The organism is Paenibacillus sp. NN59, from assembly GCF_057597225.1.
The window spans coordinates 3171669-3402354 of record NZ_CP199678.1; the positions used below are offsets into that span (position 1 = coordinate 3171669).

Genomic DNA, 230686 nt, shown 5'->3' on the forward strand with positions numbered 1-230686 from the left:
TAACCGGTTACACATAAGGAGAACATTCCATGACAACAATTAAAGACGTAGCAAATCTGGCCGGTGTATCCGTAGCCACGGTATCCAGAGTGATTAATGACAGGGGCTATGTGCACGCAGATACTCGCAAGAAAGTTGAAGAGGCTGTCAAGGCACTTCACTTTTCACCGAATGAAGTGGCACGTTCACTATACACACGCAAGTCGAAACTGATTGGTCTACTGCTTCCAGACATTGCGAATCCTTATTTCCCTCAGCTTGCGCGGGGGGTGGAGGATCGGATGCAAGAGCAGGATTACCGCTTAATATTTGGAAACAGTGATGAGGATGAACGGAAGGAGCAGGATTACATCCAGACGTTTATCCAGAATAACGTAGTGGGTGTGATCTCATCCACCAATCACCCTCACTCTTCGATATATGAAAAGCTGAAGATTCCCGTTGTCTTTCTGGACAGAACTTCACTGGATCGACCTTCGGTCTATGCCGACGGCAGAGAAGGCGGAAGGCTTGCTGCCAAAGAGATCATCAAACGGGGCAGCAAAAGAATTACCGTTATGCAAGGACCATCCCATATTCGGCCGGCTCAAGATCGGTTTGAAGGAGCGATTGAAGTCATCCGGGAAGCAGGACTGGATCATGAGGTCATTCAAACCACCTCTTTTTCATTTAATGAGGCAGGTGTATGGGCGGAGGAACTGTTCAGAAAATTTCCGGACACGGACGGCGTTATTGCCAGTAATGACATCGCCGCAATGGCGGTTTTGCATGAAGCTTATCGGATTGGGAGGAACGTCCCGAATGATGTACAGGTTATTGGGTTTGACGATATTCCAATGAGTGGATTGTTGTCACCGGCATTGTCTACGATCAGGCAGCCAGCATATGAAATGGGCAGAGAAGCAGCAGGATTACTTATTCAGTTAGTAGAGCAAAATAAGATGGAGAATAAAAACATACAGTTGCCCGTGTCTTTCATTGAACGGGGAACAACGAGAAAGGTGAGAAACGATGGCTAACATTTGTGTTATTGGTAGCAGTTCAATGGACTTGGTTGTGACATCCTCCAGAAGACCGGGCGCGGGAGAAACCGTGCTTGGTGAAAGTTTTAAGACAGTACCCGGCGGGAAAGGCGCCAACCAAGCTGTGGCGGCAGCTCGTTTGGGAGCCGAGGTTGTCATGATCGGCCGTGTTGGAGATGATACATTCGGTACAGACATTTTAGAAAACTTTAAAGCAAATCGTGTAAATACAAGCAATATGAAACCGGTTACACATTCAGAGAGTGGTACAGCTCATATCATCTTGGCAGAGGGAGATAATAGCATTGTGGTGGTCGAAGCGGCTAATCGCGAAGTGACACCTGCTTATGTGGATGAAGCTGCTGAAGCGATTCGTAACGCGGATATTGTGCTGATCCAGCAAGAGATTCCAGAAGAAACGGTGATTCATGTCAGCCAATTATGTGCCAAATACAAGACACCCTTACTGCTCAATCCGGCTCCTGCCCGTGCGGTTCCACAAGAGGTGATCGACAATGCATCTTATATTACACCTAATGAGCATGAGGCCGAAATTTTGTTCAAAGGCATGAAGCCTGCGGAAGCGCTACGTCAACATCCAAACAAATTATTCATTACGGAAGGCAGTAAGGGTGTTCGATATTATGACGGTAATGAAGAGGTACTTGTGCCAACCTATAAAGTTGAAGCTGTAGATACAACCGGAGCTGGCGATACATTTAATGCAGCATTTGCAGTCGCTCTGGCTGAGGGTAAGTCGATTCAGGACAGTGTGCGTTTTGCCAATCGGGCGGCATCGTTATCCGTAACCAAGTTTGGTGCACAGGGCGGTATGCCAACCAGGGACGAAGTAGAGGAGAGCTTGTAATGAAAAGAAACGGCATCTTGAATAGTCACATCTCTAAAATCTTGTCTGATCTGGGTCACACGGATCAAATTGCCATTGCGGATGCGGGCTTGCCCGTTCCGGATGGTGTGCCGAAGATTGATCTGGCACTCAAACTTGGTACACCAAGCTTTCGTGAAGTGCTGGACATCATTGCGGAAGACATGGTCATTGAGAAAGTGATCATCGCTAGTGAAATCCATGAAGGGAATCCGCAGACACTTGCGTACCTGAATGAGAAATTTGATTCACAGATCATAGATGATAGCCTGAACCATGAGCAGTTTAAAGCGTTAACCCGGCAAGTGAAGGCCGTTATTCGTACAGGCGAGGCTACACCGTATGCCAATTGCATTTTACAATCGGGAGTTCATTTCGGTTAAAAGGAGGCAGCACCATGCACATTCAGATGCATAATATCCATAAAGCGTTTGGCACAAATCAAGTGTTAAGCGGTGTGGATTTCGAATTAAAAGAAGGCGAGGTTCATGCCCTGATGGGGGAGAATGGCGCCGGGAAATCAACGCTGATGAACATTTTGATCGGTCTGCACCAACGGGATCAAGGAACCATAGAGATTGATGGCAAAGAGACGTACTTCGGTAGTCCAAAAGAAGCAGAGCAGCTTGGGCTTACGTTTATTCACCAAGAATTGAATGTCTGGCCTGAGATGACGGTACTGGATAACCTGTTTATCGGTAAAGAGATATCGTCCTCCATGGGGTTGCTGAACACAAAACAAATGAAAGCGCTTGCTAGTGAACAATTCGCCAAACTTTCGGTGGACATTCCGCTAGAACGCCCTGCAGGAGAGTGCTCTGTCGGACAGCAGCAGATGATTGAGATAGCTAAAGCGCTTATGACCGAGGCCAAAGTCATTATCATGGACGAGCCTACAGCGGCTTTGACTGAACGTGAAATTCAGAAATTGTTTGAGGTCATTCGTTCTGTGCAAAAAAATGGCGTATCCGTTGTTTACATCTCTCACCGAATGGAGGAAATTTTCACGATCTGTGATCGCATCACCATTATGCGTGACGGGCGAACCGTGGATACCAAAGCCATTCCCGAGACAAACTTTGATGAAGTTGTACGCAAGATGGTAGGTCGTGAGCTGACTGAGCGTTATCCGTCCCGTCATCCGAAATATGGTGAAGTCGTGCTTGAGGTGAGGGAAGCAAATCGGAAGGGATTATTCGAAAATGTCAGCTTTGACGTGAAGGCCGGTGAAGTACTCGGTTTCTCTGGTCTGATGGGATCGGGGCGTACGGAGATCATGAGAGCGATCTTTGGTCTGGATCGATTGGATAGCGGAGAGATTAAGATACGTGGCAAAAAAGTAAATATTCGCAAACCGGCGGATGCGGTGAAGCACGGTATCGGTTTTATAACAGAAGACCGGAAGGATGAAGGGCTGGTGCTCGACTTTTCCATCCGTGAAAATATGGCACTGACGAACCTATTCAGTTTTTCCAGCAAAGGCTTCATCTCGAATGGGAAAGAGCAGGAGTTTGTAGACACACTCATCAAACGGTTGCAGATCAAAACCCAATCCTCGGAAACCGCAGCCCGGAATTTGTCCGGTGGGAACCAGCAGAAGGTTGTCATTGCCAAATGGGTAGGTATCGGTCCAAGCGTGCTCATTCTGGACGAGCCTACACGCGGGGTAGACGTTGGAGCGAAGCGTGAGATCTATCAGCTCATGAACGAACTGACGGATCGCGGGGTAGCTATTATCATGGTTTCATCCGAACTGCCTGAAGTGCTGGGTATGAGCGACCGCATTGCCGTTGTGCATGAAGGTCACATTACCGGCGTTCTACCGAAGGAACAAGCGACACAAGAACACATTATGACTCTAGCTACAGGGGGACAGTAACATGACAACGATGCAGGATACTAAAACAGCCAAAAGCGGGTTCCGCTTGTCTAGCGTAACACAAAAACTCGGCCCACTTCTCGGATTAATCATTCTAATTGTGATTGTTTCCGTGCTCAATCCAAGCTTTTTGGAACCACTTAATATTCTAAATTTGCTACGCCAGGTTTCCATTAATGCTTTAATTGCATTTGGCATGACGTTTGTTATTCTTACTGGCGGGATTGACTTGTCGGTTGGTTCTATACTTGCGCTATCTAGTGCCTTCGTAGCCAATATGATGTTATCCGGTCTTGATCCAATCCTGTCAATCATCATTGGGGTAGCCCTTGGTGGAGTAATGGGTATGGTGAATGGACTGATGATTACCAAGGGTAACATGGCTCCATTTATCGCAACCCTTGCAACGATGACCATTTTTAGAGGTTTGACACTGGTATATACCAATGGTAATCCGATTACAGGTCTGGGCGATAGCCTGCTGTTCCAATTGTTTGGACGCGGATATTTACTTGGTATTCCAGTACCAGCCATTACAATGCTGATTACGTTTGTGATTCTGTGGACGATTTTGCATAAAACGGCCTTCGGCCGCAAAACGTACGCCATCGGCGGTAATGAAAAAGCTTCCATCATCTCGGGGATCAAAGTATCCCGCGTCAAAATTATGATTTACTCCCTTGCGGGTATGCTCGCCGCGCTGGCCGGTGCGATTCTGACATCGCGTCTGAACTCCGCTCAACCTACGGCAGGTACATCTTATGAGCTGGATGCCATCGCTGCAGTTGTGCTGGGCGGAACAAGCCTTTCCGGCGGCCGCGGCCGCATTGTAGGTACATTGATTGGTGTGCTGATCATTGGTGTGCTGAATAACGGTCTGAACCTGCTCGGTGTGAACTCCTTCTACCAAATGGTTGTGAAGGGTGTCGTTATTGCTATCGCTGTCCTGCTGGACCGCAAGAAAACCGCTTAAGGGAGAGAAAACAACATGAAAAAATGGACACTAACGCTTGTTAGCATGATACTGATCGTTGTTCTAGCCGGATGTTCGCTGGAGCCGCCAGGCTGGGCGAAACCAAAGTCAGCCGGAGGTAAGGAACAGAAGAAAATCGGTTTGTCGATCTCGACACTGAACAACCCGTTCTTCGTTTCACTGAAAGATGGTGTCGTGGCCGAAGCACAGAAACAAGGTATTCAGGTTGTTGTCGTAGATGCACAGAACGATTCTGCGAAGCAAACGAATGATGTGGACGATTTGATTCAGCAAGGCGTTGATGCTTTGCTGATTAACCCGGCAGATTCCGCTGCAATCTCTACAGCGGTTCAATCCGCTAATAGTGTGGGCATTCCAGTAATTACGCTTGACCGCTCTGCGGATAAAGGTGAAGTTGCAGCGCTTGTTGCTTCCGATAATGCAAAGGGTGGACGCATGGCTGCTGAATATATCGTGAAACAGCTTGGCGAAGGTGCTAAAGTGATTGAACTTGAAGGTGTACCGGGTGCATCAGCTACCCGTGAGCGTGGCAAAGGTTTCCACGAGATTGCAGACCAGAAGCTGGACGTGGTTGCGAAACAATCCGCTGACTTTGACCGCTCCAAAGGGTTGAATGTCATGGAGAACTTATTGCAAGGTAACCCAGGAGTGCAAGCCGTGTTCGCCCATAATGACGAAATGGCTCTTGGTGCCATTGAAGCAATCCAGAGTTCGGGGAAAGATATCCCCGTGATCGGATTTGATGGTAATGATGATGCCATTAAATCGATTCAGGATGGTAAACTAACAGCAACTGTAGCTCAACAACCTGAGTTGATCGGACAGCTCGCATTGCAAGCCGCACTCGATGTGCTGAGTGGTAAACAAGTGGAGAAATCCATCCCGGCTGAGTTGAAGCTGGTAACGAAAGATAACGTGAATCAATAATCAAATATTTATAAGGTATTGCATGAATCCCGCTCTGGCTGAGAAAGCCGGAGGCGGGATTTTTTATTGTGAGAATTATAGTTGGTTTAACTGGAATCAAGCTCATACGTGACTCCAATTGCATATTACAGAGTTTTGGATTGCTCAAAAATTATATCTTTGGATATATGTATTCAATCCATAGATTGTTATACTGTCATTCAAATGGTGAGTAGAAAGGGGCATCCGGCTTGGATTATCCGGTTGAAGAAAATTTAAAAATGGTTAGAAAACAAATGGCACTGGCTTGCAAGGCTTCTGGACGAAATGTTAACGATGTGCAGCTGCTTTTAGCCACGAAAACGGTACCGCTGGAGAAGTTACAGATTGCCGTGCAGGCAGGTGAACATCTGTTTGGAGAAAACAAGGTGCAGGAACTGCGAGATAAATATCCTCTTATGGAGCAGTCCAAAGCGTTGGAATGGCATTTTATCGGCCATCTGCAGACGAATAAAGTAAAGGAGGTAGTCAAGTATGTGACAATGATCCATTCGGTGGATCGTCTGAAGCTCGGGCAGGTCTTGCATGACCAGCTTGTCAAAGAACAGCGGACAATGGACATTCTTGTACAAATTAATACGTCCTATGAAGAAAGTAAATTCGGTGCTTCTCCAGAGGATGCAGTGGAACTCGTTGAACAATTGTCTCAATTTGAAACGCTTCATGTAAAAGGATTAATGACGATAGGGAAGCTGCATGCATCAGCTGATGAGACACGCCAATGTTTTCGCTTGTTGAAACAGCTCAGCATGCAGATCAGAGAGAGAAACATCCCACGCGTCGAGATGGAAATGTTATCGATGGGCATGTCCGGTGATTTCAGTATGGCGATTGAAGAGGGAGCGACCATCGTTCGTGTGGGAACCAATGTGTTTGGCCCACGTTATCTGCCCGATGAATATTACTGGAACGAACATAAAAAGATAGAAGATTAGTTGAGGGGCAGGGGTTTACATTGAAAACAGCATCTAATAAGATTCGCGGGCGCGATCTAATATCACCAGTGACCGCTGCATTAATTTCTGTAATTGTCAATTACGGAGGGACGTTCATTCTTGTGTTTCAAGCGGCCAAAGCAGCTGGATTGAGCCCGGAAATGACCGCATCCTGGATATGGTCCATTTCGATTGGCGTCGGGATCACGGGGATATGGCTTAGTTACCGCTACAAAGAACCTATCATTACTGCGTGGTCTACTCCAGCTGCAGCTTTCCTTGTCTCCATGCTGGCTGTAACTCCTTATTCAGAAGCCGTAGGTGCTTATATGATATCAGCCGTGGGTTTTATCATTTTGGGCATGTCTGGTTTGTTCGAACGGTTCGTGCGATTGATCCCGCCAGGGATCGCTTCGGGTTTACTTGCAGGCATTTTACTCCAGTTTGGTATCTCCGCGTTTGAAGGAGCCAAGGTCGAACCTTTACTGGTTATTCTGTTGTTCACCGCCTATATCGTATTAAAACGGTTTACATCTCGCTATGCCATCGTTGGTATATTGGTTCTCGGTCTGATCTACCTGGTGATTATGGGAAAAACGGATTTCAGTTCCATTCAGCTCGCAGTCGCTTTACCTGTATTCACTGCGCCTGAATTCTCAATTCAAGCGTTGCTCGGTGTGGCCCTGCCGTTATTTATTATTACGCTGACGGGGCAGTACATGCCAGGTATGCTGGTCCTCCGCAATGACGGTTTTCGAACGAGTGCCAATCCTATATTAACTATAACCGGACTGGGTTCACTAATTGCTGCACCATTTGGCTCACATGCATTTAACGTGGCAGCCATTACCGCAGCCATATGCACAGGGAAAGATGCGCATGAAGATGCGTCCAAGCGTTATATTGCAGGCATTGCCTGCGGAGTCTTCTACATAACTGTCGGAATTTTTGGCGTAACCTTAGCCGCATTATTTTTAATTCTACCCGCAGCTTTTATCGCCACATTAGCAGGGCTAGCTTTACTTGGAACGATCGGCGGCAGCCTGGCTAACGCTCTGGCGGACCCGAACGGACGGGAGACGGCATTAATAACATTTTTAGCGACAGCGGCTAATGTAACTTTGTTTGGCATCGGCGGTGCATTTTGGGGACTTGTAGCAGGAGTTATGGCGCATCTACTAATCCATTATAAATTTGCCAAAAAACCACTTGGAACAAATGGCTAAGAAACCTGGAAGGGATGATGATCAGAATGTTAAAACATATAGAGAGCCAAGATGAAATTTTGGCAGCAGCAACCCGTCACGAGCTTGCAAGGCAGAGGGATACGATAGAACTGATTGCTTCAGAGAATTTTGTGAGCCAAGCCGTAATGGAGGCCACGGCCAGCGTATTAACCAATAAATATGCAGAGGGTTATTCGGGCAGAAGATATTATGGGGGATGCGAGCATGTTGATACCGTAGAGGATATTGCTAATCAGCGCCTGAAACAATTATTTGGTGCTGAACATGCGAATGTGCAGCCTCATTCCGGTTCACAGGCGAATATGGCTGTATATTTTGCCTCAGTCCAGATGGGAGATACGATTCTTGGAATGAATCTTGCTCATGGCGGTCATCTGACACATGGGAATCTTGTTAATTTTTCAGGAAGATTTTATCACTTTGTTCCCTATGGAGTTGATCCACAAACAGGTCTTATTGACTTCGATGAAGTTCGAAAACTGGCTCACAAACATCGTCCACGAATGATCGTTGCAGGCGGGAGTGCATACCCGAGGCGTATTGATTTTGAGATTTTTGCTCAAATTGCTTCCGAAGTGGGAGCATTACTGTTTGTAGATATGGCACACATTGCGGGCATTGTTGCAGCAGGATTACACCCTAACCCCGTACCGCATGCACATATTGTATCAACCACGACACATAAGACGCTGCGAGGTCCGCGTGGAGGTGCTATTTTGTGTAAAGAATCCTGGGCACAGGCCATCGATAAAGCTGTATTTCCAGGAACGCAGGGTGGGCCATTTATGCATATTATTGCTGGAAAAGCAGTCGCTTTTGGGGAAGCAATGCAATCTAATTTCACTGTTTATATGAGCAACGTTCTGAATAATGCTAAAGTAATGGCGGAAACACTAATCAATGAAGGGCTTACTCTAGTTTCTGGAGGGACAGATAATCATCTCATTCTCGTTGATCTGCGCAGCGTTGGCCTTACGGGTAAAGACGCTCAAATTATGCTGGATGAAGCAGGCATCACGGCAAACAAAAATTCGATTCCTCATGATACAGCGAGTCCGTTAGTTACAAGCGGTATTCGGTTTGGAACGCCTGCCATGACAACGAGAGGACTTGGTGCCGGGGAGATGAAAGAAATTGCCGAGCTTATCGCGCTTGCTTTTAAAAATCCAGCGAACACTAAAGTAAAACAGCACATATCAGGTTGTGTGCGCGAGATCACATCACGGTTTCCCCTGTACGAAGCAGGGACATCGTTCACCTCATAAATAGATAGAGCCCGCCTGCAATCTTCTCTAATTGTCCATTAGCATTGCCGGAGGGCTCTATTCAATCGTTATTATAAGGTACGGGCAAATCGGGAGATGCCTTCTTCAATTCGTTCCTCATCCACTTTTGCAAAACCTAATACCCACCCCTTACGATCACTCTCCAGACAGTATCTGCTCAACGGATAAACACAGACACCCTGCTTGCGGGCGGCAGAGGTTATTGCTGCTTCATCACATGACGCATCTGCTTCAAGAAGGATATGTAATCCCGTTTCTACTCCGCTTAATCTAAAACGCGAACTAAGACCGGAAGAATGGATCGCTTTGGTCATGACCTCGTGTCTGCGGCGATAAATGTTACGAACTCTTCTCATGTGGCGCATAAATTGCCCACGTTCAATAAAATGATTCAGCGTCAGCTGCTCCATTATGGGTAAATGGCGATAAGTCAGTTCATGAATCTGGGTAAGCCGCTCAATCGCTGCCTGAGGTCCTATAATTGCGGATAAACGTATACCGGGCGCAATCATTTTGGAGAAACTCATCATATAAAGCGTATTCTGAGGCAGCTGGCTGAACAGGGTAGGAATCGGGTCTCCACGATATCTGAATTCGCTATCGTAATCGTCCTCGATAATCCACATTCCACGTTTTCCGGCCAACTGCATGAATTGCTGTCTTCGTGGCTCAGACATGATGATTCCGGTCGCGCATTGGTGCGAAGGGGTGACAAATACGAGCCTCGATTCTGGGTGGATGCGATCTACACATAGTCCCTGCTCATCTACCGGTACGGCATCAATCTGCATACCGCGGTATTTCATGGTGGTCCAGGCAGCAGGAAAACCGGGGTCCTCCACGGACACTCTGTCTCCTTCAGTCAGAAGTGCCTGAGCAATCAAATCAATGCTGTGCTGAGCACCTGAAGTTAACAAAATCTGATCAGCTTCAATATGAATTCCTCGTTCTAATGACAAGTATCGCTGGATCTGTTCCCGTAGCGGCAGGAAACCTCTGGCATCGCCATACGACCAGATATCGAGGTTGGGTTCAGCAGATACCTGCAAAAATGATTTTCTCCAGGATTGGGTGAACGTCTCATCGATGTAAGGTTCGTGAGGGTTAAAATCAATGTCCACCTGCATGGTATCATGATCTCCAAACCAACTCTGCAGTTTGGCAATGGATTCGTGTACTAAAGGCAATACGGGAGGCACAGGCCCGGACTGCGGCTCCTCTTCTAAAGAGCGGAGTACTTGGATCGAGCTACTGACTCTTGTTCCACCCCGACGTGAAGTTACTGTATAACCCCGGCTGAATAATTCTTCGTAAACGATCTGAATTGTAGATCGTGAAACACCGATTCGCCCGGCTAACTCACGTGACGGAAGTAGCAGCTCACCTGGAGGCCAGTTCCCGGTTGTAATGTTGTGAATAGCCTGGTCAAGCAGCTGTTGCCAGATGGGACGGTCATCTTTTCGGTTTACTTTTAACATCATAACAACTCCGTTGTTGTTGAATTTATGGATTGTATATTAATAGCACATAATGAAAATTTGGGCCTTCCATTGTAGGAAATATTATCATGACAATGGTTCAAGCTGCAATGATGAATCACGATGAATATATTTTTTCCTGTTCATCTCCAGTTCATATTCAGGACGTGGGTAGTTCATTTTCTTTGTTTATACTGCGTTAGGTAACAGCTCATACACGACGACCACAGAGCAGAATAGGAGAAGATGAATTTGATACGAAAAAAAAGAATGTCCATCGTTGCCATGACCTTGGTATTTGCGATGTTAACGCCCACAGCTGCATATGCTACCGAGCTTCCAGGTAAACTAGACTACGGATTGACTCAAAAATCAGTTGCAGCGAAAACGAAAACACTGACCGAAACCTACGGTGTTGCGAGTGTACAGTACGCACTTATCGATGGAGGGGAGATCGTTCTCTCTGGACAGACAGGAATGAATGACCCGGAGAATCGTGTGCCACTCACGTCAAACACCATGTATGGCATAGGATCAACAAGTAAAATGTTTCTCACAACCGCTGTCATGAAGTTGGTGGATGAGGGCAAAGTGAAATTGGATGATCCTGTAGTGGGCTATATTCCTGAATTTAAAATGAAGGACAAGCGTTATGCTCAGATTACAGTACGTATGCTGTTAAATCATTCATCGGGATTGCTTGGCACATCCAGTAACAGCGCGATCCTGTTCGAAGATCCAGATACACACGCACATGATACATTACTGGAACAGCTAGCCTCACAACATTTGAAGGCAGATCCTGGAGCTTACTCGGTTTATAGTAATGACGGGTTTTCATTAGCTGAGATTCTGGTAGAACGAGTTAGCGGGTTGAGCTTTACGGAATTCATGCATCGTCATATCACAGCACCCCTTGGCATGAATCATACCAAGACGCCACAAGATCCGCTCGATGTGAAACACATGGCAACGACGTACTCCGCCAAGAAGGAACGGCAGCCTTTGGAGACAACCAATATGATTGCTTCAGGTGGCATCTATTCCACAGCCGAAGATTTAGTGAAGCTGTCACAAGTATTCACGAACGAGAAGAATGGTGTTCTTTCCGAAGAATCAGCGAAAGCTACCGGACAGGAAGAGTACAAGAGGGGAAAGTGGCCAGAGGACGGTGATTCATCCATTGCGTATGGACTTGGGTGGGATAGTGTAAACTTGTTTCCGTTCAATCAGTATGGGATCAAGGCATGGACTAAAGGCGGAAATACAATTGCTTATCATTCCTCTCTGATTGTATTGCCTGAGTATAATATGGCTGCAGCCGTTACATCTTCGGGAGGTTCAAGTTCAACGAATCAATTGATTGCAACAGAGCTGTTGCTAAGTAGCCTGGAAGAAAAGAAGCTGATTCCGGAGCGTAAACCGGAGAAGTCACATGGAGTACCTGTGAAAGCAGAGATGCCGAAGGAAGAGATGAAACATTCAGGAATCTATGGTGGCGGAGCCAACATGTTGATGAAGCTGGATGTTCAGGAGAATGGGCAACTCACGATGTCGATGTTAGCGACACCAAATAGCCCGAAACAGACGTACACCTATATTGCTGACGGTTCTTTTGTGAATGAGGCAGGTACGGAGAAAGTGAAATTTGTTAAGGAAGATAACGGAAATACGTATCTTTGGACACGTTCGTATCAATCGGCTCCTGGGCTCGGTCAGCTTGCTTCTTCGGAGTATAAGGCTGAAAAGCTTCAAGCCAATCTATTGTCAGACGAAGCCAAAGCTGCGTGGCAAGCGCGTGTGGGTAAAGCGTATGTACTCGTGAATGAGAAACATACCTCGACTCTATATAATACAGCAATGCCGCTGATACCTATTCAGTTGTTAAGTGAGTTACCAGGTTATATTTATACGAATGCTATTACAGATGGGGATCAGGCTGTGAATCAATTGCAGATTCCGGGTGTAGCAGGTCGTGATACGATGGAATTTACCTTTTACAAACAAGACGGTGTGGAGTATGTGTCACAAGGAGGCAATATATATGCCAACCAGGATATCGTGAAACCGATCTATGCAGGTCAGCAATCCAAAACGACGATCCAGTCGAATGGTTATGCCAAATGGTTTTCGATTCCAGCTGCGGCTCGCGGGAAAGAAATGAAAGTGAATTTGCCCTCCGATGGTTCATTTGTTGTGTATGATGCGTCTGGTGTCAGTCTGAATCACAGCGTAGTCAGTGGTCAAACGACCATGGTACTGCCCGAGAGAGGCTACCTTGTCTTTGCTGGTGAAGCTGGATCAGTCTTTGAGATTACGTTAAAATAAAGCATGAACCCATCTTAAGAATTATAGTTTATCGATTGAGAATTAATGCATATCTATAAGATAGCCAAAAAGTCGCATTTTGCGGCTTTTTGGCATTTTAATGTTTCAAATTTAAAATTAAAGTTTCGACAACCTGACCACCAGGGTAAGTATAAGAGGACTTTTACAAGTGGATTGAAGAAATGCCATGGAAACAAAAATGAAGGTGGGTAGAAAGAGCATTGATTGGTCAAGAGCTGAGAATAATAACCTTAGCATGATTCGGGACATACGTATGGCATGACGTCAAGACGAGGAGGACATATGAAGAATAACAGGATTACATTAATTATACTTACCATGGTGCTGCTTCTGGTGTCCGGCTTTACAGGTTGGACGGGAAGTGTGCAGGCACAATCGGATTCGGGCAAAACTTATGTGATCGGTACCGACATTACCTTCGCACCGTTTGAATTTGAGGATATAAACGGAGAACTTGTCGGCATTGACATGGATATCCTTGCAGCGATTGCGAAGGACCAGAATTTCAAATATGAGATCAAAGCCTTAGGTTTTAACGCAGCGGTGCAGGCACTGGAATCCAATCAAGTAGATGGTGTTATTGCAGGTATGAGTATTACGGATGAACGTAAAACCCAATTTGATTTTTCCGATATGTATTTTGAATCAGGCGTTGTTATGGGCATTAAAGCGAACAATGATACAATAAAAAGCTATGAGGATCTGCGTGGTAAAAAGGTTGCAGTAAAAACGGGGACGGAAGGGTATCGTTTTGCTGAAGCGAACGCATCTAAGTATGGGTTTACCATTGTACCTTTTGATGATTCGGCGCTAATGTATGAAGATGTGAAAACGGGAAATTCTGCAGCCTGTTTTGATGATTACCCTGTATTGAAATATGGGGAGAATCAAAAAAACGGACTGAAAGTTGTTACAGAACCAGAAAAAGGTGCCCCTTACGGCTTTGCTGTAAGTAAAGGTAAAAACCAGGAGTTGCTGCAGAAGTTTAATGCAGGCCTTGCAAACATCAAGGAAAGCGGTGAATACAAGCGTATTGTAGATAAGTATATAGGTGACAATGCGGAGACTGTTGCAAGCCTGGGACGGATGGAACTTGTAATCAAGTCTCTTCCATCCTTGCTGAAAGGTTTGGGAAACACACTTTTATATACGATCATGTCTCTATTTTTTGCCTTTATCATCGGCTTAATCTTTGCCTTTATGAAGGTAGGACGCAACAAAATTTTACGTGGGATTGCTACCGTATTCGTGGATGTCTTCCGGGGTATTCCGTTGCTTGTTCTCGCATTTTTCATTTACTTCGGTATCCCTCAGGCATTCGGATTTACGATGCCGCTATTCTTGGCAGCGATTCTGACGTTGAGCTTAAATGCCGGAGCATACGTAACTGAGATTATCCGTGGGGGTATTCAATCGATTGATCGCGGACAGATGGAGGCGGCTCGTTCACTCGGACTTCCGTATCGCAAAGCGATGATGAAAATTGTCATTCCTCAGGCGATCCGTGTGATGATTCCTTCATTTATCAACCAGATGGTTATTACGTTGAAAGATACGTCCATCTTGTCCGTTATCGGGCTGGTTGAGCTTACGCAGTCTGGTAAAATCATTATTGCCAGATCCTTGGCCTCGTTTGACATTTGGTTAACGGTTGCGATAATGTACTTGATCGTTATTATTATACTGACTAAAATTGCCGATTATCTGGAGGTGAGAATCCGTCGTGGGTAAAATTAGAATAGAAGGTCTGAAGAAAAGTTTTGGTTCCAATCAGGTGTTGAAAGGAATAGACGTGACTGTGAACGAAGGAGAGGTTGTATGTGTGATCGGCCCCTCCGGTTCGGGGAAAAGTACATTTCTGCGTTGTGTGAACTGTTTAGAGGATATCACCGCAGGCCGTGTTATTGTCGATGATCGTGACTTAAACAGCAAAGATATCGATATCAATAAAGCCCGTGAGAACATCGGCATGGTATTCCAGCATTTTAATCTGTTTCCACACTTTAGCGTGCTGAAAAATATTATGTTCGCGCCAATGGAACTTGGCAAATTAAATCAAGCACAAGCACGGGAAACAGCGCTTCGCTTGCTTGACCGTGTCGGTCTGGCAGATAAAGCGGATAGCTTTCCAAGCCAGCTCTCGGGTGGACAGAAGCAGCGTGTAGCTATTGCGCGTGCACTCGCGATGAACCCGGATGTGATGCTGTTCGATGAGCCTACGTCGGCGCTTGACCCCGAAATGGTCGGCGAGGTGCTTGGCGTTATGAAAGACCTCGCTAGAGAAGGTATGACGATGATCATTGTTACGCATGAGATGGGCTTTGCCCGCGAAGTTGCGGATCGGGTTATTTTTATGGATGGCGGATATATTGTGGAGGAAGGTAATCCTGAACAGATTTTCGGTAAACCGCAGCACGAACGTACAATCAGTTTTTTGGAAAAGGTGCTCTAATCCAGTTCTATCATGGTTCAACAAAAAGGTCGCGATATGCGGCTTTTTTTGTTTTGTACATTTATTCCATATGGGACTATAATAGGCCTGAAAACAGTGAACGTATTGTATCTACATCCATATAAGGCCATTTTAAATCCTTTGCAAAGGAGTATTATCCTATGAACGAACCCGTACCTGAGATTGTACAACGACAATCCATTGAAGCCTTTCAGTCTGCGATCCGCAAATCGGAGAACGCGCTGAAGAACATGAAGGGGAAGGAAGCTAATACATCTGTTATAGAGAAACGTCTTCATGCGCTAATCGTCAGTTTATATATATTGGAGCACACCTGGAATGGGAGAGATGACCAACATTATAGCGGCTTGGAAATATCCGAGGCACGTCAAGTGATGAACAATCTCCTTCCTTCTCTTGAACGAATGATGGAGAAGTCGGCAGCTGGAACACCTCAATATACCTTGCTTGAAAGAAGAATTCGAGCTTTTCAATTGGCTATTCAAGCGATGGATCTGGTTTAGCTCAAACCCTGAATGTGGTTATTAAAATTTGGTGATAAACGGGGAGTAGGTATAATGAAAGATATGGATGCTTATGATTATATCTCCAAACAGCATAGGATGAACGCGATCGTTTATGACACATACGGAACAACGGAAGTGCTCCGTATGGAGCAAATTGCCGTACCCGTTCCTCAGGATTATGAAGTGTTGATTGAGGTTTACGCTTCATCGGTTAATTCATGGGACTGGGATCTGCTTCGCGGTAAACCATTCATTAACCGTATAGGAGCTGTTCGTAAACCGCGCTATCGCACACTTGGAGCAGACGTAGCAGGGAGGGTAGCTTTAACGGGTTCTTTGGTAACACGATTTAAACCAGGAGACGAAGTTTTTGGCGATCTTTCTGGCTGTAGCTGGGGTGCATTCGCAGATTATGTATGCGCTTCTGAAAGGGCACTTACCTTAAAACCGGATGGAATTTCACATGTGCAGGCTGCTGCCATTCCTCAAGCTGCTGTTCTGGCGTTGCAAGGTCTGCGAAACCACGGTAAGTTGCACAGAGGACAGCATGTCCTGATCAATGGTGCGGGCGGAGGCGTAGGAACATTTGGTATCCAATACGCGAAGCTGTTGGGAGCTGAAGTAACTGCCGTGGATCGAGCTGACAAGTTACATATGCTGCAAACCGTGGGCGCAGATCACGTTTTGGACTACAGGGAGGTGGATTTTACTGCTTTCGGAACCACGTATGACGTAATCCTGGACGTTATTGGTAATCACTCCGTAACGGCACTGAAACATGCACTTGTAAAGGGGGGAAGGTATGTCATGATTGGAGGACCAATGCCTCGCATTCTTATGAACCTGTTATACTCGCCATTTATCTCCACATTAGAACAAAAGAAATTGTCTGTTTTGGTTCACAAGCCGAATCATGAAGATCAACTCTTTTGGATAGAGCAGGTCAAAGAGGGCAGAGTTGTACCTGTTATTCATCATGAATATGCTCTGCATGACATTGCTAAAGCTATTCAGGATCTAGCCGAAGGCAAAGTGAAAGGTAAAGCAGTGGTTTCTATCCGAAAACCTACTGCTGGTTCTGCTTATATTTGAAATTTCATTGAGATACTTGACAAAGAGATAAGCAAAAGGTAGTCTTCTCTTATGACAGTGGTCACTGACATTGCGATAATAAGGAGAGCTTAATGTCCAATTCAAGTAAACGGAACACAAGAGAGAAGTTAATGTTAACGGCGATTGAGCTGATCTCGGTTAAGGGATATAAAAGTGTTACAACGCAGGAGATTGCCTTAACCGCCGGCGTAAGTGAGAAGACGTTATTTCGCCACTTTGGTACGAAACTAAATCTGCTCGAGAGTGCATTTGACGAATATCATTATGTCGCAGAAATGACACGACTTTTTGAGGAAAAAGTCGTGTGGAATCTGCATTCTGACTTATTGTTAGTTAGTAAAACTTATCATGAAATCATGCATAAGAACCGTAAACTATTCATGATCAGTCTGAAGGAAATGAATCATTTGCCTGAGTTAAGAACACGAACGATAAGACATCCCCAGCAGTTACTTGAGCTTTTAACCCGATATCTGCAAACGATGTACCAGCAAGGAAAGGTGGTTCAGATCAACGCTGAATTACAGGCTTTCTCCTTCATGGCATTGAATTATGGCTTGTTTATTAACCATATGGAGGATCATGTACATTTTCCGTGGCTTTCATTAGAAGATGTGATTACCGAAAGTGTGTGGACGTTCACTAGGGCGCTAACGCCCTAGTATTTTAAGTCATAATATGACAGTAAGTACTGACAGTCAATTTTGCGTGTTTTTTAGTAACGTAATGAAAAGAGGGAAACGATGGAGACCACAGAGAGTTTAGAGATCCAGTATACATCTGCAACGGGCGAAGAAACTGCACTACTTCGCGTGCTTGTCTTCACTTTGATCATCTCCGTAATGAACGGAATGATGTTTAATGTTGTCCTACCCGTCATTGGAGATCAATTCGAACGGTCGGCTTCCGAGACAAGCTGGATCGTTACCGGATATTTAATTGTATACGCCGTTGGTACAGTCACTTACGGGAAGCTAACAGATCGATATAGCATTAAACATTTAATCACATTTGGACTCTTATTGTTGGCTGCTGGCTCCGTTATAGGAATTCTTTCTACTTCCTACTTTATGATTATTTTGGCTCGTCTGATTCAGGCCGCAGGGGCTGCCGTCATTCCAGCTCTGGCCATGATTATACCAGTTCGATATTTTCCGCCAAACAAGCGTGGTCAGGCACTCGGTACTTCTGCGATCGGAATCGCCCTGGGATCTGCGTTAGGTCCTATTGTTGCCGGATTCGTATCCAGTGCACTTAATTGGAAGTTTCTATTTGCGATTCCGCTACTTTCGCTGTTGACGCTCCCCTTCTATAGAAAGTATTTGAATGATGAGAGGGGAGGGTATGAAAAGATGGACTATCTAGGAGGCATACTGCTCGCCGTAAGCATTGGAGCCATTTTGCTCGCACTGACTCAATTAAATTTGTGGTATTTGCTAATGGGCATTGTAGTTTTAGCCTTGTTTATCCTTCGTATTCTCCACGCAGCATCACCGTTTGTGCAACCAGCTGTTTTTCGCAACCGCTCCTATACATGGGGAATGATTATTTCATTTGTGTTAGTTGCATGTGGATTTAGCATTCCATTTATTATCCCGCAACTGTTAACCCATGTGTATGATGCTTATCCGGCTCTGACAGGTCTAATTATGTTACCATCGGCTCTGACTGCAGCATTACTGGGAAGACGAGGAGGAAAGTTAGCGGATGAGAAAGGCAATGTCTTTTTGATTTATACAGCCTCGACGATGCTTGTTATCGGCTTCATAAGCCTATCGTTTGCTGCCGGCGTGTCATTGTTTTTCGTTTCATCTTTTCTAATCTTGGCGGTTCTTGGTCAATCATATATGCAAATTGCGCTGTCTAATACGATCGCACAGACCCTTTCCAAAGAACAGGTCGGCATTGGTATGGGACTACTGTCGATGTTTAATTTCATCGCGGCTTCTGTATCTACAACCGTTCTTGGCAAGGTCATCGACGAGGGAGCACAACAGATGCGTTTCAATCCTTTTATCAGCCGATCGTCTGCATTTGTATATAGTAATCTATTTATTGTGCTTGCCATGTTGGTTGTGGTAATGACTTTTGTGTATAGATGGCATTTTGATCGTAAGCCCGAAGGACAAATGAATGGATCATCTACATTGTTCTAATAAAGCCGAAAATGCTCTTCCAAGCCAATAGTTACAATCCGTTTTTTTTAAAAAAATAGAGAAGAAGAGGTCTGTCATAAACGACAGGCCCCTTCTTTATGGAACGGTTCAGGTCAAATGGCTCACGCAAAATGGTACAGGCGCACACCGTGCGAAGGCACATCCGTGCGTAAAATATCCTCGTTAACCTCTGTCACATCGCCACTCCATAACTCAGTTCCATGGCTTGTAGCAGAAAGGGATAAACCAACTGTATTGAGATTAAGTTCCACCGGGAGTGCTGACTGCTCGCCAACATTAAACACAGCTACATAAGTGGAACCATCGACATGAGATGCCGTCCATACGATCAGATCGCCCTGATGTAGCGCTTCTCTAGCACTATGGCTCTCACGATGCATACGCAGAACCTCACGGTTTGTCAGCAAGGACAGCGTCCAGTCATCGTTATCCCGCAACTCACCGCCAAAGATGAGAGGAGAACGGAAGATACTCCACAGAGACATCATCGTCAATTGCTCATCCTTAGTGAATCTTGTCCACCGATCGGCTCCACCTCCATCCACAGAGCGAATACCAATGTGCCCCAGAGGCAACATATCACAATCCGGCCAACATCCCTCCTTAGGAAGGCCCTGCCACTTACGGCAGCGGTCGAACATATCTAGCAAAAGTGGCCACTGATCCCAGAAATCATCCGTTACCCGCCACATGTTAGCCTGTTCCGCGAAAAATTCAGCGTATTCCACGGGGGCAGGACCGGGAGACAGACTTAATACCATGGGACGTCCGGCACGTCTGATCGCCTTCGAGATCATCTCAATCTCAGGCTGATGTGTGTCATATAATCTGGAGGCAGCGATATCATCCACTTTGACCAGATCGACACCCCATGAAGCATACAATTCAAACAATGAATCATAGTAGGCTTGCGCGCCTTCTTTGTGGTGATCCACCCCATACATATCGGTATTCCATGGGCAGATGGAGTTGGTATGAGCGATCTCACGGGCGGTGGAGTTTGTTCCTAATAGAGCTGTGTCGGAATGAACTGCTTGCCTTGGAATTCCGCGCATAATATGAATGCCGAATTTCAGTCCCAGACTGTGAACATAATCAGCAAGTGGTTTGAATCCCTGACCATCCGCAGCTGAAGGAAAGCGGTTTTCTGCAGGCATCAGACGTGAGTATTCATCCATAATCAGTGGAACGAAAGGGCGGTATTGCGATGAGTTAGCCAGAGGTTCATACCATTGAATATCAACGGTGATGTAACTCCAACCATATTCTTTCAAGTGTGTAGCCATATACTCCGCATTACCGCGAATTTCCTTTTCAGTGACGGCAGCCCCGTAGCAGTCCCAGCTGTTCCAGCCAAGAGGGGGTGTTGGTGCAACAAGAGTATGATCCATTTGAAGGCTCCTTTACCTGACGTAATTTAAATTATTGCTTCAGTAACATTCATCATAATGAAGTAAAATACAATAATCTACAGTAATGTTGAGTCTTCAATAGCAATATATTGCGGTCAGTCAAAAAATAATCTGCGGTATACGAGACTTTCGCCACCGCTTCGAAATTCCCCAGGTGTAAGTCCAGTTAATCCTCGAAAAGCTTTGATAAAATAACTTCCACTGGAGTATCCCACTTGTACCGCAATCTGTTCGATGCTTAATGTCGTGCCGCGAAGCAACTCCATCGCTTTCTCGATTCGAACGCGGGTAAGATAGGCACCTGGAGTGAGACCTGTGCTAGCCGAGAATCTGCGAATGAAGTGATATTTGGACAGAGAGACATGCTCTGCAAGCTGATCCACGCTGACCATACTGGCGTAATCGGTTTCAATGTACTTCGTAGCCTGCTGAATATGTTCCGGCCAGTTCTCCCGATTATGACGTGTTGTCGTCTGTAAACGAACAAGTTCTGTCATGAACTGATACACACTGGATGAGGCAATCAAAGGGTCCGTTATCCTTCCTGCCGCCGCATCCGTTACAATCATTCGCAGCAGACGGATGGGAGCAGAATCCATGGGGAGAAAAGCGACCTCACCTGCTTCTCGCACAAACTTCTGCCAATGAGCCTGAATGAGATCAGGACGGAATAGTAGGAAGATGAAATGCCATGGCTCATCAGACTCTGGATGATAATAATATCGATGAGCGCTAGGGATCTCAGTAAGAAAAGCCTGTCCGGAGGTCACACGGTATGTACGGTCCTTTGTTTCATAAATACCTTCTCCTGCAAGGGTGTACTGAAATAAAAGAAGAGGACCATCCGTTCGTTCCAGCCCATCCCAGTAATACGACGGATCAGTAATGATATCGCTCCCCGTTGCATACAGCTTACAAAGCTCAAGTTCACGATCTTCGGCAAATCGAAAACCATAGGTCCCTTTTGAAAGTTCCATGCATATCCTCCATCCTTTGATCATTGGGTCAATACCGTCATTCAACAATAATTATCATTCCTCACTCGAGTGTTTACGTACAAACTTACCTGGTGATGTTCCGACCATCTTGGTAAAACTGCGAATAAAGTTGGCATAATCGCCGAATCCGGAATGATAACAGGCCTCGGTAATACTCATACCTTCCGATAAACAGATTTGGGCGAGCTCGATGCGGCGGTTAAGTATATAGTTTCGAATCGTTAGTCCGGTATGTTTTTTGAATTGACGGCTTATATAACTGCTGTTGGCAAATAGTTTTTCTGATAAGTGCTGAAGTGTGAGAGACTCGGTCAGATTCGTTTCGATATAGTCCATCGTATTACGAACCAGTTCAGGCATAATGTCGGTGGGCACAAAATCCGTATGTTTAAAAGCCAGATTGGTCATGAGAAGCAGTCGGGCGATCAGCATATTTCTCATAATATCAGCACCGTAGTCTGAGGTTAGCAACATTTGCTCCACTTGGGTTGTAAGATTGAGAAATGACTCTAACTCTTCTTCATTCAAATGAATGATATTGCCCTTACCTTTAGGCCGATGATCAAAACAGGCAGAGAGGTTGGTAGATGATGTGGATAATCGATTAAGATATGATTTTTGCAGATTAATTGTGATTCGTTCATATTCATTCTTATCGAGTGCAAAGGACCGATGCATTTCCTCTGGACTTAAAACAATAAGATCACCTCGCTCCAGATGGTAACATCGATTCTCAATATAGAAATTCACATTGCCGCGAAGAAAAATGTACAGCTCATACCCATTATGCCGATGGTAGAATGTGCCCATATTGTAGGTCGTGACACGATGCAGATACAGCAGATCCATCTGAATGGGATCATACTGGTACTCCTGCGATTCATTCATATCATGAAAGCCTCCTAATCGTTTGGCGCAATAAATATCACGATCTAAGCAATGAAATTGCGAACCTGAACTTATAAAATGGTACCATCCTAGCACCTTGGTTTAAAATTTGCAAGCGTTTTCTGAAGGGACAGGGAAAACAGAATTGGAGGATTGTATGGAACTGATCTTTACCGCACGCAGTAAAAGGCAGGAAGGGACAGCCTATACCGGTATTAGCACGCATAATCTTCGGGCTGACGTAAATATGAGTGCCGGGACAGGCTGTGCAGATGATCCAAAGCAGGCACAGATTACCATTAAGAATGAAGACAGTCAACGGTGGAGTGGAGTGATTCATGTAGAACTTGCTTTTGACAAACAGCAGCCCAGATTTTTTCTGCCTGCCTTTATGTATGGTCGTAATCGGGGAGAAGCCCCCCAAAACGTACCTAACGAATTTCCAAGAATTCGTGACGGAAAACCATCCCGCCCTTCATCCCCTTGGTGGATGGTTCGAAGCGATCGTTTATCGCATCCGGCTGCACTTGTATATGATTCGGGCCGAATTGTCGGGCTAAGCGCAAGCCCATATTGGGTGGAAAGCAAGCATAGTGGACAGAAGCAGCCGTGGTATCCGGGTCAAACAGGAACTTTTCTACAATATGGAGGTTTCACATGTTCAATAGAGAAAGGCACCGTTGGTTATACCTTAGGGTATGAGAATGCTCCGTTGCTGTTTATCAAATCAAGACTTGTGCACGAGCGCTCAGCCTTGGCAGAGAGCGTCTTTGTGTTGGAAGCAGGAGAATCGGTGGCGTTCACCCTTGAATTATATGATTATGAATCCTCTTCGCCCTTGGGTATTAACCCTGCATTAGAGCATGTCTACCAAAAGTACCATGAACACCCTAGACAAGGAAGCGACATCCGCACAGCAGTATCCGACATGTCCGCTGCTGTTCGAGACTACGCGTGGCTTCCAGATGACCGTCACTATTCTACTTTTGTGTACGAAGACGCAGAGAGCGGGGGGTATCGGTATAACAAAATCATCTCGATCAGTTGGACCAATGGCATGACCATTGCAACCCCCATGCTGCTTGCAGCATTGCGTCAGAACGATGAACCCATGCGTCAGCAGGCTTTGTCCTGTATCACAAACATTATCGAAAATGCGATGAATTCCGAGTCAGGACTTCCGTATGATGCTTATCAGGATGGAAAATGGAGCATTAAAGGCTGGTGGTTTGACGGTATGCGTACACCAGGTCACTCATCCTATCTCGTTGCACAAGCCATGTTTTATATCCTCAAATGTTATGACTATGAATGTCGCATAAGGCAGATTAGACATGATGACTGGCTCGCCTATGTGAAGCAAGTACTTGAATGCCTGGAACGGAGCAAAAATGCGGATGGCGAATATCCGACGATATTATCCGAACGCACGGGTGCAGGCCTGGAGTATGACGCTTTTAGCGGGGCGTGGTGTCTTGCTGCGAAAGCTTATTACAGCTGGTTGATCAATGATTTATCCGATTTGGAGGAAATGAGACGCAGTGAAACACATTATTACAATGCCTATGTGAAACAGATGGAATGTTATGGTGCTCCGCTTGATGCGGACAAAGCAGTGGATTCGGAAGGCATTCTGGCATATATCAAAGCTCTCCGTTTCCTGCATGCACTCTCCGGTGAGGAAACGTTCCTTGATCATATGAGAGACGCCATCAGCTATGAGTTCAGTTTTAAATTTTGTTATAACTCGCCAGTGCAGATTCCGCCGCTGAGTACATTGAACTGGTCAAGTTCTGGAGGAAGCGTCACTTCGGTAGCTAACCCGCACATTCATCCCATGTCGAGCAATCTCGTTGATGAGCTTTTGTATTATCTTCAGCATCGTGAGGATGACTATATCCGTCAGCGTATGAATGATACGATCGCTTGGGGCTGTCAAACCTATAATCGTGTTGATGGTGAATATGGTTTTGGCAAAAAAGGATGGATGTCCGAGCGCTTTTGTCACTCGCAAGGACTCGTTACGGAGACTTATGCCGATGGTACGCCGGCAAGCACCTGGTTCTGTCTGATGCCGTGGGCCAGCGGCTCCATCATCGAAGGTCTCGTTGGTGACTACTGGGATCAAGTCACCTCCAGCGATTGAATAGATATGATTATGCCTCCAAACGGGTTAGCATTGTGAAGGTTTAGGTTAGTTTTCTTCATTCTACGAAGCCGGGTGAACAAAGTAAACTGATTATACGGCCTGTAAGATGGGTCATATTGAGTCCTGTTCGTCATGCTGCTAGTGCAGCAGTGAACCTTGGCATCTCTCGTTGGAGGTATAATGATGAATACGAATAAAATTTGGTTTGATCACGCCGCGGAGCAGTGGGAAGAAGCCTTTCCGATTGGAAACGGAACCCTCGGTGGTATGGTATTTGGAAAAACACATCTAGAGAGAGTACAGTTAAATGAAGATAGCCTTTGGTACGGCGGACCGATGGAGCGGAACAACCCGCATTCACTTCAATCACTGGATAACATAAGGGAACTTCTGTTTCAAGGCCAGATTCGGCAGGCAGAGGAACTAGCGTTAACCTCATTAGTGGGTGTGCCTGATGGGCAACGACATTACGAGCCGCTTGGTGACTTCTATGTAGCCATGCATCATGCAGACGAAGAGACAGCAGAGTATCAGAGATATCTTGATTTGGAACAAGGGATCGCTAGCGTTCAGTACACAGCAGGTAACACACAATACAAGCGAGAATATTTTTCAAGTTATCCTGATCAGGTCATAGCAGTCCGTCTCTCTAGTAGCGTGCCAGGTGAATTATCATTCACAGCGTTGTTCGGCAGAGGTTCCGTGTTACAATGGTCGCCGTTATCGGGAGCGCTAAGACATCCGGTCGGGTTCCAATCGTTGATCGATCGAATCGAACAGCGCAGCAATGGTGAACTGATCGTCCGGGGAAGAAGCGGGGGAGAAGGTGGGATTCGTTTTTGTTGTGCGATTAGGATCATGCACGAACAAGGAGAACTTCAGTATTCGAGTGGTCAAATGTCACTTTTAAATGCTGATTCCGCCACCGTGCTGATCGCAGCATGCACTGATTTTCGTTATGACAAGGAAGATTTGGAGGCAGAATGTTTACGAAGAATAGATGCGGCCTCCGCCAAAACGTATGATCAGTTACTTCAGGATCATATCACTGACTATCAGGCGCTGTTCAAACGAATGGATCTGCATCTGGAAGGTGGACACACAGATACCAGTTATATGACTCTGCCGATGAATCAACGACTCGAGCGTCTTAGAGCAGGCGGTGATGATCCTGAACTCGTAAGTTTGTACTTCCAGTTCGGGCGATACTTGCTAATCTCCAGCAGCCGGCCCGGTTCGTTACCTGCCAATCTGCAGGGCATATGGAACAAAGACATGCTTCCGGTATGGGATAGTAAATACACCATTAATATCAATACAGAAATGAACTATTGGCCAGCCGAGAGTTGTAATCTGCCGGAGTGTCACATCCCGTTATTTGATTTTATCGAGCGACTACAGGAACGTGGAAGGGAAACGGCCAGCAAGATGTATGGCTGTAGCGGATTTGTAGCACATCATAATTCTGACATATGGGCAGATCCTGCCCCGCAGGATGTCTGTCTAACGTCGACCTTCTGGACGATGGGCGGCGCGTGGTTGTCTCTTCACCTGTGGGATCATTATGAATACGGTAGGGACAAGATTTTTTTGAAAAAAGTATATGAAACGATGAAAGAGGCAGCTTTGTTTATTCTGGATTTCCTTGTACAAGACCCGGAGGGGAATCTCACGATATGTCCTTCATCCTCACCGGAAAATATCTATATCCTGGATAATGGTGAGTCGGGTGCGCTTTGTTATGGGGCATCGATGGATAACCAGATTATTCGGGAGTTGTTCACGCGGTGTATTTATAGTACACACATTTTGCAACAAGATCAGGAATTTGCATCACAGTTACAAGAAGCATTAACTCGCATTCCGGATATCGCTGTGGGAAAACACGGACAGATTCAAGAATGGAGCAAGGATTACGATGAACTTGAACCAGGTCATAGACACATATCACATTTGTTTGCGCTGCATCCGGGATCACAGATTACTCCGAAAGCGACGCCTGATCTGGCAAAGGCCGCTCGTGTTACGCTGGATCGCAGACTTCAGCATGGCGGCGGACATACAGGCTGGAGTCGGGCCTGGATTCTGAACATGTGGGCCAGACTGGAGCAGGCTGAACAGGCACATGATAACGTTATGGAGCTGCTTCGTTCCTCGACACTGCCTAATTTATTCTGTGATCATCCTCCGTTTCAGATTGATGGAAACTTTGGAGGTACGGCAGGCATAGCCGAAATGTTGCTCCAGAGTCACGGCGGTGAGATTCGTTTACTTCCTGCGTTGCCAAAAGCATGGCCTACAGGTTCCGTTCGAGGGCTGCGAGCGCGCGGCGGATTTGAAGTGGATATGGAATGGAGCGAAGGGAAGTTGCTTCATGCCAGCATACGTGCAAGCGAGGCAAGTAAAGTCAGCGTTTCTTATCTGGATCAACATATAGAACTGAATTTTCAGAGTGCACAAGATTCAATTATTTTAAAAGGGGAAAAGTGGAAAGTAACCTCTTGATTAGAAGGATAAGGATATAGCATAAAATTCACCTCTATTTCTTAAGCGAAACGTCCGGGTTAAACTCGGTTCTGTTTCGCTTTTTTTATATTATGAAGCTGATGTCTGTACTTTCGCGCAATAAAATCAACGATTCACGCAATGAATTTGCTCACGGCAAAGGATAGAATGAGAACCATCTTGTATAAATAGCTGCAGAATTGTAAGCGGTTTCTAATTATAATTGGAATATACCGTTTTTTGTTGATTTCATTCAACGATTTTCGCTTGAAGGGAAGGGGCAGATCATATGTTAAAAGTACTTCTGGTCGACGATGAGATGTATATCCGTAAAGGAATGCATGAACTGATTGATTGGCACAGTCTTGGCATGGAGATTGCGGGGGAAGCAGAGAATGGACTGGAGGCGCTGAATAAGGCGGAGTGTCTACATCCTGATGTCATTATTACCGATATCCGAATGCCTATTCTGGATGGACTCGAGCTCATCCGTGCCGTTGACAAGTCACCTACGCTAGAGCCTGTGTTTATTATCATTAGCGGTTACCATGATTTCAAGTATGCACAACAAGCAATAAGGTACGGTGTCCAGGATTACATCCTCAAGCCGATTGATGACGAAGAAATGACCGCAACGCTGCAAAAGGCGGCTAACCTGATCCAGAATAAGCGAAAACATGCATTTTTGGAGGAAGGACAAGCCAGTCGAATTATGTTAAAAGATATGATCAAGGGTCAGATTCGAAAAGAAGATGAGATCCGGTATGCAGAAATGTTAGGTATTGACCATCAGACGTCATTGATCATTGTGCTGTTTGAATTACAAACAGGCTCAGAGCACCGGAAAGTGACTCTTCACCAGGTTAATGAAATCCTTCATTCGTTGGCGGATCATCGGTTCAACCTATACGTTATTGAGGAACAGCTAGGTAGATTTGCCTTGATTGTTCTATTGAAGGAACCCTCACCAAAACAACGTGTAGTCGATAAAATTCAATGGATTCAAAACATGCTCAGCGACCACCTTGGCGCAGATGTAGGCTTGTACGCAGGTACATTAATAGATGACATGAGCGATGCACCTCGGTCTTATGCGGAAGCAGAGGAAGCATCCAAGCATAAATTTGCAGAGCCTGGAAGTGTTGTCCATTATGCAGAAGTGAAGGATAAAGCGTTATACGTATTTAACATAAATCAGGAAGAGGTTGATCCCCTAATTCTAAGTCTGGAAGAGCGAAATCGTGAGGCTCGTCATGAGATTGTGCACGATATGTTTAACAAGTTTCACTCTCGCCGGTTTTCTACTCAGGCAGTTACAGGTTCTCTGTTGCGTTGCATTACGGGCATACTCGCGGTTGTGCATGAAATGGGAGGTACGGACGCAGGGTTACAGAAACTCAAGTTATTAGCTGAGCAAGGTCAGGATGGATGGAATTTGCGACTATTGAAAATTGCATTTTTGACTGCATTGGAGGAAGCAGAGGAGTATATTGCGCAACTGCGGATGGAGCAGTCCAAAGGAGATATCAACAAGATCAAACGATATATCGATTCCCATTACATGGAGAATATCAGTCTCAAAAGTATAGCGGCCCAGTTCTATATGAATCCGGTCTATCTGGGTCGACTTTTCCGTAAAAGTTACAACCAGTATTTTAATGAGTATCTGCTGAATCTTCGGGTTCAGGAAGCCCAGAAGTTGCTTCGCCAGACGGATCTGCGAATGTATGAGGTGGCGGCTCGTATCGGATTTCAGAATGCGGATTATTTTGTGACCCAGTTTGAGAAAATCGTTAATATGACGCCAACAGCCTACCGTAATCTTCTCAAAGAGGATGGACAGCGGGGGGCCCAATGATCAGGTGGAAGTGGAACTACATGAAGCTTCGGGACAAATTGTTGCTGATGTACGTGTTATCGGTGTTCATTCCGATTGTTGTGACGAATGTCGTTTTCTATCAAGTAACCACAGCCAATATCCGTAACCAGAAATCTCGTGATGCCGGAATGGCGTTAAACAATCTGAAGAACGAATTACGTGTGACGATTGACCAGGGGGTAGGTCTGTCGTATTCGCTCTATGCTGATCCTGTATTCAATGACACGTTATCTCGTTCGTTTGAAAGTAACTCGGAGTATATTCGGGCATATAACTCCTATCTCAAAGGAGAGTTTTCCGGTCAACTGAGTCAAGGCATTCGTTGGTACCAAGTGTATACCGATAATCCAACGATTTTGTCCTCAGGCTACATTGAACACTTAAATGAAGCGGTTCGCAGCACGAGCTGGTATAAGCAATTACAGGATAATGTTGTACCTTATCCAACCTTGATTGCAACCGATCAGATGTTAAGCCTCATCCAGCGGTTAAACAATCAGGACACGGGCGGTATCGAACAATTACTCAAAATTGACTTTAATATGGATCTACTCCAAGAGCAATTTCGCAACAGCGGTTTTGATGGCAAAGTGTATTTGGTTGATCCAGGAGGCCATATTCGCTTTTCGAATGATATAAGCACAGAGAATGTTTCAATTGGACAGCTTTACGGAAAAATGGAATTCCCCAATAAAACCATTCGATTTGATCGTGTCTATTCTGGCATTAACTATTTGGAAGGGTGGTCCCTGCAAGGTGTGATGGATGAGGAAATCGTGTTACAGGAAGTTCGTAAATCACGATCCTTCGTCGTCTGGCTGGCATGTATCAATTTCGTGTTGCCTTCGATTATCATTGCGGCGATGTCCCGCTCCATTCACGTCAGACTGGTACGTATTCTCAAACATATGAAAAAAGTAAAAACACAAAATTTTCAGACCATTCCTCCTGAAGATGCAAGGGACGAGATTGGACAATTGACAACCGAATTCAACCGGATGACCGAGACGATTCGGAATCTTATTGATGAAGTATATCTAGCGGATATTCAAAAAAAAGACCTGGAGCTTAAACAGCAGCAGGCGCAGCTTCATGCATTACATAGTCAGATTAATCCGCATTTCCTGTTTAACACGCTTGAATCTGTGCGAATGCGGAGCCTGATCAAGGGCGAGAAAGAGACCGCTAAGATTGTGCATCATATGGCAAAAATGTTCCGTAAGTCCATTAGCTGGAATCAGCATGACGTGACCGTGAAGGAGGAACTGGAGCTAATCGACAGCTTTTTGCAAATCCAGAAGTATCGCTTTGGGGAAAAACTCCAGTATTATATTGAAGCTGATCCTGAAGCGTTAAAGTACCGGATACCAAAAATGGTCATCTTGCCATTCGTGGAAAACGCCAGCATACATGGCATTGAATCTACACCGGGTGAAGGGATTATTCGGCTTGTTGTTCAATTGGAGGGTCAGAATCTTCGTATCGGACTGGAGGATAACGGTATTGGCATGTCCGCAGCAAGATTGAAAGAATTGGTAGGATATCTGGAACAGAATATGGATATGGGTGAGCATGTAGGGATGAAAAATGCCTATAGCCGGTTGAAACTTTGTTATAGGGATCGATTCTCTTTTTCTATCCATTCAGAGGAAAGCAAGGGGACGTGTATACAAATCAGGCTCCCGCTTGATGGAGATGAGTCTGAAGTTAAATGATGGTTCGATATACTTTTTAAAGAACAATGTACAGTTTCATGGGTAACTATGAAAGCGTTATCTTGATATATTGAAAATGCTTACATACACCGTTTAACTAAAAAGGGGGAACAAAACACATGTTAAAACCGCTTTTGAAAACGACAGGATTAGCCGTATTATTGGCATCCCTGTTGGCTGGGTGCTCGTCAGGCAGCTCTTCTCCAGGGGCTTCGTCTACAGCAAAAGAAGATGATAATAGCCCGGTTACATTTTCGTATTACATGTTTTCTTCGGGCAAGAAAGATACTTTGGCAAGTGAAACAACGATTGGTAAAGAACTGCAGAAGCAGACAGGTGTAGATTTTAAATTGGAATATCTGGTTGGTGACAGTGCGACTAAAGCTGGCGTTATGATTGCGTCCGGAGACTATCCTGACGTCATCGCCTCCAGCGGAGAAATGTCCAAATTGCTGGATGCTGGAGCTTACATTCCGTTAGATGATCTGATCGAAAAATACGGTCCGAATATTAAGAAAGTGTATGGCCCGTACTTCGATAAAATGAGAAACCCGGAAGACGGTAAAATCTATGCGTTGCCATATACGGCTAACCAAGGTGAGTATTCAGGTAGCCCTAACATTGGCGGGGGGGCATTCTGGATTCAACGTTCTGTATTGAAGGAATTTAATTATCCTAAAATTACGACGCTGGATGAATATTTTGATCTGATCGAGGACTATAAGGAGAAACACCCGACAGTGGATGGAGCCGAAACGATCGGGTTTGTATCCCTTGCTGGCGTAGCCAATAACTTCTTCACGTTGCAAAATCCAGCCATGCACCTTGCAGGATATCCAAATGACGGCGGCGTTATGGTAGATATGCAAACCCATGTCGCAAGAACCGTTTCAGGTACAGAAGAACAGAAACGCTGGATCAAAAAGCTGAATGAAATTAACGCCAAAGGTTTGCTTGATCCAGAGTCATTCACCATGAACAAGGATCAGTATTTGGCAAAACTGACTTCAGGACGTGTTCTCGGTTACTTTAACTACGCATGGCAAGTAGGAGATGCAACGAAAAACTTGCTGGCAGCAGGTATCGATGAGAAACGTTATGCACCGCTCCCGATCGTCTTCGATAAGAGCATCAAGGACCAATACATTGATCCTCCTGGCTTCGTAAACAACTATGCTACGGGTATTACCGTAAATGCGAAAGACCCGGAACGTATCATCAAGTATTTTGATAATTTGCTCAAAGAAGAGAATCAGATTCTAATCCAGTGGGGGATCAAAGATCAGACTTATAGTGTAGATGAAAAAGGGCGCTACTATTATGCGAATGATGAACAGCGGAAAATTCACGACGATGTCGAGCTTGGCCGTAAATTCGGATTTACCTATTTCAGTAATGACTGGCCACGTTATGGTGGAGAATCGACACTGTCCGATGGGAATGCATTTAATCCAGGCAATCAGCCGGAAGTTGTCGCAGGAACATATACAGAAGGGGATAAAAAATTCCTGGATGCCTATGGTATCAAGACGTTCAGTGAGCTGTTCAACAAACCGGAGGAACGTCCTTGGTTCCCGGCATGGTCAATTGCGCTCGAACAAGGTTCTCCTGAACAAGTTTTCACAACCAAATCGGATGACATACAGCGCAAGTACTTGCCTGAGATGATTTTGAGTGCACCTTCGAACTTCGATAACCTGTGGAATGCTTACATGGCTGAATTTAGCAAGCTGGACAAAGCAGGATACGAGAAAAAGATGACTGAAGTCATTCAAAATCGTGTCGCAGGTAAATGGTGATTTAATCAAGACCATATAAAATAAACTGTTACGTGCGCTGGAGAGAGAGTGGGAATCGCTTCCTGATGTATATCTCCGTTTATACTCTCTCGCGCATGAATAACAGATAGGGAAAGGAGTAACTGCATCGTGGAGGAACCCAATGTAACTCTTCAACCGATTCCACCTACTTCGCATCGAAAAGGGAACCGCGAAACCAGCTTTTACAAACGACTGATACAGCAGCGCACCCTGGCTTTTATGTGTATTCCCTTTGTGATTTGGGCATTTGTATTCAAATATTTGCCGTTATGGGGCTGGACGATGGCTTTTCAGAACTTCAAACCGGCAAGAGCTTTCGCGGATCAGCAGTGGGTGGGGATGAAACATTTCCAAACACTGTTTGAAGATAATACGTTCTATCGAGTGCTTCGAAATACGCTTGTGATGAGTTCTATTAAATTGGTGCTTGGGTTTGTCACAGCGATTACCTTGGCACTTCTTTTGAATGAATTGAAAAATATTATTTTCAAACGTTTTGTACAAACCGTCAGTTATTTGCCTCACTTCATTTCTTGGGTTGTTGCTTCAAGTATCGTGCTCACCGTATTGTCACCCGATGGAATCATTAACCTTATTCTTATGAAGCTGCACTTGATCGACAGTCCAGTGCTGTGGATGGGGAAAGGCGAGTATTTCTGGGGTATACTGGGGGCCACTGAGGTATGGAAAGATGTTGGCTGGAACACGATCATCTATCTGGCGGCGATTACAGCCATCGACCCTGCTCAGTATGAAGCGGCAGAGATTGACGGAGCCAGTCGTTTTAAACGCATGTTATATATCACATTGCCAGGTTTAAAACCGGTTATCGTCATTTTGCTCATTATGAATATGGGAAGTATTCTGGAATCCGGATTTGAACCTCAATATTTGCTGGGCAACGGAATGAATATGGATTATTCTGAGAACCTGGATATCTTTGTCTTGAAGTATGGTTTGGGAATGGGGAACTTCTCTTTGGGTACAGCAGCAGGGATTTTCAAAACTGTGGTCAGCTTCATCTTCCTCTTTACCGCCAACTATATCGCCAAAAAAATGGGAGAAAGCAGACTATTCTAAGAGGAGGCCTAGGCCATGCCAAAAGCAAAATCATCCCGCTTGCGGAACAGTAGCACCGGGGACCGGGCGTTTGATGCGATTAATATCACGTTTATGATCTGTTTGATGATTGTTACAATCTATCCGTTTATCAATATGATTGCCGTATCTCTCAATGATGCGAATGACGCCATACGCGGAGGGATCTATTTGTGGCCACGGGAGTGGACACTGGATAACTACAAATATATCTTCGGAGAATCCGACATTTACCATGCTACGCTGATCTCGGCACTTCGTACGATTATCGGAACGATTGTCTCCGTTTTCTGTACCGCGATGCTTGCTTATACACTTAGCCGGCAGGAATTCGTACTGCGTAAGTTCGTGACGATGTTTTTTGTCTTCACGATGTATTTCAGCGGAGGACTCATTCCAGGGTACCTGTTGATTCGTGATCTCGGGCTGATTGGATCTTTCTGGGTCTACATCATTCCGGGTGTAATCGGTGTGTTTAATATGATCGTCATTCGTTCTTTCATTGAAGGATTGCCTGAGGGAATTCTGGAGTCGGCCCGTATTGACGGAGCGGGAGAATTTACAACGTTTATTCGAGTGGTACTGCCATTAACGATTCCAGCGATGGCAACCGTTTCTCTTTTCGTGGCGGTAGGTCAATGGAACTCCTGGTTTGACGTTTTTCTCTACAACTCGTCTAACAAGGAGTTAAGCACACTACAATATGAATTGATGAAGATTTTGCAGACGTCAACAACGGCGGCAACATCATCGGCAAGTGATGTGTATCAGTCTGCTGAGAACAGCGGAGTTGCCGTGACACCAACTTCTATTCGGGCAACGATGACTATTATTGCAAGTGTTCCAATTCTGATGGTATATCCTTTCCTGCAGAAATACTTCGTCCAAGGTATGACCATCGGAGGCGTAAAGGGATAAAAGTTAGGTTAAGGTTAAGATTGTTGTGTTCTAATCTGAATGGTCGGGAGATGAGAAATCGTGAATTCTATGTTCAAAAAATCACTCTGTACGATGCTTGCAGCGTTAACAGCACTACCCCTGTTTTATGTACCTGCTTCCTCCAAAGTAATGGCGGCGAACGATGCTGTAATTAACGTAACTGCACCTAAACAATTGATTCGGGGTTTTGGAGGTATGACGCATTCCGGCTGGATCGGTGATCTCACTGCCTCTGAGAGGGAAACCGCTTTTGGCAATGGGCCTAACCAGCTGGGCTTCTCTGTACTAAGAATTCCGATTGATGAGAACAAGAACAACTGGCAACGGGAAGTGGATACAGCCAAAAAGGCGATTGAACATGGTGCGATTGTATTTGCATCTCCTTGGAATCCACCAACAGATATGACGGAACTGGTCACCATCGGCACTACTTCGGGCGGTGGTTCAACGTATGAAGCTGAATCCTCGACAACGTTGACCGGGGCTGTAGCGGGGAGTTCTTTGACAGGATATACAGGATCAGGTTATGTTACTTTCCAAAATGCGAGCGGCTCGGCTGTTCAGTGGAATACGATTCTGATTGGCAGCACCGGCACCAAAAACATTAAAATTCGATATTCACTTCCTTCAGGAACGAGTAACCTGGATGTATACGTGAACGGCACATTAGCGCTTAGTAACGTACCATTTGAAGCTACAGGCAGTGGAAACACTTGGAAGGACAAATCGATTCAGGTACCAATGGTGAATGGTACAAGCACGTTGAAGCTGGTTACTACAGGAACGGGTGGACCGAACATTGATAACATCAACGTAACCGCATATACGCAGATTACACAGGCCAAACGACTCAAGTACGACAAATACGCGGCTTACGCTCAATATTTGAATGAATTCGATACATTTATGAAAAATAACGGCGTCAACTTGTATGCGATTTCCGTACAAAACGAGCCTGACTATGCCCATGACTGGACATGGTGGTCTCCGGAGGAAATGCTTCGTTTCATGAAAGAAAACGCGGGTTCCATCAACAATCGGGTCATTGCCCCGGAATCCTTCTCTTATGTGAAAAACATGTCGGACCCTATTTTGAATGATCCGCAAGCCCTTGCGAATATGGATATTTTGGGTGCACATACGTATGGTACGCAATATAGCGACTTTCCATATCCGTTATTTGAACAAAAGGGAGCAGGAAAAGAGCTTTGGATGACAGAGGTGTACTATCCGAACAGCGAGACCAATTCTGCAGATCGCTGGCCTGAAGCTTTAGGAGTAGCGGAGCATATGTACAATGCGATGGTTGAAGGTAATTTTCAGACGTATGTATGGTGGTATATCCGCAGACATTATGGACCGATCAAAGAGGATGGAACGATAAGTAAACGTGGCTATAGTATGGCTCATTACTCCAAATTCGTGCGTCCTGGTGATATCAGAGTAGATGCAACCAAAAATCCGGCAAATGGTGTATATGTCTCGGCATACAAGGGAGAGAACAACAAGATCGTTATCGTTGCTATTAACAAAAATACATCAGGCGTGAATCAGCGATTTACTGTGCAAAATGGAACAGCCTCCGCTGTATCCTCCTGGGTAACGGACAGCACACGTAATCTGGCGGCCGGCCCTGCGTTGCAGATATCCGGCAACGGATTCTCGGCAGACCTGCCAGCCCAAAGTGTAACAACATTTGTTGTGCAACCGTAAGGTAGATGTAAATAAAGTGAACAAGGCAAGAAGCAAAAGAGCAAGTATAGATATAAGGAAGAGAAGAACGAGGCAAAGAAGTAAATAGAAGTGAATTGAAGTCAAAAGAAGTTAAAATAAGATAGCAGAATTTAGTAGAAGTTAAAAGAACAGGTTGCCCTTAGGCAGCCTGTTTTACTATGACCATAACTCTAATGAGAATTCTTCAATCTCTTGCTCTGCTTCGCGCATTAAATCAAGCACCTGATCTGCATAATCACCGAGCTTTTCTCTGCTTATATCAAAGTGACTCCAGCGGATCGTCAGCGGCATCTTGACTTCACCTGTCAAGGCATCCCATAGAGCGTCCAGATTGTGTCCGTAATATTCATCCAATTGCAATTTATCTTGCAACAACTGATGGAGTGATTCCCGATTAAGAAGGTAACGACCGTCGATCTGAATGATATTCATGTGTTCCTCCGTTATTTGATCTGTTGAAAAGTCTTATAATGATCGGTGGTTTGATAGATTAGACCGTCATTCGAATATAGAATCCGGTCGCTTCCGCGTTTTCCACCAGTATAATGGATATCCGCCTCATACCAGATCCGACCTTTTTTATTGGGAAGCAGCCCTTCGCGATTTCTGAATACGTCACCGCCAATGCTCTTTCCTGGAGCGACTTGACCCAGATTGCCTTCACTAGGCTCCCAGCCCAGCTTACGAGCTTCTTTTTTCGTAATATAATTGGGCGGAAGTTCATGATGCTCTTTGATATAATCGGCGACCTCCTGAAATCCCATCTCTTTGGAGGGTTGACCAGCGTGAGAACTGGTATTGGTAATAATCTGTGAGGTACAACCTGCAAGCAATAATACGGAAAGCAAGACGAATAGAGGATACAACCATTTTCTTAAAAGCATGTTCTGATCTCCTTTTAATGATGACAATGCTCTTAATGGTAATCGGTTTCCGGCTACAAATCAATTCTAACCTCGGCTTGCCGATACCTCGTATATTTTCCCGGTGAGATTCCAACGATCTTGGTAAAGCTACGAATGAAATTGGCGTAGTCACTAAAACCTGACTGGAAGCAAACATCTGTGATGCTCAGTCCATCTGTAAGAAGTGTTTTGGCAAGTTCAATGCGTCTACCTAGAATGTAGGAGCGAAGCGTAAGCCCGGTATGCTTTTTAAATTGCCGGCTGATGGAGGTGCTGTTCATATAGAATTGTTCGGCCAATTGTCCGAGAGTAATATGTTGCGTGATGTGTGCTTCGATATATTCCATCGTTCTGCGTACCAGTTCAGGCATGATGTCTTGGGGTACAAATGAATTATGCTGAAACCACTGGTTGATCAGAACAAGTAGTTGTGCCATAGCAGCATTGGTCTGCACGTCTGCACCGTACCTGTTAGAATCAGCGAACTCTTCAATCTGACGGGTCCAATACAGAAGCTGATTTAACTGGTTCTCATTCAGATGAATGATGTTGCCACTTCCGTCAGGGCGATGATCGAAACAAGATAATAAATTCGTCAAAACTGTGGATAGCTGGCACACATAGGTTTTCTTGAGGTTAATCGTGATTCGCTCATATTCAGTCTCGTCCACAATAAGTGTCCGATGCATCTCCTCAGGAGATATGACAAGCAAGTCACCACGCTGCATGGGATAACAACGATGATCGACATAGAAGTGTACATTTCCTTGCAGGAATAAGTAGATTTCATACGCGTTGTGGCGGTGATAACTGGAATCATACCTGTAGGTTGTTAGCGGATGGCGGTACAAAAGCTCTGGCTGAATCGCATCATAAAAATAATCAGAAGACATATGGTAGAAGTACCTCCTGTCATTTCACGCAATAAAACATGCAAACTACGCAATGAAATTGGACTTAGTTTCACTTAAAATGTAATCATCCTATCATGAAAACGTTTGATTTGCAAACGCTTTCTATTTGTTGTGCCCTAATATATGGATACCTGATTAGATATGAAAATAATGCAAGATCCATTCTATTTGCGGGAGGAAATGAAATGAACAATGAAACGATGGCACAAGCTGGGGAGCAGAAGACTGAAGCTGGCTTAACGGGTCACTTGCAGCATACACCAAAGGAGATTGGAAAGCTTCGTCCCAACGCCAATCCTCTAATGGCACACAAATTCGGAGCTGATCCTTATGCACTCGTGTTTAATAACCGGGTCTACCTCTATATGACCAGTGATAAACTGGAGTATGATGCGAATGAGATTCCTCAGAAAAACAGTTATCAGTCGATCAATAAAATTACAGTCATCTCATCGGATGATTTGATCAACTGGACAGATCATGGGGAAATCAAAGTAGCAGGTCCAGAAGGGGCAGCTACCTGGGCTTCCCAATCTTGGGCTCCAGCAGCTGCACATCGCAATTTGAATGGTGAAGATCGTTTTTATTTATATTTTGCCAATAATGCCAGCGGTATTGGTGTTCTGAGCGCACCAACGCCTATAGGGCCTTGGACAGATCCGATCGGAAAAGCGTTGGTGACAAGAGAAACGCCGGGTGTTGAAGACGTAACGTGGTTATTTGATCCTGCTGTGCTTGTGGATGATGACCATCAAGCTTATCTTTATTTTGGTGGAGGCGTGCCTGAGGGGAAACCAGAGCGTCCGGATACGGCGCGAGTGATGAGACTTGGAAAGGATATGGTCAGTGTTGAGGGTAAGGCCAAGATCATTCCTGCTCCTTTTATGTTTGAAAATTCGGGGATACATAAATATGATAACATCTATTATTACACTTACTGCTCCAACTTTTTTCAAGTTGAACGTGACGAGGATAGCCCGCCGCCGGGAGAAATTGCATACATGACAAGTGCGCAGCCTATGGGTCCATGGACGTATCAGGGAACAATACTTAAAAACCCGGGCCACTTCTTCGGGATTGGCGGTAACAATCATCATGCTATTTTCCCACTGGGGAATGAGTGGTATATTGCTTATCATGCGCAGACTCTGTGCCAGGCGATGGATATCCCGGAAGGGTATCGTTCCACACATCTGAACAAGGTGCAGTACGAAGAGACAAGTGGAAGAATCAAAGCGATTCAAGCGGACTACGAAGGTGTAGATCAACTGAAATCTTTCAATCCATACCAACAGGTCAGCGGGTCAACGATTGGCTGGAATGCGGGAGTGATCACCCGTCAAATAAGTGGTTCGGGTTCGGAGCAAGCGGAACAAAGCAAGTCTCCAAAACCAGATGAAGTGGTCAGTGTGATGCATGAAGGAAGCTGGATTGCGATCTCGCGTGTGGATTTTGGTCAAAAAGGGGCGGCAAGCTTTACTGCAACCGTATGCAGTCAAGGTGGATCGTGTACTCTTGAACTTCGACTAGGGCGAGAAGACGGTAATTTAATTGGAAAAGTGCATATTCCTGCATCAGCGGAGGGTCAAGAATGGATGGAGGCATCGACTTCAATAACTGGCGCTCAGCATGAACACGACCTGTATCTTGTACTGAAACCATCAGAAGAAAACCCATGCATCCTTTTAAACCAATGGATGTTTGAAGAAGCCTAACATCAGGAAGGGATTTATCCTGTTGATTGGAGAGCTGGAGCCAGAGTGAACAGCTATGATGCTGAACTCCGAAAAGAGGTGTTTTACACGATGTATTCAAATCCGATTATATGGGCCGATTATCCGGATGTGGACGTCATTCGGGTAGAAGATACGTATTATATGGTAAGTACGACCATGCATATGATGCCTGGATGTGTTATTCTCCGGTCATATGACCTGATTCAATGGGAAACCGCTTCGTATGTATATGACAGACTGGATAATACACCAGCCCAGCGGCTGGAGAACGGGCAGCAGATCTACGGAAAAGGCATGTGGGCGGCTTCACTCCGTTATCATCAAGGCAAGTTCTACGTCATTTTTGTAGCCAATGATACTCGTAAAACGTATCTGTATACTTCTGAAACGATAACCGGACCTTGGAATAAACAGATTGTAGAAGGATTCTACCATGACTGCTCGTTATTTTTTGATGATGACGAACGGGTGTATCTGGTACATGGTAATCGAGAGATTCACTTAACCGAATTAAAAACCGATCTCTCCGGACCCAAGCCGGAAGGGAGGCATCGCATCCTAGTGAAAGACCTTCAGCCGCACTACTTGGGTTATGAAGGAGCACATTTTTACAAAATTGAAGGTATCTATTATGTCTTCCTGATTCATATGACGAAGGAAGCAGGGCGACGAACGCAAGCTTGTTACAGGGCGGATACGCTGGATGGTACATTTGTTGGCGGAGAAGTGTTCAATGATGATATGGGATACTTTAATTCAGGGGTTGCTCAAGGCGGAATCGTGGATACACCGGATGGTGACTGGTACGCTGTGCTTTTTCAAGACCATGGGGCCGTAGGGCGAATTCCGGTTCTGGTCCCGATGCGTTTCGAGGAAGGCGTACCTGTATTTGCAAAAGAGGCTCCGAAACAAATCGATCTGGCCAGCACAAGACCGGGCTACCGTTACCAACCGCTGGTTGCAAGCGATCGTTTCGAATATACGCTGGATGGTCAGGGTAATGTGCGACTTCGGGATGTTTGGCAGTGGAATCATACACCGCATGATGATCTGTGGTCTGTTACGGAAGTACCGGGAGTGTACCGAATTCGAACGGGTCAACTTAGCCCTAACCTGACGTTTGCAGTGAATACACTCACTCAGCGGGCCATGGGGCCGGCTTGTATAGCGTCAGTAACATTGGATGGCAGTGGCCTGAACGATGGTGATTATGCAGGTTTATGTTTTCTGATTGGCACGTATGGTTTGATTGCAATGACAAAACATGAAGGCAAGTACTATCTCGTTATGCAGGCCAGAGTAAGTCAGGATAACAGCATATTTGGCAGTATGATTGACCAGGAGCCTGCCACGGAGTACGCCCGCATACCTGTAACAGGACCTGTAGTGAAGCTGCAAGCCTCAGCCAATTTTGTAGATAATCAAGATGAATGCCGCTTCGCCTATCTGGATGGGGCAGATTGGAAGAGCCTCGGGATTCCGCACAAAATGGTCTACAAGCTGGATCACTTCATGGGCTGTAGAATTGGATTGTTTCTGTTCTCCACACATGAAATAGGGGGCATGGCCGACTTTTCGAATTTTGAATATCATATCTCTCCGTAAATCCATCCTTGCTCAGAGTTATAAATAAAAGTCGCCAAACGGCGGCTTTTTCGTACTCATGACAGATCAAATGTTGTACAATGATAACAATTATGGAAAAAAGAAATAGATACGTTCATTCAATCAAAATGGGGGCATGTCACCATGCATAAGCGATGGATGTACAAAACAAGATGGACGATCATTATCTTTCTAACCGTATGTATACCTACTGGACATACGCAGGGAGACTCCGGTCTTATCAATAACCTATCTAAGGATCAGCAGGCCTCATCTTTGGCGGCCTATTCTCCGCCCATTCAAGTTTCTTTTGTCAGAGAAACGGGAGAAGACTTACAGCGCATGATTGAGCAACTGCCCGGTGAGACACTGGTTGATAACCGCTGGACTCGTTTGTACGAACAGGAGCTTGGTATTCAGATTCGGTATGACTGGATTGCAACGGGCGATGTTTATAATCAAAAGTTAGGGGTTTCCCTTGCTGCCGGCCGTTTCCCGGATGTCGTCAGAGTTAACCCATATCAGCTAAGACAGCTGAGCAATGCCAATCTAATTGAAGATTTGACGGAAGTATATCGTGATTTCGCCACGCCACTAACCAAAAATATTTTGGAGGCCGAAGGGAAAGGGGCGTTTGATGCAGCGACCATTAACGGCAAGCTAATGGCTATTCCCGAATCATCTTCTTCCATTGAAACGGCACAGTATTTGTGGATCAGAACAGATTGGCTGGATAGATTGGGGCTGCAGGCACCTGAAACGATAGAAGACGTGTTGAAAGTTTCGGAAGCGTTTACATCACGTGATCCGGATGGTAATGGAGAACAGGACACCTACGGACTTGCGCTAACGAGTTATCTATGGGACCCGGTAATGGGCGTTTCTGGATTTATGGCGGGGTATGGTGCGTTTCCGAATATCTGGATTAAAGATCCTGAGGGCGGTCTGACCTATGGAGGCATACAGCCTGAGGTACGTAAGGCGTTGGAAGTATTACAGACCATGTACCTTGAGGGACAGCTTGATCCGGACTTTGCTTACAAAAATGGAAGCAAGGCATACCGTCTCATTGATCAGGGGAAAATTGGCATGCTCTATGGTGAACAGTGGACTCCTTTTGTTGTCCAGTCTACCCGTGATGAAGATCCGAAAGCAGAATGGCAGGCATATCCGATCGTAGCCGAGACAGGTCGAAACAGGGTTGTACCGCTTCGTTCCAATACAGGAAACTACTTTGCTGTGAGAAAAGGTTTTGCCCATCCTGAAGTCGTCGTTAAACTGATGAATCTGCACTTGGACAGAAACTGGGGACAGAATGCGGAATATGAAACGTACTATAATGACGACTCACGTGCGGTGTGGATGCTGTCTCCGGTCACTCCTTTTCCGGGAACCAAAAATTTAGATGCATATCGAGATATTCGGGATGCACGTACAACAGGTGACTTTTCTGTACTGGAGAACGAAGCGCTGGCGATTCACAAGCGAATTGCTGCTTATGAATCAGAAGGTTTGAAGAGCGGGTGGGGATGGAAGCAGACTTACGGGCCAACAGGTGCGTTTAGCATCGCGGATGATTACGATATGAATGGACAGCTTCTGTATGATCAATTCACAGGCGGAATTACGGAAACGATGGTAGATCGGCAGATTATCCTTCGGGATCTACAGCTTGAAGTATTTATGAATATTATTTATGGATCACCTATCGAAGAATTCGATCAATTTGTAGTAGATTGGCTTGAACTGGGCGGAAAAGAGATTACATCGGAGGTGAACGCATGGTATAGAACGCAAGCCGCCAGGGATCACCAGGCGTTCGCTTTATCCTATTAAGGCAGGTGTCTTTGATCTGAAATCAGGAGGGGAGTTCGTTGTTTAAGATACCGGCACAGTCGTGGTTTAACAGTATATTTGCGCGGCTGATTATGACCTACCTGGTTTTTGTCATACCTTTGATTCTTCTGGGCGTGTATCTGTACCACTGGAGCTATGATACGGCAAGTCAGGAAATTTCTTTATCGACAGAGAGGCGGTTAAGTCAATACGCGACAGAACTTAACCGGGAGATCGAGTGGATGGAGTTGCAGCAGTTTGACATTGCAGAGGACCGCAAGCTGAATCGGCTGGCGATCCTCTGGAACAATATGGACCAGATTGAAAAACGGGAAATACTAAACTATTTGTCCGAACGGCTGGCCTCTTTCAAAAACAGCAGCGTTTATATCAAGAACGTTTATGTACATATTCCTACAGTCAACAAGAGTATCTCCGCAGTGCAGGGAATTGATGAATTTAATAGTACCTCATACGATTATTTCAGTTCATTCACGCACGAAGAAAGCATTCGATTCACAGTTAAAGACGATACCCTGAATCTGAGTGCGGTCCGTTTAACAGGCAAAATGGGAGACGCACCGCTGTTTGTTGTTCAGGTGGAACTGGATAATGTTGCTTTTCAGAATGAATTATCTCAACTTAATCTATACCCTGAAAGTGCTTCCCTCCTTATTGAAGACAAAACAGGTTTTGCTATTTTAGACCGGGAAGAGCGCGAGATCATTCTTGCCAATTACCGTGAATATAGTCAAAAGAACTCCCTTGAGAGCTTTCGCGTAAATGTTGAGGATACAGCGTACCATGTGAACCAACATCATATGCAACCTCTTGGTTTATCCATTGCTACATATTTGCCAGAGAAAATGGTCACCAAACCCTTGAGCAAGTTTTATAAATGGGCATGGATATTTGCCATCACATCGTTTATTGCGATTTCAGCATATCTCTATTCAACGTACAAACTGATTCACATTCCTTTATTATTGCTGGTGAAAAGGTTCAAAAAGATGGAGGGCGGGGTGCTGGATATCCCGATTGTACATCATCGCAAAGACGAGTTCGGATTCTTGTATGGCCGCTTTAATCATATGATTGAGAATCTGCAATTGCTGATTGACCGTGATTTCAAAAAAACGATGATGATGCAGCGAGCTGAATTAAAGCAGCTTCAATCACAGATTAACCCACACTTTTTGTATAACAGTTTCTTCATTCTGAGCTCGCTTGCACGAACAGGAGAAACGGATCGTATTGAACAATTTACGAATATGCTCGGAGAATATTTTCGATTCATTACACGTAATGGGACAGATCATGTGCCACTGAAGGAAGAAGTACATCATTCCCGAATCTATACGGATATCCAGCAACTGCGATTCTCCAGACGAATCAAGGTTGAATTCGGTGAGGTTCCGCTGGAAATGCAACAGATTCAGGTTCCCAGACTTGTAATCCAGCCGATTATTGAAAATGCCTATGAGCATAGCCTTGAAAAAAATACGTCCGCAGGTCTGTTGCGAGTCCAATTCCATATGGAGTCATCATGGGCGGAAATTACGGTGGAAGATAACGGGCATGATCTCCAGACAGAAGATATAGAGAAGTTGCAACATAACTTGCATCGTGAGGCAACGACAGATGACATAACGGGATTAATGAACATCCATAGGCGATTGCTTCTGACCTTTGGCGAAGGAAGCGGGTTGTTTTTGTCACGAAGTGAGCTACAAGGTTTAAAGGTTGTCATCCGAATCCAGTGGAACGAGGGGGAAAACGAATGTATCGACTTCTGATTGTAGATGACGAGGAGATCATTACGGATAGTTTGTATGAAACATTTGCGAGACATATGCCGGATCGGCTGGATGTATGCAAAGCATACTCTGCTACAGAAGCACTCTCCTGGATGCGGCGCTCCAGAATTGATATTGTGTTGACGGACATTCGTATGCCGGGCATGAGCGGACTGGAGCTGACGGAAGAGATTCAAAGCCGCTGGCCGCAGTGCCGTGTTATTTTTCTGACGGGTCACAGTGATTTTGAATATGCATACAAAGCCTTTCAGATGAACAATGTACGGTACCTGCTTAAGACAGAAGGTTACGATAAAGTGATGCACATGGTGGAGCAGGTTATGGAAGAGATCAGGGAAAGTCATGATATGCATAATCTTCTGGAACAACAAAGCGAGATTACATCCCGGTTGACCGCATTTAGGCAGAATGAATACATCCGAAAGCTTCTTCAGGAAGGTTCAACTGCTGCTTCATTAATTGAACTTCAGGCTGAACTACTAGAGAGGCAGATTCATCTAAAAGCTGATTCTCCGGTGTTTCTGGTGCTTGCAAGATTGAATAAGCTACATGAACCAGCAGAAGTTGAACAAGGGTGTACTGAATCATCTATTCGGATCATTGGAACATCATTGATGAGTGAATATACGGAATGTGTCAGTGCTACGGATCACTATGGTGATACGGTGTGGCTACTTCAGCCTAAAGATAGCCAGCGAGATGCAGACCAGCATTTTGCGAGATATATGGAAGGTACCTTAGAGCTTGTCCAGGAGTCGTGTCTTGCTTCACTTGGCGTGTCGATTGCATGCACACTTAGTGGACGGGGGTGTGATTGGTTCCAACTCCCGCAGCAATACGAGCGTCTGCGCTTGTTACAGTGGATGAAAGTCGGGGATGGCATGTCGATGGTTCTGACAGACAATTACAAGGAGCCTCAAGCGGGTACGCCGAAGGAATCACCGCGGATATCAAGCCGGGTAGAAGCAATGAATGGTTTTCTGGAGACAGGACGGTTTCAATCCTTCTATGATATCTTCGAAGAGCTTGTGGGAGAACTCCTTCAACAGGATATGACGATGGAGCGAGCCATGGAGACATACTATCATCTGGCATTGACCTTTTACGCAGCATTTAATCGCTGGGGACTGAAGCAGAAAACTCCGGATCAGCGAAGTTTTCTGCATTTGGAGCATTTTCCAAGCATGAAAGATGCCGTTCAATATCTCTATCTGGCAGCCGATGAACTGGTCAACTTCAAACGATCAAACGAAGAGGAACGTGCGAATATCGTCGTACAGAGTTTATGTAATTATATCAAGAGTAATCTGGAAAAGGATCTTACGTTAGTGCGCTTGGCAGAACTGCATCACTTTAATCCTTCGTATCTATCCAGATTTTTCAAACAGGAGATGGGCATTAATCTATCCGAATATATTGATGATAGCCGAATTCGCAAGGCCAAGGAGTTGCTCATGAACCAAGAGCTTATGGTGCGGGAAGTTGCACTACAGGTCGGGTATGAATCTGCTCATTCGTTTACTAGGCTGTTTAAAAAACAGACGGGCATGACTCCTCAAGAGTATCGAGAAACCTTACTGATTCGTTCGGCGGATCGGTAAGTGATAAGAACGTAATAAAGCACGCAGGAGTAGCATCTCCTGCGTGCTTTTCATTAGATAGATTTATCAATATATATGTAGCCTGGGATACGCTCCGAATACAAACGGCTCCGTATATTACTTAATTAATTAAGCGGTGTGAGCCTTTTGTCTGCGATAGGCATTGGGACTTGACCCAGCGTAAGCTTTGAATTTTTTATAAAACCAATCGATATCCCGATATCCGACCTCCAGAGCAATTTCGTAAATCCGCAGGTCGGTGGACAGGAGAAGTTGTTTGGCTTTTTTCATTCGCTCCTTCAACATGTAGTCATTAAAGGAAACGTTCTCTTGCATTTTAAACTTCTGACCAAGATAGGCACAATTGAAATGCAACATGTCAGCGATCTTTTTCAACGTAATTTCTTCATTCAGATGATCTCTTACATAAGCTTTCACGATCCGAATCACATGCTTGGAATCCATCGCTTTGCCATTGAGCTGAATCGTAGGCTTGACGGCAGGGCTTTTTTTCACAGGAACAGGCCCAAGTTTGTTCAAAAGTTCATATAAACTGTGTACAAGCGCGGAAGCGCTAAAAGGTGAGGGTAAATAATCATTCACCTGATAAGTTAATGCTTTGCGGACTAGTCTGAATTGATCCCTTCCACCGAGCAGCAGAATAGGGATATCGTTTGTTTTTCGAATGTGGTGACACAACCATAATCCTGCCGTATCATACTGCTCTGTATGCACGACGACAACACTGAAATCCCGATCAGATAGTGCTGCAAGAGCAGCGTTTGAAGAGGAAACCGAATCCGTAATTGTAAATGGGAATTTGTGGTCTTCCAAAAGCTGTTCAAGCTCTCTACACAAGCGGCGGCTATAATCAACAAGTAAAACACTGTACATGAAGCATGACCTCACCTTCTCCTGATATTCCGATCCACTGTTTAACTGAAATAAGGCTTAGTTTCATTATGGGAAGAAAAGAAAGCGCATACAATGTGCATTATTTTGCAGATAGTGCATTTCTTTACCAATTGCAGGTGAAATACCCTAAATCACTCCTCAAATGAACCTGATCTATAATCTGACCGGGTAAATACCTGTATTTAAGCGGGTTGTTTGCGCTTACATTTGGACGATACACTTTGGTAGCACACGACAATCAGGGGGGAAGACAATGAAGAAAAACAAGTTTATGCTACTGAGTCTTTTGTTCGCGGTCATGTTGATGATCAACGCTTGTAGTTCTGCACCTGCTGCTGAGCCGGCACCCGAAAAACCGGCACCACAGGAAGAGCAAGCACCAGCCGAAACTGAGCCGAAAAATGAAAATTCTACACCAGAGATGGATTTTGACATGGGTGGCAGAACGATCAAGGTTGTGGCGTGGTGGGATATGCAAATTACAGATAACAATCCGGATAATATCAAACGAATCGAGAACCTCGAAGCTTTAAAGAAAAAACATAACTTCAATATCGAATACGTATCCATCGATTTTGGTGAATATCAGGAGAAAGTTGTAGCCTCATTAATGGCTGGCGAGCCGCTCGGCGACTTTGTTAGACTCGGTAAAAACTATGCTATTCCGGCACTGACCAAACAGGACCTGTTGTGGCCGGTGGATGATTATATCAAGAACGATCAGGTATTCAATCAAAAAACAACCAAGGAATATATGCAATACGAAGGGAAAGGTTACGGATTTACGGAAGATAAGTCTTCCTTCATCAACGGTATTTTCTACAATCGTACTCTGATGCAAGAGCTTGGCCTGAAGCCACTGCAGGAATATGTTGATGCGGACGAATGGAATTGGGATAACTTCCTGGCTGTAGCCAAACAAGCCAACAAAGACCGGAATAATGACGGCAAGCTGGATACGTGGGGCCTCGCTCAAACGGGTTTGCTTGAACCAATCCTGTATTCCAACGAAGCTTCACTAACCAAAGAGGATAAACAGAACCTCGAAGATCCAAAAACAAAAGAAGCACTCAATTTCTTAAACAAATTGGCTACAGAGAAAGTGGGCAGACCAACAGAAGGCGGCGACTGGACTGAACCAGCTACCTTCTTCCGTCAAGGCAATACACTCATGTATTCTGGCGCAATGTACGAGATTGAAGGCATCAAAACAGATATGCCTGACTATGATATCGGCTTCCTGCCTTATCCTAAAGGCCCAAGTGCTTCGGCCTACCATTCTGGTGAATCACGTTATCAAGCGATCACGATCCCTAAAGCTGTAGAGAATCCAGAGCAACTGATGTACATCTGGGAAAAAATCAATGAGATTGATTCCATCTATGACTATCCGGAACAATCCACGCTCGAAAGACATCTGACGGATGAAGCAGATATTAACAACGCCAGAGAAGTGGCAGCTGGCATGCTTGTTCTTGACCATAACACGTTCCCGTCCCTTCCTTATTGGGATTTTGATGGTGAACTGAAAGAAGGCGTATCCGTATCTACGTTGATTGAGAAATACAAGGCTCCTTTCCAAGCCGCTATTGATGAGGTATACAAATAAGCACTGCTAAATACGGGCAGAACGCGCGAGTACCAAGTGCGGTCTGCCCGGGTTAGTCAATCATTCTTTTGCTGATACGCTTACAGGAAAGGGGATACATGCAAACATGCGGTCACGTAAGAAAAAGGTACTGATTCTGGCACTTGTTCTGGCTTTGGTGTTCTCGATCATCGTGATCTATCCATCCAAGAATCAGAGCCCCGGGACAGTGCATGCACTTGAGGATTTTGAAGCTGTAGCGGGCACCAGGGATTCACGAAGTTATGAACATTATCAGGAAACGTATGCGAGCACTGCCAAACCGGACACTACCGTAAGGATTCAAGGTGAAGCTTATACAGAGGCGGATAACGGAGAGTTTAAGGTGGTGCAAGGATATGAAGGGTTGGATGGCAGTGCTGTTATTACACCCGAATCCGGAACCATTCGCTGGGATGTTCCCGTTCAAGTGAGTGGTTTATATCAGGTTCGCATTCATTATTATCCTGTCGAAGGCAAAAGCTCCGGAATTGAGCGCAAGCTGGAGTTAAACGGCCAAGTTCCTTTCCGGGAAGCGGATGTACTTCTGTTCGACAGGGTATGGGGCAATCGCGAAGATCACGTCCGTCAGGATGATCGAGGCAACGATCTCAGACCAAGGCAGGTGGAGAAGCCGGAATGGCAACTCGCTTCGTTTCGAGATAGTGCCGGATATTTTGAGGAACCGTTTCAGTTTTATTTTGAAAAAGGCAACCAGCAATTATCTTTGACTTCTCTCAGAGAGAGTATGGCGATTGATTACATCGAACTGTATCAGGAAGAGGCCGTTCCTACGTATGCCGAAATCCAGAAGACGTATGATTCGTTAGGTGTAAAGCCAGCCAGCCCCATCATGCTGAAAGTGCAAGGCGAAGAAGCGATCACCAAATCTTCACCTACACTTGCGCCCATCTCGGATCGATCCAGTCCATCACTTGAACCCTACGATGTATCCAAAATTCGGATCAATGCCATCGGAGGCGTGAACTGGAAACTTCCGGGGGAATGGGTTGAATGGGAGATTGATGTGCCTGAAGATGGACTGTACCAGATTGCGTTAAAAGTAAAACAGGATCAGCTTCGGGGTATCTATGCCACACGCAGTCTTACCATTAACGGCAAAGTTCCGTTTGAAGAGGTGAAACGAATTCGCTTCAACTATAGTCCGTCCTGGCAGACACAAGTGCTTGGAAACAGTGAAGAAGAACCCTATCAGTTCCATCTGGAGAAGGGGAAACACCGCTTACGGATGACAGTCACACTTGGCGATATTGCCCCGTTACTTCGAACGGTGGAATCAAGCGTACTTGAACTGAATGAAATGTACCGCAAAATTCTAATGATTACCTCCAACAAACCTGATCCACTTCGGGATTATCAGTTGGAGAAGCGTATTCCAGAGATGATAGAGGTTTTTGAAAAACAAGCTGTGGTACTCACATCTGTCGCGGAGTATCTCGAAAAAGCAACCGGAGAACAGAGTGACAAAGTAGCCATTCTGAATGCCATGGTTGTACAGCTCAAGGATATGGCGGCAAGGCCGGAAACCGTTCCGAAACGGTTGGATACATTCAAAATTAATGTCGGTGGCCTAGGTACATGGATTCTGACTGTACGTGAGCAACCGATTACGATGGATTACCTGGTTGTAGCTCCTTCAGGACAAGAAATGCCAAAGGCTGAAGCGTCTGCGTTCCAACAGGTGAAGCATGAACTGGGTGCTTATGTCGCTTCCTACACGGAAGACTATGACAGTATCGGTAACGTGGAGAAAAAGAAGGACTCAATCACCGTATGGATCACCACCGGACGGGATCAGGCTCAAGTGCTTAAGGGCATGATTGACGATACGTTTACACCGGATACCGATGTGTCTGTGCAACTGAGACTTGTGCCGCCAAATATTTTGTTGCCCGCAACGCTGGCCGGAGAAGGTCCCGATGTGGCGATGCAAATGGGTGAAGATATTCCTGTGAACTATGCGATGAGAAATGCGGCAGCAGATCTGAGCAAGTTTCCGGATTTCAAAGAGGTGGCTAGCAGATTCCGGGCAAGCGGAATAACACCTTATGAGTATGACGGTGGAGTGTACGCACTACCGGAGCAGCAACATTTCCCAATGCTATTTTACCGCAAGGATATATTGAATGAATTAGGTTTGGAGCCACCAAAAACTTGGCAGGACGTGTATAATGCGATCGCTGTATTGCAGAAACACAATATGGAGTTCTATCTGCCGATTGAAGATACGCTGAACAATGCCAACATGGTTCCTAACGCAACCTTTGCTATGCTTTTATATCAGAATGACGGGAAGTTCTACAACGAAGATGGGAAAAAGAGTGCGCTTGATTCAGAAATTTCGATGGAGGCATTCAAACGCTGGACGCAATTTTATACAAATTACAAGTTCCCGTTGAAAGCCGATTTTCCAAACCGTTTCCGTACAGGAGAAATGCCAATCGGCATAGCCGACTACACGACCTATAACATGCTGACTGTATTAGCACCGGAAATCCGCAACCTGTGGGACTTCACGATTGTGCCTGGCACACAGCTTCCGGATGGTTCTATACGGCATGAGGTAGCTAGCGCGAGCAGTGCAGTCATGATGCTCGAAAATGCCAGCAACAAAGAAGCGGCATGGAAATTCATGAAGTGGTGGACGGATGAGTCAACCCAGATCGAGTACGGACGAGAAATGGAAGGTCTGATGGGAGCGGCTGCCCGTTATCCTACAGCGAACATTGAAGCATTAGAACAGTTACCTTGGCCAGTGAAGGATTACCAGAACCTGGAGAAGCAATGGGAATGGGTGCAAGGGATTCCGCAGATGCCAGGGGGTTATTTTACAGGTCGACATTTGGATAATGCTTTCCGAAAAGTTGTTAACGCGAATGAAAATCCACGTGAGGCTTTATCAGACTATGTACTGTATATTGACGATGAGATTGAACTGAAACGCAAGGAATTTAATCTGAAATAAAGGAAAGGGAGGGTAACGGTTGCAAGCTAAAACATCCAAGACAGCCGCCGCTCCTGTTATGCATACACGCCAGGTCGGCTGGTGGTCCTTATTGAAAAGGAATCTGTATCTCAGCAGGCATTATTACGTCTTAATGGCACCATTTATGCTCATCTTTTTCATGTTTACAGTCATCCCGGTCGGCATATCGCTCGGTCTCAGCTTTTTTCACTTTAATATGCTGGAGTTGCCACGTTTTGTCGGTTGGCAAAACTATTCCCGGTTGTTCCTGAACGACGACGTATTCCTAATTGCACTCAAAAACACGTTGCTGTTTGCAGTGATCACGGGTCCAGTCAGTTATATTGCCTGTTTTTTATTTGCTTGGATTATCAATGAGCTGTCTCCTAAAGTCAGGGCAGTTATGACATTGGTTTTCTATGCGCCATCGATCTCAGGTAATGTTTTTTTCATCTGGCTGATCATTTTCTCTGGTGACAGCTACGGATATATGAACGGTTTCCTCATGCGCCTTGGCGTGATTCTGGAGCCGATTCAATGGCTTTCTAACGAGAAGTATGTACTGGGCATCGTTATATTGGTGCAGCTATGGCTAAGTCTCGGAACAAGCTTTTTGGCTTTTATTGCCGGTTTGCAGACGATTGACCGCTCGCTGGTGGAAGCCGGAACGGTGGACGGTATCAAAAACCGCTGGCAGGAGCTTTGGTATATTACGCTGCCATCCATGAGACCTCAGTTGATGTTTGGTGCAGTCATGCAGATTACAGCATCGTTCGCAGTAGCCGAAATTTCGATTGCACTGGCTGGTTTCCCAAGTGTTAACTATGCAGCACATACGGTAGTCACCCATTTGATGGACTTTGGTACGATTCGCTTTGAGATGGGGTATGCTTCAGCGATCGCAACCGTGCTGTTTGCATTGATGCTTGGAACGAATATTTTCACGCAAAAAATGCTGAGAAAGATAGGTGAATGACGATGACCAGCAAAGTACGTGCCGTCTTCGGCATGCCGAAGAGACTTAACCGGTCATTTACCGTCAGTTTCATGTTGTTTGCGTTGTTGGCCGTGTTCGGATCATTTATGGTGCTTCCGTTGATTTATGCGGTCAACAATGCCTTTAAGCCGCTGGATGAGCTGTTTATCTTCCCGCCGCGCTTCTGGGTGAACAATCCGACGACAGAAAATTTCGCAGATTTGATTAATCTGATGGGCAATTCCTGGGTCCCCTTATCTCGATATATTGCCAATACACTACTCATTACACTAGTGGGCACAGCTGGGCACATCCTGCTTGCTTCAGCAGCAGCTTATCCCTTGGCGAAATATCGTTTTCCGGGGTCGAAAATATTATTTACCATTGTTATTCTGTCATTGATGTTCTCGCCGCACGTTACGGCAATTCCGAACTACATGGTGATGTCCTGGCTTGGTTGGATCAACACACACGCTTCCATCATTGTTCCTTCGCTGGCGTTCTCACTAGGACTATTTCTAATGAAACAGTTCATGGAACAGATTCCTGATGCGTTGCTGGAAGCAGCGAAAATTGATGGCGCGAATGAATATCGGATTTTTTGGAGCATTGTGATGCCTAATGTGAAGCCAGCATGGCTCACACTTATGATTTTGCAATTCCCTGCCCTATGGGGAACAGACGGCGGTAGTTTTATTTACAGTGAAAATCTCAAAACGTTGCATTATGCACTCAGTCAGATCGTACAAGGCGGGATTGCCAGAGCAGGTGTTGGTGCTGCCGTAGCGCTACTGCTCATGATCGTACCGATTACGCTGTTTGTTATCTCTCAGAGCAGTGTGATGCAGACGATGGCTACTTCAGGCATGAAAGAATAGAAAGGAGGCAGCAAAGTGCAGCATAGCACGCGAAAAAGCACATGGAAAGAACGTAAATGGGTCATCATGGGCATGGTCTGCCTCCTGCTGTTCAGTTCAGCAGCACTGCCTGCAAGCGCAGACGGTGATCCAGATGCCTATCACTATTCCTATTACGGAGATACCGTTCCAGCTCCGGCTGCTTATGAAGCCACAACGATTATTACAGGCAAGAAGCTAAATATAACGCCTTTCAAGGAACCGAGTGATATGCATGTTACCGCAGATGAGCGTGTCTATGTGCTTGACTCGGGTAATGGACGAATTGTCGAGATGGATCGCAACTTCAAGCTAGTACGGACAATTGAGTCGTTCCAAAATGACGGCAAAACAGATCAATTTAAAAACCCGCAAGGATTGTTTGTAACGGAAAAAGGGGATTTACTGGTGGCTGATTCGGATAATCAGCGGGTTGTGCACTTGGATAACAAGGGACAGCTCGTGAAAATTGTATCTGAACCGAAGTCAGACTTGTTAAATGAGGACTTTCAATTCAAACCTATGCGGATTGTGATGGATCAGGGTGAGCGAATTTACGTAATGGCCGCAGGTGTATTTGACGGCTTCATGGAATTCAGCGCCGATGGCGAGTTCTCCTCCTTCATTGGTGCAAATCGGGTTCAGGTTGATCCGGTCGAATATCTCTGGAAACGATTCGCTACTCGGGAGCAGAGAAGTCAGATGGTCATGTTTACCCCGACCGAGTTCACCAATCTGGATATGGACGAAGAAGGATTCATCTATGCTACCAGCGGAGATCGCGGCAAAGATCCGATCAAGAAGTTGAATGCTCAAGGAACAGACATTTTGCGGAGAGAAGGATATTCAGCACCTCAAGGTGATCTAAGGTATACCACGGAAGCTGGACCATCACGTCTGATTGATGTCGATGTAGGGGACAGCGATATGTACTCTGTACTCGATTCAAACAGGGGCCGCATCTTTACCTATAATGGCGACGGTTATCTGCTCCATATTTTTGGCGGCATCGGGAACCGGATGGGTATGTTTAATACACCTGTCGCGCTGGAGCGAGCGGGAGACCGGATGCTTGTTCTGGACAAAGCGCTTGGTGAAATTACCGTATTCCAGACGACAGAGTATGGACGCACACTACATGATGCCGTGCGCAGTTATTACAATGGCGAAGAAGATCAGTCTTCGGAACTGTTTGCGAAGGCTGCCGAGATGAATGCCAATCTGGAATATGCCTATGCAGGTATTGGTAAAGCGTTGCTTCGCCAGAAAGAATATGCCGAGTCGGCGCAATACTTCAAGCAAAGCATGGAGCGTCAAGGGTACTCCAAAGCTTTTCTTCTCTATCGGAAGGAACTGATGCGTGAACACTTTTCATGGGTGATGTCCGGTATATTCCTGGCTGTAGCTGCGTTCGTCACTATCGCCATCGTTCGCAGGCAGAAAAGGAGGACAACGAATGCAGGCATCAAGTAAACAATTGTACCAATACCCGCTGCATCTTATTTTTCATCCCTTTGACGGGTATTGGGAATTGAAATATGAGCGGAATCAAAAAACGACACTGCTGATCTCTTTAATGATTATGGTGTTGCTCGTCTTCACTAAAATTTTGCAAGCCCAGTACAGTGGCTTTCTGATTAACTTTAACAATCCAAAGTACCTGAACAGCTTGCTTGAGATGGTGTACGTTGTCATTCCCGTGTTGTTCTGGTGTGTGGCCAACTGGTCTCTAACCACATTGATGGATGGCGAGGGCAAGTTCTCTGAAATTTTCATGTCAACGTGTTTTGCCCTGGTTCCGATGTTTCTGGTGCATTTCCCGTGGATCTGGCTGAGTCTCGCTATTTCTGCGCAGGAAACGGCATTTTATTACTTCTCTAATGCGATTGCGGTTTGCTGGACCGTGTACCTGTTATTTGTAGGCAACATGACTGTGCATCAGTACACCCCAGCCAAAACGATTCTAACGATGCTGCTCACGCTTGTAGCTATGGCATTTATGGCTTTCTTATGCTTGTTGTTCTTTAGCCTTGTGCAGCAGATTGTCTCTTTTGTCTACACGATCTATCAGGAATTAGTGCTTCGGGGCTAGGAAGGAGGAAATCAGAATGAAATATGCCGCAGCCAAAAAAATAACCGGAATACTGCTGGTGAGTAGCTTGCTTCTAAGCGGTTGTCAGTTCTCGCCATCTACGGCGGCTCGCGAGACGGCAGCAGATGTTAGTCAAGTGGAGACTCCTTCCCTGCCTCCCGGAGAAAAACTGAAATCTGCTTTTAGTGATACACGCATTCCCGGCATGATCGGCATCGCCCGAAACAACGCTTTGCAGTTGTTGATCAACGAGGAGACTGCTGAAATTGCCGTTATCCATAGTAAAAGCGGACAAATCTGGCGCAGTAACCCGGAAGAACGCGAGAAGGATGGCATTGCAGCCGGAATTAACAAGGACCTTCTGTCCTCCCAATCCAGACTGAGCTTTTTCAACAGTTCAGGCCAGAGCAGTATGGTGAATTCGTTCACGGACAGTGTTCGGCATAAACAAGTGAGTTACGAAACATTACCGAACGGGGTACGCGTTCACTATCAATTTGGCAACACGGAGCGATCTATTGAAGATCTGCCAGTGAAGATCAGCAAAGAGCGTTTCGAACAATATGTGCTGGCTAAGCTCGATAAATCCGGCGAACGGGCCTTGAAAGTCGGATATGCAGAAGATAAAGATGAAGGCGTATACAATCGGATTGACAAAGCTATGCAAGGTCTGCAACTTACCCGTGCACTGAAAGCTTTCGAAGACGCCGGATACACAGAAGAAGATCTTGTCAAAGATCACACCGAGCATGGCATTGAGCAGGAACGAAGCGGGCCACGTCTATTCATGCTCACGATGGAATATGAACTGGACGGAGAGCAGCTTAAAGTGCGAGTGCCAGCTTCAGGTATCCATTTTCCAGAAGAGTATCCCATCAACACTCTGTCTGTGCTGGAGTACTTCGGAGCTGGAGGCTCCAAAGAAGAAGGATCGATTCTCGTACCAGATGGTTCGGGAGCGCTCATCCACTTCAACAATGGTAAGTTACAGTACCCATCCTACCAGCAGGATATTTACGGTCCAGACTTAACGATGAAGCTGCGTGAAGCCAGTTCCAGTGAAAGCAAAGCAAGATTGCCTGTCTTTGGAGTGATTCGTCCGGAAGGTGCTTTCCTGGGCATTATCGAAGAAGGGGATGCGGTGGCTGTAGTGAATGCAGATATTAGTGGGAAGCTGAACAGCTACAATAACGTATATCCCAGTTTTTATGTCGTGAACAAAAGTGATATTACACTTCAGTCCAGTGACATGGTTCGTACATTACCGAAGTTCCAGAATAAACCGACGTCGTCTGATTTTGTGGTTCGTTACGCTTTTGTAGGCGAGGAGCAGGCTTCGTATTCTGGTCTGGCCTCACTGTACCGGGAGTACCTGGTGCAAACCGGGGGACTTCCTGAAATGAAATCGTCTGAGGAGCAGTCTACGATCCCGTTTTATCTCAAGCTTTTCGGAGGCATGACAACAAGACAGCATATGCTCGGCATACCTTATAATTCCACGGAGGCTCTGACGACGTTTGATGAGGGAAAAGAGATTCTTTCGAAGCTGATGGAAAAAAATGTGTCGAACATTCAAGTGCGTTATGCCGGATGGTTCAATGGCGGACTGCACCACCGATTGCCGGATTCCATTAAGGTGGACGGAGTAATTGGCGGAAAAAAAGGAATGAAAGATTTCAGCGCTTTTACGAGTGAAGCGGGAATCGGATTTTATCCGGATGTAGCTGTACTTAACGTGCAATCGAAAAAAGGATTCAGTCCATCGAATGAGGCTTCCCGGTCTTTAACACAGGAACCAGCGGTCCTCTATCCAATGGATCTGGCTTTGGAGCGACGGACGAAGGATGTATCTGCTTCCTATGTCCTCTCACCGAATGAGATTGACGATGTGACAACAGATATGCTGAAGGACATGGAACCACTCCAGGCGGGAGGCATCTCTCTGAAAGATATGGCAGAACAGTTAAACAGCGATATGAATCCGAAGAAATTGCTTGATCGTACACAGGCACTGGATACGGTTCGAAAATCTTTGGATCAAATTAAACAACAAGCAGGCTCCATTGTGGCTGAAGGCGGTAACGCTTACGCGCTTCCTTACATTACAGGCCTTACGGATGCTCCGATGAGCAGTAGTCGGTTCAAACTGGAGGATGAAGAAGTTCCGTTTTTTCAGCTGGTCGTTCACGGCCGTGTTCCTTATACCGGTTCTCCGTATAATCTGTCCACGTATACCGATGCAAGACAGTATGTGCTGAAGCTGATTGAATATGGAGCGAGCCCTTATTTTGCCTGGTTTAATGTCCCGGGCCATGTGGTGAAAGAAACGGATTACAACCATCTCTATGCCGCGAATTACGAGCAATGGATGGATCTGGCAGCGGAGGTTTATACCGAAGTTAGCCAAGTAAACAAGTCGTTCACCGGGCGTCCAATGATTACTCATGAATCTTTGAGTGAAGGTGTATTTCGAACAACCTATGAAGGCGGAGGATATGTAATTGTCAATTACAATGACTCTTCTGTTGAAGTAGAGAATCATACCGTTGAAGCCCTAAGTTATGTGACTGGTGGTGAGCAGCTCTGAAGACACTCCTGAAATCGAAATGGGGAAGTCGTACGTATGCTCAGCAAAAAGCAATGTGGGGTGTCATCTACGTACTTCCGTGGCTGATCGGATTTGTATTGTTTTTCTTCGTTCCGCTACTGGCGTCTCTGCGATACAGCATGAGCACCATTCAAGCCAACGCAGAAGGAATAGCGATTCAATTTACGGGGTTCGCCAATTATATTCAGGCACTTACCGTAAATACAAGCTTTAACCGGGCACTGATTGAGTCCATTACAGATGTACTTGTGAATGTACCGCTTATTGTCATTTTCAGTTTGTTTCTTGCAGTCATTCTGAATCAGAAATTCAGAGGCCGAGCTGTGGCAAGATCGATCTTTTTCTTGCCTGTTATTCTGGCATCCGGCGTCATTATGTCGCTCGAAAGCACAAGTTTAATTGAAGCTGTGAACCAGAACGGCACAGGCGGAAGTGCTTTTGGCACATTGGAACTGGAAGGTCTGATGCTTAATGCAGGTGTAAGCGAATGGATTGTTACGTATTTAAGTGGTGCAGTTGATCGAATCTACCAGATTGTCAGTCAATCGGGTGTACAAATTTTGATCTTCCTGGCCGGTATTCAAACGATCTCCCCGCAGCTCTATGAAGCGTCCAAGATGGAAGGGGCGACAGGATACGAGGCTTTCTGGAAAATCACATTTCCGATGGTCAGCCCGCTTATTTTTGTAAACGCGATCTATACAATTATTGATTCCTTTGCGAATAATGCGATGACCAAATTGATTCGGGACACGGGATTTGTGAAATTTGACTTTGGTCTTAGCTCCGCGATGGCATGGGTGTATTTCGTAGCCATTGCCATTATTCTAGTGATCGTATCGATCATTTTCTCAAAACGAGTCTTCTATCAAGATTAGAAAGGAGGGCATTCCGCGTGACGACATCACGATTATTATCGCATGAGCAATGGAAGAGTTGGCTGTGGTCTATCATCCGATTTGTTCTGATCACCGGACTTTCCTTTGTTATTTTATTTCCGATATTCCAAAAAATATCCACATCGATCAAGGCCAAGGGCGATCTCTATTCGGCAGTAGTTGTATGGATTCCGCAGAACTTCTCGATCGACAATTTTAAGCAGGCCATTCGTGTCATGGATTACTGGGTAACGCTGTTTAATACGTTTGCATTGTCCGCTACAACAACACTGTTGACTACAGCCTCATGCGCGCTTGCAGGTTATGGATTCGCCAGATTGAAGTTCAAAGGAAGCAACTGGCTGTTTGCAGGAGTCATTCTGACGATTCTTGTTCCGCCAACAACCATTCTTATTCCCGTATATCTCAATCTGAAAAGCTTTGATCTGATGGGCCTGATGACGCTGTTTTCCGGGAAGCCGGTGAACTTGCTCAATACGTACTGGCCGTTTATTCTGACAGCCGTTACCGCAAATTCACTAAAGGCAGGTTTGTATATCTTCATATTCCGCCAATTTTTTAGAGGCATCCCGAAAGAAGTAGAGGAGGCTGCATATGTTGACGGCGCTGGGATCAGTCGCACATTCACTCGGATCATGCTACCGAATGCCATTCCATCCATGGTCACCGTCATGCTATTTTCCTTCGTATGGCAATGGAACGACAGCTTCTACACAACAACATATCTGACTTCGAGTAAAGTCATGTCAACACAGTTATCGTCGTTGCCGTACAATCTCGCTCAACAGGTGACAGACGGTGCAGCCTCTCAGGCCGATCCGTTCTATCTGAGCATGATTCAGGATACAGGTATTCTGCTTGCAATTCTCCCGTTAATTATCATTTATTTGTTTGTGCAACGATATTTCGTGGAAAGTGTGGAGCGTACAGGTATCGTAGGATAGCCGTTTAGAGCGAAGAAGTGTACAGCTATTACATGTTCAAACATTCCCAACGAAAGGAGGCATATCTCATGAGTGATTCCAAGAATTATATTAAGGACTATTCCAAGGAAGCTTACCTCAATGAGGTGAGTTTCACCGAATGGCGTACAGCTAATCTTATGTGTTACAGCCCGCATTATCATTGGATATGGAATGGCTTAAGGGAGCGCGCGCCAACCGAGTCTAGATGAGGTTAAATCTTGATCTTGCTAAATATCAGGTTTGACGGTAGCTTCCTATCGCAGTAATGTAAGCCAATTTAATTAAACAGGAGGAATAGCAGTGAAAAAGTTCATGATGTCTTGCAAGCTTTTACTCGTTCTGGCATTACTGATTACGATTGCTCCCTGGGGCGGTAGCCAAGCTGATGCCTGGGTAGGTATGCCTATGGGGAAACTAAAAGTGAGTGGCAAAAACTTGGTCAACAGCAACAATCAACCTGTACTCCTTAATGGCTGGCATCAACCCTCCGGCGCATACTGGACGTATCAGGACAGCAATTATTACCTCAACCTTCATGGTAACAATCGTCATGCCGCAACATTGGCCTATCTGAAAGACATCACAGACACATTTGCAGATACCAGTCCGAAATATGGCAGCAATCATGGATGGAAAATGAATCAAGTACGCCTGTTCATTGATCGTCAGGATATGGGGGATGTGGCGGCAGGTACATATAACTTTGCCGGTGTGCAGACTGTGACGCAGAACGTCATCATTCCTTATATCCAGTATGCAAAAACCAAAGGGGTATATGTCGTTCTGGGCTTGGACTTCACCTTGAAGGATGATCAGGCTACGACAGCTGCCAACTTGCAGAAGTTCAATCAAATCTGGGGTTATCTTGCCTCCCGTCCAGAGATTAAAAGTGCAGACAATGTTCACTTCGAACTGATTAATGAGCCGGTGAAATCGTATGCCAACGGACACTGGGGTGGATACAACGGAGAAAATGATTTCGTGGATCATTGGAATGACCTGCGTAATTTCCAAAATTCCATGATCTCCACCATTCGTAATCAGGGTGCAGACAACGTCATCTGGGCTGCGGGTCTGGGTTACAATCAGTTCTACAGCCTGACAGCAAGTCATCCGTTGACGGACCCTCTGAATAACTACGGTTATGCGGTTCACTGGTATCCAGGGTACGGAGCCTATGACAACTTCAACATTCTGCAAGATCAATGGAACACCAATGTGAAGGCTGCTGCGGATAAATATCCAATTAACATCACGGAAGTGACATGGTTCAAAAATAAACCAGGTGATTCAGCTTACTGGAATCTGTTCAACGGTAGTAATGAAGGTTTTGGGACGAATACCAAAACCATCTTCAATGCAGCAGGCAATGTCAGTATCGCGGCTCATATGAATGGTTTTATCCTCGAACCGGGAGCACGCAGTTCATTCGCTGATCCAACCGCAGGACTGAAGTGGGATGGAGATGCATCTCGAAGTGCGATGGGACGTTTCTTGTTCAACTGGTACAATGAACGGTCCCAGAATTATGGTAGCGGTACTCCAACCAATCCAACAAATCCGTCTACAGGTCTGGTGTCTGGTGCAACGTACAAAATTGTAGCACGCCATTCCAATAAAGTGATTGATGTTCCCGGTGGGCAAAATCAGAATAATCTCCAATTACAACAATGGAGTGATCTGGGCGGTAATCCTCAGAAGTGGGTGCTAACCTCCATTGGTGGGGGCAACTACACGCTGACGAGTGTGAATTCACCTGATAAAGTGATTGACATTCGTAACGGTACACAGACCAATGGTGAAGCTGTGCAACTTATGGCTAATCTCAATACAACGGCACAGCATTTCAAAGTGAATGATCTGGGCAATGGGTACTACAGCATTATCAATGTGAACAGCAATAAAGCCATTGAAGTTGAGAACGCTTCCACATCGGATGGAGCCAAACTTCAACAGAACACCTACACGGGCGCAACGAACCAACAGTGGAAATTCGTAGCGGTTAGTAATTAACTAACCTCAACATTTCCATCACGAAATTAGTGGCAACAAATAACCTTTTCAGGTCATCTGATGACTTGAGAAGGTTATTTTTATTGTACCTATGTATGGATACAACGAAATGGGATGACTGAAAAGGTTGTTATTCATTGCCTTTGTCTCGTGAAGTTGCACATTACGCTGGAGAAATCAAGTATTGTATAGCTACAGGTGTAAATGTACCATAGGGAAGAAGTTGTACCTTCACTGTTCAGAAATGCCCGTTGTATCATGAAATGATGATCATACACCGTTAAATGTAAGCGCTTGATTAGAAAAAGGGGGGAGTACATTGAAGCTCCTATGGTCCAAATTTTCACCGATGTTCCGTCGTTATTTGATTTCGTATCTAATCATTCTAATGATTCCACAGATCGCCGGATACGCCTCTTATCGGGCATCCATTGAAGCGGCAAGGGCCAGCTCGATAGAGAACAGTCTGAAGTCTCTGAATCTGGGCAAAGAAATCATTGAACGGAATCTGCTACAGGTCGAAGCGTTTACGAGGCAATTAGCCATTAATCAGGAGCTGTACCGTTTGATTGCCGATCCCAAACCACTGGATTCCTACAATGTTTATGGCATAGGTAAAATGCAGCGAAGTTTATCCATGTACAGCAGTACAAACGAATACTTATCCCATTTTTTTATTTACATTCCAAACTATAACGTCATTATTACACCAAATACGGTCTATTACAGGCCAGAACATTATTATGCAGCCAATGCAATGGAGGGTATGACCTTCGAAGAGTGGAGCGAAAACATATTGAAAAAGCCACACTTTAATGAGATTATTCCACTTCAGAATTACAAACGTGAAATAAGCAGCAACTTGCGTACCACCGCACCGGCAATTACCTTTCTGCAATCCTTGCCGCTGAATAGTTTCAATAAACCACAGGCTACCATTGGTGTTTTAATTGATGAAGATGAGATGGCTAGCCTGACCCAGCATATCGTTGATCAGTATGGCGGCTGGACTTTGGTTCGAGATGCGAACGGCGAAATTATCTTCTCACGCGGTATTGAAGAAGCAGAAGCGCAGCGTTTGGCGCAAAATGTGGGTAACGATTCGAATGAGGTACAGCCTATTGAAGATGGCCGACTGCTTATATCCATTCATTCAGATCGAAACGGCTGGAGTTACATGGCAGGTATTCCCGAGAAAGCACTTATGACCAATGCGGATCAGATCAAGAAAGTGACATTGGCCTTTACGCTTGCAACATTGACGCTTGGTTTAGGTTTTGGACTGATCCTGGCCTATCGAAATAGTGCCCCCATCTACAAACTGTTGTCTGCCTTCCGAGAACAAGTCAGTGAACCTTCAGGTAAAAGGCGTAATGAGTATGATTTTCTAGCAAGCCATATTCATCATTTAATCGCCAATAATCAATCGCTGGAGAACGCGCTGAATGAACAAATTCCGCTCTTGCGCGATGGATTCATCAAACGTCTGCTTACGGGTGAGTTCTATACTACTCGTGAACTGGAAGCTATTTCTTCTCAGACACAACTATCCATTGAGAACAGCCAGGGGATCACTGGTTTGCTCAAGGTGAACGGTTATGCGAGTCTGGATAGCGAAGAAACGATTCAGGAGCTTGGTGTGGCGAAATTAATTATCAGACAGACGATGACAGAATGGAACGAAGGTCTGCTGATGACGGACTGGGGCACAGATCAGATTGCTTTTATATGTCCCGTAACCGAGATGCCGCTGGAAACAGCAATACGTCATTGTGAGTCTGAACTCAGCAGATTAACCGAACTCATTTATAAGGAATACCGGATATCAACAACAATCGGTACCGGAGCCGCATACGAAGTTTGGAATGATGCAGGCCGTTCATTTGATGAAGCCAAACAGGCCATGGAATATGCGATTCATATGGGAGCAGATGAGCTCGTCCGATTTGAAGATACATTGAAGGAAAATGAAATGTACTATTATCCCATTGAGTCAGAACAGCGCTTGCTGAATACGATCAAGGCAGGAGAACTGGAAGAGGCTCTTCGTATTTTGGATCAGCTGTTTGCACGCAATTTCGAAGAGCGCGAACTTTCCTATGAGATGGCACAACAATTTATTATGGAGTTAAAGGGAACATACCTGAAGCTGGATGAGCCCAAAATCAAACACGATGATTCCTTTGCAGAAGAATACAAAAATGGTGTCACCAGTATCCAGATTACCGATTCCATTGCCGCATTACGTGGTAAATTCAAGCGCTTAACCGAAGATATGTGCAAAGAAGTGCTGCGAAAAAGATCATCCACACATGCGGATACCGTACAAGAAATTACGTGTTATATTGAAAATCATTATGGCGACGCGAATTTGACGATCTACCGAATCTCCGAGCATATGGGGAAATCCGAAAAATTCATCTCCCAACTATTCAAAGAGCATACCGGAGAGAATCTTTCCGATTATGTGGAGCGGGTGAGGATCAATGCAGCGTCTGGACTGCTTCGGGAAAGTGACCAAACCATCGATGAAATCGCACTTTCTACGGGATATAACAGTGCGCATTCATTCCGCAGAGCATTCAAGCGTGTACGCGGCATTTCACCAAGTGTATTTCGGAAGATGGATAATTAGGTCGCTAAATGTACGCTGCTCATATAGTATCTATGCGTATAATGTACGCTGATTTCCGAGATGTACCTTTACGATTCCCTCAGGTCGAACTTATGATATGGGCACAAAGAAAGCGCTACCAAAACAAGGTGACGCTCACTTCAACCATAGGGTTCACTGACTGGGGGGATGATTCTGAGAACAACAATAACAAGTGAAAGCAAGTCCGGTGTGAAGGAGCGCAAGCGATCAACATTACAGCATGCGCTAGCCAGAAGTTTCAGGAGGCATTGGCAGTTATATCTGCTCATATTGCCTCCGGTGGTGTACTTTATCGTTTTCAAATATGTACCGATGGTGAATACGGTCCTTGCATTTAAGGATTATAACGTCATCAAAGGAATTTGGGGTAGCCCTTGGGCTGGCACCAAGTATTTCGACCTGCTTTTCCAGAATCCCGCTTTTATGACTTTAATCAAAAATACGCTTCTCATCTCGTTCTACAGCCTCATCGTCGGATTTCCGATCCCGATCTTGCTGGCACTGGCTTTAAATGAGATCAAAAACATGAAGTTTAAGAAAACCGTGCAGATGGTAACCTACGCACCGTATTTCATATCCACGGTCGTTATGGTATCGATCATTATGCTATTCCTCTCGCCGAGGCTCGGTATTGTCAATACCATTGCAGGTGCACTTGGCTTTGAATCGGTGAATTTCCTTGGTAATCCAGACATGTTCCGCTCAATTTATGTTTTTTCTGATGTATGGCAGAGTATGGGATATTCAGCAGTCATCTATCTGGCTGCGCTTGCGGGCATTGACCCTTCATTATATGAGGCGGCCAAAGTGGATGGAGCTAATCGACTGCAGAAGATTATTAACGTGGATTTGCCCGGCTTGTTGCCGGCAGCCGTCATTATTTTAATTTTGAGCGTCGGGAACATTATGGCGGTAGGATTCGAGAAAATATATTTGATGCAAAACCCGTTAAACCTGTCTGCTTCAGAAATCATCTCCACATATGTCTACAAAATGGGACTATTAAACGCCAATTACAGCTTTGCTACAGCGGTTGGTTTGTTCAACTCTCTCATTAATCTCATCTTGTTGTTAACCGTCAATGCAGCTGCAAAACGGCTGTCCAATACAAGCTTATGGTAACCACACGGAGGGGAGGAGACTTGAAGGATGTCTAATTTACAATCACAGGCAGGTCGTTCACGAGCCAACAAAAACCCTGTCATTAGAGAATCGCCTGGGGATCGCTTGTTTATTACGGCAATCTACATCATTCTGTCACTCGTGCTGGTTGCTGTGTTGTATCCTTTGATCTACATCGTAAGTTCGTCACTCAGCAGTCCGTCAGCCGTTTCTTCAGGCAAAGTCTGGCTATGGCCAGTTGATCTGTCATTCGAAGGATACAAGGCTGTATTGCGAAATGAACAGGTGCTGATGGGATACGCCAACTCATTGTTTTATACGGCATGTGGCACATTTATCAGCGTAGCATTAACAATTATGATCGCTTATCCACTGTCTAAAAAGACCTTTGTTGGTCGCAGTACGCTGATGATCTTCATCACGTTCACGATGCTCTTTGCCGGTGGTTTGATTCCAACATATCTGGTTGTTAAATCCCTGGGACTCATCGATACACGCTGGGCGCTTCTGATACCTAATGCGATCTGGGTGTGGCAAGTCATTATTGCACGAACATTCTTTCAAAATTCCATACCGGATGAGCTATCCGAAGCGGCTGATATCGATGGCTGTAGTGACATTCGGTTTATCTTCAGTGTCATCCTGCCGCTTGCCAAACCCATTATTGCGGTGCTGTCTCTGATGTATGCGGTTGGTCAATGGAACGCTTACTTCGACGCACTTATTTATCTGAAATCGCAGTCGCTCTACCCGCTACAGCTGATTTTACGAAGTATTCTTATTCTAGGTAGCTCAGGCAATATGGATGCTTCCGAAATGATCAAACAACAGCAAATGGCTGAACTGATGAAGTACTCCTTGATTGTCATGGCCAGCTTACCGGTTCTGATCATCTATCCTTTTGTACAACGTTATTTCGTACAAGGCATGTTGATCGGCTCAGTTAAAGGATAAGTTCAATTACAACTTTCATGAGGGAGAGGATTTTATTGAAGAAAATAAGTGCGCTTGGATTAATAGCTGTGCTGGTTCTTACGTTGGTACTAGCAGGCTGCTCGTCATCCGATAAGAGCAATGGGGAAGTGGATGCGGACGGGAAAGTCCCGATGAATGTATTTGTGCACCAAGGATCAGATATGAACCTCGCAACCAATAAATTCACGAAGAAAATGGAGGAAAAGTTCAATATCAAGTTCAACTGGACGACAGTTCCTTTTGACGGAGCAGCTGAAAAAAGACAGATATCCCTTGCTTCCGGGGATTATCCGGATCTGTACCTGCTCATCCCTTGGGTAGATCGTTTCTCACAGACTGACTTGTTGAAGTTCGGGCAACAGGGTGTGATCCTGCCGCTGAATGATCTGATTGATCAGCATGCGCCTAACATCAAGAAGGTGCTCGATAGCAATGATTACTACAAAGCAATGAATACCGCACCTGACGGTAAAATCTATGGACTGACCGGGCTGAATGAGTGTTTCCACTGTTCGTATCCAAACAAGATGTGGGTGAATACCAAATGGATGGAGCAGCTGAATATCAAAGAACCAACAACGACAGAAGAGTTCCGGGAAATGCTGAAAGCGTTTAAAACGAAAGATCCGAACGGAAACGGCAAGGCAGATGAAGTACCTCTGAGTGGTTCTACGGAGAACTTTGGTGTACACATTATTCCCTATCTGATGAATGGTTTCATCTATGACGATGACCGGAATTACCTCATTCTGAATCAAGGCAAAGTTGAAACGGTAGCGAATAAACCGGAGTGGAAAGAAGGTCTTACGTACATCAAATCCTTATATGATGAAGGGTTGATTGATCCGGGTGCTTTTACGCAAAATGTAGGTGCCTTCAAGAAAATTGGAGACAATGCTGACGCGCAGCTTCTGGGTGCAGGAGCGGCTATGCATCCATCCTTGTTCGTAACCACGGCTGAAGGGTCACCGTACGGCAATGATTACAATCCGATTCCACCATTAAAAGGGCCAAATGCTGAATATGCTTCGTACAACTATCCGGTCGATCCTGGTGCAACATTTGTACTGACCAACAAAGCCAGTGAGCAAACGCAGATTACAGCCATAAAAATGCTGGATTACTTCTATACCCAAGAAGGAGCTATGGCTTCATATCTGGGCGAAGAAGGCTTAAGCTGGCGCAAACCGGAAGAGGGAGAAGTGGCTCTGAATGATCAGGTACAGCCGCTCTATAAAGCGATTCCGCTTCCATCCGGAGAAGAACCTCGTAATGACAGCTGGGCTGCATTAAGCCAGTACAATCATCACCGGGCATATCGCGATGCAGAAGTACAGGGAACAGATATCTATGCCAACGATGGGTATGAACGTCGCCTGTACGAAGCAACATTGTTGATGGAAGGTAAAGAACCTAAAGAGGTTTTCCCGCATTGGGCATTGTGGGTTGATCCATCCCTTGCGGATGAAACCAGCATGATGCAAACCAATATCAAGGATTATATCGACCAGAATGCGTTACAATTTGTTACAGGAGCAAAGAGTTTGGATAAAGACTGGGATGAGTATGTGAAAGGACTGGAAGGGTTGAATATGAATCGTTATCTGGAAATTATGCAGTCTGCGTATGATGCTTCATCCGTGTCATCCAAATAAAAGAACAAATTAAAGGAAAGACGGACCTTACTCGCAGCATGCGGTGGGCCCGTCTTTTTTGTCGTATTTGCGTCTTAATATGCCCGATATCTTCCGCTTAAGGCGAGCATGGTGAAGAAATAAAGACAGTTATCGTAATAACGACGTTTTCCCTGGCGAAGCGGTGTGTTCCAGAATAACCGAACAAAATCATCTGCATGAGGGCCATCTGCTGCCAGTGAAGCCATCGCATTGGTTGCCAGCAAACCTACAGGATGTAGTGCAGGTTCGTCAAAAGCCTCACCCTCGATCGTATACCGGCGATAATCCGCTACGTCGATATCACTGAAAAAGGCCTGAATCCGATTGGATTGTTCCACTTGCCACGGATCTTTACGGAACCATTCCCAGTCTAGGGCAATGTTAGCTGCTACGCGATAGGCATCACTGTAAAAATGCCTGAAATCCCCGTGCGGCTGAATCGGAGCAGGAGTGCCGTCATAATTGGCGTATTCAGGCGAAAGCCCGGTTACCGGATGACAGGCTGTACGCAAATAAACCCGGCTTGCTTCGGCAGCTTCTTTCCAGAACGTCTGATCTGCTTCATTCGCGTATTCGGCAAACAGTTCATAGAAATGAGGAAGATGATAGGAAGGGTCGCTGAAAGGTAACTCTGGAATAAACTTGATTAGTCGGTTACTCGCTTCCCACATGGGATCGCCTTCACCTTGTTCTCCTTGATGCAGACAAGCATGTAGAATCTTCTGAGCTTGAGTTCTGTAATCATAAGGGGCCGGCCCATCACCCCAGCGATTCGAGGCAAAAAATAACGCCATGGCAAAGAACTCTTCACCATCAGGAGCAGGCCCCGGAGATAGACGGGTTCCATCCGGTTTGCAATGCCATGCAAAATAATCCTTGTATCGTCCTTCCGTATGTTGCATATAGGTATGAGCATAATTCCACAGACGATCAAATTCCTCTTTTTTATTCATCTGTACAGCCATCATCATGCCATAGGACATACCTTCGGAACGAACATCGTCGTTACCCGTGTCCAACATATAAGCTTTGTCTTCGCCAACAGGATAGTAGATTCGTGTATGTTCATCTCCATAAAAAAGATCATTCCAAGTCTGTTCCAGCCTTGCGTTGATTTCTTCTTCGTTATACCCCGATTTGTGAAAAAGATTGACATATGTACCTGTCTCATAAGCGCCTTTTCCTGTGATATTCATGAGATCCTCCTTCTAAAATGCTTATATATGAAAGTATATCATTCGTAATACTACTCAAATTAAAGCGTTTACATGGAAAATTATAGGTGTGTTATACCATCTATTTCCATTTCGTGATACGGATGATATATTTAGGCAAGTCCTATAGTTTATCAGGTTGTTGTTAAATTATGTAAGCGCTACACTCGGAGAGAAGGAACCGCCTGATATCGACATCAGTCAAGTCCAGGTTTCTTCACATGGCAATACTCAGAGTGTAAATTTTCGCTGGAAGGTTGGTGAGGATGTAACATGCTTGGCGATTCAGGAGATGTAGATGAGAATCAAGGAACCCATGCACCACGTGACCCCGTAGGAGTTACCGTTTCATCATTTGAGGCTGAATTTGATTATAACTCTCCGACTTATCTTGACATGATCGACAGATCACTCCTGAATTTGGGGAACAACGTCAGATTAAAGAGAGCGATCGAGAAAGCCAGACGTGGTGAACCTGTTGTCATTGCTTTTATTGGGGGATCGATTACTCATGGCGCTGGTGCAGCACCGATTCATCTCCAAAGTTATGCCTACCACTCTTATGAACACTTTAAAAAAATGTTCGCTTCGATGGACAGCAGTGCAGTAAAGCTGATCAAGGCGGGTGTAGGCGGGACGCCTTCGCAACTTGGCGTCATTCGTTATGAGCAGGATGTGCTCCGGGATGGCAGCGTGCAACCGGACATTGTCATTATCGAGTTTGCGGTAAACGATGCTGACGATGAGACGCGTGGAAACTGTTACGAAAGCTTAGTATTGAAAGCGCTTGCTTCTAGTAACGAACCAGCGGTCATCCTGCTTTTCAGTGTGTTTAAAAATGATTGGAATCTTCAGGATCGTCTCGCTCCTGTAGGCTTTCATTATGATCTGCCTATGGTTAGCATGAAGGATGCTCTTGTAGAGCAGTTTCAGAAGACGAAAGATGAAGGTGGCATAATAACCAAAGAGCAGTACTTCCATGATATTTATCATCCCACCAATGTGGGACATCGGATCATGGCGGATGCACTGGCGAATTTGTTTCGTGTGACAGATCGTACGAATCTCGATCAGAAAGAAGATGAATTAACGAAGTTACCGATTATTGGAAATGATTATGTGAATGTCAAACTATTGGATCGGAAAAACGGGGAGCAGATTGGCCAGATTGAATCAGGAAGCTTCAGTCTCATAGACACAGAGCTCCAGATGACCGAGATGGACGATCATGATTATGGTACACCGCTTTTTCCGAACAACTGGATGTATGTTCCTGGCGAAACAGCTGGTGACAAAGGTTTCGAGCTGCATTTGCGGTGCAGCCGGCTCATCCTGATCTTTAAAGACTCGGACAGTGATAGCTTCGGAACGGCCCATATTAAAGTAGATGGTGAACTTGTCAAAGAGGCGGATCCGCACCAAGTGAACTGGACTCATTGCCATGCCATGCTTCTATTTAGTAACAAGGAAGTGGGGAAACATGTTATTGAGATTGACATGGCACCTGGACAGAAGGACAAGCAGTTCACCATTCTGGGTTTTGGTTACGTTGATTAGCGGGAACTTGATTTGAGGTTTAGAGGATTTTGCTAACCGTGAAAGGAGTAAGACCAATGATAGCTTCAGCATCTGCTGGTTTTGACCAGTATCGTGATAACATAACACGCGGCGTAGTTGAAACGATAGAGTATGATTCCAAGACGGTTGGCAACGTGCGTAGAGCGATGGTATATACGCCGCCAGGCTTTTCTTCGGAGCTTACCTATCCTGTACTCTATCTGCTGCACGGAATTGGAGGGGATGAGAAGGAGTGGCATACCTATGGTTCTCCTGCCATCATCCTGGACAACCTCTACACCGATCATCTCATCCAGCCGATGATTGTTGTTTGTCCTAATGGGCGTGCAATGGCTAACGACCTTGCGGAAGGTGACCTCTTTGATCCTGAGAAAATTCGGGCATTTGAACAATTTGAATCGGATCTTATTCAGGATCTTATCCCGTATATGGAGTCCCGTTACCCGGTAGCTCAAACAAGGGACAAAAGAGCCATTGCTGGCTTGTCTATGGGTGGAGGACAGTCTTTAAACATCGGACTACGTAATCTGGATCATTTTGCATGGGTTGGTGCTTTTTCAGCAGCGCCGAACACTAAAGCGCCGGAAGTACTTGTTCCAGATCCCGCTACAGCGACATCGCTTCTGTCATTGCTCTGGGTGTCTTGTGGTGATCAGGACAATCTGATTCAGATTAGTGTTGATGTTCATGAGTATATGAAGCAGCATGGCGTACCTCATATTTGGTATGAAGAAAGCGGAGGGCACGACTGGCCCGTATGGAAAAATGATCTGTATCTTTTTTCCCAGCGTCTCTTCAGGTAAGTGAATTACAAAAATAAAATATCAGGAGGTTTTTCCCTATGTTCAAATTCGGCAAAAAATTGTTGACCGTTGTTCTTGCAGCTTCCATGAGTTTTGGTGTATTCGCCGCTACGACGGGTGCTACAGATTACTGGCAGAACTGGACGGATGGCGGGGGTTACGTTAATGCTGTGAACGGTTCGGGTGGTAATTACAGTGTCAATTGGCAAAATACAGGGAATTTTGTTGTTGGTAAAGGTTGGACTTACGGCACACCTAATCGTGTGGTTAACTATAACGCTGGTGTATTTTCACCTTCCGGCAATGGTTATCTGACGTTCTATGGCTGGACCCGTAACGCACTTATTGAATACTATGTGGTAGATAACTGGGGCACATACCGCCCGACAGGAACTTACAAAGGCACGATGACTAGTGACGGTGGTACGTATGACATCTATACAACCATGAGATACAATCAGCCATCTATTGACGGGTATTCAACATTCCCGCAATACTGGAGTGTTAGACAATCTAAACGTCCAATCGGTGTGAACTCCCAAATTACGTTCCAGAATCACGTAAATGCGTGGGCGAGCAAAGGAATGTACTTAGGGAACAGCTGGTCCTATCAAGTGATGGCAACTGAAGGATATCAAAGTAGCGGTAGCTCGAATGTGACTGTCTGGTAGTCGTCATTATCGTTTTTTTCCAGCCTAGATTCAAGCAAGACAGATCTACGGATCTGTCTTGCTCTCAATTCCCGTTTTAAAGGAGACTTCCAGATGAGAAAGTGGATGGTATTTCTGCTCATCGCAACTGTTGTTGGATTAAGTGCTTGTTCGACAGGTGGCAGTACAACCGTGAGCGATGATCTTGTATTGGTAGAGGGTGGAGCATTTAAGAGCAGTAAAACCAGTTATAGCGGCAAAGATATCACACTGTCTGACTTTTATATCGGCAAATATGAAGTAACCCAGAAACAATGGGCTGACGTTATGGGAGACAATCCCTCTGGTTTTAAAGGTGAAGACCGGCCCGTTGAAAGAGTGAGCTGGTACGATGCAATCGAATACTGTAATGCACGTAGCATGAAGGAAAATCTCAAACCGTATTACATCATTGATAAAGAAACGATGGATACGAATAATAAGAATGAAAACGATAATGTCAAATGGACTGTAACCATCAATGAAGATGCGAATGGATATCGGCTGCCAACGGCAGAAGAATGGGAATATGCCGCAAGTGGCGGACAAAAGAGTGAGAATTTTACTTATAGCGGAAGCAACAATCCAGACGAAGTGGCGTGGTACTGGATGAATGCCGGTGAAAAACCGTTAACAGGAGATTGGAACTGGCCAGCCATTGAAAACAATCGGAATCAAACCAAGCCAGTCGGTCAGCAGAAGGCCAATGAACTAGGCATTTATGATATGTCTGGTAATGTTAGAGAATGGTGCTGGGACTGGCACAGCCACCCGGAAACCCCGGATAACACTTGGAGAGTCAGCAAGGGAGGCGGCTGGGTCAGCAGTGTAAATACAGAAGAGATTTCATATCCAGGAAAATTCGATGCGAATGGCCTTGGTCCCGATCAGGGATTGCGAGTCGTACGTAGTAAATAACGAGGCCTGTTCATTTAAAATGGGCCTTCAGGCATTTCGCCTGGTAAAGGGAAGCAATCTTAAAAAATGAATATGAGTTCTTTAAACTTTGCTATAGTTCGTCCATTATGTAGCATATAAAATGGAAATACCAACCAATGTAAGCGCTTTACAAAAATAATTAAATCGATTAACTTGCTGTTGAATATAAGAACGAAAAGGAGTTGTGTTCATTTGTTTACATGGTTGGAATCAAAGGTGGAGGTGTATTGATGAAGAGGAAGACATGGTTGACATTAATGGTATCGGGAGTGGTTTCATTATTTATTTCGGTAAGCGCTTTCGCGGGATGGGTGTTTTGGGAACCGTTGACGTATCACAATGCAAGTACCTGGCAGAAGGCGGATGGGTATTCCAACGGTTCCATGTTCAATTGTACGTGGCGGGCAAATAATGCTAATTTTACGAATGATGGCAAGCTGCGGTTGAGTCTGACAAGTCCTTCAAACAACAAGTTTGATTGTGGTGAATATCGGTCAACGAATACTTACGGGTATGGTCTGTATGAAGTAAGCATGAAGCCTGCTAAAAATACAGGAATTGTATCTTCTTTTTTCACCTATACCGGTCCTGCTCATGGCACACAATGGGATGAGATTGATATCGAGTTCCTGGGCAAAGACACAACGAAAGTCCAATTCAATTATTATACGAACGGCGTTGGAAATCATGAGAAAATCGTAAATCTGGGTTTTGATGCGTCCCAGGGATTCCACACGTATGCGTTTGATTGGCAGCCAGGTCACATTAAGTGGTACGTCGACGGTGTGCTTAAACATACGGCTACAACCAATATTCCGAAAACACCGGGTAAAATTATGATGAATATCTGGAATGGAACTGGCGTGGACGGATGGCTGGGGTCATATAACGGTGCTAATCCATTGCATGCCGAATATGATTGGGTGAAATATACAAGTAATTAACAGAAGCTCATGACTACTCAGGAGTAGCCATATAGCCACATGAAACAGAGGAGGGGATCTCATCCCATGCTCCTCTGTTTTTTATGTTCATTTTCAATCTTTACAGAACGAATAAAACGTAAGATGATGAAAGAAAAGGGCAAAATCGATCGATCTCACTCGAGAGGATGGAGAACCATGAGCATGAATAAGCAAAATGATACGAATAACAACCAAGCTTCCGAGCAGTTTATAGAGCTGTTAGGTCAACCATATGATGCTAAGCAGGTACAAACGTTTCTTGAACCCTTCGGTGTAAAAAGAATAGCGAAGCCAGACGGTCCTTTTCAGGATGACATCATCTGGTCTGTTAAAGCATCTGTGCGTATTGATGTGTATCGCTCCCCCAAAATCAATACGTTAACCGGACGTGATGATCTCCCTGCGGATGAGTGGATCATTGGAGCGATTTATTTTCTTGCACCGGGTTCGGACGATCGAATTAAAAAACCGTTTGCAGGACAATTGCCCAAAGGCATAACGATGAATGCAACACCTGACGAATGGATTGAAGCATATGGTCAACCGGATATCTATGAGCAAGGTGAATGGCTTGGCGGCAGTGGCCCTTATCTGGCTTGGCGTAAATCCGACATCAATATTTCTGTTGAATATGAAACGGATGAGGACAGCAGTGTGATCACATGTGTTAAGTATTGCTTAATTGGCTGTATGGGGGCTTGGAAGAGTGATTACCCGGAAGTGTTCTCCCCCTAATTAACAAGAGAGACAGAAGTAAGACATTGTACTAATGCAACATATGTATTCACTTTTTAATATCCTAAATAAATACAATAAATGTTGCAATATTAGTATGGGCATCCATATGGTTCATTCATTATGATGGACTCTGTAGACAACATCACTACATACAGGGGGACACACAAGTTGAGAACAATCAGGAAAAGAAAGATTGGCGGTTTGGCTTTGGCCGGAATGTTGGCGCTTACAGCAGTTCTGAGCGGGTGTAACAGTGGAGCAAGTAAAGAGGCTGCACCGAGCACACCGAGTACTGCACTGGAATTGAAGGACGGGAAGTATGATCCACCCGTAAAACTTACTTATTTACGTCCTTGGGGACCCGAAATCAAATTCAAATCTGGTGAAGATCAGGACAATAACGTACACACGAAATGGGCAAAAGACAAGCTCGGCATTGAATTGAAAAATCAATGGGTGTCACCATCCACCAACAACGCGTTTGAAACGAAGCTTCGTCTGTCACTGGCTTCCAATGCAGAAATGCCGGACATCATCTCGTATCGCGGTGACTTCAATCTGGCACGTGAGCTGATTGAAACGGGCAAATTCGTCGATGCTGGAGAATTGTTTGACAAATACGCAAGTGATACCTGGAAAGCTGCCGTGAATGAAGATCCTTCCGTATGGTATCCGTATATGCAGGATGGTAAACGGATTGGTATTCCGATTCTGGATTACTCCTACAACAGTGATCCAGTGATGTGGATCCGTGAGGATTGGATGAAGAAGTTTAATCTGAAAGCGCCCGAAACGCTGGCTGATCTTGAAGTGATCATGGATACGTTTACGAATAAAGACCCAGATGGCAATGGTAAAAAAGACACTTACGGTCTGACCATCGGATTCAAAAACTGGCTCAGCACATGGATGTCTGATGCTGGTTGGGTCTTCGGAGCCTATGGCACGATGCCAAATCAGTGGAATCTGAACGCAGAAGGCAAACTGGAGTATGGCTCTGTAAATCCAGGAGCAAAACAAGCTTTGGCAACACTGGCTGACTGGATGAAAAAAGGATACATTCCAGAAGAAGCCGGGGTCTATGATGAAACCAAAGCAGCAGAAGAGTTTACAGCAGGTAAAGCAGGAATTGTTGTCGGACCTCACTGGATGCCGTCATGGCCGCTCGAAGATGTGAAGAAAAACAATCCGGAAGCGGAGTACAAAGCTTACCCGATTCCATCTGGACCTGATGGCAAAGCAGGCAGACGCGGTACCGCGAACGACAACGGTGTAATTCTGATTAACAAAGATATGAAGAACCCGGAAGTCTTTTTCACATATCAAAACTATCTCTTTGATCACTATGCAAATCCAAAAGCAGGTGATGAATTCGAACACGGCTTCGCTGAAGGCTACGACTGGGCAATGAAAGACGGCAAAGTAACAACGGATGCTAGTGTGACAGGCGGTTATGCACCTGAGAAATACACATTAACGTTTGACGGTGCACGTATCCCGAGTCTGAACATGACTACGCTTGCGAAGTTTGCTAACGGTGAAGAAGCTACAACACCTTTCGAGAAAAAACTCAAGTCTGGTGTACCTGCACCAATGGTGGAAGCGGCGAAGATTGTTCAGGATCAAAAAGATATCGCATTAAAACAGATGTTCACAGGTGCACCAACGATGTCCATGCAAATGAACAACGACATCTTAACCAAAATGGAGAAGGACCTGTTCTCACAAATCATCTATGGTAAAGCTCCGGTTGATGCTTTTGATACGTTTGTAGAGAAGTGGAATTCTTCCGGTGGAGATCAAAATACGAAGGAAGTTAATGAGTGGTATCAATCCGTAACTAGCGGCAAGTAAGTACGAGCGAAGTAACTTGATTTTGTCCGTTATTTCATTCTAACCAAGCTGCTAAGGCAGGTAGAAAACTACAAAGAAAAGGCCTTGCTGGAAACATTCCAGCGAGGCCTTTTTGCTTCACACCGGCAGATTCTCTCTATATTCCTGCGGTGTCAGATCGTAAAACTTTTTGAATACCCGAATAAAATACGCCGTGTTGTTGTAGCCCACAAGCTCCGCAATTTCGAATACCTTGGCGCTGGATGAACGCAAATAGTATGCTGCTTTTTCCATCCGTAACCGATAGACATAGGCTGTCAGCGCTTCTCCAGTCTCTGCCTTATACACTTTGGAAAGATACACCGGGTGCAGATGGACATGATCGGCAATAGCCGGTAGGGAAACATCGGAAGCCAGATGCAAATCCACAAAGCTTTTGACACTGCGAACGATGGTGCTGTGATTATCCTTAAGCTCCTGTTCTGCGTCTTCACTGATGGAATGAAGTGTGCGGATCGACCAGTCTTTCAACTGCTGGGCGGTAGCATAGCTTGGAGCCTGAAAGTATTTATACGTTTCGGCAGGAAGGACAGAAGAGATCTGTTTTCCGTTCTTGTGGATGATATAAGCAAAGGCTCCAGCCAAAGCATGATAAACCTCAATCGTTGTTTCCGCGATATCATGATGTTGGGCCGATTCGAGCAATTCTTCGAAAATGATCTCAATCTTCTGTTCCACATCGTCAAAGCGACCAGCTTCGAGAAGACTAATTAGGGTTGGCGGTTTGTACAGAGAGCGGATGGCAGGAAGGGGATGTACATCCTTATCATCTGATGCCGTAATGAACAAGCCCTGAGCATGTCCCATACGCTTCCGCATGGATCTGACAGCACTCTCATAAATCTCTCCAATCTCATTAGGGAACTTGCCCCAGTGAGAGACTGCGATTGAAATAGCCCCTTTTAAATATAACTGAACGTTTGTCTGGATTTGGGCAGCGTAATGTTCCAGCAACGTTTGAGGGTTCTCCTCTTTGCTCACATTATGCATACCGCCTTTTTTGACACTAACCAGTACAACCAGATAATCATGGACATCCCGCGTATGCCACATATGAAAATGGTGCTGCGTCACCTCGCTGATAATGTTGCTAATGGCATACTGCATCAGCGAAAGATCATGGTCAGCCATCTCGGATAGATGTTCTTCCATTCGAATGACAAGCATGCCCAGCTCCTCACCGACCGAATAGGGCAGATTTAATAATTCCAGCTTGTCCGCGAGTGCGGAGGAGGCATAGGTTTTTCCTGTCAGCAATTCATGAAGCATCGTAGATTGCAATAACGGCAAGTTATCCTGGAATGCATGTAAGGCACGTTGATAGGAGGCCGCCGCTTCCCATTTTTGCTTGATTCGGTCAACGAGTCGCTGTACGGTTTCGATCAGATCTTCATCACTTACAGGCTTCAGCAAATAATCAAAGCTTTCCTGAGCCATCGCTTGTTTGGCGTATTCGAAGTCGGCAAAGCCCGAGAGTAAAATCGTCTGCACATGCGACCATTTTTCGTGGATGGCCGTAATCAACTCAATACCGGACATTTCCGGCATGCGAATATCCGTGATGACGATATCAATATCATGATTCTCCATAATTTCCAGTGCTACGGCACCTGACAAGGCTTCATGTACAGTACCGATTCCACAGGTTTCCCACGGAATGGTTTCCGCCAGCGTTTCTACAACCGAACGTTCATCATCAACTAACAAAATTTGTAACATGTACTTCACCTACTCATTGATATTGTTGTACCATGTAATGCTTACCTTAACGCCTCCTCCAGGCGTATGTTCATAACTTAGACCCGCATTTTCACCATACAAAAAAGACAAACGCTGATGAACATTCCAAGTTCCGCATCCCATGTTGCCATCAAGCGGTTTGTTCAGATTATCGACCAACTCTTGCATCTGATTCTCGGTCATACCTAGCCCGCTGTCCTCGACGGTGATCGTACACATTTCATCCGTATGATAGCCTGTTATGTTGATATGACCGTCTTCAGTACGAGGTTCAATGCCATGGATGATAGCGTTCTCAACGATAGGTTGTAAGCTTAAACGGGGTAACGTTTTATGTAGCATATCGTCCGGTACATCGATGGTAAAATGCATGCGTTCCAGCCGGAGCGCCTGGATTTCCAGGTAATTTTTCACCATGGTCAGCTCTTCTTTAATGGTGGCCTGATCATTCTCGGATCTGGTGATGTATCGATAATACTCACCTAAATTCAGCGCCATCGCCACAACGGCTTTCTCATTTTTCATCCTTGCCATATTTTTGATGTAGAAGAGGCAATTGTATAGAAAATGCGGGTTAATCTGTGATTGCAACTGCTTCAAAGTGGCTTCACGTCTTCGGAGCTGTTCTTCGTACACGTTCTCAATCAGCTCCTGAATTCGCTGCGCCATGATGTTAAATCGTGCAAACAATAAACTGAATTCATTACGTGACGAATGATGCAGACGAACGGAGAAATCTCCAGTCGACAAACGGTTCGTTCCCTTTACGAGTTGAAGCAATGGAAGCTGCACACTTCGATACAGTACATACAACACAACAACACTCATGGCAATTAGAACGGCTATGGAAGCGTAGAAGAGATTGCGACTATTTGTGATCGGCCCTAGAATTTGCTGCATAGGCACGTAGTCTACATAGTACCATCCCAGACTGCCTGACTCTATGTACGAAACATAGTATTCTGTGCGGTCGAGCGTCGTGGTGAATCCGCCTTTTCCCTGCAACGACATCTCTTTCAGCTTGGACTGAATCGCAGTCAATGTGCCATTTCCACTACTGTTGCTAATTAAGCCAAACTCGGGATGGAACATAAAGGGGTCACCTTTGTTATTCAATTTGTTCTGATCCAGCATATTGATCAAATGATGTACTGGAAAGCTGATCTTGGTAATCAGTCTCGACTTCCCAGGGGTGTCAATCGCTGTCGTTGGATCGGTCGTGTACCACTCGAATTGATTATGCTTATATGCCCATGATTTCGAAAGTGGCTTGGAAAATTCATCCTCCGCATACGGGATATAAGCATAATAATCCGTAGAAATGACTTTTTGCAACCTTGGAAAATAAAGGGTGATGGTGGAATGCCATTTGCTGGCTGCATTATACAGATTCATCTTTTCAAGAATAGAGCTTCCAACTTTGACACGTTCATAAGGCACATCTGTGTAATCCGGCCGCTGATATTCCTGTATGCTCGAATCTTGCCCAATGGACATTCCATAGAGAGATAATTGGTAAATATTGGATTCTACAGAATCGGCAAAAGTGGACAAATGATTCATAGTATTGTTCTGAATTTCGTGTTCGATCACCCGAACACTTTCCCGGTTCGAATAGGTGTACAGAAACAAAACCAGGACAAGCAATGCTACAAATAACAGTGTAATTTTGGTAAAGACATTCAGACGAGCGAACAATGCGTGGCCTCCTCAACTCATTAAAATATTGTTATCGTTGTTGCAATATTAGGATATAGATTGCTAATAACCGTTGCTATAATTTTAATATACAAGTTCATATCCACTTGTAAAATACAAATTTTAGAACATGGGGGATGTAGGGGTGAAGGAACATACGTTAGAAACGCCTCGCAAAGGGCGTGCCATCAAGGCAAGACAGCGCTGGAACATGCAACGGAATTGGTCCTTGCATTTGATGCTCGTACCAGCGGTTTTGCTGGCAATTGTATTTCAGTACATACCAATGGGCGGGATTGTGATTGCTTTCCAGGATTTTAAACCATACCTCGGATTTACCGAATCCAAATGGGTAGGTTGGGATAATTTCAAGTATTTATTTTTATACCCGGACGTAGGCCAGGTCATCTGGAATACATTGGTCATTGCATTTTTCAAAATCATCGCAGGTTTAATTGCTCCATTCCTGTTCGCGATTTTGTTGAACGAAGTTCGTTTAAATGCCTTTAAAAGGGTCAGTCAAACACTGGTGTACCTGCCGCACTTTCTATCATGGGTTATCCTGGGCGGAATATTGCTTGATATCCTTTCGCCGCAGGGCGGTATGGTCAACAAACTGGTGGTTGCACTGGGAGGAGATCCGATCTTTTTCCTGGGGGATGGAACATGGTTTCGGATAACACTGATTGTTAGTGATGTTTGGAAAGAGTTTGGCTTTGGCACGATTGTATTTTTGGCTTCTCTGTCCGGCATTAACCCGGCACTGTACGAAGCTGCGGAAGTGGACGGTGCAAACCGGTTCAAACAAACACTGCACATTACCATTCCGGCCCTGATGCCAATTACAATCGTACTCATGACACTCTCCATCGGAAACATTTTGAATGCAGGATTCGATCAGGTATTTAACCTCTACAATCCGCTCGTTTATGACAAAGGTGATATCATCGATACCTTCGTATACCGTCTTGGTATCTTAAACGGCAAAATGAGCTTCGCAACGGCTGTAGGGCTGTTCAAATCGGTCGTGGCAACCATTCTGATCGTCATCTCATATCGCATGGCTTACAAATTGGCGAATTACCGCGTGTTCTAGTAGAGAGGAGAAAAGGGCTTGTATTACAAAACAAAAGGCTACCGAATATTCAGCGTTGCGAACTATATTTTTCTCGGCGTATTATCACTGCTTTGCATTCTGCCTATCATTCATATTTTGGCCGTTTCGTTCAGTAGCATGGCACCCGCCTCAGCCAATCTGGTCGGCTTCTGGCCGATTGGTTTTACGACAGATGCATATGTCAAAACGTTCGGTAATTCCAATTTCATTAATTCCTTGCTAGTTTCGGTTAAACGAACAGTCATTGCTACCCTGATCGGTATGGTGATTATGTTACTTACCGCATTCCCGCTGTCGAAGGAAGATCTCAATTTCAAAGGCCGCTCGATCTACACCTGGTTCTTTGTATTTACGATTTTGTTCAGTGGAGGTTTGATCCCGAGTTATATTCTGATCCAAAAGCTCGGTCTGATGGATACGATCTGGGCGCTTGTACTTCCAGGTGCACTGTCCGTGTGGAATGTTATTCTGATGATGAACTTCTTCCGCGGTCTGCCTAAAGAGCTGGAGGAAGCGGCTTATCTGGATGGAGCAGGTCACATTAAAACGCTGGCGCTCGTATATATACCGCTGTCCATGCCAGCGATTGCAACCTTGTCCTTGTTTACCATGGTAGGTCAGTGGAACTCTTGGTTCGACGGCATGATCTATATGTCTGATGTCAAAAATTACCCACTGGCTTCCTTGCTACAAACCATTATCGTGCAGCAAGACCTCAGTAAAATCAACGTGGACCCATCCATGCTGGAGAATGTTTCCCAGCGTACGGTTCGCGCAGCACAGATTTTCATCGGGGCGTTGCCGATTTTGGTCATATATCCATTCTTACAACGCTTTTTTGTTAAAGGTATCGTCATTGGGGCAGTAAAAGAGTAGTACTGCCCTGCAAGTGACCACACATTCTAGGGAGGAATATGAGTGAAAAAAAAGTTGGCTTGTCTCGTAGCAGGAAGCATGATCGTTTCACTGGCAGCTCCAGCCGTAATCGGGGCAGAACAGATGAAGCAACAAACGGTAACGGAGCAGGAGCAGGCGTCAAGCCTGCTTCGGGCACCGTACAAAGATTTGCAGGGACATTGGGCTGAAAATGCAGTGATGCGTATGCAGGATATGGCACTCACTAAAGGTTATGCAGATGGCACATTCAGACCGAGTGAACGTATCAGCCGTGCCGAATTTGTTGTGATGCTCGATCGGGTGTTCGGATTCGCAGGAGGCCCCGGAGCGGCATCATACACAGATATTAGTGAAAAAGACTGGTATTATGAAGCGATCACACGAGCAAGTGGATCTGGCATTATTCAGGGAACTGATGCAACACATCTGTCGCCCCAGCTTCCGATTACCCGGCAGGATGCTGTCGTGATGGCAGATCGTGCGTTTCAGTTGTCCACAGGAAGTGAGTCGCTCGGTACTGCGTTTAAAGACGACAAAGATATAGCCGACTATGCAAGAAATGCGATGAGCTACTTCGTAAACAATAAAATTGTAAACGGATACAATGGGAATTTAGCCCCTGAATCCAATATTACGAGAGCAGAAGCTGCTACGATCATGTCTACTTTGATAGCAGATATTCTTAGCAAACCCGGCACCTATGAATCCAATGTAAATGGCAATCTGATCGTTCGCTCAACCGATGTGACGCTGAAAAATACAACAGTTAACGGCAACTTGTTACTTACAGAAGCCATTGGAGAAGGTACAGTGATGCTCGACGGAGTAACGGTCACTGGAAGTGTAATAGTGAAAGGCGGTGGAAACCACTCGATCGATATTCATAACTCTAAATTGAATCGAGTTGTGGTCGACAAAAACGTGAGTCCGGTACATGTGAAAATCACAGGGACAACTCAAATCGAAGAGCTATTTGTCGAACGCAAGGCTACAGTTGAATTGTCTGCCGAGAGTACAATTGATACTTTAAAAGTAAATAGTAAAGCCCGTAATACGATGATTGACAGCAAAGGTAAAATCAAACTGTTGGACGTAGATGCCACCAACGTATTGCTAAATGGGAAAGCGGTTGCACCAGGGCAATATAAGGATAACATTACGTCTGGGACAGGACAGTCCGAGCAACCAAACACTGCTACACCAGGTACTTCTAACGGTGGCAGTAGTTCTAGCTCAGGCGGGGGCGGATCTTCCAATTCAGGAGGAACGACACCATCCGTTCCGGGCACTCCTTCAGGTGAAAAACCAATTCCGGCAACAACGATTCCGGATGAGCAGTGGGAAATGGTCTGGAATGATGAATTCAATGCGCCTTCCGTAGATGCATCCAAATGGACCGTTCAAGATACGGAGCTTGTGTACAACAATGAGTTGCAATATTACAGCCCGAATAACACACGTATTGTGAAGGATGGCAACCGCAATGTGTTGCAGATAGAAGCAAAGCGGGAGCAGAAGGGCAGTAAAAATTATACATCCGGCAAACTGATTACGAAAGAGAAGGGCGACTGGACGTACGGAAAAGTGGTTGTGAGAGCGAAGCTTCCCATCCAGCAAGGCATGTGGCCAGCAATCTGGATGATGCCTACGGATGAAGCGCATTATGGTGGATGGCCTGCTTCCGGTGAGATTGACATTATGGAGCTGATTGGCGGCCAAAACAAAGATCATGAAATCTACAGCACGATCCATTACGATTCAAAGAAACCAGACGGCTCTCACGGACATGATCAGGGCAAATTTACATTGCCACAAGGTGAATCATTTGCTGATGAATATCATGATTTCCAGGTAGAATGGTTGCCAGGCATGATCCGGTTCTATGTGGATGGCAAACTGCATCATCAGATTAACAACTGGCAGACAACGGCGGCTGGACAGCCGGAAAGCTACACGTTCCCTGCACCGTTTGATCGCCCGTTCTATCTCATTCTCAACCTTGCGGTTGGCGGAGACTGGCCGGGATCACCGGAGAATGATTTTGTTTCCGAGAAGATGAATGTGGATTTTGTGCGAGTGTATTCATATAAAAATATGGATCAATGGCCTGACGTGACTTCCAGTCCGATTGAGCCTGAGCAACAGCGCGCACCGCAAGCGGATGATAACCAGATTTATAATGAACGCTTCACCAAAGGTGCAGATGCAAATGGTGTTCCTGCCGACTGGAAGTTCATTACGAATGCAGGCGGAGAGGGCAAGGTTGAAGTCGTAGAGGATGAAGCGAAAGGAAAAGCAGCCAAAGTAACGATCTCCAAAGCTGGAACGGAAACGTATTCGGTTCAATTAACTCAAATGCCGATGTATATCAAGAAAGACAAAAAATATAAAGTTCAGTTTGAAGCAAAAGCTTCTGCAAACCGGATTATCCGCTCCAAAGTAACTCAGTTTGAGAAAAGCTGGACGAATTACTCTGAAGAAAAAGCATTTTCAGTCACAACGGATTGGCAGCCGTATGAATACGAATTCAACATGCGTAATGGTTCCGACAACAATGCACGCTTCGAATTTAATCTGGGATTAAACGAAGGCGAAGTATCGGTAACCAATGTGAGACTGACAGAGATTGGGGAGGCTGACCCGCTTCCAGTGGAACGAAAAGCACTCCCGGATGGCAATTACGTATTCAATGGTACATTTGATCAAGGGAAACAACGGCTCGGCTTCTGGAACACTGAAATTCAGTCCGATGCTGAAGCACAGGTATCCGTCAATAACTTCTTGAAATTCCCGATCATGGAGAGACAACTCGTTGTCGATGTGAAGAAAACAAATGGTCAACCTGAGCAGGTAGCTGTTGTTCAGCCCGGTATGAAGTTAGAAGGTAACACGACCTACGGGTTCTCGTTTGATGCCAAGGCAGATACGACAGGCGTTATGGATATCGGTTTATCTACCGAGGAGGGCCATGACGTGCAAGTTAATCAAGGCCAGCAGATTCAGATTGGGTCTGATATGAAAACATACACTGGTGAAATTGTGATCGGAGAAGGTGATGCTACAGCAACATCTACATTAAAGCTTTTATTTGGCGGGGCTACTGGCAAGCTTTATGTAGATAATGTGCGGCTGACGAAACGTGGAAAACCGGTAGCGATTCAGAATTATACTCATATTCCTGCCGCAGATGCTTACGTGATGCAGGGATTACAGCTTGAGAATTCCGATGAAGGCGGCGAGCATGTTAGCTATATGGATGAAGGGGATCTACTTCAATTCAAAATTACTGCAGCGAATGAAGGTGCATATGCCTTCTCCACACGGATGGCAAGTGCAAAAGCTGATGCAAAGGTACGTTTTACAGTCAAAGATGAAGAAGGCGATACCGTTGCAAGTTCTAATCTTACGTTAGGAGATACCGGCGGCTGGCAAACATATAAAACGGTATATTTGCCGTCGGTATCTTTGAAAGCAGGAACAACGTATTACGTGAATTTTGAAGGAAACGAGTACAACACACGCTGGCTGGACATCTCTCGTAGTATAGTAAAGAATGGCGAGTTGAGTACAGCAACATCGGATTGGATGGTACCTGCTAGTGTCACTACGGCGACATATAGTAACGACCAAGGCATTAGCTTAACTGTACCTGGTACAACCCAGAATTGGTGGGATGCTATATTACAGCAAGGACAGCTAGCGCTTGAAGCAGGGAAAACGTATCGTCTAAGCTTTGATGCTTCGGCTACAGTACCGAAACCAATGCAAGTGGTTGTGTCACAAACGGGAAGTGATGATGTGAAGTATTTGGAGCAGGCAGCTGAACTGGCCACAACGAAACAGCCATATGCCTATACCTTTACGATGGGAGATACTGCGGATGAGGCGGGTTTATTAAACTTCGGCCTGGGTAATTCACTGGAGCCGGCAGCCGAACATGTGGTATCCATTCAAAATGTAATGCTGTTCGAGGTCAACCCCGGCGCAGACGAGGGTGGGCAACCTGTACATGTCAATCTCATCAAAAATGGTGACTTTACGCAAGGAACGAACGGCTGGTTCCCGTATGCGGCCAGCAATAAGCCGGAAGACTTGATGCTTAGCGAAGACAATCAGAAGTTGCAAGCACGGGTTGGTCAAGTCGGAGAGAATGCGTGGGATCGGCAATTGATCCAGGAAGGCTTTGCCATGCAGCAGGGATACACATATAAACTGACGTTCAAAGCAAAAGCGGATAAAGCACGCAAGCTGGGTGTTGGGATTGGATGGGTAGACATTCCTGCAAATTATAAGTGGACTGGATTCTATGGCAATCAAATGAATCTGACGACGGAAGAACAACAATTTACGTTTACGTTCCAGGCGACCGAGGCGAGTTATGCGAACAGCCGAATTGTGTTTGACATGGGTAAGATCGATGGTACTGAGCAAGCCGATACCACGATTACACTGTCTGATGTAAATCTGGTTAATATGGGGAAAACGCAATAAAACAGTTGCTGGACAAAGGGACGGGGCAGATTCATTCTGCCTCGTCCTTTTTTTGTACGTCCGGTTAGGGCGTCAGTGATAGGGGGCTGTTATTGCTTCACTAATATGTCTGCAGCCGATCAAGGCGATGTAATGCGTACATCATCAATAAAGGCTGTATTGTCACCTTGTGTGGTTGTTGCTACAAACTTAATCGTATGCTTTCCACCGTTCGTCTCAAAAGCAGCAGTTGTGAATGTTTCGAAGCTGCCCGATTCGGGCTGATAGGAGCCGATAACTTGATCATCAAAATAAACATCAAAGGACTGAGTACCCCCGAAACTGGTTCTCTTCGCTGCTTTGAACGACATATGATATGTGCCAGGCTTGAAATGAATAGACTGGCTCAATGTACCGGACACACCGCCATCCGTTTTCAGATAACCGGTCTGTACTCCTTGAGGAGCTGTAGGTGCTTGAAACGGGCCATTATTATGCTGTACACCGGAACGGCTATCAAATACCCAACCGTTAGTCATCGGTCCCGGTTTGGCTGACGTAGTAGCGGGTTTCTCAAAACCAGCGTTGAACAATGTGACCACCGGGAGCTCAGCCGGAATAACTGGATTTACGAAGCAGCGTTTGTTTACACCTGGGATCGGATCACCCAAGAGGGCACTTGTACAAGCTATACCGTTCTCCTGAACCGAATAATTAAACAATCCGTCTGCACCATAAGCAACGACCGCTTTCCCTTGGAAATAACAATCTCCACCATTTTCAATCATACATAACTTATATCCGTCGGGTGCGCTGCTGATCTGACCAATCTGATAGAGTGAAGACACCGTACCTGAAGGCTGCATGCCTGACTTGAAGGCTTTCGCTTTATAGAGAGCAAGAGAACCTTCGTTCAAAATGATTGGCCGGACATACAGTTTAGATTGGGCTGTTGGTTCGCTGCCGTCTGTTGTATAGCGTATCTGAGCTCCGCTTGTAGTGCTCTCCAGATAAAGCACCTCAGAGCTTGGGAACACATGCTGATCAAGACTGAATGTTGGGACATCAACCTTGCCCGGTTGCAAAGCGGGGAGCACCCGCACAAGAGCAACGCCGAATGCAGATGGATCGGCAGTACTTGTGGCACGAACCGCGATTAACTTTTCGTTGGTTACCTGAGGTGGCTGATATACGCCGCTACTGTTAATGGAACCATTGTTTTGTCCAACAACGCTCCAAGTCACACCTTCGGTATGATCAATGACATTAGCAGCAAGAGTAATGGACTCGCCTGAGCGAGCGGTTGGATTCACTTGGTCCAGTTTTACTTGGGTTTGCGCAGGCTGGGTGGTGTATATGATGACATTGTAGTTCCCGTCAACTTCATGATCAGTAAGTGAAGTGCCACCAGGGAACGTTGAGGTAACTGGAGGAAGCACCGCATTGCTTTCTGGCGTTACGTCATTTTGGTAAACCAGTTTGCGAAACGTTTTATTCACTGGGGTATTCCCAAAATCCAGTGTAATTTCTTTGCTAGAGCCTGCTTTGGATTCGACGAGCACCGTATAATTACCGTCCGCACCTCTGAAGGCCGCAGCACGAACATCGGCGGAAGCGCCTGTATTAACCGCAAGCACTTCACTATGTTCCGGAATATAACGGTTTAGCATGCCTGCAATATAAAAGGTTTTGCGGGGGGTGAGCCCGAGTACGACCGCATCCCACATTGTATAGGTTCCATTGGTTCCTCCTGTAGGGTCGTTCGTCCAGACTCCGTTTAACTGCCACATCAAAGCTGATTTCACACCCATATTGGCCGTTTGAATCACCGAGTTGGCATAACCGGCATCCCAGTTGCTTGCCTGATCGTCCGCCCAGCCGAATTCCGTCAGATGAAGCGGTTTATTACCGACATAACCTTTGCGCAGGGTAAAAGCATTACCAAGACCTTCGTATGATTCACCATACACATGGAAACTGTATCCATCGATAGCATCATCGGCATGTTGCTTCATATATTCAATCCAGGCTGGAGCGCCTGTTTCCTCAGGACCCCAAATTTCAACCCGATTGCGGAGGCCATCCGCGGTCAATCGGGCGCTAACTTTATTGACCATTTCTGCGTAGTATGCCTTCTGATCTCCCGGAGCTTCAAAGTCCCAACTGCCGTTCGGTTCATTATAGAAGGTAAGGTACTTGACGTTGTCATAATTCCTGTTCAGAATAAGTTCCTCTAGCAAGGCAGAAGCAGAGACTGCATAAGCATCCAGATCCGCAGGTGCACTTGTCCAAGGATCGATGCCAGGAAGGGAGAACCAATCATGTACAGAGGACCCAACCTTCCAGCCGAAGTTCAGCTCGATTTCGGTTCCCGCTGCCTTAAACGCGTCAAGGTATTTGTAGAAAGCTTTCATTTTTGCACTGTCCCATGTATAAGTTCCTTTGGAGGGCTCCATCCAGTCGATCTGAAACCAGACTCTGGCTACCTTGGGCTGAATGGTTTGAATACGTTGTTTATCAATTTCCCAATGGGCTTCGGTATACCCGTACTGCATCTGTCCGGGCATGAGTGCTGTTGGAATGGTGTTCACACCCACGCCGAGAAAATCATCCTGAATGACGTTGTTCGTATCAATTGAAATCGTGTGACTTGTGCTAGTACTGGATTTATTCTGACTTTGTTCTGCGTGAACCTGGGCAGGGGTGGGGATAAGCGATGCCAGCATGGCGGTGATGAGTACAGGAATCCCCCAGCGTGAAGCAAAACGTTCGGATTTACTTTTCATCTCAGCTCTCCTTTAGAGTAGTTTACCGCCCAAAGTATTAGCGGCACCTCAAATGATAGCGTTTACAATAAAATACAGAATTGAAATATCCTTCGAATCGGTTGAAAAAAATGAAGATGAGGTTGAACAAAACCAAGCACGGTTGAACAATTATACGGTAAAACAGTCTTTACGAAAGCAAAAGGGCATTTTATGCTTTTCATAAGGGAACAGATCGTAAACAAACATAAGGAAAATTTCATTGTAGATTCACTTCGAGCAAAATCTTCACGACTAAGGGGTGTTCAAAATGATGTGTGCGAGTTCGCCAAATACTAATCCTGGAACAGAAATAGGAACAGAAACAAGTCATCAACCAAACCTTCATGTAAACGTCAAAAAAAATCATAATCTTACAGCTCTTCGTGTGTCTGCGAATGGACGATATCTGGAAACATCGCAGGGTGTTGCTTTTTTCTGGCTTGGGGATACAGCATGGGAGCTTTTGCATCGTTTGAACCGGGAAGAAAGCGAACATTATTTGCGTACAAGAGCTGAACAGCGTTTCACGGTCATCCAGACGGTTCTACTGGCTGAATTCAGCGGAATTACAACCGAAAATGCTTATGGCAGGCTGCCTTTTTATATGGATGAACAGGGTCTACCTGATTCAACCCGGCCGGATAGCGATGGGGTCTATTCTTACTGGCATCATGTGGATGCCATACTCGAGCTTGCTGCCAGTCAAGGGCTATATGTTGCGTTACTGCCGACTTGGGGTGACAAGTTCAATCAAAAGTGGGGGAAAGGGCCTGAAATTTTCACGCCAGAAAATGCATTTTCGTATGGAAAATGGCTAGGTGAACGATATGGCTCACACCCACAAGTCATTTGGGTGCTTGGAGGAGATCGCCCGCTGGAGACTAAGAGTCACTTTGACGTTGTTACTTCAATGGCGAGAGGATTAAAAGAAGGTGGTGCGATGCAACTGATGACCTTTCATCCACCTGGATGTGATTCATCCTCGAGTCAGCTCCATGATGAGCCATGGCTAGACTTCAATATGATCCAATCGGGTCACGGCGAACGAGAGATCACCAACGATTGGCGTGTACGGCAGGACTATGAACGAAAGCCTGTGAAGCCAACACTTGATGCCGAGCCATGTTATGAAGACATTCCTATCGGATTTCGTGGAGAGCAGGGTTATTTTGATGCCACAGATGTGAGAAAGGCCGCATACTATGCGCTATTTTCAGGGGCATTCGGTCACACCTACGGTCATCATTCCATATGGTCAATGTATCAGGGCACGAATGATCTTGTAGACTCCAATCGTCAAGGAGATTATTTCATAATGACTTGGCGAGAGGCGTTACATCGTCCCGGAGCAGCTCAGATGAAGCATGTACGTACGCTGCTTGAGCAGGAACTTAGCTCGGATCTGCGCCCTAACCTGGATCTGATTCATCAGAATCGGGCAGGGGAGAATCGAGCAGTGAGTCTACAGAACAAATATAGCGCTTACATTTATCTGCCCAATGGCTTGTATGTGGACGTGGTCATGGGGTATATTGAGGGCAAGCATGTTAAAGCAACATGGTTCTGTCCGAGAACAGGAGAAACCATAGAGGTTTCTTCCGATTTAGCAATACTGAATCAAGGCATTGAACGTTTTACAGCCCCAACAAGCGGAAGAGGGAATGACTGGATTTTGATATTGAAGGGGGTTTAATGCATGTATAAGGTGATGATCGTCGAAGATGAAATGCTGGTTCGGATCGGACTGAAAAATTCCGTTGAATGGAGCAAATTCGGGTTAGAGGTTACCGCCGATTTCCCCGATGGTCTTGCCGCATGGGATTATTATGAACGTGAGAAACCCGACGTGGTCATTACCGATATCAGTATGCCCAGAATGGATGGCATGGAGCTGATTACCAACATTCGTAACTTAGATAAACATACACGTATCGTTGTGCTCTCTTGTCTGGAAGAGTTTGAACTGGCCCGCAAGGCGCTCACACTGGATGTATCCAGCTATATATTAAAGTTAACGATGACGGAAGAAGAGATTGAGCAAGTACTGACGAGTGTCAGGGAAGAACTGGATCAGAAGCAGAGCCAGGTGCAGGGAAGAGTAAGTTCAACTTCACCGGATATAGAACTTATAAAAGAAAAGATGTTCAAGGACTTTATGTTTTATCGTATCTTCTCCACAGAAGAGTTCTCCCGGTTTGTGACGGAGAGTGGCCTACGTCTTTCTCCTGTTCGGCTCGTGGTCTGCGTTATGGAAGTGGATCGTTATTTTTCGCTGAAGGAACGTTTTCATGATGAGCACGGTCATCTGGTCAAGATGTCGTTGCTGAACATTTTGGGAGAGATCATGACGAGTTACAAACGGGGGGAAGCCGTTCAGATTAACGACCAGCACTACGCCCTCGTGCTGCATTTTGGCGATATATTGTCTGAGCAGGCGATCGTTCAGGAGATTCACCAATTGCTTGAACATGTGCAGGACACGATCCGTCATTATTTTAACTGTACGGTATCCTTTGGAATCAGTAGTGTGAACGGAGGATATGATTCACTTCCCAGACAATATGCTGAAGCAAAGCGTGCATTGCAACGCAAATTCATTACCGGCCCGGGACAGCAACATCAGGGAACCGGACGTGCGGATCGTTCGAGCGTACTTGTACGAATTGAACAAATAAGAAACCATAAGGCGATAAGGGAGTTGCTCCCACCACTGAAACAAAAAGAATATGACCAGTTTTTAGAAGAGATCGAAGGCGGTTTATGTGAAGAGCGTAAAACGCTGGAGCTGACAATCTATCAATTTATCCAATGGATTAACACACATGTATATGATCATAACAATGAGAAGACATTGCTGGTCAGCATGACGGGAGAGCTGGAAACCTGTGATACCCTGCCTGATATGCTTGATCGAATCCTAGTCTATATGAGCACACTTGTCGAGTTAATTCGCAAGCGCTTACAAATGAGTGATGAAATCACCCGTGCCATCGGGTACATTAAGCGCCATTACACAGAAAATATCAGCCTTCAGATGGTCGCGGACCATGTGGGGCTAAGTCCAGGTTATCTCAGTAACCTGTTTCGTAAAGAACTGCAGATTACCTATATTGATTACGTAAACCGATATCGTATTGAGCGTGCAAAAGAACTGCTTGCGCAGAGTCAGATGCGTTCTTTTGATGTACCAGCTCTGGTCGGTTTTTCGCCCGAGTATACCTATTTCAGCAAAGTGTTCAAAAAAATTACCGGCCTGAATCCAAACGAATATCGCAGACAAACCACGCTCCGTGACAAAAGGGTGCAATAAGATGAAGAAAGTCTTGCAAGCGCTGTTTGTATCCCGACAACTCAGAACCCAGCTCATTCTGTATATTATGATCATCAGCCTCGCCGTCATGGCGGGGGCTTCTTATTTTATTTATTCTTTTATGCAAAATATGGTCAAGATTCAGAATGAACGGCTACTCTACCAACAATTCCAGCAGCTGGATCACAACATTGGCGGATTGGTTAAGGAGATAGATCGGTTATCGATGCTGTTTCTGCGTGATGATCATATTCAGCAGTTTTTGTACAAAATTTCGGAGAAAACGGAAGAAGAATTTCTGGAATCCAAAAATGATGTACAGCGAGTCATTGCCGATTTCATTGATAACTACAATTACATTGATTCGATCTATATCACGGCGGACAATCTGGGCGCTGTAGGAGGAAGTCAGAAGCGGACACTTGTCTATGACCGGGAGGCATGGCAGCAGAGCTTTTTCACCTCTGAGCCTTTTCATCAGACGATTGAACAGTATCCACACCTGATCATTCATTCTGGAATCAAAAAATCATTCTACAATCCGTATCTCACAGGCAAAGATGACGGTTATTTAATCAGCCTGATGCGGGGCACACGAGCGATTTATGATCCGAACACAAGTGCCACTTTAATTTTTAATATCGATGAACGTTATCTATCCTCCATTTATGCGACTGCACTGAACCGCGAAGAAGGTGACATGTACATCGCGAGCGCTGACGGAATGGTTGTATCAGCGAGTGAAGCGGATCGGGTAGGAACTCGCAGTCACTTCAAGCCAGGGGAGGACCTTGAGAACGGTGCTTACGGAAGTCTGGATGATGAAAAGGCAGGACGCAGCATGCAGGTGGTCTATTACAAGCTCCATGACGGGGGCTGGTATCTGCTCAAAGAGATCCCGCTCAGTCAGTATGCGGACCAGATTCTTGGCGTTCAACGAATGCTTATGCTGGTGTTTACCATAAGTGTACTGGCGATCTTTATCGCTTCCTACTTCTGGCTGCGCAAAATCATTAAACCACTGAACCAATTATCTGGCAAAATGAAGGACATGAGTCGCGGTGAACTTGGCGTTACCGTTGATCATGTTCCCAATAACGAACTTGGCACGGTGATCCGCCGTTTTAATGAGATGTCGCTTAGTATGGTGGAGCTTGTAGAGAAAAATAACGAGATACAAGAGAAGAAAAGAGAGCTGGAGCTAGAGGCTTTGCAGTACCAGATCAATCCTCATTTCCTCTACAATACATTGAACATGATTCGCTGGATGGCGGTCATTGTCAAGGCAGACAACATCGTGAATACGATTGTTGCTTTGGGCAATATTTTGCGTCCCGTATTCTCCAGTAAAGATTCGATGTGCACGCTGCGTGATGAACTGTCGTATGTGGACAACTATTTAAAGATCATTAACATGCGATTTAACAATAACATTACCTTCACTATGGATGTACACGAACAATGGATGGATTGTCAGGTTCCGCGCTTTATTCTTCAGCCGCTACTGGAAAATTCGATTGCTTCTGGCAGACAGAGCGAGGAGTTTGCTATACAAATTCGCATTGAGGCTACTGGAGATGAGAATCATCTAATATTGAGCGTTACCGATTCCGGGGGAGGCATGGACATGCATGCGCTTGAAGCGTTAAATGAAAAGTTAGCCAGGGGAGAATCACCCAAGTCCACGGCTGGAGGCAGCGGTATCGGTCTGAACAATGTCAATAAACGGATTCGTTTATATTTTGGGACTGAATATGGCATTCAATTTGTTCCAGCTGATCAGGGCGCAAAAGTTATGATTACTTTGCCAGCACGTCGATAAAAAGTGTTACTTATTCACTGGCTTTAGGATAATGGAACTGAAATAAGGTAGCTTCTTGGCTTCTTCGTAAAAGCTCTCATGTTCTCGCCCGAAAGGCGATCCATGAGAGCTTTTTTTCGGTTATCGTTTTCTTATTCGTTCAAGAAACATCTTAAGATCGTTCAAGTTGAATCAAGAGAAGGTGTTATTTTTTCAAGCAGATCGAGGGAAGTTTCATTCAAGCGCCTTTAAGAAAGCGCTATCATATGAATAAGCCAAAACGAAAGCACACGCACAAAGGAGAAATTCATATGCAACGAACCGAAACGCTGAAAAGCTCTGTCACCAAAAAAGCCGGCAAGCTGAATCGCAAAGACAGCATTCATCTGTTGTTGCTAGCCGCACCCTTTGTCCTATTTACACTGGCATTCAGTTACGTACCTTTATTCGGATGGATTTATGCGTTTTTTGACTACAAACCAGGCATTCCGTTGCAACAAACCCCGTTTCTGGGGCTCGAAAACTTCCGGAACATGTTTGATGATCCACGAATGGGTCCTGTACTGGCAAACACACTAGCGCTCAGCTTATTGTCCATCGCAACAGCACCGGTGCCGATGCTGCTCGCCATTTTAATCTCGGAGGTACGTGCTGGCTGGTTCAAACGGCTAGTACAGACGGTGTCCACATTACCGAACTACATCAGCTGGATCATCGTGTTTTCATTAGCCTTCAGTATGTTCAGCACGGAGGGCGCAGTCAATTCCATCATGATGAAAACAGGCATCGGCAATCCGCCCGTGGATATTCTCGGGAATTATGACCGGGTATGGACGGTGCAGACTTTGCTGTTGCTGTGGAAATCCGCAGGATGGAGTGCCATTATCTATCTGGCTGCCATCGTGGGTATAGACAGCGAGCAATACGATGCAGCAAAGGTGGATGGTGCGGGACGAATGCGTACCATCTGGCATATTACACTGCCCAGCATCATGCCTACGTTTATCGTGCTTTTACTCCTCTCCGTTAGTAACCTGCTCTCGGCAGGATTTGAACAATATCTGGTGTTCAGCAACGTCATGATCGCGGATCGAATTGAAGTATTAGATCTGTATGTATACCGGCTTGGTCTCGTGACCGGAGACTACTCATACTCCACAGCTGTGGGGATTTTCAAAACGGTGATCAGTGTTCTGCTACTGTTCAGTGTTAACATTTTATCCAAGAAAGTTCGCGGTCAAGGCATCGTCTGACTCGCAGGGAAAGGAGCAAAACCGATATGCGAACACAACCCGCAGGACAGACGATTCGTCCCGTCCACCATACCGATTGGAAAGACCTTACCTTCACGCTGTTTAACTACATCGTGCTATCACTGCTCGTGATCATCACGATCTATCCGTTCTATTACATCTTCATCTATTCCATCAGTGACCCGATTGAGGTTCAGAAAGGTGTGTATTTCTGGCCAGCAGGATTCTCTCTCGAAGCCTATAAAGCGACGATACAATTGCCGGGTATTATGGATGCTGCATTGGTAAGTATCTCCCGAACGGTGCTGGGTACATTGATTACCGTATTTAGCTGTTCCTTTTTTGCCTATCTGATTACCAAAGAAGAGATGCCGTATCGTAAAATCATTTACCGTTTTGTCCTTATTACCATGTATTTTAACGCTGGTTTCATCCCGTGGTATCTAACGATGAAAGCATACGGCTTACAAAATAATTTTCTGCTATACATCATCCCTGGTGCGATGTCGGGCTTTAACATTATTTTGATCAAAACGTTCATTGAACAGCTTCCGGCTTCACTGGAGGAATCGGCGAAGATTGACGGAGCAGGATATTTCCGGATCTATCGCAGTATTATTTTCCCGCTCTCGATGCCGATCATTGCCACCATTGCTGTGTTCTCTGCCGTTGGTCAATGGAATACCTGGTTCGATAACTTTTTTCTCGTCGAAAACCCGAAGCTGCAAACGTTACAATTGGTGCTCTATAACTTCTTGAATCAATCTAGCAACCTGTCCAATATGACCACAGAGGAATTAACCCGGGGAGATGTCGTTCGAACACTCACACCTCAGTCCATCCGCATGACAATCACGATGCTGGTTACGTTGCCGATTGTTCTGGTGTATCCGATGTTGCAACGGTACTTCGTGAAAGGAATCATGATGGGGGCAGTTAAGGGATAAGGCTTGTTGGCTAAAAGGTGTTGCTACGAGGTTGGATTATCCGGCATAATGCCGATAATTATAGAAGAATAAACAGGAGGGTTATGACATGAGAACTAAAAAAACGTTCCGCCGAGTAATGGCCATGCTCATGATGACGTCTTTACTGCTTGCAGCCTGTACGAGTGGAGGAGCAGGGCAGACGGGTACTGGCGAATCGGGTTCCCCAGACAATGGCTCGAACAAAGATCTTGTTACGCTGCGTGTACTGATTATGGAGACCGGCTCCAAATGGAATACACAGCAAAATAACGAGGTTGCTAAGGCGATTGCCGAAAAAATCGGAGTTAAGATTGAATACGTTGAAGCAGACGAGAATAAATTCAATGTATTGCTTGCCGGCGGTGATCTGCCCGACCTGGTACGTACAAATGTGAATAAATATCAGAAGCAATTGATTGAAGGGGATCTGATTGTTCCGCTTGACGATATGCTCGCTAAATCCGGCCAGGATATAACAGCCAACATTCCTACCGTTGTAGACTACAGCAAAAAGAACTGGAGCAACGGAACTGGTAAACTGTATTTCCTTCCACCACAAGTACAATCCAAACCGGGGACATCCATTGCACCAATTACCATTGGCCCAACGATTCGTTGGGACTGGTACAAAGAGATTGGTACCCCTGAAATTGCAACGATGGATGATCTGCTCGACGTTGTAGGTCAAATCGTAGAAAAACATCCACAGACGGAAGACGGAAAGAAAGTATACGGCGTGTCCATGTGGCAGGATTGGGGACTGTGGCCTTATACGATTCCGCCAATTATCTTCAATGAAAGTGTCAGTGCTACAAGTGACCTGACGGCATCCAAAGTTGGCGGCAGCGAGTTCATCAGCAATCTGACCGATGAATCCTCTAACTTCTGGACAGCCCTTGACTTCTACAATAAAGCGCAGCGCAGAGGATTGCTTGATCCGGACTCCTTGACGATGAAAAACAATGATTACATGGCTAAAGCAACAGCAGGACAGATCGTTGTTGGTCCAGCGACCTGGGCAATGGGGGATTTCAATGCACAGCATGCAAGCGAAGGTAAAGGATATCTGGTTGTACCCGCAGGCAAACTGGCTTGGACAGGTGCAGTGAACCCGCTTGGCTGGCAGGATAAAGCCTACAGTATCTCCAAAACATCCAAAAATCCTGAAAAAGCGATGGAATTCCTGAATTATATTTACTCTTATGAAGGTGCACGCACCATGTACAACGGTGTAGAAGGTAAACACTGGAAAGTGGTTGACGGTAAACCGGCACTGACGGACGAAACCTTGGCTTTGAAAGCTGCAGGCGGTGCACCATACGTAGCAACAGGACTTTCACTCGATCGGAATATCATCGGTCTCGGCGGAGATATGGTTAATCCAAATGACAAAATGCCCGTTGACCTTTTTACCTCCGAGGAGTCCTTGTCAAAAGCAGCCACAACGCTTGAAAAAGACTTCGCTCAGCATTACGGCGCTTCATACTCAGGGGAGGTATTCAAAAAGCTGATTGATGAAGGCAAACTGAATACGTTCACTAGCTGGATGAATGGCATGACAGACGAGGAAATCATTAAGCGTAACACCATCCCAGGTGTAACACTGGATGACAAACTGAAAAAACAGGAGGCTGAGCTGAAAGAGCTGGCAGCGCGCGAGGCAGCCAAGATTATTCTTTCCAAGGATGAGCAAGCCTTTGAAGCAAACAAACAGGCTGCACTGGCCGCATTCAAAAAAGCCGGAGCAGACGAATTTACAGCTTGGTACAACAGTGAATACCAACGGCTTCGTCAAGCTCACGGTCTGTAAACCGACTTGACCGAAAAAGAAAGGGCAAGAAGGAGGAGCTAAAGCTATGAAGTTTTAGCTCCTTTTGTTTTGCAACCTGGAGTGTTGGGAATGGAGACGTACGTATAGCTTCAACTCAATAGTGATGGAACGGGAGTTGATTTAGATATGGATCAGACGTTACCAGCTGGCGGCTCCATCTGGAAAGCTTCCTGGATCTGGGGAGGCGATGAGGATTGGCCGCGTAATGAATGGCGAACTTTTCGAAAACAATTTATGATGCAGCATTGGAATTACGCGAGCGCAGAGGTCACAATTACGGCAGATGCCCGGTACGTGTTGTATGTAAACGGCGTCTTGTGTGGAAGAGGACCTAATCGCTCTTGGCCGTTCGAACTGAACTACCATGTACACGAAGTTGGACATTTGCTTCGCTCAGGCCATAACACGATTGCCGTTCTGGTCATCAGTTATGGGGTGGCTACGTTCAACTATTTGCCAGGTCAAGGGGGACTGCTGGCTCAACTGGAGCTGGTCTCTCCGCATACGGAAGCGCTTACCCGGCAGAGGCAGTTGATTGTTGCTACGGATGATACATGGCATACCGCTCCATATGCCGGATACGAGCGAAGGGCTTCACGTATGTCCTGTCAGCTTGGTTTTAGCGAACAGGTGGATGCAAGCCGCTCACAAGTCGATTGGTTTGGAACAGAAGCAGACATAGATATTGCTGAGGAATACAGCTGGATGGCAGCCCGAATCATCGGCAGGCCAGGTGATTCACCTTGGAAGCAACTGATCCCGAGTGATATTCCTGAATTGACAGAACAAGAGGTTTGGCCGGTCCGGGTCGAGTCTTTGAAAAAGGTATCTCTTGTCTCGTGGACACATGTGCTGGATGTACGTGAAGCGATGGAGCCAGGCAGCAAAATGCATGCCAACCCGGTATCCTTTGCCGGTTATGCGGTAGCAGTCATTCGTGCAAGCAGCGAAGCAGAGGCCGTGATCGGATTTTTCAGTGCCTTCCATGCACTGCGCGGAATTACTCTCAACGGAACCTATTACACTTTAGAAGAAATGGAGGGAGAACATCCGCGCCGTCTACAACGAGTCAGGCTTCAAGCCGGAGACAATCTGCTGTTGATTGAACTCGCTGGACCTGATCATGGCGGTGGCTTGCATCTTGGCATCGACTGTGACGTTTCATTTACGGTTGTTTCGCCGCTTCTCCATGAAGATCTGGTAAACGAATCACCTTTTATGTTGATAGGCCCGTTCGCTACGCTGGTGCATATCGATCATCAGCCGAGTTCAGACCCACTGCTTGCGTATCGTGGCTTTGGCGGTAATCAACCCTTGGATAGGAAGGCGTTTCAGGACGCCGATGTGTATGAGCAATGTCGCAGACTCGCTTCGGTTTCAGAATTGATTGCTTATCAAAAGTGGATGCGTGCTTTTCCTGCGAAGTTAAGCTCGGATGCTTCCGTCTTTACCTTCAGTATATGGAAGCGAACAGAGCGGAACTTGGCTGTACCCGCAACATTGCAGCAAGTATGTTTTGCCAATCGCAGGCCGGCCATAATACCGGCAACGGTTGAAGGTCAAGGGCTTGAGCTGATTCTGGACTTCGGACGTGAATGGTCTGGTTATTTGCGATTTGAAGTTGAGGCACCGGAAGGGACAGTCATCGACGCCTATGGATTCGAATACATGGATGGAGGATGGAGACAGGATACCTTTGGCGTAGATAACACGCTACGTTATGTATGCCTTGAAGGCAGACAAAGCTATGAATCTCCTGTGCGGCGTGGACTACGCTATCTGATGCTCACAATTCACGGGAATAGAGTGCCTGTTCGACTGTTCGGTGTGACGCTTGTGCAGAGCAATTATCCAGTGGCAGAGATCGGCCGCTTCCATAGCTCGGATTCACTCTTGAATGATATCTGGGAGATTAGCAAACATACAACCCGGTTGTGCATGGAGGATACATTTGTGGATTGTCCGACCTATGAACAGGTGTTCTGGGTAGGTGACAGCCGTAATGAAGCGCTTGTGAACTACTACGTCTTTGGTGCAACGGATATTGTAAGGCATAGCCTAGAACTGGTGCCTGGCTCAATTCAGCAGACACCACTTTATGTAAATCAAGTGCCGAGCGGCTGGAGCAGTGTTATTCCAAACTGGACTTTTTTTTGGGTCACGGCCTGTCTTGAATATGCCCGGCATACCGGAAACAGGGAGTTTGCATCAACGATCTGGCCGAAGGTCAGGTTCACGCTGGATCATTATCTCAAAAATATAGATGATCAAGGGCTATTAACCGTTCATGCCTGGAACCTGCTCGACTGGGCACCGATTGAGCAACCGAGCGACGGAACAGTTACACATCAAAACGCCATTTTTGCACGCACGCTGGCAGATGCGGCACGTTTGTCTGAACTGGCAGGGTGTGCAGAGGAAGGCGTTTACTACGACTCTAAGTCACATCTTTTAATTCAGTCTATCAACAAGCATTTATGGAGTAGTGAGCGGCAGGCCTTCGTTGACTGTATTCATGCCAATGGTTCTTTGTCCAGCACATTTAGCATGCAGACTCAAGTGATAGCATTGATTACCGGAGTTGCAGCAGATGAGCGTGAGGAGAAGCTAACTGCCTATTTAACATCTCCGCCAGAGGACTTTGTTGCGATCGGCAGTCCGTTCATGACGTTTTTTTATTATGAAGCGCTGATGATGCACGGAGAGATTGATACGATGCTACAGGATATGCGAACGAAGTTCGGAGAGATGGTGAGACATGATGCCACAACATGCTGGGAGATGTACCCGGGATTTACCGAGAACAGACCTAATCCGAAGGATCTGACACGCAGTCATTGCCATGCCTGGTCGGCTGCACCGGGATACTTTTTAGGAGCTGTGGTACTCGGAGTACGCCCCACGGCAGACGGCTGGACGAAGGTTCGGGTTGCGCCCCAACCTGGGGATCTGCAATGGGCCAAAGGAGCGGTGCCTCTTCCGGGGGATGGAAGAATCGATGTGCGCTGGGAGATTAGGAAGGAAGGAGACGAATCAGTATTTCAATTGGAAGTGGTCGCTCCAAAAGCAGTCTCGGTTTCAATGGAGGTACCGGAAGGTTATCGGCCCGTGCTCATTCACAGAACCTGTTGAATAGACCCAAACAGAGCAAACAAAGTAAACAGAGTAACAGAAATTCATAGAGCCTGAATGGAGTGTTAGCGTGATGACAAACATCTCATATTACCGTTCCGAGAAAGGAAAGCGTTATCTGGACGAAGTTCAGGATGAAGCTTATTCACGTTCTTCGCTTCACGGAGACGCTTGGGTGGACGCGGACAGTCGTATTCCAATTGTCCCTTTAACGCACGAAATGAAACCGGTGATGGATCAACAGGAGTCCGAACTATTTTACTCAGCAGCAGCTCCCACATCCGATTCGCTGTTACTATCTGGCGTATGGCGTATGAAGGGCGGAGAAGCAGCTGATCCCGGTTCCCCGGCCCCTGCCACAGGATGGTTTGGACGAAAAGCTCTCCCTAGCGAAGGTATGCGAGAGTGTTGGTACGACCCTGAGCATCCTCGCAAGGACTGGCTTGAAATGCGTGTTCCTGCAACAGTACAGCAAGCTTTATTGGATCTGGGGTTAATGGATGACCCGCATTGGAACACCAATTCAATTGATGAACTTGAACAGTATGGTTCACCTCAAGACATACCTGTCTGGTTCCGACGAACACGTGTGGAGTGTACGGAGTGGTGGTTTGCTACCACATTTGAAGTGCCACAGGAGTGGGATGGAAGGCGGCTTTCTCTGGAGTTTGACGGCATTGATTACTCCGGTACCGTATTTCTCAACGGTGTTTCGCTTGGTCATCATCAAGGTATGTTTGGCGGTCCGCTTCATGACGTTACACATCTGGTTCGCTGGAATGAAGCCAATGTACTCGTTGTTCGAATTGATCCGGCACCTCAGAGCTGGAATGGTCTGATGAAACCAAGTCCAGGCTTTGGCTGGCATTATGGACACCTCATCTCCCTTGGCATCTGGAAAGATGTGCGCTTAACGAGCGAACCAGACCTTGCTTTACTTGATCCTTATGTCATAACAAAGTCTGTCACTCCAGGGGAGGCGCTGCTCCAGATTGAATTTACTGTAGATAGCACCCTAGTTGAGCAAGTTTCTATAACCATTGAAGGTCTGATCCGGCTGAAAACCGAGAAGGCGTGCAGGGAGTCATCAAGTAAAAACGACCCAGTCGATAGTACGAAACAAGACTCTGTTCGCTGCGAACAGAGCCGCTTTACAGCTGTTATTACAGTACCCTATGGAAAAAGCAAATTCTGCACCGATGTCAGACTGAACAATCCACAAATCTGGTGGCCTTCAGGCTATGGGGATCAGCCTCTCTACGAGCTTGTGCTGCGAGCAGTCTCTACTGAACATACTGATCCAGAAGCGAATGATATGGCACATGAATTAATCAGCACATTGAACTCAGCTTGGACAGCGGAATCAAAATCAGTTCATACAGGTGCAGTCTTTACTTCTTTTGCTATCCGTACGATTGAGATGAGACCCTTGATAGATACCAGACCTGAAACAGACTATCGCTGGCAGTTCGTCATCAATGGAGAACCGAGCTTCATCAAAGGGGCAAATTGGTGCTGGCCGGATGTCATGCTCACAACCAAGGAAGGGCAATACGAACGTTTACTGGAGCTAGCACGCAGAGGCCACGTTCAGATGCTCCGGGCTTGGGGCGGTGGCATTGTGGAAAGTGATGAGTTCTATACCTTGTGTGATGAAAAAGGCATCATGGTGTATCAAGAGCTCCCCCTCTGTTGGGGGCCGCCTGATGCACCACTGACCGATCTAGGTGTGATTGATCGTCAAACGGTACTCTCCATTAAACGGCTACGGAATCATCCTTCATTGATTATGTGGGGCGGTGGCAACGAAAATGGGCCGCATGGCGGGGCAGACGAGGGTCTTTTTCTAGTGGGGAAGCGATGCCGCGAGTATGATCCATCACGTCCTTTTCATCGAACCGATCCTTGGGGAGGCAGTACTCATAACTGGAATGTCTATCATGGAGGCGAACCGCTCGATCAAGCCACGTTAGCGATGCCTTCGGTGTTTTACGGCGAGTTCGGCATCCCAAGCCAGACGAATGTTTCCAGCTGTTTGCGATATATGCCGGAAGAAGCGTTGTCTTCTTTTCCACCGACCGAGGAAAGCAGAGGGTGGAAGGCTCATTTTCATCAGTTTAGCTTGAAAGATATCGTCAAAGTGATGCGGTACGCGGCGTATGGACCTATTCGCAATTGGCATGACTATATCATCTATTCGCAGACTGCACAGGGCGATGCCATTCGCTTTACCGCTGATATCCAACGAGCAGGTACGGGGAAGAACAAGAGTGGATACTGGTATTACAAATTCACCGATTGCTTCCCGGGACACTCATGGGCAGTTGTCGATTACTATGGGACAGCTAAGCTTTCATATTATCGTGCCAAGCAAGCTTGCCGTCCGCAAAATGCGTTTATCACAACCCATAAAATGGACGGATGGCAGCAGGGTGAAATGTTTCACGCTGATCTACATCTTGTCAATGATTCGCGTGAAATACTTACAGATGTCATGGTACAAGTCAGATTGTATGGCAGCCAATTAACCGAAATGACGACATGGGAGTACCCAGCTCTAACAGTGAATCCAGGCCTGGCGTATTGCATAGATACGTTGGAAATCAAGCTACCCCAAGCCTCATGCATTGCTCCTTTTCTTATGGCGGTTACACTTCATGCCCGCAATGGTAGTCTGATCTCTGATCAATGGTATTGGTTCAATGCTCAGCCGAAGACCGCTGAACTTCTCGCTTTTGAGAGAGAACACCGGCACGATGCCAACGAATACCAAGGTAAAGACGCTGAGCATGCATTCATGCTGTATGGGAGCCTTCCCAATGCACCGCTACGTGAACTTCCTTGTACTTCAATGGAAGCGTCTGCTGTCTATACAGATGACAATAGCGGCGTGATTATTATCCGTAACATCGGGAGCATGCCTGCGATTCGGATAATGATTCACGATTTTCCCGAGGATTGGAGTTGCTTTCTGGATGACAATGATTTTGGCCTTTTGCCGGGAGAAGAGAGACGCATTTCGTTTGAAATAGGATCTGAAATCCGGTTGAACGAGATAACTGTGAGTGCATGGAATGCCTCTAAAGTAACGATCAGACATCAGAATTTTCTACAGGGAAAGCAGACGAATGGGTGAGGAGGCAGAAAAAAATGTCGGACGCATGGCTAGCCGAATGGATTACTCGCCAGACAAGTGCTATTGATGAGTGGACTTCTTATCAAGCAGAAGTGGTAATCGAGGTTGCAACAGGTGGTGCATCATTTTTGTTTGGTTATCAGAATGAGAACGATCACTGCGGGATTGAAATTCGGGAGAGCGAACAACAAAAGACCAGGCACCCTGAACATACACAAGCTTCTTCAGATGAGAATCTATTTGTTGCTTACATTTTCCGCACGGAAGAAGGTGCGAAGCATGTGATAGGAAGCATCAAACTACCTTCATTCCTGTCGAAAGAGTTTACGAAAATATCGCTTAAAGTATGCACAGAAAACGGAGAATGGAAAGTCACGATAAATGAACAATTTTTTTGTAGTTGCCAAGCAACAGAATATCACGGAACAGTCGGATTTCGGACAGAAGAAGGGCAAAAAGCGGTCTTTCGCGACTTGAAAATCACCGGAAACGATGGCCGTGTGTTGTACTCCAACCGTTTTTATGATCCGCTAACCACGCATTGTACAGCAGGTACGATTCATGCTTCCGGCAATGGATTGATGCTGGAGGGAGATATGTTATCCGTTTGCGAAGAAGCGTTTCCAGTAGACAGCCCGCTATTTCGCAAAACATTTCATATGCCCACACCTCCGATTGAAGCCAGACTGCGCATCTATTCGATTGGCTGGTATGAGCTTCTTATTAATGGAAAGCGGGCAGATCGGCGTGTACTTGCTCCAGCCAATACTCCTTATCATCGTAGAATGTTATATGACACATATGACGTGACTCCTCTGTTGCAAGAAGGCGAAAACGTACTGGGCGTCTGGTTGGGGAATGGATACCATTTCAACTATTCGCGTTGGGGATGGAAATGGAATCGGGATAAGGCCCTCCTTCTGCAACTGGATTTACGCTTTGAGGATGGAAGTACACATACCATTATTACGGACGAATCCTGGTCATCGGCGGCAAGCCCGATTCTTGTCAATGATATCTATGATGGGGAGTCCTATGATGCACGCCTGCAACACAATGGGTGGGATTGTCCAGGGTTTATTGAAGACAAGAACTGGACAGGGGCTGTAGCTGCCAAGGCGCCAAAAGGTGAACTCAAGGAGAATAAACAGCCTCCTATTCTGCCATTCGAATCGTTGCAGCCTATTGCTGTGTTTCATCCACGTCCTGGAGTGAATGTATACGACTTTGGACAAAACATCGCAGGTTGGGTTCGTATTCGGGTGAAAGGACGGGCAGGCCATGAGATACGGCTGCGATACAGCGAGCTTCTGGATGGACAAGGCAATATTGACTCTTGGACGAATCGGAATGCGAAGGCTACAGATACTTACATCCTCCGCGGTGATGCTGAGGAATGTTACGAGCCACGTTTCACGTATCATGGATTTCGGTATGTAGAGGTCTGTGCCGGATCAAGCTGGATTTACATTCAGGCAGTTCCGATCCATGCCGCTGTTGAACTGGCAGGCACATTTGAATGTTCGGATGAACTGCTTAATCAGCTTTACAGCAATATTCGCTGGTCTTACCTTAACAATCTAGTGAGCATTCCAACGGACTGTTGCCAGCGTGACGAGCGAACACCTTGTCTGATGGATTCCGCTGTCGTTGAGGAATCAGGAATGCACCATTTCGATATGCAGAGCTATTATCATAAATGGCTTGAAGATATTGAAGACAGCCAGACGAATCCCGACTGGAGTGGAGACAAGGTTTCTCTCCCGTGGCATCTGTATCAACATTACAACGATCTGGACGTATTGGGCCGAAGTTATCCTTCCATGAAGGCATACATCGATCATCTACATGAGAAATGGCCTGAACATGAAGTGAAAGAAGGGTTTGGGGATTGGTGCCCTCCGAATGAAGATGGTTGGGAAAACTACTTTCATGAAGTTGAACTGGTTAATACCAGTGTCTACTACAAGATTACTTCCATCGTTGCCGAATCGGCAGCTATTTTGGGAAAACCCGCAGACCATGAATATTACAGCCAACTCGCCGATGACATTAACCGTACCTTTCAACGTCGCTTTTATGCAGGAGATGGGATCTATGCCGGTGGTTCACAGACTGCTCAGCTTTTACCGCTAGCCTACGGAATGGTGCCTGTCAAACAACGTGCTTCCGCCGCAGAACGTCTTGTGCAGACTATTGCCGAAAAAGGCGGACATCTTCACACTGGCATTTACGGGACGAGATACCTGTTAGATGTGCTTGCTGATTACGGATATATCGATATCGCTTATGAACTTCTAACAACAAAGGAATATCCGGGCTTCGGCTATCAGATTGAACGAGGGGCAACTACGCTTTGGGAGCAATGGAGCGAGAAGGGGGGGATGCATTCTCATGATCACGCCATGTTTGGAGGCATCAGCGTCTCTTTTTACACACGACTTGCAGGAATTAGAGCGGATTCACCAGGTTACGAAAAGATATGGATCGAACCCTGCATTCCTTCCAGGCTGGATGAGGTCAGCGCATCCATCCGAACGGCACACGGAACAATCGCTGCAGCCTGGAAAAAAGGCCAAACGGGACTGCACATCGAGGTGGAAATTCCCGAGAACACCTCAGCTACACTAGTAATGCCTTCTGCTATTGTTATAGCAGCGAAACTCCCCCGTGTTCAAGAGCTGAAGCCAGGTCGACACAGCTTTACTTTTCCTGTAGGGACTATGCGATAAACATGAGTGAAGGAGCGTTTGTGATGAACGAAGATTATTCACATCGTTATGAAGGCGGCTTTCCCAAAATCGGTATACGCCCGATCGTGGACCGCCGCAAGCTTGTAAAGGAAGCCTTGGCAGAAAGCACGATGGAACTTGCGCGTGAAGCCGCCGCTGAAATCACGGCCGTTCTTCGTTATCCGGATGGATCTCCGGTACAGGTCGTTATCTTCGAGCCTTGCATCTCTGGTACAACAGAAGCTGCACGATGTGCCGAGCAATTCCGCAAGGAAGGTGTCGGTGTGTTACTCACCGTTGCAAGTGGCTGGTGTTATCCGCTAGAAACGATCGAGACAGACCCGACGCTGCCACACGCCGTCTGGGGATTTAACGGCACGGAGCGCCCCGGTGCAGTCTACCTGGCTGCGCTTCATGCGGCGCATAACCAGAAAGGACTACCGCTTTTTAAAATCTATGGCAGACACATTCAGGATCAGAACGAACGCAAGCTGCCTGTGGATGTTCGGGATCAGTTGATTCGTTTTACCCGTGCAGCTATGGCGGTGGCGTTACTTCGAGGCAAATCATATCTATCTATCGGCTCTGTCTCGATGGGGATTGCAGGCTGCATTGTTGACGAAAATTTCTACCAGCGTTATCTGGGCATGAGAAATGCGTACGTGGATATGACGGAGGTTAACCGCAGACTCGAAAAGCATATCTATGATAAGCAGGAATTTCAGACTGCTCTGGACTGGGTTACACGTTATTGTCAGGAAGGGCCTGACCCTAATCCTGAATCTGTTCGAATTAGCCTGCAGGGAAAATCAAAAGCGTGGGAGACCTCGATTCGTATGGCGATGATCGTACGAGATTTAATGATAGGGAATCCTAAACTTGCTGCAATGGGATATGAGGAAGAAGCTTACGGTTATAACGCCATTGCATCGGGCTTTCAGGGACAGCGGGAGTGGACAGATTATCAGCCAAGTGCAGATGTGCTTGAAGCGGTTCTATGCAGTTCCTTTGACTGGAATGGCATACGGGAGCCTTACATGGTCGCCACGGAGAACGACAATTTAAACGCAGTCACGATGCTGCTCAATCATTATGTATCACACACCGCTCAAATATTTGCGGATGTTCGCGCCTATTGGAGTCCCGAAGCTGTAGAACGAGTTACCGGATGGAAGCCTGACGGCTTTGCAGCATCAGGTTTTATACATCTAATTAATTCTGGACCTGCTGCACTGGATGGAACAGGTGAGCAGCAACGTGATGGCAAACCAGTAATGAAACCGCATTGGGAGATTGAAGAGCACGAGGTTCAAGGCTGTCTGGATGCTGTTCGCTGGAGACCTACTTATATGGATCAGTTTGCCGGGGGCGGATATTCGACAGATTATACGACGAGAGGAGGCATGCCTGTAACGATGAGTCGCATCAACCTCGTGGAAGGACTCGGCCCTGTGCTTCAACTGGCCGAAGGTTACACGGTGGAATTACCGGATGGAGTACATGAGCAGTTGGATTCGCGTACAACACCAACATGGCCTACAACATGGTTTGTACCGAATTTAGTAGAGAATGATCCGGTTTTCGGTGATGTGTACAGCGTTATGGAAGCCTGGGGCTCCAACCACTGTGCGGTTAGTTATGGTCATATCGGAGCTGATTTAATTACCTTGGCGAGCATATTGCGCATTCCAGTTAACATGCACAACATTGATGACAAGCTTATTTTCCGCCCCAGTGCCTGGTCTGCGTTTGGAACCAAAGACTTGGAGAATGCGGATTACCGAGCCTGCGCTGCATATGGTCCGCTATATCGCTGACTTGCTATATGATTTGGTTAATATGAAAAGGACGAAGCAGGATATCATTGAAATGTGAGTTGGCATTTCATGATTTGCTTCGTCCTTTTACATGTTTACAGGAATTTTAGCGTCCGCCGGTATCGGAATCCCAAACAGGATTATATTTCCATGGAACTTATCGCTTTGCGTATCCTTGGGATTTCCCTTCCATTGACAAATGAATACGTTTTAATTTATTTTTAAATATTGTTGACAATCTATTTTTCTAGTAACTATAATTTATATTGTTTTGCCTAATTTATTCGTCAGTCACTTTTAAGGGGTTCCACCTGTGCGCGAAGCTCCTTCTCAAGAAACTGTCTACAGCGCCTGATATCTTTGCGCCCTTAAAACTTTATCAAGGAGACTGAGTAGAATCATGAAAGTATTAATTGTGGAAGACTCGATTTTTGTGCAGAAATTGATGAGCAAGTTGATTAGCGATCATATTCCCGATTGCGAAATTCGAACGGCCACCAACGGAGAAGACGGTTACCAACTTTATCAAGATTACAAACCTGATTTGATAACAACAGATCTTTTGATGCCAGGACTGAATGGTCAGGATATGTTGCGTTTGATTCGAGAGAATGATCAGAATGTCAAAATTATTATTTTGTCTGCCGATATTCAGAAGGCTACCCGTGAGGAAGTGGAGGAGCTGGGCATTTCAGGATTCCTGAATAAACCTTTAACTGCAGAAAGAGCAGGTACATTGCTCCAAATGATTCAGGTGGCACGTTATGCTGAATGAGCTACAAAAAGATCTGCTTACTGAACTTGTCAATGTTTACGTCGGACAAGCTGCTAATATGTTATCGGAAATTGTAGACAAACATATTGTACTCAATATCCCCGAGGTTGAGCTGATCTCCATTAAAGAAGTAGACCCCGAGGATCGTAGGTACAACATTTTATTTGCGGAAGGCCATCTCTTTCGGTCATCGTTGCAGTTCGGGTATCAGTTCCAAGGCAAAGCTTTCCTGATGTTTCCTGCCGAGCAGGCAAAAGTGTTAGCGAATATGTGTCTCGGAGAATTGACAGAGAACGTGGATGCAAACGATTGTCTATTAATGGATACGGATCTCGATGTGTTGCAGGAAATCAGCAATGTGCTGCTCAATGCCATTATTGGCGAATTCGGAAATTTTCTCGAAATAAAGCTGGAGTATGTACTGCCTGATATTGAGCTGCTTCATGTTACACGAACTGACCCGCAAATTTTGCTTCAGAATGAAGTGTACATATTGGTGTTGCATACCTCCTTTTTGCTTGCGGATACAGATATAAAAGGAATTATCGTTATTGCATTGAGCATGGATTCCATCTCCAGTCTGCTGGATAAGATAAATGCTCTACTGGGAGGATAACCATGGATAATCTCATTGTACAGGCGCTGAACAAAACCAAAATGGGCATTATGATTGTCGACAAACAATTGAAAATTCTCGTGTGGAATGGCTGGTTGGAACGTTTAACAGGTATGCTCGCTGGAGACGTGCTGGGTAAAAACCTGCTCGAGATTTGCCCCAGATTCAAGGCTAATATGTATATGAACATCATACAAAATGCGCTGTATCACGGGCAGAGCAGGTTCTGCTCCAGCGCTTTACATAAATCTTTTGTCCTTCCGAAGGATGGAGGAGATGAGAGTTTTTACAGACAGAATCTGCATGTTGAACCCCTTTATGAAAATGATCACAGTTATGCACTGCTGCAGATTAGCGACACAACCAATATGAGCACTCGCGTGTACAAACTCAAAAACCTGATTAAGGAACTGGATACGGAGTATACCAAGATCAAAGTTTCCGAGAAAATCAGCAAACATCTTTCATTGCACGATTCCTTGACAGGTCTTCCTAATCGTTTAGCCTTTAAAGATCGTCTTGCATGGGCTGTCAGCAATGCGCTAAGAAGTGAGTCGCGGTTTGCAGTAATGTATGTCGATACGGACGGGTTCAAACAGATTAATGATACCTATGGTCACGATATAGGTGATCAGGTGTTAATGGAAGTTTCCCGTCGATTGAAGGGCAATATTCGTAGTACGGATTGCGTAGCAAGACTGGGAGGTGACGAATTCAGCATTATCTTGAACCAGCTTAAGGAAGATGATGATGCAGAGATCGTTGCCAGGAACTTGACTGCTGCGTTTGAAGCTCCGATTCATGTTAATGCCATTGAGATCCATCTGTCTGCCAGTATTGGCATCAGTCTGTTTCCAAAGCATGGACAAGATGCAACGGAACTTCTCAAACTTGCGGATATGGCCATGTACAGAATCAAGAAAAATGGAAAGTGTGGTTATGCCTTCTTTCATCCTGAGCTGGATCAAGTCTGGTAATATATTGTTCGTTTATAAGCATCTACTTCCCATCCTTATAAAATCTATGCTCGACTTCTCAAAGTTGCTATTCTGGCAACTTTTTTTGTTAGGCTTCATAGAGAAGCTGTTCATTAGCTCGCTTGTTAGCAGGAGTCCTTAAATAACTGACGAAGTGAAGAAAGGTAGGGTCGATACATGGGTAGAATCACGAAATAACAGACAGAGAGGATGACAATGATTGATGACGAAGCTAGAGATGGAAGAGTTGTTTACTGTGCACGTTAAGATTGAAAATTCAATTGAGCTAAAAAGCGCAGAGGGAGACTCAGTAGTGATGATTACGTTTACTGGACATGTCACCGGAACCTGTTTCGAAGGCTTCGTTCGTGAGGGAGGCGTGGATACACAAATTATTGGAGAAGCGGGAGGACGTCACAGCTTGTCAGCCAGATATATGTTACAGGGACAAGATTATACGGGGCAAGCTTGTGAGATGTACATCGAAAATAATGGGTATATCGGAGAAGTAAAGGGTGACATGCTGTTTCGCACCTCACCTCGAATTATAACCAACAGTCAGGCGTTATCATATTTGAACGTGGATGCGCTTATTGGTGAGGGTTATCCGGCGGACGGCGGTGTAAATATTAAGATTTTCAAGGTGAAGTCATAAGTTAAGTTACCGAAGGGAACGGCGGTGTGTTAGCACTTCTTGCAATACTTGATGAGACACTTTATATCTCGAAAGCGTTGTTATGGCAAACAACGCTTTCTCATGTTTAACAGCATGTATTCACGGAAGTAAGCCATGTTAATAAAGTTTGTTTTTCTCATCGTTTCAATAATCTTCGAATCAGCATAATCACTAGAATCAGAAAGACTATTGCAAATAACATACCTGGAAATCCCACACTGCTCATCATTTTTAAAACCTCCTAAAATAAACCATTAATATAACGTGTATAGTATAACATATTCATTTGGAAGCAACATACAATTTGAAATGTCAAAAAACATGTTGACTGTTCGACCAAACAGTTTTAAGATAAGGACATAAATTGACTGTTCAACCAAACAGTATCGGAGTTGAAATTAAATGTCTAAGCAACAATCCGAAAATCAAGATGAGCGCAGAAACGCCATTTTACAAGCGGCCTTTACATTGTTCGGTCAGGTAGGCTATTCCAAAGCTACCATGAAAGAAATTGCGGCTAAAGCCGGGGTGGCACAGGGACTGATCGGCTACCATTTTTATACGAAGGAAACACTTCTGGTGGAAGTTGTGCGGGAATGGATGATTAACCGCGGGATGAAGGAAGCACTGCAACAATTGGATATGTCAGCACAACCTGCAGCATTGCTCCAGCAAGCGTTGCAACACGTCGTTGAATTTCGTAAAACAAACCCGGAGTGGTTTACACTGTTAATCAGTCTCTGGACGGAAAGTGTCAGTAATGAGAAACTCGCGCACGAGTTAGTAAAGCTCTATCAAGAGATGAAATCGGGTATTCGATTAATCATTGATCGGTTGGATCTGCCTCTGGACGAAGGTGAAAAAGAAACCTTCGCAGTCTTAATTCAAGCTGTGTTCGACGGATTAACGTTACAATCGCCTGTATTGCTGTCCGCCCAGCCGCTCTCACACGAACAGGTATCTCAGGGCGTCGGGTGGATGCTAAGTGGAATAAAATCTCCCAATGGAGAACATGAAAATCAAAATAAATTACATTTAAACAAAGGAGATCAAACCAAATGACTAGATTATGGATTCGATTAGAGGGTTTGCTGGTGCTCGCAGCAGCGACAACGATTTACTTTTACAATGATTACTCCTGGTGGCTCTTCCTGCTGTTGCTTCTCGTCCCGGATGTGTTCATGATTGGCTACGTAGCTAACAATAAACTGGGCGCACTAATCTACAATGTGGGACATACGTACATTATTCCTATGGTATTTTTGGCAGCGGGGTACGTGTTGAAAATGGACGTTCTGACGTTGATCAGCTTCATCTGGATCGCTCACATTGGTATGGATCGCATGTTTGGTTTTGGTTTGAAATATGAAACGGAGTTTAAGGATACCCATCTCCAGCGTGTATAATCTAATAGGGTATCAATGATAGATTAGTATTTTTAAATAGAAACCCGAAAAAGGATGTCTCTCACATCATCGAGATGTTAGGGGACATCCTTTTTTAATTGAACAATGAACTTCTTCGTTACATCTAGCACGCCTTACACAGAACGCTTCAAGAAAGTCACAGCCATAATATAGTTGCTCCAATCATCGGAGTCACGACCATACTCACTTTCAGCCATAGTGCAGGCACACGTTTCGTAAATTTCGCTCCAACGTATGAACCGGACATCGTGCCGATTACAACCAGCAATAACAACTGCAAGTCCAGATAACCGATCCTCATATATCCGGCTCCGCCTGCTAAAGCTATGGGAATGATGACCAACATCGTTGTTCCAGCGGCATATCTCATAGGCATATTCAACAACAGCATAAGTCCTAATTGGATAAAGGGCGTGGAGCCAATACCGAACAGTCCGGATAACATACCTGTAACTACCCCAATCAATAACGCATATACCCAGTAACGCAGACCTTTTCCGAGTATGACAGTCGGTATTTCAGAACCAGCAGGGCGCCGCGAAACAAGAATCAAGCGAAGCCACAGCGCGAGTCCTGATGCAAAAAGCATAAAAGAAGTCAGCATACCAAGCCGATCCTCAGGAATATAGGATGACCATCCTGAGCTGACCCAGGCTCCTGTTGCACCGGCCAGACCAACGATCACACCGGTTTTGAGCATTGCATTACCTTCCCGGTAATGACTGATTGAACCCGAGAGCGAGGAAAAAAACATCGCAGCAAGCGCCGTCCCGAGAGCAACATGAATAGGATATCCGAATGCAACCGTCAGGATCGAGATAATGAAACCGGAACCGCCTGCGCCAACAAAACCAAGAAGAAGACCTAGCAAAAACATAACAAGCACTATATTTACCATTAACATAAGATGTCTCCAAACTCTTATTCCCCCGAAAACCATGTCAGACGTTTTCTTGACGAATAGTAATATGAATTCGATTATATCATGCATGAGCAACAAAAGCGGGGGAGTTCGCGTCTAACCCTTCATGAACTATTGAATTAAACAGGGAGTGAAATGAATTGCGTTTAATGTATAAAACCATTGCGGCGGCAGCGTTCGGTTCTATGTTGATCTGGGCGGGGAGTGCCAACGCGGAAACCACCTTTGTCGACCTCCAGCATACGCAATGGGCCAAGGATGGTATTCAGTATATGGCCAAAAGGGGCACAGTCGCAGGTTATGGCAATGGCAAGTTCCAGCCGCAGACATCTGTAACCCGAGGACAGGCCATTACCTTCTTGGTGCGTGAACTTTATCCGGATCAGCTTGAACAGCCAGTGGAAAAGCTGAAATATACCGATGTATCGATAAATCATCCTTTTTACCGTGAGATTGCCATCGCTGAGCAGCATGGGCTGGCTGGTGGATTTCCAGATGGCTCCTTTCGGCCTAATATACCGATTAGTCGGGCCGAAACGGCAGCTTTTTTGACGCGCGCATATCCGCTTCAACAAGGGACTTTGATCGCTAAGTGGACCGATACGGAGAAACATTGGGGGGCGGCGCCGATCCAGATTATGAGTTCAAACGGACTCGTTGGAGGTTATCCAGATGGGACGTATCAACCGGATCGGACGGTGACACGAGCGGAATATGCCGTATTCATGGCACGTGTCATTCAATTTGAACGTGAAGCGGCGATTCAGGCGAAGGATTGGGACAAGCTCATTTCGTATATGACCGTTAGCGAGCAGGTAGGTCAGATGCTTATGCCCGATATCAGACAATGGAACGGCAAAGCGACAACGACTGTAAACGAGGGATTGAAACGTAACCTTCAAGATCAGCATGTGGGCGGACTTATCCTTTTTGAAAAAAATATCGTGGATGCACAGCAAGTTACAACGTTTACGCATCAAATCCAAAACCAGACTGGCGATATCCCGCTATTTATTGGCATCGATCAGGAAGGAGGGGTGATTCGTCGTATTCCTGGCGGCACCAATCTCCCTGGACAGATGGCGCTAGGCGCAACGGGTGATCCTACACTGGCAGAAGCAGCCGGACGACTGACTGGAGAAGAGTTAAAAGCGCTTGGTATTCAGGTTAATTTTGCGCCTGTGCTTGATGTGAATAGCAATCCGGACAATCCCATTATCGGTATGCGATCCTTTAGCTCGAATGCGGAGCTGGTAACCCGGCTCGGCCTAGCCATGATCAAGGGACTTCATCAGTCGGATGTTGTTGGAGGCGTGAAGCATTTTCCAGGGCATGGGGATACATCCGTTGACTCTCACCTGGGATTACCTGTGCTTACACATGGACGTGAGCGACTGGACGCGGTGGAGTTAAAACCGTTCAAGGAGGTAATTAAGGAAGGTGTCGATATGATAATGACGGCACATATTGCCTTTCCGGCGATAGATAACGAGCAAGTAACCTCACGCAAGGACGGTACACCGGTTCCGCTTCCAGCTACACTATCTCGTAAGGTGTTAACCGGCTTGCTTCGTGAAGAGTTGCAGTATAAAGGTCTGATTATTTCCGATGCTTTCACGATGAAGGGGATTAGTGAGCATTTTGGTGAAACGGAAGCCGTTAGGCGTGCCGCTGACGCGGGTGTAGACATCATGCTCATGCCACAAGATGTGTCCAATGCTCATCAGGCACTCATTCAAGCTGTGAATAACGGGACACTTTCTAGCGAACGGGTGCATGAGGCGGTAAAACGTATTTTGACGGTAAAATCTAAATATCATCTGTTTGAGTCTGGTCCGTCTCTGACACAAAAGTTAAATAAGTTGAAAAGCATCATCGGATCTGATGCTCACCTTCAGGTGGAGCGTAGCATTGCGGAGCGGGCGGTTACTGTTTTGGCTGGAGCGGATGGCAAGAGCGTAGAGACAATTCGAGCCAGTGATCGAGTCGTCATCGTGGCTTCTGATGCGGATCAGGCTGAGCAGTTGCAAAAGCAACTCAAGCAAACCGCTGGTAATGCTTCCATTGAAACGGTGATGGTTGTTTTGAACTCGAATAATATGAAAACGGTGCTCCAGACCGTAAACAAGGCCGACTATGTTCTTATGGCTTCGTATCAATTCCGCAACGTAGCAAGTCAGTTTCGTTGGGAAGAGATGCAGTTATTCATCAACGAACTGAACCAACGCCAAGTCCGTTATACGTTGCTGTCTCTTGGCAATCCCTATGAGATGCTTCATTTGCACAATGTACGTTCAGCCCTTGCTGTGTATGGTAAACAGGAGCCCAACACGCTTGCTGCTATCAAGGTACTGCTAGGAAAACTTGAGGCAAAAGGCAAACTTCCAATCGATTCCGGACAGTCCGGCGAATAAACCGAATCGGATCACATTAGAAAAGATCAAGTTTCATCGTCGAAAAACCTTGCCCCTGAATAGAATCAGGTAGCAAGGTTTTTTACGCTTTACAGTGTGGCAATCGCTGAAGTTATCCACGCGTTGCCTTATTCATATCTTTGCTCTCGTAGACGCCATTTACCAGGCCTGATCCAATTATTCCGTACCACGAACGATGGGATTCTCCAATTCCACATGCCCCATCAGGCTCTCGCTTTCTTTCCCATCTACCAGAAGCTGTATGCTTTCGATTTCTTTAAACTGAAACATAGTTTGTTTCAACGTATCCAGGAAAAGAAGTTCGCCGCCAGAACCGAGCCTGGCTTCGTCGGGAATATGAATGTTTAACGTAAGTACGCCGTCGGCTTCGTGAAACTCAAGTGATTCCAGCCCGATGTCACTCCACAACGAGATATACTCCGGGTCATCCGAGCGCTGCATCTCATCAAACGCTTGTGTATATTTCTCGTTATTGTTTGAAAATTCAATTTGAGCTTTTTTGGTTTTGACTTGCGTGAGTTCCGAGTCCACATAACCCACCTCAATTTCCTGTGATTCTTTTTTCTCGGCATCTGGTGCAGAGGGGGAAGAGCCGTTAGATGGAGTCGTATTAGGTGCAGGCTCCGCATTCCCAGGGTCTGTAGCCGGTTTATTGCCGCAACCGGCAAGGATGAGCAATACAGCCGTAAGATAGAGCAGGAGCATAATATTTGTCTTTTTTTTCATCAAAGCACATCCTTATCTTCACATTCAGTTCTCAATTACATTCACTGTTCATTGCGATTGGTGTAAAAACTCCTTGATTCCATCCACGATAGCCTGAGCTGCTTTATTCTGAACGCTGTCGGAAAGCATTGTTTGTTCTTCAACGAGATTGCTTAGAAATCCAATTTCAAGCAGTACAGCGGGCATCGTTGTATTGCGAAGCACTTCCAAATTGCCGTTCTTAACCTTGCGATCCTTAAAGCCTAACGCTTCTATGAGATGTCTGTGTACGATATCTGCCAGTTCTTTACTGCTGCTTCGTTTGTAATAGTACGTCTCGGTGCCTGTGGTCTGTGGTGAGGCTTTCACGCTGTTTCCATGGATGGATACAAACACATCCGCGTTTAACGTGTTAGCCAGCTGCACCCGCTCTGGGCGGGTAGGGTAAACGTCTGTGTCACGTGTCATTACAACTTCAATATCCGGCTCCTGAATTAGAAGAGCTTGAACTTTGAGAGCTAGCGGCAACGTGAAATCTTTTTCTTGTGTGTTGGAGATACCGATGGTGCCTGGGTCTTTGCCACCATGCCCGGGATCAATGACAACGATTTTTTTGCCACCTTCATTTCCAACGGGGCTGATTGGAACGCCGATCGTAGGTGTAAGCGCTAAGTCAAGAATTAGTTTGCCACTGACATATTGAGAGTTGACCTGCACATCGCTCAAATTATTCAACTCAATGACAACTCTAACTTGAGCCGGATCATTTTTGAAAAGGGCATATCGAATTTCTGTTACATTTGAAATACCGCTAACATCAAGCTTACCCATCGTGCCCTGCTGTAATGTTGACCCGATATCTCCAAAGGTGGTATTCGGCAGATCAACCACGATACGATCAGGATTGGATAGTCTGGTGATCTGTGGCGTAACCTCTTTGTCAACAGATACAACAAGCTGCTGATTAGCAAAGCTGAGATCATTAACTTTGCCCCATACGATGTTATTTCCTACGCCTGGAACAGTGGGTGCAGGGGATGGCTCAGCAACAGGAGGAACTTCAGTGCTTGTCAGGCCAACAATTTTTTCTTTGTTATTCCAGCTTACGGACAGTCCCATCTCTTCACTAACAAAACGAAGGGGAACAACGACCGTATTTTTGATTAATTTCGGTGCCGTGTTCAGAGTTACTTTTTCATTCTGAACCCTAGCTTCTTTCTTGCCTACGTTGAGAGACAGGATCTTGGCATTTTGTTCAATGCTCACATTCTGACTCTTCTGATCCCATTTCACGTTGAATTTCAAATTCTCAGCAACAACACGAATGGGAATCATGACATTGTTGTTTACATTGACAACTTCGACATCTGACGGCAACACAAGCTCCTGACCGTCCAATATAATTTTAGTTTGCGGGGCAGCTTGTCCCACATTGGGCAGGACAATCAGAAAAAATAAACTGAACAAGAGTACACTTACGAATTTTCTCATTTCACACCTCAATTTAATTATGCTTGTGACAATATTCTACATTTATGCGAATTGTTCCTGCTACGTGCTTCATTCTTTTTTAATAAATTACATCCTATTTTGACGTAGCAAGGGAAGACGTGGAGACCAAGCTACGACAGGAATTATGAGTTAAATACCGGCTTCTCGCGATGCGAATATTAATGAATTTGGATGAAAATGACATTGACAGTCAACCATTTTTACAAAATAATAGAATGTAATTGAATACTGGTACCTTTAATTCAGTCCAGAGAGGCTGGCAAGGGCAGCGGATTTTGTAATCACGCGAGAATCAGAGCATTTCCTGCACAGGAATGTTCTGTGTCTTCGCGCGGATTATGATGCATAAAGAGGCTACTTGTCAGCGTATAAGCGTGACAAGTAGCCTCTTTTTCTGCTTTTTTTATGGTATCAGAACACTTTTAACTGGAGGGTTTCTGATGAGCAAACAAGATCAAGAGTTTTCATGGCAAGAGGTGCCGAAGGCACAGCGCAATCATTTCTGGAAGACGTTATCCGTCATGCTTGGATTCACGTTTTTCTCGGCTAGTATGCTGGCTGGTGGGACACTTGGTGTCAGCCTCACCTTTATGGAATTTATGGCGATCGTGCTGGCAGGTAATCTGGTGCTTGGCATCTACACCGGGGCGCTGGCGCATATCGCTGCCAAGACAGGATTGTCCACCCATTTGCTGGCGAAATATTCGTTTGGTGAAAAAGGATCTTATCTACCTTCCTTCTTGCTCGGTTTTACACAGGTCGGATGGTTCGGGGTTGGGGTAGCGATGTTTGCCATTCCGGTTGCCAAAGCGATGGACTGGAACGTATACCTGCTTATCGTTGTATTCGGTCTGGCCATGACCGCATCCGCGATCTTCGGTATGAAGTCTCTTGTTATTCTTGGTTATATTGCAGTACCTGCCATAGCGATTCTCGGAGGGTACTCCATGTTTGAGGGAGCTGGCTCGCTGGGCGGGCTACAAGGGTTGCTGGATTACACGCCAACACAGACGCTTACCGCGGCCGCAGCGCTCACCATCTGTATCGGTTCTTTCATAAGCGGCGGGACGCTCACGCCAGACTTTGCACGTTTCTCCCGGACGTCGCGGCAGGCGGTTACGGCGACGGTGATTGCATTTTTCCTCGGTAACTCACTCATGTTCTTGTTTGGAGCTGTCGGCGCAATGGCGTACAATCTGGCTGACATATCAGAAGTGATGTTCCTGCAAGGGTTACTTATTCCAGCAATTATCGTACTGGGCCTCAATATCTGGACAACCAACGACAATGCTTTATATGCTTCGGGTCTTGGTTTTGCCAACATTACGAAAATATCGAAAAAATTCTTTGTTATCGTTAACGGGATCATCGGGACCGTATTTGCGATGTGGATGTACAACAACTTCGTGGGTTTCCTGAATGTGCTCGGCGCAGCAATTCCCTCGATTGGAGCAATCATCATTGCGGACTACTTCATTGTAAAACGCAGATCGTATGCACCATTTGCCGACATGAATTTCAAAAAAGTAAACTGGGTCGCTATGGTTGCATGGGCTATAGGTGTAGCATTTGCGCAACTGGCTCCCGGTGTAACACCGCTTAATGCGCTGATCGGTACAGCCGTAGCGTATGTAATCCTCATGGCTATCGTGTCCATGACATCATCCAAAGAAAAGGGGAAAACACATGATTATACAGAACGCAAAATTGCGGGGTAAAGAAGGCCTCTGGAATATCGTCTTTAGAGACGGGAAGTTTGAGCAGATTACACAAGATCCACAGCCAGCTTCGGGTACAAATGAAGAGACACTAGATGCAGGCGGAGCACTGGTGTTGCCACCATTCATTGAACCACATATTCACCTGGATACAACGCTGACAGCAGGGGAGCCGGAGTGGAATCTGAGTGGTACGTTGTTCGAAGGTATCCAGCGCTGGTCGGAGCGAAAAGCATTTCTGACCCATGAGGACGTGAAAACACGTTCCAAAACAGCTTTGAAATGGCAGATGGCGCAAGGCATTCAGCATGTGAGAACACATGTGGATGTGACAGATCCAAGCCTGATCGCCGTTAAAGCGATGCTTGAAGTGAAGGAAGAATTGGCACCGTACATCGATATTCAATTGGTTGCTTTCCCGCAGGAAGGCATTCACTCTTATCCAAACGGTGTGGAGCTGCTGGAAGAATCACTTAAAATGGGCGTGGACGTTGTCGGCGGCATTCCGCACTTTGAGTTTACACGTGAGTATGGCGTTGATTCCATGAGAGTTGCTTTTGACCTGGCTGAAAAATACGACCGTCTCATTGATATTCACTGTGATGAAATTGATGATGAGCAATCCCGTTTCATTGAAGTTGTTGCCAAGGAAGCGTATGAACGAGGGCTAGGCTCACGTACTACAGCAAGTCACACCACTGCAATGGGGTCATACAACGATGCATACACATACAAGCTGTTCCGGCTGCTCAAGATGGCCAATCTGAACTTTGTATCCAATCCGCTGGTAAACATTCACCTGCAAGGACGCTTTGACACGTATCCGAAGAGAAGAGGGCTGACACGAGTGAAGGAGCTGCAGGAAGCGGGCTTGAACGTTTGCTTCGGCCATGATGATATCTTCGATCCATGGTATCCGCTCGGTACGGGCAATATGATGCAAGTGCTTCACATGGGTATTCACGCTTCACAGTTGCTGGGTTACGACCAGATTGTGAATTCCATCGATCTGATTACAAAAAATAGTGCCAAAACACTGCACATTGAAGATCGTTACGGTATTGAAGAAGGCAAGCCAGCAAACTTCATTATTATGGAAGCAGAGAATGAATACGAAGCGGTGCGCAAACAGGCAGCGGTTCTGTACTCCTTCAGAGAAGGACGTAAAATTGCGGAAACAAAACCGCGTGATACATCCATTACTCTGGATGGTAGCGTAGAAAAGGTTACCTTTAATAAATAAATAGTGTGAAAGTTATCTCCTTGATACAGGTTTAAACCCTCTATGTTCTAGGTGGTGTTGACTCTGTATCAAGGTTTTTCTTTTTGGGATCGAAAAATAAATAGGATATATTGTAATAATTTGAATTTACTTCAATATAATCATCGTTTATACTAGATTCAACCCGGGCGAAGTGCTAGAAACATCATAATGATAGAGTTTAATCTATTCATCTATGTAAGCGCTTTTATCGGAAGGTGATTTTGGTTAAGAGAGGAGGCGGAGCGAAGTACGGCAGTAAGCCATTTCGATTGAACCATAAAGAATATGATGTTAACCAATTAACTGGAGGTGTATTCATGTTTAAATCCAAGCTCATTAAAGCTGCCATGTCTGTTGCCCTTTTAGGTTCGTTATTCGCTATTCCTCCACTGCCTTCTGCGACTGCAGCCGATGCCCGTTGTCCTAACGGTTATGTAGGTCTGACTTTTGATGACGGCCCTTCCAACAATACCAACAATATACTTAATGCACTGAAACAGTCGGGTCTGCGCGCTACCATGTTTAATACCGGACAAAACTCGCAAAACAATCAAGCTTTGGTTCGTGCGCAGGTATCCGCCGGCATGTGGATTGCCAACCATTCCTATACGCATGCGGATATGACGAAGCTGAATACTTCTCAGATGGCATCTGAGATTACACGTACACAGCAGACCATTCGTTCCATTACCGGTTCATCACCTTCACTCTTCAGACCCCCCTATGGTGCTACCAACGCAACGGTGAAATCGGTCATTAGCCAGAACGGTTTGAGAGAAGTGTTGTGGAATGTCGATTCACAGGATTGGAATGGAGCGAGTGCCTCCCAGATAGTAGCTGCGGTGAATCGTATGGCAAGTGGAGATGTTATTCTAATGCATGATCAGTACCAGACAACACTTCAGGCTATTCCTCAGATTGCTCAAAATTTGAAAAACCGAGGCCTGTGTGCCGGTATGATCTCTCCATCCACCGGAAGAGCCGTTGCACCGGATGGGGCAACGAACAATCCACCTGCAACGACGGTGAGAATCGAAACAGAAAATATGACCAAGAGCGGACAGTATACTGGCAATATCAGCTCTCCGTTCAACGGTGTTGTCTTGTATGCGAATAATGACGCCGTGCGGACGACACATAACTTCTCAAGCGGGACGCATTCATTCGCATTGCGAGGTGCGTCGAATAATGCCAATATGGCCAGAGTGGATCTAAAGATTGGCGGGCAGACGAAAGGTACGTTTTATTTTGGAGGCAGCAGTCCCGCAGTGTATACGCTGAATAATATCAGTCATGGCACCGGAAATCAGGTGATTGAGCTGATCGTAACAGCAGATGACGGTACATGGGACGCATATCTCGATTATTTGGAAATAAGTTAGTTTGTGAATCAACCCGTTTAAAGCGGGGCACTTTACCGTTAATGTTAATATGAATGGGCTATTTCAATGACACGCACTTGGTAGTGTGTTGTCAGCGAAATAGCCTTTTTTGCGTGTTTTGCAAGCGGAGATAAAAAAAGTGAAAACAAAATGTGACCAAATGTCGTCCGTAAGAGTGTTTAGGGTATAAAGGAGGGCACAACAACCATGCAGCAAACCATATCCCAACCAAGTGATGAAGTCACGAACATCTATGATACATACGCGGATACGCTGTTCCGGATTGCAATGGTTCACCTCGGCAGGCGGGAAGACGCGGAAGAAGCCACTCAGGATACGTTCATTAAATGGATGGAAAAAGCGCCTTCGTTCAACGATGCGGAACATCAAAAAGCATGGTTGATCCGGGTGATTACCAATCATTGCAAATCCCTGCTCCGTAAAGGCTGGCGTAAACGGGAAGTCAAGCTGGGAACCGTGGAACCCGTCATGATGGATAATCCTGAAGATCAGGCTTTGATTGAACTGGTGTTGTCTCTGCCCGTGAAATATAGATCGGTAGTTCATCTCTATTATTACGAAGACTATGGCATCCGGGACATTAGCCAAATTTTAGAGATTAGTGAATCAGCTGTGAAGATGAGATTACAACGGGGGAGACAACTATTAAAAGTGGAGCTTGAGGGGGAGGAACAACCATGAACGAACAACAATTCAAACAACGATATAAGAAAGCGGTGGATCAGATGAAACCAGATGACCAGATGAAAAAAAGAATCGAACAGAACGTGAATGTCCAGCGTCAACCCACGAAACGTCCTCGTAAATCGTTGTACATCGTCGCAGCAAGCATTGTTGTCGCCGCCAGTATCGGACTTGCAGCACCAACCGTCTGGCAGCAATGGGGTGGAACGACTGCACCTGCAAAAGAGACTGCGTTAAATAATGGAGAGGTTAACCAAGGAAAGGTTACCAAAGGAGAGACTGCGATCAAAACTGAAAACTCAAATATTGTTCCCGTCGAGATTCCGAAGATTGAGTTACCCAGTGATGATAAGAATGTTAAAGCAAGTATGATCGGATTAGTTGTTTATCAAGGTAACGCCTACACCGAATCTGCGACAACGGTGGATGCTGCAGATGCCTTGGCGCTACGAGGTGAGAAACTGGGCAAAACGACTGGTGGCATCCATGAGCTAAGTGGTAAGGATGACTACAAAGAGCTGGCCTCGACGATTGGTACAGCAGATATTTACACCGTGAACGGATACGATTCTGATTTTCGGATTATGTCTTATACGGAAATAGACGGACAAGTTTACGCCCAATTGTTCGATAAAACCAATGGTATGTCGATTAGCAGCGGCACAGATCTAATTGGCAAGCTTAACATCGAGGGTCATGTGACTGCAGCGCAGTGGGAGAGCTTCGATAGCTGGAATAATGGGCTGGGGCAGCTACAGCAGCTTCCGGCAGACGAGTCACTGAACCGTTTTATTGAAGCATTGTACAAAGCAACACCGGTTGCAACAAGTTCTGAACTGGAAGAACGTCTCTATGGCAAAGAAGATCGCAAAATGATTTATTTGACCCTGAAAGATAAAACAAAGGTTCAGCTTGTGTTGTTCGGTGAGGAAGGCATGGTGCGTTACGGTCATGTACCTGTATTTTTTGAAGTAGAGCAGGGGGCGTTTCAGCAATTATGGAACAGTCTTAAGTAATAAAAGAGCTGCTTGGGTGAGCAGAATGAGCTATTCAGTATGTAGAACGAGTTACAGTATAAAAAGAGAGCAGCCATCTGGCTGCTCTTTTTTATGCATATATGGTCGAATAGTCAGCAAAATGGTTCTCAATGAAGACCTAGAAGGTTATACACTTCTCATGTAACAGTCTCATGAACTGCTTAAGGGCACTGCTGACATATCGATTTTCACCACGAACAAATGTGGTAGTGGTTGGTGTAAATACATCAGATAGATTGTGTAACGTGTATGCCTCAGGTTTATTGTGAACAACGCTACAGGGCATAATTGTCACAGCGATCCCGGATTCTACACAGTTAAGTAAATTTTCCATTGTACTGACTTCAATCAATTTTTTGGCCGAAAGTTCTTCTTCCGCTAAAAACTTTTCTGTAAGCTCACGATACGGGCACCCTTGGGGAAAGACAACCCACGAAAGCTGACAAAACGATTCCAGAAGCGTATCCGTTCGTTTCGAGATGATGTGAACCGTATCCTGCATCTCATATTCCACCTTTAATCCTTCCTTCACGCAGGCCCCGCTAATGAAAGCACCATCCAGTTCAGAAGACTGAATTTTATGCCTTAGCACTTTGGGGGAGGTGGCGTTCACCAGCGAAATGGACACGTCCGGATAAGTCATCTGATACTCATTCAAAATCTCCATGAAACGACGTGAAGCGGCGGTTTCGACGATTCCGATTTTCAACGTACCCGATGGTTCCTCCGGATCGATCATCTCTTGTTGCAAATCATGTAGCAGACCTCGAATCCGTGCCGCATAAGCAAGAAACTGCGTTCCTTTTTCCGTGGGTATCACCCCTTTGGAAGAACGGTTAAACAATTGAACCTGGTATTCTTCCTCCAGTTTTTTGATCCGTGTTGTGACATTAGACTGGGCATAGTTTAGTTCTTTGGCTGCTTGTGAGATTTTGCCCGAGCGTCCAACGGCCAGCATAATATCAATATCAGATAGTTCCATGACAGCCTCCCGAACAGCAATTTTTAAGCGGAAAAAGAACGATAGTTCTTCGTAATTTCTTTAAGTAAAGGTATCACTCTGAGTGATATCCTTATATATTCTAATCATTTTACGATATGTCTTATCCGTTCTACAATAACTTTAATTCAAACAGAGAAGAGGAAATGACATGTCTAAAATCAATTTAAATTTGTTTCAACCTGCAACGATCAACCAATGGAAGCTTCGCAACCGTATCGTCATGGCTCCGCTCACTAGAGGTTTTGCATCAGATGCGGACGGAACGGTAACCGATGAAATCGCTGCTTATTACGAACAACGAGCTAGAGATGGCGTGGGTTTGATCATTACGGAAGGGATTAATCCGATGCTTTCAGGCAAAGGAACCTACGGGGTACCTGGATTATATACGGACGCACAGACCTCTTCTTGGAAAAAGGTAACGGAAGCTGTTCATCGACACGGCGGTACGATCATCGCACAATTATGGTATGTGGGTCGCCTTTCGCATTCCGACTTAATTGGAAGGAAACCCCAGGCCCCTTCAGCCATACAAGCGGAGGGGAAGGTGCATAAACTTCACAAGCCCTATGAATGCCCTCAAGCCATGACTCAAGGGGAGATCGAGAATGTTGTCTATCATTTTCAGATGGCTGCGCGCACTGCCGTTTTAGCGGGGTTTGACGGGATCGAGCTCCATGCAGCACATGGGTATCTGATTGACCAATTCATCAATGAGCGTACGAACAAACGAACAGATCAGTATGGTGGCGGTCTTCAGGAGAGACTTCGCTTTTTGAGAGAGATTATTGAGGCGGTGAAAAAAGAAATCAGCGTAGAACGCATAAGCATCCGGTTTTCCGAAAAAAAGGATGACGATCCTTCTTATTCATGGGCCTCTAGAGTCGAGACTCTCCACGCCTATCTGGCGCTGTTTCGTGAAACGGGCATCACCATTCTGCACCCTTCAACCGAAAGTTATGCAAGTGTCTGGTTAGATGGACTTAACTTCCATCAGGCCATTCGGACACAATGGGAGCACATGATTATCGGAGTAGGGAATCTCAGTCTGGAGAGGGCGGAAGAGGCAATCAATGACGGTGTAATTGATCTGGCTGCTTTTGGTCGACCCTTCATTGCCAATCCGGATTTGGTACAAAGATGGACAACAGGACTTCCGCTAACTACGTATGATGCCACAAGACATTTATCCGTTTTGAAGTGAATTTGATCCTTGCTGCATATTTTTCTTACCCCATAACACCATCGATTCAATTAAAGGAACCAGTTCTTTACCGGATGGTGTGAGTGAATATTCGACTCTTGGCGGAATTTCGTTATATTGCTCCCGATGCACGATTCCGTATTGAATCAAATCTTTCAAACAATTGGTTAACATTGTTGGTGTGATGCCCGGCAGTCTTCTTTTTAATTCGTTATATCGAATAGCGTCATCTTCACTTAGAATCGCCAGAATTGGCAGATTCCACTTGCCACCAATCACTTGAAATGCATAAGTAGCCGGACAGAGTTGTTCAAAATTAAAATCATATTTCACACAAAAACCTCCAAGCCAAAGTTGTTGTTCCGGTCCATTAGTATACTTTTTGATACTTAGTCAGAAAAAGAATCGTACTTGTTCTGTAGATTGTAGATATTATAATCATACTAACACAAAGTCAATTCAATAGATAAGATCAAAAAGGATGGGATAATGATGAGTAATGAATCCATGATGTGTGATTTGGAAACGGGTGTATGTGGTGTAAGTGATGAAGAAGAAATGCAAGTGATTAATCTAAAGCAGGAAGAGAAAAAAATAACACTTTATTATGCTACAGACCCCATTTGCTCACACTGCTGGGCACTGGAACCTGTGTTGAATCGTTTTATAGAAGAGTACGGTCATTATTTTAATGTGGAGACCAAAATGGGTGGTTTGCTAGCGAGCTGGGAAGGGTTCTCTGATGGGGCAAATGGCATTTCGAAACCTGCAGATGTGGCAGGGCATTGGAGAGAAGTAGGTGAGCACTCACGGATGCCGATTGACGGTTCCGTTTGGCTTGAGAACCCAATCCAGTCATCCTATCCGCCTTCTCGTGTGTTTAAAGTCATAGAGCGCATGTATCCTGGGAAAGAACAAGCCTTTCTAAGAGTTGCACGTGAAGCCGTATTTGCGATGAATCGAAATATTGGAGAAGATGATGTGCTGATTGAGCTTGTGAATGGGCTAGGGCTGAATGGAAAAGAAATCGTGGCCAGTGCTGCTCAGCAATCTGCACAAGACTTGTTGGAAGAAGACTTTGAGATGACTGCCCGGCTAGGCGTAAGAGGTTTCCCATCCATTATTATTGTCAACAAGGAGCAGCAAGGCATTAAAGTGGTTGGGGCTCGCCCTCTGGAAACCTACGTTCAAGCGCTACAGCAGATTCTGGATGAAGCGCCGAAGCCGAAGAAGATTGCTACATTGTCTAACAAAATCAAAGAAGGACATCTTCTGTTCTCTAGAGAAATTGAAGTACTGTATGACGTAGAGAAGGATCGTGTGGAGTCATTTGTACAATCTGAATTAGAAGAGGGCACCTACCAAGTAAGGCATATCTTAAATGAAATGGCTGTTCAGCGGGTGTAACTGACTCAGGAAAAAGATAGAAATAGAATTAGTACATTTATCCATGTGTTATTGCAAATTCCTCGAGGTCTGTATTCAAAAAAAGTCACATTAATACATGTGGATATGAGTTGGTTTATATATGAAGTGTATCTCTGATCTGAATCCACACCGTAAAATAAATGTATTTTATTAGTTCACTTGGTCTGGTCTGATATTGAAGTAAAAGCAGCTAACTTGGATGGTAGCTGCTTTTTTCAGGTTATCTGTTTTTAAATAAATAGACTGCTTTAAAACAGGTTCTTGAAATATACCAGATGATCCGTCCATTCCTCATGTTCATAGATAAAACCTTTGCGAATACATTCAAACTCCAAACCGACACTTTCAGCCAGCTTGATGGAGGGCAGGTTATCCAGGTTGATATGTGCTTCCAAACGGTGGAATTTTAAAGACTCGGCTGCAATACGGAGGACCTGACGTACCGCTTCTTTGCCGTATCCTTTTTTCCAGTGCTGATTGTGAATCGTGTACCCAAAGCTCGCCCACTGAAAAGGTTCTCTCGCCAAGGTGGCAATATCGATCATGCCCAAGTGAGTGCCATCTTCTTTGCGGAAAACTCCAAAGACATATACTTTATCGTTAAACGCCAGTTCCTGATGTCTTGCTACCAGACGCTCGAACCATTCTAATGTACATTCGCTCATATCCATTTTTCCAGGATCGTGTCGATGCTGGGAGGGAGAACGGCTCTCGAATTCGTGAAGCCAGTTCTCGTAATCTTTATCTTGTAGTGGGCGGATCACGAGTCTTTCGGTTTCTGACATATAATCGAATTTATTTTTAATATTACTCAATAGAACATCTCCTTACACTATGCATCGTTATTAATCGTTATTAATCGTTATGAATTGCATGTCTCTCTGTCGGAGGACAGAAGTAACTCTAGTGTAACACAGATCATTTCTAATATTGGTTGGATAATCTCTCAAGGATTCAAACTCAATCAATGAGCAATCAGCTAATATCATTAACACGGCATATCACGGCTAAGCTAGATAATGCAATAGCCCTAAAGGGTGATTGTGCCTATTTTCACGAAGTTGTCAGAAAGAGTTGAGCCTTTCTTGAACGTTTAACAACGAAGACGTATCAGCGATTGAATTGCTTAAAATTAAGGATATAATAATTTTGATTAATAGGTTTAAGCCAATGATTAAGACGCTGTGTGATCAGAGGAAAATGGACATCCAACCTAGGATAACGTTTAATGTCGTTTGCAGGATTAAATGCACTGGACATGTGGCAACCTATCCTTGTATTTTGGTTTGTGATTTTTTTCTCATAAGTTATTGGAATCGTTTGCCTATAACCAACTTGCGATTCGCTTGAAAGCTAACAACTAACTAATTTACACAAAAACGGAGAGGACAGAAAAAACCTGAAAAAGCGGAGCTAAAAGCTTTCTGAAAGAAAGCTAGCATCGGAAGCATACGCTTCGCCTTTATCACCGGATTTTCCCTTTAAAAAGGGAATCAAAAAAATCTGGGGATAACAGCGATTGTAAGGTTATTCTGTCATCGGAGTGGATGTGTAAAACAGAAGAAGCAATGAATGGAATTTGAGAGGAGGCAATACAAAATGGCAGTCGATACGGTGTTATGGAGCAGACTCGTAACGGGTCTGACACTTGGATTTCACGTTATTTTTGCAACACTTGGTGTGGGTATACCTTTGATGATTGCGATTGCTGAATTTATCGGTATTCGGAAGAAAGACCCCCACTACATACTTATGGCGAAAAGATGGTCACGAGGTTTTGTCATTTCGGTGGCTGTGGGGGTGGTGACAGGTACAGCGATATCGCTACAGCTGGCCCTGGTGTGGCCGAATTTTATGAAGCTGGCTGGTAATGTCATTGCATTGCCGCTATTTATGGAAGTGTTCGCCTTCTTTTTCGAAGCGATCTTCCTGGGCATTTACCTCTATACATGGGATCGATTCAAAAACCCGTATATCCACTGGCTACTTACAATTCCCGTTGTTGCCGGAGCAGGGATGTCCGCAGTTTTCATCACAACCGTGAACGGATTCATGAACCAACCGGAAGGATTTGTGATGCAGGCTGGTCAATTTACAGCGGTTAATCCCGTGCAAGCCATGCTGAATACAGCAACGTTCTCTAAAGTGTTCCATGTCTTAAGCTCGGCTTATCTGACAGGAGCGGCTTTGCTCGCCGGGATCGCGGCTCTTGCGATGTTGAAGAGAGGGGTATCTGCTTACCACAAGAAAGGCCTAAACCTGATGATGGCCGTAGTTCTGGTATTCAGTTTGCTGAACACACTTGCTGGAGATGTATCTGCAAAGTTTTTGGCTGAACACCAACCGGAGAAATTGGCAGCAGCAGAATGGCATTTTGAGACAGAGAGCGGCGCGGATTTGATCCTACTCGGCTGGCTGAATGCAGAACATGAGATTATAGGTGCTTTACATTTGCCCAAACTACTTAGTTTTCTGGCCTTTGGAGACTTCAATGCAGAAGTCACAGGGCTGAACGAATTTCCACCCGATGAACAACCGCCACTACTGGTGCATTATCTATTCGATTTAATGGCTGGCATCGGATTTGCTCTACTGGCCATCTCCAGCCTATATTTCCTGTTTGTGTTATGGAAGAAGCGTAATCCGCTGAACAAATGGCTGCTTGGCCTAGTTGCACTCAGCGCACCGCTTGCTTTCCTCGCTGTAGAGATGGGCTGGTTCTATGCCGAAATCGGGCGGCAGCCATGGATTATTCGTGGGTACATGCGTGTCGAAGAAGCCGCCACATCTTCTCCGAGTGTGCGAATTTTATTTTTTGTTTTCTTGCTTTTGTATATCGTGCTTGGTGTAATCTGCGTTCTCGTGTTGAAACGTTTGTTCAATAACAATCCTGCTGAGCTAGAAATGGAGAAATGGTTGCAGGCCAAGCCAAATAAAACGGCAACAGTTGCAGAGAAAGGAGAGCCATCCCCATGAGTTATGAGTTAATTGGTATTTCAGTGCTCTGGCTGTTCCTGTACGGATATCTGATCGTTGCTTCCATTGATTTCGGGGCTGGATTCTTTGCCTTTTATGCACGTCTAACGAAACAGGATCATCTGATTAACCGTTTGATCTCTCGTTATCTATCGCCCGTATGGGAGATTACGAATGTATTTTTTGTCTTTTTCTATATTGGTATCGTTGGATTTTTCCCAGATACGGCCTCTTATTATGGCGCAGCCTTGATCGTTCCCGGAAGTATCGCCGTTATACTTTTAGCAATCCGTGGCTCGTTCTATGCTTTTGAGAATTACGGTTCCAAAAACAACATCGTGTACCTGTTTCTATATGGGGCAACGGGTTTGTTGATTCCGGCATCTCTGTCCGTAGCCCTGACCTTGTCGGAAGGTGGTTTCATTCTGAAGCAGGGAGAGACGGTTTCACTGGATTACTGGGCGTTATTCACCAACCCGTTATCCTGGAGCATCGTTGGACTAGCGATTGTCTCTGTATTGTTTATCAGTGGAACTTTTCTAACCTTCTACGCCTCACGGGCTGAAGATCAAGGTGCCTTGAAGCTCATGCGGAATTATTCCTTATTTTGGAGCACACCTACGATTATTTTAGCGCTGACTGCATTTATATATTTGGGTCAGCACAATGAACGTCATTTTCAAAATATGATGGATCTCTGGTGGCTGCTCGCCTTATCCGTCGCTTTCTTCATGGTTGCCATGTGGCTGCTGTATAACGAACGCCGCTACGGACTTGCTTTTATTTGCATCATGCTACAGTTTTTCTGTGCGTTCTTTGCCTATGGCATCGGTCAGTATCCATACATCCTTGATCCGTACATCACGATTCAGAGCAGTGCTACCTCGCCAGCTATGGGTTTCGCATTGGTTGTCGTCTTTATCGGAGGATTATGTCTGCTCATTCCATCTCTGATTCTGGTGTTCAAACTGTTCCTGTTTGATGCGGATTATGTCAAAGGAAACAAATAAAAAGGAGGGTCGCCCTGTGAAAAGGCAAAGGAAAGAGCGAACCAAACAGCAAGGAAAACAGTCGGGTCGGCAAAAATCGATTCTGATTCAACAGCAGATGTCTTTACTTCGAAAAAACAGACTTCTCCTTATGGCCTTTTCACTGGCACTTAGTGCAGCGATTATAAGCCAGGCTGTATTCATGGCAGAAGCTGTACAGCTTATTTTTGTAGAAAAGGCGTCCTTATCATTGATCATGCCGCTTCTCGGGTTATTACTCACCGTTATGGCTCTACGTACGCTGTTAACATACGGCAACGGGAAAGTTGGTTTGCATATGGCTGCACGTGCCAAAACCAATATGCGTGCCAAGGTGTTACAAAATCTGACTCACGCTTCCATGTTCTCTGCATTGCAGGGACAGACAGGAGGCAAGGTCAGCGTTGCCCTGGACGCCGTCGATGAGGCGGACAGCTATTTCAGTCAGTACATGCCACGTATGATGGAAGCTTCGATGATTCCGATTGTGATTCTGGTTGTTGCCTTCACACTACATGCCAACACAGGCTGGATTCTGTTGTGTACAGCACCGTTTATTCCATTGTTCATGATTCTCGTTGGTTTGCAGACCAAGAATAAATCTGAAGAAAAGTATGCACAGCTGGCGGAGTTTTCCGGCACGTTCCTCGATTCGCTTCAAGGTCTGGTGACATTGAAAATATTCGGACGGGTGAATCGTCAGCAACAAGAGATCGAACGCAGCAGTCTGGGTTATCGGGATAGCACGATGAGCATTTTGAAGATTGCTTTTACGAATACGTTTATGCTTGAAGCGATTGTCATGTTAAGTATTGGTATCGTTGCGTTAGAGCTTGCCATTCAGCTACTCGTGTATAAATCAATGACCTTTCATACCGCTTTTCTGTTGTTGTTGCTCGTTCCCGAGTTCTACAGTTTGTTAAAAAATACAGGTACCGCCTTTCACAGCGGTCGAACAAGCATGGGCGCTATTCGTAAGGTGGAGCAACTAATTGCGGAAAGCGAACAACGAAAAGAGAATTCACAGCCTAAGGAAGATGAGGAAAAGTCGTCACATCAGCAATTATTGACCGGACCTGCGTCAACGAAGTCAGATATGCCTTCATTCATTGAATTAAAAAATGTCCGGTTTCACTATGTCCCAGGTTCGTTTGCACTTGAAACGGGACATGTATCGATAAAACCAGGAGAAAAGCTCGCCATTGTTGGTCCAAGCGGCTCAGGTAAAACAACCTTATTAAGCCTGATCTCCGGTTTGGTACATCCAACCTCGGGAGAAGTTTGCATTAACGGTAGACCGCTTGTACAAATCAACGAGGCCGACTGGTTTGAACAGATCAGTTATATTACACAGCATCCCTATATTTTTGCAGGCACATTAGCCGAAAATATAGCTATAGGTTCAGGAAGTAATGAACCCCCAGCGGAGATAGAAAAAGCGGCTGAACAAGCTGGACTCACTTCACTTATTGCTCAACTGGAAAAAGGATTGGATACCCCTGTTGGGGAAGGAGGACGTGGACTTTCGGGTGGAGAAAAACAAAGATTAGCTCTCGCTCGCGCTTTTCTGAAAAAGCCTGCCCTCATCCTGTTTGATGAACCAACAGTTGGACTCGACCTGCGTACCGAACAGATTCTGCAACGTTCTATCGCAGCATTGTCACAACAGGCCACCATCATTACGGTTGCACACCGATTGTATACGATTCAGCAAGCGGACCAGATTTGGTTCATGTCGGATGGTGAACTTGCAGATTCGGGAACACATCAGGAGCTACTAGAACGAGTACCTGGATATGCCGAAATGGTGCAAATTCAGAGAACAGGAGGGATCGCATGAAAGAGTTAGCTGTTCTGTCCAAGGCGATGCTGCAGGAACGTAAAGACATTTTGCTTTCTATCTTATGCGGATTCATTGCAGGCACAGCAGGTGTAGCCCTTTTCTCCGCAAGTGGGTACCTCATCTCGCAAACGGTATTTGCACCGCCACTGTACACCTTGATTGTTCTAACGTCGATGGTCAAGCTGCTTGGATTCGTGCGAGCGGCTAGCCGTTATGGGGAGAGACTTGCTTCTCACCGGGCAACCTTTTCTATCCTCAGCCGTTTACGAACCTCATTTTTTGCCAAGCTTATACCGGTTACGCCTGGAATTATGAACAAAAACCGAAGCGGGGATCTGCTGGCACGAATCGTAGGTGATGTAGAGAGTTTACAACATTATTTTCTGCGTGTGGCTTATCCGCCTATTATGGTGGTGATGGTATTCTTGAGCACGGTCCTGTTTACAAGCGTTTTTTCATTCTGGATTGCGTGTTTACTCATCATTGGCATGTTGATTACAGCTTTTGTTGTTCCAAACCTCGTGCTGATCGGTCAGCGTAAAATCAACAAACGTGTGCGCGAGCACCGGGCAACGCTATCTACGGAGGTCACCGAAGTATTGTATGGTTTTCGTGATTTGAAAGTATATGGGCAATTGGCAGAGCGTGAGCGGCAGCTTCAGCAGGCTTCGGCCGAACTCGCAACGCAGCAACAAAGAGCCGCTACACAATTGGTGCTGGGACAATCCATGCATATTTTTGTCACTTATCTGGTCACATGGGGTGTGCTAGTAATCAGTGCTTTTCTCATTGCAGACGGAGTCTTTGCCGGTGTGTATCTTGCGATGTTGATTCTGGCAACCCAAACGATGTTTGAAGAATCCGCAGCAATGGCCGTGTTACCAGCGTATAAGTTGGACAGTGAGCATGCTGCGAAACGTTTGGCTGAGACTGTGCCTGAACCGCAGACCAATGGCCATGTTAATCAGGCTCATTTGTCTAAAACCCATTTATCTCTGGAAGTCGATTCAGAAGCGGAAGCGGCAACCATCGAACTGTCTCATGTTTCTTTTCAATATGAAGGGGAATGGAGATCTGCGCTAGATGACGTATCGCTCTACCTTGCACCTGGATCCAAAACGGCGATTGTCGGGCCAAGCGGCTCTGGAAAATCTACGATTTTGGATTTACTTCTCAAGCTACGGACACCTGGTGCTGGCAAAATAAAATTCAATGACATCTCGGTGAATGAGTTGAATGAAAAATGCATATGGCAAAATACCCATGTTGTGTTGCAACAGAGCCACTTTTTCCGGGGAACGATTCGGGATAATTTACTACTCAGTGGCGAGTCTTACTCGGATGAATATGTGGAAGATATACTCCATCAAGTTCAACTTTCTAATACATCCTTGGACGACAACGTATACGAAAAAGGAGAAAACCTGTCCGATGGTGAGAAACAGCGGCTGGCTCTGGCCCGTGCCATGTTGCGCAAGGGCAGGTTATGGTTGCTGGATGAACCAACCTCTTCGCTGGACTACGTTACGGAAGCACGTGTGTTACAGACCTTGCTGACACAGGTGGCAGAGGACACGCTGCTACTCGTCTGTCACCGTTTGACGGGACTTGAACGGATGGATCAGATTGTGGTCATGGATCAAGGCCGGATTGTCGAAACAGGCTCCTTCGAGGAGTTGATGGAGCGTAAGGGTTATTTTTACGAAATGAAGAAGATTGAACTGCAGATGATTGGAGAGCAAGGAACTTAAGTCTATAAAGAAAAGCCGCACTTAAGCGGCTTTTTTGCGTTAGATTCGAAACTACCAAACGGCTAAATGGTTACTTTGCTCCAAACTATTGTAAATACAACGATCCATTACGAAGGATTGCTTGAAAGCAATATTCACGTCATACATATATACTAAAGGTAACTAGTCCAATCATGTGAGGAGGTTCGGTTGAAGTGAGGAAAATAATGCAGTTCCCGCTCGTATGGATGTTTACAGGTGTTATTCTCCTGGGCCTGTCCGGCTTCATGACCCAAAAGTTGTTCGTTGATTCGCAAGGCATACTGTCGATTATGCTGGCACTTGCAGGGGGGATCGTCTCCATTGCGGTCTACTGGTTTGTTATGAAATTCATGGCAGGGCGCAACGTACAGGAATTACAACTTCGTAGGGCAGGAACTGAGTTGGTATTAGGCTCGGGAGTTGGTCTTATCTTGATTGGGGTTTCTGTCGGGATCATCACGTTGCTTGGTGGATACAGCTTTACATGGTCAGCGACGAACGCGATTGGTTCTATTTTGGCTTTGGCGATTGGTGCGGCCATTGTGGAGGAATTGATCTTTCGCGGCCTATTCCTGCAAGCAATTGAAAAACGACTTGGAAGCTGGTTTGCTTTGGCAATAACTTCACTATTTTTCGGTTTGGCTCATCTGCCAAATCCCGGAGCAACACTTTGGAGTTCAGTTGCCATTGTCATCGAAGCAGGTATTTTGCTCGGAGCCGGGTTTCTGTGGCGACGTAATCTGTGGTTTGTCATGGGACTTCATTTTGCATGGAATGCACTGGAGGGAATGCTGGGAATACCGGTGTCGGGCATAGCGACACAAGGTTTTTTTGATGTACAGCTATCCGGGTCGCCTTGGTTGACAGGTGGAAGCTTTGGACTGGAGGCATCCATTGTACCGATCATCGTCAGTTTGCTGATCGCCATCCCCATGCTGATTAGCGCGTATCACAAAGGAAATATGAGATTCAAAAAATAGGCAAGCACACCGTACTTTTTTTCGGGATTTTTGCAAAATACGTACGCGAAGGGTGAACCGCTATATGGTTTTCCCTTCTTTGTGATGTTTCCGTACATTCATAATTTCAGACATACATAAAGGATTATAAGAAATTGAAAATTAATCTTGACCTTAGGTCAGACCTAAGGTTTATGCTAACTATAGATAAGAGAACAAAGGTGGAGTTTACATGAATGAAATAAAAGATGGAATTACGATTAGCGAGCTGGCTAAGCTCTTGCAAGTATCCGTGCACCAGATTCGTTATTTTGAAAAAAAAGGAGTGCTAACCCCGGCATATACCGGTGAAAATCAATACCGAATGTATGGAATGGATGAGGTGTACCGTTTAGCTCATATTTTATTGCTGCGTAAGATGGGCTTTCGTTCAATTACCTAAAATTATACAAAAAGATCTGGTACTTCTGGTATAATAGTAATTTCTATTATCCGTTCTACAAGTAATCCATCATGAAAGGAATGAAGGCTGGGAGTGAGTAAGTGGGAAATTGTTTCTTATGTTGCTATATTTGTTTACACGCTTGTGATGTTGTTGAATGACCAATCGATTTTACTAGTGTTAGGTACAGTGCTGGTTGCTGGACTCATTATGTTTAGCATTTTTGTTTTATATCCTATGGTCTGGGAAACACGTATGGATCGGTTAGAGGCTTTTTTAAGAAGAAAACAAAATGCGCCCTATATTTATATTATTTATGCGACAGCCAACAGGTTGGATGAAGAAGTTGAGCTCACGATGGAAAAGCTGATGAGCAATACATCAGCCAGCAAGTCGACGAAGGCCAACTATCAGGCAGCATACGGTGCTTACCGGAAGGATCTGTTTACCGTGAGAAAAGCGGTACGCGAGATGCGTAAATCGGTTTATCGTACATACTATGAAACGTTTGTCCTGATCGAAGAAGGAGAGACTGAACGAGCCAGAGAGCATTTAGGTTCCATTAAAAGAGAGTGGATGCGATTTGCCCTTCTAGCCGAAATTGAGCGTAAGCTGGATCATTACAAGGAAGCAGAAGAGTTGGCTGCGCAAGCCGTACAAGCTAGTAAAGGAGTTCATCGATACGCGATGACGAAAGAATACGAAAGATATTACACCAAAGAACAGCATGTACAATAATAGAAATTGTTTTCAAGGAGAGAGGAAGTTCATATCACAGCGAGGACGATGTAAGCATCGTCTTTTTTTCGTTTTATTGAGCAATAGTCTTCTATCGAAATTATGGGGCTTTACCCTAACGCATGCGTTATGGTTTATAATGTTCTCAGGAAGGGGAGGTACGCATGATCCTGATTGGAGAATTAGCGAAAAAAACAAATATCAGCAAAAGAACACTTCATTATTATGAACAGATCGAATTGTTACAACCGACACTTATTACGGAAAACGGGTATCGATACTATGATGAGAGTGCTATTCTTCGCCTGCAAAAAATTCTTCTGTTGAAGTCCATCGGCTATACATTAGAACAGATTAAAGAATTGTTTCAGAACCAAGAAAATAAGGGAGACCATGAAAATTGGGTGGCCTCTTTAAACGAACAAATAGAGCTAATTGAACAGAAAAAAGAAGAATTAAGCCGAAAGCAATATTATCTCAGATCAACCCTTCATACGTTAAAATTTGGAGGAATGAGCAATCTCGAAAGTTTATTGCAAATTATTTCCCAAATGGAAGATCGGCCGCTCTCTGAAGGGATAATTCGTCCCGAATACAGCGATGATTTACAGTTAACATCAAGAGAAACGGATATACTGAATCATCTGCCTATACTCGGGAGTAACGATCCGCGAATGGAGGGACTTTTAACTATTTTCCAACGTGTACGATCCTTGATGCCCTCATCTCCCCATTCTGAAAAGGTCCAAGTCGTTGCGAGGCAATTGTATGAAACAGCATTAGAGCTGTTTGATCATGATGAAAAACTACTCGACAAGTATTGGGAACTTATCAATCCAAGAGATGCGTCTGAGCCTGTAGTCATGGGCATGGATCATGAATTCATGTCCTATGTTGATGAGATGATCCGCTTTTTTCTAAAACAAAGAGAGGACATTGCTAATGAAGGAGATTAAACAAAACAAGACAAAAATTAAAAACATCTGGATTCTGTTATTGCTCTCCGGTCTGCTTATAATATTCTCAGCTTGTGGAATGACAGAAGATGTAGTGAATGATGAACTGGATCGTGAAAAGTCAAAACAAAATACAGCACATGAGTCGGATGGCATCGTCGTTGAGGTGCTTGTTGAAAGTGATGTTAATTCGGCATCTGATCTGGAAGTAGAGATCAATGCTCGAAAAAATCCGGAGAGTGTATATTGGGATACGATTGAAGTTCCGTACAAAGATAGATTTGTTATTCCAAAAGATACGTTTATTCCGCTGCTTTCAACTCACGTTAGGGCAAAAGCAGATGACAGTGCAAGCTGGATAAGCTGTTCCATTTGGTATGACGGGGAGTTAGTTGCATCTCATAAGTCGCGAGGGAGCGATGCGAAGGCTGTCTGTGAGAAGAAGTTCCAGCTGGGGCCAGGATAACTTCGTTCGTAGATGGAGGTCCTGTTCTATGTTCTACATTTTGTTCCAGCAAGTGGTTAAAATTATAACAGAGAGTGAGGAACATCATGACGTTAACAGCAATGTTATTTACCCTTGTACTGCTAGCACTAATAGATTCAACGAGTTTGGGCACTCTCTTAATTCCTGTCTGGTTACTGATGACACCTGGGCGTGTTCGAGTAGATCGGTTTTTGATCTATATATTCACAGTGTCCGGTTGTTACTTTGCAATTGGCCTCATCATCATGTTTGGAACAGATTCATTTCTGAAACAATATGCACCCCTAATGGAATCTCAGCCCTTCCTTTTAGGACAACTGGTGATAGGTATATTGTTAATGATTGTAAGCCAACTCATGGATACCAAAAAATCTCGGGCTCGTGCTGCGGAACGTGCAGGAAGTGGGGAAGGTACTATTTTAAAATGGAGGGCTCGTGTTACGGGAGAGACCGTTTCCAGCAGAAGTTCTATTAGTATACTTATTGGGCTTGCCCTGACCGCGGTCGTACTGGAACTTGGAACGATGTTGCCCTATCTAGCAGCCATAGGCGTATTAGTTAGTGAAGGACCTGCCTGGCCTATGTCGGGAATTCTGTTACTGGGATATTGCTTCGTTATGATATTACCTTCGCTCATTTTGCTGGCAGGGAGATTGCTCGCCTACCCTGTTTTGAAACAACCTCTAGCTAAAATGGATAGGTGGCTGGTGAACAATGCACAGAATGCTACTGCCTGGATTGTAGGTATCGTTGGTTTTTTGCTGACGGTTAATGCAGTTTATGATTTAGGCTGGTTTCAGTGAGACGATGTGGTATAAGCCGTGTTGACAGAACCCGTATCTTTTCTCTTTTCGGCACAAGCATGTGTTATTCGCACAGGCAAGTCGTCCACCCATCGCGTAGACTAGAGTAGATCAAGTCGAGTGAGGTGAATTCCATGGCTAAGACCAATGAAATACACGTGAAGGCAAAACGATTCAAGGATCGTCCGGTCTGCGTGACTCTTCATAATGGTGAGACGTACATCGGGTACATCTCTGGCGTGAGCAACGAGGGTGTAGAGCTTACCGGGGGCGGGAAATTTACACAAACTTCAACAACCACGGCAAAAAAAGCGCGGGCGGTACGGAGTCGTGATCGTCAAATGAAAAACAAACCAATCAAGTCAAACAAGTCCGTATCTTCTTCAAGCCGGAAAAAGGTTAATCGTTCCCGCAAATCCTCCGTGCAACCCCGGGTAACTTCACATAGATCCTCTCGTCAACGTCAGGCACAGGTATCATCCTTTATGCCGATGATGGGATCTTTATTAGGTGGACTGGGCGGGGCAGGATCATTTGGAGGCATGCTCGGAGGCGGCATGCGTTTGTTCGGCATGATTCAGCGTTTTGTGCCTGTTGTGAAAATGGGCTACGGCATGATTAAACAAATCCAGCCGTTTATGGGAGCTGTGCAAGGGTTGATGTCACCAGCAAGTCAGGCATCGCAGACCGAGGATGAAGCTGAAGCCGAAGCGGAAACCCAACGGGGGTAACTTGAGTACACAAGTGTAGTGTCGAGAACATGTTGATGTGCTAAGAAATAGTGGAGAAAAGATTAGTAAACACTCCTAAGTCGCTATTATAGCGGCTTTTTTTTATCATTTAAGTTGTTTCGGAATAGGATAAAGATTCAATGCGAGCTCCAATACTTACTCAATTTCTATAATTAAGAGGCGGAAACAACAGAGCATTAGAGATCTTATCGAGCAAAGCGCTAACGATCACCAGGAACCTTATTGGGCCGAATATCGAGCGTTCCAAATTCTAACGATCATGAGAGACCTTATTTTGTTGAAACACGAGATTGTACATTGAAAACAGCCGAATTGTCCAAAATAGCGTCTCCTGTGATCGTTAGAATTTAAGCTACATACTGGGGCCATTTAAGCACCTCAATATCCCATTACCACACGTCCGTCAGCAAAGGCAAAAGCTAATACTAATGCTAAAGCCCAGAGCGGGTATGCTCTGGGCTTTTTGATCTTATGCGATTTGTCGATTACGCTTGTTTTGTTTTCAAACGGATTACGTTCCAGGACGCTTTGTTCAGCACAGCTTGTACTTTACCTTGATCCACGGTTGTATGTCCGCCGTTGTGAGGCAACACGTTACGTGGATTTTCTTTGGTATTGCTTGCTTTCAGGTCATTGTTTTCCAGAACAATGTGTTCTACAAATGTTGTTTCCCCGAACGAACGAAGATCAACATTCAGTTCCATGGCCTCATCGAGATGTCTGTTCACCGCAAAGATGGTGATGGTGCCATTTTCTTCATCATGTACACTGATGGATTCGAGATAAGGTACATCCGTGAAGTCTTTTGAATCATATTTAGGTGAAGATGTGATGGACCGCAGCACCGTACCACGTCCGAAGTTGGAAGCGTGCAGGAACGGGAAGTACGTCGTTTGTAACCAGATTGCTCCGTTATTTTCAGTCATGATTGGTGCGATCGTGTTAATCAACTGCGCAAGGCAAGCCATTTTTACACGGTCAGCATGTTTAAGAATGGTGATCAGGTAACAGCCTACTGCCAGTGCATCTTCATGCGTGTACACATCTTCGAACTCAGGAGGTGCAATCTGCCAACGTTCTTCCATACGGCTTGTACCAATGGATTTCCACACATTCCATTCATCCAGAGAGAGCATCAATTTCTTTTTGCTACGTTTTTTCGCTTGTACAAAATCACAGATCGAAGCCACACTATCAATAAATTGATCCAGATCCAGTGAGGTTGCTAGGAAATCATACGTGTTGTCTTTGTTGTTATTGTAATACTGATGCAGAGACAAGTAGTCTACATTTTCATAGGTAAGATCAAGCACAGTTGCTTCCCAATCTGCAAATGTCTTCATGTCACGGCTGGAGCTACCACATGCAACGAGCTCGATCTCCGGATCAACCCATTTCATCGCTTTGGCTGTTTCATTGGCAATACGGCCATATTCATATGCGGTCATCGCACCAATCTGCCAAGGACCGTCCATTTCATTGCCGAGGCACCATGTTTTGAATTTATGTGGATCTTTATATCCGTGAGAGATACGCAGATCACTCCAGTATGTGCCCGAAGGGTGGTTGCAATATTCAACCAGATTTCTGGCTGCATCGATACCGCGAGTTCCCAAGTTAACAGCCATCATCACTTCCGTACCTGCCAGCTTAGCCCAATCTGCAAATTCGTTCGTACCTACCGCATTCGTTTCAATCGTCCACCAAGCCAGCTCTAGTCTACGTTTACGTTCAGCTACTGGACCCACGCCATCTTCCCAGTTGTAACCGGATACGAAGTTGCCGCCAGGATAACGAACGATGGGTACGTTAAGCGCTTTAATCGCTTCAATAGCATCCTGACGGAAGCCTTGTGCATCTGCGGTTGGATGACCTGGATCATATATGCCGCCATACACGGCACGTCCCAAATGTTCTATAAATGAACCGTAGACACGCGGGTCTACTTCAGCAATTTGAAAATCTTTATCGATCAGCATTTTGGATTTAAGCATAGTGAAAACCTCCATAAGATTGAATTTTATAGTGCATGTGAATGATTGTGTAATACATATCATCGTTTGTAATGTCATATGATGTCGCTAATCTATATTGAATTCGCCTGAAAGCAAAATCAATACATTGATTTGTTATCTAATATGTATCATAATGCGGATATACAGAGCAAGTTCATTTTACACAGTTCGCTAAATAGCGAATTCTATAATTTCAATACAAGATCAAATTAACCCATAGAACAGAAGCTTGAACACAAATGGGATACCAAATATATAAGCAAAAAATACAAAAGGAAGTGTATTCTATGATGCTTGGAACAGATGCATCCTCATTGCTTGTCTACGAGGCGCTGGCAAGTGAAGCCCGTTTAAATATTGTGAGGCTGTTGCTGCAAAATAGGGAGATGCATATCAATGCGCTCGCCCAAGAACTATATCTGAGCAAAGCCATCGTCAGTACACATGTTAGCAAACTGCAGAAAGCAGGCATCGTAGGCAGCCGAATGAAACGTGAAAATGGCGGAACCTATAAATATTGTTTTATCGTGCAGGAGTTCATGACCATTCAACTGTCGCCCCCCGAACCCGCTGAGGCTTCTTATCATGAAGTATCCATCCCCGTTGGACATTATACAGATTATGAAGCATGGCCGACATGCGGGCTCGCAACGACCACTCAGATGATCGGACAATACGATACACCCGCCTGTTTCATGGACCCCGATCGGGTTAACGCGGCAATTCTTTGGATGGCACGAGGTTTTCTGGAATATAAGATTCCCAATTATCTGAATAATGATCAGCATCTTCGGGAGATAGAGATTTCACTTGAACTCAGTTCGGAAGCACCCAAAGTCAATGAAAACTGGCCATCCGATATCCGTTTTACGCTTAACGGCAATGATCTCGGTACATGGACAAGCCCTGGAGACTTCGGAGATCGGAAGGGCAAGCATACCCCACTATGGTGGAAACTGGATGTAAACCAGTATGGTGTGTTAAAAGTACTGCGCATTAACGAGGAAGGCACGTTTATGGATGGTCAACAAATTTCGGATGTCACGATCTCGGATCTGGATCTACGAGCAGCTACCTATTGGACATTTGGGTTAAAACCCGAAGAGAGCGCAGCAGGTCGAGGTGGGCTGACCCTATTTGGGAAAGGGTTTGGCAACTATGATCAGGACATTCTGATTCGGTATTATTATGAAAATGCTCTAGAAAACAACACTTCAGAAGAATAAAATGTGCAATTTGGTATCAACCTATATAAGAGCAGCGCATAATCCGACTTAAACGAAGCATATACCCATTCCAGCGTTATGGTATTGACAACGATTACATGGCTGGTATAGAATACAGCTAAATAAGGAGTGTCACTGATTCGATCAGGCACCACCACAGTCTGGATCTCACAAGTTTATTTTCTTGTGTACCTGGCCATGGTGGTGCTTTTTGCATATATGGGGGTGAAAACATCATGAGGTTCAAGAAATCGTTAAACAACAATATCGCCCTGGCGGAGGACGCCGAAGGCTGTGAAGTCATTGTCATTGGAACAGGTGTAGGCTTCAAAAAAGTAAAGGGACAGCCGATCGAGCACAGCCAGATTCAGAAAACGTTCCGGATCGGCTCGAATGATAAATATCAGCGAGTCGAGCAATTTCTTAGCGATATCCCTCTGCAAGTTATCGATATCACGGATCAGATTATAGAAGAAGGCAGGGAGATCATCGGGAAAAAGCTGAATGATTCTATCCTATTAACGCTTGCGGATCATATTCATTTTGCTCTGGATCGTTTCAGGAAAGGGGTGGACATGCAAAATCCGCTACACTGGGATATTCGCCATCTGTATCCTGCAGAATACCGCGCTGGTGAGTTGGCGGTACGCAAGATCAATGAAGCTTTTCTGGTCGCATTGCCTGTGGGTGAGGCCGGCTCCATTGCTCTTCATTTTGTGAATTCACAATTTGATTCGGGTAGCATGAATCAGACGATCAAGATTACACAGATGATCAATGACATTCTTGGGATCATGACCGATCATTTTGGAAGGGCACTGAATCAGGAGTCTGCTGACTTTTCCAGGTTTATTACCCATCTGAGATACTTCATCGTTCGGCAAATGAACCGGGAAGTGCTCTCATTCAAGGATCAGCAGTTTTTATATGACGTATTGTCGGAACGTTATCCAGACAGCTTCCAATGCGCACTCAAGATCAAGGAGACGATGGAAGAGCAACGCGGATTTGTAATTACTCCCGATGAGATGGTATACCTTATGATCCACATCGAAAGAGTAACATCCCGTACCGACACGGGTTGACCTCAAAACAGCTCTTAGAAGATATTCCATTACCATGTTAATTGAATATGGAGTGTTACTGATTCGATCAGGCACCACCAAATGTTTCCGATTCCGCTTCAGTAGCGGGGCGGGTTTACATTTGGTTTTTTTTTCGCCAAAAAAGGAGGAAGCAGCATGAATCACCGGGAGTTGTCCAAAGAGATCATCCGATTAACAGGAGGGCAGGAAAATATTACGCAAGCCTGGCATTGTATCACTCGATTGCGCTTTAATGTACGTGATGAAAAGAAAGTGCAGCTTGAACAGATTCGCGCACTGGATGGTGTTCTTGGGGCACAGTTCCAAAACGATCAGTTCCAGGTTGTAATTGGCAACAAAGTTGCAGCCGTCTATGAAGAGCTGGAGGATCAGTTGAAACAAGCTGGTGCAACGGAGAGAGAAGCAGAACCGCCGCGTTCAAGAGGTCTTAATGCCGTACTGGACACGATCTCGGGTATTTTCACCCCCATTCTTCCAGCCATAGTAGGTACCGGGATGCTGAAGGGCATTCTCGCATTATTTGTTACACTTGGGGCCATTCAAGAGACTAGCGGTGAGTATCAGATTTTGGCGTCCATAGCCAATGCGGCCTTTTATTTCTTGCCATTACTACTCGCTGTATCGTCTGCGCGGAAGTTTAAAGTGAATGAATATATCGCCTTGACCCTTGCAGGTACACTATTATATCCAACCATTTTGAATGCTTATCTTGAAAATCATCTGGAGCCGATTCGTTTTCTATCTCTGCCGGTATCGATCGTGAATTACACCCAGTCTGTCATTCCGATTATTCTCGGAGTGTGGCTTCTCAGTTATGTACATCGCTGGGTAGATCGTTTCATTCCTGGTCCGGTTAAAGTCATTTTCACCTCAATGATCGTGCTGGTGATTACCGTCCCGATTCTGTTAATAGCCATCGGGCCGCTTGGTAATTTCATCGGCATCTATCTGGAGATCGGTACATCCTGGCTCTTTGCTCACTCGGGCCCATTAACAGGAATCGTGCTGGGCGGACTTATGCCAGTGATCGTTATGACGGGTATGCATTATGCATTTTTCCCGGGAACATTACAGAATTTGAGCAAACTCGGTTACGACGTGCTGTTACTGCCGCTTAACCTTGTAGCCAATATGAGTCAAGCTGGTGCCGTAATGGCGGTATTCCTCAAAACTAAAAACAAATCGATGAAATCGATTGCTTTATCCAGCGGTATATCTGCTTTTCTGGGCATCACAGAGCCTGCAATCTATGGAGTAACGTTGAAGTTGAAAAAACCGTTCTATGCTTCGATCATCGGTGGAGCAGCCGGCGGTGGATTTATTACAGCGGTAGGGTTAAAATGTTTCGGTTTTGCCGTTCCGGGTCTGCTGTCGTTGCCTTTATACATTGGTCCAAATGGGGGGATGGCGAATTTCTGGTACGCGCTCATCGGTGTAGGTATCAGCTTCGTAGTTTCGTTTACAGTGACCTTATTGCTTAAGTGGGATGAACCGATTACGCAGCAACCTGCTGGGGCAAGTTCGTCAGCAATAGCTCCAACAACAGCATCGGAATCAGCAAAACGATCAGGAACAACAAATCAGTCTAATCAAATACCTGCAACACCGCCTGTGACCGTTCATTCGATCGAGGAAAAGAAAGGTGAAATATTCAGCCCGCTTACCGGTGAACTGGTCTCACTCAAAGAACTGCCTGATCCTACGTTTGCAGAGGAAATGACGGGAAAAGGAATTGCTATCTTTCCAAAAGAAGGCCGTGTAACCGCACCATTTGACGGAACGGTCACAATGATCGCGAAAAGCAAACATGCCATCATGCTGACTTCCTCCAGCGGAATCGACATTCTCATTCATGTTGGACTTAACACGGTGTCCCTGAAAGGCAAGTTTTTTGAAGAGAAGGTTGTTATCGGACAACGAGTGAACAAGGGTGATTTATTGCTGGAATTTGATATCAAGAGCATTCAAGCCGCTGGTATTGATCTGACCACCCCGGTCATTGTAGCCAACACGCCAGATTATCTTGACGTAGTACCCGTTCAGGTGAAGGGGGTGGTTCCAATGAATGAATTACTGCTACTCACCGTTCGTTAAGCTTATTACTAAACGAATGAAGGATTTCTATTTTACCGAGTTATAGAATTTAACGATATATTTACACAAAAACGGAGAGGACAGAAATAACCAGAAAAAGCAACGCGATCGCCTAAAAGCTTTCTGTAAGAAAGCTGCTTCGGAAGCATATGCTTATCACCATATTTCTCAACTAAAAAATAATTCAAAAAAATCTGGGGATAACAGCGATGGGAAGGTTAATCTGTCATTGAAGTGGCACGTGTAAATAAAAAAAAGGAGAGAAACCATCATGACACAAACGACAAAACACACTTTTCCTAAAGGCTTCCTATGGGGCGGTGCTACCGCTGCCAATCAGCTGGAAGGCGCATTTGATGCTGACGGCAAAGGACTTTCTACCTCTGACATGGCACCTTATGTTCCCCATGAGGAGCGAAATGGCAAAGATTTTACGTTCGACGTCAATTCCGTGGAATTGGAGCAATATTTGAGCGGCAACAGTGACGTGTATTTCCCGAAACGGAATGGAGTAGATTTCTACCACCGCTACAAAGAAGATATCGCTTTGTTTGCGGAGATGGGCTTCAAAGTATTCCGCCTTTCCATTGCTTGGCCGCGAATTTTTCCGACAGGAGAAGAAGCCGTTCCGAACGAAGCAGGGCTTGCTTTCTATGATAAAGTGTTCGACGAACTGTTGAAATACGGCATTGAGCCGTTGGTTACGATCTCTCACTATGAGATGCCGATTGAGTTAACCCGCAAATATAATGGCTGGGAAAGCCGCGAGATGATTGATTTGTATTTAAAATTTGCGAACACACTGTTTGACCGTTACAAAGATAAAGTGAAATACTGGATTACCTTCAATGAGATGAATATGATGCTAACCAGTCTGTATACAGGTGGCGGCATTTTGGAAGATAAAATCAAGGGCACACCGGAACAGGTAGCCTATCAAGCAACACATCATCAGTTTGTGGCAAGTGCGCTGGCTGTAAAAAGCGGCAAAGAGAAAATGCCTAATGCCCAAATCGGCTGTATGATCTGCCGTCTGGAGACATACGCTGCATCCAGCAAACCGGAAGATGCGCTGCAAACCATGAAGGAAGATCAGATGAACCTGTTCTATCCGGAAGTACAGGCGCGTGGAGAGTACCCGTCCTATATGCAAAGATATTTTAAAGAGCAAGGCATTGAACTGGTGAAAGAGCCTGAAGATGATGCGATTATTCGCGACAATACAGTGGACTTCATTGCATTCAGTTATTACATGACGTATATCGGAAAATACGACCCGAATGACAACAGCAACTCCGGTATGCTGGTAAGTCAGATCAAAAACCCGCATCTGAAAGCCACCGAATGGGGATGGCCAATCGATCCAATCGGTCTTCGCATCGCACTGAACCGGTTGTATGACCGCTACCGGATGCCGCTCTTTATCGTAGAGAACGGGCTCGGCGCTACGGACACGCTCGAAGAGGATGGATCTGTACATGATCCTTATCGTATTGATTACCTGCGTAGCCACATCGAGCAGATGAAAGAAGCGGTAGCTGACGGTGTGGAACTGATGGGATTCACCAGCTGGGGACCGATTGATATTATCAGCTGCTCCACATCCGAGATGGGTAAACGTTATGGCTTTATCTATGTTGATCAAGACAACGCGGGTAATGGTTCGCTGGATAGAACACGCAAAGACTCATTCTATTGGTACAAACAAGTGATTGAGTCCAATGGAGAGATTCTTTAATAAAATGTAATTAGGACTCGTCATTCTTATCTCTAATTTTTTCACATATATAAGAAGGTTGCCTCATCAGGCAATCTTCTTATATTTCATTTCACGCCCCTGAAGCCTAACACAAAAGATCATTAATCATTTTAAATTGACATATCGCAAAAGATCGATATAATGATGATTATGAATCCAATTGAAATTTTGAAAGCTGTCTCGAATGAATCCAGATTTCAGATCTTACAATGGCTCAAAGAACCAAACGAGCATTTCAAACCCCATGAAGGAGTGGATATGAACGAAATAGGGGTATGTGTAAGTCAAATCACCGACAAACTCAACATGACACAGTCGACCGCCTCCCAGTATCTTACGATATTGCAGCGAGCAGGGCTGATCACGACCAAACGGATAGGCAAATTTACGTATTATCAGAGAGACGAGGAAGCGATAGCTGAATTTACTCGTTATATGATGAGTGATATGTAAGTTGCAACTGAGTTCTTACCAAGAATTCAGTTTTTCTTTAACTTTTCATATCGACAATTCACAATATGTCATTTTGTTGTTCACTATATCTACAAATTTAGATATAACAATTTATAAATTTATTGAGGAGTGGATTCAATTGATGTCATCCCATTCGAAAGTTTACATTTTAGCCATAGTCAGTTTTTTAGTCGGCACTTCCGAGTATGCTTTATCAGGTATTTTAGATAAGGTGGCCGCCTCTTTTGATGTCTCACTGGCTGCAGCAGGTCAGTTAATTACCATTTTTTCTTTGATCTACGCTCTTTGTACACCTATTCTAATGGCGCTCACCGCGAGTATGGACAGAAGAAAGTAGTATGGGCATATTTGTTGTTTCTAATATCCTTGCCTTTGTACTTCCAGGATATGGACTCTTTGCAGCTGCTCGAGTCATGATGGCGATTGGAGCAGGAATTGTCGTGGTCACTGCTTTGAACATTGCCGCTAAAATTGCACCGTCAGGTAAACAAGCAAGTGCGATTGCTACAGTGGTTATGGGCTTCACAGCGTCATTAATCATTGGTGTTCCCCTTGGGCGAATTGCAGCTGACACTCTAGGTTGGAAATCCATGTTTGGAGGAATTGCCATTTTAGGCATTTTGGCTATAATCATTCTTTCTTTCGTCATTCCGCGTATTGAGGGGGACGCGCCTGTGCCGCTCAAGCAGCAGCTAAGTCTATTGAAAAAACCTAAAGTCGCATTAGGATTAGCGATCACTTTCTTCTGGCTGGGAGGATACTCAATCGCTTATACGTATCTCTCACCCTATTTGCTTCAAGTATCAGCATTAAATAACCAATATCTCAGTGGAGCTTTGCTTGTATTTGGTATAGCAAGCATGATTGGTTCCAAGCTTGGTGGCTTCAGTGCGGATCGGTGGGGAGTTCATCGCACATTATTCAGTGGATTTGCACTGCATATTCTCATGCTGATCCTGCTGTCCATTGTGACCCATACATTAGTGGGCGTAATGATCGTACTTTTGTTCTGGTCCTTTTCCGCCTGGTCCTCCGGTCCAACGCAGCAATATCATTTGACGACCATTGAACCGGAAGCTTCAGGAGTGATGCTAAGTCTTAATCAGTCCATGATGCAGCTTGCTATGGCAGCCGGTGCAGGTATGGGAGGAATCGCGATTGAAACGTTCTCTCTCTCATCGATAACCTGGATTGGTGCTGGTGGAATTGCTATCGCAATAATAGCATTAATCATCCTTAATAAAGTAAATGTAGCTACAAAAGTGAATGTTAATCATTGACTTCGATAAATTAATCGTAGATTACATTTTTACCTTCATCACTTAACTTTTTCAGAGATGAAGTCATATGATCAATTTCTGCATCCGTGTGTCGTTCCCATGAACCTAATTCAGCGACGATCTTTAGTGCGGATTTGGATCGATAGGATCGAGTCGGGTTTCCAGGGAACCGTTTATCCGTTACGTTGGGATCATTTTCGAAATCTCCTAAGGGTTCTACGATGTAAATTCGTTCTTTTGAATCAGATCGTGCTAATTCGGCACCCCATTTAGCAGCATTTAAGGTTCCGGTGAAGTAGATGTGATTCGACTTCTTGTCTTGATAATTGGATAAAAATTGCGGCTCTAATAAATCGCCAATGTTTAGTTCTGCTTTGGTACCGTGAAAAAAGGGACCCGGATCTAAGACTATTTTTTTGTCATCCATTACGGACACACCTCAACTTTTAGATTTGTATTTAGCAGTATAGTGCAGGCATCGGTGAAAAAACAGTCTGTTATTCTATTTTCATAAACGTTATAATTAGAGTAGAGGAAAGATACTGTCCCGTGGAACGGACCATAATTGTTTCAATTCAGCCGCTAATTTAGCGGCTTTTTTTGTTTTTAACACGAACAGCAGTCAGCCGAAGAGGCAAGGCTGCGTCAATCACCTGCCATCGAATCCTCATTCATATTACACCTTAAACATCGAGGCATTGGATGCGTAATACGAAATAATAAATTGTTGGAATTGTTCCAATGATGAAGAGAGGTTTCGATGTTTCATCCATGATAAGCTGATCGGATATACGGCGGCATCGTCAGCAATCGGCACATAGTGCAGTCCAAGATTACGACAGACAGAGACAGGCAGCAGTGCAACCCCACGATCCAGTCTGATGATCTCGACCAATGTATGAGAATCGACCTCGAATGCCAAATGGGGAACAAAACCTGCCCTTTCACACAGCATCATGGTGAAACGTCGGTATTCATCGTTATTGGCGAGAGAAAGAAAAGGTTCACTCGCAGCGGCGTGTAATGAGATTTGCTTTTCACTGCCATAAGCATGATCAGCAGGCAGGACAAGCACAATGTCCTCCTCGACAAGCACACGGCTGTCAATCTCCTCATCCTGAACCGGGTAGCCGGTGATCCCCAGATCCACATCTCCTTTTTTTAGCTGTGTAATAATGTCATTTCGGCTTGCAATACCTTGATGAAGCTGGGAATCGGGGAAAACTTCGATATACTCACGTATCAGACCTGATAGAAATCTTGAATTGGAGATGGAGATCCGGATCAACCTCGACAGTTCATCCTCTTTTTCCGTAATGGCCAGCTTGGCATTCTCCAGCTCAACAAAAATGCGGTTCACATGTTTCAGCAGAATTTCTCCAGCGGCATTCAGCTCAATGTTTCTGCCTTTCCGATGAAAAAGGGGAGTACCCATTTCGTCTTCCAGCCGCTTAATCGTGAGACTTAACGAAGGTTGAGCGATGTTTAATTGGGCAGCAGCTTTTGAGATATGTTCTGTGTAAGCCACCGTTTGAAAATATTTTAGCTGGAGAAGCTCCATTGGTATGCACTCCTTATTTATTTCAATAAATATATATAGTACTTATTATGTATTATATTAAATTTAAAGAATGATGTAGACTTTTTTTATAAGCAAATCAACAATGCAAATTACATTTAAACCAATACCCCAATAACCCGATGCAAAGGCAGGTGTCTTTTTCATGAAAATCGATGTAAACAATATTGCTAAAAACCTGAATACCCCTTTAACCGCTCCGGCATATCCGATGCCGCCTTATAAATTCGTCAACCGCGAATATCTGAACATCATCTATCGAACGGATGAACAGGCTCTGCGGGCAGCTGTTCCTGAGCCCTTGCAAATCACCGAACCCTTGGTGAAATTCGAAGTGATGTGGATGCCGGACGTCTCCGGACTTGGTGCATACACGGAAGCTGGACAGGTCATCCCGGTTCAGTTCAATGGAGAAGAAGGGGATTATGTGCATTCGATGTACGTGGATAACTTCCCTGCGATCGCCAGCGGCCGAGAGTTGACCGCATATCCGAAAAAGCTTGGTGCTCCCAAGCTGTACACAGACTCTGACACACTCGTGGGCACACTCGACTATGGATCACTGCGAGCAGCCACCGCAACGATGGGTTTCAAACATGTGGAGATGGATAAAGAGCTTGCAAAAAAAGAAATCAGCCGTCCCAACTTTATGATCAAAATCGCCACGGATTATACAGGTAATCTTCGCATCTGCGACTTGATTCGTACCCAAATTACCGATATCGAGGTGAAGGAAGCGTGGACAGGCCCGGCTCGGCTACAGCTGTTTGAGCATGCACTTGCGCCTTTAGCTGATCTGCCGGTGCTTGAAGTCGTGTCCGCTTCCCACATCCTGACGAACTTAACTTTGAATGCAGCACAACCTGTATATAACTATCTGGAAGAAAAATAAGGAGGCAGCATATATGAGAATTGCAATTGTAGGTGCAGGTTCACTTGGAACCATCGTTGGAGCTTATCTGGCAGAAGGCGGAATGGACGTGGAGTTAATTGATGCCTATCAGGAACATGTCGATGCACTTAATCAGACAGGAGCAAAAGTAATCGGAACGACTGAGTTCCAGGCGAAAGTAAAAGCCATCGCTCCTGATCAAAAGTCAGGGCAGTATGATCTAGTATTATTATTAACGAAACAGCTCTACAATGAGTCTGTGTTAAAAGAACTGCTGCCATATCTGCATGAGGACAGTGTCGTATGTTCTCTGCAAAACGGGATTCCGGAAGATAACGTGGCATCTATCGTTGGTACGCAGCGAGTTATCGCGGGTTCGGTGGAGTTTGGCGCTACATTCATGGAACCTGGCGTATCCAGTCTGACCACGGCGTATCCTCAATTCAAGCAGTACGCATTCCAGATCGGGGAATTGAACGGGGAGACGACCGAGCGAATTCAGCGTGTAAAGGAAGTGCTGGATCTCGTTGGTGGTACACATATTTCGGATAACCTGGTAGGGACGAAATGGTCAAAACTGCTGATCAACAATGCTTTTAGCGGCTTGTCCGCTGCACTGAATGGCACGTATGGAGATATTCTGGATCATGAAGCGGGCATTCGAAGTGCTGTTCATATCATTGACGAAACGATCAAGGTCGGACATGCAAACGGTGTTTCTTTTGTCACCATGAACGGATTCGATATGGCTTCACTGGAGCTGCAGAGCGGAAATGATATCCCCGCACGTATTGAAACGTTACGTCAGGTAATGGAACCTTCCAGGCTGCTTAAAGCGAGCATGCTGCAGGATCTGGAGAAACAACGTAACACGGAGATTCACTATATCAACGGTGTAGTTTCGAGCAAGGCTAAAGGTACCGGGATTGCAGCGCCGTATAATGATATGGTCGTTCAACTGGTCGAAGCTGCAGAAGAAGCACGCAACGTACCTGAGTTTAAAACCAACATCCAAGCTTTTGAACAGCTTTTGAATATGTCACGGGTCTAAAGCTTGAAGCTTGATGTAATTACGAACTCATAACGCAAATAAGACAAATAACAGATAGAAGACATATAAAAAAGCCTTTCCTTCCACATGAGCACAAGATGTAAACATGTGGGGGAGGGCTTCTTTATTTTGCCAAGTCTATCTCAGGCATCGTTGTTCAAACGGTCTAATCCTGCTCCACAAATTAACTACCCTTTGTCCTCATTGCCAGCATAATGCAGCAGCATATCAACTAACTGTCTCGTCATCTGATCATCCAGCTGATGAAGTTCATGAGATCGGTGTGTAAACATCTTCTGCAGCATACCCATCATCACCGTAAATATGAACTGTGCCAGCTTAAGCGGAGGGGTCGCGTTACGGATACTGCCGTCGGCAGCTCCTGAAATCAATGCTTGAAGCAGGAAGTGGTTCTCTTTACCGTTTTGGATAAACCGTTCATAGGTATCTTTAAGTTCTTGCTGAAAATGAACCAGCTCATAATTGATATCGAATAGTTGAATAAAACGAATATGGTCGGGGTTCATCCTGGCAAAAGTAACCCATGCGTTCAGCATCGCTGCAAGCTGTTCACGGCCACTACCATTTGGGGCTGCAGCCTGTCCGACATGCTGTGTCATGGATTCAACCAACTGCATCTGAATGGTAAGCAGCAGCTCATCGATCGATTGGAAATGTTTATAGAAGGTCACTCGGCTTAGATTCGCTTCGGCACAAATGTCTTTAATCTTCACTTGAAGCAGACCGTGCTTTAGAAAAAGCTGCTTACCTGCTTCGATCAGTTCATCCCGATTCTGATTTTTTAACTGCTGATGCCAATTTTCATTCGCCTGCATATCGTTTTCCTTTCTTCGAACGTTGTGTGCTCATCGTAAGTGATAATGCCGCCAGTAACATAAAGGCACCAAAAATATACGGAAAGTTCACGTTTTTGTCAAACAGTAGACCGGCAGCCAGGGGTCCAAACACGGTACCTAAGCTCGAATACGTCGTATTCAGGCCGGATGCATAACCTTGACGATCCCCCGCTCTTTTGGATATCAGGGAGCTCACAGTTGGTCGAAGGAATGCATTAAATGCAAAATAAAGCGCCGATGCAAATAACAGAAATACCAGATTTACCTTGATTAACATGAGCAGAAGAGCAATAGGGGTCATGATTAAGGACAGACGGATGAGTTTGATTTCGCCCAAGCGTTTCACAAAAAAGTCCAGCAGCCAGATTTGGACCACGATGCCGATAATCGCTCCCATCGTAATGATGATTGAGATGGTTGAAGCCGTGAAGCCATATTTGGTTTCGGCAAACAGGGAGAAGACCGTCTCATAACTCATCAGACCAAAGGTCATAACAAGAATAATCAACAAGTATCCAAAGTAAGGAACCTTGAATGAACTCCAGATTTGCCTGCCCATGGCAAACCCTTTTTTGTTCGACGTTGGGCGCGTTCTTTTTTCAGGTGGAAGAGTCTCTGGCAGGAGAAGGGTAAGCAGTGCCGCAACCAAACCCAAACCGGAAGCGACAAAATACGGCATACGCACACCCATCTCAGCGATAAAACCGCCCAGACCTGGCCCAAGCACCATACCCAGATTCATCGATGCACCGAAATAACCCATCCCCTTGGCACGGGTCTCCGGCGTTGTAATATCCGCGACATAGGCCAGATTCGCCGGAACCATCAGACCTAGACTGATTCCCCCGATGAAACGAGCGATATAGAGAAGAGGTAGAGATGTGGATACCGCAAAAATAAGATCTGATACGACAACCAGAAACATTCCTGCCATAATCAGCTTTTTACGCCCAAAGCGGTCAGCCCATTGTCCTCCGAGCGGAGAAAACAGAAACTGGGCTGCGCCAAAGGCCGCAACCAAAAATCCGGCAACAGTGCCTCCTGCATGGAACAGCTTGAGATACTCCGGTAATATCGGAATCAGCATCCCTTGTCCGAGCAAAGCAATAAACAGATTTAACATCAGAATGAACATCGGAAAGCGGGTGGATTGTATCATTGTACGCATACGTTTAAATGTCTCCTTCTCCGTCATTTACACATTTGTAAAGGTTAACACATCGTTAACCTTTACTCAATGTAAACCATTATAGTGTGTTATAATTCCTGTTGTAAATACATTTTTGATGGAAAAGGGTGAGACCTATTGATTGATCACAACAATCAGGAAGAGTACCGGGATCCAATGAACTATGATCTGGAATTCGGCGGCGAGACGGATAAATACGAGTTTTTCCTTCAACTTGCCAAGAAAAATCCGGGACATGTGTTGGAGCTTGCTTGTGGAACAGGATTAGCCACACTTTATTTAGCCGAAAGAGGAGTTCCGATTAGCGGTGTAGATATCGTAGAGCCTATGCTCGCGTATGCAAGGGTCAAGGCGAAGGATCTGCCGGCTGTTTTTATCGAAGCAGATGCACGTACGTTTGAGTCCGATCAGCGCTTTTCCATGATTTTTCTGACGGGAAATGCATTTCAGGCTTTTCTGAGCGATGAGGATCAGCAGGCACTGCTGCAAACGGTATATAATCATTTGGAGCCTGGGGGCATATTCGCATTTGAAATGCGGAATCCGGAAGGTAATGATCTATCGGATGAGGAAGAAGAACACTGGGGCACATTTGTCGATATGGACGGCGTGACCGTCAACGTATCCGGCAGCCAGACGTATGATGCCGAGAACCAGATTATGCATTGGACAACTATTCGGGACTGGGGGCATCGTCAAACGACGTCACGCATTGCTTGTCGATTTACAGATGTTCATACACTGCAGCAGCTGCTGGAAAAGCAAGGTTTTATCCTGGAGAATCAATATGCGAACTGGGATCAAACGCCGTTTCAACCCTCAAGTCCAATGGTAATTAGTGTATGTAAGAAAGGGTAAGTATGCATCGTAATGATTGAAATGATGGGTTGAAATTACATAAGTAGAAAGGGGAATATTGGATATGACAACAACATCCAGAACTTGTAACGATTGCGGAGGTACATCCTTTGTGGAGGCAACCGACTTTATTAATTTGCGGCCTTTGGATAAAAAGATGTCGCTTGGTTCTGAACGTGTGTATACGATTTGCCTGAACTGCGGTGAGGTCGTTTCCATTAAAGTGAAAAACCCGGAGAAGTTGGTGAAATAAAATAATTCTCGGGAGAGAAATACAAAAGTCGTGCACGTTTAGTACGACATAACCGTTTTACCATTTTTCGTTACAGGCAGCCGATACATATATCGGTTGTCTTTTTTGGCTTTTTCCTTAAGCACAGAATATCTTCATACAAACGGCAAACGAGACCCCGCTTGTATTTCAAATGTTACATTTAGTAGAATGATGAAGCACATACACTTTGGTTTAAAAGGTAACGCTAGAATAGGGGTGCAGCAATGAACCGCATTTTGCTTGTTGAAGATGATGAGGATTTTGTGTTTGGAATAGAATATACGTTAACCAATGAAGGGTATAAGGTCACTCATGCGGGAACCTTGGAGGAAGCTCGCGATGCTCTTACGCAGACCGAAATAGAACTTATTTTGCTCGATATTAATTTGCCTGACGGAACGGGATATGAATTATGCAAAGAAATTCGTGCGGACTCACAGGTACCGATCATTTTTCTCACCGCGCTGGATGAAGAGATGAATGTGGTCGCGGGATTAGATCTGGGTGCTGACGATTATATGACGAAGCCGATTCGTACCAAGGAACTTCTTTCCAGAATCAAGGCTGTTTTACGGCGTCATTCCCGACCTGAACAGCATTCGAACATATGGAAATCCGAAGAGTTTGAGGTTCGCGTGCTGGAAGGTGTTGTTTTCAAAAACAAAAAGGAAGTTGCACTAACAACGCTGGAGTTCAGGCTGCTTCTCATGTTAATGTCCCATCCTAAACAAATATGCAGCAGGACATCGATCCTTGAGAAGTTATGGGATGTCTCCGGTGAATTCATTGATGATAATACATTGTCCGTACATATACGCCGATTAAGGGAAAAAGTGGAGGAAACGCCAGCCGCGCCAAAGTATATTGTTACGATTCGCGGGGTTGGATACAAATGGAACGCCGAAACGACAGGAGCATACCGCTGATGGTTGAAGTCATCCGTAATCCGGAGTGGAAATCTGTGTACACCAAATTTATCCTTGTTCAATTAGGTTTGACTGCAATCATTTACGTTGTGATGAATCTGCAGATCCAAAGCATCAATGAAACGGTTGTGAACCAGCAAGCGGCCTTTGTCGGACAAGTGTTAAGCAAGCAGCCGCAGCTCGAAGATCAGCTCATTCATACAATTACTCAAGAGACAGACCCGCAGGATCTTAAGCTAGGTAAACAGATATTGTCTCAATACGGGTACACAGAGCATATGAACATTCAGGATCAGCCTGCCCTATCGGGAACAGCATTACCTGTAAATACAGCGTTGATCTTTTTCCTGTGCGGTATCCCGGTGCTGATGCTTTTATTTTGGGAGTATCGCAAGCTATTTTCCAGGATTCGCCGGGTTACACATGCAGCGGAGCAGGTGGTGGAAGGTCAATTCGATACCTCATTGCCTGAGAATGCAGAGGGAGACTTCAGTGCCCTTGGTCATAGCTTTAACATGATGGCAGGCAGACTAAGTCATAGTGTAGATCAGTTGAAGCAGGAGAAAACATTTCTAAGCCATCTGCTGACCGATATATCACATCAACTCAAAACACCGCTCGCATCCCTACTGGTGTTCAACGAAAACATGCTGCATGATCCGCATATGAAAGAAGAGGTCCGTACCACTTTTCTGGAACGAAGCAGGCAGCAGATTGAACGCATGGAATGGCTGATTATCAGCTTATTGAAGCTGGCAAGAGTGGAAGCGGGAGCTATCGTTTTTCAACTGCAAAACATTAAACCCAAAGACATTATTGAATCAACGGTGCAGACCTTGCAACCCTTTGCAGAGAAGAAGAAACAGACGATCATCGTTCAAGGCGGCGAAGGCATGTTACTGCATGCAGATGAAGAATGGTTAACCGAGGCGATTATTAATCTGACTAAAAATGCACTGGAGCACTCTCCGGTATCAGGAAAAGTGTACATTACGATGGAAGACGAGGGATTATTTCACTCGATTATCATCCGGGATGAAGGAGAAGGTATTCAGCCAGAGCAGATCCCCCATGTATTCACCCGATTTTACCTGGGTAGAAGTAATGCCAAACCTCACAGTACCGGGGTAGGTCTGTCCTTGACGAAGTCCATTATTGAAGGTTTGGGTGGAATGATCTCGGTATCAAGCGAGCCTGGAAAGGGAGCTGAATTCCGAATTACTTTCATGAAAACAGTGTATTGAGAGGAAGCTTACGATAACGTAAGCTTCCTCTTCACTTTAACGTAAGCTTCCAAGCTTATAATAACCCATATAAATACATCAATTGTTCAAGCTCTTGAAGGAGGCACATGCTTTGGAAATTTTAAAAACGAATGACTTGTGTAAAACATATGGAAGCAATGACGCCAAAGTCGATGCCCTGAAAGATATTAACTTAACGGTTCAACAGGGTGAATTTGTTGCTATTGTTGGTGCCAGCGGTTCGGGAAAGAGTTCGTTACTGCATCTGCTTGGAGGGGTGGATCGCCCAACCAGTGGACAAGTACATATTGATGGGACAGATCTGTATTCTCTAAACGAGACGGATTTAGCAATCTTCAGAAGACGAAAGGTCGGTTTCATTTTCCAGGCCTATAATCTGATTCCGGTTCTAAGCGCAGAGGAAAATATTAAACTGCCTATGCTGCTCGATCATCGTCAAGCCGATGAAGACTATGCAGACGAATTAATGAATGTACTCGGCCTAAAAGACAGAAAGCATCATCTCCCTAACCAGCTATCGGGTGGGCAGCAGCAGCGCACAGCTATCGGACGGGCGTTGATTAACAAACCTTCGATCATACTAGCTGACGAACCCACAGGGAATCTCGATAGCAAAAACAGTAAAGAAATTGTAGATTTGCTCACCTATTCGGTTCGTAAATACAACCAAACCTTGATTATGATTACACATGATTCCAATATAGCGCGGAGAGCCGATCGGATTGTGAACATTAAAGACGGCGTTGTTTTTGATCAGCAAAGCGGGGATCAGGACGATGCATAAGTACACGGGACTCACAGAGAAATATTTGCTTGGCCAGAAAAAGAGATCCATTCTCACCATTGTTGGCATCATTCTATCTGTAACGCTTCTTACGGCAGTCGGTACACTTGCCATGAGTTATCAGGACAAACTGGTGCGTCAGACGATTCGAGATTATGGAGATTATGAGGTATCGTTTAATGGCGTTTCAGGCAAAGACGTACCTCGTATTGTGAATCAGGCCGCCATAGGCAGTGCGGGAGTCATTCATCGTATTGGTTATGCCATCATAAGTTCAACGAGTGAAAAGGAGAAAAATGAAAACCCGTTTGCTGCGCCGTATCGTTATTTGAATGTGAAAGGATACGACTCACAAGCCATGTCCAAGCTTCAAGTTCAGTTAGAGAGTGGACGTTTGCCGCAAAAGCCTAGCGAAATCATCTTGTCATCCTGGAGTCTAAATAATTTCACTTCAAAACCAGCGATTGGTGACAAGATCACGCTGAACCTCGGAGATCGGATCGAAGCTTCCACAGGAAAGGTGAAAAGTGCGAAAACCATCGGTGATTACGGCTGGAACCTGGATGAAAAATTCAAACCGCGCGTGAAACAGAAATATACCGTTGTCGGGGTGATGAAAACAGCCAAAAATGTAACGTGGTCATCCACCTTCATCTATTCAGCGATTACGTATGATGATCATCAAAAAATCGATCCGTCTCAGACTTTTTTTATCTATGCGACCATGAAATCGATGGACGATATACGGGAGAAGAGCGAAGCCATTCTGACTTCATTGGATTTAGGGAAGGTGGATCAAGGTTCTGCTCAGGAGCTGAACCGGGAAAATGTGTTAAAGGATATACGCATTGAATATAACAATGAATTGCTCAAACTGTTTGGCAAGAGCACCTATGCCAACGTTAACCAAAGCTCAATGTATGCATTTGCAGCTATTGTTCTAATCATCATGGGATGCACAAGCGCGGTAATTTACAATACGTTTCATATATCAGTGCTTGAACGCATCTCTCAGTTTGGCATGCTGCGCTGTATCGGTGCAACACCAGCCCAGATTCGCAGGATCGTATTCAAGGAAGCGACTGCGCTTAGTCTAATTGCCATTCCAATCGGTTTATTTACAGGAACCATTCTAATGAAAGTTTTATTCTATAACATCAGTATGCTGACATTAGGCTTCTTGAACGACATGCACATGATTATTTCAGTGCCTATTTTACTTGCGGCAGCTGGTTTAGGACTGATTGTTGTCTATGTGTCAGCGCTGGGTCCAGCCAAGCTGGCCTCCAGCGTTTCACCGCTTGAAGCCCTGAAAACCTCAGGCAGCACGGTGGTAGAGCATGGAGATTTCAAGCGCTTGTCTTTTGCAGGTAGCAAATGGCTAGGGTTTGAAGGCCGGTTTGCCAGCCGAAATATTCGGCGGAACCGAAAGAGATTTCGCATTACGGCTTTTTCGATGATTATAAGCATTGTCATGTATATTGTGTTTAGTGGCTTGGTGAACATTCTGAGTACGACTTCTACATCGGGTATCAATTATTCTTACTCCTTGGACTATCAGGGGATGAATAAACGTATCCCTAATTCAGTGTATAACAAGCTGGCTACACTTGATGGAGTTAAAGAGGCGTATCCGTTCTACAACCACCAGCTTCAAGCGATCATTCCGAAAGAGAAAATAAATCCGGATTACTACCAGCAGCAGAAAGAAATGTACACGGTTGAACAGGAAAACGGGTATCGGATGGGTAACAACTTTCTGACATCTTACGGTATAAACGGACTTCAGGAACTTCGTCCCAAACTCACCTCCGGAAGCATTGATGCAAGCCAAATGAATGATGAAAATGGTGTCATTGTTATCCAGAAAATCAGAATGATCACCGACAAAGGAACCAATGTGATCATTGATCAAACCCGTTTCAAGGTTGGGGATAAAATTAAGGTCCGATCAATGGGTGACAAGCAGTCATACAAAACCGTTACTGTTGTCGGAACCGCAGATCAAGCCCCTCTCTCTGGTAAATACACCGAAAGTGCTGTTATTCAAATGATTACGACACCGAAGGTGATTGAAAACATTACGGGTGATAACGCGTATGACAGAATATTCATTCAAGCGAGTCCTGAGACAGATAACGGGGCAATTGTGGGTTATTTCAAAAGCCTTGTTCAGCAGGATGCAGGGTATAACTATCGCGATCGGGTAGAGGAGATGAAACAAGCCCGTAACGATGCGCTGACGCTAAATATATTCCTGTACGGTTTTATAGGAGTCATTGCAGCCATTGCGTTTCTGAATATTTTGAATACGGTAAGTACGAATCTTATTCTGCGGACGAAGGAGTTCGCCGTATTAAAAGCGATTGGTATGACGCAAAAGGAAATTCGTAAGATGGTTTTGCTTGAGGGTGTGTTCTATGGCGTATTTGCAGCTGTGTACGGAAGTCTTCTCGGTACAGGTTTGAGCTATGGTGTGTCCTATCTGATGAGGAATGCGGTGCAGATCGAATGGGTTATGCCTTGGAGTAGCATTCTGATTGGCAGTTTGGGTGCTATCATAGCCACACTCATAGCCTCATACTGGCCGCTTAGACGTCTTGAACGAATCCAGATTACAGATGGTTTGCGCGGGGAAAATTAATGCGTCAAAAAGCTCGGTTGTTCGCTTTAGAACGAACAACCGAGCTTTTTGACGTTTTAAGTGGTCGTTACTCCTTTAAGAAAAACACGTACAATTTTCTCCGCCATGACATGATGAGACTCATATTTTTGCTGATCATGCGCCCGGTTCCCCATCAACATTAGAGTCGAAAAAGCCTCAGCCAAGAAAAGCGGATCTTCTTCACGAAAGATTTTCTCATCCATGGCTTTTTTAAAATGCGAGGCTAGTACGTCATGAATCTGATGTTCTGCTTCACGAATAGCATGAATCTGTTCTTCCTCCAGAAAAGGCTCCGCTTCACGCATCATCATTTCAATCTCACCATGCGGATTAGCAAGACGAGCTTCCGCTAATCGGATTAATCCGTCTCGTAAATGTTCCGCCTCATCCAGCATATGCGCCGTAATTTTTCTAACGTTCTGCAACATCGTTGTCATGGCTGCAACGAATAGATCCGCTTTGCCCGCGAAATGATAATATATGGTTGGTTTGGATACGCCGCATTTCTTCCCAATCTGCTGAAGGGTAACCATCTCGTAGCCAAATTCTTTAAATAGGGTAGATGCCGTATAGATAATGGTTTGTTGCATGGAAATGTCATTGTCCGTCTGCTTGGGTCTTCCGCGCAAACGTTTAGGTACTTGCTCTGGCATAGATTCGTACACACTCCTTCCACAATATTTTATGTCAAATCATAAATATAAGCAAAGAAGCTTGTAATTTTACTTACCAGTAAATATAATTAGTTCTGTAATTAAAAATGATACGTTTAAAGGTGGGCAACGAAGTTATGGCAAAGACAACAGTGCGTAAGAGCAGATGGAAGAAAATAACGATATGGATTAGTGTAATTATTATTGCCCTGGTAGCAGGGGTGTTTGCGTACCTGGCATCTGTCACATACAGCCCTTCGGAACAAGCGGAAGTGGCAATGAAAAGTCATGATCGGGTCGTTGTTAGTGAAGTGAAGAACGGTTATCAATTTGAACCTAAAGGGCAGGACATCACACAGCCTAATGTTGTGTTTTATCCCGGAGGTTTAGTGGAGCCGGCAAGTTATGCGCCTATGGCACGAGCACTAGCGGAGCAAGGACATCGTGTGTATATTACGAAGATGCCGCTGAACTTGGCGATGTTCGGGGAAAACCGGGCGGATTCGTTTCTCGCGGAACATGAGGGTGAAAGCTTTGTTATTGGTGGACACTCCCTAGGAGGTGTATTCGCTTCAAGATATGCTGCGGCGCACACAGCTCAGATCAAAGGTGTCTTTTACCTAGCTTCTTATGCAGATGATGGCGGGAGACTGGACGGAACCAACTTGTCCGCACTGCAAATTACGGGAAGCAATGATGGTGTTCTGAACTGGGAATCGTGGGAAAAAGCGAAGTCCAATCTTCCGAATGACACGACATATGTAAGCATAGAAGGCGGCAACCATGGTCAATTTGGCTCCTACGGAATGCAGAAGGGAGACAACGCACCTAAGATCACAGAACAGGAGCAGCTTAAGCAGGTTGTTCAGGCATTGGAAGCATGGATGAAATCAATAAAACCATAGATAAAATAAAAAAGACCGAAGTTTTCATCTGCAAACGATGAATTTTGTCGGTCTTTTTATGATTTTCTATTGAACAACGGGAGTGATTTCCACTTCTTGGTTAACGTCTACGGAAGGCTCCGCCGCGTGCCAGAGCAAAAAAGAGGAGCAGGGCAATGATTGAGCCAACGATCGCCGGAATGATATGAAACCCGCCAATCACCGGTCCCCTTGGTCCAAGCAATTCGGTTCCTAACCAGGAACCGATAAAACCCGCAACAATGTTCCCAATTACACCGCCCGGTACGTCCCGCCCAATCAAGTTGCCACTTAACCAGCCAATAAGTCCACCAACAATAAGTACCCAGAGCAGATCCATGGTTTGTTCTCCTTTCTTCGGGTTTATTACAAGTTATGTTGGGTTCAGTGGAATATACCTCATCTTATATTGGTGGAGTACTGCAAATGCTCTGTGCTAAGATGAGGGTACTTATGATTCAAGCTGGGGAACAAGGATAGAAGGGGTGTACAGTCCATTGAATAAAATACTTGTCATTGACGATGAAGTCGCCATTCGAGATTTAATTGAGCTGGTGCTCAGAAGAGAGAACTATGATGTAAAAACCGCAGAAGATGGCAAAACCGGGCTGCAATTGCTGGACTCTTTTCAACCAGACCTGGTAGTGCTTGATTTGATGCTGCCCGATTGCTCGGGATATGACTTGTGCAAGGAGATTACCGGGAAACGTGCTGTTCCTGTTATTATGCTCTCTGCCAAAAATGAGATTATAGATAAGGTGCTTGGATTAGAACTTGGCGCGGAAGATTACATGACCAAACCGTTTGACAACCGCGAATTACTTGCTCGCATCAAGGTAGTTTTGAGAAGAAACGAGAGCAAGGTGGAGACAAGTGAAGGGGCGGAAGTGCCGTCGACACGTATCATCCATGAAGAGCTGACTTTTGATATGGAAAGCCGAAGAGTGCTGAAAAACGATGTTCCCGTCTCTTTGACGGCCAAAGAGTTTAAAATTCTGGAAACTTTACTTAAAAGGCCTGACAAAATCTATACTCGGGATGAGCTCTTACAGATCGGATGGGGATATGATTTTATGGGAGATAGTCGTAGTGTGGATATGACCATCATGCGACTAAGGAAGAAACTGGAGGATAACGCGGACGAACCGAAATATGTCCGAACGATCTATGGATTCGGTTATCAACTTGGAGGTGGCGAGGCCTGAAGTACGCAACCCGGTTACTGCTGAACTATTTATTTTTCTCTGTATTGTCCTTTGGCATCATCATCTTTGCCGTTAATAAAGCCATTGATTACTACAGCTTCATTACTATTGAAAAACAGATGATGGAGAAGGCAGATCTCTCCGAGCTGTCCTTCCGTGAAGTGCTGGCACAGCATCGATCATCATCAGGGGAGCCGCAGACGAAGGAAATCGTCAGACTTGCACTGGAGAAGCTGAAGGCTTCAGGCAAAGAAGTGCGTATCTATGACAGCTCCAAGCAGCTACTGGGCTTGGCTGTAGATGGCATCATCATTAATGATGGCAAACCACATATTTTCGAGAAAAATATTGAAAAAGCTCTGAGCGGTAGCTATGCCTATACTGTAACTGATGATCATCTGCTTTATTTTGCGACTCCCATTCAGAATCAATTTTACGAAAATGCTTATGTGTACGAGTTCGTAGAGGACATTTCGTACTTTTATGCAATCATGGATCAAATCCGTTATGTGCTGTTTGCAGGCGCGGGCGGATTCATTGTGCTGATTACGTTAGCCAGTCTGTGGATTGCACGAAATACAACCAAACCGATTAAGGTGCTTCTTGGTGCCGCGCAAAGTTTCTCCAGACAGGAATTTAAGCGAGTTCATCTGAACCGCAAGGATGAGCTGGGGATGCTCGCGGATGGACTAGACTCCATGGGACAGCAGCTTCATAATTACATTCAATACCAGAAACAATTTGTCTCGAACGTATCTCACGAATTAAAAACACCTCTGGCAGCCATACGTGGTTTCTCTCAATACTTGTACGAAGGAGAGAATGAGAACGAAGAGTTACAAAAAATCTATGCTCATCTGTTGCAGGAATCGGATCGGCTCACCCGTTTGATTAATGAACTGTTGTTGTTATCCCGATTTGACAAGGCAGGTTCAAGCGAGCTGGAGGTCGAAAAGACGGAAATGAACGCACTGATCCAGCAAGTCGCCAGAAATATGGAAGCCAAAGCTAAGGATAAAGAGATCAGGATCACAGTTAAACAAGTAGAGGAAGACCCGATGGATGAAGGTCTGACAAAAGTCTATGCGAGCGTCAATCCAATGCTCATGTCCCATGCAATCGCCAACCTGTTGGATAACGCTATCAAATATTCAGGCAGTCATTCGCAAATTAATGTGGAGATGGAACATACGTCAAGCGAGGTCGTTGTAAAGATAAGTGACCAAGGCATAGGCATCGCGGGTGATGAACTAGAGCGAGTACAGGAGCGCTTTTACCGGGCGAAAAATGCAAGCACAGCGAATGGTTCAGGTCTCGGTTTGTCCATTTGCAAAGAGATCGTCGAGCGTTTTAATGGATATATCGACATCGAAAGTGAGTTAGGACAAGGTACGATAATTACGATTGTGTTACCTCGTGCCTAAACACATTTCTAAAACGAAGCCCAAATAAATACCGTTACAAGACTGATACATTTCTGTTATAAGACTAACAAATGCTTTTTTTATAATGACTTCATAAGAACAAATCACACATTTATGGAGGGATTATGATGAAATTAACAAAGAAATCTGCCAGCTTTATCCTGCTAAGTGCTTTACTAACGGTAGCTCTGACGGGCTGTCAGTCCACTGATGCGAAGTCACCAACAACCGGACAGAATTCTGCTGAGCAAAATACGTCGAATGGACAAAGTAAAGGTGAAGGAACATCCGATTCAAAAAAACCGGATTCCGAAGGTACTGAAGGACAGGGCTCTGAGGCAGTGAAGGAAGGCTCAGTGAAGAAAGAAGGCAATGTGGTGCTGAAGGAGCTTGCTTTTGTTCATAATGAGCACACCATTGCGATTTCGGATACAGCGAATGAAGAGCAGATGGAACAGATGCTGGGCAAACCAGACAATTTCAAATCCCATACGTACACTGCTGGGGATGGAACCAATATGGATAATTTAATCGGATTTACGGAAAAAGTATACACGTATCCTGGTATGGAGATTAAAACGATCAGTGTACCTGAAGGAAAACAAGACTCGATCTTTGATATCAAAATTACCGATCCCAAGTATACAACAGTTCGAAACATTAAAGCAGGGGATAGCCTAGACACACTTAAAAAAGCTTATCCTGAAGGAAAGCTGGTAGGAGATGGGGCACCTGACGAGGAAGACGACTTCCGTTACGAGCCATCGAACTATGTAGATGTCATGTCATTCCATATTAAGGATGCCAAGGTCGAGAGCATTCATATCTTCAGCCTGCTGGACTAAAAGTGTAATTGATTTACTTCTTTGATTTATAGAGCCGTATCATAAGATTTACTTTTCGAACCTGCCCAAGAGTTGGGCAGGTTTTTATGTCGTTATGAGTTGATAAGAGATTATAGCGTATTTAATGTATGTAATGTTTTTGACGTTACATATCTCCAGATTTATACATAAAGATTCAGGTTGAGTACAAGTTTTCCTTACGCAACTTTTTTGGATTCCCATTAAACTCTTGCGGCACTCAGACTATGTTTGCTTACACTTAAAACGTTTCTCTAGACCCACACAAATGTTCAATGATACCATCATACAAGTGTTACGACAGTTGAATATTGCAGGAGGAACGAAATGTGGATCAAGTAAGATACGATAACTTAAAACTCGGGGAACGTGGGGCGATCATCAGTATCATCGCTTATATATGTTTGACCGCAATAAAGCTGGTGATTGGCACAATTGCTGGCTCTGAAGCACTCAAAGCAGACGGCTTGAATAACGCAACGGATATTGTCGCGTCCATCGCCGTACTGATTGGTTTAAGGTTCGCCCAGCGTCCGGCCGATAAAGATCATACATATGGGCACTGGCGGGCAGAAACAGTGGCGTCTCTTGTGGCCTCATTCATCATGATGGCTGTGGGATTGCAAGTATTATTCGAAGCCTTTGGTTCCGTATTCGAGGGCAAGCACGAATCTCCTGATCTAATTGCTGCGTATACAGGCATTTTCTGTGCAATTATTATGGTTTTGGTCTATCGATACAATAAAAGACTGGCCACACGTATCAAAAGTCAGGCTGTTATGGCTGCCGCACGGGATAACATCTCCGATGCTTGGGTGAGTATCGGTGCCGTCGTCGGGATCGTAGGTTCTCAGTTCGGCCTTCCTTGGCTTGACCCTGTAACGGCGATTATCGTCGGTTTGCTGATCTGCAAAACGGCCTGGGATATTTTCAGAGAAGCTACGCACCATCTTACCGATGGATTTGATGTAGAGTTGATTCAAGAATACCGGGAGACCATTGCCGGAATTGATGGTGTAGAGACGGTTAAAGATGTACGAGCACGTAATTACGGCAGCAACGCCGTAGTTGACGTGGTCATCACGGTTCGAGGAGATTTGGATCTGCAACAAGCACATGATATTTGTACCGATGTGGAGAATGAGCTGCTGGAAGAGCATGATGTGTATACGGTACACGTTCACGTCGAGCCGGAGCCAGAGCAGGAAGCGGTCAAAGAATACATGTAATATTTATAAAAAAAATAAAAAATGAAAAAGGGCCTTGAAAAAGCAAAAACCAGTAAACGATGATGTTTACTGGTTTTTTGATGTTGTTAAGTATTTAAGGTTCGTTCACTTTTTTAACATGCCCGCGTCAATCCGAATGATCTTATCTAGCAATCATTTAGGCATATTGTACATAATCAGATTGTTATACTTATCCGCATGTTTTTGTTCGTCGAGGATAATGCCCCATACCGTGTCTTTGTAAATACCGTAGGGGAGACCAAACCATATTCTTCTGTACTTCTCCACCGCGGCAAGCTCGCCCTGAAATGCCTTTTGTAAACCACCCAGATACGATGTAACGTTTTCCGGAGATTCACTGCTTACACCTGTGATCTCATGACCTGTGAGGTCTTTGTACATCTCTCTGAACATCTGATTGTGACCGCGCTCATCATCGCGAATGCTTGTAATAATCGCGGCTTGGTACGTATCAGGAGCCATACGAATGAGAGCGTCATAGAACATTTCATCATTTCGTTCGCCTTGAACCGCCGATTGAATGAGCCCGAGTGCTTCAGCTGTTGATGTTGCCCATACGGGAGTAAATGGTTTTCGATAAAAATAAGGATACGTTGTGTACATGCCAATCCCTCCATACCAATGATGAGTTAAGATATGCACATATGCCCAGAAACGTAACCCGCTCTCTTTTGCTGTGCTTCATGCTATGCCTGTACCAGAGGCCTTTAACGTTCGATCCGCTTAACGATATCGTCTCTAATCATGATTTTTATCAACTTACTGTAACCATAGGCAAGCACAAAAGGCAGGAAATAGGACCAGTATGTCCAGAAAATATTCCATCCGTTAAAATACTCAACATGACCCATCAACTTTGCAGTCCACTCGATCAATGTTAACAAGAGAGCAGTTACAAAGATACTCGGCCAAGGTCTGGTGTGTTTGACCAAAATCATATACATCATGATGCAGCCTGTGATTGGATATATACCAAGATCCATCGGAAGGGCGGCATATGCCTCATTGCGAGTGTGGGGTAATATATTCCAGAAATAATTAAACCCAACACTATTGATACAAGTAGATACGGCCACACCAAGCGGAAAATAAATCAATACGAGTCTATAGTTCCGCCGTAAAATCCAAGCACCTATCAGAAGGGGGATGACCATACCAACGATCCAATTGCCCAGCATATCTTTTCCCTCCAAATTAAACTGTGATATCTAAACGAACTCTCGCCAATTAATCCGATTTTTTCTGTTCAAGGAGAAGATTCACTTTATCCGTAAGTGCTTTTAATTTTTGATCATAGTGCCTGTACGTATACCAGCCAATCACAGCTTTGATCGCAAAAAAGAGCACAGCTGCGATAACAACCAAGAAGTAATTGTGTGCGATCTGTTTCAACCAATCATTGATGTGTTGCATTGTTTACAACCCCCGTCGCGTACATCTATCATCTGGTTAAGATGCCCATTACATCTTAAGGTAATTCATAAATGTAATAAGATTCTTTGTGTATAAAGTGTTGCTTTTTGTCGAAATCCATGCTACATTATCGATGTAAACGTTTATATTTGCTTTAAACAACATCATATATGATTCAATTTGGCGTGTTACTGTTCGGCAGGCAAGGCCTAAATTGGGTGGTTTGTATATTTATTATACCCGCCCAATTTAGGCCTTTTTTTATGCACAATTTCAGGGTGAGGTGTTTACATGAATTATAAAGAAACCGCTAAGGCTATCCTTGACAAAGTAGGCGGACAAGAAAATATCAATGATTTTCTCCATTGCTCTACCCGATTAAGAATGAATCTGAAAGATCCAAATCAAGCAAAGACCGAAGAAATTAAATCCATGGACGGAGTTATGGGCGCAGTATATAGCGGAGGGCAATATCAAGTTATTATCGGTAATGATGTAAGCTATGTATATAATGAACTTAAACAAATGATCACGATAAACACAGATGAAAAACCGGAGCCAAACAAGAAAAGAGATATGAGTTTTAAAGGTTTGTTTGAAAGTTTTGCCGGATTGATTACGGGTATTTTCCAGCCGATCATTCCAGCAATCGCAGCGGCGGGTATGTTTAAAGCTTTGCTTTTATTGTGCACATCGCTCGGTATTCTATCTAAAGAAAGTCAGATTTACGCCTTATTGCTTAATATCGCTGATGCAGCTTTTTACTTCCTGCCTGTATTGCTCGCATACTCAAGTGCACAGAAATTCAAAACCAATCCATATATTGCAGCTACACTGGCGGGGGTTTTACTGCATCCTAAAATGATCACATTACTTGGCGGAGAAGTACCCGTGGAAATCGCTGGTGTTCCTGTACCTAATATCAGTTATGCGTCCAGCGTTTTACCCATCATTCTGACCGTATGGCTCATGTCGTATGTTGAGAAATTTGCGGATAAGGTATCCCCTGGTCCAGTGAAAATCTTCCTGAAACCTTTAATTGTCATACTTGTCATGGCACCACTGGCTCTCACTGTTTTGGGACCCATCGGTAACTATTTGGGTGTAGGTTTGTCTGACGGTTTATTCTGGATTCAAGGTAAAATCGGTTGGTTAACGGTTGTGATTTTGGCCGTATTCCTTCCGTTTATCGTGATGTTCGGCATGCACAAAGTGTTTTATCCCGTTATTTTCGCAGCCATGGTTTCACCAGGCTATGAAACATTGATCCATAGTGCGATGCTATCTTCTAACATGGCACAAGGCGCTGGAGCACTGGCGGTCTGGTTCTTGGCAAAAGACAAGAAATTGAAGCAGGTTGCATTGCCAGCAGGTATATCCGGATTGTTCGGTATTACCGAACCAGCTTTGTACGGGGTACATTTACGTCTGAAACGAACATTGGTAGCTTGTATGATTGGAGCGGGCTCAGCGGGACTGTTCGCTGGTATTGTTAACTTGAAGGCTTATGCAGCAGTAGGGCCGGGTCTTGCATCGTTACCTATGTTTATCGGGGCTGAAAATAACTTCACCTACGCGCTGATTACAGCGGCTATTTCTATCGTTGTTACTCCAATTGCCGTTTATTTCATCGGTTTTAATGATCCAGGAGCAGAAGATCATGCACAAGCTTCATCAAGAGAAGTCGCTCAAGTAGAAACAACTTCACCAGCTCCGAAGAAAGAGAAATTGCAATCGCGTTTGGTTGTTTTCTCCCCGCTTGAGGGCGAGGCAATTCCGTTAAAAGCAGTGAACGATGAAGCGTTCTCCCAAGAAGCGATGGGGAAAGGTATGGCGATTAAACCTTCCAAAGGTCAAGTCGTAGCTCCATTTGATGGCACTGTGCAAACCGTGTTTCGCACCAAACACTCGATCGGTTTGAAATCAGTAGAAGGCATTGAACTTCTGATTCACGTCGGCATTGATACCGTTAAATTAAAAGGACAGCATTTCAATGTTGTTGTTCAGGAGGGAGATATCGTGAAACACGGTCAACTTCTGATTGATTTCGATATGGAAGCCATTATAAAAGCAGGCTTTGATACAACAACACCGATCATTGTAACAAACAGTGGTGACTATCTTGAAATCCTTGGACATGAGCAATCTGAAAAAATAGGACCTGAGACACCACTTATAACCATTTTGTAATATTATGGGGTGAAATTCACCCTGAACATAGAGGAGCATGGATATGAGAGTAGTTAAGGTTCTCAATACAAGTATTGTTTTGGCCAAGCGTAATGACAATAAAGAGGTTATTGCCATGGGCAAAGGAATCGGGTTCAGAAGCAGGCCCGGGGACATGATTAACGAAAATGAAATTGAAAAAGTATATATCGTTGAGAATGAAGGAATGTCCTCGGATATGACTGCACTGATGAGAGAGACGCCGGAAGAGTATTTAATTTTGGCAGACGAAATCATATCCTATGCGAAACAAGTATTATCGCGTGATCTGAGTGAAAATCTCTATTTTTCGTTAACAGACCACCTCCATATGGCTGCCAAGCGATTCAAATCGAATATTACGATACAAAATCGAATGTTATGGGAAGTGCAGAAGTTTTACCCGCAAGAATTCCTAATTGGGAAGCAGGCTTTAAAGTTTATTAAAGATAAGCTTGGATTGGATCTGCCGGAAGAGGAAGCAGCTAACATCGCCTTCCATCTGGTCAACGCTCAGCAAACGGAACAGAACATGAGTCAGGTCATGATGATGACTACTACCGTTAAAGATATTCTTAACATTATTCGCATTCATTATGGAATCGAGCTGGATACATCAAGCATTAATTATTCACGCTTTTTGACTCATCTGCAGTTTTTTGTTCAGCGATTATTGGAGAATACCATGCTCGAATCCAAGGATGATGAATTGCTAGAACGAATTTCGAGTAAATATCCAGAGGAAAGCAATTGTGTTTCCAAGATCAATAATTATATTGGCGCGAAATTTGAACGATTTATGTCCAACGAAGAGAGATTGTATCTCATCATTCACATTAGCCGTGTGATGGACAGAGCGCATTAACAGGAGGATTATGATATGACGACCATCAGAACATTTCCCGAAGGATTTTTATGGGGCGGAGCAATTGCAGCGAATCAGGCTGAGGGAGCCTGGAATGCAGCAGGGAAAGGCATCTCTACCGCTGATACGGCTATGAATAAGAAAAACATAAGTAAAGGTGACTATAAAAAACAAAATGCTGTGAGCTCGGAGCAACTCGCGAGAGCGCTTCAGGATCAATCTACCGTGAATTATCCAAAACGCAGAGGAATCGATTTCTATCATCGTTATCCAGAGGATCTTGCTTTAATGGGTGAGATGGGCATCAAAACATTACGTACGTCCATTGCGTGGACTCGAATTTTCCCAAATGGAAATGAAACAAATGCAAACGAGGAAGGTTTGCTGTTCTACGATCGCCTTTTTGATGAGATGATTAAAAATGGCATCGAACCTCTGGTTACCTTGTCTCACTATGAGATGCCGATGTATCTGGTCGATCATTACGGTGGATGGACATCCAGAGAGGTTGTTGATTTCTTTGTAAGCTTCAGCACAACAGTATTCAACCGTTATAAAGATAAAGTAAAATATTGGATCACTTTTAATGAAATTGATGGTATAGTTCGTCATCCGTTTACCAACGGTGGCATTGTTCCGGATCGTTTCGAGAATGTTGAGCAGGCGGTCTACCAATCGTTGCATCATCAATTTATTGCAAGTGCGTATGCGGTTAAGCTATGTCATGAGATTATTCCTGATGCTCAAATTGGATGCATGCTGACAAGCCTGTTGCACTATCCTCACACATGTAATCCGCTGGATGTACTGGCAGCACACAAGAACAATCAATTTAATCTGTTTTTTACCGATGTGCAGGTGCGTGGCGCTTACCCAGGTTACATCGAGAGATATTTTAGAGAGCAGGGAATCATTATTGAAAAAACTGAAGGCGACAGTGAGTTGCTAAAAAAGTTTACGGCTGACTTCATATCATTCAGTTACTATAACTCCTTTGTTGCAAGTGCAGATAGCGAAGGCCTGGAAACGGTTAGTGGCAATACGATGGGCGGCGTGAAGAACCCTTACCTTCCTGTCAGTGATTGGGGATGGCAGATCGATCCGATTGGGTTGAGACTCGCGCTTAACAATCTGTACAGCCGTTATCAGGTACCTCTGTTTATCGTAGAGAATGGCATTGGTGCTTACGATACGATTGAAGAAAACGGTACAATCAGCGATCCTTATCGCATTGAATACCTGCGTTCCCATATCGAACAAATGCATGAGGCTCTGCTGGATGGTGTTGAAATCATGGGGTATACCGTCTGGGGAATCATCGATCTGATCAGCTATTCCTCTTCCGAAATGGAAAAACGCTACGGTTTAATCCATGTCGACCAAGATAATGACGGAAACGGCACCCTGGAGCGAAGACGGAAGGAAAGTTTCTTCTGGTACCAAAATTTGATTGCGAACAATGGACTATAACTTGAATAGAGCAGGGGCTGTCCCAGCCATAATTATGACTTATGGGACAGCCCCTTTTCTTGTACTATTTTGTTCGGGTTAAGATCCTATTCAAGTATTCGTTAATCAAATCGTTTATAAACAAAGCAGCTTATCGACATCGACCAGGTTCTCCATATATTGAATCATCTCAAATCGTTCTTTGTGGGTGTGATCAAAAGGTGTGCCCGCAAGCAAGCGATTAAATTTCTGTTCAAGCATGTTCCAGCCAAATGGTGTTTCAATATCTCCTAAAGGTACGGGCATCCAACGTTCATGCACATGAGAATCATAAGTTGTTATAACAACATGAGCAGCGCAAAAGTGGGTCGGATGTTCAGCCAGATATTGCTGTACGTCATCATCCAGGGTTACCGTAATTTTTTCAACCAGTTCATGTACTTCCGGATCAGTGAAGCTATCGAATATTAATTCCTCCGAATCCATACGGCCATATTTAAGAGCCACGGCTGAAGTGAATTGCGTGCTGGCCTGTGCTCCGATGGCTGTCTTGGGTTTTGGATTCGTTAGTCGGTATACAAAGGAAGATGTTTTCACCTCAACAGACTTAATCTCCGAAGGCGTTAAATGATAATCTTCACGAAGTTCCAGCATGGCGTCAAGTGTAGCGTGTAAACCGCGCTGACAGGCATGGCGTTTAAAATAAATACTCGTTACTTTAAAATCGATTCCCAGCCCATTTAATACATCACTTGTATCACAATGCCCGCTTGTACCTTTGAAGGCCTGAAAAAATCCATATCTTCCTTCTAATGCTGCATCAGGCCCCGTAAATCCACAGGATGCCAGTCTCACGGCTCTTAATCCGGTCAATGCGGCCCAGCCACTGCACAAAATTTTCCCCGATGTTCCATCATTCTGGTATTCAATCAAACCTCCTGTGAAAAGAGATGCAATCCCCATGGCATCTTTGGTCTGCTTGGTATCCGCATTGGTTAATTTGCATACCAAAGCCGCAGCTGCAACAGCTCCGCACACCCCGGTAGCATCAAAACCTCTTTCCCGATACATAAATGGATTAATAGCTTCACCTAACCTCGCATATACGTCATATGCTGAAACAATAGCTGTAATCATCTGTTTCCCATCGTTTCGGTGTAATTGGGCCATACTTAGTAGAAGTGGAACCAGCACAGAACCGGGATGACCCATCGCATGACGATACCCATCATCAAGATCTGCACAGCGCGCCATCATCGTATGGATAAAGACTGCATGGTCTGTACTCGTGCGAACATTCCGTTCACCAAGTAGTGAAACCAATTCTTCATTTTTAATAACCGAGTCTGCAAGAGTCGCATATTTCAGGATGCGTTCACTTGCTTCCGAGTATCGACCAAATATCATATTACCGTAAGAGTCCAGTATCACTTGTTTACCGACCTCAATCGCCCTCTCGGAGAGATCCTCATATTGAAGGCGAGTTACATAATCGGCCAGTTCAACAATCATCGTTTTCACAACAATTCACCTCGTTATTTTGACTTCCATCCACGAATGTATGAGAAGTTTACATAACAAAAATATATAGTTGGCACGCTGATGAACTCCAGCACAAGTTAACTGCAATCACTCAACTTTTGTATGCACAAGATGGCTTGAAGGGCAATATCGCTTCATCCGCTACTCGATTTGATGCACTGAAGGGTTGCAATAATGCTTGATTATTCTTTTCAGATCCTCAACGTATGAAGGAAAGATTTTGTTTCTGTGATAAATCAATGCGAGTGGGTGGAGATGGGCAAAATCAGCGATCGGAAATACATGAAGCGGAGAGTTGGTATGCCCGGACTCATTCAACGCCTGTATTCCTGAAAGGTACATCGTTAACGAAAAACTGGCAGCATAATCCTCCGCACATAGAAGGTGATGAATGTCTGGTTGAGTTAATTCGTTAATGCAATATAAGGAAATATTACGTTCAGCTAGATGTTTATCGAGTAAAATACGAGAATTGAAGTTTTTCTTGTTAAGCACAAATGGAACATGTTGAAACAGACTCAGATCCGCACCTTGATTAAAGGTTTCGATACACTCGGGATACTGATCCGGGAAATAAAGCTTAAGCAGATTGTCTGAAATCACCATGTACATTTGTTCATGCAGAATCGTTTCATACTTTACATTTTGTGTCACGATATTATCTACACCCGAGAGAAAGAGATCCAGTGAATTGTTTAACACCATCTCCTGCATTTGCGGGGAAGTTGTACGATGAATTTCAAGCTGAACCTTAGGGTGTAAAGTGCGAAATTCTTTTAATAGCTTCGGTACGATAATCGGATAACGCCCTTCGGTAATGCCAAAATGAATAGTGCCTGACTTATCCTCTTTCAGATCGGTGAGTTGGTTCTCCATATTTTGATCCAGCAATTCAATTTGGCGAAGCGTGTTTTGCATAATTCTCCCTGCAGGTGTCAGAGCAATTTTGGGTTTTCGTTCAAAAAACGCAACCCCGTGTTTTTCTTCCAGGCTTTTCAGATATTTGCTTAGGGACTGATGGGAAATGTATAGCCGTTTAGCTGCATTGGAAATGTTTAACTCCTCGGATAGAACCAAAAAGTATTTATAGTTATTCAGCATACTGACCTCCTGTGTTTCCTCTCTGTGACTTTGATTAACGGATGACATATACCAACAAGGTTAGGATCATCATACTGCAACTAATAGTTACATACAAGCAGTCTAAATGTGCTTTAGGGTTGCGGATATGTATGTTAAATTATGAATGTATCGCGGCACCTATAGCGTTGTAAGCGTGAGCAATAAGCAATTGCTTGCACTGAATAAAATAAATAGGAGGTTATGTGCGTGAGTAAAGTTGCAGTTCTTTTAGCAGAAGGATTTGAAGAAAGTGAAACGCTGACGATTGTTGATATTTTAAGAAGAGCCCATATCGATTGTCACATGATTAGTACAGCAGGAGAAATGGTGCGCGGCAGTCACGATATCGAAGTGAAAGCAGATGCTCTCATCAGTAACGATGTTGCAAATTACGATATGATCGTACTTCCTGGGGGCATGCCAGGAGCTGCCAATCTTCGTGATGATGAACGTGTGATCCAGCTAATTCAGGAAATGAACCAATCTGGCAAATATGTAGCGGCTATGTGTGCGGCTCCACTTGCACTGGCTAAAGCGGGTGTTTTGGAAAACAAAAAATTTACTGCCTATGTAGGTTATGATCAGAAGATTCAAACGAGCGGTACGTTTAAAGAAGACATTGTGGTTCAAGATGGAAACCTGATAACAAGTCGTGGCCCTGCAACGTCTTACGCTTTTGCTTATGCGTTGGTGGATGCTTTAGGTGGAGATAGTATGGCTGTAAAGAATCGTATGGTATATTTCAATGCATTTGATGCTGAATAGGAGGAACTACAATGACAAAAAAGGTAGCCGTATTGATGGCGGAAGGTTATGAAGAGGGTGAAACACTGACGATTGTTGATATTTTGAGAAGAGCAGGTTTGACTTGTGACACTTTTTATTTTGGAGACCCGCTGGTGAAGGGAATGCACGGAATCTTTGTTAAAGCAGATAAAGCATTTGGCGAAGAGGTAAAGCAATATGACATGATCGTTCTGCCGGGAGGCCGTCCAGGTGGGCAAAATCTGAAGGAGAATCCCGATGTCATTCATATGGTGCAATACTTCAATGATAACGACAAGTACATTGGCGCGATGTGTTCCGGCACGGTAGTTCTGTCCGATGCCAAGGTCATTCAGGGGAAGCAGGTAACAGGTTATGTGGGGTATGCAGAAAAATTGATTGGTGGCATCTTCAAGGATGAAGTTGTCGTAGTAGACCAAAACCTGGTTACAAGCCAAGGGCCTGCAACGCCTTATCCGTTTGCATACAAAATTGCAGAGATTTTCGGCAAAGATACATCTGACTTGCGTGAAAAGATGTTATACAACTTTGCCGGAGGCAAGTAAAGACAGCTAAGAGGGCGGGGGAATTATATGAAAACAGAGGAATTGGCTAAGGAAATTATCGCCAACATTGGACAGGATAATATTACGTATGCCACGCATTGTGCAACCAGACTGAGATTCAACGTCAAAGACGAGACTCAAGTTAACTTGAAAGCGCTTGATCGACTGGAAGGTGTCCTGCGAGCTCAGTTTAACAGCGGTCAGCTGCAGATCATTATTGGAGCAAAAGTAAAAAGCGTTTTTGACGCAGTCAGTGAAAAGCTTGACTTGGATAATCAGGACATCGAAGTAAAAGCAGTGCAACAAAAAAAGAATGTATTATCCCGAGTCGTAGAAACGGTTGCAGGTATATTCGGGCCCGTCATTCCTGTGTTAATTGGATGCGGTATGGTCAAGTCTGTGCTTGCGATCCTGACGACAATGAATCTTCTCGAAACAACAAGCGGCGCATATCAAACCTTTAACCTGATCAGCGATCTAATTTTCTATTTTTTCCCCTTCTTTCTAGCAGTCAGTGCAGCTAAGAAGTTTAAAACAAACGAGTATTTAGCTGTCGCTCTTGCCGGCGCTTACATGTATCCGACGATCATGGAAGGAGCTGCAAAAGTAGCAGAAACCGGCGTCACCAGCTTAAGCTTTTTCGGACTTCCGTTGTTGCTCGTGAACTATAAGTCAACGATTATTCCGATTATTATTTCCGTATGGGTTATGAGCTACGTACATCGCTTTGTAAATAAGCGTATACCCGATATGTTTAAAATCCTGTTTGTACCGATGATTGTGTTATTTATCATGGTTCCACTTGGATTGATTGTATTCGGGCCGATCGGAACCTATTTCGGTAGCGGGGTTGCTCAAATTGTAACGTATCTCTATACCGTTAATGGTGTGATTGGTGCCTTTTTGTTCGGAACATTCAGGCCGCTTTTGATCATATTTGGCATGCATTACGCGATTACACCGATTAACAGCCAGCTTATTGCAGAATATGGTTACTCGGTCATTTCACCTGCCAACCTGACAGGCAATCTGGCTCAGGCTGGAGCATGTCTTGGTGTATTCCTCCTGCTAAAACATAAAGCGAGTAAATCGAGTGCTTTGTCCAGTGGTGTAACAGCCATGTTTGGAATTACGGAACCGGCTATTTTCGGGTTCAATCTGAAATACAAGCGACCATTTATATGTGCAATGCTTGCCGGAGGGATTGGAGCAGCTTATATCAATTTCTGGGGCGGCGGAGCGACAGCCTTGATTCTACCCGGAATTCTTGCGTTGCCAACGTATATTGCCGATAGCTACATTCACATTATTATTGGTGTTGTCATAAGTATTACGCTTGCCCTGGTTTCCGTTTTAATCTGGGGGATTGAAGAGGACATTCCAGCTTCAACAACAGTCAATGTTAGCCATGGAGCAGTCAATGCTACAACAGTTAATGCCTCAGCGGCAACTTCTGAATCGTCAGCATCCACATCTGCAAATAAAAGAATTGATCGTGTAATTCGGCCTTCAGGAACGTTAATCATCGGATCTCCTATTAACGGCACAGTTAAGAACATAAAAGAGATTGACGATCCTATCTTTGCTTTAGGTAGCGGCGCGGCAGTCGAATCCATCGATGGCAAAGTATACGCACCATTTGACGGAAAGGTCGTCTCGTTGTTCCCGACCAAACATGCCATTGGACTTATGTCGAACGAAGGCGTTGAAATGCTTGTTCATGTAGGTATTAATACGGTCAAGTTGAAAGGTAAACATTTTACTGCTCATGTGCAGCAGGATCAGATTATTAAACAAGGTGATTTGTTAATTGAATATGACCATAATGCTATCCGTGCAGAAGGATTTGATACAGTAGTACCCATTATTATTTCAAATACGTTTGAATATCAGAGTGTAGAGCAGGTCGCTAAAGAAGATCGAATTGCCCAAAATGAGGCATTGCTGCGCATTCATGCTTAGAGGTGATGAGATCATGGATAAATTATCTGAACACTTCCTATGGGGAGGCGCTGTCGCTGCCAATCAAGTTGAAGGCAGCTGGAACAAAGGCGGCAAAGGCATAAGTGTCGCTGACGTAATGTCAGCAGCAGCGCATGGAGTTGAGCGGAGGATTACAGAAGGTATAGAGGAAAATGTATATTACCCTAGTCACGAGGCTAGTGATTTTTATACGAGATACAAGGAAGACATTCAATTGTTTCATGAGATGGGTTTTAAATGCTTTCGAACCAGTATTGCTTGGACAAGAATATTTCCAAACGGGGATGAGACGCAGCCGAATGAAGAAGGCCTGCAGTTCTATGATGACTTGTTTGATACCTGTTTGGCATATGGAATTGAGCCGGTAGTCACCATATCCCATTTTGAAATGCCCTATCATCTGGTGACGGAATATGGAGGATGGCGTGATCGAAAGCTGATTGACTTTTATTTAAACTACTGCGAAGCAATCTATATGAGATTTCAAACAAAGGTCAAGTACTGGATGACGTTTAATGAAATCAATATGATTGTACGCAAGCCCTGGAAGCCAGGAGGAATTCAATGGTTTGAAGGAGAAAACAAACTGCAGACCATGTATCAGGCTGCACATCACATGCTGGTCGCTAGTGCCAAGGCAGTCAAACTCGGTAAAAAGATCAACCCGGACTTTATCATTGGCGGCATGTTTCTTCATCCAACGTCTTATGCAGCAACTTGCGACCCTAATGATGTACTCGCCCATGTCAAGAAACTTCAGCAAGCTTATTATTTTCTTGATGTACATGTCAGAGGAACATATCCGCGGTCATATTTTCGATTCTTGGAGCAACATCAATTGGAAATCGAATCTGCTCCGGGGGATGAATTGATCCTGAAAGAAGGAACGGTAGATTTTATCGGTTTCAGTTATTACTCTAGTTCAGTCGTGATGGCTGATCCAACGGATCAGGACAAGAGCGAGGGCAATGAAATCAGCGGTTATAAAAATCCTCTCTTGCCAGCCAGCGAATGGGGATGGCAAATTGATCCGGTAGGTCTTCGGATTACATTAAACTGGCTGTACGATAAGTATCAGATCCCCTTGTTTATAGTGGAGAATGGGCTGGGTGCCATCGATGTGTTGGAAGCGGATGGAGCTGTACATGATCCATATCGAATTGATTACCTGAGACAACATGTAAGAGAGATGAAAAAGGCCATTTTGGAAGACGGAGTCGAAGTGATCGGGTATACGCCATGGGGATGCATTGACCTTGTAAGTGCCGGTACGGGAGAGATGAAAAAGAGATATGGTTTGATCTACGTCGACAAAGACGATGAGGGAAACGGTTCTCTGAAAAGGGTACGGAAAGACTCTTTTTACTGGTACAAGGAATGTATTGCAAGTCACGGGGAAAACATATAAATCCCATACAACATATGTTAATGAGAAGCACTGTTTCGTCTTTTAGACAACAGTGCTTTTTTCATTAATCAAAAGATTTGTCTTATAGATTAAGGCTTCTGGTTGCTTTTTCAACGCAAAATGTCGCAAAGTGTAGCAATTTATGTTGCAATGAGATGAACCTTTCTGTTTACAAAGAAAAAGGAATCATCTCTTTTCATTTATACAATGAATTGACAGGCTAAAACAAATATAAATATATCTTTCAGCACATTCTTCTTTTCGGTAGAATAGAGTTATCTGATCTGTAATCTTTTTCCTTATTGATAACGGATTGGAAAAATGATTTGAAGGAGGAGAATGAATGAAATCGGCTGCTTGCAGGGAGAGGCAATTGGTGTACAGAAGGATGGGTGTGATGCTCGTATTCATCATGCTGGCCAGTGTTTTACTTGGGCCCGGCTCAACGGCTCGGGCTGCCGGGAAGACGATTACGTCCATGGAGTACTTTTCATCTGCTGACGGACCTGTCATATCCAAATCCGGGGTTGGCAAGGCCAGTTTCGGGTTCGTGATGCCTAAGTTTAATGGGGGTTCTGCTGCATGGAGCGAAGTGAACGGGGATTTAGGTGTTAATGTCAAGGTAGGAAGCGAGTGGGTGGATATTGATCAGGCGGAAGGCTTTACGTACAACCAAAACTGGGGACACTGGACTGACGCCGGCTTTCATGGATATTGGTTCTCTCTCTCCTCAACCACCGATGTTCAATTGTATTCCAGAGCGAACGGAATAAAGCTTGATTATCGACTGGTCTTTCAAAACATTAACGAAACAACGATCTCAGCAATGAGCCCTACACAGGGGCCTGACATCATTGCCAGCAGCACCGGAGGCGCCGGCTTTACGTATCCCACCTTTAACAATAATCCATCAGTCACCTATGAAGCCGTCGCTCAGGATCTCAAGGTGTATGTGAAACCGGTGCAGAGCAACACGTGGATTGATATTGACAATAACGCAGCCAGCGGCTGGATTTACGATCAGAACTTCGGCCAATTCACTGAGGGTGGAGGAGGATATTGGTTTAACGTAACCGAGTCTATTCACGTCAAGCTGCAGTCCAAAACATCGGCTGTGAATATTATTTACACCATTACATTCAATGAACCTGTGCGTAATTTATTCGTAGTTACTGCCTATGAAGGGACAACTTTCACAGCAGATGAAAGCGGTTCCATAGGTATTCCGCTGCCCAAGATTGGCGGGAGCGCACCTATTGCGAAGGAATTACAAAATTTTGTATACCAAATCAATATCAATGGTCAATGGGTAGACTTAAGTAATAGTGGTCAAAGTAAATTTACGTATTCCGGCAATGGCTACAATCCGATTTCCGATGCCAATCAGTGGGGATACTGGGCCGATCATATCTATGGTCTATGGTTCCGACCTATTCAGGAAAATATGCAAATTCGAATCGGCTATCCGCTTAACGGACAACCCGGTGGAAACGTGGGTAGCAACTATGTGAACTATACACTCATTGGCAACCCGGATGCTCCACGTCCCGATGGTTCGGACCAAGAAGACATCTCCATCGGTACACCGAACAATCCGGCGATTGAAGGCATGAATCTGATTTGGCAGGATGAGTTCAGTGGTTCTGCGCTGGATACAAGCAAATGGAATATAGAAACAGGGTATTATCTCAATGATGATCCGGGAACCTGGGGGTGGGGCAATGCGGAGCTCCAGCACTACACTACCAGTCCGCAAAATATTTTTGTTCAGGATGGAAAATTAAATATCCGTGCAACACATAGTAACCAATCATTCCCTCAAGACCCGAATCGTTTTGCTAAATATGCTTCCGGTAAGGTGAATACCAAAGACAAGTTATCCTTGAAGTACGGGCGTGTCGATTTCCGTGCCAAGCTGCCTACAGGAGATGGCGTATGGCCTGCACTCTGGATGCTACCGCAAGATTCGGTATATGGCACATGGGCTGCATCAGGTGAAATTGACGTGATGGAGGCAAGAGGCCGTCTGCCTGGAACAACCAGTGGGACGATTCACTTTGGCGGGCAATGGCCTGCCAATCAGTATGCAGGTGGAGAGTATCACTTCCCCGCAGGACAAACTATTGCTAACGATTATCACGTATATTCTGTAGTTTGGGAACCGGACAACATCAAATGGTACGTGGACGGCAAATTCTTCTATAAAGTTACCAACCAGCAATGGTCGTCTGCAGCTGCACCGAACAACCCTAATGCTCCATTTGATGAACCTTTCTATTTAATCATGAACTTGGCGATCGGCGGTAATTTCGATGGTGGCCGCATTCCGGATGCTTCAGATATTCCTGCAACCATGCAGGTGGATTATGTTCGGGTGTATAAACAGCAATAATGGTTTTAGCTTAGTCCGTTAAATTAAATTAGCGAGAGCGAAATCCTTCGTGTAACGTAACATGATTATTAACGCTATATACCTGGGGTGAACTTCGGTTCACCTCTTTTTTGTACACGTAAGAGAGGTAAAGGCCAGCACGTAATCAAAGACATAGATGTCAAATAGTTGAGTTTTTTCTTTGTGCGAGTACATCGAATCCTAAAAATGTTGCAAACTGTAGCAATTTATGTTGCAATGAGATGAAACTTTCTGTTTACAAAGAAGAAGGAACGTGAGGTACGCGCATATGATTGCAAAAACGGAAGAGGATTTTAATGGTTTAAAAGAAATTGGAAGGATCGTTGCTTCCATCCGCGATACGTTGGTTGAGCGGACGGTTCCGGGTGTAACGACCAAAGAACTGGATGATTTAGCTGGAGAGCTGTTTGAGAAAGAGGGCGCCATTTCCGCACCCAAAAGTGAATATGACTTTCCTGGTTTTACGTGTATTAGTGTCAATGAAGAAGTCGCTCACGGGATTCCAGGGGATCGGGTAATCCAAGAAGGCGATATCGTCAACATCGATGTTTCCGGCTCCAAAAACGAATATTTCGCAGATACAGGTATCTCCTTTGTTGTCGGCCAGGGAGAAGAAGTGTTAACGAAAATCTGTGAGGTAGCCAAACTCGCTTTTGAAGCAGGTCTGAAAAAAGCGAATCCTGGCTCTAAAAAGAGCGGTATTGGCAAAGCTGTTTTTCTAACTGCCCGGCAGAATGGGTTAACTGTTATTCGTAACCTGACAGGACATGGGGTTGGCCGTGCCATTCACGAAGCGCCGGATCATATCTATAATTATAATGACACGTCAGATGATGAGTTGCTGAAAGAAGGCATGGTCATCGCGTTTGAACCCTTTATTTCTACATCTGAAGAAGAAGTTTATCAAAAAGGGGATGGATGGACGTTTGCTACCAAAAACAGTCATGTAGCTCAGATTGAACATACGATCATTCTGTCCAAAAAAGGGCCAATCATTATTACCCTGTAACTATAGAGGTCGATTAAGGTTTTGTAAGGTATACTTAAAAGCCGATTCCAGATGTAGATGTGGAATCGGCTTTTAGCGTTAGAGAGTCATTTTTTCAACAAGGGGTCTGTTCTGCAAATAAAGATCCATATCCGGGCTAGAGCCATGCACGATATTGTCCGTTACAATTTTCGCCAACACACCGTTATACACGGTTCCATTGTCGCCATAAGCCATAATGACGTAACAATGCGGATATGAGTCATATTGTCCGATTACCGGCAAGCCGTCATGTGTTCCCCCGTAAAAAGCACCTAAATAATAATCTGATTCAACCTGAATATTTGGAAAAAGCTTATTAAATTCTTGGATCAGTTTATCCTTACTTGCCAAAATTTTAGAATCCCTGGTTTCCACGTAGGCCGTATCCTTATCCATGCCGCCGATAATAATACGGTTATCCGTCGTTGTGCGCATATAAACATACGGACGTGCCGTTTCCCAAATTAACGTGCGTTTGTACCAGTTTTCTAAATCAGAAACCGGCTTGGTAATAACAGCGTAAGAGCTGGAGAGCGTGGCATTTTTTTCTGCTTTAAAGTCTTTATCTTCATATCCAGCCGCAATAATCACATGTTTCGCACGAATCTCGTGGCGTTCTTTGGTATAGAAAACAGCCGAATCGTTCTCAAAACGTTTACCTGAAATCTCGGTTTCCTCGTAGATCCGTACACCTTCTGATTTTGCTTTCTCAAGCAGTCCATAAACGAATTTTAACGGGTTCATCTCGGCATCATCATGATAATAAATCGCAGCTGATTTAGAGAAAGGATATACGCTTGATATACGCTGCTCATCCCAAAAATCCACGTTGAAACCGTGCTTTTTGAGAAGTTCATATTCTTCTTGCAATGCCGGGATATCTTCCAGGTAACTCGCGTAATACAAGCTATCACGTCTTATAAAATCAGGCTTAATCGGGAGCTCGCTACTGATATGCTCAATATGATTGATCGATTGTTCACACAATTTCAGATGACGGGCGGCTGCTTCTTCACCGAATGTATTCTTCAAAGATACAAAACTCTTTTCCCCCGCATATTGAATCAACGCAGTGTTGGTGCTTGTGCTGCCTTCTCCAACCTTTCGCTTGTCCACGACAACGACTGATAATCCTTGATTACAAAGAAAATGAGCACACTGTGCACCCGAACTGCCCGCACCGATGATGAGAACATCACAAGTAATATTTTCCTCAAGCTTCGGGTAAGAAGGAGGATTTGTTACCGTGGTTGGCCAATACAATTTGCCGCTCTGCAGATCCATCTCGAATCTCTCCTTAAATATATTCGATACGTAGTATGAGCACTTTGTTGGAAGTCAATGCAGAGCATACGTTTCTTATGAAGGAGCAAATGGCGAGAGCGCTGAACAGAGAGGGCGCCTGTGGACTGGCCTTCGGATTAGCATGATCAACGAAGAAGACCACTTAATAAACATTTTTGTTTACAAAGTGGTTTGCTTATCCTATATTAAAGATACATCTGCAGGTGTATTTTACTAATATTTCAATATTTATGGAGGTGTCCGTGACACACGAGAAACCAATCGGCATCTTTCATCGACGTTACAGCGCAATGACCATTGGTATTATGTTGGTATTAACTACTTCGGCATTCGAAGGGCTAGCGATCACAACTATTGCTGCCAAAATAGCTCAAGACATGCAGGGAATTCATCTATATGGGTGGATTTTTAGCGCGTTTTTGTTATCTCAGCTTGTAGGAACACTGGTGATGGGCCAGCAAGTGGACAGGCGAGGTGTATTCACTTCCATTCTTATATCTTTTGTTATTTTTGTAATGGGGACAATGATTGCTGCGACATCCATGAACATGTACATGCTCATTGGAGGAAGAGTTTTTCAAGGATTTGGAGCTGGCGCTTTAATTACATGTGTCTATGTGTGTGTAACATTATACTACCCGGAAAATCTCCGAACTCAGATTTTGGCAGCTTTTTCGATGGCATTTGTTCTTCCTTCATTAATAGGCCCTTATTTTGCTGGACTTCTTGCTTCTTATCTGTCTTGGCGGTTTGTTTTCTGGATCGTTATCCCTTTGATTGTACTTGCTCTTCTGCTTACATATCGCTCGTTTCGTGATCTGCAGCGCAATCAGCACATTATAGAAGAAGCACGAGCGGTTGACTCAAGAACAGGCCAGGCCATTTTATTAGCTATTGGAACGGGATTGTTACTGACAGGTCTTGGCATGATTACGAGCTGGCAGGGCATAGCTCTTTCGATTAGTGGATTCATAATCATGATACCGTTCATGCACAAATTATTGCCTCAAGGAACATTTCTAATCCAATCCGGTTTACCGGCAACCTTGGTAACAAGAGGATTGTATGTGTCTTGTTACTTTGCAACCGAGAGTTTTGTTATTCTGGGTTTGACTGAGATGAAGGGGTTATCGGCAGAAACTGCCGGATTACTTGTCGCAGCAGGCTCATTAAGCTGGTCTGGAGCGGCTTGGTTGCAAGCCAGATTGGATGTAAAAGACCGAGGTGATGGGCGGAAGCGGAGAGTGATGTATGGAATTGGCATTATGATCGTCGGAGTTATGCTCGTCATGCTGGCTTTATTTTTGACGGATACCGGGATTGCGCTCATTCTCCTCTCACAGATTATTATTGGTTTTGGTGTGGGTCTGGCTAACCCGACTACCGCAGTCCTTTCTTTACAGTATGCTGAGCTTGGACAGGAAGGAAAAATGTCTGCCAACCTTCAGTTTGTCGATTCTTTTTATGTGGCTGTAAGCATTGGTGTAAGCGGTTCATTGGTTGCTTTAGCCAAAACGACGGGATGGGGCATATCCACAGGCATTCTGATGGTGCTGACGCTTCAACTTCTATTGGTTATACTGAGCTTTTTCTCATCGTTGCGAATTACAGCCCATACGTCCCAAACAGATCATCCCGCTGGACAAAAAATAGATACACTTCCGATGTAAACAAACAACCGGTCAGACCAGATACGGATCGGAGGCACATATTACATTCAGGAGGTGCGCACGATGGCGCGTGTATTGGTTGTTATTACTCCGGCTGAAGGCCATGTGAACCCATCCCTTGGGTTAATTACGGAGCTAGTCAAACTTGGAGAAGATGTTGTTTATGTTTGTGTAGAGGAATATCGTTCTCGGATTGAGCAAACGGGAGCTAAGGTCATGACCTATCCTTTTGCGGAGGATGCGTTCTCACATGAACCTACACTTAAGCCTTTGGCGTATCGGCATCCCTACCAATTCCTACACATGGTTACTTGCGGTATCATTCCCAGAATGATTCCTGAGGTGCTTCGTTTGATAGAACATGAAACGTTTGACTATCTGATCTATGATTCACTGATGGGGTGGGGAGGCCAAATTCTCGCTGAGAAATTAGGGATTCCATCCGTATGTACGATAGCTTCTTTTGCTTCCGTCGAGCCAGCAAGCATAGAGAACGGGGAGGTTATCAATACACGAGAACTATATGAAGCGATTATGAACAAGGCAAAAGAAATAGCAACAACGTATAAGGTCAGCCTGCCTGCTGTGGAGGAGATGATGACACACCAAGCTCAATTAAATATTGTTTACACCAGCCGTTATTTTCAGCCACGGGCAGAAGAATTGCAAGATCGTTTTCTATTCACAGGTTCATCGATTATTCCGCGGGAAGATGCTCCCGAATTCCCATTTCATCTCCTTCGTGAACGGCATACGAAGACAGTATACATTTCCATGGGAACCATACTGAATAAAAACCTGGAGTTTTACAAACTGTGCTTTGATGCATTAAAAGATCAAGCAGTAAATGTTGTTTTATCTTCGGGGAAATACACCGATATTACATCCATTGAAGCAATGATTCCCGAAAACTTTATCGTGAAGCCTTATGTTGCTCAGATTGAAATATTGCAGCATGCAGACGTTTTTGTTACTCACGCAGGCATGAATAGTGTAAGCGAGGCATTATATTTCGATGTTCCACTTGTTATGATTCCCATGACCTCAGATCAACCATTTGTAGCCGGTCGCGTAAAAGAGCTTGGAGCCGGGATTGTATTAGATCAGCATCACCTGAACGCAATCCAATTACAGGAGGCGATTATGGAAGCACTTCACAATCCCATCTATAAAGAGCAGGCACATCTCATCGGCAAATCTTTGAAAGAAGCTGGGGGCTGCACCTTTGCGGCGACGGCGATAATGCAACAATTTGCCAGAGTATAACTGCAATTCACCTCTTATTCTCATATAACAGGGAATAAAATTAATGCTAATACAACAACCCCCTCACTTCATTTCTTTCGAAAGAAGAGAGGGGGCAATTTAGAAAAGTACTTATACAGCTAACCATTGGATATCAAGACAGAGTGCAAAATCGTTTACTTGCCCTTTTTCAAAATATCAAAAATGATTTTGGCATTATCAGTGTTATCAATTAAGCCAGAGAAGCGCTGACTTCCTGGGCCATAGGCATACACCGGAACATCTTCACCTGTGTGCCCACCTGTTGTCCAACCTGTGAAAGAGCGGTTATCAATAATAGCTTCGATCGCATTATCAATTTTGGTCACATCCGCACTTTGAGCAGCATCTTTAACGGATTGAATTTCCTCTGCTGTCAGCTCAAGTTTGAGATATTTTTTCAAAGTTTCATCAACAGAAGCCCCTTTGGCAATTTGAGCAGCCATGAAGTCAGGAGTACGCAGTGCAGCTTTGATTGGGTCTACAAAGAAGTTGTATTCTCCATCTTTACCCAGGGTAAGTCCTCCTGTGGAGTGGTCCGCTGTAGCTACAACCAGTGTTTGTCCGTCTTTTTTCGCAAAATCAATCGCTGCCTTAAAGGCTTTAGCGAAATCTTCCATCTCACTCATTGCGCCAACAATATCATTATCGTGTCCTGCCCAGTCAATCTGACTGCCTTCAACCATCAAGAAAAATCCTTTTTTGTTTGTTTTAAGACGATCAATAGCCGAATTCGTCATCTCAGCGAGTGAAGGTGTCGCGCTTGTGCGATCAATGAACTTGTCCAGACCACCGTCTGCAAACAACCCAAGTACTTGTTTGTTTTTATTCGCGAGCAGGGATGTACGATCCGTCACATAACTATAACCTGCTTTTTGAAACTCTTTCGTAAGATCACGGTCTTTACGTACAAAATTGGTTTTCCCTCCGCCGAGCAGTACATCCACTTTGTGTTTGCCGTTAATCAACTCGTCGTAGTAGTCATTTGCAATAGCATCCATGTTTTTGCGGCTGATATCATGAGCTCCAAATGCCGCTGGAGTAGCATGGGTAATCTCAGAAGTCGCGACCAAACCTGTGGATTTACCGATCTGTTTGGCTTGCTCCAACACGGTTTTGACATTCTTTTGATTTGTGTCCACTGCAATGGCTGCGTTATATGTTTTCACACCTGACGACATTGCGGTTGCGGCAGAAGCGGAATCCGTAACATTTTGTTTGTCATCGTCGGGATAGGTCATTTGAGCGCCTACCAGATACGGATCAAACACCGTTTTTCCCATCACTTTCGTCTTAGGATTATCTTTCATATAACGATAAGCGGATGTATACGATGTTCCCATACCATCTCCAATAAGGAAAATGATATTTTTGATTGGTTTTTTCTCAGTACTTGCACCGGCAGCTTTAGCGATAGTTGCTTGTCCAGGGGAAAGAAGAGTAGAAGCTGATACAGCCAACGTCAGAGCTAATGCAGGCAATGCTTTTTTAGACAATTTCACAACGATTCCTCCTCGATATCTCTTTAACATGAATGCATGAAGCTTTGTTCATTTGTTCATCCTTAAGAAGATTATCATTCATTTGTAAATAAAAACCATCACAATTGTACGCTGATTGTAAAATATACAAAATTAACTAACATACAAGCTTAGATCAGTCTAAACACTAAAAGCGAATGAAATCTCATTTATCAACTTGAATAGTTCGTAAATAATGTGAACAAAGCTCGAATTCCATTGACATCCTGTGTTATTTTTAATAAAATTCGAAATGCACCTCAGATTAAAAACAAAATTCTTTTTTTGATCTTCACATTCGGAGCTGTTCAGATCCTAATGACGAATATAGGAGCGTAAGAATTCCAATCCTATAGGCAATTAGGATTTTTTGTTTTTAACTGTGCTGCAGAATCTAAGAAAACAAAATGAAAGTTGGAGGCTGGCTTGACGATGGACAACTGGTTCAAACTGAAAGAAAGAGGCACCACCGTTTCAACCGAAATTATTGCTGGTATTACTACATTTTTCACGATGGTATACATAGTGATTGTTAATCCCGGAATTCTGAGCGACACAGGAATGAGCTTTAACGGGGTATTCATTGCTACGATTTTGGCGAGTATTGTAGCAACGCTGATTATGGGACTGTGGTCCAATTATCCGATTATTATCGCACCGGGTATGGGACTAAATGCGTTTTTCGCGTTTAGTGTAGTTAAGGGGTATGGCGTAACTTGGCAGACAGCACTTGGTGCTGTATTCATTGCGGGTATTTTGTTTATTATTTTATCGCTGACTTCGTTTCGCTACATGTTGCTGGATGCCATTCCGGCAAGTCTCAAACATGCGATAACGGCAGGAATTGGATTGTTCATTACAACGGTTGGACTGCAAAACGCAGGTATTATTGCCGATTCTAAATCTAATCTGATTACACTCGGAAATCTGGCGCAACCGATGACGTACCTGACGATTATTGGTCTAATCATCACCGTTACGTTGATGGCTTACAATGTCAAAGGATATCTATTTATAGGTATGGTTATTACAGCGATCATCGCCTGGTTCATGGGACTGTTCCAAATGCCTGCATCCATTGTAGCGATGCCTTCAGGACTGGGGGAAACTGCGTTCCAGATGGATTTAGCCGGTGTTTTCTCGAATGGAATATACACGATCATTTTCACGTTTTTGTTGATTACTTTGTTCGATACTACAGGAACGATGCTTGGTGTCGCGGAACAAGCTGGATTACTGAAAGATGGCAAATTCCCGCGCTCTCGTGGTGCATTGCTCGCTGATGCTGTTGGTACAACGACGGGTGCTATGCTTGGAACAAGCCCAACCTCGGCTTATATTGAGTCCAGTACGGGTGTAGCCGCAGGAGGGAGAACGGGACTGACTGCGGTAACAGTAAGTGTATTGCTCGCCGCGACTTTGTTCTTTAGTCCAATCGTAAGTGTCATTTCGAGCATCCCGGCGATCACATCCCCGGCGCTCATCATTGTAGGTTTCTTTATGATCAGTGTCATTAGCAAAATGAACTGGAGTGATCTGGAAGAGGCCTTCCCGGCGTTCCTGATCATTATTCTGATGCCGCTGACGCACAGTATTGCAACAGGTATAGGGATTGGTTTCATTTTCTATCCTGTGCTCAAGCTGCTTCGTGGCAAAGGTAAAGATGTTCATCCGATTTTTTATATTTTTGCGATTCTATTCTTCATTCAACTTGTATTCCTCGACCACTAAGAAACGGTCTTGAACATGGCAAAGAGAGCTGCGTTTATATAAGCAGTTCTTTTTTTATATACTTGAATTGCTTCACACAAGCACTCCGATGACAGACTAACCTTCCAATCGCTGTTATCCCCAGATTTTCTTGATTCCCTTTTCGAAAGGGAAAAATCCGGTGATAAAGGCGAGCGCTCCGCTTTTCCAGGTTTTTTCTGTCCTCTTCGTTTATGTGTAAATAATCATTCATTTTATATCGTTTTATTGGTAACTTATATATGCCAGTTCATATTCCGTTCATATTGGCGTCACGCTGGCAACATCTTGGCTCATTATACTGTAAATAAGTCACCAAGACAGCTACACAGACTTAAGGACAGGAGAAGATGAGAGTGGAAGAAATCGTAGAAGTGAAGCAAACAGAGAAGAAACACGGCAAAAAGCGTAAGTTATTTCTAAAAATATTCGGGGGAATCATCGCAGCTCTTGTATTATTCATGGGCATCGTATTTGTGATAAATGTGATTAGCAATGGATTGGAAAAGAAAAAGATAGAATCCTATGGTCAGTATGTGCAAGTGGATGGCAAAAACATGAATGTTTCCATTCAAGGTAGCGGAGAACAGACGATTGTGCTGCTTCCAGGGCAGGGAACGCCGTCTCCTGTGCTAGATTTCAAACTATTAATTGATCAGTTAACGTCAGATTATAAAGTGGTAACGATTGAACCATTTGGCTATGGATTAAGTGATCGTACAGACAAAGAACGTACCTCTGAAAATATCGTTAGAGAAATACATGAAGCTGTGGAGCAACTAGGTCTTGGCCGTTATATTCTTATGGGGCACTCTATTGCGGGACTGTACAGCGCATCTTATGTAAAAGATTATCCGGGTGAAGTGATCGCATTTATCGGTATAGACAGCAGTGTTCCTAATCAGCCTGGCATGGATGTTAAACTACCTCTGAAATCGATGCAGTTCCTTCAAACCTCAGGGCTGATGCGATTCCTCAAAAATGTGAGTGCAGATCCTTACAAATCTATGGACTATGATGAGCATACCATAGAGCAGATGAACTTGATCTCTAATCAGGTATCGAGTAATTCAACCTTAATGAATGAGTTGAAAAATCTGGGTTCTAACTTCAAAAATGCAGAGAAACTGACCTATCCTCGCGATTTACCGATGTTGCTTTTCGTTCAGTCCAATAATACTGCGAATCCCAATTGGATACCGCTACATGAGGAGCAGATCAAACAATCCGATCAGGGTAAAATGATCCCCATGGAAGGCTCGCATTATTTGCATCATACAAAGTACAAAGAGATTGCAGCAGAATTCAAAGCTTATATGAAGAGCGTTCAATTAAAATAAATCAAATCAAATCTAACAACAAAGGAAGTACTTACAATTTCCATACTTTATTTAAAGAGCGGCGCCAGACCAGGTGCCGCTTTTTGCTTATCACAAATATACAAGTACTTCACAATAGATACCGTGTTGAGATCACGGAAAATCTCCTCTTACCAAATGGAATTTTAAGGTTTATTTGTCACTGGTTTAAGCTTTTCCACATCATTTTTATTAAATATATATCTTCCCTTTGTATTGAAAGTTATAATGATTCCTGAGCAAGTAAAATTAGAGTTTGTCCAAAAATCAAGTGCATTCGGAGGTAACGATCAGCATGAATATTCAGTTTGGCACTCCAGCCACCTATTGGGTTGAAGCACTGCCTATCGGTAACGGCAAGTTGGGCGGAATGGTCTTTGGCGGTATCGAAAAAGAACGCATTGCATTGAACGAAGACACGTTATGGTCAGGCTATGCACAGGATTGGAATAACCCGGAGGCTCGTGAAGTATTGCCTCAAATCAGGGAATTGATCGCCCGTAAACAGTACGTAGAAGCGGATCAACTTAGCAAAAAAATGATGGGGCCTTTTACACAATCGTACCTGCCATTTGGTGATCTGGAACTTGTGATGGAACACGGACAATTATGTGAACGAAAAACTTATCAGCGCAAGCTGGATTTATCTACAGGTGTTGTAAGCGTTTCCTATGAAATTGGTGGAGTACGATATGACAGGGAGGTATTTGCTTCCCATCCCGATCAGGGTATTGTCATTCGTTTAACCGCAAGCAAAGAAGGAAGACTTAACTTTCATACTAGGCTGAGCAGTCCGCTGAGACATGAAACTTCTGCTGCGAACGCTCAATATGAACTATCTGGAACGGCTCCTGAGTATGTGTCACCGAACTATCACGATGTTGAAATTCCTGTCCGTTACGGAGATGTAGCAACTAGTCGTGCGATGACTTTCCATGGCCGACTTGCGGTATCTCAAACTGGAGGTACACTGCATTCAAGCGGTGGCGGACTGCAAATCGTGGGTGCAACGGAAGCGGTCATTTACTTTGCAGGGGCTACAAGTTATGCTCCTACAGGTCAAAAAGGGGACAGCGTAACCTCCCCGCAAGAGAAGACTGCGGACGTTATTAAGCAGATTATGACTCGTGATTATACAGAATTGCGTCAACGTCATGTACAGGATCATCAAGCGCTGTTTAATCGTGTGCAATTACACTTAGGTGAAAGTGTTGCTCCGCAGGACATGCCTACAGATGAGCGCATCGAGAAATACGGAAGTAGTGACCCGGGTCTGGTCGAGTTGTTGTTCAACTATGGCCGTTATTTGATGATTGCCAGCTCCAGACCGGGAACGTTACCAGCCAATCTTCAGGGAATCTGGAATCAGGAAACACGTGCGCCCTGGAGTAGCAACTACACATTGAATATTAATGCAGAGATGAACTATTGGCCGGCAGAGACGTGTAACATGGCTGAATTGCATGAACCGTTACTTGATTTTATTGGAAAACTTGCGGAAAACGGACGAAAAACAGCTGAAGTAAACTATGGCGCTCGAGGTTGGGTAGCCCATCACAATGCGGATATCTGGGGACAAACAGCCCCTGTAGGGGATTATGGTGCCGGTGACCCGTCATGGGCTTTGTGGATGATGGGCGGCGTATGGCTGACGCAGCATCTGTGGGAGCATTATGCGTTCTCAGAGGATAAAGAGTTTTTGCAGGAGACCGGTTATCCACTGATGAAGGATGCCGCCTTGTTCTGCCTGGACTGGCTCATTGAGAATAAAGAAGGACATTTGATCACATCACCATCAACGTCACCAGAGATGAAATTTGTCATTAACGGAGAACATACAGCTGTCAGTGAGGCAACTACAATGGACCTTTCACTCATTGCCGAGCTGTTCGAAAACTGTATTCAAGCAGCTAAAGTGTTGCAAACGGATGCGGAATTCGTGGATCTCCTGCGAGCGAAAAAAGAACAATTGCTGCCTTTGCAGATCGACGCAAAAGGTCGCCTTCAGGAATGGAGCGAGGATTTCACGGAAGAAGATCCGCAGCACCGACACGTATCCCACTTGGTTGGTGTATTCCCGGGAGGACTGATTACGCAGAAAAAATCACCTGACTTGATGAAAGCTGCCCGTACTTCCCTGGAAATTCGGGGTGACGGTGGTACAGGCTGGAGTCTAGGCTGGAAAATCGGTTTATGGGCTCGCTTTGGAGAGGGGAACCGTGCTGAACAGCTTATCTCCAATTTGTTAACACTCGTTAAAGCCTATGAACCAAGCAAACATGAGCAGGGCGGCGTGTACGCAAACTTGTTTGATGCTCATCCACCATTCCAGATCGATGGAAACTTTGCGGCAACCGCAGGTATTGCCGAGATGCTGCTGCAATCTCATCAGGGTTATCTCGATTTCCTGCCAGCTTTGCCTGAACGCTGGTCTACAGGTTCGGTCAAAGGGTTGAGAGCAAGAGGTGGGTTTGAGGTTAGCCTAAGTTGGGAGAACGGTAAGCTAGTTGAAGCAGAAGTCCTCTCACATACGGGCAATACATGTTATTTGCAGGTTGAGCCTGGCTTGAAAGTATATCAAGGGGATACGGTTGTACAAACCGTTCAGGAGAAAGACGATCAAGTTAGTCTGCCAACGCAAAAAGGACAAATATATACCGTTTCATTTAAATAAAATGAACTTGAATCCTAATGTCGTTCAAGTGAATAACTTATATTCAATAAATCAATTCACCCTCGGAGCAGTATAAGATCAAGAGATGAAGCCGCTGATCAATGAAGATCAGCGGTTTTCTTTTATACAAACTTGAAAAGTTAAGTGTTGTATTGAAAACGGTTTTATGCTATTTTGAATGTATAAAAACGTTTTAATAGTAAAGGAACCTGAATGTATGGGAAAAATCACAATCAAAGATGTTGCAAGGGAAGCCGGTGTCTCGATCTCTACGGTTTCGAATGCCTTAAATGGTGTGGATGTACTGAATCCGGAAACGAAGTCCCATGTGCTCAAAGTGGCGGAACGTTTAAACTACATTCCCAATCTGAATGGGAAACTGTTGAAATCAGGTCAGACAAAAATGCTTGGTTTCTTCACAACTAGTGTGTCGGGACCGTACTTTTACAAGTTAGTCGAGGCCATGTCGCGTGAATGCGACCGTCTCGGTTACGGACTCAATGTGTTTGTAACCAAAGATAAACATGTAATTATGAGCAATATTCTCGGCAGTCGGGTAGATGGGGTAATCATCTACGAAGAGCTGCGAATTGATGAGCAGGATATTCTATCGATGGAAAAAGACAAGATTAAAGCGGTTTTTCTGGATCGTGTGTACGAGAGCGAACGAATGGGAAGTGTCATCTTTGACTCTTACGTAGCCAGCTATGAAGTGACCAAATATTTGATCGGGCTGGGTCATCAGAAAATTGCCTATATCTCCGGCGTAGATGAGATGTTTGACAGTGTACAGCGCCGGGAGGGATATCTGGCGGCCCTTAGAGAATACGAACTTCCAGTCGATGAGGACTACATTATTCAAGGGTACTTTGAAGAAGAGGCCACTTACAGTGCCATCAAATCCTTCATTCATAAGCATCCAGGCAAGTTGCCTGATGCCTTTCTGGCCGGCAACGACCTGAGTGCGATCGGATGCATACAGGCATTGAAATCTCACGGTTATGAGGTTCCGAGTGACATCAGTGTAGTCGGATTCGATGATATTGATATCGCTCCGTATTATTCCCCACCCTTAACGACCGTTCGCAATCAAATTGCAAGACAAGGCATTCTAGCTATCACGCAATTGGTCAATATGATCAAGGGACAGGAACAAGGCGTGGCGCAAAAGCTGTCCGGAGAGCTTATCGTACGAGGCTCAAGCCATGTGAGAATCAACCGAAGAGATGGCCGCTAATAAAGGGAGAGAGACTCTTCGGGTCCATTTTCATTCATATTACAGGGAAGGGAGTTTTTTTGAGAAAATAAAAACGTTTTTATAAGACGGAATACATGCATCTATCGACACATACAGAGGGGAGCAACGAAGGATGAGTCACTTGACGACTACAGCAGACAGACAGCAGCAACCTCTTAAACCCGGTGGCAAGAAACATTTCAAGCAACGCTTCAATACATTCTGGGTCGATTTCGCCAGACAATGGGAGATCCAGTCCATGGTTCTACCCGGCATTCTGTTCATGATTGTCTTCTGTTACATACCGATCTACGGATTAACGATTGCGTTCAAAAATTACACCGTCATTGATACACTGTCCAGTGCCCCATGGGTGGGGCTGGATAACTTCAGAATCATCATGTCAGACAAATACTTCTGGGATGCCGTTGTGAATACGCTGGGCATCAGTTTTTTGAAGCTAGGTATCGGGTTTGTCATTCCGATTATTCTGGCCATTATGATTTACGAGCTGAACAGCGGACGATTCAAGAAATTCGTGCAAACGGTTTCATATCTACCTCACTTTCTCTCATGGATCGTGCTGGGCGGTATGCTTATCACCTGGTTCTCCACAACCGGCTTGTTCAATGAACTACTGCTCGGTCTTGGCATCATATCACAGCCGCAAAACATATTGCTGGACGCGGGCAAGTACTGGTGGATCGCCACGTTATCGGATATCTGGAAGGAGGCTGGCTGGGGCACCATTTTGTATCTCGCCATCATGTCCAAGATCGATCCTACGTACTATGAGGCCGCCAAAATCGACGGAGCCAGCCGGATGCGTCAGATCTGGAATATCACCTTGCCTAACATGAAATCCATTATCAGCCTGAATCTGATTCTGACGGTCAGCGGATTGCTGGGTTCGAATCTGGACCAAACGCTGGTGCTTATGAACTCACAGAACCGCGAGAAGGCCGAAGTCATTAATTCCTATGTCTATCGTATGGGGATGTCGCAAGGCGATTTCTCGTATGCTACCGCCGTAGGTTTGGGTGTTTCCATCATTTCTGTAATTCTGCTCGTCACGGCAAACAAAATAACTAGCAAGCTAAACGACAACCAGTCTGTGCTGTAGAAGGAGGTTCCCTCATGAACGGAAAAGCGGCCAAAGAAGATCTGGACAGCCGGATTTTTGATACGCTCAATATCATTTTTTTAATAATCTGTACCATCGTCATTATTATTCCGCTCTGGAATGTTATCATCTCGTCCTTTAGTTCAGGCAAAGCACTGGCAGAAGGCGGATTCATCTTCTGGTCACCCGAGTTCTCGCTAGAAAATTACCGAGCGGTGTTTAATGATTCAAACATCTGGCAGGCGTTCTTCATCTCTGTGTCCAAAACCATGATCGGTGTCGTAACACACGTATTCTTTTGCGCTATGGTCGGATACGGACTGAGCAAGAAATACCTGAGAGGACGCAAATTGTATGTAGCCATGGGTGTAATTACAATGTTTTTCTCCGGCGGCATGATTCCAACCTTTTTGCTCATCAAGGCACTAGGTCTCCTGAACAGCTTCTGGGTGTATATTATTCCGGCTTTGTTCAGTTTCTTCGATGTCGTCATCCTGATGAATTTCTTCCGTAATGTACCGGATTCACTCGAAGAATCGGCGAAGATGGATGGGGCCGGAGACTGGCATATCTTTCTCAAAATCTTTATCCCGCTATCCATGCCAGCAATGGCGACTATCGCTTTGTTTAACGGGGTAGGCCAGTGGAATGACTTTATGACGACCAAACTGTATATTACGGACCAGTCACTCTACCCATTACAGATGATGTTATATGAAATTATTGTGCAATCCCAGACACAGTCCATGCAGAACGTGGGCGGGTCCGTCGTGATCGAAACAACAACCAAAGGCGTGCAGCTTGCCACCATTGTCATTACCACATTGCCAATTGTGCTGATCTATCCTTTGTTACAGCGATATTTCATTTCAGGCATGATGCTTGGAGCTGTGAAGGAATAAAACGATAGATTCACATCAACGATTTATATTCGACTACGAGGGGGAAAACACATGTTTAATATTCACCGGGTACTGGGCAAAAGAGGGGTTAAAGGATGTGCAGCATTACTGACAGCTGTGTTAATGATTACGGGATGCAGCGGTGGTTCCGATGGATCAAGTGAAGCGAACTGGGTATCCATCGAGAATCGTTATACGGTTGATCCGGAGAAACCAGCATGGCAGCTCGATAAGAAGGAAGAAGTGACCGATCTGACCTGGTACGTCAATGCCGACTGGTGGAATACTGATTTTGGCAAAGATATCGTCACCAAAAAGATCAAGGAAGACTTGAACATTAACATCAAATTCATTACAGGCGATGATACCAAATTAAATACCTTTTTTGCCGGTGGAGATATGCCTGACCTGCTGACGGTGTTTGATTCCAATTCGCAAGTCGTGAGCAAAGCATCAACCTGGGCCATTCCTCTGAATGATTTGGCCGAGAAATATGATCCGTATTTCAACAAGGTCGCGGCTGCGGACACGATGAAGTGGTTCCAGCAAGAGGATGGCAAGACCTACGGTTATCCGAACTATTCCAACACACAAGCAGATTATGATAGCGGTAACATTCCAGCCAAGACCGCCTTTATCATCCGCAAGGATGTATATGAAGCGTTAGGCAGTCCAGTCATGGGAACACCGGAGCAATTCCAGAGTGTGATGAAACAGATCAAGGAAAAGTTCCCGTCGCTCATTCCGTTTGGCTTTAACGCCATCGGTGGAGGCACCGGTTCGCTTGGCGATGCGTTACAGGATTTTATCGGCGTACCCCTGGAGACGGCAAACGGAGAGTTCTATGACCGCAATCTGGACGAAGATTATCTGACTTGGCTGAAAACCTTAAACGCTGTATACAGAGACGGCAATATTAGTGATGACAGTTTTGCGGATGACGGTACAGCCTTTGAAGAAAAGGTGAAATCCGGCAAATATGCGGCGATGCTGCTCGACGGTACACCTCAACAGGGCGGAAACCTTCAGATCTACATGAGTGACAACGAAGGCAAAGAGTACATCGCCATTGATGGGCCGCAAAGTACCAAGGGCAATGTACCAACACTGAATCAGTCCGGTATTACAGGCTGGATGATTAATTTCATCTCCAAGGATGCCAAAGACCCGGCTAAAGCGATGCAAATTTTCACGTATTTGCTGAGTGAAGAAGGCCAGATACTGATGAACTATGGCGTTGAAGGAGAGACGTTTAAGAAAAAAGCTGACGGTACGGTGGAACTACTTCCGGCCGTGAAGGACATGCAATTGCATAATGCGGACCAATTCAAGAAGGAATATCGCCTGGGTGAATTTATGTTTTTCGGTCATGACCGTCATAAGGCGCTGAGTGCCGATGCCTTCCCGGAGGCGATTAAACAAATGCAAGCATGGGGTAAAGGCAAGTTGACCCCTCATTTTATTCTGGAAAATATCAATCCAAACCTGGGAACACCGGAAGCTCGCGCATTGTCCGCCATTAACACCAAATGGAACTCAACACTGGTAAGCATGTTGCGTTCAAAGGATGATGCCTCGTTTGACAATGCCCTCGCGGCATATCAATCGTTCTTGGAGGAAAATCGCTGGCCTGACATTGTGAAGATCCGTAGCGAGAAGATGAAGCAGAATAAAGAGAAATTAGGCATGCAATAATGAGGAGGCTTTGCGATGACAACATTTAAAATGTTCAAAACTACGGGGGAAAATGACCTGTTTCGTCTTGTTCCTCCCGAGGAATACAATCCGATCAAGTCCATGGAAGCTGATTCGATGGCCGTAACCGTTCAACTGGATGATCGTCAAACGTACCAGGAGATGGACGGGTTCGGAGCGTCATTTACAGATGCTGCGGCATATTTGATGAATCAAAAGATAACGGTTGAACAGCGGGTTGAAGTGATGACACGGCTGTTCCATCCGACAGAAGGGATCGGATTGTCGGTGATCCGCAATCCGATGGGCGCTTCGGATTATGCCCGCACGGTATACAGTTATAACGATCTGCCTGACCATCAGACAGACCCGGAATTAGCCGGATTTAGCATTGCACATGATGAAGCGGACATTATTCCGTTAACCCGGCAGGCGCTTGCACTGAATCCCGAGCTGAAACTGTTCGCTTCGCCGTGGAGCGCACCCGGCTGGATGAAAACAAGCGGCTCCATGATTACAGGCCAGCTCAAGCCTGAGTGGTATTCGGCATATGCGGAGTACTTTGTAAAATATATTCAGTCCTATGCAGCTCATGGTCTGCCAATCTATGCAATCACCCCGCAGAATGAGGCTTTGTATGAGCCTGGACATTATCCGGGCATGCTGATGCCCGCTGAGGCGCAAACAGAGTTCATTTTCAATCATCTCAAGCCAGCTTTTGTACGCAACAACCTTGACACCAAAATCCTGTGTTATGATCACAACTGGGATCGTCCGGATTATCCGCTGACCGTTCTGGAACATGCAGGAGAAGCTGTGGATGGAGTGGCATGGCATTGGTATGGGGGAGATGCTTCTGCCCAATCCAAAGTGTACGAAGCTTTTGCGGGAAAAGAAGTGCATTTCACCGAAGGTTCTGGAGGGGAATGGATTCCGCCTTTTGAACAAGCGTTCTCCAATGTGATTCGAACGGGCATTCACATTTTGCGAAACTATAGCAAGTCACTCGTACTGTGGAATATGGCACTGGACGAACATAACGGCCCTACGGTGCCGGGTTTTGGACAGAGCACGTGCCGTGGAATTGTGCAGATTAACCAGCAGACGGGAGATCTTGTCTACACGCTGGATTATTACGCGCTAGCTCATTTCAGTGCTTTGATTCGCCCTAAAGCGGTTCAAATCCAATCGGTATCCAGCGATGATTCCATATACACGGTAGCTTTTCGCAACACGGACGGAAGCACAGCATTGGTACTGTTTAACGATGAGCAAGAAGGCAAACAGGTTAAGATTGAAATGCAAGATCAAGAGAGCCTTATTGTATACATGGAATCCAAAAGCGCTATATCCCTATTCATATCAAACGATTAAAGGGCAGTGGCTCGGCTATGACCTCATGATTGTAGAAAAGCAAACACCTGCCTCAGCATTCATTCATGTTTTCTCGACATTCCTAGAGAGCAATAATGCGAACCACGCAGACCGCCAATTGGCGGTCTTTTATCTGTTTTCTAATCTGTTGTGTATTTTTTGATCGTTTTCTAATCATTTTTCTAACCTTTTAAGGGGATTTCATACATACAGTCCGAATAAAGTACAAGATAGAATGTACCTGTCCCTGAATCTTTTGGGTGATGGCTCGTGTATAAATAACCAACTTTGGAGGACTTCCATGTATAAACTGATGATTGTGGAAGACGAATTGCTGATGCGCGTGGGCATTCGTTCCATGCTGAACTGGGAAGAATACGGTTTTTGTATAGCAGGTGAGGCTAGTAATGGAAAAGAAGCACTGGAGCTTGCGCTTGAAAAGGTACCTGACTTGATCATTACAGACATCCGAATGCCCGTAATGGACGGATTAGCGTTAATCAAACAGTTATCCCCATCGTTAAAAAACTGTAAATACGTCATTCTGAGCAATTTTGATGAATTAGATTACGTGAAAAATGCTTTAAAGTTCGGTGCCACCGATTACTTGATTAAAAGCGAAATTAATGAGCAATCGCTCATCGAGCTTTTGACGAATATACGGGAGAAGTTGCAAAGTGAACAGCATCAATTAAATGCCTTACCCTACGTATCCTCCGATTATTCCAAGAGTATTCGTTATTTGAAGGATAGCTTTTTCCAAGATATTGTAAGCGGATTCACCCATGAGAAAGAATTGATTACCAAAGCCAAAGAACTCCATTTTCGTATCCAATCAGACCAGTTAGTGGTCATCAAATTCATCGTTAATCATTATGAGAAGGTCAAACGCAAATACATTGAAAAAGGGGAAAAGCTGCTCCGTTTCTCGATACTCAACATTATGGAAGAGGTTATTCCATCCCGGTGGGCAAAGGAGATTTTTGTGGAAAGCTCGTCTGAATACTGGGTAGTGGTTAATGTCCGATCTGACACGGAAGCACATGCTGACCTGAACAAGCTGATTCGTAAAGTACTCACTTCCCTTAAGGATTTTATGAACCTGTCACTTACAGCGGGAGTAAGTTCGATTAATTTCGGCTTTGTGTCGCTGCGGAAGGCTTGTCAGGAGGCAGAATTTGCGCTTAAGGAACGTTTTTTTACGGATGAAAGCCAGATCCTGTATGTTGAGGATATACGTGAAACCCCCAGTAGGGAAGACGTTGAACATCTGCTGAGTCCTCAGCAGGAGCAACAATTCATGAAAATTTGTATGAGCAAAAATAAGGAGAAAGCCCGGCAATTTCTTGAAGAAATCTACATTGACCTGAAGACCGTAAGGGCAGGCGAGAACAGTATCCGCAAGCAATACCTTACGTTGCTCGAAACAATGAACGCCCATTTGCTGAACAGCACATCACGAAGCAAGCTTTCCATGACGGAGAAATCCCCCTATGAGATTGTCCTGAACGGGGAACATTGGCAGGATATCCATGAGAATGTGCTGACTTATATCACGGAGACATTTAACGCTAGCTCCCAGGTCACACACGAGCTCAAATACACGGACCTCGCAATAGACATCATCAACAGTTATTATGCAGAGGATCTTTCATTGCAAAGTGTAGCTAGCCAGATTAACGTGAATCCGTCCTATTTAAGCCGTTTGTTCAAGCAGGAGAAGAAGGAAAATTTCATCTCTTATCTGACCCGGGTTCGGATTGATCATGCGAAGGCTTTTCTCCTCAGCAAAGAGCTGAGAATATATGAGATTGCCGATAAAGTCGGGTATCACAACTACACGTATTTCAGTAAGATTTTCAAAAAGAACACAGGGCTTACGCCAGAGGAATATCGGGAACAGCAGCATGTGCATGCCATTCGGAAATAGAGGTGTGATCGATGAAATATAAGCGGCCTTTTCAGATTAAATACAAGATTATGGTGATCTGTATGATCGTCATCATCTTTCCTGTCGTTGTGATGACTATTAATTCGTACTACTCTTCCGAAAGGTTATTATCACAGAATTACAATACACTGCTTAGTGATTTGACCAAACAGACGAACATTCGCATCGACGAGTTTTTGAAAGAAATCGAAAAGATCACGCTGCTCGCCAGTAATGGACTCAGTGACAGTTTATCTGCTACCCATGAAGGCAGCTTTCCGATCCAGGATTTTCTGCGTGTAAGTAATGAAGAAAACGAAATCTCGGCATATAACATATTAATGAATTACATCATGATGAAGGATCGTGTATTTTCCATTTATCTCTACAATATGAACGGAGGACAAGACCTGTTTGTAAGTCCACATCAACCGATTGACAAGGCCTTCAATGTGAGAAATGAGCTGTGGTTCAAGAAGTTTATGCATGAGGACGAGCGTACGATCACGTTAACCACCCGGGTTGACAAGCAACTCGAAAATAAAGTGCTGGCCGTGTCCCATGCACGAAAAATTCATGATGTCACGAACGGCAAATTGCTTGGCGTGATGGTGGTTAGCATCGATATTAAATTTATCGAAATCGTCAATCGTAACTTGCAGGAAGGACTTCGATCCAGATTCATGATCATTGATGAGGACGAAAAAATCGTTTACAACGTCAACGACCAGTTAATTGGCACCTTGTTTCGGGATAACGTTCGTCCATCCGAAGCAACCAACGTCGTGGTAAAGAGTCCGCTTAGTCAGCAGAAATGGACTACATATGTCTATATGCCGCTGGAAGAGCTAACTGCCGATGGTAGAATACTAGGTAAAAACCTCGTAACGCTAGCGATCGTCATGTCACTTTTCGCTGCGGTGATCTCCATTTTCCTGTCTCACGTCATTACACGTCCCATCAAAAAACTGTTAAACAATATACGTCTTGTTGAAAAGGGGCAGTTTGAGCAGGTGCAGGATATTCGCTCTCGTGATGAGATTGGTCATTTATCCACCAGATTCAACCGAATGTCCCATGAATTGAAACGAATGGTGGAACGCATGCAGCAGGAAGAGATCGAGAAAGCCGCTGCCGAGATGCGGGCACTGCATGATCAGATTAACCCGCACTTTCTGTATAATACTTTAGGTTCCGTGAAATGGATCGCTTCCATGCAACAGGCCGACAAAATTGTAGATATGACCGATGCACTGATCTCTATGCTCCGATATGCCACAAAGTCTGATGGAAGTCTCGTTATGATTCGTGAAGAATTAACTCACATTGCACATTACGTGACTATCCAAAATGTTCGATATTATGGCAGTATTCAGATGAAATATGAGATCGATGAGAACCTGCTACAATATGCAATGCCTAAAATGATCCTGCAACCCATCGTCGAAAATGCGTTCTTTCACGGTCTGGCCGAGATCGAAGAGGATGGGGTGATCACGATTCGAATCGGGTCTCGGGAGGAAGACATCTGCATTGAAGTTTGTGATAATGGAACCGGCATGGATCAGAGTATGGTACGAGGCTTGATGGAGGAAAAGCATGAAACAGGAAATGGAGGCCGGAGGATAGGCCTCTATAATGTACAACGGCGTATTCAACTTCACTTCGGTGAGCCGTATGGGATACAGGTGAAAAGTGAGGTCGGCAAAGGAACAACGTTTGCAATTCTGCTTCCAGCGATCTCCTGTTTACCAGATAACAAGTGAATGTGGATTAGACAGTCGCATGCGAAGCGGCCCTTGATGTCACAATTTAACCTTTAACACTGCCGAGTACCAGTCCTTTGGTAAAATACTTTTGCAAGAACGGATAGATCAGGAGAATCGGTATCGCACCGAGGAACATCTGCGCGGCTCTCCCTGTCCGGGCATTCATCATGGATAACAGTTGCGTGTAATCCGATCCGGATTTCAGCATCATCTGCTCAAAGCTTTGAAGCAGCGTCTGCAAATAACTCTGTAACGGATAGTTGGCGGGATTGTTCATATAGATAATGCCGTCAAACCAGGAGTTCCAGTGACCCACAATGCTGAACAATCCAACCGTCGCGAGCGCAGGTTTGAGAAGCGGTAGCATGATGCGAATCAACACTTGCAGAGGGCCTGCGCCGTCAATGATAGCCGATTCTTCAATCTCTTCAGGAAGCCCACGAATAAAGTTCATCAGAATAATCATGCTGAACACGGGGAGCGCTCCTGGTAGAATCAGAGACCAGATGGAATCGATTAGTCCCATTTTCACCACAACCAGATACGTCGGGATTAAACCGCCGCTAAACAGCATCGTTACGATAAAAAATCCCATGTAGACGTTGCGCCCCATCACCTTCTGTTTGGTTTTGGATAAAGGGTAGGCTGTGAGCACAATTAACACCAGATTCACAAGTGTACCCAGAACCGTTCGCTGGATGGCAACCCATAGAGAGGAATAAAACGCGCCACCCGAAAGAGCAAACTCATAAGCTTTGGTTGTGAACTCGACAGGCCAGAAGGTAACACTACCAGCCGATACCGCTGAACTGCTACTGAAGGACACAGCGAGTAAATTCACAAATGGCAACACACAGAGTAGCGAGATGGTCAGCAGGATGGTGTAATTTATAATAAGAAACACGCGTCTGCTTATACTTTTATCATAGATCATGCGAATATGCCCTCCTTAGAAGATACGGTAACCCGCCACGCGGTAAGCTAGAATGTAAGAGACAGCGACTAGAATGCAGGAGATCACGGATTTGAATAATCCAACGGCGGTCGCAATGGAATATTGGGCTTGCTGTATCCCCAGACGATAGACATAAGTATCGATAATATCACCGGTCTGATAAACGACAGGAGAGTAGAGGTTGTAAATCTGGTCGAAACCGGCATTCAACACGTTTCCAAGGGAAAGCACAGACATCAGAACAATCGTTGGCATGAGTAGGGGCAGGGTGATATAGAGTGTTTGCTTCCAACGCTTGGCTCCATCGATCACTGCGGCTTCATATAGTCCGGGGTCAATGCTGGTTAAAGCCGCCAGATAAACGACCGTTCCAAAACCGAAACCCTTCCATATGTCACTCACGATCATTGTCCATGGGAAGATGGAAGGGGTACCGAGAAAAGAGATCGGCTTGACGCCGAACAAACTCAGAAACGTATTCACGATGCCATTTGCACTTAGAACATCCAGCATGATACCCGCCATAATGACCCAAGACAAGAAATTCGGTATATACACGAGGGTCTGAAAGGTGCGTTTGATCCCGTTGTGCAAGACTTCGTTCAGCAGCAGTGCGAAAACAACCGGCACCACAATGCCGCCAAGCATTTTGAATATGGACATGTAGAGGGTGTTCCAGATCGTTCTCACAAAGTTAGGCTGATTGAATACATGCGTGAAATTGTCCCATCCGACCCACGGTGAGTTAAAGCCGAGACCAGGGTTATATTTTTGAAACGCAATAATGAGTCCATAGAACGGGATGTAGCTAAAAATAAATACCAGCACAACGCTGGGGATCAACATGAGGTGGTAAGGACTTTGCTGCTTCCATTTTTTCAGCATGGCTTTTCCTCCGTTCAGTTATCAAAAAGAGGGGATGAGAACGGGCTCACCCCCTCCGGCTTCACACCGCAAATGCTTTATTTCCCGTAGGCTTCGTTGACTGCTTCAATGGCATTATCTCCGCCAGCTGCTCGCCAGTTCTGTACGACCACGTCAAAATAATCGATGCTTTCGCTGCCCATAATGATTTTGGTAAATCCTTCGGTCAGAATGTCATCCAGCGTTGTGCCGTAACTGGAGAGAGCTTCGGGCGTAACACCCCATAGCGCGGTTTTGATATAGTTGTTGCTATCAAGCACTTTTTTGGCCAGACCATATGCATTTTTCGGAGCACCCTGTTGCAAATAATCGCCAGTTGCTCCCGGTGTCGCATTTTTAATAAACTCCACGCTATTATTGTATTTCTGCCACATTCCTGAAGTCGTAAGTCCGCTTGTATCCTTCGTTTCAAGAGCTTTGGACACAGCCTCAAACTGCTCATAGTCCGAATTCGGATTAAGTACACGGAACGCACCAACCACGTGGGCAATATCATTATCGAGCAGGGCAGACAGTGTCTCCGGTTTTTCCTTGCCGTTACCTTCATCTACGATGTAGGCATAATCATTCAGGATTTCGATCACCGCTTGCGGATTGGCGGCATCTTTTTTCATAACAATGTAGTTGTTGTTGGCAAAAAAGATCGACTGTTTTGCTTCCTTACCGTCCACGGTTGGAATGAGATACGGATAAAAGATCGCATCTTTGCCCAGATTGGCAATCGTATCTACGCCCGGATTATACCCCCACCACTGATAGTAAGGCTGAATGCCTACTTTACCAGCAACGATGTCGGCATTCATCGCGTTGAAATCTTTAATTGCAAATTCGGGATCAATAATGCCTAATTTATACCACTCCGCCCACTCGGCAAGCGCATTTTTCATCTCAGGTTGAATGGAGCCATAGGTGAGTTTTCCCGAATTATCTTCAATCCACATGTCGGGATGTGCATTCCATGCAATGGCAAGCAGATTGAGGTAGTCCAGGGATTGATCCACAGCAATGCCGTATCCGCCGTGTTTCTCCATAAATTTGAGTGCCATATTTTTAATATCTTCAACGGATTTCGGATCTTGCAGTTTAAGTTCCTCTTTCCAGTCGTTCCGGATCCAGATAAAGTCGGGCTGTTCAATTAACCCCCAGTGCATCTGCGGTATACCGTAGAGCTTGCCGTCTTTTTTGCCTGATTCGTAGCTGTCTGCATCCGCTTTCATATACCCTTTCAGACGTTCCGAGGCATGTTGTTCAAAGGCTTCTGTCAAATCCATGACCATATCGGCTTCAACCAATTGGCGTAACTGAGAAGGATTCACCCGGAAAACGTCAGGTAGTTCGTTGGAAGAGATGGCGAGATTGAGTTTTGTTTCATATTCATCACTGACCCAGTCCGTCTTGACGTTAATGTTTAACTTCTCTTTATACCGGCGAGTCCAGACATTATTGGTGATATCATCGCCCTTTGGATACTTCGCTGAACTATACTCCGATGTGACCGTATGAATGGTGACTGCACCTGTGCCGTCATCGTCCGCATCGGTCTGTGTTTTACCTTTTCCCGTGTCACTACAAGCTGTGATCAGCAGAGCAGACATACTCACTGACATGATTAGAAGCTTCATCTTTTGGTTCATTCACGTTCCCCCTCAAGTTCAAGTCATATTTAGGAAAGTTGTACTTGAAGATATTGTAATGGAGAATAAGAGGAGGGGATATAAACGTTATTGACCAGAATCTGTATGATTTTTTACTTTAGAGGAAGATTGAGAAAGCGAATGGGATGAAAAGTGTGTACGAATCTTGCACTTATTTGAACTGTGTTGCACTTTTTTGACCCGCTCGAACCAAAGAAGATCGTGAGAATTATCGGAAGTATACATATTTTTTCAGCTTAGTTGTGGCTATTCGTTGCGCTGCGGTGTCTAATTCATTGTAAATCAAGAGGAGGTTCACACCATGTCAGGAGCTTATGACACAGACTTTACACCTGTTTATCCGGATGAACAGGATAGCAATACCCGATTTGAACACATCTATGCATTATATCGTGACCGCATCCGTAGTTACTTTTTGCTGAAAATAAATGCCATGGTTGCAGACGACCTTACACAACAGGTATTTATGAAAGTCTCCGAGAACATGCATCGTTTTAGAGGGAGTGCGCATATTTTCACATGGATCTTCAAGATTGCTCAGAATATGTTAAAAAACGAATATCGCAGATTGTCACGTCAGAATGAAACACCGCTTGATTTTACACAGTTAGAATCCCAATCCATCACTCTTGAATTTACAAAGTATGTTGACTTTCGAATTGACATTGGCGCGGCACTACAAACACTGGATGAGAAAAATCAGGAGATTATTGCGTTACGTTTTTTCGCAGATTGTACGCTACCCGAGATTGCGAGTATTGTTGGCATGCGTGAGAGCGCAGTGAAGAACCGATTATACCGCGCTCTTGGAAAGCTGAAGCATGAATTAAATGAATGGGGGAACATGGCCATCATGTCGATTGAACAATTGATTTCTATCGAAAATAAAGGAAGTTCAGAACATTCGGTTAACCGTCTAGAAAAAGCAAATCATGATCTCTTCACGCAACTAAGTGGAAATGTCGAACGACTGGCGACCAAATACAATTACCAGCCCAAACGTAAAGTTATCATTGAAATGTATCCAGATCTGCCAACGTTTCATCGGGCTGTAGGTGAAGCGGATGCGCCTAACTGGTTCACGGGTACGTATGAAGAAAATATTCTTAAGATCGTATCACCACTTAATCCCGGACCGGAACATACCTACGAGTCTATTATCAAAGGTACGATTCACCTGTTCTCCATGTGGCTGATTGAGGAGATTAATCCGCTGTCCCCCAAATGGATTAGACAAGGAATTGGCGGATACGAGGCTAAACTGATGACACCCGATTTTCTTAAAAATTCGACGAAAGAGGCCATTCGCACGAATTCTATTCCTACTTTTGCTCAATTAGACGATGATACGTGGGATTTTGAAACCAAGAAAGGATTCCAATTCTCGTATATGTTTGTCGAGTTTGTCATAGAGAAGTACGGTTTAGAAGCTATGAATCAATTGATCCGTCAGCCGCAGGATCTCAAAGGCATTTTAGGCTGCTCAGAGACTGAATTTCGTCAGAAACTGGTTAACTATCTGAATCAATTATTTTAAGAACTCACACGAAACGAACGACAGTTTAACGATTAATAAGCTCAGACACCTTCAGCAACATGTAGTCCTGTTCATTATGGGATATCATGACTGGAGGTGTTTTTTTACATTTAAATAAGGTAGAAGGAAGAATGAAGAAGGTTTGAAAGAAAGGTTGTAGAGTTCGTTCATGTTCCGTTCATATTGCATTCATTCTAGGGACATCGAAGTTGAGTACACTTGACTTGGAGTAAAACAAGACCCACCCCAGAAGGAAACATGACATAAAGGAGCTGAAGGTGTTGATTGAACCAAGTCATTCAGATTCAAAAAAAACAAAAGCGAGCCAGGATTCCAAAGTCAAGCGAGTGCTTAAACTTTTACTAAAAGTCATAGCCTCTATACTTATCGTCATCCTGCTTTTCATCGCGACCGTGTTCACGGTGAACCAAGTCAGCAGTCATTCTGAACAAAAGCGACTGGAGCATTACGGGCAACAGGTATCTGTCGATGGAAAACGAATGAACGTATTCATGCAGGGTGAAGGGAAAGAAACGATAGTCATTTTACCCGGATTCGGGACAGCTTCGCCTGCACTTGATTTTAAACCACTCATCTCCGAACTGAGTCCTCATTATAAGGTCGTAGTTGTTGAACCTTTTGGTTACGGACTAAGTGAACAGACTGACAAGGAACGTAGTTCGGCTAATATCACGCATGAGATCCATAGTGCGTTGCAAAGCCTCGGTATCAAACGTTATACGCTCATGGCACATTCTATCTCAGGTCTCTATAGCCTGGACTATGTGAACCGATATGCAGATGAGGTACAAGCATTCATTGGACTAGATCACAGTGTTCCGTCTCTTAGTGAGCAAAAAGTTGAAGCGTCCGACATTGAGCCCATTAAATGGTTCCGTAACCTTGGTTTTGCCCGTGTTCAGTTGAAACTGACTGATGACCCGTATGAAGGGCTCTCCTATGACGACGATACCAGAGAGCAATTAAACATTTTAATCCGTAAAAATATGTACAACAACACACAATTAAACGAGGCCGTAAGCATGTATTCCAACTTCCAGGCAGCGAAACAGCTTACATGGCCTTCGGACTTACCTCTTCTTTTCTTTGTGCAGAAAAATCACCCGGTCGTGAAAGAGTGGGTTGCAGAACATGAGAAACAGATGGCGAACACTGAACAGGGAGAAATGATTTTACTGGAGGCAGGACATTACTTGTATCGCTCCCATCCCAAGGAAATCGCTGAGAAGATCAAGGAATTCACCGAAAAGATCGCTACAGATTGAGGCAACGGCGTTATATGGCGTACTTAAAGTACCCGTGTAACGCTTTTTTTGTTATTCTATTGTTTTACGGGCAAAATGCTGATACAGCATCGTATAGTGAACACATAATCAGGGGGTTTAAATATGCAACTTTTAGTGCTCGGGGCTACTGGACGTGTCGGAAGCCATATCGTTACACTCGCGCTTCAAGACGGACATCATGTAACTGCATTGGTGCGTAATCCAGAAAAAATAAACAAACGCCATGATCGCTTGACCGTTATTCAAGGAAATGTGTTGGAATCCGAAGATCTTCTTCGTGCTATACAAGGAGTTGATGCGGTAATCAGCGCGCTGAACACGGATAGAACAACCACACTGTCCCAAAGCATGCCCTTACTCATCAACGCCATGGGGCAGGAGGGCATAAAGCGTATCATTACTGTAGGAACAGCCGGTATTCTTAAAAGCAGAACCGAGCCAGAGAAACTTCGATATCAGTCGAGCGACTCCAGACGTAAGTCAACTAGGGCTGCCGAGGAACATGAACAAGTGTACACGTTGCTTAGAGCCTCCACCTTGGAGTGGACGATTGTATGCCCTACGTATTTGCCCGATGGGGAGGTCCGCGGCAATTACCGTGTAGAGCGTGACGTTTTACCTGAAGGCGGCACAGAAATTACCGTTGGCGATACCGCTGAATTCACCTATCGTCAACTCAGCGACCGCCGCTTTATAAATGCACGCGTAGGGATATGTTACTGAAGGTCTGGAATATGAAATTGATAAATGACGCATGGGAAAATACAGTAATCTTCTCTTCAAACATGTAAACGCCATGATAACCCTGCATGAAGGCAGCCTGACTTTAATTATTCGAAGTCAGGCTCATACTGACATGCTAGAGCAGAACACTCTCCCCGGTTCTTCAAACTATTTGTAACACTACTTCACACGTTTGGAGATAGGGTGATCCTCATTCATTTGCAGCAAATCCCACAGGTTCCCATAAAGGTCTTTAAATACAGCAACGATGCCATAGTCTTGTTCCTTTGGTTCTCTCACAAATTCAATGCCTTTGGCAACCATGTCCTTATAATCTCTCCAGAAGTCATCGGTATTCAGGAACAGGAAAACACGCCCACCAGCCTGGTTACCGATAAAAGGCTGTTGCTCCGGTTTGGAAGCTCTCGCGAGTAAAATGGTTGTGCCTATAGATCCCGGAGGGGCAATCACCACCCATCTTTTGTCCTGCTCAGGTTGATAGGTGTCTTCAAGCAATGTGAAGTTCAATTTTTGAGTATAAAATTCGATCGCTTCATCATAATCGTTAACGACCAAAGCGATATGTATAATCGACTGAATCATAAGGGGGCCTCCATTTCATCTTTTGGTCAACGATACAGTTATACCATTGTAATTGGAGAGACTACAACGGTAAATAAGGAAAAGCAGGAAGTTTCCCTACTCCTAAACCCTGATTTGCAGTATGATATATACTAGGTTAAGCGCTTTCTTTTAGATCAAATTCAATATACATACTTAGGAGGCTACTAAACTTGTTGAATACAAACACCAATTACGCAGGATATCTTTTTGTGCATTTTATCGGTGAGCAGCCCGATGGAGAGCAGGTTTATTTTTCATATAGCGAGGATGGCCTTCATTGGAAGGACTTAAACGGGGGTAAGCCCGTATTGCGCTCCAATCTGGGGGAACAGGGTGTACGCGACCCGTTTCTCATTCGCTCCGCTAAGGAGAATAAGTTTTATCTGATTGCAACCGATCTACGAATCGCAAGCGGTAAAGGCTGGGGTGTTGCTGTAAACGAAGGCAGTCGTGATATTGTCGTATGGGAGTCCAGTAATCTCATGGATTGGTCTTCTCCTTGGACAGTTACACTTGGCACCCCGGGTGCAGGTTGTGTGTGGGCACCTGAAGCCGTATATGATGAAGCGGCTGATGAGTTTCTTGTATTCTGGGCCTCAGCCACACAAGATGCAGATGAATCTGAACGTAAACAGAAGATTTACAGCGCACGCACCAAAAACTTCCGTACATTCACTCCATCGGTAAAGTATATCGAGCGTGAAAACCACATCATCGATACGACCATTCTGGCTTCATCGGGTTCTTACTACCGATATTCCAAAGATGAAACAACCAAAAACATTCGTGTTGAAAAGGGGCGATCTCTGGACAAGGACGCCTTCACTCCGCTCCATGCGCCTGTGTTGGAAGCTCTGATGGGTGTAGAAGGGCCACAGATATTTAAATTCAATGACCGGGATGAGTGGTGCCTGATTGTGGATCGTTTTGCTGAGGGAAAAGGTTATCTACCGCTGTTGACGACGGATTTGGATAGCGGAAACTTCCGAATAGCTTCAGATGATGAGTTTGATATGGGAAAAACCCAAAAGCGGCACGGCGGCATTCTGCCAATCACCGCGGAAGAAGGTAATTGTCTGCTGGCCGCTTATGGAGACGGTCACCAGGTACTGGCTGGTCAATATGCTGACCCTGATGTGGCGAAGTTTGGCGACCGCTATTATATGTATCCTACTACGGATGGCTTCGACGGGTGGTCAGGTACGCAGTTTAAGGTGTTTTCCTCCAGCGATCTGCAATATTGGCAGGATGAAGGGATTATTCTTGATCTGGCAACGGATGATGTGCCTTGGGCCATCGGGAATGCATGGGCACCAGCGATTGCCAGCCACAACAACAAATATTACTTTTATTTCTGCGGCAAAATGCCTAACCAGGAAAGTGCTATTGGTGTCGCTATTGCCGATTCACCGACGGGTCCATTCCGAGCGGAGCCTGAGCCTTTAATTACAATGGGTCAATTAAGACATCTTGGGATCAAGATGGGGCAAGCCATTGATCCTTCAATCTATGCAGAGCAGGATGGCAAGATGTATCTGTTGTTTGGCAACGGTGATGCTGCAATTGTGGAGCTTGGTGACGATATGATAACTGTTCGTGAAGAAACGATGCGTAACATTGCAGGATTGCATGATTTCAGAGAGGCCGTAACCGTGTTAAAGAGGGATGGGCTTTACCACTTCACATGGTCTTGTGATGATACGGGAAGTGAGGATTATCACGTCAATTACGGTACGTCGGAAAGCCTCTACGGCCCGGTCACCTATCACTACCCTGTCTTAAGCAAAAATGTAGAAAAAGACATGCTTGGAACAGGACATCACTGTATTTTCCATGATTCTGAAACGCATCAGTATTACATGGCTTACCATCGTTTTGTCACTCCGTTATCGCGGTTCTCCGAGGGGAAAGGGTACCACCGGGAAGTATGTATTGACCCGATTCAGTTTGGAGCAGATGGTCGTATGAAGCCTATTGTTTTGTGAAATGATGGGATGGTTGAACAGTATTGAAGCGAACAATCACGATACAAAACCGAAGCAATTCGAATAGAGTATCGTAATGGAGATTCATCATTTGTACGTCTCATGGAAGCCGCTAACCATAGCGGCTTTTTTAGAATTTGCTTATATACGTACATGGGCCGAATCATCGCTGTTACACAAGAAAGAGTGACTGCTTGCAGAAGAATTCCTGTTATTGATGAAACGTTTCGAGTTAAAAGTCAAAAGATAAACCTAAACAAAACTTTTTAAAGTAAGGGTTTTCATTTTGTTATTTACCAAATATGTACATTCGTGATATCATAAATGCGAAACGTTTCGAATTCATTTTTGAAGGGAGAAAAAAGATGAACATTGTAAAAAGGTTAGGACTTATTTTAACTTTTTGTCTGTTTGCCAGCACAGCTTTCGCTCCTGTCATATCTGCACATGATTCAGGCAAGACGCCGGGCTTCAAACCAGAATTGAAAGCGGTTGCCAAAAAGACGTACAAGTACTTCAAAGATTTTACCGATCCCAAAACCGGGTTGACGTATGATGAAGTCCGAATGAAGGAAACGGGAACGGAAGAAGCCAAGCGTACCTCACCAACAAACATTGCGATGTACATGATGAGTACCGTTTCTGCGGAACGAATGGGCCTGCTTTCGAAAAAAGAAGCCGTATCCCGCCTGAAAACAACGTTAAACACGCTGGAGAAGATGGATAAGTGGAATGGGCTCTTTTATAATTGGTACAACACGGACGATGGTTCCGTCAAAAAAGATTGGGGGCAATTTATATCACAGGTAGATAACGGCTGGTTATCCGCAGGATTAATCGTCGTTGGACAAGCGTATAAAGAGTTAAATGCACAAGCCAGCGCTCTCGTTAAACAGATGAACTATGCAACGTTATACGATCCGGAAGTCGGCCAATTCCGTGGTGGCTATGATGTCGCGAAAGGCGCACTGACAGAGCATCATTATGGGTCCTTTTATACGGAACCTCGTGTAGGAAGTTATATTGCCATCGGTAAAGGAGATGTACCAAAAGAACATTGGTGGAAGATGTACCGCACGATGCCACTTGAATGGGATTGGCAGTCTCAGATTCCTCAAGGTCAAACGGTGAATTATGATGGCGTCGATGTCTTCGAAGGAAGTTATGAGTATAAAGGTAAAAAGTTTGTTCCTAGCTGGGGAGGCAGTATGTTTGAAGGACTGATGCCGGGTCTGGTGATCAAGGAAAAAGACTTGGGTACTCAGGCACTAGGTCTAAACAATAAACGTCATGTCGATCTGCAAATCGAATATGCCAAAGAAAAAGGGTATGCAGCATGGGGATTCTCCCCGTCAGCAACCCCTACCGGATATAGTGAGTTTGCAGCAACACCGCTTGGCATCTCAGGTTACAAAGACGGAGCAACGGTAACTGCGCATGCAACATTCCTTGCCTTGGACTATGCGCCTGAAGAGGCACGCAAAAACATCAAAACACTGAAAAAGTTAAACATGATGGGCGAATATGGCTTATACGACTCCATCAATCTGGAGACCAAAGAAATCGCCAAAGCTTATCTGGCATTGGACCAAGGCATGATTATGGTATCTATTGCGAACTATCTGGAGGATGGAGTTATCCGTGATTATTTCCACAGCGATCCTATTGGTCAGAAACCTGAAGAACTGTTGAAAAAAGAAGTATTCTCCATTCAGTAGACCCGATTCAGAAGGAACGAGGTATCACTTGATGACGCCTCGTTCCTTTTTTGTTGATTAGGCTTATGGCTTTTTTTGTGTATAACATAGTTTAAATTGTTTACTACATATTTTTAAGCTTTTACGATCGTTACAATAACGTATAAGAGAAGTAGGTGATTTTTACTACATGAAAATTGCAGGAGGATAACCAATGAAAGATTTTTTAAAATTTGATACGAATGAAGAACGGCAAGCGTTATTAATTAGAGCAAGGAAGGTTGCTTTATCAGCAATCCAACAGTATGACTTAGAATGGGATAAAATCGAGTTTATTCAACTATCTGAATCGATCACGTATAAAATTGAAACCAGTACAGCTAACCATTATTTGCTTCGCATTCATTCGGACCGATTGAGCAGAGAGGAAATTCGTTCGGAGCTCCTACTGTTACAAGCACTGAAAAAATCGAAAGAACTAAATGTATCCGAAGGGATACCAAGTTGTGATGGTATTTATGTTTTGGAGATTGAAACGGAAATGGGATATAGACGGCCTTATGTAACAATGATGCGGTGGATCGAGGGTGAAAAAACAACAGGGGAATTTACGGATAGCCATGCGTATAATATGGGAGTAATGATTAGCAGGCTCCATGCAGCAGCAAAGGATTTCAATCCACCTTCTGATTTTGTAAGGTCTGCTTGGGGAGTAGAAAGCTTTAAACGTGAACTGGCTAAGTTGGAACGTTACCATCAACGTTTTTTATCCGAAAAGGCATGGAAGCTGTATCAAGATGCAGCGGAGAAGGTTGTATCCCAACTTACCACTATGCGTCAAACTGAACATAACTACGGACTAATTCATGCTGATTTACATACCGGTAATATGGTTTTTAACGATGATCAACCTTCACCGATTGATTTTGAAAGATGTGGGTACGGATATTTTCTCTACGATATGGCAGGCACCATGCTGGAGCTTTGGCCTAAACATCGATGGCAGCTTATCCAAGGTTATGAGAGTATTAAGAAGCTGGAAGCGGACTATACTCGGGATCTGGAATGTTTTTTCATCATGTTCATGATCGAGAACTTCTGCCATCACGCCTCCGATCCAAGAGAAACAGCCAGTTTAATCGATGAACAAAAATATGCCCAAGCATATATAAGAGAATATTTGAACGGTAATCCATTTTTATTCGAAGTGGTCGAGCCTGTAAAAATGGATTAATACTAGCTTTCAGACGGAACGAAACGGAGAACCTACCCCGAATCTTTCCGTCTTTTTCTTGGTGTTTTGCTTCAAAAGAATAAACGTTCACCCCCGCCTAATACGTCTCACATTCCTATTCATTAGACGACGAACCACATGGCTGAATATCATTCTCTTGATTGGATTTAACTTTTGGGGATGGAGAGAAAAGAATTGATCCGGATTGTCAAACGTACCGAAATCCTGGACAATGCCTTCTTTCTGCACATAGGTGTCATTTTCATTCCAAAAAATAGCAGGTTTCTGAAAATCGTCCGTAGCCACTCCATAACCACAAAATGAACCAGTACATTGCTTAAACTTTTGCTGAAGCTTGGTCAGATAAGGGAGATCCAGGATAAATCCCTCAATATTTAACCATCTGTCGTTATATAACACTTCAATCCAGCTGTGGATAATCTCTTTCGGAGAAAGGTGGTAATACCAGCCTTTCATGGCTCCCTTTTGCAATTGCTTATGAATCGTAAAACCGTGAATCCGGCAAGGGATGCTTAGCGCTCTAAGTAGTGCCATGAATAAAATGCCTTTCGTATTACACTGTCCATAGCCGTCGTAGAGCACTTCTGAAGCCTGAATATTATCGCTACGATTATAACCAAATTCAATCTCGTCACGAACGTAGTTATATACGTGAAGGATTTGCTCCTTTACAGGGAGTGAAGCCCAGTTACGGCTGCGAATGAGGCTCTGAATGGTCGAATGATTGTAATCTAACAATTGCGTTTGCTCGAGATTGTTGTTCATGATGAGCACCTCCTGCAAACATTGTATCGTCAGTGCAGGGAGGAAACTTGCAAAAACACGCTATCCTTACGAATATCTTTGGCGGTCATTCCGAGCAATCGCTTGCTGGTATTGGCAAAATGGGAGGGCGTATCAAAACCAGCCGCCATGGCTGCATCCGTGATGCTCGTTCCTTGGAAAATCAAATAGGATGCTTTCTGTAGCTTATGTAACAACATATAACCGCTAAGCGATATGCCTGTATTTTCTTTAAACAGATGTGACAGCCTGCTGTTCGATAGACCGAACTGTTCAGCATACATACGAATAGAGTGCTCCGAATCCGTGCAATCCTTCATATGTTGGATCAGTTCCTTGATTCGTGAATCCGTAATCGCAGGTGGAATGTAATCCAGTTGAAAAAGAGTCATGAGTTCTTGTAAAAATACACAGTAAGTCTCTGCATCATTGAGTAACGGTAACCGCCTTTTGATATGTTCGGCGACTTCTTTACCAAGCTCTTCGGGAAAACTGGCATAATTCCGCTTGCCCATATATTGTTTAAATGCTGTTGCCATCTGGGATGTGCTATCTATTAAAAGCAATACTACGGGCTGCCCTGAGACCTGCAAACGATGAGATATATTGGAGTTAAGCACGATTACAGCAGTACTTATAATCTCTCCCTGAACCTCAATCTTAAAATGATTTTTTAAACCAATCGTGACTTGAATAAACGTATGTTGATGTGCCTCAGCATCGATGGCATTGGAATGCACAAGAATGTGATGCTGCGCGCCGTATAAATTCATCAAACGGGTATCACCTCATAGGTAAAATAGATGGATCTAATAGATTGTATCAAATAATTGGATAGAAAAATCACTTATGTACCTAGAAAACCTGATCTGAATGATGTCAACTATAGGTACTGAAATGGGGAAGAGAACATTGAAGAAAATGATAGTGTTGATTCTATTACTTAGTTTAACATTGGTTGTATTAGGTTGTTCAAAGGATCAACAATCCAGCTTGAGACTTAGCGATGAAAGAATCAAGTAACTTCGCAAAGAGTACCCCCTTTCCGATGGTCACTCTGATTATGCTCTAACCATAGATGTTCCTTTTGAACAAATTTTGAAGAGATCAGATTCCGTTATCATCGCTGAAGTTATAAAGCAAAACGAAAATTTTCAATCAACTTTATCTACGGAACCAGGAACATCAGAGGGTAATTTAGCCAAAAAAAACATTCTTTCACTAGGTATGCCACATATTATGTGGTGGATGAGAAGTATGTTCTATCTGCTTATCACGGGAAAACGGAAGAGATGAGAGGCTTCACCAATCAGACCGATGGAATAACATTAAATTCCTTGGTTAAGCTGATTAAAGAACTTTGGTCAAATCATCAAAGATGATGTTCATTAACTCTATTATCTATTATGATGAAGAATAATAAATATGAACTAGCAACTTTCACAAGTGGAGGTAGAATGATGACTCTAACTCAGAGAAAAATCGCGATTATCACAGGTGCCAGCGGTCCCAGAGAAATGGGAAGTGCTTTTTGTCGCAAACTAGCTTCCAGAGATATTGATATTTTCTTCACACACTATAAGGCTGATCCGGAATGGACACTTGCGTTTCACAAGGAAATTGAAGACATGGGGGTTCGCTGTACATCAATCGAGATCGATGTAACCGAGCGTAACGCAGCACAACGAGTATATGAAAGTGCAGTCCAGCAACTGGGACAACCCTCTATACTGATTAACAATGCGGCTTATGGTGTCAACACCGATTACAAGTCGTTTGATGCCGAGCACATGGATAACCACTATGCTGTTAATATGCGATCGACGTTTCTACTGTGTACGATATTTGCCCGTGAATTCGAAAAATCCAATCTAACCACAGGCAGAATTATCAATATGACTTCGGGACAGGATATATCGCCGATGCCAGGGGAGTTAGCGTATGTTGCGACCAAAGGCGCAATCTCTGCTTTTACTACATCCTTATCCCGTGAACTTGCACCTTTAAAGATTACGGTAAATGCCGTAAATCCGGGGCCAACCGATACAACGTGGATGGATGATTCCATTCGTGATTATCTTATGCCAAAGTTCCCGTTGGGACGGATTGGAGCACCTGAGGATGCAGCGAACATCATTGATTTTCTCGTGAGTGAAGCCGGAGCTTGGATTACGGGACAAGTTATTCATTCGGAAGGTGGATTCATTCGAGAATAATCGAAAGCGACTGGCAAAAAAATGATTGGAATCATAAAAAGCCCGGCTAGGTTAGCTGGGCTTTTTTCTAGATTTAAACGGAGCCATTCAATGAAGGCAACAACGATTTCACATATTAACTCAAGAAGTATCTCTGAGCCATGGGTAATTCGTCAACCGGAAGACAGCGTAGCGTTTCACCATTCACGGATACGGTATAATTTTTCGGATTAACCATAATCGTTGGCGTTTCTCCATTTAAAATCATATCTTTTTTGCTAGCTGCACGACAGCCCGTCACTGGCTTTAAAGATTTACTGAGCCCCAGAGGGGAAAGGGTACCAGCATCAATAGAGGCCTGGGACACAAAGGTTGCACAAATGGCAGAACGTGCTTTGCCATAGCTCCCAAACATCGGTCTGTACATATAGGGCTGTGGTGTCGAGATCGTGGAGTTCGGATCTCCCATTACACTATGCATAATCATGCCGCCCTTAATAACAAGTTCGGGTTTAACTCCGAAAAAAGCGGGTTTCCATAACACAAGATCCGCCATTTTACCGACTTCAATCGATCCTACATATGTTGAAATGCCATGAGTAATTGCAGGGTTAATCGTATATTTGGCAATATATCGTTTCACACGATTGTTATCCGCCTGGGTATCTCCGGTAAGCGAACCGCGTTGTTTTTTCATTTTATCCGCCGTTTGCCAGGTTCGGATTGCCACCTCACCTACACGGCCCATCGCCTGTGAATCTGAACTAGTCATACTGATTGCACCGATATCATGTAATATATCTTCCGCACCAATTGTTGTCTCCCGAATCCGCGAAGCGGCAAAGGCGACATCCTCCGGAATTTTGGGATCAAGATGATGGCAGATCATTAGCATATCCAGATGCTCATCGACGGTATTTCGGGTATAAGGCATGGTTGGACTGGTGGAAGAAGGCAGGACATTCGGCATGGAAGCAACACGTAACAAGTCCGGCGCGTGACCACCGCCCGCACCTTCGGTATGGTAGGTATGAATGGCGCGACCATTGAACGAACGCAAACTGTCCTCCACATATCCGGCTTCATTCAGCGTATCGGTATGGATATTGACCTGAATATCATACTGTTCTGCCACGCTTAAACATTTGTCGATAACATATGGTGTGCTTCCCCAGTCTTCGTGAATTTTCAGTCCGCCAACACCAGCAAGTACTTGTTCCATCAACGCTTCAGGTCTGGAACTATTACCTCGGCCAAGCATCACAAAATTCATCGGAAGTGAATCAAGCGCCTGCAGCATGCGTTCAATATGCCACACCCCTGAGGTACAGTTAGTAGCGAGTGTGCCCGTGGCCGGGCCGGAGCCTCCACCAACCATCGTGGTAATCCCACTTTGCAACGCAATTTCAATTTGCTGCGGAGAGATGAAATGCACATGGCTGTCTACACCGCCAGCGGTTACAATCAAATTTTCACCAGAGATCACTTCTGTACCTACCCCAATAACCATGTCAGGATCGACACCATCCATCACAAATGGATTTCCCGCTTTGCCAATGCCTCGGATCAGTCCGTCCTTAATGCCAATATCGGCTTTGACAATTCCCCATGTATCCACAATAACAACGTTGGTAATGACCGTATCCAGAACGCCTTCGCTACGCGTTGCTAGAGGATGCTGTCCCATGCCATCCCTGACCGTTTTACCTCCGCCAAAAACACACTCGTCTCCATACACAGTAAAGTCTTTTTCAATCTCGATTTTTAACGAGGTGTCCGCGAGCCGGATCCGATCTCCGGTCGTGGGGCCATACATGCTTGCATATGTCGCACGATCAATGGTGTTCATCATTCAACCCTCCCGTTGGTTAACCCGGCGAATCCATGGATTTCCTTCGTTCCACCGATTTCAACCAGCGTAATGTCATGAACGTCTCCCGGTTCGAAGCGGACGGAAAGACCTGAAGCGATATCCAGCCGATATCCTTTAGTACCTTCGCGGTCAAATGATAGAGCGGGGTTCGTTTCAAAAAAATGAAAGTGTGATCCGACCTGAATGGGGCGGCTGCCTGTATTGGTCACGGAACGGGTAATGCGTTTGCGGTCAGGCAGCAGGACAATTGGGTCATCCGCAAATTCATACTCACCGGGGATAATCGAACCATCGATCCGGGCAACAGGCTCATGTACAGTCACCAGCTTCGTTCCATCGGGGAACGTGGCTTCAATCTGAACTTCACTCAGCAACTCGGCTACGCCATCCATTACCTGGTTTGCTGATAAAAGGTGACGAGCTTCTTCCATGAGTTGTTTTACGGTTTTCCCATCCCGTGCACCCTCTACGACAAAACCTGAGATATAGGCAGCGGCTTCCGGATAATTCAACTGAACGCCACGTTTCAGCCGCTTTTCAGCCATATCTGCAGCAAGGTACATCAGTAATTTTTCACGTTCCTGTACAGTTAAATGCATAGTCAGCAACTCCTTCGCTGAGTTAAAATGAGAAGAAATAACAGGCTTGGTTCCATGTAATCTTTTTCCAATCATTGCTTATGTTTGAAAATGTAACATGGTTGTGGAGGGGAGTCAAACAAGAATGTCAAACAACATAACATCAGAAGATTGATTTGTGCAGGATTACAAATGGTTTTTAATGAAAAGGTGTTGAACACAATATTTGCACAGAGATGGGTGGGGCATGATGAAACTTCAGAATGCACAGATCGTTGCGAAGAATCGGTTACATAACGCTATACTTTACCTTAGTTGAGAGGAGGGATCAGATGGATTGGCTGATGAGAATGAATCGTGCTCTAGATCATATTGAAACGAATCTATCCAACGAAATCAGTTTAAATGACGTTGCGCAGTGTGCTTCTTGTTCTTCATATCAGTTTCAGAGGATGTTCTCGTTCATTACGAATGTTCCACTGGCTGAATATATTCGAAGAAGACGGCTTACAATGTACCGTTTTCCCTGGTTTCGTGGTTTAATAGTGAGGTGTTTATACCCTTAAAGGTCAGGATGTTAATATGAGCAAATATATAATTGGAATAGATCTGGGCGGCACCAATATTAAATCCGCTGTGTTTAATACAACATTTAAGAAGATTCACGAACGAAGTGATGCCACGGAAGCCGATGAAGGCCCGATTCATGTGTTAAATAGAATGGCGAACATTACGCAAGAAATGATGGCGGCCGAAGGAATCCATTCAGATGAGGTGAACTGCATGGGGATAGGTGTGCCAGGCTTATTAGACCCACAAACGGGCTTATCTATATTTTCGCCTAATTTCCCCAGATGGGAGAATATCCATGTAGTGAATCACATGAACAACCATTTCGATTTCCCCATTTTTATCGACAATGATGTACGCGTTAATCTATATGGTGAATGGCTGTTTGGTGCCGGTGTCGGTTGCCGCAACTTGGTATTACTCACCTTAGGAACCGGTCTGGGCTCTGGAATCGTTAATGACGGGAAAGTAATCTACGGAGCAACCTCAAGTGCTGGGGAAATTGGACACATGAATATGTATAGGGAAGGCCGTGCTTGTCGTTGTGGGAGTTCAGGCTGCCTGGGCAGATATGTATCTGCCGTTGGGATGGTTCGAACGTTGACGGAAAAGCTGGAGGCAGGCCGATCCAGTATGATTAAGGAGTGGGTGGAAGGAGATCCGTCCAGAATTACCGCTCATATGATTTCGAATGCGTATGACCTTGGCGATACACTTGCTGTTGAAGTCATGCACGAAACAGGAGAGATATTGGGTTTCGGCCTTTCTAATGTGATAAATATGTTGAATCCCGAAATGATTATCGTAGGTGGCTGCATGTCCGCAGCTGGTGATCGTCTCCTTAATTCCGTACGTAATACCGTTAGAAATCACTCATTAAAGCTCTCTTCAGGAGCTTGTACCATCGTGCAAGCTAAATTGGGTGGACAAGCGGGCATGATCGGTGCTGCCGCATATGCGAATCACAGACTACTTTCGAACACCGGAATGTAACTTGGAAGTTACTAAATACACCTTTAAAAGCCGCTTTTACAGCGGTTTTTTTGTTGTTTCTGATCCAATGAATTTAATCGTTTGTTCTTTGATCTTTGAATTGTTTGGGTGTACATCCCGTATACGTTTTAAACACTTTCGCAAAGTAACTCTGATCGTAAAAGTTTAAAAGCGTAGAAATCTCCGCTAACGTATAGTGAGAATACGTCAACAGATTTTGCGCCTCTTCAATTTTCGTTTTCAAAATAAACTGCGAAATGGAGATGCCGACTTCTTTTTTGAACAGATTGGACAAATAATTCGGATTCAACGAAGTGATTTCAGCCAGTTGTGAGATCGTAATCCGCTCATTTAAATGGTTAAAGATATAGTTTTGACATATGTTAATCGGTTTCGAGTATTTGTGTTTTTTACTACGCTTCACACGTTCCGCAAAATCAAGCAGAGCAACCTCCATTAAATCCTCAACCGCTTGGCTGTCGGTTAAGTCCTCAATTTTAAGGATATAAAAATCACTAAGATTATAAGCAATCTCTTGAAAAACACCACCTTCTACCGCTGATCTTGTCGCAAGCGTGATCAGTGAGATCGCCAGATTCTTTTGACTACGCAAATAACTCGTCTTGGACAACACACTCTTTTTGCCTTGTTTGTGAATGGTATGAAAGGATTCCAGCACCTTATCGGTTCTGCCCAAGCGAATGAAATCAAATACTTTTTTCTCTTTA

The 230686-nt window shown here is 44.8% G+C and carries 176 protein-coding genes and 4 pseudogenes (1 of these 180 running past the window's edge); 139 read left to right on the forward strand and 41 right to left on the reverse strand.

Annotated elements, in window-relative coordinates; genetic code table 11:
• Window positions 1-29: 29 nt before the first annotated feature.
• The 9 genes from ACT89M_RS14090 to ACT89M_RS14130 all read left to right on the forward strand — a co-directional run bounded on the left by ACT89M_RS14090 (window position 30) and on the right by ACT89M_RS14130 (window position 9194).
• On the forward strand, window positions 30-1019 hold the full coding sequence (locus ACT89M_RS14090) for a LacI family DNA-binding transcriptional regulator (RefSeq protein ID WP_308721832.1): 990 nt from the start codon (window positions 30-32) through the stop codon (window positions 1017-1019).
• Window positions 1012-1890: a ribokinase gene (rbsK, locus tag ACT89M_RS14095; protein WP_154984067.1), complete on the forward strand. Its 879-nt coding sequence runs from the start codon at window positions 1012-1014 to the stop codon at window positions 1888-1890. Before ACT89M_RS14090 ends, rbsK begins: the two co-directional genes overlap by 8 nt.
• A complete protein-coding gene (rbsD, locus tag ACT89M_RS14100; protein ID WP_308721831.1) occupies window positions 1890-2291 on the forward strand; it encodes a D-ribose pyranase in 402 nt (133 codons plus the stop codon). Before rbsK ends, rbsD begins: the two co-directional genes overlap by 1 nt.
• Before the next feature lie 14 nt (window positions 2292-2305).
• The gene (locus ACT89M_RS14105) at window positions 2306-3787 is read left to right on the forward strand and encodes an ATP-binding cassette domain-containing protein (protein WP_154889157.1); all 1482 of its coding nucleotides are present in this window, start codon (window positions 2306-2308) and stop codon (window positions 3785-3787) included.
• A 1-nt stretch (window position 3788) separates the two neighbouring features.
• Window positions 3789-4760, forward strand: coding sequence for an ABC transporter permease subunit (locus tag ACT89M_RS14110; RefSeq protein ID WP_090915883.1), 972 nt, complete (start codon window positions 3789-3791; stop codon window positions 4758-4760).
• A gap of 15 nt (window positions 4761-4775) precedes the next feature.
• Complete coding sequence (gene rbsB, locus ACT89M_RS14115) at window positions 4776-5708, forward strand: ribose ABC transporter substrate-binding protein RbsB (RefSeq protein WP_145330672.1); 933 nt, start codon at window positions 4776-4778, stop codon at window positions 5706-5708.
• A gap of 230 nt (window positions 5709-5938) precedes the next feature.
• Window positions 5939-6682, forward strand: coding sequence for a YggS family pyridoxal phosphate-dependent enzyme (locus ACT89M_RS14120; protein ID WP_090915889.1), 744 nt, complete (start codon window positions 5939-5941; stop codon window positions 6680-6682).
• Window positions 6683-6702: 20 nt separating this feature from the next.
• Complete coding sequence (locus ACT89M_RS14125; protein WP_154889152.1) at window positions 6703-7908, forward strand: benzoate/H(+) symporter BenE family transporter; 1206 nt, start codon at window positions 6703-6705, stop codon at window positions 7906-7908.
• A gap of 26 nt (window positions 7909-7934) precedes the next feature.
• The gene (locus ACT89M_RS14130; RefSeq protein ID WP_308721829.1) at window positions 7935-9194 is read left to right on the forward strand and encodes a serine hydroxymethyltransferase; all 1260 of its coding nucleotides are present in this window, start codon (window positions 7935-7937) and stop codon (window positions 9192-9194) included.
• A gap of 71 nt (window positions 9195-9265) precedes the next feature.
• Here ACT89M_RS14130 and pdxR read toward each other — a convergent pair whose 3' ends face one another.
• A complete protein-coding gene (gene pdxR / locus ACT89M_RS14135) occupies window positions 9266-10693 on the reverse strand; it encodes a MocR-like pyridoxine biosynthesis transcription factor PdxR (RefSeq protein WP_308722015.1) in 1428 nt (475 codons plus the stop codon).
• Between the two features lie 246 nt (window positions 10694-10939).
• On the opposite strand from pdxR, the gene ACT89M_RS14140 reads away from it, so the two are divergent.
• The 7 genes from ACT89M_RS14140 to ACT89M_RS14170 all read left to right on the forward strand — a co-directional run bounded on the left by ACT89M_RS14140 (window position 10940) and on the right by ACT89M_RS14170 (window position 19290).
• Window positions 10940-13021: a serine hydrolase domain-containing protein gene (locus ACT89M_RS14140; protein ID WP_308721828.1), complete on the forward strand. Its 2082-nt coding sequence runs from the start codon at window positions 10940-10942 to the stop codon at window positions 13019-13021.
• 303 nt (window positions 13022-13324) lie between these two features.
• Window positions 13325-14773 (forward strand): amino acid ABC transporter substrate-binding protein/permease, encoded by a 1449-nt coding sequence (locus ACT89M_RS14145; protein WP_154889146.1) that lies wholly within the window; start codon window positions 13325-13327, stop codon window positions 14771-14773.
• A complete protein-coding gene (locus tag ACT89M_RS14150; protein ID WP_154889143.1) occupies window positions 14766-15494 on the forward strand; it encodes an amino acid ABC transporter ATP-binding protein in 729 nt (242 codons plus the stop codon). The genes ACT89M_RS14145 and ACT89M_RS14150 overlap by 8 nt, the downstream gene beginning before the upstream one ends.
• Window positions 15495-15655: 161 nt before the next feature.
• Entirely contained in the window at window positions 15656-16018 is a 363-nt protein-coding gene (locus tag ACT89M_RS14155; protein ID WP_154889141.1) for a hypothetical protein, read from the forward strand.
• Between the two features lie 54 nt (window positions 16019-16072).
• Window positions 16073-17113 carry an NAD(P)-dependent alcohol dehydrogenase gene (locus ACT89M_RS14160; RefSeq protein WP_261769269.1) on the forward strand — a complete coding sequence of 347 codons (1041 nt, stop codon included), beginning with the start codon at window positions 16073-16075 and terminating at the stop codon, window positions 17111-17113.
• Window positions 17114-17205: 92 nt separating this feature from the next.
• Window positions 17206-17796: a TetR/AcrR family transcriptional regulator gene (locus tag ACT89M_RS14165; RefSeq protein ID WP_154889139.1), complete on the forward strand. Its 591-nt coding sequence runs from the start codon at window positions 17206-17208 to the stop codon at window positions 17794-17796.
• Between the two features lie 81 nt (window positions 17797-17877).
• Window positions 17878-19290 (forward strand): MFS transporter, encoded by a 1413-nt coding sequence (locus ACT89M_RS14170; RefSeq protein ID WP_154889137.1) that lies wholly within the window; start codon window positions 17878-17880, stop codon window positions 19288-19290.
• A 122-nt stretch (window positions 19291-19412) separates the two neighbouring features.
• Here the strand turns inward: ACT89M_RS14170 and ACT89M_RS14175 are convergent, their stop codons facing one another.
• The 3 genes from ACT89M_RS14175 to ACT89M_RS14185 all read right to left on the reverse strand — a co-directional run bounded on the left by ACT89M_RS14175 (window position 19413) and on the right by ACT89M_RS14185 (window position 22609).
• Complete coding sequence (locus ACT89M_RS14175) at window positions 19413-20702, reverse strand: glycoside hydrolase family 27 protein (RefSeq protein ID WP_154889135.1); 1290 nt, start codon at window positions 20700-20702, stop codon at window positions 19413-19415.
• A gap of 116 nt (window positions 20703-20818) precedes the next feature.
• Entirely contained in the window at window positions 20819-21700 is an 882-nt protein-coding gene (locus ACT89M_RS14180) for a helix-turn-helix domain-containing protein (RefSeq protein ID WP_154889134.1), read from the reverse strand.
• Between the two features lie 54 nt (window positions 21701-21754).
• Entirely contained in the window at window positions 21755-22609 is an 855-nt protein-coding gene (locus tag ACT89M_RS14185) for a helix-turn-helix domain-containing protein (protein ID WP_154889132.1), read from the reverse strand.
• A gap of 157 nt (window positions 22610-22766) precedes the next feature.
• Between ACT89M_RS14185 and ACT89M_RS14190 the strand changes: the two genes are divergently transcribed.
• The 9 genes and pseudogenes from ACT89M_RS14190 (at window position 22767) to ACT89M_RS14230 (ending at window position 36427) form a co-directional block, all read left to right on the forward strand.
• A complete protein-coding gene (locus ACT89M_RS14190) occupies window positions 22767-24755 on the forward strand; it encodes a hypothetical protein (RefSeq protein ID WP_308721827.1) in 1989 nt (662 codons plus the stop codon).
• 186 nt (window positions 24756-24941) lie between these two features.
• The gene (locus tag ACT89M_RS14195) at window positions 24942-27263 is read left to right on the forward strand and encodes a glycosyl hydrolase family 95 catalytic domain-containing protein (protein ID WP_154889128.1); all 2322 of its coding nucleotides are present in this window, start codon (window positions 24942-24944) and stop codon (window positions 27261-27263) included.
• Between the two features lie 289 nt (window positions 27264-27552).
• A complete protein-coding gene (locus ACT89M_RS14200) occupies window positions 27553-29121 on the forward strand; it encodes a response regulator (RefSeq protein WP_154889126.1) in 1569 nt (522 codons plus the stop codon).
• On the forward strand, window positions 29118-30857 hold the full coding sequence (locus ACT89M_RS14205; protein ID WP_487345295.1) for a cache domain-containing sensor histidine kinase: 1740 nt from the start codon (window positions 29118-29120) through the stop codon (window positions 30855-30857). Before ACT89M_RS14200 ends, ACT89M_RS14205 begins: the two co-directional genes overlap by 4 nt.
• A 119-nt stretch (window positions 30858-30976) precedes the next feature.
• Window positions 30977-32656, forward strand: coding sequence for an ABC transporter substrate-binding protein (locus ACT89M_RS14210; protein ID WP_090915923.1), 1680 nt, complete (start codon window positions 30977-30979; stop codon window positions 32654-32656).
• A gap of 129 nt (window positions 32657-32785) precedes the next feature.
• Entirely contained in the window at window positions 32786-33757 is a 972-nt protein-coding gene (locus ACT89M_RS14215) for an ABC transporter permease (RefSeq protein ID WP_154889119.1), read from the forward strand.
• Window positions 33758-33772: 15 nt separating this feature from the next.
• Window positions 33773-34693 carry a carbohydrate ABC transporter permease gene (locus tag ACT89M_RS14220; RefSeq protein WP_090915927.1) on the forward strand — a complete coding sequence of 307 codons (921 nt, stop codon included), beginning with the start codon at window positions 33773-33775 and terminating at the stop codon, window positions 34691-34693.
• Between the two features lie 93 nt (window positions 34694-34786).
• Window positions 34787-35125: pseudogene (locus ACT89M_RS14225) on the forward strand (hypothetical protein); the annotation flags it as partial.
• Window positions 35117-36427, forward strand: a complete 1311-nt coding sequence (locus ACT89M_RS14230; RefSeq protein ID WP_441342897.1) for a carbohydrate-binding protein — start codon at window positions 35117-35119, stop codon at window positions 36425-36427. The pseudogene ACT89M_RS14225 and the gene ACT89M_RS14230, both read left to right, overlap by 9 nt.
• Window positions 36428-36604: 177 nt before the next feature.
• On the opposite strand, the gene ACT89M_RS14235 is transcribed toward ACT89M_RS14230, so the two are convergent.
• The 3 genes from ACT89M_RS14235 to ACT89M_RS14245 are packed head-to-tail and all read right to left on the reverse strand — an operon-like array spanning window position 36605 to window position 38246.
• Entirely contained in the window at window positions 36605-36880 is a 276-nt protein-coding gene (locus ACT89M_RS14235) for a barstar family protein (protein ID WP_154889115.1), read from the reverse strand.
• An 11-nt stretch (window positions 36881-36891) separates the two neighbouring features.
• On the reverse strand, window positions 36892-37332 hold the full coding sequence (locus ACT89M_RS14240) for a ribonuclease domain-containing protein (RefSeq protein ID WP_154889113.1): 441 nt from the start codon (window positions 37330-37332) through the stop codon (window positions 36892-36894).
• Window positions 37333-37385: 53 nt separating this feature from the next.
• A complete protein-coding gene (locus ACT89M_RS14245; protein WP_154889111.1) occupies window positions 37386-38246 on the reverse strand; it encodes an AraC family transcriptional regulator in 861 nt (286 codons plus the stop codon).
• 206 nt (window positions 38247-38452) lie between these two features.
• Between ACT89M_RS14245 and ACT89M_RS14250 the strand changes: the two genes are divergently transcribed.
• The 5 genes from ACT89M_RS14250 to ACT89M_RS14270 all read left to right on the forward strand — a co-directional run bounded on the left by ACT89M_RS14250 (window position 38453) and on the right by ACT89M_RS14270 (window position 46862).
• Window positions 38453-39982, forward strand: a complete 1530-nt coding sequence (locus ACT89M_RS14250) for a glycoside hydrolase family 43 protein (RefSeq protein WP_154889109.1) — start codon at window positions 38453-38455, stop codon at window positions 39980-39982.
• 90 nt (window positions 39983-40072) lie between these two features.
• A complete protein-coding gene (locus ACT89M_RS14255; protein WP_154889107.1) occupies window positions 40073-41608 on the forward strand; it encodes a glycoside hydrolase family 43 protein in 1536 nt (511 codons plus the stop codon).
• Window positions 41609-41752: 144 nt separating this feature from the next.
• A complete protein-coding gene (locus ACT89M_RS14260; RefSeq protein WP_154889105.1) occupies window positions 41753-43444 on the forward strand; it encodes an extracellular solute-binding protein in 1692 nt (563 codons plus the stop codon).
• A 38-nt stretch (window positions 43445-43482) separates the two neighbouring features.
• Window positions 43483-45240, forward strand: coding sequence for a sensor histidine kinase (locus ACT89M_RS14265; protein ID WP_186809665.1), 1758 nt, complete (start codon window positions 43483-43485; stop codon window positions 45238-45240).
• Complete coding sequence (locus ACT89M_RS14270) at window positions 45225-46862, forward strand: response regulator (RefSeq protein WP_154889103.1); 1638 nt, start codon at window positions 45225-45227, stop codon at window positions 46860-46862. Before ACT89M_RS14265 ends, ACT89M_RS14270 begins: the two co-directional genes overlap by 16 nt.
• A gap of 129 nt (window positions 46863-46991) precedes the next feature.
• On the opposite strand, the gene ACT89M_RS14275 is transcribed toward ACT89M_RS14270, so the two are convergent.
• Complete coding sequence (locus ACT89M_RS14275) at window positions 46992-47756, reverse strand: helix-turn-helix transcriptional regulator (RefSeq protein ID WP_154889101.1); 765 nt, start codon at window positions 47754-47756, stop codon at window positions 46992-46994.
• A gap of 274 nt (window positions 47757-48030) precedes the next feature.
• On the opposite strand from ACT89M_RS14275, the gene ACT89M_RS14280 reads away from it, so the two are divergent.
• The 15 genes from ACT89M_RS14280 (at window position 48031) to ACT89M_RS14350 (ending at window position 69247) form a co-directional block, all read left to right on the forward strand.
• Entirely contained in the window at window positions 48031-49386 is a 1356-nt protein-coding gene (locus ACT89M_RS14280) for an extracellular solute-binding protein (RefSeq protein ID WP_154889099.1), read from the forward strand.
• Between the two features lie 106 nt (window positions 49387-49492).
• Window positions 49493-52390, forward strand: a complete 2898-nt coding sequence (locus ACT89M_RS14285; RefSeq protein WP_308721824.1) for an extracellular solute-binding protein — start codon at window positions 49493-49495, stop codon at window positions 52388-52390.
• A 58-nt stretch (window positions 52391-52448) separates the two neighbouring features.
• Window positions 52449-53366 carry a carbohydrate ABC transporter permease gene (locus tag ACT89M_RS14290; protein WP_373323182.1) on the forward strand — a complete coding sequence of 306 codons (918 nt, stop codon included), beginning with the start codon at window positions 52449-52451 and terminating at the stop codon, window positions 53364-53366.
• A gap of 2 nt (window positions 53367-53368) precedes the next feature.
• On the forward strand, window positions 53369-54244 hold the full coding sequence (locus tag ACT89M_RS14295) for a carbohydrate ABC transporter permease (protein WP_090915952.1): 876 nt from the start codon (window positions 53369-53371) through the stop codon (window positions 54242-54244).
• A 66-nt stretch (window positions 54245-54310) separates the two neighbouring features.
• Window positions 54311-55735, forward strand: a complete 1425-nt coding sequence (locus ACT89M_RS14300; protein WP_154959294.1) for an NHL repeat-containing protein — start codon at window positions 54311-54313, stop codon at window positions 55733-55735.
• Window positions 55719-56354, forward strand: a complete 636-nt coding sequence (locus tag ACT89M_RS14305; protein WP_145412998.1) for a YIP1 family protein — start codon at window positions 55719-55721, stop codon at window positions 56352-56354. The genes ACT89M_RS14300 and ACT89M_RS14305 overlap by 17 nt, the downstream gene beginning before the upstream one ends.
• 16 nt (window positions 56355-56370) lie before the next feature.
• Window positions 56371-58941 (forward strand): DUF5696 domain-containing protein, encoded by a 2571-nt coding sequence (locus ACT89M_RS14310; protein ID WP_154959069.1) that lies wholly within the window; start codon window positions 56371-56373, stop codon window positions 58939-58941.
• A 53-nt stretch (window positions 58942-58994) separates the two neighbouring features.
• Entirely contained in the window at window positions 58995-59840 is an 846-nt protein-coding gene (locus ACT89M_RS14315; protein ID WP_090915959.1) for a carbohydrate ABC transporter permease, read from the forward strand.
• 17 nt (window positions 59841-59857) lie between these two features.
• Entirely contained in the window at window positions 59858-60805 is a 948-nt protein-coding gene (locus ACT89M_RS14320) for a carbohydrate ABC transporter permease (protein WP_487345296.1), read from the forward strand.
• Window positions 60806-60873: 68 nt separating this feature from the next.
• Entirely contained in the window at window positions 60874-61035 is a 162-nt protein-coding gene (locus ACT89M_RS14325; RefSeq protein WP_186809664.1) for a hypothetical protein, read from the forward strand.
• A gap of 91 nt (window positions 61036-61126) precedes the next feature.
• Window positions 61127-62839: an RICIN domain-containing protein gene (locus ACT89M_RS14330; protein WP_090915963.1), complete on the forward strand. Its 1713-nt coding sequence runs from the start codon at window positions 61127-61129 to the stop codon at window positions 62837-62839.
• Window positions 62840-63158: 319 nt separating this feature from the next.
• On the forward strand, window positions 63159-65474 hold the full coding sequence (locus tag ACT89M_RS14335) for a helix-turn-helix domain-containing protein (protein ID WP_186809663.1): 2316 nt from the start codon (window positions 63159-63161) through the stop codon (window positions 65472-65474).
• Window positions 65475-65762: 288 nt separating this feature from the next.
• Window positions 65763-66617 carry an ABC transporter permease gene (locus ACT89M_RS14340; RefSeq protein WP_090916500.1) on the forward strand — a complete coding sequence of 285 codons (855 nt, stop codon included), beginning with the start codon at window positions 65763-65765 and terminating at the stop codon, window positions 66615-66617.
• Window positions 66618-66644: 27 nt separating this feature from the next.
• Window positions 66645-67571, forward strand: a complete 927-nt coding sequence (locus ACT89M_RS14345; RefSeq protein ID WP_090915965.1) for a carbohydrate ABC transporter permease — start codon at window positions 66645-66647, stop codon at window positions 67569-67571.
• Between the two features lie 17 nt (window positions 67572-67588).
• Window positions 67589-69247 (forward strand): ABC transporter substrate-binding protein, encoded by a 1659-nt coding sequence (locus ACT89M_RS14350; protein ID WP_373323153.1) that lies wholly within the window; start codon window positions 67589-67591, stop codon window positions 69245-69247.
• A gap of 74 nt (window positions 69248-69321) precedes the next feature.
• On the opposite strand, the gene ACT89M_RS14355 is transcribed toward ACT89M_RS14350, so the two are convergent.
• A complete protein-coding gene (locus ACT89M_RS14355; protein WP_154889088.1) occupies window positions 69322-70464 on the reverse strand; it encodes a family 8 glycosyl hydrolase in 1143 nt (380 codons plus the stop codon).
• Between the two features lie 291 nt (window positions 70465-70755).
• Here ACT89M_RS14355 and ACT89M_RS14360 point away from each other — a divergent pair, with 291 nt between their 5' ends.
• The 7 genes from ACT89M_RS14360 to ACT89M_RS14390 all read left to right on the forward strand — a co-directional run bounded on the left by ACT89M_RS14360 (window position 70756) and on the right by ACT89M_RS14390 (window position 78048).
• Complete coding sequence (locus ACT89M_RS14360; RefSeq protein WP_154889086.1) at window positions 70756-72039, forward strand: SGNH/GDSL hydrolase family protein; 1284 nt, start codon at window positions 70756-70758, stop codon at window positions 72037-72039.
• Between the two features lie 56 nt (window positions 72040-72095).
• The gene (locus ACT89M_RS14365; protein ID WP_154889084.1) at window positions 72096-72863 is read left to right on the forward strand and encodes an alpha/beta hydrolase; all 768 of its coding nucleotides are present in this window, start codon (window positions 72096-72098) and stop codon (window positions 72861-72863) included.
• Between the two features lie 38 nt (window positions 72864-72901).
• Complete coding sequence (locus ACT89M_RS14370; RefSeq protein WP_154889082.1) at window positions 72902-73534, forward strand: glycoside hydrolase family 11 protein; 633 nt, start codon at window positions 72902-72904, stop codon at window positions 73532-73534.
• A gap of 93 nt (window positions 73535-73627) precedes the next feature.
• Complete coding sequence (locus tag ACT89M_RS14375; protein WP_154889080.1) at window positions 73628-74470, forward strand: formylglycine-generating enzyme family protein; 843 nt, start codon at window positions 73628-73630, stop codon at window positions 74468-74470.
• Window positions 74471-74721: 251 nt separating this feature from the next.
• A complete protein-coding gene (gene bglS / locus ACT89M_RS14380; protein ID WP_154889078.1) occupies window positions 74722-75435 on the forward strand; it encodes a beta-glucanase in 714 nt (237 codons plus the stop codon).
• A gap of 183 nt (window positions 75436-75618) precedes the next feature.
• Complete coding sequence (locus tag ACT89M_RS14385; RefSeq protein ID WP_154889076.1) at window positions 75619-76191, forward strand: hypothetical protein; 573 nt, start codon at window positions 75619-75621, stop codon at window positions 76189-76191.
• A gap of 219 nt (window positions 76192-76410) precedes the next feature.
• Window positions 76411-78048, forward strand: coding sequence for an extracellular solute-binding protein (locus ACT89M_RS14390; protein ID WP_186809677.1), 1638 nt, complete (start codon window positions 76411-76413; stop codon window positions 78046-78048).
• Window positions 78049-78165: 117 nt separating this feature from the next.
• Here ACT89M_RS14390 and ACT89M_RS14395 read toward each other — a convergent pair whose 3' ends face one another.
• Both ACT89M_RS14395 and ACT89M_RS14400 read right to left on the reverse strand, forming a co-directional pair.
• Window positions 78166-79806 (reverse strand): response regulator, encoded by a 1641-nt coding sequence (locus ACT89M_RS14395; RefSeq protein WP_154889071.1) that lies wholly within the window; start codon window positions 79804-79806, stop codon window positions 78166-78168.
• Window positions 79807-79815: 9 nt separating this feature from the next.
• Window positions 79816-81525, reverse strand: coding sequence for a sensor histidine kinase (locus ACT89M_RS14400; RefSeq protein ID WP_154889069.1), 1710 nt, complete (start codon window positions 81523-81525; stop codon window positions 79816-79818).
• Between the two features lie 145 nt (window positions 81526-81670).
• Between ACT89M_RS14400 and ACT89M_RS14405 the strand changes: the two genes are divergently transcribed.
• From ACT89M_RS14405 to ACT89M_RS14415, 3 genes are read left to right on the forward strand one after another with little or no spacing between them, the layout of a single operon-like run.
• A complete protein-coding gene (locus ACT89M_RS14405) occupies window positions 81671-82621 on the forward strand; it encodes an ABC transporter permease (protein WP_373323151.1) in 951 nt (316 codons plus the stop codon).
• Window positions 82622-82639: 18 nt separating this feature from the next.
• Window positions 82640-83518: a carbohydrate ABC transporter permease gene (locus ACT89M_RS14410; protein WP_154889067.1), complete on the forward strand. Its 879-nt coding sequence runs from the start codon at window positions 82640-82642 to the stop codon at window positions 83516-83518.
• Window positions 83519-83560: 42 nt separating this feature from the next.
• The gene (locus ACT89M_RS14415; RefSeq protein ID WP_308721823.1) at window positions 83561-88030 is read left to right on the forward strand and encodes a carbohydrate binding domain-containing protein; all 4470 of its coding nucleotides are present in this window, start codon (window positions 83561-83563) and stop codon (window positions 88028-88030) included.
• Between the two features lie 119 nt (window positions 88031-88149).
• Here the strand turns inward: ACT89M_RS14415 and ACT89M_RS14420 are convergent, their stop codons facing one another.
• Window positions 88150-90795 (reverse strand): chitobiase/beta-hexosaminidase C-terminal domain-containing protein, encoded by a 2646-nt coding sequence (locus ACT89M_RS14420; RefSeq protein ID WP_308721822.1) that lies wholly within the window; start codon window positions 90793-90795, stop codon window positions 88150-88152.
• A gap of 289 nt (window positions 90796-91084) precedes the next feature.
• On the opposite strand from ACT89M_RS14420, the gene ACT89M_RS14425 reads away from it, so the two are divergent.
• From ACT89M_RS14425 to ACT89M_RS14500, 16 genes are all read left to right on the forward strand, one after another.
• Window positions 91085-92509 (forward strand): glycoside hydrolase family 140 protein, encoded by a 1425-nt coding sequence (locus tag ACT89M_RS14425; RefSeq protein WP_308721821.1) that lies wholly within the window; start codon window positions 91085-91087, stop codon window positions 92507-92509.
• A 3-nt stretch (window positions 92510-92512) separates the two neighbouring features.
• Window positions 92513-94126, forward strand: coding sequence for a response regulator (locus ACT89M_RS14430; RefSeq protein ID WP_308721820.1), 1614 nt, complete (start codon window positions 92513-92515; stop codon window positions 94124-94126).
• A gap of 1 nt (window position 94127) precedes the next feature.
• A complete protein-coding gene (locus tag ACT89M_RS14435; protein WP_308721819.1) occupies window positions 94128-95948 on the forward strand; it encodes a cache domain-containing sensor histidine kinase in 1821 nt (606 codons plus the stop codon).
• Window positions 95949-96238: 290 nt separating this feature from the next.
• Window positions 96239-97180, forward strand: a complete 942-nt coding sequence (locus ACT89M_RS14440) for an ABC transporter permease (RefSeq protein ID WP_154959076.1) — start codon at window positions 96239-96241, stop codon at window positions 97178-97180.
• A 26-nt stretch (window positions 97181-97206) separates the two neighbouring features.
• On the forward strand, window positions 97207-98127 hold the full coding sequence (locus ACT89M_RS14445) for a carbohydrate ABC transporter permease (protein WP_154959077.1): 921 nt from the start codon (window positions 97207-97209) through the stop codon (window positions 98125-98127).
• An 88-nt stretch (window positions 98128-98215) separates the two neighbouring features.
• Window positions 98216-99958 carry an extracellular solute-binding protein gene (locus ACT89M_RS14450; RefSeq protein ID WP_308721818.1) on the forward strand — a complete coding sequence of 581 codons (1743 nt, stop codon included), beginning with the start codon at window positions 98216-98218 and terminating at the stop codon, window positions 99956-99958.
• Between the two features lie 147 nt (window positions 99959-100105).
• Window positions 100106-103111 carry a family 78 glycoside hydrolase catalytic domain gene (locus ACT89M_RS14455; RefSeq protein WP_308721817.1) on the forward strand — a complete coding sequence of 1002 codons (3006 nt, stop codon included), beginning with the start codon at window positions 100106-100108 and terminating at the stop codon, window positions 103109-103111.
• A gap of 73 nt (window positions 103112-103184) precedes the next feature.
• Window positions 103185-106247 carry a glycoside hydrolase family 2 protein gene (locus ACT89M_RS14460; protein WP_308721816.1) on the forward strand — a complete coding sequence of 1021 codons (3063 nt, stop codon included), beginning with the start codon at window positions 103185-103187 and terminating at the stop codon, window positions 106245-106247.
• Window positions 106248-106261: 14 nt separating this feature from the next.
• A complete protein-coding gene (locus ACT89M_RS14465; RefSeq protein ID WP_154889041.1) occupies window positions 106262-108979 on the forward strand; it encodes an alpha-L-rhamnosidase in 2718 nt (905 codons plus the stop codon).
• A 23-nt stretch (window positions 108980-109002) separates the two neighbouring features.
• Complete coding sequence (locus ACT89M_RS14470) at window positions 109003-110796, forward strand: L-fucose isomerase (RefSeq protein ID WP_154889542.1); 1794 nt, start codon at window positions 109003-109005, stop codon at window positions 110794-110796.
• A gap of 400 nt (window positions 110797-111196) precedes the next feature.
• The gene (locus ACT89M_RS14475) at window positions 111197-111571 is read left to right on the forward strand and encodes a response regulator transcription factor (RefSeq protein WP_090915992.1); all 375 of its coding nucleotides are present in this window, start codon (window positions 111197-111199) and stop codon (window positions 111569-111571) included.
• Complete coding sequence (locus ACT89M_RS14480; protein ID WP_154889039.1) at window positions 111561-112187, forward strand: chemotaxis protein CheC; 627 nt, start codon at window positions 111561-111563, stop codon at window positions 112185-112187. Before ACT89M_RS14475 ends, ACT89M_RS14480 begins: the two co-directional genes overlap by 11 nt.
• Before the next feature lie 2 nt (window positions 112188-112189).
• The gene (locus tag ACT89M_RS14485; protein ID WP_154889037.1) at window positions 112190-113164 is read left to right on the forward strand and encodes a sensor domain-containing protein; all 975 of its coding nucleotides are present in this window, start codon (window positions 112190-112192) and stop codon (window positions 113162-113164) included.
• Between the two features lie 223 nt (window positions 113165-113387).
• The gene (locus ACT89M_RS14490; RefSeq protein ID WP_308722013.1) at window positions 113388-113819 is read left to right on the forward strand and encodes a DUF3237 family protein; all 432 of its coding nucleotides are present in this window, start codon (window positions 113388-113390) and stop codon (window positions 113817-113819) included.
• A 423-nt stretch (window positions 113820-114242) separates the two neighbouring features.
• Complete coding sequence (locus ACT89M_RS14495; RefSeq protein WP_308721815.1) at window positions 114243-114902, forward strand: TetR/AcrR family transcriptional regulator; 660 nt, start codon at window positions 114243-114245, stop codon at window positions 114900-114902.
• Complete coding sequence (locus tag ACT89M_RS14500) at window positions 114899-115246, forward strand: DUF4260 domain-containing protein (protein ID WP_308721814.1); 348 nt, start codon at window positions 114899-114901, stop codon at window positions 115244-115246. Before ACT89M_RS14495 ends, ACT89M_RS14500 begins: the two co-directional genes overlap by 4 nt.
• 157 nt (window positions 115247-115403) lie before the next feature.
• Here ACT89M_RS14500 and ACT89M_RS14505 read toward each other — a convergent pair whose 3' ends face one another.
• Window positions 115404-116171 (reverse strand): sulfite exporter TauE/SafE family protein, encoded by a 768-nt coding sequence (locus tag ACT89M_RS14505; RefSeq protein WP_308721813.1) that lies wholly within the window; start codon window positions 116169-116171, stop codon window positions 115404-115406.
• Window positions 116172-116338: 167 nt separating this feature from the next.
• Between ACT89M_RS14505 and ACT89M_RS14510 the strand changes: the two genes are divergently transcribed.
• Complete coding sequence (locus ACT89M_RS14510; protein ID WP_308721812.1) at window positions 116339-118603, forward strand: glycoside hydrolase family 3 N-terminal domain-containing protein; 2265 nt, start codon at window positions 116339-116341, stop codon at window positions 118601-118603.
• Window positions 118604-118780: 177 nt separating this feature from the next.
• Here the strand turns inward: ACT89M_RS14510 and ACT89M_RS14515 are convergent, their stop codons facing one another.
• Window positions 118781-119350 (reverse strand): GerMN domain-containing protein, encoded by a 570-nt coding sequence (locus ACT89M_RS14515; protein WP_308721811.1) that lies wholly within the window; start codon window positions 119348-119350, stop codon window positions 118781-118783.
• Window positions 119351-119398: 48 nt separating this feature from the next.
• On the reverse strand, window positions 119399-120820 hold the full coding sequence (locus ACT89M_RS14520) for an N-acetylmuramoyl-L-alanine amidase family protein (RefSeq protein WP_308721810.1): 1422 nt from the start codon (window positions 120818-120820) through the stop codon (window positions 119399-119401).
• A gap of 461 nt (window positions 120821-121281) precedes the next feature.
• Between ACT89M_RS14520 and codB the strand changes: the two genes are divergently transcribed.
• The 5 genes from codB to ACT89M_RS14545 all read left to right on the forward strand — a co-directional run bounded on the left by codB (window position 121282) and on the right by ACT89M_RS14545 (window position 126926).
• Window positions 121282-122559, forward strand: coding sequence for a cytosine permease (codB, locus tag ACT89M_RS14525; protein WP_253494630.1), 1278 nt, complete (start codon window positions 121282-121284; stop codon window positions 122557-122559).
• The gene (locus ACT89M_RS14530; protein ID WP_154889023.1) at window positions 122528-123802 is read left to right on the forward strand and encodes a cytosine deaminase; all 1275 of its coding nucleotides are present in this window, start codon (window positions 122528-122530) and stop codon (window positions 123800-123802) included. The genes codB and ACT89M_RS14530 overlap by 32 nt, the downstream gene beginning before the upstream one ends.
• A gap of 338 nt (window positions 123803-124140) precedes the next feature.
• Entirely contained in the window at window positions 124141-125205 is a 1065-nt protein-coding gene (locus tag ACT89M_RS14535) for a polysaccharide deacetylase family protein (RefSeq protein ID WP_154889021.1), read from the forward strand.
• A gap of 207 nt (window positions 125206-125412) precedes the next feature.
• A complete protein-coding gene (locus ACT89M_RS14540; RefSeq protein WP_154889019.1) occupies window positions 125413-125907 on the forward strand; it encodes an RNA polymerase sigma factor in 495 nt (164 codons plus the stop codon).
• On the forward strand, window positions 125904-126926 hold the full coding sequence (locus ACT89M_RS14545; protein ID WP_154889017.1) for a hypothetical protein: 1023 nt from the start codon (window positions 125904-125906) through the stop codon (window positions 126924-126926). Before ACT89M_RS14540 ends, ACT89M_RS14545 begins: the two co-directional genes overlap by 4 nt.
• Before the next feature lie 139 nt (window positions 126927-127065).
• Here ACT89M_RS14545 and ACT89M_RS14550 read toward each other — a convergent pair whose 3' ends face one another.
• Entirely contained in the window at window positions 127066-127929 is an 864-nt protein-coding gene (locus ACT89M_RS14550) for a LysR family transcriptional regulator (protein WP_090916024.1), read from the reverse strand.
• A 169-nt stretch (window positions 127930-128098) separates the two neighbouring features.
• Between ACT89M_RS14550 and ACT89M_RS14555 the strand changes: the two genes are divergently transcribed.
• The gene (locus tag ACT89M_RS14555) at window positions 128099-129154 is read left to right on the forward strand and encodes an alkene reductase (protein ID WP_487344710.1); all 1056 of its coding nucleotides are present in this window, start codon (window positions 128099-128101) and stop codon (window positions 129152-129154) included.
• Here the strand turns inward: ACT89M_RS14555 and ACT89M_RS14560 are convergent.
• Entirely contained in the window at window positions 129137-129487 is a 351-nt protein-coding gene (locus ACT89M_RS14560) for a winged helix-turn-helix transcriptional regulator (RefSeq protein WP_154889012.1), read from the reverse strand. The genes ACT89M_RS14555 and ACT89M_RS14560 overlap by 18 nt on opposite strands.
• A 159-nt stretch (window positions 129488-129646) precedes the next feature.
• Between ACT89M_RS14560 and ACT89M_RS14565 the strand changes: the two genes are divergently transcribed.
• The gene (locus ACT89M_RS14565) at window positions 129647-130561 is read left to right on the forward strand and encodes a DsbA family oxidoreductase (RefSeq protein ID WP_154889538.1); all 915 of its coding nucleotides are present in this window, start codon (window positions 129647-129649) and stop codon (window positions 130559-130561) included.
• Window positions 130562-130830: 269 nt separating this feature from the next.
• Here ACT89M_RS14565 and ACT89M_RS14570 read toward each other — a convergent pair whose 3' ends face one another.
• A complete protein-coding gene (locus ACT89M_RS14570) occupies window positions 130831-131367 on the reverse strand; it encodes a GNAT family N-acetyltransferase (RefSeq protein WP_090916506.1) in 537 nt (178 codons plus the stop codon).
• Window positions 131368-132181: 814 nt separating this feature from the next.
• Between ACT89M_RS14570 and ACT89M_RS14575 the strand changes: the two genes are divergently transcribed.
• The 11 genes and pseudogenes from ACT89M_RS14575 (at window position 132182) to ACT89M_RS14625 (ending at window position 143317) form a co-directional block, all read left to right on the forward strand.
• Entirely contained in the window at window positions 132182-133558 is a 1377-nt protein-coding gene (locus ACT89M_RS14575) for a cytochrome ubiquinol oxidase subunit I (protein ID WP_154889010.1), read from the forward strand.
• Window positions 133555-134568, forward strand: coding sequence for a cytochrome d ubiquinol oxidase subunit II (locus ACT89M_RS14580; protein ID WP_090916035.1), 1014 nt, complete (start codon window positions 133555-133557; stop codon window positions 134566-134568). Before ACT89M_RS14575 ends, ACT89M_RS14580 begins: the two co-directional genes overlap by 4 nt.
• A gap of 97 nt (window positions 134569-134665) precedes the next feature.
• Window positions 134666-136426 (forward strand): thiol reductant ABC exporter subunit CydD, encoded by a 1761-nt coding sequence (gene cydD, locus ACT89M_RS14585; protein WP_308722012.1) that lies wholly within the window; start codon window positions 134666-134668, stop codon window positions 136424-136426.
• Complete coding sequence (gene cydC / locus ACT89M_RS14590; protein WP_308721808.1) at window positions 136423-138180, forward strand: thiol reductant ABC exporter subunit CydC; 1758 nt, start codon at window positions 136423-136425, stop codon at window positions 138178-138180. Before cydD ends, cydC begins: the two co-directional genes overlap by 4 nt.
• 194 nt (window positions 138181-138374) lie before the next feature.
• Window positions 138375-139181 (forward strand): CPBP family intramembrane glutamic endopeptidase, encoded by an 807-nt coding sequence (locus tag ACT89M_RS14595; protein WP_261769266.1) that lies wholly within the window; start codon window positions 138375-138377, stop codon window positions 139179-139181.
• A 220-nt stretch (window positions 139182-139401) separates the two neighbouring features.
• Window positions 139402-139581 (forward strand): annotated as a pseudogene (locus ACT89M_RS14600) (MerR family transcriptional regulator); the annotation flags it as partial.
• 114 nt (window positions 139582-139695) lie between these two features.
• Window positions 139696-140340, forward strand: coding sequence for a hypothetical protein (locus ACT89M_RS14605; RefSeq protein ID WP_154889004.1), 645 nt, complete (start codon window positions 139696-139698; stop codon window positions 140338-140340).
• A 164-nt stretch (window positions 140341-140504) separates the two neighbouring features.
• A complete protein-coding gene (locus tag ACT89M_RS14610; protein WP_154889002.1) occupies window positions 140505-141296 on the forward strand; it encodes a MerR family transcriptional regulator in 792 nt (263 codons plus the stop codon).
• Window positions 141283-141762 carry a hypothetical protein gene (locus tag ACT89M_RS14615; RefSeq protein WP_154889000.1) on the forward strand — a complete coding sequence of 160 codons (480 nt, stop codon included), beginning with the start codon at window positions 141283-141285 and terminating at the stop codon, window positions 141760-141762. The genes ACT89M_RS14610 and ACT89M_RS14615 overlap by 14 nt, the downstream gene beginning before the upstream one ends.
• An 86-nt stretch (window positions 141763-141848) precedes the next feature.
• Window positions 141849-142586, forward strand: coding sequence for a GAP family protein (locus ACT89M_RS14620; protein ID WP_253494617.1), 738 nt, complete (start codon window positions 141849-141851; stop codon window positions 142584-142586).
• 134 nt (window positions 142587-142720) lie between these two features.
• Window positions 142721-143317 carry a hypothetical protein gene (locus ACT89M_RS14625; RefSeq protein ID WP_154888996.1) on the forward strand — a complete coding sequence of 199 codons (597 nt, stop codon included), beginning with the start codon at window positions 142721-142723 and terminating at the stop codon, window positions 143315-143317.
• A gap of 506 nt (window positions 143318-143823) precedes the next feature.
• Here ACT89M_RS14625 and arfA read toward each other — a convergent pair.
• Entirely contained in the window at window positions 143824-145332 is a 1509-nt protein-coding gene (gene arfA, locus ACT89M_RS14630; protein WP_154888994.1) for an arabinosylfuranosidase ArfA, read from the reverse strand.
• Window positions 145333-145640: 308 nt separating this feature from the next.
• On the opposite strand from arfA, the gene ACT89M_RS14635 reads away from it, so the two are divergent.
• The 6 genes and pseudogenes from ACT89M_RS14635 to ACT89M_RS14660 all read left to right on the forward strand — a co-directional run bounded on the left by ACT89M_RS14635 (window position 145641) and on the right by ACT89M_RS14660 (window position 153292).
• Window positions 145641-146579 (forward strand): ArsR/SmtB family transcription factor, encoded by a 939-nt coding sequence (locus tag ACT89M_RS14635; RefSeq protein WP_154888991.1) that lies wholly within the window; start codon window positions 145641-145643, stop codon window positions 146577-146579.
• Between the two features lie 236 nt (window positions 146580-146815).
• Complete coding sequence (licT, locus tag ACT89M_RS14640; protein WP_154888989.1) at window positions 146816-147664, forward strand: BglG family transcription antiterminator LicT; 849 nt, start codon at window positions 146816-146818, stop codon at window positions 147662-147664.
• A 156-nt stretch (window positions 147665-147820) separates the two neighbouring features.
• Window positions 147821-149779, forward strand: a complete 1959-nt coding sequence (locus ACT89M_RS14645) for a beta-glucoside-specific PTS transporter subunit IIABC (protein ID WP_154888987.1) — start codon at window positions 147821-147823, stop codon at window positions 149777-149779.
• Between the two features lie 271 nt (window positions 149780-150050).
• Window positions 150051-151517, forward strand: coding sequence for a glycoside hydrolase family 1 protein (locus ACT89M_RS14650; RefSeq protein WP_154888985.1), 1467 nt, complete (start codon window positions 150051-150053; stop codon window positions 151515-151517).
• A 171-nt stretch (window positions 151518-151688) separates the two neighbouring features.
• Entirely contained in the window at window positions 151689-151991 is a 303-nt protein-coding gene (locus ACT89M_RS14655) for an ArsR/SmtB family transcription factor (protein WP_154888983.1), read from the forward strand.
• Between the two features lie 142 nt (window positions 151992-152133).
• Window positions 152134-153292: pseudogene (locus ACT89M_RS14660) on the forward strand (MFS transporter).
• A 10-nt stretch (window positions 153293-153302) separates the two neighbouring features.
• On the opposite strand, the gene arr reads toward ACT89M_RS14660, so the two are convergent.
• Both arr and ACT89M_RS14670 read right to left on the reverse strand, forming a co-directional pair.
• Window positions 153303-153719 carry an NAD(+)--rifampin ADP-ribosyltransferase gene (gene arr, locus ACT89M_RS14665; protein WP_154888981.1) on the reverse strand — a complete coding sequence of 139 codons (417 nt, stop codon included), beginning with the start codon at window positions 153717-153719 and terminating at the stop codon, window positions 153303-153305.
• Window positions 153720-153968: 249 nt separating this feature from the next.
• Window positions 153969-154853: a LysR family transcriptional regulator gene (locus ACT89M_RS14670; protein WP_308721807.1), complete on the reverse strand. Its 885-nt coding sequence runs from the start codon at window positions 154851-154853 to the stop codon at window positions 153969-153971.
• A gap of 163 nt (window positions 154854-155016) precedes the next feature.
• On the opposite strand from ACT89M_RS14670, the gene ACT89M_RS14675 reads away from it, so the two are divergent.
• Entirely contained in the window at window positions 155017-155763 is a 747-nt protein-coding gene (locus tag ACT89M_RS14675; protein WP_308721806.1) for an acetoacetate decarboxylase, read from the forward strand.
• Window positions 155764-155776: 13 nt separating this feature from the next.
• The gene (locus ACT89M_RS14680) at window positions 155777-156814 is read left to right on the forward strand and encodes a ketopantoate reductase family protein (RefSeq protein WP_308721805.1); all 1038 of its coding nucleotides are present in this window, start codon (window positions 155777-155779) and stop codon (window positions 156812-156814) included.
• Between the two features lie 188 nt (window positions 156815-157002).
• Here ACT89M_RS14680 and ACT89M_RS14685 read toward each other — a convergent pair whose 3' ends face one another.
• Complete coding sequence (locus ACT89M_RS14685; RefSeq protein WP_308721804.1) at window positions 157003-157650, reverse strand: TetR/AcrR family transcriptional regulator; 648 nt, start codon at window positions 157648-157650, stop codon at window positions 157003-157005.
• Window positions 157637-158839: an MFS transporter gene (locus tag ACT89M_RS14690; protein WP_308721803.1), complete on the reverse strand. Its 1203-nt coding sequence runs from the start codon at window positions 158837-158839 to the stop codon at window positions 157637-157639. The genes ACT89M_RS14685 and ACT89M_RS14690 overlap by 14 nt, the downstream gene beginning before the upstream one ends.
• 138 nt (window positions 158840-158977) lie before the next feature.
• On the opposite strand from ACT89M_RS14690, the gene ACT89M_RS14695 reads away from it, so the two are divergent.
• The 6 genes from ACT89M_RS14695 to ACT89M_RS14720 all read left to right on the forward strand — a co-directional run bounded on the left by ACT89M_RS14695 (window position 158978) and on the right by ACT89M_RS14720 (window position 165611).
• Window positions 158978-159718, forward strand: a complete 741-nt coding sequence (locus ACT89M_RS14695) for a class I SAM-dependent methyltransferase (RefSeq protein WP_308721802.1) — start codon at window positions 158978-158980, stop codon at window positions 159716-159718.
• A gap of 64 nt (window positions 159719-159782) precedes the next feature.
• Window positions 159783-159971, forward strand: a complete 189-nt coding sequence (locus tag ACT89M_RS14700) for a hypothetical protein (protein WP_308721801.1) — start codon at window positions 159783-159785, stop codon at window positions 159969-159971.
• A gap of 245 nt (window positions 159972-160216) precedes the next feature.
• Window positions 160217-160918: a response regulator transcription factor gene (locus ACT89M_RS14705; RefSeq protein ID WP_487344711.1), complete on the forward strand. Its 702-nt coding sequence runs from the start codon at window positions 160217-160219 to the stop codon at window positions 160916-160918.
• A complete protein-coding gene (locus ACT89M_RS14710) occupies window positions 160918-162162 on the forward strand; it encodes a HAMP domain-containing sensor histidine kinase (protein WP_487344712.1) in 1245 nt (414 codons plus the stop codon). The genes ACT89M_RS14705 and ACT89M_RS14710 overlap by 1 nt, the downstream gene beginning before the upstream one ends.
• Window positions 162163-162274: 112 nt before the next feature.
• Window positions 162275-162967: an ABC transporter ATP-binding protein gene (locus ACT89M_RS14715; protein ID WP_487344713.1), complete on the forward strand. Its 693-nt coding sequence runs from the start codon at window positions 162275-162277 to the stop codon at window positions 162965-162967.
• A complete protein-coding gene (locus tag ACT89M_RS14720; protein WP_487344714.1) occupies window positions 162960-165611 on the forward strand; it encodes an ABC transporter permease in 2652 nt (883 codons plus the stop codon). The genes ACT89M_RS14715 and ACT89M_RS14720 overlap by 8 nt, the downstream gene beginning before the upstream one ends.
• Window positions 165612-165667: 56 nt before the next feature.
• Here the strand turns inward: ACT89M_RS14720 and ACT89M_RS14725 are convergent, their stop codons facing one another.
• Window positions 165668-166285 (reverse strand): TetR/AcrR family transcriptional regulator, encoded by a 618-nt coding sequence (locus tag ACT89M_RS14725; RefSeq protein ID WP_487344715.1) that lies wholly within the window; start codon window positions 166283-166285, stop codon window positions 165668-165670.
• A 137-nt stretch (window positions 166286-166422) separates the two neighbouring features.
• Between ACT89M_RS14725 and ACT89M_RS14730 the strand changes: the two genes are divergently transcribed.
• Complete coding sequence (locus ACT89M_RS14730) at window positions 166423-167190, forward strand: alpha/beta hydrolase (RefSeq protein WP_487344716.1); 768 nt, start codon at window positions 166423-166425, stop codon at window positions 167188-167190.
• Between the two features lie 100 nt (window positions 167191-167290).
• On the opposite strand, the gene ACT89M_RS14735 is transcribed toward ACT89M_RS14730, so the two are convergent.
• Window positions 167291-167548, reverse strand: a complete 258-nt coding sequence (locus tag ACT89M_RS14735) for a GlsB/YeaQ/YmgE family stress response membrane protein (RefSeq protein ID WP_090916093.1) — start codon at window positions 167546-167548, stop codon at window positions 167291-167293.
• A 157-nt stretch (window positions 167549-167705) separates the two neighbouring features.
• Between ACT89M_RS14735 and ACT89M_RS14740 the strand changes: the two genes are divergently transcribed.
• The 4 genes from ACT89M_RS14740 to ACT89M_RS14755 all read left to right on the forward strand — a co-directional run bounded on the left by ACT89M_RS14740 (window position 167706) and on the right by ACT89M_RS14755 (window position 171929).
• On the forward strand, window positions 167706-168413 hold the full coding sequence (locus ACT89M_RS14740; RefSeq protein WP_154888955.1) for a response regulator transcription factor: 708 nt from the start codon (window positions 167706-167708) through the stop codon (window positions 168411-168413).
• Between the two features lie 44 nt (window positions 168414-168457).
• On the forward strand, window positions 168458-169837 hold the full coding sequence (locus ACT89M_RS14745) for a sensor histidine kinase (RefSeq protein ID WP_487344717.1): 1380 nt from the start codon (window positions 168458-168460) through the stop codon (window positions 169835-169837).
• A 125-nt stretch (window positions 169838-169962) separates the two neighbouring features.
• On the forward strand, window positions 169963-170682 hold the full coding sequence (locus ACT89M_RS14750; RefSeq protein ID WP_251503749.1) for a hypothetical protein: 720 nt from the start codon (window positions 169963-169965) through the stop codon (window positions 170680-170682).
• A 347-nt stretch (window positions 170683-171029) separates the two neighbouring features.
• Entirely contained in the window at window positions 171030-171929 is a 900-nt protein-coding gene (locus tag ACT89M_RS14755; protein WP_154888951.1) for a cation diffusion facilitator family transporter, read from the forward strand.
• 153 nt (window positions 171930-172082) lie between these two features.
• On the opposite strand, the gene ACT89M_RS14760 is transcribed toward ACT89M_RS14755, so the two are convergent.
• From ACT89M_RS14760 to ACT89M_RS14770, 3 genes are all read right to left on the reverse strand, one after another.
• Window positions 172083-172553, reverse strand: a complete 471-nt coding sequence (locus ACT89M_RS14760) for a ferritin family protein (protein ID WP_154888949.1) — start codon at window positions 172551-172553, stop codon at window positions 172083-172085.
• Between the two features lie 104 nt (window positions 172554-172657).
• Window positions 172658-173128 carry a hypothetical protein gene (locus tag ACT89M_RS14765; protein ID WP_154888947.1) on the reverse strand — a complete coding sequence of 157 codons (471 nt, stop codon included), beginning with the start codon at window positions 173126-173128 and terminating at the stop codon, window positions 172658-172660.
• A 49-nt stretch (window positions 173129-173177) separates the two neighbouring features.
• On the reverse strand, window positions 173178-173363 hold the full coding sequence (locus ACT89M_RS14770) for a hypothetical protein (protein ID WP_154888945.1): 186 nt from the start codon (window positions 173361-173363) through the stop codon (window positions 173178-173180).
• A 291-nt stretch (window positions 173364-173654) separates the two neighbouring features.
• On the opposite strand from ACT89M_RS14770, the gene ACT89M_RS14775 reads away from it, so the two are divergent.
• The 3 genes from ACT89M_RS14775 to ACT89M_RS14785 are packed head-to-tail and all read left to right on the forward strand — an operon-like array spanning window position 173655 to window position 177906.
• A complete protein-coding gene (locus tag ACT89M_RS14775) occupies window positions 173655-175553 on the forward strand; it encodes a beta-glucoside-specific PTS transporter subunit IIABC (RefSeq protein ID WP_308721798.1) in 1899 nt (632 codons plus the stop codon).
• A 43-nt stretch (window positions 175554-175596) separates the two neighbouring features.
• Window positions 175597-176436: a BglG family transcription antiterminator LicT gene (gene licT, locus ACT89M_RS14780; RefSeq protein ID WP_308721797.1), complete on the forward strand. Its 840-nt coding sequence runs from the start codon at window positions 175597-175599 to the stop codon at window positions 176434-176436.
• Window positions 176437-176451: 15 nt separating this feature from the next.
• Window positions 176452-177906, forward strand: coding sequence for a glycoside hydrolase family 1 protein (locus ACT89M_RS14785; RefSeq protein ID WP_487344718.1), 1455 nt, complete (start codon window positions 176452-176454; stop codon window positions 177904-177906).
• A gap of 114 nt (window positions 177907-178020) precedes the next feature.
• On the opposite strand, the gene ACT89M_RS14790 is transcribed toward ACT89M_RS14785, so the two are convergent.
• Together ACT89M_RS14790 and ACT89M_RS14795 are read right to left on the reverse strand one after the other, a co-directional pair.
• Window positions 178021-179397 carry an MmgE/PrpD family protein gene (locus ACT89M_RS14790; RefSeq protein WP_487345314.1) on the reverse strand — a complete coding sequence of 459 codons (1377 nt, stop codon included), beginning with the start codon at window positions 179395-179397 and terminating at the stop codon, window positions 178021-178023.
• 171 nt (window positions 179398-179568) lie between these two features.
• Window positions 179569-180528: a LysR family transcriptional regulator gene (locus ACT89M_RS14795; protein WP_186809659.1), complete on the reverse strand. Its 960-nt coding sequence runs from the start codon at window positions 180526-180528 to the stop codon at window positions 179569-179571.
• A 228-nt stretch (window positions 180529-180756) separates the two neighbouring features.
• Between ACT89M_RS14795 and ACT89M_RS14800 the strand changes: the two genes are divergently transcribed.
• The 6 genes from ACT89M_RS14800 (at window position 180757) to map (ending at window position 188693) form a co-directional block, all read left to right on the forward strand.
• A complete protein-coding gene (locus tag ACT89M_RS14800) occupies window positions 180757-181314 on the forward strand; it encodes a DJ-1 family glyoxalase III (RefSeq protein WP_154888932.1) in 558 nt (185 codons plus the stop codon).
• Window positions 181315-181325: 11 nt separating this feature from the next.
• Window positions 181326-181880, forward strand: a complete 555-nt coding sequence (locus ACT89M_RS14805; RefSeq protein WP_487344719.1) for a DJ-1 family glyoxalase III — start codon at window positions 181326-181328, stop codon at window positions 181878-181880.
• A 27-nt stretch (window positions 181881-181907) separates the two neighbouring features.
• The gene (locus ACT89M_RS14810; protein ID WP_308721794.1) at window positions 181908-183842 is read left to right on the forward strand and encodes a glucose PTS transporter subunit IIA; all 1935 of its coding nucleotides are present in this window, start codon (window positions 181908-181910) and stop codon (window positions 183840-183842) included.
• Between the two features lie 13 nt (window positions 183843-183855).
• The gene (locus ACT89M_RS14815) at window positions 183856-185271 is read left to right on the forward strand and encodes a 6-phospho-beta-glucosidase (RefSeq protein WP_154888925.1); all 1416 of its coding nucleotides are present in this window, start codon (window positions 183856-183858) and stop codon (window positions 185269-185271) included.
• Between the two features lie 388 nt (window positions 185272-185659).
• On the forward strand, window positions 185660-187663 hold the full coding sequence (locus ACT89M_RS14820; protein WP_487345315.1) for a glycoside hydrolase family 16 protein: 2004 nt from the start codon (window positions 185660-185662) through the stop codon (window positions 187661-187663).
• 289 nt (window positions 187664-187952) lie between these two features.
• Entirely contained in the window at window positions 187953-188693 is a 741-nt protein-coding gene (gene map, locus ACT89M_RS14825) for a type I methionyl aminopeptidase (protein WP_154888921.1), read from the forward strand.
• 78 nt (window positions 188694-188771) lie between these two features.
• On the opposite strand, the gene ACT89M_RS14830 is transcribed toward map, so the two are convergent.
• Window positions 188772-189998 carry an NAD(P)/FAD-dependent oxidoreductase gene (locus ACT89M_RS14830; RefSeq protein WP_154959124.1) on the reverse strand — a complete coding sequence of 409 codons (1227 nt, stop codon included), beginning with the start codon at window positions 189996-189998 and terminating at the stop codon, window positions 188772-188774.
• A gap of 326 nt (window positions 189999-190324) precedes the next feature.
• Between ACT89M_RS14830 and ACT89M_RS14835 the strand changes: the two genes are divergently transcribed.
• Window positions 190325-191689, forward strand: coding sequence for an MFS transporter (locus tag ACT89M_RS14835; RefSeq protein WP_373323180.1), 1365 nt, complete (start codon window positions 190325-190327; stop codon window positions 191687-191689).
• A gap of 63 nt (window positions 191690-191752) precedes the next feature.
• Window positions 191753-192955 (forward strand): macrolide family glycosyltransferase, encoded by a 1203-nt coding sequence (locus ACT89M_RS14840; RefSeq protein ID WP_308721791.1) that lies wholly within the window; start codon window positions 191753-191755, stop codon window positions 192953-192955.
• Window positions 192956-193110: 155 nt separating this feature from the next.
• Here the strand turns inward: ACT89M_RS14840 and ACT89M_RS14845 are convergent, their stop codons facing one another.
• Window positions 193111-194505 (reverse strand): alkaline phosphatase, encoded by a 1395-nt coding sequence (locus ACT89M_RS14845; RefSeq protein ID WP_221788048.1) that lies wholly within the window; start codon window positions 194503-194505, stop codon window positions 193111-193113.
• Window positions 194506-194925: 420 nt separating this feature from the next.
• Here ACT89M_RS14845 and ACT89M_RS14850 point away from each other — a divergent pair, with 420 nt between their 5' ends.
• The 10 genes from ACT89M_RS14850 to ACT89M_RS14895 all read left to right on the forward strand — a co-directional run bounded on the left by ACT89M_RS14850 (window position 194926) and on the right by ACT89M_RS14895 (window position 210301).
• Window positions 194926-196224 (forward strand): NCS2 family permease, encoded by a 1299-nt coding sequence (locus ACT89M_RS14850; protein ID WP_154888912.1) that lies wholly within the window; start codon window positions 194926-194928, stop codon window positions 196222-196224.
• Between the two features lie 368 nt (window positions 196225-196592).
• Entirely contained in the window at window positions 196593-197582 is a 990-nt protein-coding gene (locus tag ACT89M_RS14855) for an alpha/beta hydrolase (protein WP_154888910.1), read from the forward strand.
• 313 nt (window positions 197583-197895) lie between these two features.
• Window positions 197896-200274, forward strand: a complete 2379-nt coding sequence (locus ACT89M_RS14860; RefSeq protein WP_341180894.1) for a glycoside hydrolase family 95 protein — start codon at window positions 197896-197898, stop codon at window positions 200272-200274.
• 217 nt (window positions 200275-200491) lie between these two features.
• A complete protein-coding gene (locus ACT89M_RS14865; protein ID WP_487344720.1) occupies window positions 200492-201511 on the forward strand; it encodes a LacI family DNA-binding transcriptional regulator in 1020 nt (339 codons plus the stop codon).
• 133 nt (window positions 201512-201644) lie between these two features.
• The gene (locus tag ACT89M_RS14870; protein WP_423246125.1) at window positions 201645-202634 is read left to right on the forward strand and encodes an ABC transporter permease; all 990 of its coding nucleotides are present in this window, start codon (window positions 201645-201647) and stop codon (window positions 202632-202634) included.
• Between the two features lie 14 nt (window positions 202635-202648).
• Window positions 202649-203536 (forward strand): carbohydrate ABC transporter permease, encoded by an 888-nt coding sequence (locus ACT89M_RS14875; RefSeq protein ID WP_154888904.1) that lies wholly within the window; start codon window positions 202649-202651, stop codon window positions 203534-203536.
• A gap of 51 nt (window positions 203537-203587) precedes the next feature.
• Window positions 203588-205231 carry a type 2 periplasmic-binding domain-containing protein gene (locus ACT89M_RS14880; RefSeq protein ID WP_221788053.1) on the forward strand — a complete coding sequence of 548 codons (1644 nt, stop codon included), beginning with the start codon at window positions 203588-203590 and terminating at the stop codon, window positions 205229-205231.
• A gap of 15 nt (window positions 205232-205246) precedes the next feature.
• Window positions 205247-206605 (forward strand): glycoside hydrolase family 30 protein, encoded by a 1359-nt coding sequence (locus ACT89M_RS14885; RefSeq protein ID WP_221788054.1) that lies wholly within the window; start codon window positions 205247-205249, stop codon window positions 206603-206605.
• A gap of 301 nt (window positions 206606-206906) precedes the next feature.
• Window positions 206907-208535 carry a response regulator gene (locus tag ACT89M_RS14890; protein ID WP_308721786.1) on the forward strand — a complete coding sequence of 543 codons (1629 nt, stop codon included), beginning with the start codon at window positions 206907-206909 and terminating at the stop codon, window positions 208533-208535.
• 11 nt (window positions 208536-208546) lie between these two features.
• Window positions 208547-210301, forward strand: coding sequence for a cache domain-containing sensor histidine kinase (locus ACT89M_RS14895; RefSeq protein ID WP_487344721.1), 1755 nt, complete (start codon window positions 208547-208549; stop codon window positions 210299-210301).
• A 46-nt stretch (window positions 210302-210347) separates the two neighbouring features.
• On the opposite strand, the gene ACT89M_RS14900 is transcribed toward ACT89M_RS14895, so the two are convergent.
• From ACT89M_RS14900 to ACT89M_RS14910, 3 genes are all read right to left on the reverse strand, one after another.
• Window positions 210348-211238 carry a carbohydrate ABC transporter permease gene (locus ACT89M_RS14900; protein WP_090916140.1) on the reverse strand — a complete coding sequence of 297 codons (891 nt, stop codon included), beginning with the start codon at window positions 211236-211238 and terminating at the stop codon, window positions 210348-210350.
• 15 nt (window positions 211239-211253) lie between these two features.
• Window positions 211254-212144 (reverse strand): ABC transporter permease, encoded by an 891-nt coding sequence (locus tag ACT89M_RS14905; protein ID WP_090916142.1) that lies wholly within the window; start codon window positions 212142-212144, stop codon window positions 211254-211256.
• 77 nt (window positions 212145-212221) lie between these two features.
• The gene (locus ACT89M_RS14910; protein WP_308721784.1) at window positions 212222-213817 is read right to left on the reverse strand and encodes a type 2 periplasmic-binding domain-containing protein; all 1596 of its coding nucleotides are present in this window, start codon (window positions 213815-213817) and stop codon (window positions 212222-212224) included.
• A gap of 322 nt (window positions 213818-214139) precedes the next feature.
• On the opposite strand from ACT89M_RS14910, the gene ACT89M_RS14915 reads away from it, so the two are divergent.
• The 3 genes from ACT89M_RS14915 to ACT89M_RS14925 all read left to right on the forward strand — a co-directional run bounded on the left by ACT89M_RS14915 (window position 214140) and on the right by ACT89M_RS14925 (window position 217405).
• Window positions 214140-215375, forward strand: coding sequence for an RNA polymerase sigma factor (locus ACT89M_RS14915; protein ID WP_308721783.1), 1236 nt, complete (start codon window positions 214140-214142; stop codon window positions 215373-215375).
• 278 nt (window positions 215376-215653) lie between these two features.
• Window positions 215654-216661, forward strand: a complete 1008-nt coding sequence (locus ACT89M_RS14920; protein WP_308721782.1) for an alpha/beta fold hydrolase — start codon at window positions 215654-215656, stop codon at window positions 216659-216661.
• A 123-nt stretch (window positions 216662-216784) separates the two neighbouring features.
• Complete coding sequence (locus ACT89M_RS14925; RefSeq protein WP_308721781.1) at window positions 216785-217405, forward strand: NAD(P)-dependent oxidoreductase; 621 nt, start codon at window positions 216785-216787, stop codon at window positions 217403-217405.
• Window positions 217406-217585: 180 nt separating this feature from the next.
• Here the strand turns inward: ACT89M_RS14925 and ACT89M_RS14930 are convergent, their stop codons facing one another.
• Entirely contained in the window at window positions 217586-218008 is a 423-nt protein-coding gene (locus tag ACT89M_RS14930) for a VOC family protein (RefSeq protein WP_154888885.1), read from the reverse strand.
• Window positions 218009-218199: 191 nt separating this feature from the next.
• Between ACT89M_RS14930 and ACT89M_RS14935 the strand changes: the two genes are divergently transcribed.
• From ACT89M_RS14935 to ACT89M_RS14945, 3 genes are all read left to right on the forward strand, one after another.
• Entirely contained in the window at window positions 218200-220014 is a 1815-nt protein-coding gene (locus ACT89M_RS14935) for a glycoside hydrolase family 43 protein (protein WP_308721780.1), read from the forward strand.
• 365 nt (window positions 220015-220379) lie between these two features.
• Window positions 220380-221732 carry a glucoamylase family protein gene (locus tag ACT89M_RS14940; RefSeq protein ID WP_154959141.1) on the forward strand — a complete coding sequence of 451 codons (1353 nt, stop codon included), beginning with the start codon at window positions 220380-220382 and terminating at the stop codon, window positions 221730-221732.
• Window positions 221733-221925: 193 nt separating this feature from the next.
• Window positions 221926-222945, forward strand: coding sequence for a phosphotransferase enzyme family protein (locus ACT89M_RS14945; RefSeq protein ID WP_253494566.1), 1020 nt, complete (start codon window positions 221926-221928; stop codon window positions 222943-222945).
• 87 nt (window positions 222946-223032) lie between these two features.
• Here the strand turns inward: ACT89M_RS14945 and ACT89M_RS14950 are convergent, their stop codons facing one another.
• Both ACT89M_RS14950 and ACT89M_RS14955 read right to left on the reverse strand, forming a co-directional pair.
• On the reverse strand, window positions 223033-223731 hold the full coding sequence (locus ACT89M_RS14950; RefSeq protein ID WP_308721779.1) for a transglutaminase-like domain-containing protein: 699 nt from the start codon (window positions 223729-223731) through the stop codon (window positions 223033-223035).
• Window positions 223732-223760: 29 nt separating this feature from the next.
• Window positions 223761-224522, reverse strand: coding sequence for a helix-turn-helix domain-containing protein (locus tag ACT89M_RS14955; RefSeq protein WP_308721778.1), 762 nt, complete (start codon window positions 224520-224522; stop codon window positions 223761-223763).
• Window positions 224523-225209: 687 nt separating this feature from the next.
• On the opposite strand from ACT89M_RS14955, the gene ACT89M_RS14960 reads away from it, so the two are divergent.
• Window positions 225210-225965, forward strand: a complete 756-nt coding sequence (locus ACT89M_RS14960; RefSeq protein WP_308722011.1) for an SDR family oxidoreductase — start codon at window positions 225210-225212, stop codon at window positions 225963-225965.
• A 115-nt stretch (window positions 225966-226080) separates the two neighbouring features.
• Here ACT89M_RS14960 and ureC read toward each other — a convergent pair whose 3' ends face one another.
• The gene (ureC, locus tag ACT89M_RS14965; protein WP_251504636.1) at window positions 226081-227793 is read right to left on the reverse strand and encodes an urease subunit alpha; all 1713 of its coding nucleotides are present in this window, start codon (window positions 227791-227793) and stop codon (window positions 226081-226083) included.
• The gene (gene ureA, locus ACT89M_RS14970) at window positions 227793-228416 is read right to left on the reverse strand and encodes an urease subunit gamma (RefSeq protein WP_221788077.1); all 624 of its coding nucleotides are present in this window, start codon (window positions 228414-228416) and stop codon (window positions 227793-227795) included. The genes ureC and ureA overlap by 1 nt, the downstream gene beginning before the upstream one ends.
• A gap of 311 nt (window positions 228417-228727) precedes the next feature.
• Here ureA and ACT89M_RS14975 point away from each other — a divergent pair.
• Together ACT89M_RS14975 and ACT89M_RS14980 are read left to right on the forward strand one after the other, a co-directional pair.
• Window positions 228728-228910, forward strand: a pseudogene (locus tag ACT89M_RS14975) (helix-turn-helix transcriptional regulator); the annotation flags it as partial.
• 67 nt (window positions 228911-228977) lie between these two features.
• On the forward strand, window positions 228978-229958 hold the full coding sequence (locus ACT89M_RS14980; protein WP_308721777.1) for an ROK family protein: 981 nt from the start codon (window positions 228978-228980) through the stop codon (window positions 229956-229958).
• Window positions 229959-230031: 73 nt separating this feature from the next.
• Here ACT89M_RS14980 and ACT89M_RS14985 read toward each other — a convergent pair whose 3' ends face one another.
• A protein-coding gene (locus tag ACT89M_RS14985; protein ID WP_487344722.1) for an AraC family transcriptional regulator crosses the window boundary here: on the reverse strand, window positions 230032-230686 show its 3' portion. Its footprint extends 548 nt past the window's final position; only the last 655 of its 1203 coding nucleotides appear in the window; the start codon falls outside the window, past its right edge; it ends in the stop codon at window positions 230032-230034.

Coding starts and splice junctions, on each gene's coding strand:
- bglS (WP_154889078.1), top strand. CDS start 74,722: ATGAAGAGGAAGACATGGTTGACATTAATGGTATCGGGAGTGGTTTCA.
- ACT89M_RS14830 (WP_154959124.1), bottom strand. CDS start 189,998: ATGGATCTGCAGAGCGGCAAATTGTATTGGCCAACCACGGTAACAAAT.
- ACT89M_RS14545 (WP_154889017.1), top strand. CDS start 125,904: ATGAACGAACAACAATTCAAACAACGATATAAGAAAGCGGTGGATCAG.
- ACT89M_RS14795 (WP_186809659.1), bottom strand. CDS start 180,528: ATGCTGAATAACTATAAATACTTTTTGGTTCTATCCGAGGAGTTAAAC.
- ACT89M_RS14905 (WP_090916142.1), bottom strand. CDS start 212,144: ATGCTGAAAAAATGGAAGCAGCAAAGTCCTTACCACCTCATGTTGATC.
- ACT89M_RS14375 (WP_154889080.1), top strand. CDS start 73,628: ATGAGAAAGTGGATGGTATTTCTGCTCATCGCAACTGTTGTTGGATTA.
- ACT89M_RS14275 (WP_154889101.1), bottom strand. CDS start 47,756: ATGTACAGTGTTTTACTTGTTGATTATAGCCGCCGCTTGTGTAGAGAG.
- ACT89M_RS14145 (WP_154889146.1), top strand. CDS start 13,325: ATGAAGAATAACAGGATTACATTAATTATACTTACCATGGTGCTGCTT.
- ACT89M_RS14190 (WP_308721827.1), top strand. CDS start 22,767: ATGGAACTGATCTTTACCGCACGCAGTAAAAGGCAGGAAGGGACAGCC.
- ACT89M_RS14775 (WP_308721798.1), top strand. CDS start 173,655: ATGAATTATAAAGAAACCGCTAAGGCTATCCTTGACAAAGTAGGCGGA.
- ACT89M_RS14620 (WP_253494617.1), top strand. CDS start 141,849: ATGACGTTAACAGCAATGTTATTTACCCTTGTACTGCTAGCACTAATA.
- pdxR (WP_308722015.1), bottom strand. CDS start 10,693: ATGTTAAAAGTAAACCGAAAAGATGACCGTCCCATCTGGCAACAGCTG.
- ACT89M_RS14725 (WP_487344715.1), bottom strand. CDS start 166,285: ATGCCAGAGCAAGTACCTAAACGTTTGCGCGGAAGACCCAAGCAGACG.
- ACT89M_RS14930 (WP_154888885.1), bottom strand. CDS start 218,008: ATGATTCAGTCGATTATACATATCGCTTTGGTCGTTAACGATTATGAT.
- ACT89M_RS14875 (WP_154888904.1), top strand. CDS start 202,649: ATGAACGGAAAAGCGGCCAAAGAAGATCTGGACAGCCGGATTTTTGAT.
- ACT89M_RS14710 (WP_487344712.1), top strand. CDS start 160,918: ATGGTTGAAGTCATCCGTAATCCGGAGTGGAAATCTGTGTACACCAAA.
- ACT89M_RS14295 (WP_090915952.1), top strand. CDS start 53,369: ATGACCAGCAAAGTACGTGCCGTCTTCGGCATGCCGAAGAGACTTAAC.
- ACT89M_RS14615 (WP_154889000.1), top strand. CDS start 141,283: ATGAAGGAGATTAAACAAAACAAGACAAAAATTAAAAACATCTGGATT.
- ACT89M_RS14520 (WP_308721810.1), bottom strand. CDS start 120,820: ATGAGAAAATTCGTAAGTGTACTCTTGTTCAGTTTATTTTTTCTGATT.
- ACT89M_RS14645 (WP_154888987.1), top strand. CDS start 147,821: ATGAATCACCGGGAGTTGTCCAAAGAGATCATCCGATTAACAGGAGGG.
- ACT89M_RS14680 (WP_308721805.1), top strand. CDS start 155,777: ATGAGAATTGCAATTGTAGGTGCAGGTTCACTTGGAACCATCGTTGGA.
- ACT89M_RS14345 (WP_090915965.1), top strand. CDS start 66,645: ATGTCTAATTTACAATCACAGGCAGGTCGTTCACGAGCCAACAAAAAC.
- ACT89M_RS14855 (WP_154888910.1), top strand. CDS start 196,593: ATGAGAGTGGAAGAAATCGTAGAAGTGAAGCAAACAGAGAAGAAACAC.
- licT (WP_154888989.1), top strand. CDS start 146,816: ATGAGGTTCAAGAAATCGTTAAACAACAATATCGCCCTGGCGGAGGAC.
- ACT89M_RS14570 (WP_090916506.1), bottom strand. CDS start 131,367: ATGTCAGAAACCGAAAGACTCGTGATCCGCCCACTACAAGATAAAGAT.
- ACT89M_RS14575 (WP_154889010.1), top strand. CDS start 132,182: ATGGCAGTCGATACGGTGTTATGGAGCAGACTCGTAACGGGTCTGACA.
- ACT89M_RS14300 (WP_154959294.1), top strand. CDS start 54,311: ATGGGCATGGTCTGCCTCCTGCTGTTCAGTTCAGCAGCACTGCCTGCA.
- arr (WP_154888981.1), bottom strand. CDS start 153,719: ATGGATGACAAAAAAATAGTCTTAGATCCGGGTCCCTTTTTTCACGGT.
- ACT89M_RS14490 (WP_308722013.1), top strand. CDS start 113,388: ATGACGAAGCTAGAGATGGAAGAGTTGTTTACTGTGCACGTTAAGATT.
- ACT89M_RS14840 (WP_308721791.1), top strand. CDS start 191,753: ATGGCGCGTGTATTGGTTGTTATTACTCCGGCTGAAGGCCATGTGAAC.
- map (WP_154888921.1), top strand. CDS start 187,953: ATGATTGCAAAAACGGAAGAGGATTTTAATGGTTTAAAAGAAATTGGA.
- ACT89M_RS14890 (WP_308721786.1), top strand. CDS start 206,907: ATGTATAAACTGATGATTGTGGAAGACGAATTGCTGATGCGCGTGGGC.
- ACT89M_RS14675 (WP_308721806.1), top strand. CDS start 155,017: ATGAAAATCGATGTAAACAATATTGCTAAAAACCTGAATACCCCTTTA.
- ACT89M_RS14500 (WP_308721814.1), top strand. CDS start 114,899: ATGACTAGATTATGGATTCGATTAGAGGGTTTGCTGGTGCTCGCAGCA.
- ACT89M_RS14910 (WP_308721784.1), bottom strand. CDS start 213,817: ATGAACCAAAAGATGAAGCTTCTAATCATGTCAGTGAGTATGTCTGCT.
- ACT89M_RS14505 (WP_308721813.1), bottom strand. CDS start 116,171: ATGTTAATGGTAAATATAGTGCTTGTTATGTTTTTGCTAGGTCTTCTT.
- arfA (WP_154888994.1), bottom strand. CDS start 145,332: ATGCTTAAATCCAAAATGCTGATCGATAAAGATTTTCAAATTGCTGAA.
- ureC (WP_251504636.1), bottom strand. CDS start 227,793: ATGAACACCATTGATCGTGCGACATATGCAAGCATGTATGGCCCCACG.
- ACT89M_RS14445 (WP_154959077.1), top strand. CDS start 97,207: ATGCGAACACAACCCGCAGGACAGACGATTCGTCCCGTCCACCATACC.
- ACT89M_RS14730 (WP_487344716.1), top strand. CDS start 166,423: ATGGCAAAGACAACAGTGCGTAAGAGCAGATGGAAGAAAATAACGATA.
- ACT89M_RS14705 (WP_487344711.1), top strand. CDS start 160,217: ATGAACCGCATTTTGCTTGTTGAAGATGATGAGGATTTTGTGTTTGGA.
- ACT89M_RS14435 (WP_308721819.1), top strand. CDS start 94,128: ATGAAGAAAGTCTTGCAAGCGCTGTTTGTATCCCGACAACTCAGAACC.
- ACT89M_RS14900 (WP_090916140.1), bottom strand. CDS start 211,238: ATGATCTATGATAAAAGTATAAGCAGACGCGTGTTTCTTATTATAAAT.
- ACT89M_RS14175 (WP_154889135.1), bottom strand. CDS start 20,702: ATGGATCATACTCTTGTTGCACCAACACCCCCTCTTGGCTGGAACAGC.
- ACT89M_RS14475 (WP_090915992.1), top strand. CDS start 111,197: ATGAAAGTATTAATTGTGGAAGACTCGATTTTTGTGCAGAAATTGATG.
- ACT89M_RS14365 (WP_154889084.1), top strand. CDS start 72,096: ATGATAGCTTCAGCATCTGCTGGTTTTGACCAGTATCGTGATAACATA.
- rbsK (WP_154984067.1), top strand. CDS start 1,012: ATGGCTAACATTTGTGTTATTGGTAGCAGTTCAATGGACTTGGTTGTG.
- ACT89M_RS14530 (WP_154889023.1), top strand. CDS start 122,528: ATGATTATACAGAACGCAAAATTGCGGGGTAAAGAAGGCCTCTGGAAT.
- ACT89M_RS14785 (WP_487344718.1), top strand. CDS start 176,452: ATGACGACCATCAGAACATTTCCCGAAGGATTTTTATGGGGCGGAGCA.
- ACT89M_RS14540 (WP_154889019.1), top strand. CDS start 125,413: ATGCAGCAAACCATATCCCAACCAAGTGATGAAGTCACGAACATCTAT.
- ACT89M_RS14270 (WP_154889103.1), top strand. CDS start 45,225: ATGTATCGACTTCTGATTGTAGATGACGAGGAGATCATTACGGATAGT.
- cydC (WP_308721808.1), top strand. CDS start 136,423: ATGAAAGAGTTAGCTGTTCTGTCCAAGGCGATGCTGCAGGAACGTAAA.
- ACT89M_RS14945 (WP_253494566.1), top strand. CDS start 221,926: ATGAAAGATTTTTTAAAATTTGATACGAATGAAGAACGGCAAGCGTTA.
- ACT89M_RS14685 (WP_308721804.1), bottom strand. CDS start 157,650: ATGCAGGCGAATGAAAATTGGCATCAGCAGTTAAAAAATCAGAATCGG.
- rbsB (WP_145330672.1), top strand. CDS start 4,776: ATGAAAAAATGGACACTAACGCTTGTTAGCATGATACTGATCGTTGTT.
- ACT89M_RS14260 (WP_154889105.1), top strand. CDS start 41,753: ATGCATAAGCGATGGATGTACAAAACAAGATGGACGATCATTATCTTT.
- ACT89M_RS14850 (WP_154888912.1), top strand. CDS start 194,926: ATGGACAACTGGTTCAAACTGAAAGAAAGAGGCACCACCGTTTCAACC.
- ACT89M_RS14205 (WP_487345295.1), top strand. CDS start 29,118: ATGATCAGGTGGAAGTGGAACTACATGAAGCTTCGGGACAAATTGTTG.
- ACT89M_RS14420 (WP_308721822.1), bottom strand. CDS start 90,795: ATGAAAAGTAAATCCGAACGTTTTGCTTCACGCTGGGGGATTCCTGTA.
- ACT89M_RS14820 (WP_487345315.1), top strand. CDS start 185,660: ATGGGTGTGATGCTCGTATTCATCATGCTGGCCAGTGTTTTACTTGGG.
- rbsD (WP_308721831.1), top strand. CDS start 1,890: ATGAAAAGAAACGGCATCTTGAATAGTCACATCTCTAAAATCTTGTCT.
- ACT89M_RS14200 (WP_154889126.1), top strand. CDS start 27,553: ATGTTAAAAGTACTTCTGGTCGACGATGAGATGTATATCCGTAAAGGA.
- ACT89M_RS14430 (WP_308721820.1), top strand. CDS start 92,513: ATGTATAAGGTGATGATCGTCGAAGATGAAATGCTGGTTCGGATCGGA.
- ACT89M_RS14565 (WP_154889538.1), top strand. CDS start 129,647: ATGAGTAATGAATCCATGATGTGTGATTTGGAAACGGGTGTATGTGGT.
- ACT89M_RS14285 (WP_308721824.1), top strand. CDS start 49,493: ATGCGGTCACGTAAGAAAAAGGTACTGATTCTGGCACTTGTTCTGGCT.
- ACT89M_RS14535 (WP_154889021.1), top strand. CDS start 124,141: ATGTTTAAATCCAAGCTCATTAAAGCTGCCATGTCTGTTGCCCTTTTA.
- ACT89M_RS14460 (WP_308721816.1), top strand. CDS start 103,185: ATGACAAACATCTCATATTACCGTTCCGAGAAAGGAAAGCGTTATCTG.
- ACT89M_RS14960 (WP_308722011.1), top strand. CDS start 225,210: ATGACTCTAACTCAGAGAAAAATCGCGATTATCACAGGTGCCAGCGGT.
- cydD (WP_308722012.1), top strand. CDS start 134,666: ATGTCTTTACTTCGAAAAAACAGACTTCTCCTTATGGCCTTTTCACTG.
- ACT89M_RS14395 (WP_154889071.1), bottom strand. CDS start 79,806: ATGTTACAAATTTTGTTAGTTGATGATGAACGTTCGGTTGTAGAAACG.
- ACT89M_RS14670 (WP_308721807.1), bottom strand. CDS start 154,853: ATGGAGCTTCTCCAGCTAAAATATTTTCAAACGGTGGCTTACACAGAA.
- ACT89M_RS14180 (WP_154889134.1), bottom strand. CDS start 21,700: ATGGAACTTTCAAAAGGGACCTATGGTTTTCGATTTGCCGAAGATCGT.
- ACT89M_RS14625 (WP_154888996.1), top strand. CDS start 142,721: ATGGCTAAGACCAATGAAATACACGTGAAGGCAAAACGATTCAAGGAT.
- ACT89M_RS14515 (WP_308721811.1), bottom strand. CDS start 119,350: ATGAAAAAAAAGACAAATATTATGCTCCTGCTCTATCTTACGGCTGTA.
- ACT89M_RS14915 (WP_308721783.1), top strand. CDS start 214,140: ATGTCAGGAGCTTATGACACAGACTTTACACCTGTTTATCCGGATGAA.
- ACT89M_RS14220 (WP_090915927.1), top strand. CDS start 33,773: ATGCCAAAAGCAAAATCATCCCGCTTGCGGAACAGTAGCACCGGGGAC.
- ACT89M_RS14465 (WP_154889041.1), top strand. CDS start 106,262: ATGTCGGACGCATGGCTAGCCGAATGGATTACTCGCCAGACAAGTGCT.
- ACT89M_RS14450 (WP_308721818.1), top strand. CDS start 98,216: ATGAGAACTAAAAAAACGTTCCGCCGAGTAATGGCCATGCTCATGATG.
- ACT89M_RS14470 (WP_154889542.1), top strand. CDS start 109,003: ATGAACGAAGATTATTCACATCGTTATGAAGGCGGCTTTCCCAAAATC.
- ACT89M_RS14610 (WP_154889002.1), top strand. CDS start 140,505: ATGATCCTGATTGGAGAATTAGCGAAAAAAACAAATATCAGCAAAAGA.
- ACT89M_RS14865 (WP_487344720.1), top strand. CDS start 200,492: ATGGGAAAAATCACAATCAAAGATGTTGCAAGGGAAGCCGGTGTCTCG.
- ACT89M_RS14765 (WP_154888947.1), bottom strand. CDS start 173,128: ATGCTGGGCAATTGGATCGTTGGTATGGTCATCCCCCTTCTGATAGGT.
- ACT89M_RS14130 (WP_308721829.1), top strand. CDS start 7,935: ATGTTAAAACATATAGAGAGCCAAGATGAAATTTTGGCAGCAGCAACC.
- ACT89M_RS14760 (WP_154888949.1), bottom strand. CDS start 172,553: ATGTACACAACGTATCCTTATTTTTATCGAAAACCATTTACTCCCGTA.
- ACT89M_RS14810 (WP_308721794.1), top strand. CDS start 181,908: ATGAAAACAGAGGAATTGGCTAAGGAAATTATCGCCAACATTGGACAG.
- ACT89M_RS14835 (WP_373323180.1), top strand. CDS start 190,325: ATGTTGGTATTAACTACTTCGGCATTCGAAGGGCTAGCGATCACAACT.
- ACT89M_RS14860 (WP_341180894.1), top strand. CDS start 197,896: ATGAATATTCAGTTTGGCACTCCAGCCACCTATTGGGTTGAAGCACTG.
- ACT89M_RS14185 (WP_154889132.1), bottom strand. CDS start 22,609: ATGAATGAATCGCAGGAGTACCAGTATGATCCCATTCAGATGGATCTG.
- ACT89M_RS14250 (WP_154889109.1), top strand. CDS start 38,453: ATGAACAATGAAACGATGGCACAAGCTGGGGAGCAGAAGACTGAAGCT.
- ACT89M_RS14455 (WP_308721817.1), top strand. CDS start 100,106: ATGGATCAGACGTTACCAGCTGGCGGCTCCATCTGGAAAGCTTCCTGG.
- ACT89M_RS14310 (WP_154959069.1), top strand. CDS start 56,371: ATGAAATATGCCGCAGCCAAAAAAATAACCGGAATACTGCTGGTGAGT.
- ACT89M_RS14895 (WP_487344721.1), top strand. CDS start 208,547: ATGAAATATAAGCGGCCTTTTCAGATTAAATACAAGATTATGGTGATC.
- ACT89M_RS14355 (WP_154889088.1), bottom strand. CDS start 70,464: ATGAATATCACAGGAAAAGGCGCTTATGAGACAGGTACATATGTCAAT.
- ACT89M_RS14440 (WP_154959076.1), top strand. CDS start 96,239: ATGCAACGAACCGAAACGCTGAAAAGCTCTGTCACCAAAAAAGCCGGC.
- ACT89M_RS14550 (WP_090916024.1), bottom strand. CDS start 127,929: ATGGAACTATCTGATATTGATATTATGCTGGCCGTTGGACGCTCGGGC.
- ACT89M_RS14845 (WP_221788048.1), bottom strand. CDS start 194,505: ATGTTAAAGAGATATCGAGGAGGAATCGTTGTGAAATTGTCTAAAAAA.
- ACT89M_RS14155 (WP_154889141.1), top strand. CDS start 15,656: ATGAACGAACCCGTACCTGAGATTGTACAACGACAATCCATTGAAGCC.
- ACT89M_RS14235 (WP_154889115.1), bottom strand. CDS start 36,880: ATGAATATCATTCAGATCGACGGTCGTTACCTTCTTAATCGGGAATCA.
- ACT89M_RS14090 (WP_308721832.1), top strand. CDS start 30: ATGACAACAATTAAAGACGTAGCAAATCTGGCCGGTGTATCCGTAGCC.
- ACT89M_RS14655 (WP_154888983.1), top strand. CDS start 151,689: ATGAATCCAATTGAAATTTTGAAAGCTGTCTCGAATGAATCCAGATTT.
- ACT89M_RS14555 (WP_487344710.1), top strand. CDS start 128,099: ATGTCTAAAATCAATTTAAATTTGTTTCAACCTGCAACGATCAACCAA.
- ACT89M_RS14580 (WP_090916035.1), top strand. CDS start 133,555: ATGAGTTATGAGTTAATTGGTATTTCAGTGCTCTGGCTGTTCCTGTAC.
- ACT89M_RS14315 (WP_090915959.1), top strand. CDS start 58,995: ATGTGGGGTGTCATCTACGTACTTCCGTGGCTGATCGGATTTGTATTG.
- ACT89M_RS14255 (WP_154889107.1), top strand. CDS start 40,073: ATGTATTCAAATCCGATTATATGGGCCGATTATCCGGATGTGGACGTC.
- ACT89M_RS14770 (WP_154888945.1), bottom strand. CDS start 173,363: ATGCAACACATCAATGATTGGTTGAAACAGATCGCACACAATTACTTC.
- ACT89M_RS14720 (WP_487344714.1), top strand. CDS start 162,960: ATGCATAAGTACACGGGACTCACAGAGAAATATTTGCTTGGCCAGAAA.
- ACT89M_RS14210 (WP_090915923.1), top strand. CDS start 30,977: ATGTTAAAACCGCTTTTGAAAACGACAGGATTAGCCGTATTATTGGCA.
- ACT89M_RS14650 (WP_154888985.1), top strand. CDS start 150,051: ATGACACAAACGACAAAACACACTTTTCCTAAAGGCTTCCTATGGGGC.
- ACT89M_RS14955 (WP_308721778.1), bottom strand. CDS start 224,522: ATGAATTTATACGGCGCGCAGCATCACATTCTTGTGCATTCCAATGCC.
- ACT89M_RS14880 (WP_221788053.1), top strand. CDS start 203,588: ATGTTTAATATTCACCGGGTACTGGGCAAAAGAGGGGTTAAAGGATGT.
- ACT89M_RS14385 (WP_154889076.1), top strand. CDS start 75,619: ATGAATAAGCAAAATGATACGAATAACAACCAAGCTTCCGAGCAGTTT.
- ACT89M_RS14950 (WP_308721779.1), bottom strand. CDS start 223,731: ATGAACAACAATCTCGAGCAAACGCAATTGTTAGATTACAATCATTCG.
- ureA (WP_221788077.1), bottom strand. CDS start 228,416: ATGCATTTAACTGTACAGGAACGTGAAAAATTACTGATGTACCTTGCT.
- ACT89M_RS14160 (WP_261769269.1), top strand. CDS start 16,073: ATGAAAGATATGGATGCTTATGATTATATCTCCAAACAGCATAGGATG.
- codB (WP_253494630.1), top strand. CDS start 121,282: ATGAGCAAACAAGATCAAGAGTTTTCATGGCAAGAGGTGCCGAAGGCA.
- ACT89M_RS14350 (WP_373323153.1), top strand. CDS start 67,589: ATGAGGGAGAGGATTTTATTGAAGAAAATAAGTGCGCTTGGATTAATA.
- ACT89M_RS14140 (WP_308721828.1), top strand. CDS start 10,940: ATGAATTTGATACGAAAAAAAAGAATGTCCATCGTTGCCATGACCTTG.
- ACT89M_RS14230 (WP_441342897.1), top strand. CDS start 35,117: ATGACGGAACTGGTCACCATCGGCACTACTTCGGGCGGTGGTTCAACG.
- ACT89M_RS14325 (WP_186809664.1), top strand. CDS start 60,874: ATGAGTGATTCCAAGAATTATATTAAGGACTATTCCAAGGAAGCTTAC.
- ACT89M_RS14940 (WP_154959141.1), top strand. CDS start 220,380: ATGAACATTGTAAAAAGGTTAGGACTTATTTTAACTTTTTGTCTGTTT.
- ACT89M_RS14980 (WP_308721777.1), top strand. CDS start 228,978: ATGAGCAAATATATAATTGGAATAGATCTGGGCGGCACCAATATTAAA.
- ACT89M_RS14885 (WP_221788054.1), top strand. CDS start 205,247: ATGACAACATTTAAAATGTTCAAAACTACGGGGGAAAATGACCTGTTT.
- ACT89M_RS14790 (WP_487345314.1), bottom strand. CDS start 179,397: ATGATTGTTGAACTGGCCGATTATGTAACTCGCCTTCAATATGAGGAT.
- ACT89M_RS14635 (WP_154888991.1), top strand. CDS start 145,641: ATGATGCTTGGAACAGATGCATCCTCATTGCTTGTCTACGAGGCGCTG.
- ACT89M_RS14925 (WP_308721781.1), top strand. CDS start 216,785: ATGCAACTTTTAGTGCTCGGGGCTACTGGACGTGTCGGAAGCCATATC.
- ACT89M_RS14360 (WP_154889086.1), top strand. CDS start 70,756: ATGCTTGGCGATTCAGGAGATGTAGATGAGAATCAAGGAACCCATGCA.
- ACT89M_RS14425 (WP_308721821.1), top strand. CDS start 91,085: ATGATGTGTGCGAGTTCGCCAAATACTAATCCTGGAACAGAAATAGGA.
- ACT89M_RS14165 (WP_154889139.1), top strand. CDS start 17,206: ATGTCCAATTCAAGTAAACGGAACACAAGAGAGAAGTTAATGTTAACG.
- ACT89M_RS14700 (WP_308721801.1), top strand. CDS start 159,783: ATGACAACAACATCCAGAACTTGTAACGATTGCGGAGGTACATCCTTT.
- ACT89M_RS14105 (WP_154889157.1), top strand. CDS start 2,306: ATGCACATTCAGATGCATAATATCCATAAAGCGTTTGGCACAAATCAA.
- ACT89M_RS14480 (WP_154889039.1), top strand. CDS start 111,561: ATGCTGAATGAGCTACAAAAAGATCTGCTTACTGAACTTGTCAATGTT.
- ACT89M_RS14815 (WP_154888925.1), top strand. CDS start 183,856: ATGGATAAATTATCTGAACACTTCCTATGGGGAGGCGCTGTCGCTGCC.
- ACT89M_RS14390 (WP_186809677.1), top strand. CDS start 76,411: ATGTTGGCGCTTACAGCAGTTCTGAGCGGGTGTAACAGTGGAGCAAGT.
- ACT89M_RS14170 (WP_154889137.1), top strand. CDS start 17,878: ATGGAGACCACAGAGAGTTTAGAGATCCAGTATACATCTGCAACGGGC.
- ACT89M_RS14485 (WP_154889037.1), top strand. CDS start 112,190: ATGGATAATCTCATTGTACAGGCGCTGAACAAAACCAAAATGGGCATT.
- ACT89M_RS14240 (WP_154889113.1), bottom strand. CDS start 37,332: ATGCTTTTAAGAAAATGGTTGTATCCTCTATTCGTCTTGCTTTCCGTA.
- ACT89M_RS14245 (WP_154889111.1), bottom strand. CDS start 38,246: ATGTCTTCTGATTATTTTTATGATGCGATTCAGCCAGAGCTTTTGTAC.
- ACT89M_RS14805 (WP_487344719.1), top strand. CDS start 181,326: ATGACAAAAAAGGTAGCCGTATTGATGGCGGAAGGTTATGAAGAGGGT.
- ACT89M_RS14510 (WP_308721812.1), top strand. CDS start 116,339: ATGTATAAAACCATTGCGGCGGCAGCGTTCGGTTCTATGTTGATCTGG.
- ACT89M_RS14735 (WP_090916093.1), bottom strand. CDS start 167,548: ATGGATCTGCTCTGGGTACTTATTGTTGGTGGACTTATTGGCTGGTTA.
- ACT89M_RS14290 (WP_373323182.1), top strand. CDS start 52,449: ATGCATACACGCCAGGTCGGCTGGTGGTCCTTATTGAAAAGGAATCTG.
- licT (WP_308721797.1), top strand. CDS start 175,597: ATGAGAGTAGTTAAGGTTCTCAATACAAGTATTGTTTTGGCCAAGCGT.
- ACT89M_RS14305 (WP_145412998.1), top strand. CDS start 55,719: ATGCAGGCATCAAGTAAACAATTGTACCAATACCCGCTGCATCTTATT.
- ACT89M_RS14690 (WP_308721803.1), bottom strand. CDS start 158,839: ATGCGTACAATGATACAATCCACCCGCTTTCCGATGTTCATTCTGATG.
- ACT89M_RS14110 (WP_090915883.1), top strand. CDS start 3,789: ATGACAACGATGCAGGATACTAAAACAGCCAAAAGCGGGTTCCGCTTG.
- ACT89M_RS14280 (WP_154889099.1), top strand. CDS start 48,031: ATGAAGAAAAACAAGTTTATGCTACTGAGTCTTTTGTTCGCGGTCATG.
- ACT89M_RS14495 (WP_308721815.1), top strand. CDS start 114,243: ATGTCTAAGCAACAATCCGAAAATCAAGATGAGCGCAGAAACGCCATT.
- ACT89M_RS14370 (WP_154889082.1), top strand. CDS start 72,902: ATGTTCAAATTCGGCAAAAAATTGTTGACCGTTGTTCTTGCAGCTTCC.
- ACT89M_RS14195 (WP_154889128.1), top strand. CDS start 24,942: ATGAATACGAATAAAATTTGGTTTGATCACGCCGCGGAGCAGTGGGAA.
- ACT89M_RS14750 (WP_251503749.1), top strand. CDS start 169,963: ATGATGAAATTAACAAAGAAATCTGCCAGCTTTATCCTGCTAAGTGCT.
- ACT89M_RS14870 (WP_423246125.1), top strand. CDS start 201,645: ATGAGTCACTTGACGACTACAGCAGACAGACAGCAGCAACCTCTTAAA.